The sequence below is a fragment of the Pseudomonas sp. D5(2026) genome (assembly GCF_057766845.1).
Window position 1 is genome coordinate 3,004,637 of record NZ_CM173421.1, and the last position, 224,832, is coordinate 3,229,468.

Genomic DNA, 224,832 nt, shown 5'->3' on the forward strand with positions numbered 1-224,832 from the left:
TTCGCTCAAGGGTAATGCAGTCGAGGGGAGCAATTTACTGCCAGACGGCCGCACCCTGCAGCGGAACTTCAACTACCGCAAGCTGGAATGGACCGACCGTGACTGGCAATTGAACCTGACCGGGCATTTCGATACCGGTACGCTCAGCCACACTTTGCTGACCGGTGTCGAATACGAGAACTACGACTACAACTCGATCATCCAGCGTTCCTCGGCAGCCTACCCGATCGACATCTACAACCCGGTACTGGGCCAGCCGCGCCCGGCACTGGACCGCACCACCACCTGGGACAAGGAAAACCTGCAGACGTGGGCGTTCTTCATTCAGGACCAGGTAGCGCTGACCGAGCGATTGAAGGCGCTGGCGGGTGTGCGCTTCGAGCGTTTCGAGCATGACTATGACAACAAGCTGAACAATGCCGGCGATTTCAGCAAGGGCGAAAACGGCGTTACACCCCGCCTTGGCTTGATCTACGACCTGACCGATACCCTGGCGGTCTACGCCAATACCGCACGTTCGTTCAAGCCCAATACGGGCACGCCGGCCAGTGGCGGCGGTTTCGACCCAGAGAAAGGCAAGTCCTACGAGCTGGGTGTGAAATGGGAGTCACTCGACCGCCAGTTGAGTGTCGACGCGGCGATCTACCACATCGTCAAGGAAAACGTACTGGCCAACGACCCGAGCGACCTTACTGGTACTTACAAGATCGCGGCCGGCGAGGTGCGCAGCCGTGGCCTGGACATCAACATCGCCGGCAACCTCACCCCCGAATGGCGCGTGATCGGTGGCTATGCCTACGTGGACGCCGAAGTCACCAAGGACACTACCCTGCCCAAGGGAACGCGCCTGGCCAATATCCCGCGCAACACCTTCAGCCTGCTGAACACCTACGAGTTCCAGGATGGCCTGGCCAAAGGCCTTGGCCTGGGCGTAGGCGTGAAGTATGTCGACGACCGTGCGGGGCAGACATCGGCAGCCACTTACACGATGGAACGCTACAGCGTGGTCGACCTGTTGAGCTTCTACAAGGTCAACGAGCATGTGCGGTTGAATCTGGACGTGAAAAACGTGTTCAACAAGGGGTATGACGAAGGGGCGTTCAACAGCTACGTATACCCCGGCGCACCGCGCACGGTGCAGGCCGGTGTTTCCTATACCTTCTGAATTGCCGGGGCCGCGCAGCGGCCCCGTAATTTCAGAAAGCTGTGCTGTAGAACAGCGAGTACGACTCGATGCCGTCGTTTGGCTGCTTTATCCCGGCGTTGGAGTAATGCATGGCACGGATGCCTACCTTCTGTTCTCCCGGCAACTTCAGGCCAAAGCCGATGCGGTCTTCGAAGTTGACCGACGACCCCAGGCGCTGGTCCCCTACGTCGGTCTTTGAAAACGCTGCCAGGCCAATACCTGCCTCGATGTAAGGCGTGTAGGTAAAGCCGCTGAACTCATACGTGAACACCGGGCTGAACGACAGCGAATGCGCACCACTGGCATCGCCACCTTCCCAATAGGTGTAGGCCGCATCCCAGTACCCGCTCACATGGCCGGTGCTGCTTTCCAGCCATTTCTTGTCCCAGTCGAACGACATGCCGATACGGTAGGTCATGTCACCTTGGCTAGTTGCGCCCACGGCGCCTGATATCTGCGCAGCCTGGACCAGATCGGCCCCGGCAAAGGCCAGCACTGCAACGGCCAGCGAAGCTGCTAGACGGGTTTTCATCTACGACTCTCCTGATGGTCTACACGGCAAGCGGGGGCTTGGGCCCCTCGACGTTATGCGCTGACCGGTGCATCCAGACCGGTCATGCGAAGTAATACTTTTCTGATTATTGTCCAGATAATCAGAAAGTTGGAAGTGTATTGCCACTATTGACTAAAACACTCGGTAAAGATGTGCCTGCCGGGCACAGGAATTCGCGAGACGTGATCTTAACCAAGGGAGGAGTACATCCGTACTCCTCCCCGTCTCTTCATCAACGCCAATTAAGGTTAACGGTCGTGGGGGCCTTGCCCGTCACGGCCGCCCACTGCTGCACCGACTGACCTTGGGCATTGCCAATGACCTTGTATTTGCCGGGAGGCAGTTGCACATACAGCAGTGGCCCGGCATCGCTGACGCTGAGTACGGGCTGGCCCTGGGCATTCTGGATATCGACCGAAGCCCCGCTCTGGAACTTGCCTTCCGGACCGGTCGAAAGCTCTACGTGCAGGTCATAACCCGCGGTCTTGCGCAGGGCATTGGCCTCGTCCTGGCCGATACCGCCCTGCAGGTAGCGCACGCCATTCTGTTCTTGCGGTTGCAACTGCACGGCCTGCATGTCGATGGGGGCATTGAGGTCGGCGGCAGCGGCCAGCGTCCATGGCAAGGCCAGGGTAATCAGCAAGGCAGCGCCGAGCGCATAGTGATGGTTACGCATGGTACGACCCTCCTTTTCGAGGATGGCTTACCTGTTATTTGATCCTCCCAGCGAAGGGGTGTTCGTGCTGATACCCGGTCATGTAGATGAATTCACTTCAGATAATCAGGTTATCGAGCGAAAACATCAGCTTGCACGACCTTCTTCAAGCAATTTCACGAACATGCTCAAACTGCGCGAGACTGTACCCCGTCGCCATACCAGCCAGGTTTTCAGGTAACGGAAGTCCTCCGACATTGGCCAGGCGCTGACGGTGCTGCACCCGGGCATATTGTCGAGCATGCTGCGCGGCAGCATGGCCAGGCCGGCGCCAGCGCTGACGCATGCCAACATGCCGTGGTACGACTCCATTTCGTGGATCTTGCCCGGTACCGCCTGGTCTTTTACGAACCAGTTTTCGAAGTGATGGCGGTATGAACAGTTGGCGCGGAAGGCGTAGATGCTTTCACCGTTCACGTCCTGGGCGCGGGTTACCGGTGTATGGTTGAGCGGCGCAATGACCATCATCTCTTCCTCGAACACCGGTATGCCCTCCAGCGTCGGGTGCAGCACCGGGCCGTCGACGAACGCGGCCACCAGGCGGCCAGACAGCACGCCTTCGAGCATGGTCCCGGAGGGCCCGGTGGACAGGTCAAGGTCAACCTTGGGGTAGCGTTGGTTATAGGCGGCCAGCAGCGCCGGGATGCGCACCGCCGCCGTGCTTTCCAGCGATCCGAGGGCAAAGGTGCCCTGCGGGTCTTCACCCGCCACGGTCAGCCGCGCCTCATGGACCAGGTCGAGGATGCGCCGGGTATATTCGAGGAAGTTCCAACCCGCAGGCGACAGGCGCAGGCGGCTCTTCTCGCGAATGAACAGCTCTACACCCAAGTCCTCCTCCAGTTGCTTGATGCGCGTGGTCAGGTTCGACGGCACCCGATGGATGTGCTGCGCGGCGGCGCTGATGCTGCCCTGCTCTGCCACGGCCTTGAAGATCTCCAGTTGCACCAGGTCCACAGGCATTCTCCAAACGTGAATGTTTCGCTCATTATTATTCAGTTTTCATTAAAGCCATAGCCCACTAGTCTGGCCTCATTGATTAACAACAACGAGAGTGTCCCGCCATGAGCGCGATCAGCAGCCTGACCCACGCCATCTCCCTCGACCCGTACAGCGGCGAGCAGATCGGCGCCTACCCGTTCGACACCGACGCCGCACTGGAAGCGGCGCTGCAACGTGCCAAGGTCGGCTACCGCCAGTGGCGCCAGGTGTCGCTGGGTCAGCGCAGCGAGTACCTGCTGGCCCTGGCCGGCACCCTCGAAGCCAAGGCTGAAGCTTTCGCGCACATGATCAGCCGCGAAATTGGCAAGCCGATCGCCCAGGCTCGCGGTGAAGTCAGCAAGTGTGTGGGCCTGTGCCGCTGGTACGCCGAGCACGGCCCGGCCATGCTCGCCGCCGAGCCGACCCAGGTCGAAAAAGCCCGTATCGAATACCGCCCGCTAGGCCCGATCCTGGCGGTGATGCCGTGGAACTTCCCGGTCTGGCAGGTGCTGCGCGGTGCCGTGCCGGCGATTCTGGCGGGTAACACCTACGTGCTCAAGCACGCACCGAACGTGATGGGCAGCGCCTACCTGATGGGTGAGCTGTTCAAGGATGCCGGCCTGCCGGAAGGCGTGTTCGAAGTGTTGAACGTGACCCCGGATGGCGTCACCCGCGCCATCAACGATCCGCGCATCGCCGCCGTGACCCTGACCGGCAGCGTGCGTGCAGGCATGGCGATTGGTGCACAGGCCGGTGCCGCGCTGAAGAAGTGCGTGTTGGAGCTGGGTGGCTCTGACCCGTTCATCGTCCTGGCCGACGCCGACCTGGATGCCGCCGTCCAGGCTGCGGTGATAGGCCGCTACCAGAATACCGGCCAGGTGTGCGCCGCCGCCAAGCGCCTGATCGTGGAAGCCAGCATCGTCGACGCGTTCACCCACAAGTTCGTTGAAGCCACTCGCCAGCTGAAAGTCGGCAACCCGCTGGAGGACGACACCTATATTGGCCCGATGGCCCGCTACGACCTGCGCGACGAGTTGGACGGCCAGGTTCAGGCGACGTTGGCCGAAGGCGCCACGTTGCTGCTGGGCGGCAACAAGGTCGAAGGCGTGGCCAACTTCTACGCGCCGACCGTGTTTGCCAATGTCACCCCGGACATGACCGCGTTCAAGCAGGAGCTGTTCGGCCCTGTCGCGGCGATCATCACTGCACGCGATGCCGACCATGCCGTGGAACTGGCCAACGACAGCGAGTTCGGCCTGGCCTCGACCATCTACACAGCCGACTATGCGCTGGCCGAACGCATGACCGCTGCACTGGATACCGGTGGCGTGTTCATCAACGGCTACTGCGCTTCCGACCCCCGCGTGGCGTTTGGTGGCGTGAAGAAGAGCGGTTTCGGCCGTGAGCTGTCGCACTTTGGGGTGCGCGAGTTCACCAATGCCCAGACGGTGTGGCTGGACCGTAACTGATTCATGACCCTGGGGCTGCTTTGCAGCCCCAGGCGCTTCAATCCCGAACCTGGTCCTTGACCCAGTCCAGCATCCCCCCCGGCACGATCAATTCATGCCTTGCCCGCGAACAGGCGGTATACAACCCCGCCAGCATACGCGCCCGTTCATTGCGGTTACCCGCCACCTGTGGCGCTACCATCAGTTCCGGCGACACCATCACCCGGGCAAACTCCATGTTCTTCACATCCCGTACACGCCCCAGGAACAACTTCGGCGCCTTGTCCCAGCGGTAACGGCTCTTGGCCTTGGCAAAGTGCTCCGGCGTGTAGCCCTTGCGCAGCATGTTGGCCACGGCGACGAACGCTTTGTCATCGCCCTTGTCCTGCTCCAGCGCCTGCCAGCTGGCATAGCGGAACAGCATCGGGTGGCGCGGCCGCGTGCCGTAGCGGTACAGCTCGATGCAGTCCTCGACGAACAGTTCAAAGTCCTTGCGAGCGCTTTTCAGCAACAAGAACGGCACCCCCTGATGCGTCAGGCGCTGGAACCAGCCAAACAGGCCCCATTCATCATCGACGATAAGCGCCGTGGGCTGTTCCGGCACCATCACCGTGTCGAAGAAGCTGACCCGGGTGTAGTGCTCGGCATTGCCACTGAAGGCTGCCTGGATCGTGGCCGGGTGCGCCTGGATCAGCGGGTTGAGCACATTGTCCATTGCCGGCCCGGCGCGCAGTGAGTGGTCAATGCAGCGTTGGCGGATGAAGCTGCCATGGTGCGGGCTGAGGCCGTTGAGGTTTTGCAGTTCGTCACCCAGGGTAATGATCGACTGCGGACTGCGATCGAGTACCGCCAGCATCGGTGCCGACAACTCGTGGGCCTCGTCGACGATGACATGGGTGTAACGGCTGTCGATCACATGTTCGGTCAGCGACAGCAGCTTGACCCGGTGGTAGTCACGCACCGGCAGCTGAATGTCCCGCGCCGACGGGCGAATCAGCTCTTGCCAGTACAGGCGCGCCTTTTCCAGCAGCACCTCCTGATCCAGCGGCGAGGTGCCAGGCCCGGCCCAGGGCAAGTGGTGCAGTTGAAGCTGGGTATCGGCACTGTGGCAGAACGTGCGCACGGCGCGGATGCACAAGGCAACCACGTCACGCGCTGCGAGCGGGCCGATATCAGGGATGGCCAACCAGCGCACCACTTGCGCTTCCTGGGGGCGCCAGGACAGCTTGGTGCGATACGGATCGCGCAGTCGCCAGCCGTTGCTGGTGAGGTCGCGGTTGAGCAGTTCGTCAGCCAGTTGGCCGAAGGTCAGCGCGGTATAGGCGGCAGCGTCCTTGACCCGCGCCTGCAGTGCGCGCAACTGCCCTTCGGTCAAGGCCAGCAGCAATGTGCGCTGCGGCTCCAGCAGCCGGGCGAACTGGTGAATCAGGAAGGTCTTGCCGGTGCCGGCGAAACCTTGCACAGCCACAGACTCGTCGACGCCACTGAGGAATTCACGCAGCAGGCGGTTTTGCTGGTCGCTGAGCATCAAGTCGCTGGCCAGCGATGGCAGGTACACCGGGTGCAGCGGCGTGGCCCGTTGGCGGTAGCGGTCGGCGAACTGGAAGTTCCACTGGCCTTCGTCATCCAGCAACTCGTCCGCCTGGTACTCCACTTCGGCCGACAGCAGTGCAATGCCATTTTCGCCCAGCATGCCCAGGCCCATGGCGAATGCTTCGCGATCGAAGTGCTGCGCTACCTGGCCCTGGAAGCGCCCGGGGGCGACACCTTCGACTTGGTTGGCGATGCGCACGATTTCGGCGAAACGACGCTCCTGCGCGTCGGCCGAGGCGATGGCAGGCTGACGTGGCAGGTTTTGCACGAACAGCACGGCGGCGGCATCGAGCACACTGGCAGTGGTGAAGAATTCGGTTACAGCCGCGCTGGCGAGGCGGTCAGCCTGGTCGCTGGACAAAGGCAGGTAGAACATCGGCACCTCGGGTGAAATCAGGGCGGCACGATAGCAACTTTTGGCGTGGAATGCTGGGTTCAGTGTTGCCTGGGCTGGCCGCTTCGCGGAACCGCCCGCGCCCTAGGCAACGTGCGATTCACGAAACCATGCTGGTGCTGTGGGAGCGGGCGAGCCCGCGAAGAGGCCGGCAGCCCCGCCTCCACCTCAAACCCTGCAGCGCTTCAATGTTTCACTGGGAAACTCCTTGAATAACTGCCGGTAACTCTCTGAAAACCTTCCTAAATGCCAGAAAGACCAGCGCATCGCCACCTCGGCCACGGTCACGCCGCCACCGCGCAACAGATCACGCCGCGCACCGTTGAGCCGGCGCAGGCGCAGCCAGTGCGCCGGCGGCATGCCGGTAAACGCCTTGAACGCTTGCTGCAACTGGCGCAGGGAAACCCCAGCCACGTCTGCCAGCTCAAGCAGGTTCAGCGTCTCTTCCGGGCAGTCGGCCGCCCATTCGCTGACCCGGTGCATGATCGCCCTTTCCTCGTCCCGCCGCCCCAAGGCCACGCCCTGTAAACGCTGACTGGCGTTGTCGAGAATGAACAGACAGTCCTCCAGCAACTGCTCAGCCAGGGCCTGCCCTTGCGACGGGCAACCCTCCTCGCCCAACCGGGTCAAGGTGGCGCTGAGCCAGCTGCCGAACAGCGCATTCTGGCCGCTACCCAATGGCACCATGAACAACCCTTCCAGACGCTGCGGGTCTAGCCCATGGCGGGCCAGGAACGCCTGGTCGAACACGACCGCCACTTCGTGGTAGTTCTCTGGCGTAATCCAGATATTGCGGCTTTGTTCGTTCAGCAGGTACAGGCTGTTCTCACTGCGGTCGAAGCAAAACGCCAACGCGCCGCTTGGCGCGCGGAAAAACTGTTCCACCCGGGTGTTCAGGCGCTCTTCGTACACCTCCACGCCATCCAGCCCAAGGCAGCGCAGCTCACCGCTGAAGTACCCGGGCGACATCTGCCGGTACTGCTGCTGCCAGCCAGGGGTGGCGCGCACTTGCTCGGTGACGTCAGTGGTGTGGAAAGCCTGGACCTTCAACGCATTGGCGGTTGTCACACATCGTCCTGTATGCACTCTTTTGGTGCATTCGATACTGAAGAAAGTGGATAGATTGCCCCGGGGGGCTGCGCCCAAGATAGTCTGCAGCGCGTCACCTGGGAAGCGTAACGCCTTCGCAACTGTTCAACGGTTTTCGCAAGCGCCCACGCTCCCCCACTAAAACCCAACCAAGAGGTCTGTATGAACGCCCCCTTCGATCAGCTGTCCACCTGGCTGAAAGAACACCGGATCACCGAAGTCGAATGCGTGATCAGCGACTTGACCGGCATCGCCCGCGGCAAGATTGCGCCCACCGCCAAGTTCCTCCATGAGCGAGGCATGCGCCTGCCAGAAAGCGTGCTGCTGCAGACAGTCACCGGCGACTACGTCGACGATGACATCTATTACAACCTGCTCGACGCCGCCGACATCGACATGGTCTGCCGCCCCGACCCCTCCGCCGTTTACCAGATCCCGTGGGCGATCGAGCCAACCGCGATCGTGATCCACGACACTTTCGACAAGCAAGGCAACCCCATCGAGCTTTCGCCACGCAACGTGCTGAAGAAGGTGCTCAAGCTGTACGCCGACAAGGGCTGGCAGCCAATCGTCGCGCCCGAGATGGAGTTCTACCTGACCAAGCGCTGCGAAGACCCGGACTTGCCACTGCAGGTGCCACTGGGGCGTTCCGGCCGTGCTGAAAGTGGCCGACAGTCGTTCTCGATCGATGCCGCCAACGAATTCGACCCGCTGTTCGAAGACGTCTACGACTGGTGCGAGATCCAGGGCCTGGACCTGGATACGCTGATCCACGAAGACGGCCCGGCGCAGATGGAGATCAACTTCCGCCACGGCGACGCGCTGGACCTGGCCGACCAGATCACCGTGTTCAAGCGCACCATGCGCGAGGCAGCGCTCAAACACAACGTGGCCGCCACGTTCATGGCCAAGCCGATCACCGACGAACCCGGCAGTGCCATGCACCTGCACCAGAGCGTGGTCGACATCGCTACGGGCAAACCGATCTTCGCCAACGAAGACGGCAGCATGAGCCCGCTGTTCCTGCATCACATCGGCGGCTTGCAGAAGTACATCCCCAAGCTGCTGCCGATGTTCGCGCCCAACGTCAACTCGTTCCGCCGCTTCCTGCCGGATACTTCGGCACCGGTCAACGTCGAGTGGGGTGTAGAAAACCGCACCGCCGGCTTGCGCGTGCCTACGTCCAGCCCAGAGGCGATGCGGGTGGAAAACCGCCTGCCGGGCGCCGATGCCAACCCGTACCTGGCCATCGCTGCCAGCCTGCTGTGCGGCTACCTGGGCATGGTCGAGCAGATCGACCCTAGCGCAGCAGTGCAGGGCCGTGCCTATGAACGACGCAACCTGCGCCTGCCGATCACCATCGAAGATGCGCTGCAGCACATGGAAGACTGCGAAACCGTGCAGCAGTACCTGGGCAAGCAATTCGTCCAGGGCTACGTGGCGGTCAAGCGCGCCGAACACGAGAACTACAAGCGCGTCATCAGCTCGTGGGAGCGTGAATTCCTGATGCTGAGTGTCTGATCCACCGCGGGGGTGCTTTGCACCCCATGCACAGGCAACCCTGCTCCGAACTCGAAGAACAAGACCAACGAGGTGTTCCCATGCGTCATCTGCAAGCCCTGATCCCCGCTGCATTCACCCTGCTGTTCGCCACCACCACCCAGGCCGCACCCACGGTCAGTGTGTACAACTGGACCGACTACATCGGTGACACCACTCTGGCCGATTTCCAGGCCAGCAGCGGAATCAAGGTGGTCTATGACGTGTTCGACTCCAACGAAACCCTTGAAGGCAAGCTGTTGGCCGGGCGCACGGGTTATGACGTGGTGGTACCGTCCAACCACTTCCTCGCCCGCCAGGCCCAGGCCGGGGCCTTCCTGCCGCTGGACCGCAGCAAGCTGCCGAACTGGCAGCACCTGGACCCCAAACTGCTCAAACAACTTGAACAGAACGACCCCGGCAACCAGTACGCCGTGCCTTACCTCTGGGGCACCAATGGCATCGGCTACAACGTCGACAAGGTCAAGGCGGCACTGGGTGTGGACCATATCGACTCGTGGGCAGTGCTGTTCGAGCCCGAGAACCTGAAAAAGCTCAAGCAGTGCGGCGTGGCATTCATGGACTCACCCGACGAGCTGTTCCCGGCCGTGCTCAACTACCTGGGCCTGGACCCGCGCAGCGAAAAACCGGGCGATTACGCCAAGGCTGAGGCCCGCCTGCTCGAACTGCGCCCCTATATCACCTACTTCCACTCCTCCAAGTACGTTTCAGACCTGGCGAACGGTAATGTCTGCGTAGCGTTCGGCTACTCTGGCGACGTGTTCCAGGCCGCCAACCGCGCCGTAGAGGCGAAAAACGGCGTGAAGGTCGCCTACAGCATTCCCAAGGAAGGCAGCAACCTGTGGTTCGACCTGCTGGCCATCCCCAAGGACGCCAACAACCCCGAGCAGGCCCTGGCGTTCATCAACTACCTGCTCGACCCCAAAGTGATTGCCAAGGTCAGCGCCACGGTCGGCTATGCCAATGCCAACCCTGACGCCAAGGCCTACATGGATGCATCGCTGGTGAACAACCCCGAGATCTACCCACCGCAGGAGGTGCTGGACAAGCTGTACATCTCCAGCACCCCGAGCCCGAAAATCATGCGCGTCATGACCCGCTCCTGGAGCAAGATCAAATCCAACCGCTGAGTCGAGAACGCTCATGTCTTTCAATACCCAACACACCGCCTCGTACTACGCCGCTACAGCGCGCGACGCGGCACCCTACCCCAGCCTGGACAGTGAACTGACGGCCGACGTTTGCGTGATCGGCGGCGGGCTGACCGGGGTCAATACCGCCCTGGAGCTGGCCGAGCGCGGCCTCTCGGTGGTGCTGCTGGAAGCCCGTCGCATCGGCTGGGGCGCCAGTGGGCGCAATGGCGGCCAACTGATTCGCGGCATCGGCCATGATGTCAGCGGCTTTGCCCGGCATGTCGGCCAGGAAGGTGTGCGCTACCTGAAACAGGCCGGCATCGATTCAGTGGAACTGGTGGCCGACCGTATCGCCCGCTACGGCATTGCCTGCGATCTGCGCTGGGGCTTCTGCGAACTGGCCAACACCGAGGCGCAGTTCGCCGCCTTCAAGGATGAACAGGACGACCTGGCCGCCCTGGGCTATCGCCACGAAACACGCCTGGTCGGCGCCGGGCAGTTGAACGAGATCGTCGCCAGCGACCAGTACGCTGGCGGCCTGGTAGACATGGGCTCGGGCCACCTGCACCCGCTGGATCTGGTCCAGGGCGAAGCCCGCGCGGCCCACAGCCTGGGCGTGCGCATTTTCGAACAAAGCCCGGTGCTGCGTATTGAGCACGGGCCCAGGCTGACGCTGTACACGGCGCGCGGCAAGGTGCGTGCAAGCAGCCTGGTGCTGGGCTGCAACGCTCACCTCGATGAACTGGAGCCGCGCCTGAGTGGCAAGGTGCTCCCGGCCGGCAGCTATGTGGTGGCCACCGAACCCTTGCCCGAAGCGCTGGCCAGCAGCCTGATCCCGCAGAACATGGCGCTGTGCGACCAGAAGGTCGGCCTGGACTACTACCGTCTCACTGCAGACCGCCGCCTGCTGTTCGGTGGCGCCTGCCACTATTCCGGGCGTGACCCTAAAGACATCGGCGCGTACATGCGGCCGAAGGTATTGAAGGTGTTCCCGCAACTGGCCAACGTGCGCATCGACTACCAGTGGGGTGGCATGATCGGCATCACCGCCAACCGTTTCCCCCAGGTCGGGCGCCTTGGCCAGCACCCCAACGTGTATTACGCCCAAGGCTATTCCGGGCACGGGCTGAACGTGACGCACTGGACGGCGAAACTGCTGGCCGAAAGCATCGCCCTCGGCCATAGCCAGGGCCTGGATGTGTTCAGTGCCGTGCCGCACCTGACCTTCCCCGGCGGCAAGGCCCTGCGCTCACCCCTGCTGGCACTGGGCATGTTGTGGTACCGCTTGCGTGAGGCCCTGGGTTGAGTGGGCAACAACGTTTGCAGCGCCACTCAGGGCGAGCACGTCCCGGTCACGCATTCTGTACTTTTCAAAGAGGATTGCCCCGTCCACTGGCCAAGCGCCTCGTACCTGCTAGCGTTGTTGAGGCCGACCTCTCATGGATGCCTTTTCATCATGAAATCATTGCCTCGCATTACCCTGTTGTGCGCCGCGCTGCTTGCCGTGGCCGCCTGCTCCAGCAACCGCGTGGACCCCAAGGATTACTCCGGCTTCCTCAAAGACTACAGCCGGCTGCAAGAAGCCAAGAGCCCTTCGGGTGACCCGGTGATGCGCTGGATCGATCCTAAGGTCAATATCAACCAGTACAGCCAGGTATTCGTCGAGCCAAGCCAGTTCTACCCCAAGCCGCAGCCCACAGCGGTTATCTCGCAGCAGACGCTGCAGGAAATCACCCGCTACTTCAACGAGGCCCTGCGCCGGGAAATGAGCAGCGTGATGCCTCTGGCCAAGGGGCCTGGCCCGGGCGTGATAGTGGTACGCCCGGCGATCACGGCAGTGTCCACAAGTAACGAGGGCCTCAAGCCTTACGAGGTGATCCCTATCGCGCTAATTGCGGCAGGTGTGAATACCGCCATGGGTGGACGTGACCAGGACGTGGATGTCGGTGTGGAGGCAGCGTTTCTGGACGGTGCCAGCCAGAAGGTGCTGGCCCAGGTGGTCCGCAAGGGCGCGGGCCAGGAACTGGAGAACGACACGCAGAAGCTGACCTTGAATGACGTCAAGCCGGTGCTCGATGGCTGGGCCAAGGACATGCGTGCGAGCTTCCTGGCAGCGAAGCAGAAAGGCCGATGAGTCAGCGCTGACCCATCAGGTCAACGCGATCTGGTGAAGGAGCGGCCCATCGAGTCACAAGGCCGCTCCAGTTGATCGCGTTTAACATCAGCACTCGACAAAAGCGACCGCCAAACCGCCGCGCGAGGTTTCCTTGTAATTGGTATGCATGTCCGCCCCGGTATCACGCATGGTGCGGATCACCCGATCGAGCGAAATGAAGTGCTCGCCATCCCCCCGCAGCGCCATCTGCACGGCATTGATCGCTTTCACCGCAGCAATTGCATTGCGCTCGATGCAGGGCACCTGCACCAGGCCACCCACGGGGTCGCAAGTGAGCCCGAGGTTGTGCTCCAGGGCAATCTCGGCCGCGTTTTCCAGCTGCGGTGGCGTCGCCCCCAGCACCTGGGCCAAGCCGGCGGCAGCCATCGAGCAGGCCGAACCCACCTCGCCCTGGCAGCCTACCTCAGCCCCCGAGATCGACGCATTTTTCTTGCACAAAATACCGACCGCCGCAGCCGCCAGCAGGAAATCGACGACATCGGCATCGCAAACGGTCGGGTTGAACTTCATGTAGTAATGCAGTACAGCCGGGATAATGCCAGCGGCACCGTTGGTGGGCGCGGTAACCATGCGCCCGCCCGCGGCGTTCTCCTCATTGACCGCCAAGGCGAACAGGTTCACCCACTCCATGGCGCTGAGGGTTGAGCCGATCACGTTGGGCTTGCCCAACTCCTGCAGGCTGCGGTGCAACCGCGCGGCGCGGCGCTTGACCTGCAAGCCACCCGGTAGAACGCCCTCGTTGCGCAGGCCGTTCGCTACGCACTCACGCATGGCTGCCCAGATGCGCAGCAAGCCTTCGCGCACCTCTGCCTCCGGGCGCCAGGCGCATTCGTTGGCCATCATCAGTTGCGCCACGCTCAGGTTGTGGGCTTTGCACAAGGCCAGCAGTTGGGCACCACTGTCGAATTCATAAGGCAGCATCACGGCATTCGTTTCGCTTGCCGGCGCATCGATTTCGGCTTGCTCGACGATGAATCCGCCACCCACCGAAAAATAGGTCTGGCTCAACAGGCTGTGCTGCCCGTCGATGGCTTCCAGGCTCATGGCATTGGGGTGATAAGGCAGGCTCTCGTCGAGCAGCAGCATGTCACGGCCATAGTCGAAGGCCAGCGGATGGCTACCGTCGAGCATCAGGCAGTGTTCCTGCAGCACCTGGCCAATGCGCGACTCGATAGTGGCCGGGTCGATACGGTCTGGCCACTGGCCCATCAAGCCTAGCAGGCACGCGCGGTCGGTGGCATGGCCAACCCCGGTAGCCGACAGCGAGCCATACAGCCGCACTTCCACACGTGTTACCCGCGCCAGCAGCCCCTGCTCACGCAGGGCCTGGGCAAAGGTAGCCGCCGCCCGCATCGGGCCGACGGTGTGGGAGCTGGAAGGCCCGATGCCAATTTTGAAAAGGTCGAAAACACTGATAGCCATGCTAATGCCTGACCCTACCCTGACATGCATCCAAGGTAGGGTTGTCTGAAGAAATTGAGCGTTATTGCGATTTTGCGCGATACTGACGCCCTGGCTCACGGATGACCAACGAAACTTTCTAAGCAAGGCTTTAGTGGTACTAAACGATGCGACGACAACTCAATGGTCAGATGTTCGTCTGGCTACACGTATTTGCCTGCGCAGCCCGGCACTTGTCCTTCACCCGCTGTGCCGAAGAGCTGCACATCACCCCGGGCGCGGTCAGCCAGCAGATGCGCCAGCTGGAAGAGCGCCTGGGCTACCGGCTGTTCCTGCGCCGGGCGCGCGGCGTGGAGCTGAGCGCCGAGGGGCAACGCCTGGCTCAGACGGTGGCCGAGGCCTATGGCAGTATCGAGGCCGAGCTGCTGCGGCTGGACGCAGGGGAAATCCGCGGCACGTTGCGTGTGCGTTCGATCCCCTCGTTCCTGGCTAAATGGCTCACGCCGCGCTTGCCGCGTTTTCAACAACGCTACCCGGACATCGAGTTGCGCCTGGTGGCTGAAGACAGTGCCCAGGCGCTGACGCCGGGCGACTTCGACCTGGCCATCGACCTGAACGATGGCAGCTACCCAGGCATGCTCTCGACGCCGCTACTGGACGAGCAGATCTTCCCGGTGTGCTCACCTGCCCTGCTGCGTGGGCGCCCACCCCTGCACGGGCCAAGCGATCTGGTGCACTACCCGTTGCTGCATGACATCACCGCCTGGCGTGGCAGTTCGGAATATGCCGAGTGGGAGTTTTACCTGGAAGGCATCGGCGCCGCCGGCCTGGATGTGCGGCGCGGGCACACTTTCAACCGCAACCACCTGACCATCGAGGCGGCGATTGCCGGGATCGGCGTGGCCATTGCCCGGCGCACGCTGCTCAATGACGAACTGGAGCGCGGCGCACTGATCGTGCCCTTTGGTGTACCGATCGCCAACCACAAGCGTTATGTGGTGCATTACCCGCCAGGCGGCTTGAACCAGCCGGGTGCGCGGGCGGTGCATGACTGGCTGGTGGAAGAAGCGCGGGGGTTCAGGGCATTGCATCCGTTGAACAAGGACTGACTGGCGGTACACGGTCGATGCGGGCGTGCGTTGCTCAATAAGCCTGCTTACCCGTAAAGGCATTAAGCGTGCGCACCAGAATCACAAAGTCCAGCCACAACGACCAGTTGTTGATGTACTCGATGTCCGAGTCGACCCGCTGGATCATTTGCTCGATATCCTTGGTTTCCCCCCTGAACCCGCGCACCTGCGCCAAACCTGTCATGCCTGGCTTGATATTGTGGCGGGCAAAGTAGTCAACGATATCCTGCGAATACAAGGTGTCATGTTGCAGGGCGTGTGGCCGCGGCCCTACCAGGGACATTTCACCGGTCAGCACGTTGAACAATTGTGGCAGTTCATCAAGGCTTGTACGCCGGATAAAGGCACCGACCCGGGTCAGCCGTGGGTCATTCTTCTGCGCCTGTTTGACCACGCCCTCTTCCGGTTGGTGAACATGCATACTGCGAAACTTCCAGATACGGAACGATTCGCCTGTCCAGCCGGTACGTTCCTGGCGGAAGAACACCGGCCCGCGGCTATCGATCTTGATGGCCAGCGCAACAGCCAGCAATACAGGTGATGCAAACAGCAAAATCAACGCGGCCAGCACCCGGTCCTCAAGGTTTTTCAAGAACAGGCTCATGCCCGTCAAGGGTGTCTCCGACAAGGTCAGCACCGGAATGCCGGCAATTTCCCGCACGCTGTGGTTGATCAGGCGCAACGAGAAGATATCCGGTACCCAGTTCACCGCAATGCACTTGTCGAGCAACTTGAAATACACGTCGTTGATGACCTCGGAGCCACCTAGTGGCGTCACCAGGTACACCGTACGAATGCCGTGTTGGGCCACCAGCTCGTCGAGGTCGCCAATATGCCCCAGCACTGGCAGGCGCTGCTTGCCCTCGGCACTCTCCCCCCCCAGCCCATCGCCTTTGTCGAGCAGCACGCAGCCCAGCACCCGCTCGCCAAACCACGGGTTGTTGCTGATTTTCTGATACAGGAAGTTGGCCAGGTCACCGTTGCCGATGATGAGGGCATTGTCCAGGCGCGAATGCGCGCTAAAGCGTTTTTGCAGTTCGCGCACGGCAAAATGCAAGAATAACTGGGCGACATAACCAATGACGAACAGTTGCACCACCAATAGCCGTGAATAGGTTTCGCTCTGTTCGGTCAGGAACGCCATGACCACCAGGAAGCAAAATGTTGCCGACCAGGCCTTGAACAGGCGGAACGCCTTGATCGACAACCCGACGTTGGTGCGGTAGATCGCGTAATGATCATAAATGACTGCCAGTGCACCAATCAGCAACAGCAGCATGATCACGTAATCGGATGTGATGTAGCCGAACTGGTCGTAGATCAGGTACCAGGCAATACCGGTGACGGCAACACCATCGAGGCCGGCCTGGATGGCGTTACTGACACTGCTTCTTCTCTGGAGTAAGGAACGACTGCTTCTGGGTTCGAAAACCATTTCAGACCTCATCAAGATGAGCGTAGCAAGTGCCTTCCATCAAACAGCAAGCCTTGAAAACAGACTTAAGCAAAAACCGTGCAGCAGGCGCGTGGCGCCCTCAAGCGATTGATATCACTGTAGCAGCCACCCGCTGCTGGCGTACCCGGAATCACCGCTTTTGCAATTTTTGGCCGTTCATAGGGCCCGCCTGGCCGAAACCGCTGACCGCCGGTACAGCAGGGTGCGCAACAGGAATAGCGGATTGCCCACCACATAACGCATGAACAGGCGCTTGGGCTCGCGCAGCAGGCGGTACAGCCATTCGCCCCCCAAACGCCGCAGCCATTCGGGGGCACGGCTGACCTTGCCGCCGAGAAAGTCCAGGATCGCCCCTCCGCACACGATCAGGCATGGCCCGCCAATGGCTGCCAATTTTGCCGCCACCGCTTCCTGCTTGGGCATGCCCATGCCCAGTACAATCAGCTCGGGTTGCTCCCTGCGGACCAATTGTAAGTAGGTTTCTACGCTGGCAAAGCCATCGTGAACGGACACTGGCACAATGCCGAACTCGGCTTTACAGCGCTGCGCGGCCTGGTCCAGGTAGGGTTGCCGGGTGCCCCAGAAGGCGACTTTACGCCCTCGGTAAGTAGCCATGAGCCTGGGAATGAAGTCAGTGCCATTCATGTTGAGCCCGGGTTCCAGGCCCAGACCGCGATACAGGATCGCCATGCCGGCACCATCGCGCAGCAGCACATCTGCGGCCGACAGTGCCTGGCAGTAGCCACCATCGCGCACCACCAGGTTCATGGCATGGGCATTGACGAAGCCCAGCACGGTGCCCGTATCCGGTGTAGCCAGGCGATCGAGCAGGTGCTGCACTGCGGCGGCGTCAGCGATCACTTCCATCTGGTCGATCACGCGCTTCCAGCGATTCTGCCACTGAGCCATCAGTCGTCATCCCGTTTTGAACGCACCCATTCAACCTGGCGCTTGATCAGGAAGCTCAGGTACAAGGGAATCTTCCTGGCCGCGTAAAACGGCGCGTACAGCAACACCGAGAACGGTATCACTTCACGACAGAAGCGCGCCCAGGCCAACACCACGGCAAAGGCCAGCAAGGCCAAACCGGTAAAGGCGAGCCGCGCGGGCACCGCCAGGCCGAACAGCAGGTACGCCAGCCAGGTCACCAGATTAAGCCCGAGCAAGGCCAGCACCAGCAACGCCAGGGGTGGCACCAGCAAGTCCAGGGTCAAGGCCGCCAGGCTAGCATTGCGCTGGGTGATTGCAGCCATCGCCCGTTTGGGTGCATCGGCGAGCATCAAGCCCAGATGGCCATGCTCCCAGCGGGTGCGCTGGCTGTTGAGGCCCTGCTCGCTGAGCGGGAACTGGCTAGTGACAAGTGCCTCGGGGCAGAAAGCAGGAGGCTTACCCTGCTGGCAAAGGTCCAAGCCCAGCTTCACATCCTCGACCAGATGACCATTGGCCAGGTTGATCAGGCTCAGATCGTTCCAGGCGAACGCCATGCCCGCGCCCATCAGCTGGCATGGCAGGCCCAAGCGCGCCCAACCGCGCGGCCGCACCAGGTTCTTTACCCGCCAGGCAAACTCGGCAACCTGCACCTTCAACCCGGCACCTGCAGGTGCACGCATCAGGTACAGCGACTGTACCGGGCGGGCAAGTTCGTGGCAGCGGCGCGCCAGGCAGTCAATCGCCCCTTCGCCTACCTGACAGTCGGCATCCACCACAATTACAACCTCGGGCGGTCGTTGAGCCAGGTGGCGCACGCCGAAGTCCAATGCATACCCTTTGCCGCGCAACCGCGTATCGTGGCGCTCTACCACTTCGGCACCAGCCTCGTGTGCCAACTGGGCCGTGTCGTCAGAGCAGTTGTCCGCCACTACCAGCAAGCGATCGCCGTCCAGCAGTTGCGGCGTAACGCTGGCCAGCATCGCACGAATGACCAACGCCTCATCGTGGGCGGGCACCAACACCGCCACTCGCGGGCGCTCACCAATGCCGTTGGGCCTCGCCCGCGCTGGCAGGCACGCCAACAACACTTGCAGCACCAGGACCAACACCGGTACCAGGACGATGATCGCCAACAGGCCCAGTAACCAACCCAATACACTTATCATGCGTATGCCTTGAAATAGCCGGCCAGCCTGGCCGCCTCGGTGTCGATGTCATGCCGTTGCACTACACGCTGGTAGGCCACCTCGCCCATGTGCTGCAGTGCCTCGGTCGGTTGCGCCAGGCAGTCGGCCATGGCTGTTGCCAGCTCGTCAACGGCACCGGCAGGGAACAGCCAGCCGTTCTCGCCAGGCCGCACCAGCTCGGGGATACCCGCTACATAGGTGGTCAGCACTGGCCTGCGCAAGGCCATGGCCTCCATGATGACCACTGGCAAGCCCTCGGCAAAACTGGGTAGCACCAGCGCGCGGGCGGCCAGAATTTCCTTGCGTACCTGCGCACTGCTGATCCAGCCGGTGATATGCACTTGCTGCTGCAAGCCGTGCCGGGCAATCAAGGCCTCGATTTGCTCGCGCATTTCACCGTCACCCGCCAGCACCAGCTCGAAGGCGATCGATTGGGCAGCGAGACAGCGCGCCGCTTCCAGCAACAGCAGCTGGCCCTTCTGCTCGCACAGGCGCCCGACACACACCAGCCGTGGCGCCGGCGGCACATTGACCGGCGCCACCTCATGAAACCCACGCTCCAGGCCACAATGCACCACCTTCACCTTGCCCCAGTGCTCGTGCGCCACCCAACGGTACAGCTGGCTGCGCCCGTACGAGCTCACCGCCGCGACAAAGGCGGCGCGCCGCACCTTCTCACCCAGATGCAGAAACTGTGGTTTGTCGAATTCTTCGGGGCCGTGCACGGTAAAGCTGTATGCCGGCCCGCCCAGGACGTTGGCCAGCATGACCACCTCAGTAGAGTTGGTGCCGAAATGCGCGTGCACATGGGTCGCATCCCCTGCCAGCAACCACTGCAGCACTTGGCAGGCCTCGGCCAGGTAGACCAGATGATAGGGCCAGGCACGGTCGGCCCGCAGACCAAGGCGCATGGCCAGCCACAGCGCCTGGAAAAACCGCCGCGGCTGCGTACGCAGTACCTGCCACGTCGGTGCGAATAGCCCCTTGAGCCCACCTTGCAATACGTAGCGGGTCTTGCCCCGTTCGGTTGCGTCCTCGGCATCCTGCACCTCGGCGTCCCACCCACGCAGGGCTATACGTTGTACCTCAACCCCCTGACGCTCCAGCGCCAGAATTTCGCGACGGATGAAACTGTGGCTGACTTTCGGGTACTGATTGATGAAGTAAGCAATGCGCATACGAATCCAGATCCAAACCCGCTTGATGACCAACCTTCCCTGGCAACCTTCACTTCAGGCTGTCGACTACGGGCGGTCCGTCTACTGCCGATGCACTCACAGCAAATGCATCCCCCTGTTTTCCTTGTAGTCCAAGGTTGTGATTGCTGCTTGGCAATGCTGCCTGCAAACGGGTGAAAACATCGTCAAGCAATGCCTGGCGGCGGCGGTACATCGCCCGTTTTTTGGCCGGGATGTCGGCTTCCGCCCGTTGTGCCGGCGCTAACGGGAGGGTAAAAAAATCCTCACGGTCAGACGCTATGGCGCCGTGTTCTTGCCAGATAACGTCGTAGTTGGCCGCCAGGTCCTGGCCCTTGTCGTTGCCAAAATAGGGATGGCGATGGTGCCGGCAGGCGTCGCTGACGGCATACAGTTGCGTCACACCCAGGGTTCTGCCCAGGCATTTCAACGCTTCGAGCAACAGGCTGCGTGGCCGCAGCCCTTCGAAGTCCTTGGTCAGGTCACGGTAGATGGCCAGCGAGGTTTCGCTGTCGATACCTTTGTGGATGCCCTGCACCGCACCGATGAACAGGCAGGTCTCACCCTGGCTGCGGCCCAGGGTGAAGGCCAGGGATGCCACACGCAGGTCGGCCTGGAACAGGTTCAACACCAGCTCGCCTTCGCGCTTGAACCAGATTGGCCGATCCAGAACCAGGCAGCAGCCCGGCGAATGGCTGGACAGGTCACACAGCCTCAGGTTTTCGTCGCGTCCCAGCAGCAGCAACGCCGGGAACTGCCCAGCCACCCGTTCAAAGTGTGAAGCCACCACATCCAGACGCTGTGGCGCCTCCCAGCATCGGCTGATGTAAGGCCATTGCACGACACCGATACAATCCACACCCAGCCGCTGCAAACCATGCGGGCCCAGCGCCGCCGTCATGCGCTGCAGGAACCCGTTCAGCTCAGGCCACTGCCTGGCGATCTGCCGTGCCAACTTGTACTTGTTGTGCATCGCCCGCAACGAGTAACCCGGTTGCAAGGTAAACACGCTTTTCACGAGGGTGCCGAGCATCATGGGTTTCTCTCACTTGTACTCGATCAAAGCCGATTTGCCAGCCGCAAGACGGTGGCGCAGGAACTTCAGCTGGCCGAGCATTTCCGGGAATTTGCCCAACACCAGAAACACAGCCTGCAGCCAGTTCTCGCGCGTCGACTTGCTGCCGCGGCGAGCCAGGCGCAAGGCCTGCAATGGGTAGATCAACAGCAAGAGCAAGCCCCAGCCGCCCAGCAGCAGGCAGGCCAGCGCGATCACCAAGGGTATGCCCAGGCCCCACAACCAGGCCCGACGTGACTCACGCAGCCAATGCCGCTCGGGTGGCTGGCCATGCAGGTAGGCGCCCTCGGCATAGGCATGCCCAGCGCGCAGGCTACGCCGCCACCATTGGCTGAAACGGGTCATGCCGGCATCGTGCAGGGTCATCTCGGCAGCCAGTCGCCAGACTTTCCAGCCGTTGGCCCGTAAACGCACGCACAGTTCGGGCTCTTCTCCGGCTATCAGGTCAGGGCGGAAGCCACCCACAGCAGCAAAGGCGTCAGCCCGCATCAGTGCATCGCCGCCACAGGCCTTGGCCTCACCGACCGGGGTATCCCACTCCAGGTCGCACAGCAAGTTGTACACCGAACGCTGCGGGAAGCGCTCACGCCGGCGACCACACACCACTGCCACGGCGGGGTGCTGCTCAAGAAAAGCCTGCGCAGTGGCCAGCCAGGTGGCATTCACCTCGCAGTCGCCATCGACGAACTGTACCAGTTGCATCGATGGCAACAGGCGCTGCAAGGCGGCAAAACCTTCATTGCGGGCGCGTGCGGCGGTGAACGGGATACCCATGTCCAGCGCCAGCACGTCCACGCCAAGGTTGGCGGCCAACTGCAGCGAACCATCGGTGGAACCCGAGTCGACGTACATGACTTTGTCCGCCCCGTGCGCCAGCGAACAAAGGCAGCGCTCGAGACGCTGGCCTTCATTGCGGCCGATCACCACCACGCCGATCACCGTTGCCATAGGCCTCACTCGACCGATGCCGTGGCGGCCGCTTGCCGGGCCTTGATGATGGCCGGCACCCCCACTGCCAGTGAGTTGTCAGGTACATCTACCAGCACGACGGCATTGGCGCCGATGATCACGTTGTTGCCGATGCGAATACTGCCCAGCACCTTGGCCCCGGTGCCGATGTCGACGTTATTGCCGAACACCGGGGCAATCGGCTCGTCGACATTCTTCAGGCCCACCACCACGCCGTTGCGGATACGGCAGTCATCGCCGAAGCGGGCATAACCGCTGACAACAATGCCGCCGAAATGATCGATGACGAAGTTGCGCCCGATCACCACCTCGCAAGGCAGTTCGATACCGGTGATGATCTGGACGAATTTGAACAGCACCTTGTAGATGAGCGAACACAGTTTGCGCAACAGTGCCGGGCGCAACGTATAACGCCAGCGGCCAAAGCGGTACACCAGCAATACCCAGAAGCCCTGGGCGCCCCAGTCCCCGCCATGGGCCCTCAGGTCGGCGCGAATATTCTCGAACATGGCTCCACCTACCTTGTTGGTTGGCTGGCGTACCGGGTCTTGAACAGCAATGACCAGGTTGCCCGGCAATGACGCCAGCAGGCCTGAATGGCGCCCCAGCCGCGTCGTTTCAACAGCGCCTTGAGTGCCAGCACCAGGTCGCCCAGCGTGACCAGCAGCATGTGCAGGGCCAGCCCCGTCACGCCATGATGCTTGCGGAAGTACAGCAACTCGCTTTCGATCTGGTAGGACGAGATCTGCCGGCTGGCAGCCTCCAGTTCCGCCACCGACTTGGAGCTTTCGCCACCGATATGCACCACCGTGGTATGCGGGTAAAACACCACTTTCCAGCCCGCTTCCTTCACCCGCTTGCAGTGGTCCACCTCTTCGTAATAAAGGAAGTAGCGCGGGTCGAACAACCCCACCTTGTCGAGCACTTCGCGGCGCACCAGGTAGAAGCAGCCAGGCAACCAGTCACACTCGCGCACCGAGGCGTGGTCCCAGTTCATTTCGTCGACCATCTTCAGCCCTGGGAAGAACCGCCCCAGCCCGGTACGCCCGACGAACACATTGAGCGGCGTGGGGAAGTAGCGGCAACTGGGCTGCAGGTCACCATCGCGCCCCTCCAGGCGCACCCCCAGTACGCCGCACTCTGGGTGGGCCTCCATGTAGTCGAGTGTTTTTTGCAGAGAGTCGGCGGCAACGAAGGCATCGGTATTGAGTAGCAAGGCGTACTTGCCCTTGAGGTGCGCCAACAACTGGTTGTTGGCCCGGCCGAAACCCACGTTCTGCTTGTTGCTCAGCAGCAGTGCCTCGGGGCACACCTGGGCCATGCGCTGCACCGAGTCATCGCGCGAGGCATTGTCCACCACCAGGTAACTGGCCAGCCGCTCGCTGTCGGCCCGGCGCAGTGCATCGAACATTGGCTGCAGCAGTCCAGCGGTATTGAAGTTCACCACCATGACATCCACAGGTTTGCTAGCCATTTTAGCTGTCCCCGAAGAAATACTGGCGTCTTTGCGCCATCAACAGCGGTTCAACTTCCGGGTCGTAGGCCCCGTTGCGCTGTTTCACCAGGTCGATCCAAGGGTAAGCTTCGCAACGTGCCTCGACCCGTTGGATCAACTGCTCGGTGGTACAGATGAACACGGCCGGGTTGCCACCATAGACGGTGCCTGGCGGCACGTCCTTGGTCACCACCGCCCCTGCGGCCACGATGGATTCAGGCCCGATGGTCACGCGAGGCATCACGATCGCACCATGGCCGATGAAGCAGTTGTCCTTGATGTCGATGAAACCGACCGAATCCAGGTGCTTGCCATAGCGATGCTCGATCAGCAATACCACCCCGTCATGACCGATCAACGTGCAGTCGGACAAGCCCACGCTGTTGCCGATACGTACCAGCGACGGGTCGAGAAACTTGCAGCCTGTATTGACGTAGAAATTGCTGCCGACCGAGTGAAAGTTGCCCCATCGGGCCAGATAGGCCCCCCATTCAAGACCAGAGGGGTTGCAGAACCTCCTGTAGAATTTGCCCCCTCGCCCGGTTGCATGGGCGTAGTGCGCCACTGCCTTGCGTATCCATCCCTTCATACTGCCTGGCCTCGCGATCTGAACAATCTGGAGTGTCCTGAGGCGTTCCGGTCTCGTTCTTCTAGGTGCTGACCGCATCGCTCTCACCCGTGTACAACCTGCATCACGCTGCGGCGCTGCTGGCCGCTTTCATCTTGTTATCGAGGTGGTCGGCCAGCCGCAAGGCAAACTGCAACAGCGGCATGGTCGGGTTGGAGGCGCCGCCCTTGGCAAAAATGCTGCTGCCGGCGACATACAGGTTTTCGGTACCGAACACCTTGCAATTGGCATCGACTACACCGAACTGCGGCGAGGCGGCCATACGCGTGGTACCCATGTGATGGGCATGGGGTGCCATTTTCAGCGGAATCGAGGTGTCGTAGACGAAATCGTTGAGCTTGACGAACCCCAGCCCCATGTCAGCGAACTGCTTGGCCAGTTCGCTGCCAATGCACTTGATGGTGTGCCGGTCATCGGCACTAAGCACCCAATTGACATTGACCTTGGCCACGCCCAATGCATCCTTCTCGTCCAGCAGCGAAATGCGGCTGTGCAGGTTGGGGAACTGCTCGATCATGGTGCTGAGCACGCCGTCACCGGGGCAGCTGAACTTGGCAACGAAGGCGACCTTGCTGGCAAACCCCATGTCGCAGGCCAGGCTCTCGAGAAAATACTTGACCTCGGCAGTGCGGCCGTAGGTTTGCACATCGGCCAGTAAAACAGCGGTGACATTGCCTTTACCGGCCTTGTACTCGTCGATGAAAGCATCGGTGGTGTAGTACTGGCGCGGCTCCGGGTCCTGCCCGGACTTGAGGATGAAAGTGCCCATTTCGATGTTCAGGTGCTCCATGAACCCCCCGCCCACCAGCCCTTCCTTGCTCACCACACCTGCGGCCACCAGGGACTCGCTGTTCAGCAACTGCCGGGCATTCTCGATGGCACCCGTGGCCAGAATGAAGTTGCTTGCTACCAGGCGCTGACGATTGCGTTGATAGTCGGACAACACCACCGCAGCCAGGTGGCCGGAAGCCTTGTCGAACTCCAGGTCAACGCAATTACAGTGGATGAATACGTCCAGGCCTGGGGTCTGCTCCAGTGCTGTTGCGTACTTTTGTGCAAAGCGTGTCGGCGTGCTGAGCAGAAAGCGGTCCGCCTCGAAGTCACCACCATCGAGACTGGTATTCATCGCGCGAAAATCCGCGCCAGGCGCCAGATCGACAATCTCCATCGCTGCCGGTAGAAAGCCTTCGATCTCCGAATAGGGAATGGGCCAACCCGGCAAGTCGCCTTGCGGGGCGACGGCAAAATCCGAAGGAGTGAATGGCCGGCACCGGCCAGCCCAGTGATTGGAGGTGCCCCCCAGGTAACGCAGGCGGGATTCCTCGGCATACAGCTCCAGGCCGGTGGATGAGCACGCGTACAAGTCTTGCGAGTACGACGCATATTCGCGCCCCCCACCTTCGGCGATCATTACGCTCCAGCCGGCAGCAGCCAGGCGCAAGCCCAAGGTTATACCCGCCGGGCCGGCGCCGATGATGCAGAAATCGTAGTGGTCGCGCAGCGCCTTCTGCTGCTGAAAGTCCTTGATCATGCTGACGCGTTCCGGAAGTAACGGGACGGCAATACCCAACCATTGATTATCACGAACCCGGGCTTTTCGGCCGTCTTGCCAGCAACGGCCGCCGAGGCGCCGAATACTGCGCCCCCCACGCCGAGCAAGACACAGCTCTGGAGAAAACCTCTACGACCCAACTGCGCAGTACAAAAAGTGAGCTTCTCCATGATCCCGTGACCTGTAGCCATGAAAGTTACACCTGGCAAACTGCGTTACAGCCAGTTGAAGAAGGCCGTCAGCAGTGCCCCGCACAGCGCCCCGACCAGCAACATCGGCAGTACCACCAGCTCACGTTTGAGGCTGAAGATATCCAGTTTGCAATTCACATACACAACCAGCACCAGCGTTGGCAAAGCATGCAGGGCGACCCCCCAGATAGCCCACTCCACCCCGCCAAGCGCCAGTAACAGCGGCAATAGTCCCCATAACGAGACCAGGCGAATGATGTTGTCCATGGCCTGGTACTTGGTCAGGCCCAAGGCAATCCACACCTGATGAGCCAAGGTATAGCGCAATACGATGAACGATAGCGAGAGAATCGCCAGCATCGGCCCTGCTTCGCGGTAGCGATCGTCATACATCCAGCCAATCAGCAATGGGCTGGCGGTCAGGAACCCGCCACAAATGAACAGAACCAGCAGGTCGACCAGCAGCCGAAAGCGGAAATACAACGCTTTCAGGCGCTGCTTGTCGTCGGCCCGGGCCGCTTCACTGAAGGCAGGCAATGCCACCGCGCCGACAATTTTCATGAGCGCGGTCTGCACCGCACCCAGGATCAGCACGGCGATCGAATACACACCCAGTTGCGCCGCCGACATGCTGGCGCCAAACCACATACGGTCGCCGTACATCGCCAGCACACCAACCATCGACGACAGCAGGATCCAGCGGCCAAACACAATCAGCTCGGTCAGCGCCGAACGGTCCCAGCGCAGGTGGTTGGTGGGCCCCTGCAGGGCGGTATGCCCCAGCACTGTCCAGACCACCGCCGAAACCAGGCCTGATAACACTAGCGCCCAGATCGAATGGGTCAGCAAGCCCAGCACCAGCATCACCACCAGGCCGGCCACCTGCGAGGCAAGGTCGACCAGCACCACGCGCTTTTGTTGGAAAGTTCGTACCGCCACATCTATCTTGGTGGACTGGAACCCCCAGATGGCCGCAGACAGGCCGGTCACCGCCAGCACCATCGGCAGTATGGGTGCGGCATAGGTTGAGTCTGCCGGCCACAGCTCGGCCAGTTGCGCCAACCAAGCCCCCAGGGCCAGCAGCAGAGTAAGCGCAAACAGCAGGAAACCGCGGATGATCTGCACGGTCCAGGCGGTATTGAGAAAGTCCGGATCGTCACCACGGTGGCTCTGGATGATGTTCTGGCGCAGGCCGACATCGGAAAGCAAATGCAGCAGTATCGAAACAGTGGTGGCAATGACCATCACCCCGAACATTTCCGGCAGCAGCAAGCGGGCCATGATCAGATTGCCGCCCAGGCGCATCACCTGTGAAGCCACCTGCGAGACCAGGTTCCACGACCCGGCTCTCAGGGCCCGCTTGCGCAGGCTCGCGGCGGCTGACACATCAATCGACGGCATGACTTCAATCTCTGACTGATTGGCTAAAAGTCACTATAGTTTCAATTAGCCACGATGCTAGCCGTTGCCCACCGAAGGAAAGGTGTACATAGCCGATGCCTGAACATTTTCGAGCGTTGATCGTCATCCTGTTTTTGGCGAGCGTGGTCTTCGTGATGGCGCGGCGGCCTGCCACCGACCTGATTCCGCTCAGCGACTACAAGCGCCGGCGTAATCTGTGGTTCCTGCTGACCCTGCTGGCTTTTCTCTCGCACAGCTTCTGGCTGTATCTGGGTGTGGGTGCGGTCGTCCTTTTGCTGGCCGGGCGCCGCGAGCACAACCCCATGGCGCTGTTCTACATGCTGCTGTTCCTGATCCCGCCAGCGTCGGTGCAGGTGCCCGGGTTTGGCGTGGTCAATTACCTGGTCGACCTGAACCATATTCGCCTGCTGAGCCTGTGCGTGCTGTTGCCGGCTGCGCTGCACCTGCGCCGGCAAGGTGACACCCTTCGCTTTGGCCGCACCTGGGCCGATAAGTTGCTGGCCGCCGGCCTGCTGCTGCTGAGCGTGCTCTATTTGCGCGAAACCACCCCTACCGACACGCTGCGCCAGGCGCTGTACCTGTATGTCGACGTACTCCTGCCGTACTACGTGGCCAGCCGTGGCCTGCGTCAGATCAGCGACTTCAAGGACACCCTGCTGGCCTTCGTACTTGTCTCTTTCGTCATGGCGCTGATCGCTGTGGCCGAGTATGTACGCCACTGGCTGCTATACAGCGCTCTGGTCGACGCCATGGGCGTGCCATGGAGCATGTCCGGCTACCTGAGCCGCGGTGGTGCGCTGCGGGCGAGCGTCACCACCGGCCAGGCGATTGTGCTGGGTTACGTGATGAGCGTGGCCATCGGCCTGTTCCTGTTCGTGCAAGGCTATGTGCAACGCCCGCTGCACAGGGCCATGGGCGCCCTGCTGCTGGCCGCCGGGCTGTTCGCGCCATTGTCACGCGGCCCGTGGATCGGCGCCGTGGTCATCGTGGTGGTGTTCATTGCCCTGGGCAAAGGCGCCGTCAAGCGCCTGGCACTGCTGGGGGCGGCTGGCATGCTGGCGTTGCCCTTGCTGACCGTCGTGCCTGGTGGCGACAAGGTGCTGGACCTGCTGCCGTTCATCGGCAATCTCGAGAAAGAGAACATCACCTACCGCGAGCGGCTGATGGACAATTCCTGGATCGTCATCCAGCGCAACCCATTGTTCGGTTCTTTCGACTTCCGCAACACACCCGAAATGCAGTCGATGATCCAGGGCGAAGGCATCATCGACATCGTCAACACCTACATCAACCTGGCGCTGCGGGCCGGCCTGGTCGGGCTAGGCTTGTTCGTGGCGTTCTTTGCCGTGGTGGTGGTGGGTATCCGCAGGGCCATGCTCAGTTTTGCCGACAAGGATGATGAGCGACGACAGCTCGGCCGGGTGTTGCTGGCAACGCTGATCGGCATTCTGGTCATCATCTTCACAGTCAGCAGCATCACCTTCATCCCGGTGGTGTACTGGTCTATCGCAGGTCTGGGCGTGGCCTACATCCAGATGGTTCGCCGGCTGCACAACAGCCAGGTGATGGAACTGGCAGAACCCGACCTACAACCCAGGTAATGTTCATGAATAGGCTGTCCCTGCGTCATTACGTGCGCTTTTCGGCCATTGCCGGCCTGGCCCTTCTGCCGCTGGCCAGCTGGGCTTCAGACTGGCAGGTCAGTGTCGATGAGCAAAATGGCTTGCCTACCGTGACACACGGCGGCGGCCCGGTCATGAAGGCCAAATTCGATTTCTGGGCTGCCAACTGGAGCTGGACCGGTTTCTATACCGACTTCAAGGTCAATGGCCCTTACCACTACACGCTGCGGGGCAAGAACAAGGAACTGGACTTCGACCTGCAAGCTGACATCCGCAAGGAACAGGCGCAAACCCTGAGCTGGGCCTTCGACCTCGACGCCCACAGCCGCCAGAGCGGTGTCATGGGTGGCGGCCTGGTGTTCCAGTTCGACCCGGCGCAAATCGCCGGCGACATGGGCGCCCCGCAGTTGCTGCCCGACAACCGCGGCTGGACCTGGGGCAAGGCCGACCAGGGGCGACGCATCGAAATGCGCTTCGACCCGCCACTGGCCAAGGTCTATTTCGAGCGCGGCAACCCGTCCGAGCTGCGTGCATTCCTCTACAAGGACCCGATCAGCGCCGGCCGCCAGCAGCTCAAGGCCGTGCTCAACGTGACCGGCGACATCGAACTCGGCCCTACCCCCAGCGAGCGCTTCGGCCTGGCAGACCCTGCCAGCTGGCCTGATGACCAACTGGACTGGCGCACCTCGCCGGTGGACCTGTCGTTCCTCAACGCAGCGGAGAAACCCGCCGGCAAGCGTGGCTTCGTGAAGGCGGTCGGCGACCAGTTGATGTTCGCCGACAACACTCCAGTGCGCTTCTGGGGCACCAACCTGTCGGCCTACTCGTTGTTCAAAACCCCTGACGAAGAAATTCGCCTGCAGGCCAGACGCCTTTCGGCGCTGGGCTTCAACCTGGTGCGTCTGCATCACCACGACTCGCCCTGGGTCAGCCCCAACGTCTTTGGCGACGGCACCTTGGTGCATGATACCCAGCAGCTCAGCGCCGAATCGCTGCGCAAGCTCGACCTGTGGATCAAGTCACTCAAGGACGAAGGCATCTACATCTGGCTGGACATGCATGTGCAGCGTGCGTTCACCGCCAACGACAACATCGAAGACTTCAAGGAGCTTCCCGAGAAGGACGGTCGCGTCGACCTGAAGGGTTACGCCTACGTGAACGACAGTATCCAGCAAGCGATGAAACGCTTCGCCGAGCAGTACCTGACCCATGTGAACGAATACACGGGCCTGGCCTACAAGGACGACCCGGCCATCGCCGCCGTGCTGATCACCAACGAGAATGACCTGACCCAGCATTACGGCAACGCCCTGATGCCAAACAAGGATGTACCGCGCCACAGTGCGCGCTACATGGCCGCAGCCAAGGCCTTTGCCAAACAGTTTGACCTACCCGTCGACCTTACCTGGCGTGCCTGGGAGCATGGGCCATCGAAGCTGTTGCTCAACGAGCTGGAACAGCGCTTCAATGCCGGCATGATCGCCCACCTGCGCAGCGTGGGCGTGAAAGTGCCCATTGCTACCACCAGTACCTGGGGCGGCAATGGGCTTAGCGCGCTTCCGGCACTGAGCGTTGGCGATGTCATCGACGCCCACAGCTACGGCGACGCAGGCCAACTGGAAAAGAACCCGCTGACCAGCGACGGCATGATCGACTGGATTGCTGCCGCCCAGGTCGTCGGCAAACCGCTGACTGTCACCGAGTGGAACGCCGAGCCCTTCCCGCTGCCGGACCGTCACTCGCTGCCGATTTACATCGCCGGCACCGCCAGTCACCAAGGCTGGGACGCCATGCTGCAATATGCCTACAGCCAACAGGCGTTCAACCCGGGTTGGCGCACAGCGGACAACTGGCACGCGTACAACGACCCGGCGATGATCGCCACCCTGCCCGCCGCTGCCCTGCTCTATCGCCGTGCCGACGTGAAGCCCGCCACCACTCGCTACGTGTTCGCACCGACACCTGCCACTCTGTACAACCAGGAAATCACCCCGCGTAACTCACCACTGCTGCGCACGGCCATGGAAAAGGGCCAGCTGCAGATCGCCCTGCCACACACGCCGGAATTGCCCTGGCTAAAACCCGCGACCATCCCGGCAGGCGCGCAGGTGCTGCACGACCCGGGGCAAGCGCTGCTGGCCGCCGATGCCACCGAGTCGGTGACCGATACAGGCGAGCTCAGGCGCAATTGGCAACAAGGCATCTACACCATCGACACGCCATTGACCCAGGCCGCCAGTGGCTGGCTGGGTGGCCGTCCGATCAACCTGGGTGCCATTCAGATACAAACGAAAACGCCTTACGCCAGCGTGGTGGTCCAGAGCCTGGACGGTAAGCCACTGGGCCAGTCGCGCGAACTTCTTCTGTCTCTGGGCACCCGTGCGATGCCCAAGGCCGATGACAAGACGCCGTTCAATGTCGAGCCCCTTGAAGGCAGCCTGAACATCAAGGCACCTGCCGGCCTGAAACTGTTCGCCCGCGATGCACAGGTGCAGCTGAAACCGCTGCCGGTGGCCTACAAGGATGGGCAATACACCATTACCTTCGACGGCACCTACATGTCCAACTGGCTATTCTTGAAATAGAGCATAGGGCCATCTACGCTCAGGTCACCTGTAGATGATCATCCCACCTGCACGTGTCAGGGAGTGTTCACTGCGTCTGTAAACAGCAGATTCCAGGAGGTGGGGATGAAATATCTGGTTGTGGGTGGTGCGGGCTACATTGGCTCACACATGGTCAAGCACCTGCTCGCCGCCGGCCATGACGTGCTGGTGGCGGACTTGGTCTCACCTGGCCCCGGCATCCAGTGGGCCAGGCTCGATATCGCCGACGAAGCCGCGCTGGACGTGCTGTTTGGCGTTTGTCGCTTCGATGCAGTGTTTCACTTCGCCTCGTTCATTCAAGTGGGCGAGTCGGTCACCGCGCCTGGCAAGTACTACCAGAACAATGTCGCAGCCACCCTTGCCCTGCTGCAGGCCATGGTCAATGCCGGCATCAGGCACCTGGTGTTTTCTTCGAGTGCCGCCGTATATGGCAACCCACAGTACGTGCCGATCGATGAAGCGCACACCAAGGTACCGATCAACCCGTACGGGTTGAGCAAATGGATGGTCGAGCAGATTCTTGAGGACTTTGACCGGGCCTATGGTTTGAAGTCGGTATGCCTGCGCTATTTCAATGCCGCGGGCGCTGACCCAGAAGGTCAGCTCGGGGAACGTCATGACCCGGAAACCCATCTGATCCCCTTGATCCTGCAGGCTGCATCGGGTCGGCGCGAGGCGGTGACAGTGTTCGGTCGTGACTACGACACACCGGATGGCACCTGCATACGCGACTACGTGCATGTGGCAGACCTGGCGGCGGCCCATGCGCTGGCGGTGGATTATTTACGGGCCGGTGGCGAACGTGCCGCGTTCAACCTGGGCAATGGCCTGGGCTTTTCGGTGCAGCAGGTGATCGATACGGCCCGGGCAGTGACCGGGCGGCAGATCAGTACCCTTGACGCACCGCGCCGCGCGGGCGACCCGCCACGGCTGGTGGCGGATGCGAGCAAAGCCATCCAGGTGCTGGGCTGGCGCCCGGCGTTCGCTTCGCTGGAGGAGATTGTGCGGCATGCGTGGCAGTGGGAGTTGCAGTATCCCTGGGAGCGCTGAGTTGGTTTCGCTCCCTGTAGGCGCAGCAAAAGGCTGCACCTACAGGCGGACGGCCAGAAGGCTCAGTATCAGTAATAGGTCCGCGGCTGTTCGTCAGCCTTGTTCAACACAGTCCCGATCAGGTTCACCGTGGCCAGGTGATGCAGGCAATCCTCGATTTCCTTTTTGTTGTTCATCCCGTTGGCCACCACCAGCAATACACAATCAAACTTGGGCATCACGGTGATTGCATCGTCCGAGCTGAGCAGCGGTGGCAAATCGAAAATGCAGATGCGCGACTCGTAGCGGTTGCGCAACTCGCCAATCAGGTTGTTCACCTTGGGCGAGGACAGCATCTCGGTCGACAGGGGGACGGGTACCCGCGTCGGCAGCACCACAAAGCGCGGCAAGGTCGGGTTGACCAGGCAGTCCTGCAGCTCGGCCTTGTCCGTCAGAAACTCGTTCAGTGCCTGCTCCATGGGCAGCCCCAGGTAACTGCCGACCTTGGGCCGGCGCAGGTCGAAGTCCACCAGCAACGCAGTCTTGGTGGTGTGGTGGGCAATACTCATGGCCAGGTTGATCGCCAGCATTGTCTTGCCCGCTTCAGGCGTTGGCGAGGTGATGGCCAAGGTACGCCAGCCGTTCTCGTCCATGGCCCTAAGCACCTGCGTACGCAACAGGTCGATCGGCCCGTTCATGTTGGAGTTCTTGTTGTACGCGACGATGCGGTTGCGCTCCAGGTGGTCTGCACGCAGCGGTACCACCTTGGTGTTCACGTAATCGAACTGACCCGGCACTTCTGCCAGCGCCGTACCGGGGGCGGGAGACAGTGCCTGGGGAGTACCTGGGGTAACCTGATGAATATTGTTGCCAACAGCCGGCTTGATCCTGTCCATCACTGCTTTCCCTATACAAACCGAGACATGACTTTGTACAACAGCACATCCAGTGGCATGTAGAACACGTGCACCAGCCCTATCATGATAGCTGCCAGCGCCAGTGCCGCCAGGATCAGGCGATTGCGCCAGCGCTTGCGTCGGGCCACGTCGGCTCGGGTATCGATATAGGGCAGTGCCACCAGCACCCGTTTGCCCAGCAGGCTTTCCAGGGCGCCAACGCCGCGCACGCGCTGATTGAGCATTTCCAGCAGCATCACCAGCGCACCGCCACCAGCTGGCGCCAGCACCAGGCCCAGCGCGGCGATTTTCTTGCGGTTAGGCTTGATCGGCTTCTCGGGCAACAGCGGAGGCTCCAGCAGCACAAAGCGTTCAGCCTTGTTTTCCTGCTCGAGGCTTTCGGTAATTTTTGCGCCCATTTCCTTGGCACGAATCTCTTCGTATTTCTTGCGCGCGTTGTCGTGGTCACGCATCAAGGTCACCAGGCCACGCTCGACCTGCGGCGCCTCGAGGATCTCGGCCTCGTACCCTTCCATTTTCCGGGTCAGCTCGCGCTTTTGCTCTGCCAGCGAGGCGATACGCACCTGGGCGGCGCTCATCTTGGCACGGACACGGGCCACGTCGAGGCTGACCGTGGACGCTGCCGCAGTGCGACCACCACTGGCTTCGAGCGCCTGGATCTTGCGTTTGATCGCCACCACATCCGGGTGGGCGTCCTTGTAGCGGGTCAGCAGCCGGGCGTATTCGGCTTTCAGGCTTGGCAGGTCCTCGGGCTGGTCGGCACGGGTTGATCGGGTGCCTTCGGCAGCCTTGGTGGCAAGGCCTGCATTGGCCGCAGACAGTTCCAGCTCCAGGTAGCGCAGCTCTTCCTGGGCAGCCTTGTAGTCACGGTCGACCTCACGGAATTCCAGCTCCGCACGCGACAGCATGTTCATGCGCAGGGTCTGGTGCTCGGGCAAGGCATTGGCGTGGGCCTGCTTGAAATCGGCCAACTGGTTTTCCAGGCTGGCCAGCTCGGCGCCCAGCTTGTTGGCTTCCTGGGTGAGGAATTCGGTGGTTTCGTTGGCCCGCTCGGTGCGCTGCTTGAGGTTTTCGTTGAGGAACAGCGTCACCAGTTCGTCGGCGACTTCCTTGGCCACTTGTGCCTGCTTGTGCTCGAACGACACAGTGAACGCCACGGTCGCTTCACCACGTCCACGCACGTAGGTGGTAAGGGTTTGGACCACGATCGCGTTGCGCATCTGGTCGATCTTGTCGCTTTCGCTGAAGCGCTTGTCGGCGAACAGGTCATACTTGCCGATGATGCGCAGCAGGTTTTCGCGGGTCATCACCCGTTGGCGGATCACCTCGATGCGCTCATCGGCAAAAGTGGTGGTGTTGGTCGACACCAGCTCGGGTGAAATCTGCTGCGACTCCACCAGAATGGTGCCGGTCGACTGGTAGATCGGCGGCACCATCAACGCGACGGCCACGGTCGCGGCGAGAATGACTGCGGCACTCACCCCTAACACCAGGGCCCTGTCCTTGATAATGGCGATGTAATCTCTGAGGGAGAGCTCGTAGTCAGACTTCATAGGGCCACCTTGAAGTTCAGATGTCGGGGTACCTGTACGTCAACGTCAAACCAACGATCGTAGCGGTCGCATCCGGTACATGGTCCTGCTGCCGTTCTTTGTACATCAGCGACAGGCGCAGGTCCCAGTAAGGCGAAAACTGGCGGCTGGCCCATACGCTGTAAGTCTGCAGCGTGTTGGGCGACTGCCCTTTGCTGTCTTGCCACGCGGCGTCCGCGCCCACCCGGGACAACTCGGTCAACGCATAGCTCCACACACCCCGCACCTGGTCCAGCTCGGCGAAGCCGCCTTCGGCACTGGCCACCGTGCTGCGCTCGGCTGTGAGGCTGGCATCGGCACGCGGGCCGGTGTACAGCAACGCAACCCCACCCTCCCCGCGTCGGCCGCCGCCGTCACCTGACACTTGGTTGACGCCAATATGGGCATCGGCGCTAAAGCCTTCGGCAAGCTGGTATTTGACGCCGACTGCCGGGGTGTAGCTGTTGGAAGCGGTCGCGGTAAGGTCCTGTTCGGGCTCATAGCGCCGGGCACCAAAACGGGTATACAGATCAGCCCGCTCGTTCCAGGCGTAAGTCCAGGTAAAGACGTTCGCCAGTTCGTCGTAGCCCGTCAGCGTGCTGATGTCGTAACGGGCACGGTTGTAGGTGGTTTCGTTGCTCAAGGTACTGCGCTCGGTCACCGCCTGGCTCCAGTTGCCAGTCAAGGTGTAAAGCTTCTGCGTACCGTCGGTGGTAATCACCCCGGTATCCAGTACTGTCCCCGACAACGTCGAGCTCTCGTTGTAGCGCGCCACCAGGCCGAAACGCCCCCGCTCGGTGGTGCGCTGCCAGCCCAGGCTGATATCAGGATCTTCACGGTCATCGACGATATCCGTATCGGACGAGCGCAGCACATGCATGCCAAGCCCCAACCTCAATTCGTCACGGTCAAAAGTGCCGATCAGGGTGTAATCCGGCGCGATGATCGTGCGCGTTATGCCCTTTTCCCCCGAGGTCAGCAGCAATGGGTTGCTGTCGTATTCGACGGATGTCGGTACCACCACCGTAGACTGCCAATTTGCCGCCAGTACCGCGTCCGTAAACGGCAAGACCAAGATTGCCGTTGCAATGCGAGTTGTTCTAAGAAGAGGCATTAAATGTTCTTATTAAAAGGCAAGATCAAGGAACGACCAGCGTATCGCCAGCCTGGAGTTGGATGTTGGTGGACATGTCCCGGCCAGACACCAGGTCCTTATATCGCACGGGCAGGATCTTTTGGGAAGCACCCGTGCCGCGGACCACCTTGATTTCGCTTTCGTCAGCAAACTTGTCCAGGCCACCTGACATGCTCAGCGCCTGCAATACCGCAGTGGGGCCTGCCATTTGCACAGGCCCGGGCTTGATCACTTTGCCTTGGACATAGACCATATTGCCGGCAATGCTTTTGACGACAACGCTGACGTTAGGGTCGGGGAGGAATTTTTCGAGTTTGGCAGCGACCTGCTTTTCGACTGCCGTCACGTCCAGCCCGGCAACATTGATGCGCCCGGCCAGGGGGAAGGTAATACTGCCATCGGGCAGTACGGTGGCTTCTTGACGCAGGCTGTCTTCCTGCCACACCGAAACCATCACCACATCGCCGGGGCTAAGCAGGTAGGGAGCACCGCTCTGGTCGGCGTTAGCGGCGCCGGACCCCACCGTCAGCATGCACAAAGCGGCAAATATTGAACGCACCATGAGGGTCCCTCCGGCCAAATGGCCCGACAAAGAGCACTGAATGAGAACAACACACCAACTCTCGCTCCGCTTCACGGCGCACAGCTGCCGCGATGGCCTCGACCTTCCTGGAGGCCCTTACCTTGACGCTGTAGACGTGGGCTGCAACGTTCTGTAAACGTTGGCCCTTACGGGCTACTGGGAATATAGCAACGGTTGGAGAATTCACAAGCCATGCCTGTGGCCTCTCGGCAATGGGCAGTCACTTCGGGTACAAGGTGTCCGGTTCAGATCTTTCTGCGGTTGGCAACAGCAACAAAACCGACGACAGCAAAGGCAAAGAACCAGCCTGCAGTTGAAACAGGAATGATACTGTTCTGATTGATATACGAATCTGCCGCACGGGCAGCACCACTTAGCATCACCAGCAAGAACATCGATTTGATTATCAGAGTCGAGCGCATACTCCCCTCCTAAAAACAGGAAAATCAATTAGTTATTGGCGCGGTGTTGCGGGGTTGTTTCGTTGTTGATTTGAGCTTATGGGCACAATGACACTACGTCAATGATCCGACACCATAATAAAATTCAATGGGCGATGGGTGCTTTCGTCAAAAAAACGACATGCAGATTATGCAAGGGAGGGCTGCTGCGATGAATCTGGCGTTTCACAGCTGAGAATACGCGGGGGCATACCTGCCCCCCCACGTATTCATTCGTCCGCGTGGTGAACCACGACCAGTAATTGCGCTGGAGTAACACCTACCGAGCGCAGCCGGTGCGGCGTCTGGGCATTGAAATGCAGGGCGTCGCCCTGCTCCAGCATTACCCGCTCGCTCATGAAATCCACTTCCACCTGGCCTGCGTGAACAAACAGGAACTCTTCGCCCTGGTGTTCCTTGAACGTGGGGTCGCTGAACTCGGACGGCGGCTGGATCAGAAACGGCAGCAGGCTGCGCTGGCCAACCTGACTGGTGAGGGCCGCGTACCCCGGCCCTTGTCCATCGCCAACCAAGGCCTGGCGCTCGGTATGGCGCACCAGGCTGTAGCGGCTCTGCCCGGCCTGTTCTTCGGCGAACAGCTCTTCGACATTGACGTTCAGCGCCCTCGCCAGTTTCAGCGCCGCAGCGATCGAGGGCGTGTTGAGGCCCCGCTCGACCTTGGACAGGTAGCTTTTGGTCATGCCAGTCTTTTCGGCCAGCATTTCCAGGGTCATCCCCAGTTTCTTACGCAGCAGTTTCAATCGGATAGACATGTGACGCGGGTTTCCCAGGCTGAGGCAGCCATGATACGCGTCTAATAGCTGACGCCAAGCCTGCAGAGGCCTTGAATCAAGGCATCACTGGCGGTACGTACTGCAGCGTTGTACCCAACGCCCACAGCAACACCAGCACCAACGGCACATGCACCAGCAATTGCACGAACGAGAACCCGATCAGGTCGCGCGCCTTGAGCCCCAGCACGCCCAGCAGCGGTAGCATGTAGAACGGGTTGATCAGGTTCGGCAAGGCTTCGGCCGCGTTGTAGATCTGCACCGCCCACCCCAGGTGGTACTGCAGGTCGTTGGCCACCAGCATCACGTAAGGGGCTTCGATGATCCACTTGCCACCGCCTGAAGGGATGAAGAAGCCCAGCACCGCGGAATACACGCCCATCAGCACGGCATACGTGTCGTGGGTGGCAATCTGGGTGAAGAACAGTGAAATATGGTGGGCCAGCGTCTGTTCATCGACTCCCTTCACCTGGGTGAGGATGGCGGCGATCGAACCATACAGCGGGAACTGGATCAGCACACCGGTGGTGGTCGGTACCGCACGCGCCACCGCGTCAAGGAAGCTGCGTGGGCGCCAGTGCAGCAAAGCACCGAGCATGATGAACAACAGGTTGTAGGTGTTGAGCCCCGAGATGGCGGTAATCGCGGGTTTTGTCGCAAACTCCTGATAGAGCCAGCCAGCAGCCAAGGCCACCAACAGCAGGATCAGGATCGGGCTGTGTTCCAGCCACTCCCCCGGGCGCGTGCGTTGCGTGGCGGGTGGCGCTGTGAAGCTGGGGTCGACACCGCAGTCTTCGGCGCTACGTGCGCTGTTCGGGCCCGGCGCGGTGGCGTAGGCGATCACCAGCGAGACCACCACCAGCGCCGCCAGCATCACGCCGGACTGCCAGAGAAAGATGGTTTCGGTAAACGGAATCACCCCGGTTATCGACAGGATTGAAGGTGGCAGGCTGGCCGGGTTGGCCTGCAACTGCGCCGCCGAGGATGACAGGCCCAGCGCCCACACCGCACCCAGGCCCAGATAAGCCGCCGCACCCGCTGCGCGGTAATCCATCTTCAGGTCGGTACGCCTCGCCAGGGCGCGTACCAACAAGCCTCCAAACACCAGCGACAGCCCCCAGTTGAGCAAGGAGGCCAGCATCGAGATCAGTGCTACCCAGCACACTGCCGAGCGCCCATTGCCGGGGATGCGCGCCAGGCGATCGATCAGCCTCGCGGCGGGCGGCGAGCTGGCCACCACATAACCGCCGATGACCACGAAGGCCATCTGCATGGTGAACGGTATCAGGCTCCAGAAACCGTCGCCAAAAGCCTTGGCGGTGTCGGTCGGTTTGGCGCCCATGGCCAGTGCGCCAATACACACCAGCAGTACCGCCAACGCGGCGAACACCCAGGAGTCGGGGAACCAGCGTTCAGCCCAGTTGGAGCAGCGCAAGGCAAAGCGCGCGGAGCGGCTGTCTTGAATTTCAGCGGCCACGGTGAATTCCTTTTATTGGTTTTATGAGATGAAGCGGTATTGCCAGGCAACGCAAAAAACCTGTGGGAACGGGCTTACCCGCGAATGCGGCGGTCTATGTACCGACGCATTCGCGGGTAAGCCCGTTCCCACAGGGTGAGATCACGTCATGCCTTAGAAGGTCATTTCCTTCACATCATCCGGCACGATCAGCTTGCCGGCGGTTTTCTCGATAATTTCCTCGACGCTGACCCCAGGTGCGGTCTCGCGCAGGATGAAGGCGCCGTCTTCGATTTCCAGGTAGGCCAGGTCGGTCAACACCTTGCGGATGCAGCCAGCACCGGTCAGCGGCAGGCTGCACTGCGGCAGCAACTTGGACTCGCCGTCCTTGGAGGCGTGGGTCATGGTGACGATGATGTTCTCGGCGCCGGCCACCAGGTCCATGGCCCCACCCATGCCCTTGACCAGCTTGCCCGGAATCATCCACGAGGCGATGTTGCCCTGCACGTCCACCTCGAAAGCGCCCAGTACAGTCAGGTCGACGTGGCCGCCACGGATCATGGCGAACGATTGTGCCGAATCGAAGATCGAGGCGCCGCGGCGGGCGGTGACAGTTTGCTTGCCGGCGTTGATCATGTCGGCATCGAGGGTGCTTTCGGTCGGGAACTCGCCCATGCCGAGCAGGCCGTTTTCCGATTGCAGCATCACATCCATGTCGGCGGGTACATAGTTGGCCACCAAAGTGGGGATGCCGATGCCCAGATTGACGTAGTAACCGTCCTTCAGTTCACGAGCAACGCGTTGCGCCATCTGTTCGCGGGTCAGTGCCATGGTCAGGATCTCTTTGTTGTTCTGTTGGATGGCGCTCAGGCCTTGACGGTGCGCTTTTCGATACGCTTTTCGAAGGTGCCGACGATGACACGGTCCACGTAGATGCCCGGGGTGTGGATTTCGCTTGGCAGCAGCACGCCGGGCTCGACGATTTCTTCCACTTCGACCACGGTGATCTTGCCGGCGGTGGCCGCCAGCGGGTTGAAGTTTTGCGCAGTGTTGCGGTAAACCACGTTGCCGTAGTGATCGGCCTTCCAGCCCTTGACGATGGCGAAGTCACCGGTGATGGATTCTTCCAGGATGTACTTGCGGCCCTTGAACTCGCGGACTTCCTTGCCGTCGGCAACCGGGGTGCCATAGCCAGTGGCGGTGTAGAACGCCGGGATGCCGGCACCACCTGCGCGCATTTTTTCGGCGAGGGTGCCCTGTGGGGTCAGCTCCACTTCCAGCTCGCCACTGAGCAACTGGCGTTCGAACTCGGCGTTTTCGCCCACATAGGAAGCGATCATCTTGCGAATCTGTCGGTCTTCCAGCAGCACGCCCAGACCAAAACCGTCGACACCGCAGTTGTTGGAAACCACGGTCAGGCCCTTGACGCCACGCCGCTTGATTTCGCTGATAAGGTTTTCCGGGATGCCGCACAGGCCGAAACCACCGGCCAGTACCGTCATGTTGTCGCTCAGGCCTTCGAGGGCCTGTTCATAGGTTGCAACGCGCTTGTCCAGTCCGGCCATGCTGATCCGCCTTTTGTAGTTGTTTAACCGACGAGGCTGTCGGTGAGCGTGTGCAGACATCTTCACCGCAAGCGACTGATTTGTTAATTTTGTTTTCATCATCGATTGATAATTTTTACAAAACAAACGACAGGCCCGACATGAACGTCAAACAACTGCGCGCCTTTGTCGCCGTGGCCAAGTACCAGAGCTTTGCCCAGGCCGGTGAACACCTGCACGTTTCGCAACCGGCACTGAGCCTGACCATCAAGGCGCTGGAAGAAAACCTCGGCGGCGCCCTGCTCAGCCGCACCACGCGCAGCGTCAGCCTGACTGCCGAAGGCGAAGTGCTGCTGCCGCTGGCACGCCGCCTGCTGGCCGACTGGGACGACACCGAAGAGATGCTGCGCCAGCGCTTTACCCTGCAATTGGGCCGTGTGTCGGTGGCGGCCATGCCGGCTTTTGCCGGCAACCTGTTGCCCCACTCGCTCAAGGTGTTTCGCCAGCGCTACCCCAAGGTCAACGTCACGGTGCACGACGTGATCAACGAACAGGTACAGGAACTGGTACGCCATCGTCGCGTCGAACTGGGCATCGGCTTCGAGCCGGATAACATCGATGGGCTGGACTTCCATCCGTTGTATATGGACCGCTTCGTTGCGGTAGTGGCCGCCGACTCACCCTTGGCACTGCTGCCCCAGGTCAGCTGGGCACAGCTGATGGCCGAAGATTTCGTGGCCCTGCAGCGCCCTTCAGCGGTGCGCCTGCTGATGGAGCAGAATGTGGCGGCCCGCCACGGCAAGCTGGCAGTCGCGTTCGAAAGCCACCAGCTGACGACCATCGGCCGCATGGTTGCCAGCGGCCTGGGGGTCAGTGCCGTTCCGGCGCTGTGCATCAACCAGATGCAGGAGCTGGGTGCCCGCTGCGTAACCTTGGTCGAGCCCACTGTCGAGCGGCGCATCGGCGTGATTGCCCTCAGCGAGCACAAGCTTTCCACCGCAGCGCAAGCACTGCTTGAGGTTCTTCTTTCCAATACCCGCATCCCGGAGGTGACATGCGTTACGTAACACTGGCAGGCACGAGCGTCCCAGCGATCGGCCAGGGCACCTGGTACATGGGCGAAGACCCAGGTCGCAAGGCTGCCGAAGTCGCGGCGCTGCAACAGGGCATCGAGCTGGGCCTGAACCTGATCGACACCGCCGAGATGTATGCCGAAGGTGGGGCAGAAGAGGTCGTTGGCCAAGCCATTGCCGGGCGCCGCGACCAGGTATTTCTGGTCAGCAAGGTCTACCCGCACAATGCCGGCCTGCGCGGCATGGCGGCTGCCTGCGAACGCAGCCTCACCCGGCTGGGCACCGACTGCATCGACCTGTACCTGCTGCACTGGCGTGGTCAGCACCCGCTGGAGGAAACCGTCGAAGGCTTCGAGCGCTTGCGCGAGCAAGGCAAGATCAAGCGTTGGGGCGTGTCCAACTTCGACGTCGACGACTTGCGCGAACTGCACAACCCTGATTGTGCAACCAACCAGGTGTTGTACAACCCGGCCCAGCGTGGCATCGAATTCGACTTGCTACCGTGGTGCGAAAAACGTGGCTTGCCAACCATGGCCTACTGCCCGCTGGCTCAGGCCGGGCGCTTGTTGCAGCACCCGGTACTGGCGGAAATCGCAGAGCGTCATGGCGCCACACCGGCCCAGGTCAGCCTGGCCTGGGTGACCCGCGATGACGGCGTGATCGCCATCCCCAAGGCGGTGGCGCCCGAGCACGTGCGGCTCAATGCAGCAGCGGGAGCGCTGACCTTGACCAGCGAAGACCTGCGGGCGATCGATAAGGCGTTCCCTGCACCGACGCACAAGCAACGGTTGGCGATGGTGTAACCGGCGAGCACAAGCTGGACCAGTAGATGGCCTCTGTGGGCGCGGGCATGCCCGCGAACACCGGCAATGCCGGTGCCCTGCAACGCGGTGGCTGCTGCTCGGGCTCGCCCGCTTCCACAGGTAGCCGTGCAAGTACCGAGCGTTGAACAAGCCTTGAGCAACTGCGCCACCCGCCGCTGCCGTTCGCCAAGCGCAATCTGGCCCAGGACGCGACCTTTGTGGGAGCGGGCATGCCCGCGAACACCGGCAAGGCCGGTGCCCTGCAACGCGGTGGCTGCTTCGCGGGCTCGCCCGCTCCCACAGGGACCGCGCAAGTACAGAGCGTTGGGGTTTCAGTGGAAATCCCGGCTGCGTACATCCAGCCCTTGCAGCAGCGAACTCACATCCTCCAACCGCCGAGCAATCAGGTGCCGCACCCCATTCTCCTGCTCCAGCCGCCCACTGACCTTGAGCAACTGCGAACCCACCAGCGCCCGCCGCTGCCGTTCGGCCAGCGCACGCCACACCACCACGTTGACCATGCCATGCTCGTCCTCCAGGGTAACGAAGGTCACACCGCTGGCGGTTTGAGGCCGTTGCCGGCCCACCACCAGCCCGGCCACAGCAATGTTGTCGCCATGCTCCACACCCTGTAATTCACTGGAGCTGCGACACCCCAGTGCCCTCAGACGAGCGCGCAACAGGGCCAGTGGATGTGGGCCAAGCGTAGTGCCGAGGGTTTGATAATCGGCCATCAGGTCCTCGCCCACGGTTGGCACGGGCAATTGCACCGTTTCTTCAGGCAAGGCCTGCACATCGGCGAACAACGGTAGCTGCGGCTGCACCGCCGCCACCTGCCAGCGCGCCTGATGCCGATCGCTGGCCAAGGCGCGCAGCGCCCCGGCATCAGCCAGGCGGGCACGGGCCCGAGCGTCCAGGCCGGCGCGCAGGCATAGGTCTTCGACGTTGCGCCACGGCCGCTGCGCCCTCGCCTGCTGCAAGCGCCTGGCATCGGCTTCGGCCAGGCCACGCACCAGCCGCAGCCCCATGCGAATGGCCAGGGTGCCTTCAGCATCAGGCTCCAGGGTGCAGTCCCAGTCGCTGTGGCAGACATCAACCGGCCGAACCTCGATACCTTGGCGGCGAGCCTCTTGCAGCAGCTGATCAGGGCTGTAGAAGCCCATCGGCCAACTGTTGACCAACGCACAGGTGAAAATCGCCGGCTCATGGCACTTCAGCCAACTGCTGGCATAGCACAGCAAGGCAAAGCTGGCCGCATGCGACTCAGGGAAGCCATAGCTGCCAAACCCCTTGATCTGCTCGAAGATGCGCTCGGCAAACGCCAGCGTGTAACCATTGCGCAACATGCCCTGCACCAGCCGTTCGCGGTGCGGTTCCAGTCCGCCGTGGCGCTTCCAGGCTGCCATGCTGCGGCGCAACTGGTCAGCCTCGCCCGGGGTATAGTCGGCCGCGACCATCGCCAGTTCCATCACCTGCTCCTGGAACAGCGGCACGCCCAAGGTACGTTCGAACACTTCCTTCAGTTGCGGCGACGGATACGTCACCGGTTCCTGCTTCAGGCGCCGGCGCAGGTACGGGTGCACCATGTCACCCTGAATCGGCCCGGGGCGGACGATGGCGACCTCGATGACCAGGTCGTAGAACTTTTGGGGCCGCAGCCGCGGCAACATGGCCATTTGCGCGCGTGACTCGATCTGGAACACGCCCATGGTCTCGGCACGGCTGATCATAGCGTAGGTGGCCGGGTCTTCGCTGGGGATGGTCGCCAGGGTCAGGTGCCGGCCACGGTGGTGTAGCAGCAGGTCGAAGCAGCGGCGCAAGGCGCTGAGCATGCCCAACGCCAGTACGTCGACCTTGAGCAGGCCGACCATGTCCAGGTCATCCTTGTCCCACTGGATCACCGTGCGCTCCGGCATCGCGGCATTCTCCACCGGCACCAGCTGGTCGAGTGGTTGCTGGGAGATGACAAAACCGCCCGGGTGCTGTGACAGGTGCCGAGGGAAGCCGATCAGTTCGCTGGCCAGCACCAGCACCCGCCGCAGCGAAGGGCTGCCCGCTTCGAAACCGGCTTCGGCCAGGCGCTGGTCATCGGGTATGCGATCGCTCCAGCGGCCACAACATTTGGCCAGGGCATCCACCTGGTCGGTGGGTAGCCCCAGCACCCGCGCCACATCCCGCACCGCACCGGCGGCATGGTAGGTGTTGACTACCGCAGTGAGCGCCGCCCGGTGTCGGCCATAGCGACGGAACACATACTGGATCACCTCCTCGCGCCGGTCGTGCTCGAAGTCCACGTCGATGTCCGGCGGCTCGTTGCGCTCGCGCGACAGGAAGCGCTCGAACAGCAGGTGGTGTTTCATGGGGTCAAGCTCGGTGATGCCCAGCACGAAGCACACCACCGAGTTGGCTGCCGACCCCCGGCCCTGGCATAGGATGCGCTGGCTGCGGGCGAAGGCGACAATGTCGTGCACTGTCAGGAAGTAACTTTCGTAGCCCAGCTCTTCGATCAGCCCCAGTTCCTTGGCAAGCACATCCCGCACTTTGCCACTTGGCCCGCCTGGCCAGCGCAGCGGCATGCCTTGCTCGCACAATTCGCGCAGCCAGCTTGCCGGGGTATGCCCCTCGGGCACCAGTTCGCGTGGGTACTGGTAGCTCAGTTCGCTCAGGTCAAACTGGCAGCGCCGGGCAATGACCAGGGTCTCGGCCAGCAGGTCGAGCGGATACAGCTCGGCCAGTTGCGCCTGGCTGCGCAGGTGCCGTTCACCATTGGCAAACAGAAAGCGCCCGGCCTCGCTCACCTGGCAATGCTGGCGGATGGCGGTCATGCAGTCCTGCAAGGCACGGCGGCCACGCACGTGCATGTGCACGTCGCCACAGGCCACGGTGCGAATGCCTACATCAGCCGCCAGCGCCTGCAACCGTTGCAGGCGCATGGCATCGTCACTGCCCCGGTGCAGGTGCACGGCCAGCCACAGACGCTCAGCGAACACACTGCGCAGCCACGCGCCGGTAGCGGTATCGCCACTGTCAGCGGCCACCCACAGGGCCAGCAGACCTTGGTGGTGCAGCAACAGGTCATCACGAAACAGCTGGTACGCACCCTTCTCTGCCCGCCGGCGGGCACGGGTGATCAGGGCGCACAGGTTCTGGTAGCCGGTCAGGTTCTCGACCAGCAGCACCAGCTTGGGCCCGTCGCACAGTTGCACCTCGCTGCCAACGATCAGCCGCAACTGGTGCACCTTGGCTGCCTGCCAGGCGCGCACGATACCGGCCAGCGTGCATTCGTCAGTGATCGCCAACGCCTGGTAGCCCTGCTCGCGCGCACGCCGGAACAGCTCGTCGGCGCTCGATGCACCGCGCTGGAAGCTGAAGTTGGAAAGGCAATGCAGCTCGGCATAACCCGGGGTGTTCATGCGAACCAACCCTGCAGCCAAAGCGGGCCAGCCTGGCTCAGGTCGCGGTAGGCCCAGCCGCGCAAGCCGTCACGGGTTTCGATGCGGTAGTAGTCGCGCCGCACATCGCCGCCATCCCACCAACCTGATTCGATACGTTCGGCGTAGCCCTGCACCTGGTAGGCGGCGTCATCCAGCGCGATCGGTGCCGACAACAGCCAGCCCGGGCGGCTGCCCGGTGCAACCGGCATGTTGCCTTGGGCACCCTGCTCTACCAAGTGCCAGGCGCATTCGGGGCGGTGATCGGCTGCTGCGCCAAGCCCCTTGACGGCCTCATCCCCCAGGCGGGCGCGCAGCCGCTCACGCAACTGCGCCCAGGGTTGCGCCTGTTGCGCCCGCGGGTCGAACAACGCCTGATGCTGTGGCACGAAGGGTGGCAAGTCTTCGGCAACCAGCCGCAGGTTGCGCACCGGTGCGGGTATGCGCAGCGGCTCAAGGCGCGCGCGGGCCAGCTCGAACAGCATCGCAGCATCGCGTTCCGCCGCCAGCAGGCCCACCTTGAGCAGGGTATCCGGCCCCTCGGCGTGCTCCAGATGCAGGCAGAAGCGCTGCACGCCACAGTCTCGCCCGGCCAGAAAGGCAGCAAGGTCGTTGAGCATGCGCCGCAGCGGGAACAACAGCGCCTGGTGCGACTCGACGTCGAAGTTGAGTTCCAGCCGGGTTTCGAAACGGTCCGGTGGCTGGTAGAAATCCAGCCCCAGGTTGCGCAGGCCGAGCAACTGATCGAGGTGCAGCTGCACCTGGGCCGCAAAGCGCCTGGCCAAGGTATCGCGCGGCAAGGCCAAAACCTGGCCCAGCTGGTGCAAGCCCATGCGGGCAAACGCTTCGGCCGCCTCTGCCGGCAGGCCGACGCGCGTGATGGGCATGCCAAGCAGCGCCGCTCGGGTGGCGTCGACATCGCCCACGGCCAGGCCATCGTGGCCATTGGCGAGCATGCGAGCAGCCACCGGGTTGCTGGCCAGGACAATGCGTTGACGCAGGCCCAGTTCTGCCAGCTCCTGACGCAGACGCGCCTCGAACAAGGGCCAGGGCCCGAATAGTTGCAGGCTGGAACCCACTTCCAGCAGCAGCGCCCGTGGGTAATGCAGGCTGACCTGGGCGCTGAAGCGGTAGGCCCAGGCCGCCAACAGCTGCTGCACCTGATCGATGCGTTTGGGGTCGGCTTCGACACAGGTGAAGCCATCAGCCAAGGCACGCGCTGCGGTCAGGGTTTGCCCGGCCCGCAGGCCCAGTGCAGCGGCCGCCGGATTGACTGCCTGCAACAGGCGACGCTGGGTCGGCCCGCCAATCAGCACCAAAGGCGTGTCAGGGTCGTCACGCTCACGCAGGACGGTGTCCAGCGCAAGCTGCGGGAGCAGGATGCAGGCCCAGAGCATGGTGCATCAGCCCCGCCCCGGGCAGGGAATAGGCAGCGCTGGAGGCATGCCACCCCGGCTTTTCAGCACGCGCCATTGCGCCGGGCGTGTGTCGACTGCAATGCGCAGCGCTGCGGGTGAAGGGTTGTGCGACGCCTGCTGCGGCCTGCAGGCGAACGCCAGTGCCTGCCCGGTTTCGGCCGCTACCTGCAAGCGCCGCAGGGCGCGGTCATCGGCACGCTCCGGCCAGCACAGCACCGCCGCGCAACTGCCCGAGCGCAGGCACTGCTCTGCAGCCCACAGGGCATCGGCAGGCTCGGCATCCACCTGTACCAGCCAGCGCAGGTCCACCCCCGCTGCCTGCCAGGCCGGTGCATAGGGGATGAAAGGTGGAGCCACCAGCACCACTCTGCTGGCTTCTGCGCTCAGCCGGGCGAGGGTTGGCCACAGCAACTGCAATTCGCCACAGCCGGGGTTGGCCAGCAACAGCTCGCTCAGTGCTGCCGCTGGCCAGCCACCTTCCGGCAAACGTTCGTCGAGTGCCGCATGGCCGGTGGGCTGCAGCCCGAGCGGTCGCGCCTGGGCCTGCCGGCCGCGCCATACCCGGCGCTGTTCCAGCAGCCTGTCGAGGTCGACCACGGCGCCCATCAGTCACGCCTCAGCAAGCCGCAGAACACGCCTTCGATGAAAAAGTCCTGTTCGGGCTGCACATCGATCGGCGCATAGGCTGGGTTGCGTGGCAACAGCCGGTAAGTGCCGCCTTGGCGTTGCAGGCGCTTGATGGTCACTTCGCCGTCCAGGCGCGCAACCACGATTTGCCCGTCGCGGGCGTCGGCCTGTTGCAGGATGCCGACCAGGTCACCGTCAAAGATGCCGTCGCCGATCATCGAGTCGCCCCGCACCTTCAGCAGGTAGTCGGGGGTACGGCGGAACAGGCTGGGGTCGAGCAGCAACTGCTCGTGGATGTCCAGGTCCGGGCCGATGGGGGCACCTGCCGCCACCTGGCCCAGCACGGGTACTTCGAGGATTTCTGGTCGACGCAGTGGTTCGGCCAGGCGTATGCCCCGGGCCTGGTTTGGCGTGACATCGATGTAACCGGCCTGGCACAGGGCGGTGATGTGCTTGCGTGCAACGCTGCGCGAGGCAAAACCGAAGCGCGTGGCGATATCCGCCAGGCTCGGCGGCTGACCATGCTCGGCAATGCGCTCACGGATGAATTCGAAAATGGCGCGGCGTTTGGGGGTAAGAGTGTCCATGGAGCACATTTGTACTCTTTTCGGAGCACGCTGAACAGCCCCCTTCGTCGTCAGCTTTGGTTATGATCCCTTGGCTTGTGTTTTTTCATCTGGATATCCCATGCTGACCGCCCTGCTGTTCGACCTTGACGGTACCCTCACCGACACTGACACCCTGCACCTTCAGGCCTTTCGCCAACTGCTGCGTGAACACGATGGCCGCGAGCTGAGCCAGGCGCAGTTCGATGCCCAGGTCAGCGGCCGCGCCAACGGCGAGCTGTTCGCCGAGCTGTTCAGCGGCGCCAGTGTCGAACAGTGCCAGGCGTTGGCCGACCGCAAGGAAGCGCTGTTCCGCGCAATGTCGCCGTCGCTTGAACCGATGCCGGGCCTGTTGCGCCTGCTGGAGCATGCCCAGGCCCATGACATCGGCATGTGTGTGGTGACCAACGCACCGCGGCTGAACGCCGAGCACATGCTGAACGCCATGGGCCTTGGCCAGCACTTTGAACATGTGCTGGTGGCCGAAGAGCTGGCACGGCCCAAACCTGACCCGCTGCCCTACCTCACCGGCCTGCAGCGGCTGGGTGCCGAGGCCGGGCAAGCGCTGGCCTTCGAGGACTCATTGCCGGGGACGGCCGCGGCCAGTAGCGCGGGGATCTTTACCGTGGGCGTGGCCACGACGCAGACGCCGGAGCGGTTGCTGGCAGCGGGAGCCAGGCTGGTTGTCGATGATTTCAATGATGCGGCGTTGTGGGCGCTGATCGAGCGTATGGCTTGAGATGTGGGATGTGTTTGAGACTGAGTGCCGCAGGGGCTGCGCCCGGTCTCGACACAAACACGAACTCCAGGTCGTACCTCTCGCCCCCCTGCCGAGCGCCAAGAGTGGCCATGCCTGGAGCAGCCTCGTGCTGTTAAAAGGCCCGTGCAGAAGCACTCATGGTGCCAAGGCCCGCTGCACTTCACTCACAGTGGTCGCCAAGCTGCTCAGGTGCAAGCTCGACACCCGCTCCACCGGCGCTTGATCCAGCGGCCGTTGCAAGGCGCTGCGCTTTCCACCAGGCGTCGCTTGAAACGCAACTGGCGGTCACCGAACAGGCGTCGCGCGCACAGCCGCGCGAGATGGCCACCGACGTTGAAACTGAAACGCCGGGTCAGGTTATCCACCGACACTTCTTCGCTCAGCTGGTCGAAGCGTCGTAGGCAAGGCTGTACGTGGCGTTGTTCTCGTTGACCAATGCGGCCAGGCGCAAGGCCTTGTCGTACTCGTAGCGAAGCCGCTGGCCCTTGGCGTTCTGGCGGCTGCTCACGCGAAGTACACTGCAACTGTGAGGTCTGGGCCTTGCATTTATATCAAGGAAATCGCTGTTCTTCATAACCATTAGGAAAGACATTTATTATACTCACCAACTCGCCGGACTCATATTTGAAATTTACGTCGAAGTCACTAAATACAGATTCAACATGCTCTTTTTGCCGAACATGTATTTTTTCTAGGCGAGAATCAACGTAGACATAATTTGACTCACTACATCCGTACTGGCCCCAATTCATGCTTTTCACCACCGCGCCCTCTTCAAGCAATGAAGTCGAAACATTCCTGAGCTTTCCGCTACTGGCAAAACAGATCCGTTCAATACATTCGCCACTATAGCGATAGAACTCCTTATTGATGATATTTTCAGACTGCCCATAAATCTCAACAAAGATCACCTTGTCATACTCATCCAAATGATACAGATGAGTATTTTTAATATGAACTGGAATTTTTTTTAAAACTTTCCCTTTCTTAAAGCCCGCCCGCTCGATCTCATATGGGCTGACGTTATATAACGCCCCATTGCTTATTACTATTTTTCTCGCTCTGGATAAAGCCTCAGACAAACAAGAAGACAGGACCTCCTCTGCTCGAGATTCAATATCTAAATATTTTCCTTCAAGATCTTTCAAGTTATTCATGCTTTGTCCAATCCAGAATATATTCCATGGGCAATTTCAGAATCGATCATATCCAACACGCTCAAGAAGTCACCACTCTTATCTATATCGTCCAGACGATCTACTTATAAGCATTGGTGTGAATGCTTGCATGATTGGGTAGGACGATGTTCACCCAGGTTCAACTGGTGCAGATGCCCGCAGCCGAATTACAAGTAGTTGAGGTTGCGATTATCCGTCGGGTCGTACTGGTGACGACGATGGATCGAATCGTAAGCATAGACTACCAGCAGCGACGTTAACGCCGAGGCAGTTGGAGAGTTTACCGCTGTTCAATTCAAGCGAACAACCGGGATGGTACTTGTTGCTTAGTATTATTCATTCGAAAATACCATTAGGGAAATTCTGGAGAATCTATTTTCGTACAACGCCTACAACGGCGCCCTCAACAGACTTAATTAAACGCTTTTGCTGGGCCCACTTAAAGGCAGCAGAGTCAGAAGAACACACACCATTAAAGATTAACTTAAATTTTCAGCCAAAATACCGAAACATTTCTTTCACGTCTTTGTCGCCCATCGGGGAATAGGACGGGTAGTCACGCTTACTTCCCGTCAAAGAGGTCTCATTATCAAAAATATCAACAAGCCTCACATTATCAGCCACGCCGTACACATATCTCACCGACTCTTGATTTGACGGCCTATAATCCGATTCGTAAGCAACAATTCTCCAGTCACCCTCAGCCTTACGATCAAAAAGCGAATAAGAATCTAATATGACAGGGTCACCCAAGCGCTCGAAAGAAACTGAATCAACCACAGGAACAGTAAGAACCTTGTCAAAAATCTCCACTACATGGCCAAGGCTATTTGGGGTCATAATGCGACCAACCCCATATTTTTTGGAGCCTAATGCGAAGCAAAATATATCCCCGCTTTTTATTTTTTTATAACTTGTTTTTATTCTTTCTTCCCACTCATAAACCTTAAGCGACGTCATCCGCAACCTCTTCATGGCACTTCTACACCTGAGACACAACAAACAATCACGCATAAATTCGACAGCTAGACTTTGTAAAGGTGCACTTTTGAATTTTTGTCGTAAAAATACAAGCCAACCACGCTTTCGCCATCTCGCTCAATGAATATTTCTGTACCAGGAGCACTATTGCTTGCATAAGCAAGCATTGATACTATCCGTGCTGCTTCACACCTATATTCATAGCACCAATATTCACCATCGTCCTCCAGGCGGCATGATATATCTGGGACTCGATTCTCAAATATGACCCCAGACGCCCTAATAGCCTTTCCTTCATCGTCAAAGCGGACTGAATAGGTCGACTGCCCCTCCACCTGATATATCTCAGTCTCTATTGCTGTAGAGTTCACACCATATATATCAGACTTATAAAAGCCATGCTGTTCAGAACAATAGAACTTAAAGCAATTTTTTTATTCTTTGGCTCAGCGCTTAGCATGGGAGACGGAGTCACCCCAGCCAGTTCCAACCCATAAGGCAATATAGAAAGGCTTGGCCCCTTAGACCATTTTACTTCTTCGCTTGTTATGCGCTGCATGCCTGTACTTTCAGAAAGCCCCATATCAAGCTTAGATTTTAAAATCCCAAGCAAATCCTTAAATTTATCAGGAATCACGACCACCTCCTAACAGCAAAATTTTACCGCTATTTAGTTGCTCAACACATAAGACAAACCATTCTAAACAACCAACTTAACTGCGCTACCATTAAAAAGTTCCTGCAACGCTTCTCGCAAGGAAGAAATCCGCCCTGCCAGCTCTAAAACTCCTTCATCAAATTTCACAAGGATGCTTGAACCACCCAAGCTATCAATGAACGGCGGCTTGACCTCAACCCTAAGACCACTTTCCTCCAAGACTAATTTTTTTATAGCGCCCGCCATTTCATAGGTTACGCCCGAAACTTGCAACCCAATACCATCATCAACACTCAAATTATCTTCATCATCTAAGCGAGTCATTATCAGATAATTTACAGGATCAACACCGCCCTCACCAATGGCAACCACTAAAACATCGTTTTCTTCATAGCACTCGATGCTTGACGCGACGAAATTATTCATAGAACCCTACATCCCTAACCGCCCCAGAACCAGATACTGCATGAGTAGCGAGGGTGTTCTTTGAAACCCCTACTGCTGCCTCATCTGGCGTCATATTTCCACGTTGCCAAACACCAGTCGCCTTTCACATTGCCGCTGCTGTCGTACAAAGTTGCAATCGCATTATGTGTTCCCTTGCCGGATCCAAATGAAAGCCCAGCGGGTCAACATAGACACTTGGATGTATCTATTGAAAACGTTCCCCACCCCAACACCAGCACCCTAAAGCCCCCATTACAAACGCCCGCTCCAAAAACCAATCTAGATAACAATCAATTTATCCTTTGAATATCCAACGGGCCATCTGCCAGAACAATATAACTCAACCACCCTCAACCAGACACTGTCTTCCCCATAGTAGCACTCAGAGACATACTGGCGAAACGCAAAACAAGCCGCGTTTCTAGCAGCCACACTAAAGTCATGCGCACCCGACAAGAACTTATCTTTGGGGACATTCCTTACCGACTTCAGTACAGCTTTACTTACTCCAAGCCTAAGATCAAGCAAATCCTTAGGCGGCTTCGGAAAAAACTTGAACGGATCATCTTGAGTGGGAGTGGTCGGTAACCACTCAAGGTCTTCATAAGCACCAAGAAATTCAGGCTCTACCGGTTCAACAAAGACCTTAAACACGCTCTCTATATATATAACATTTTCAAATTTATCAGCCACCTCCCCCATCTTAGAAAAAAAGTTCGCACGCCCAATTTCATCAATCAGGTTTTGAAAATCCAGCATTTAAAACCCTCAAATCTGTCATGGCGCGCGGCAGCAAGGCTTTCCTGCAGCTTACCAGCCCTAGCGGATCAACACACCCAGTGGGTTCCGGCCCATATTTATAAAAATTACTACCGCCTTCAAGCCCAATTGGTTCCTAAGTAATGAACATCTCAGTTTCAGGACCATAATAAAGAAGAGCATTATAGTTAAGATTGATTTCACTATCAAAATACTGCCCTTAACGATTGTGCCGTCTCTGTCCGTCAGTTCCAGCGGCGTACCAACCTGGTCCGTATGGAAGTAATAGACCTTCTGCCCTTCCCCCTTCAACCTGATCAACCCGCGCCAACGGCGCATAGCTACCCGGCTCGGACAGGTACACCTCCCGGTGCAGGTCGTCGCGCTCCATGTCACTGGTCACCTGCCCATCCAGGTTCAGCTGGTGCAAGTGACCGCTGCCATAGTACGGCTGATTGACCTTGCGCCCATCCGGCAGGTTCCACGCTCGCACAGCGTGTGGAGCTCCGGCCGCTCGGCATTTCCGCCTTGGGTTTCCCAGCGATAATGCCAGCCCAGGTCCAGGGCGTTGTGGGTCGCCATCAGGCCCTCGGCGTTGCTGAAGCTGCGCACGGGGTCGCCGTTGCGGTTGATCACCGCGCTCAGCCGGCCGTGAGCGCTCTCACCAAATACAAAGCCGAATGTTGATGCCCGATACTATGCTCGCGATTTTGTGTAGCCCGCCCGCCATTAAGCGCCCCAGCAACAGCGCTCACCCATCAAATCTCCTGATAAAATAGTTATATTCTTCCGAAGAGTTGAGCAGTTCAGCTGTTTTATTTTCAAGCTCTTCTGCACCATCATCATCCGTAACAGTGACAAATAGCATCGGCTCCTGAATCTTAAAGGATGAAAAGAAACCTTCCCTACGCAGAGAGCTTAAAACATTAACCATGAGCGAGAGCAGCCTTTCTTTAAAACGTAAGATATCGCTTCGGTCACTTGCCTCTCTCAGGTCCTTACAAATATCTTTTAAATACTCCCCCTTCCACCCCTCGTATTTCCATTCTGAAGAAGCCCACTTATAGTAGGGCATCAACTCTTCACGCTCTTCTTCACCTTCCCCCTTAAGTTTCTCCTCAAGTGCCTCAACGGAATTAACCGCAACCGCCATGGTCATAGCGCTACTATCCGTATAAAGCGCGCAAGCGTAGAACTGCTCATCCGGATGTTCCACACTCAAATCTTGCAGAGCTTTTGTCACCAAGATTAAAGCCGTGCTCTCTAATGCCTGCCAATTCATTGCACTCTCCTGTTCAGTTCGACATCATCGACAACCAATTGTTCTCGTTGACCAACGCGGTCAGGCGAATGGCCCTGTCGTACTCGTAGCGACTCTGTAGACGCTGCAGGTAAAGGTTTCCGTGGTGACGTCCGGGTGGCTGATGCGCTGCACTTCGCCGTCGGGCTTGCGCTCCAGCGTGGGTGGTCTGATTACGCGCATTAGTTACGCTAGTCAGATCACATACAAAATAAGAATTTGCAAGAAGATGATAGTTCTCCCCAGGCGATTACATAAACGAAACCACATAACAAACAAACCAATTAAAACTTCTTTCAAACCAAAAGCACGAATCCTTACAGCGGAGAACGACGCCATCTATCATCAAAGCTTAAAACTTCTTTTTTCTTTATTTTCCAGTAGCCACCTTTAGACACTAAATACATCTTGGAGCACGTTTCAGCACCTTTAGTTTGCTGCACTCGAACTGTCAGCATTTTTTCATCACCACCCAGAAGCTCTAACTCATCAGTCGCAGGATCATAAGTGGCAGGCTTAGTGCACCCAAGATCCATGAGGCGCCCGTAGTTAAATTTATCCTTGACTGAATATCTATCAAGTATTTCTTCAAGCTTTCTTGCGTATTTATCTTTTAGCTCAAGATCTTCTACTCCCTGAGCCAGATTTTTTTTACGCTGATCAAAAAACTCAATCTCCCAGCAGTTCATTTCCCTCATGAAAGCTATCAGTTCACCAGGAGGGGTCATCACTACATTTTCCCTGGTCATGTTAATTCCCTAAAACACCTTGAAGGATATTCTCACCTTGACGATGTGCGTCATAGGTTATGAAAGTCGATCGCTTGCCACCATTACCATACACGAAGTTTAGCTCTACATCCACAACGCCATTTTTTCTTAATGACATTAGCAATTTGCGCTTCAAATACTTTAGATTGGCTACGATTAGCCCCCTTTAACAGAGGGTGCACGCCGTCATTACCACTGCCCATCTAAAAGCCTGCCAATTAAATGCACTGTATCATCATCAGAGTTCCACATCATTCGAGCCCACGCTCTGGACGTGGCGTTAGTTGCTCCACCACCTTGATTCACATCGTTTAAAGTGATGATTGCGGTTGCTTTTAGGCGTTGACCTGCCGGCCCTGTCACACCATTAGTCCTCACACACGAACCTAATGGGTCAAGCCAGCCCGAGGAACTGGGCGCATCATTGTAAAGGTTTGAACTACCTAGTAAGCCTATTGGATCTTGCGTAATGAATAGCGCCACATCAGGGTCATAGTCCCGAAAGGTATTATAATGTAGCCAGGATTCATCCTCATTGTACTGCCTTGGATAACTCAGATTCTGGTCTGACCTGTTTGATCGACAAAGTTTCTATCGCGCCCCAAGACCGATACGTTGCCTGCCAAACGATCTTGCCGTCGCTGTCCGTCAACTCCAACGGCGTACCAATCTGATCCGTATGGAAGTAATAGACCTTCTGTTCTTACCCTTCAGCCTGATCAACCCGCGCCAACGGCGCATAGCTACCCGGCTCGTACAGGTACAGGTGTTCTGCCCAGGCATCTCTGCGTGCAGCATTCGCAATGCCTTGCCAGAGAAAGCGCTTCTGCTCAACCTCACCATTGATTTCAGCCCGCTTGGCCACCCGCCGTCCCAGGCTGTCATACCGGTACTGCCCGGTGCCCCTCCAGTCTGCCACTGACATACATTTCAGCTTTAACCAGCCGATTCTCACGGTCATATGCAGTAGAAGAAAAACATTGCCTCTACCTATACCGCGGCAGAGTCAACTAACCCATTAGTTATTAAAGATTACATCTTTAGCATCTTAATATCTGCAACAGAGGTTTTAAATCAATAACACACACCTGCACATCCAAAATCAGATCCGAACACTAAAAATGCTGACACAGAACGCCAACCCCAGGCACCTCGGCACCTCGGCACCTATGTCGAGCTTATCTTTCACCTTCATATAATCCCACATACTTCAAGCCATTATAATTCGACTTTAGGGGCTTGGAAATATTCGTACCGCCATCGGAGTACCAAAAAATTGCATTAGCCTTAGCAACACCAAGCCTCAAGCACTCTGCCTTTAAATCCTCAATACAACTGGAGTCAACCGCAGATTCAATCAAGATTTCATCTAAACTCACCTCCTCCGCTTTCCTTGGGATAATCCCTATGAAATCCTCGTCATACCATCTCACACCAATATCTCTGCAAAACCCACAAACCTTGTATGCCGGATCATCCAAATCCACAGAATAGTCCAACTCGAAATACTTTAGATAGTCATCCTCCGAAGAGAAATTTACACCTACCCAAACGTGAATTTTTTCATACCGCTCAATATCATAAGAACTCATCTAGCATGCTCCTGGCTTCATGGACTTGCTGTGATCTGAATCGATTACGCTAAGCGCTTGGGCCTTGCTTTGCACGCCATTCAATTCTTTAATTAAATTATTATGGAGCAGCCTTCCCGCTCTACTATCATGGTGCAGGTCGTCCGGTACAGGACTACCATGTTTGTCTGTCACACCAACAAAAGTAACATATCTAGTCGGCACCGTCGCCCCCTTAATTTCTTTAGCGGTAAAACCAAATTCTTTTGCCTTCGACGCTATAGAGACAGGAAACGTTCCATGTTTACCTCCTGGTTCCGAAGGGCAATTTCTACAGCTTTTATTATCAACAATATCTTGAACTGAGGCGCTATTAAACCCCGCTATCAAAACCATCCTTCACCGTTAAAGATTATGCCACCAAACGCTTACAACAAAATTTGTGCAGAAAGTAATTCTCGAAAAACTCGAAGACAAGATATCTAATCCTTAAACTGCACTCCGCGAACCGAGGCATTTTCAAAAATAGACTTGACGCGAGCAGTCACCACAATTACGGGGCTTTCCTCTTCAGCCCTAACGACATCACTAGAAAGTATTGTCTCATCATCCAAAACTATCTTGCTGAACCATCTAGGACCATCTGGAAGATAGCTAAGCAAGGGTTCGCTAACGGACTCTTTCAAGTTAAAAACTGGAGACTTATCAGTCACATTTAACACTTTGTAACCAGCATAGGAAACCTCACCTATCAGTAGATTCGCATCCACAAACTGAACACCAGAAATATTTTCTGCCTTCATTAATTCGTAGAGCCGCGGCGAAATCAAATTGGGCCCATCACTGTAAAAAAAATCATAGCTCAGTAGTTTGGAGACACTGACCCTTTTTGATCCCTCGAAGCAGACTTTTATATCCTTGCTAACAGCCACGCCATCTTTAAAAACCCCAGATTCTTCACCTGACAACATCTTTATCTTCAGCCAATAACTCTCAGGATAATCATCTGAAATGGAAAGTATAAAGTTTTTAGCCACAATCTGACCCTCTAACAGAACCTTTATTCAGCATCGTTTAACCTGCGCACAGACCCTTTCTCTCATCAACCATGACTCCGTGGATAGCCTTTTGGTAATCCGCTTTGGACCAGTCGTTTTTTGCCGTATTCGTGTATGAATATTCACTTCCCCTGCCCGCATTGCTGCATGATTGGACAACTTATGTATCTACCGACTTTCGGATCGTAGTAGCCAAACTTGTTATAGCGCAGTTCCGTTTCGTTATCCAAGTACTGGCCCTGGAATCGAAGGTTCTGTTCCACCTCGCCGACAGTCAGATACTCTATCGCACCCCACTAAACATAAGTTCTCTGCCACTTCTCCCCATTTTGCAGATCTCGCCTGCTGACCTTGCATGTCTCACCGTCCATGATAAAAGTTAACCTAAAGGAAGCACACAGCCCTGTTTTCTTCCTGATAATAACAGACACTGTACTTCCATTGCTCTCACACACCTCAACCTCATCATTAACTAAATCATATTCAGGATATCTGCCACATACTATATTTTCCACGCGATCATAGTTGCGACCTTCGTCTACGACATATTTTTTAAAAATTTTCAAAAGATCACTTTTCACGCTTCGATCAAGGGCTTCTCCTAATGAATCGTCCGAAAAAGCTTCCAAACTTTTTTTGTAGCCCAACGTCTCCCACTCGCACATGGCGGCCATAAAACCTAACAACGCATCTCGAAAGTCACCACGCAAGTTAGTTGCTAAATATTTCTCCATCAACTAGATCACCCTTTTTAAAAACATTATAGAGAGCCTTAGTTGGCCTTGTCCCGCCGGCCCAGTTTCCAACACATCTTTTGCAATTTGTTTTTCAAAATCTCTAAACAAACCGCGGTTGAGCTCGGCAATCAGTCGACCAACCGCATCGCGCTCGAACAGCGTCTCGCGTAGCGGCTGCTCGCCATTTGCGCCATAACCGATTTCATCAACGCAGGTCAGATGCCCGCCCTCGTTGTAGCTGAAACGCCGGGGCAGGTTATCCCCCCATCGGTCCCGCCACCAGATGCTGACGCTAGTTGTGTTAGACCGTGATTTACCCGAACAGTCGCGGGAAGCTCGACCTAAGCAGAGACGTACCGCAAAGTGCTCACACAGGCTAGAAAAAGAGGAAATCGCTCAAAAATTTAGCCGTAAATATTTTCTTCTTGAGCCTTCTCAATAAAAATATCCATAAAATCACCTTGGATCTCCTCCCCATCACAGGTAACAACAAACTCCCCCTCTAAATCATTTGGAAAGTGCACCCCGTCGAGAGCACCCAACACCACCGAAGCACTATCTGCGATAATAATTTTAAAAAAATCAAACACATCGGCCCTCTGAGCATCACTCAAAACAGCCAAAGAATTTCTCGCCCTCGCATAAGGGTCCACATCATCATTCACTGGTTTACTTAGAGACGTCTTATACCTCTCGAAGTTACTCCCATACAACTCATCAAACACAGCAAACACAAATTTTTTATCCGGCGTCATACCTTACTCCTTATCAGCGCACTTCTGGGCACATGGATTTATTAAGAGATATTAGGCGCGTACTGGTAAAGATTATTTCCTCCAAATAATCTAATCGGGTCCTGTGATAAAAACCGCCCCACCTCAGGATCGTATTACCGAACCGTGTTGTAGTGCAGCCCGGTCTCGTCGTCAAAGTATTGCAACTAAAACCTCAGATTCTGCTCGACTTCATTGACCGCCAGCTGCTCAATCGTTCCCCAAGACTGATAAGTCGCCTGCCAAACGATCTCGCCCTCGCTATTGGTCAGCTCGAGCGGCGTACCGATCTGATCGGTATGGAAGTAATAAAACTTTTGCTGCTGCCCTTCAGCCTGATCGACCTGCGCCAGTGGCGGCTCGATCAGGTTGCCCCAAGGATCGTAGCGATACGCCGTCGGTGTGGCTGAGTACCCGACCGTAGACGTTGTAGGTGAATGTTTCCGGGATACCGTCCGCGTGACTAATGCGCTGCACCTCGCCGTCGGGCTTGCGCTCCAGCGTGGCGGTCTGGTTCAGCGCGTCCGTCACCGCGACCAGGTGCTGGCGCTCGTCATAGCGCTAATACGTGCTCTTGCCCGAGCAGTCCGGTATCGCTCCACCTGGCCCAGGGCGTTCCACCACAGGTACTTGGACTTGTAGGTCGCGTCGATAATGGTGACCCGCAGGCCAGCTTAGCCGTTGAGTCGTTTACTGCCAGGCGAGCCCAAATCCAAGCCAACAATGTTGCCCTACTCGTAAAGCGCGCGGCCAAGCATGCCGATTTCCCGGCTGATGCCAGGCGTCGAAGCCAATATCCCGCATAGCAAGCTTACTAGTCTTACGCTGCTTAAAATCATTTAACCCGGGTCAAATTAACAGGCAACCGATCATAATCAAGCGTATTTATTTCTTGATCCGACAATAAATCATCGAATGCATCTCCGCCGAACTTTTCGACGAAGGCACGCTCTTCTTCATAAATGGCGACACACTGCAACCAATTCACTTTAAGCGAAGCAAATTCAAGCTGCGGAAAGTAAGCATCGTTCCACATAAAAGGGACCGTCAAATAAACATGAGGCATTTTTGGCGATTTAATATAATCCTTGAAAACATCAACGATCACATCCCCTGGCATTACCGAGCTTTGAAGTTTTATAATGGAAAAAGCAGCAGAAGCCAAAGCATTTTCCCAGAAAACCTCTTCAGTCAACGCCCCGGCACAGAGCTCTATACGAGTAGGAAATTCCTCGCCACTGCTTCTAAATAGTGGAACTTCTGACAGCCCTATCGTACCTATAGACTTAACACCCACATGCAAAGAGTCAAGCGTAGTAAGCAAATCTACCGAAATACTTTTAGAATCATCATAATAAGCTTGAACCTTAAGTTCGCCCTCAAAAATTTTCAGGGCGTGCCTAGCTACTGCCTTACACTGCTCGCTCGGAATAGTCATGTATGGACCAAAATAGAGTTCAGATTTAATCCCCCCCCCCAAAAAAAAGGGAACTCTTGCACATAGTGACTGCCTTGATTGAATTCGTCAAGAAACTCTTTCCTGGGAAGGCCTCGTTCTTCGGTACTTCTAACATGTTTTAATGCGCGTAACCTGGCTCATGGCCCATATCCCAAGGTTCGCTTTTATTCATTAGTGTACTCGAGCTTTTCTTCCATGATCCCGAGCTGCTTGCCAGTCCCGGTTGGTTGCCGCTCGATACTCAACAACCGGTCGCCATCGTCATAAGCAAATGTCTGCGTTGCATTGCTGTTGATCTTGGCGACCAAACGGCCAATGGTATCGCGCTCGAACACCGTGTGCCGCTGAGGGTTTCCCAGCGGTAGTGGCCACCTTCGGTGCAGACCTGTAGCAGTGCTGCCAAAGAGGTGGCGCCCTGCCTATGAAAGACGCAATTTCTGAATTAAGGATTTATAGAGACATCGGGGCTTTCGCCCCGAAATATTACCTAACATGTTATTAAAGAGCTACGGACGCCCGCAAAAATACAACATTAGCGAATTCAAACAAAACCAACCATAGCGACAGTCAGCGCCACCCAAGACCTGTCAACTTGATTATTTGATCAGTATATTTTTTGGCATGTGGGATTCTACACAACTTAATATATACCAGCAGGCATTCACGACCAGACATCGCCAATGCAAACTCAATAAGATTGGTCAACAAAAAACCTTGTGAATATTTCCCAACCGAAAGAGTTTTACTTCTTTCGTCGCCAGAAGGCGACGCGCCAACGGGATACCCTTCCTCATCCTCTTCATCTGAAAGTGCTTGAAACTTAGAAAGAGAATACTGCTTTATAAGATCCATTTTATTTGTCAAGATGGACATCAAGTCATCAATATCAACCTTTGCCTTGACAATCTTAGCAGAGTCGAGACGAGCGAATACTTCTTCATATTCCGGCTCAACCTCAATACCTGTAGCGTCGACTAGCTCCGCAAGTAACTCCCTATAAGCAGACGACCCAACCAGATTCGCCGCCAATGAACCGCTATTGATTACCATAATCAACTCCTTTAATTACTCTAATCAAGTCAGACCCTACATGCCTAAACTGGTCGACAGCCTCATGTTCCCATGCTGGGCTGGCGGTAATCGAAGGTGCGGCTGCTCGGGGATGTCCACCAGCGTGCTGGAGTCATCGCAGATGATCATGGTGTGGCCTTCGGCGGTGTGCTCGAAGTAGTAGAACATCCCCTCTTCCTTCAGCAGGCGCTGGACGAAGTTGAAGTCGGTCTCGCGGTACTGGGTAATGTAGGTATAGCGCTTCTGCGGGCGGGTCAGGCGGAACTCATGACGGAAGAACGCCGGGCACAGGGCGAATACTTCGGTGACCACCTCCTCGACCGAGTTGCCCTGGAAGATCCGCGTGTCGAAGCGGTTCTTGAGCATCGAGAACCACGGGTCGAGGGTAGCGGTGTAGCGCGCCATGCCGCCGTCGCTGGCGATGCGTGTGAGGTAACCGGTGATGTAGCGCAGGTCGCCTTCGGACAACTCGATTTCGATGCTGACGTGCTGCCCCATCATGGATTTGAGTGGTACGCCGGAGGCTTCGCAGACCAGCAGCAGTTCGTAGTTGAACGCCCGCGACAGACCCTCGACGCCCTTGAAGGTTTCTAGCAGCAGTTGCTGCTCGGGATTGGCCAGGTTGTGGAACTTGAACAGGCGGCGGTTCTGCGGCGACAGCAGCGCGGAGTCGAGGTCCATGATCATGCGAATCTCCTTGAAAACACGGCCAGCACGCTAACGCGGTGCTCAGCTACAACTCTGATGGTGCGGGCGTATCCTGCAGACGCGCGTGTCGCGCAAGCTGTACGGGATCATGCGACTGCCTGCTCCAGGAAAAGTGCCACCATGCATCGAACTTGATGCGACCTGGTTCACATTCCCGAATGCCGGGCAGGCAGAACTGCCCAAAGGAAACACCGGCAAAAACTACCCTGTCAACACGCTGCTGGGGATCAACCTGAATCGCCCCTGGTTTCATAGAGTGCGATCCATGAACCCCACCTTCTAAAAGATAGGGCCTCAGCTTACCGTGGTATCTCTGGCGAGCAGTTCCATGGCAGCAAGGCTTCGTAGTCTGAGACCGACGACGCATACGGCAGGCGCTCAAGTACGTGGCGCAGCCACGTATAGGGCTCCTGGCCGTTGACCTTGGCGGTCTCGACCAAGCTGTATATCTGCGCACTTGCCGTGGCGCCCTTGGGCGTGTCACTGAACAGCCAAGCCTTGCGCCCAATGACAAACGGTTTTATCGCGCGCTCTGCCAGGTTGTTGTCGATTGGCAAATGGCCCGCTTCGACATACCGTTCCAGGCGGCTCCAGTTGTTTGCCAGGTAATGCACCGCCTTGCCCAATACGCTTTGCGGCGTCACCTGGGCGTACGTCTTGTCCAGCCAGCTTTTCAGCTGACCGAGGATCGGTAAGCTTCTTTCCTGGCGACCGATGAACCGCTGTTCGTCGCTGACCTCCTTGAGGTCGCGCTCGATGTCATACAGCTTATTGATCATCGTCAGCGCCACATCGGCTCGTCCGGTCTTACCCTTGGGCTGCACCTTTTGTGCTTCGACGAACTTGCGGCGCGCGTGAACCATGCATGCCAGTCGCTCGATACCGGGCTGCAACGCCAAAGCGTTGTAACCCGCATAATCGTCGGTCATCACATAGCCGCGATAGCCTTGCAGCAGACGCAATGGTACTTCCTGCGCACGGCTGGTGGTGTAGTCGAACAGCACAACTTGTCGATCAGGCGGGCCACTGGCTTGCACCCACATCCAGGATTGGCTGGTCGGGTCTCGATCCGGTTCTTTCAACACCTGGACGCGAGTCTCATCGCAATGAATCACCGGACTTTCCAGCAGCCGATCACGCATCAGGTTCAACAGCGGCTGGAAGTATTTACTGCACTGGATCACCCAACGCGCCAGGGTTTGTCGTGGAACCTCGATGCCGTGGCGGGACAGCACACTTTCAAACCTGTGTAGCGGCAAGCCATCGACGTACTTGGTCGTCAGCAGCATGGCCAGCACGCTTGGGCTGGCCATGCTTTTTTCGATTAACTGGGCGGGCTTGTCAGCAGTGACAGGAGCAGTCTCGCAACCACGGCAGCCATAGATCTTGCGCACGTGTTTGAGTACGCGGATCTGCATCGGCACGATATCGAGCTGCTCGCTGGTTTCTTCGCCGATGACATGCTTGCGGCAACCGCAGGTGCAGGTCAGTTCGTGTTCGGGCAACTCATGGATAACTTCGATACGTGGCAGATTAGCCGCCAGTGGCTTGCGCTTGCCACGGCGCTTGACCGGGACAACGACTTCTTCATCGGCATCATCGACTACAGCCAGCAGAGGGTCATTTTCCGCTTCATCGAACATGGCCAGTTGCGGCGTTTTGGGATCGACGGTTTGCTCGGACTTGCGGCCAAAGAAACGGTCACGCCATAACTTGATTTGTTCTTTCAGATCGTCAATTTGGACGATGTGGGCCTGATTGACTTCCTGCTCGCGCAAACGGGCAGCATAGCTCTCAAGCAATAATTGCTTGAGCAGGGCAGGATCGTCTGGGAGATTGTCGGGCACGGAAATCATGCCGCGGATTATACCGGGTCAGGCGACGTAGCGCGGAGTCAAAACCTGATGAGGACGGTTGCGCCAAAGGTCGAAACCGTCGAGCAGCCAATTGAGTTCTTGGACGGTCAGGACAATCGCTTCGTCGCTGGGCTCAGGCGACATTTTGAAGCGCTCGGCTTCCAGGCGCTTGAGCCAGAGGCAGAAGCCGTTGCGCTCCCAGTACAACACTTTGATCCGATTACGCGCCTTGTTGAGGAAGACGAAGAGCACGGGGTCGAACACGGCGACTTTGATATCCAGTTCTACCAAGGCAGTAAGGCCGTCGATGGACTTTCGAAAGTCCACAGGCTTGGGGTAGAGGTAGACTTTTTCGACTTTGCTGTCGGGGCGCATCATGCAGGGCTGGCTCCAGAAGGAAATCGGGAGCACAGCATCGGGCATCAGGTAAGCGCTTTGAATGTGGGGTTCATGGAGCACTTACGTTTCATAGACACCTCCAAGCCTCATAATGAGGCCCAAATAGGAGGTGCCATGAGTCGTCAGCGTTACCCCGAAGAATTAAAGATCGAAGCGGTCAAGCAAGTGACCGAGAAAGGTAAACCTGTCGCCGATGTCGCCCAGCGCTTGGGCATGTCCGTGCACAGCCTCTACGCCTGGATCAAGGTCTACAGCAAGCCCCAAGAGCAGCGTCAGCAAGACGACGATCAGCAGGCCGAACTTCGCAAGCTCCTCCAGCTGGCGCTGGACGAAGTTGAAGTCGGTTTCACGGTACTGGGGTGACGTAGGTGTAGCGCTTCTGAGGGCGGGTCAGGCGGAACTCGTGACGAGAGAACGCCGGGCACAGGGCGAACACCTCGGTAACCACTTCCTCGACCGTGTTGCCCTAGAAGATCCGCGTGTCGACGCGGTTCTTCAGCATCGAGAACCACGGGTTGAGGTTAGCGGAATAGCGTGCCATGCCGCCGTCGCTGCCGATGCTGGCAAAGCGTGTGAGGTAGCCGGTTATGTACTGAGCGCCACCTTCGGCCAGCTCGATTCGGATACTGACGTGCTGGCCCGGCATCGACTTCAGCGGTACGCCGGAGTCTTCGGCAATCTCGCCAGGGCCAGTGTTAAAATAGAAAGTAAAACATCCGACCGCCTCAAAGCCAGCGGTCGTCACCTAAAATTTGCATTTTAAAGACCGCCAATCCCAGTAACTTCTGCCTAGCAAACCCCATCATCCAGCAAAAACAAAACCGTTCAAAGCCTCGACCAATTGAGAATACGTGAGTACTTCTTCATCTTTCCGGTTACAAACTAGAGTAAACACTTCTTTTTTTGGAGACAGGACTTCCACCACTTCGCCCTTATAGTTTGTAATCTCAATAAATCCATTAATCACACCACCGATATTCTCTATCTCCGATAATAGTGTAGGGTACTTCATCAACACGCCAGCCTCATCGGTGCCGGTTTCAGTCCCTGGATTATCAAAATACACTTTAATTTTAGGACAAACCTTCCTACTCCAACGAAAGACAGGAATCATACGCTGAATCATTTCTTTAAATTCACCCTCAGATTCGCCTCCCGAAAACTCACACCGATGTATAGGAATACAAAGATGCAAGTTCTCTCGTTTAGCCTCCAGCCGTCCTTTCAAGCTGCCGTGATAAGTATTGGGCACAACCAACACATGAGTAAACTCATACTTATTCGGAGCAATATCAAATATTATAGTCTTATCCTGGCTCAAGGAGTCAGGCGCCTGCTCAACAACCTCCAAAGAAAACTCCCTGTCACTTACGCCCTCAGATATAACCAGCAGGTCTCTCCTATCTGCACTTTTCAAACAATATTCATAAACTACTTTGGGAAGCTTGTGCTGAAAAAAATAGCAACCGGCGTATTCATCCACGCAAGCAAAGGACTGCAATAAGTCACCTTTAGAGAACATACCAACCTCAGTCATCGTCTCGCCCTCATGCCCTCTGGCGATCAGGTCGCAAAAACGAAATCGACTGAAAACTGCTAGCCGAGAAATAGTCTTCGAATCATCACCTAGCCTGAAAGTTTCGCGCAAAGCCACTTCCCCTGGGCTCGCTGGCTTACGGCATGCACTGCCTATATTCAATCTTATCGCAAACATTCATACCTAACATCACTCGTTAGAGTCAGAGTTCTCCAAAAAAATTGACATCCATGAGTCCATCACATTCCATAAATCGATTCCTTCTGTGGGACTTTCTGGCTTTTCATGCCACCAGATAAAAGCCTCGTCTTTGAATGGGTCATCACCTAAAGCCAAATAATCACCAGCGCCGCTAGAAAAAACTCCTAGCATATCAGGAAGCGTCGGATAATCTTCATCGCACAAATCCTTGATTGGAACAAAATCTTCCAACCTTGATGGCCCCATAGTACAACCAATATAGAACCCAAAGCCATTATGCAACCTTGAATAGAACTGCCTGAAGCTCGCAGGAAGGCAGGGATAACTATCGAGATCTGACCCTTCAACGCCTAGCGGAGCCCCCCCCATATAGAAATACAAATCACCACCCTCGCCATATACATACATGAGATACGGCCTATCACTCACTGCCAAAACAGTTCCTAACACACATTTGTCGAGCCACGCGCTTACCCAAGGCAAAAACTCAGAAAAATCAGCCCACTCCACAGGAATATGTTTTTTTTCACTATCGAGAAAACCAAACCCAAGCCACTGCTTGGGAAAGTCTACTTCAAGAGGAACATCGTCAGCTGAAAAATACACATCATAACCCTTTAGCTCGCCTGTAATACGCAGCCTTAAAGAATCAGACCAATTCATCTTCATATCACCTCAATACCCCAAAAGCAAACCATTGATATACTGCTGTAATTCCGGCTCCAATTTAGCGGCCTTATCTATCATGGCAGAACGAAACGCCGGACCAACAGAAATACCCCCCTTCTTGTACAGCTCCCACTCAGTGAAAGACTTTGCTCCTTTTGACGTATTTGCCACTTCACTCAACCCTTGGAGGTTCGGCTCGTACTTTAGCACCTTTACTTGACCCTCGAAAGTCAACCGGGAAAAGATCTCCATTTCTGTAATTTTCTTCATGGGAACAAGGAGAACCGGTTTTTTTACAAGCTTGACGTTATCAAGGTTAGAGCCAAATCTCTGAGACTTAAACTCATATCGCGCATCGAAAGCTTTCCCACCTTTGGCCCTAATACCGCCCCCAAGTAGAGCACCACCAAATGCCATCAGTTTCTGGCCATCAGAGCCTTCACCAAATAGCTCACCGCCAGCCCAATGCCCCGCAATACCACCTGCCAACCCCGCCATCACCAACACTGGACTTGCCAGTGCAAAAGCGCTAGCCAGCCCCAACGCCATCACCGAACGCTCAAGCCAAACAGGAACTTCCGGGGCAATTGCATCAGTCGTCGCTGTTCCCCCTTCTATACACACATTGGGGGAGCCAGTACTTATTTTTGCATCACAAACTGTCCGGTCACCGACTCGATCCGCAGGCTGACCATTGATATAAACCGAGTCACTACCCTGGGCCAATATCTTAGCCCCCCTAGATGATCCGAACACTCGGCATTATCCAGATGAGCCCTCGCAGCAGGCTTCCATTTATATAAACGTTACTTGAGCCTGATCGTATTTACCCTGTTTCACTACAAGCGAAAGATAGGCTACCAATCAGTTGACCGATCCAGCGCCGGTAGCTGCTCCCGCGCCAACCATCGCGGCTAGCGCTACAGCCGCAAGCCCGCCGGTCCCGATAACGGCAATACCTATGAGTGCCGCGCCTGCACCAATTGCTAAGCCAGCAAGCAATCTACCTAAAGCGCTGGAGTGCTCGATTGGATCATCTAATCTCGCAGCAGCCGCAGTCATGCTGATTCGGCCTGTTCAGCATCCCCTCGTTCGCGGGCAGATAGCGCAGTTGAAGACTTTCAACCAACGTATCGAAAGCACTACGCTCCTCCGCCGTCATGCCTTTGGGACTGTGGCCGGGGCGTTCGCCTTTGGCGCCGGCATTGGCCTGCAGGTCGGCAACCTGATCCTCATGGGCCTGGGCTGTCCGCCATCGCCGAGTATTTTTATCAGGTCCTGCCGGCCTGTCGACCCTTCAGCAAGGCCTGGTTCGCCGAGGATGGCCTCAAGCCCGCTGGCCTGGACCCGAGCGGCGGTTCCGCGGCGAAGGCCCAGGAGCGTGTCGAGCGTGCTGTACGCCGGCTTGCTCGCGGGTAGGAGCAGTTGGTGCTGCTGCTACTGACCGCCATCGTCACCTACCTTACTCGGGGGCAGCTGAAGGCGGCGTCATGAGCAGCATGGAAAGCGTTGCCGCCCGGAGCGCTCGGCTGCAAGCCGAGATCTCCAACAAACAGCTGGCGGCCTGGTTGGCGAAGAATGAGCAGAAGCTGTTGGCGCAGCCGGAGTTGCAGCCCAAAGAGGCCACACCGATCTCTCGTGCAAAAGCGCAACCGGAGCCATTGCGACCACTACCCGATCGACCACCCATTGCTCAGGCACCGGATAAGCCAGGCTTAATGGAAGTTTCCCGTAGGGAGTACGTGAACAAGAAGTTCGCTCGAACGGGTAACTTGGCACAGGACATCAACATACGAGGCAACCAGGAAACTGCTGTAAACTTCTTCAAGTCACAGGGCTCTAAGCCTGCCGACTACGAAGCTACATGAACGGCTTGGACTTCACTCAACCAGTCTTCACGGAAACAGTCAACCGGAGCAAGACACTTTGGCAATTCCAGGTGCCCGGCGGCCGGCAAGGCATGTGGTACTCTCCTACCCCTGACGTGGTGCCAGGGCAACTGGGGATCAACCCGCTTGGCCAGATCTACAAAACGGAAAACATCGTGCTCAAGATCGGGAACGTCTACCAGAGCACTGAGAAGGTCACGCTGCTGAGGAGCACCTCGGCACCGGTGCTGGATACCTGGTCCGTTCCTTCCCCACCCTATAACGCCATTGGCGGTGCTCGGCAGATCACCTCTGGCCAACGCGAGCTCTTCAAACTGATAACACCAGGTGCATTATGAAACCCACAACCCCCCTCGGCTATGTACAGAAGGCTATCGACATGACCGCGCAGCGGAACAAGGCCTGTCCCGCTTACCCCATTTATGGGATGCTATTAAACCAACTTGACTATGTGAAAGCCGTGTTCGAAGGGCGTGAGCAAGATAAATCGAAACTCCACCAACTCAGTATCGGTGCCATTGCCTCGAAAGAATTCGAAGAAAATGACCCCGAGTTGGCCAGAGCACTGAAAGACGCCTATTACGTAGCCATCCAGTCGGCTCGTGGCCTCAAAATTCAACTGCCCGATTGATTGCCGACGTTCGATCAGGCCCGCCACTGAACATCGAGCGCAGTCACTGACGAAAGCTATAAACCCTACACCCAGCAGGCTGAGCCACGATGGACATTTACGCACTCCGGCAAAAATCGATAGCGCTGCGTGTCATCATTGACCGGCTGAAGTCACACGACCCGGCCGCCATGAAGTTGAGTGTAGAACTGACGCTCTTGTTGAACGCGGCAAAGCAGCAGCGGATCCGCACCCCGATGGAATGGCGTGACATCCCCGGAAGCTATCTGTTCACCGAAGAAGGGCTGCAGCAGTATGCCGATCTCGAGCACGCCTTCGCCGAGTTTCGTATCGAGCTGTCCGGGGGCGAGTCCCCTACCCTGCACAAGCTCAAGGCGCGCATGGGGGAGAAACCCTCCCAGGGATGATGGGCGGGCAGCCTTGCCATCTTTTCATGAGTTCAATCCATTTGATCAATCAGACACAGAGCGCCAATTGTGCCTAATCTAAGCGTCTTGACCAGAAAGCACATAATCAACATGCAGAAACAAAGCGCATCTAAGGAAGCGCCGATCAACTTGCCGTGCGGGGCGGTAAGTTGATATTTCCCCATCACGCAGAGCTATCTATCGAAAAAGCGCTCAATGCGTCATGTTTTCAGAGGCTTTTCGCCCAGATTTCCCTTTTAAGCGCGCAGTTCACCCATACCCATCAGCTGTTTTCCAGCCATCCTCAGGTTCGACACGGCGAACAGTGTGGTCAACTGAGCCGTGTTTTTCATCAGCCCACAAAAACGCACTTTCACGTAACCGAAATGGCGCTTGATCCCCCGAAACGGATGCTCGACCTTGGCACGTGTCCGAGCTTTGCAGTTAGTTTGCTGCACTTGAATCGTCAGCGTTTTCTCATCCCCATCCAAAACTTCTAACTCAGCAGTTGCAGGATCATATGGCCTTCAACCAAACGAACGCCTCCCACTGCTCGACGGGTTCAGGCAGTCTGACCAAGGCAGCCGTGAAAGCTTCGACAGCATCAGGATATCGACGTTTTTCCATCAGCAGATTACCTGTTCACTAAGAACCAGTATCTCCTCATGAACCTGATCTGGTAAAAATCCCATTCTTTAACCTTTGAAACCAGCAAAGAAGGCGAGATACTTTTTATCAAATCCCTTGAATGCTCTCTCGCCGCCCATTTCGAAAGCTTTTTTCATTTCGTCAAATGCATGTCTCTCCTCACCCAACCCGAGAAAACATGCACCAAGAATAATAAAACTGGACGTTTCTCGAGGTGGTTTCGACTCAACCGCCTTGAGCGCCCATATCTTCGCACTTTCATAATCTTGCTGCTTTAAATAGACCTCGGAATTGCATTTTTCGATCCAATGGGAAAGATCCCACTGCTCTTTTGGGTCAGGAAGCATACTCCACGATTCTTTGTACTTTTCTAAAGCAGCCTGATAATCTCCTTTCTCTTGTAATTCATTTCCAGACTCCACAACCACTACTATTCTTTGAGACAGCTGCAAGTTCACTTCCGACAGATCTTTCATAAGCGCCTCAATTCTGAAAACTTTCGTGCGGACCAACAATATTATCTGGCGACCGGTAAAACTGATTCAATTTTGCACCTGCCGACCTGTTGTACGAATAATGCTCTAGATCATAGCTCTTCGGATCCAGCATCCACTTCATGACCTCCTTAGACTTAGCTCCAAAGAATCCACCTCTATCATTCCAATATGTCACCGCATCATACTTATTTGCCATATCGGCCTCTCGAACCGGATACCACTGCTTATCGGTCGAGCTTTTAAATTCCATCGAGTCACTTTTACCTCTAATTCGACCCTCGCCTCTCATATTTTCAATTGAGTGCGATCCATGAACCCCACCTTCTAAAAGATAGGGCCTCAGCTTACCGTGGTATCTCTGGCGAGCAGTTCCATGGCAGCAAGGCTTCGTAGTCTGAGACCGACGACGCATACGGCAGGCGCTCAAGTACGTGGCGCAGCCACGTATAGGGCTCCTGGCCGTTGACCTTGGCGGTCTCGACCAAGCTGTATATCTGCGCACTTGCCGTGGCGCCCTTGGGCGTGTCACTGAACAGCCAAGCCTTGCGCCCAATGACAAACGGTTTTATCGCACGCTCTGCCAGGTTGTTGTCGATTGGCAAATGGCCCGCTTCGACATACCGTTCCAGGCGGCTCCAGTTGTTTGCCAGGTAATGCACCGCCTTGCCCAATACGCTTTGCGGCGTCACCTGGGCGTACGTCTTGTCCAGCCAGCTTTTCAGCTGACCGAGGATCGGTAAGCTTCTTTCCTGGCGACCGATGAACCGCTGTTCGTCGCTGACCTCCTTGAGGTCGCGCTCGATGTCATACAGCTTATTGATCATCGTCAGCGCCACATCGGCTCGTCCGGTCTTACCCTTGGGCTGCACCTTTTGTGCTTCGACGAACTTGCGGCGCGCGTGAACCATGCATGCCAGTCGCTCGATACCGGGCTGCAACGCCAAAGCGTTGTAACCCGCATAATCGTCGGTCATCACATAGCCGCGATAGCCTTGCAGCAGACGCAATGGTACTTCCTGCGCACGGCTGGTGGTGTAGTCGAACAGCACAACTTGTCGATCAGGCGGGCCACTGGCTTGCACCCACATCCAGGATTGGCTGGTCGGGTCTCGATCCGGTTCTTTCAACACCTGGACGCGAGTCTCATCGCAATGAATCACCGGACTTTCCAGCAGCCGATCACGCATCAGGTTCAACAGCGGCTGGAAGTATTTACTGCACTGGATCACCCAACGCGCCAGGGTTTGTCGTGGAACCTCGATGCCGTGGCGGGACAGCACACTTTCAAACCTGTGTAGCGGCAAGCCATCGACGTACTTGGTCGTCAGCAGCATGGCCAGCACGCTTGGGCTGGCCATGCTTTTTTCGATTAACTGGGCGGGCTTGTCAGCAGTGACAGGAGCAGTCTCGCAACCACGGCAGCCATAGATCTTGCGCACGTGTTTGAGTACGCGGATCTGCATCGGCACGATATCGAGCTGCTCGCTGGTTTCTTCGCCGATGACATGCTTGCGGCAACCGCAGGTGCAGGTCAGTTCGTGTTCGGGCAACTCATGGATAACTTCGATACGTGGCAGATTAGCCGCCAATGACTTGCGCTTGCCACGGCGCTTGACCGGGACAACGACTTCTTCATTGGCATCATCGACTACAGCCAGCAGAGGGTCATTTTCCGCTTCATCGAACATGGCCAGTTGCGGCGTTTTGGGATCGACGGTTTGCTCGGACTTGCGGCCAAAGAAACGGTCACGCCATAACTTGATTTGTTCTTTCAGATCGTCAATTTGGACGATGTGGGCCTGATTGACTTCCTGCTCGCGCAAACGGGCAGCATAGCTCTCAAGCAATAATTGCTTGAGCAGGGCAGGATCGTCTGGGAGATTGTCGGGCACGGAAATCATGCCGCGGATTATACCGGGTCAGGCGACGTAGCGCGGAGTCAAAACCTGATGGGGACGGTTGCGCCAAAGGTCGAAACCGTCGAGCAGCCAATTGAGTTCTTGGACGGTCAGGACAATCGCTTCGTCGCTGGGCTCAGGCGACATTTTGAAGCGCTCGGCTTCCAGGCGCTTGAGCCAGAGGCAGAAGCCGTTGCGCTCCCAGTACAACACTTTGATCCGATTACGCGCCTTGTTGAGGAAGACGAAGAGCACGGGGTCGAACACGGCGACTTTGATATCCAGTTCTACCAAGGCAGTAAGGCCGTCGATGGACTTTCGAAAGTCCACAGGCTTGGGGTAGAGGTAGACTTTTTCGACTTTGCTGTCGGGGCGCATCATGCAGGGCTGGCTCCAGAAGGAAATCGGGAGCACAGCATCGGGCATCAGGTAAGCGCTTTGAATGTGGGGTTCATGGAGCACTTACTAACCAGCCGGTTCTCACAGTCATAGCTGAAGTGCTGCAGCTTGCTGTGCCCCGAGCGCTTCTCGATCAGGTTGCCCCACGGGTTGTAGCGGTACTCCTGATCGCGCCACTGTTTGATCCGGTTGTCCTTGACCTTGTCGAACTGCCGCGCATTGAAGTCCAGGCGGTTGGCTGCCGGGTCGTAGCGGAATTCCTCGCTGCCGATCAACGAGCCGGTATCGCGACTGCGCAACTGGCCGTTGGCTTCGTATTCGTCCTTGATCTCGCCGCGTAGCTTGTCGAGGGTACGCACCAGTTCACCGGCCGGGTCGTACTGGTAACGGCGGTGGATCGGGTTGTGGCAGGCTGAAGTCGATTTCATCGGGGATCAGCTTGCGGCCCGTCGCGATGTCGACGGGGTTGCCGACCAGGCCGCCGATAGCTCTGCGGGCCACGGGTTCGACCACGTAACGGCTGGCCACCTCACCGGCGACGAAGCCGGACGTGAACTTCAGGGCGCAAGGCATGACGGCTTTCATGCCGGCTTGGGTACCGGCCTTGGTCAACTGGGTTAATATTTAGTAGATAGTTTATAAATCACCTTGTATCAATAGCAATTAGAGCTCATCAAACTCCGCCCATGGATCATACTTATAGGAACTATCCACCTTACTAAACGAAACCCCCTTTAAATCACTTGCCGCCAACAAGAACCGCTCACTGCAAAATAACTCCAGCGTCTCTTGGCAACGAAAAATATCACTTTTTACAGATTTAGAAACCACAAACAAGTCTATTTTATCAATACTCACCGAGCCAGGGTAAAGCGGACTGTTAATTATGACGCCGCTGTCAATATCTTTTGACACTTCGTATATGGAACGCTCTTTATCCATCGCCACCAAGCTTTCGCCCGGAAGAAAAATAAAAAATTCACCCTGTCTTATTTTGTTTCCAGATTTCAAGTCAAAGGGAACAGCCCTGTACTTGGCGCCCACACTATCGCAAACGTCTAAGAATTTTTTTGAAACATATATAGCGCCGACCTGATAAAAATCGAAATCTAAACTTCCAAAATCCAAATCCAAACTCGTCAATTCAAGGCTATAGTGATGCTTTATATCCAACCTTTCAGGATTCGATTCGTAGGGATCCCATTCGAATTTCTGGCAATTGAAAAAACCTGCCATGCTCACAGGACATCCTGCCTCCGTCGAGTTATAGCTCATAACATAGTAATTCTCTTCATTCTCACTCATAGCAAGCGCCCCGTAATCGCATCCACTACAAACCTGTTATAAAATTATGCGTTCAATTCCACACCTTACAAACAGCATCTCACGACACATCAAAACATAGCCCAGGCTCTACAGCCTCAATATCGACCATTAGCAATGGATTAATAATAGGCTCATTTTCTTCCCTGCTGGCAGTGATTACCGACAGCGGAGGTCCAACGCCGACATTTGGAATGTAAAAACCCATGACACTGATTTCGACCTTCAACAACTCCCCTTCCCCACCTATGTGTATCTTTGGAAAGCTCTTGCCAAGGCATTCAGGCCAATTCAGCAAAAACTCACCTGGAACAACGCTTGGATTTTGAATATCATGACGCAATCTATAGGTACCTTGAAACTGGGGATTCATGAGTTTTGGGATATAAGCAGCATCTTCAGGCCCGCTCAAGCCATACAGATAATAGTGCCACGGCGTCATCCCCCAAATTAAAACTAATAAGCCTTCCGAAAACAGCTCATTGGCAATTTCAGTCTGGCAGAATGCGTCCTTAAGATTAATAACGCCACTACCCAACCTGGAAATAACATACTCATTCATTTTATCCAAGTCAGCAAGGAAAAAACCCAACTCTCCGTACCCATCATACACCGGACGCTTGGAACTTGATTCTATGTGCGTGCCTACATCGCCGCTAGAGAGGGAAACCGTGACATGCAATATTTCGGAGTATTGCAGTAGCGGCTTAATATGATCCGGCACCTCACCAAACGCTTCCAGCGGAACTTCTAATGAAATTTCAACAAACAACTTGTAGAAGTTTCGAGCCTGCCTCTGTTCGTCCAGCAATAGTTTTTCGCAGCCGAGATCTAGTACAACTGGCCCGTCGGACTCGACAATTATGGATATTTCCTTGGAGGAAATCTCTCGCGCACGCACAGCACTAGCATATCTAGCTCGCTCTTCACCAAACCAGCCTACAACAACTTTTCTCTGGATAGACCCAAACTCGCCAAAATCGAATTCATTCAACCCCACTACCGCACTACCAATCTCTAGCTTACCGCCAGCCACTAGCCTCGAATCATTAACTGTTACGTAACTAACTTTAGCGTTATTCATCAACTACACCCTGGCAAACTTGCACCTTTGGATCGCGCCCATGCCTTGGTTGCTGCCCAACCCTCGGCAGGGGAAACATTTGCAGCAATAATACGCCCAGGATTTCCGTTCTCAACAAGCCTTAAATCCCCTCTAAGGTGGGAAATTTCCGGGCTATTGTAATGTGCCTCCAACGACTGCAACCATTTCTCATTCGTTAGGCCTTCGGATTTGAAAGCATCTAGCGTCACGGCCGGCTTGGTACTCGCGCCCAAACCATTGTAACCGTGCATACCGCTGTGCTCCATTCTATTCCATTGCCCAGGCTCCAGCCAGAGCATGGAAGGGACGTTATTAAATGAGTTGAACGGGGTATCCCTAAAGAGGTAGCTAAAAAATGAGGAACCATGTGATGCCCCACTTTAACTGGGTTGGCCAATGGCATCCAGCCGAGAGGATCAATCCATAGTATTGGATTCGGGCCGTAACGATAAAGATTATCCCCCATCAAACCTAATGGATCCTGCACTATAAATCTACCCATTTCAGGATCATAATAGCGGAACATATTATAATGCAGACTTGCCTCATGATCGAAGTACTGCCCTTGGAACCGAAGGTTCTGCTCGACCTTATCGACAACCAATTGCTTTATCGAACCCCAAGACCGATACGTCGCCTGCCAAACAATCTTGCCATCGCTGTCCGTTAGCTCCAGCGGCGTACCAATCTGGTCAGTATGGAAGTAGTAAACCTTCTGCCCTTCCCCTTCAACCTGATCAACCCGCGCCAACGGCGCATAGCTACCCGGCTCGTACAGGTACAAGATGCTCTTCGCAGGCGATTCCTCCCGCAGCATCCTCAGCCCCTGCCAGAGGAAGCGCTTCGTAAGGGATCCATCATCCCCACATTCCAACCGTCCACCTGATTCCCGATGCTGTGCTCCCGATTTCTTTCTGGAGCCAGCCCGCCATGATGCGCCCCGACAGCAAAGTCGAAAAAGTCTACCTCTACCCCAAGCCCGTGGACTTTCGAAAGTCCATCGACGGCCTCACTGCCCTGGTCGAACTGGACATCAAGGTCGCCGTGTTCGACCCGGTACTTTTCGTCTTCCTCAATAAAGCCCGTAACCGCATCAAGGTGTTGTATTGGGAGCGCAACGGCTTCTGCCTTTGGCTCAAGCGCCTCGAAGCCGAGCGTTTCAAAACTTCACCCGACGCGACCGACGAAGCTATCGTGCTGACCGTCCAGGAACTGAATTGGCTACTCGACGGTTTCGAACTCTGGCGCAACCGTCCGCATCAGGTTTTGACTCCTCGTTTCGTCGCCTGACCGGGTAATCCGGGCCATGATTTCAGTGCCCGATAACCTTCCTGACGACCCTGCCGCGCTCAAACTACTGCTTGCGCAGTTGTTGGTCGAGCGCACGGTCGACAAAGGTCAGATCGTCGATCTTAAAGGACAGGTCAAGCTGCTGCGTGACCGATTATTCAATCGCAAGTCCGAGCAAACCGTCGAGTCCAACACGCCCCAACTGGCGTTGTTCAATGAACCCGAAAGTCAGTGGGTACCTACCGCTGATGATGCCGACGAAGAAGTTGTTGCGCCAAGCAAGCAGCGCGGCAAACGCAAGCCACTGTCGGCTGACCTGCCACGCATTGAAGTCATTCATGACTTGCCCGAGCACGAACTGACTTGCGCCTGTGGTTGCCGCAAACACGTGATTGGCGAGCAAACCAGCGAACAGCTCGACATCGTGCCGATGCAGATCCGTGTGCTTAAACACGTACGCAAAATCTATGGCTGCCGTGGCTGCGAAACCGCGCCGGTCACCGCTGACAAGCCGGCCCAATTGATTGAAAAGAGCATGGCCAGCCCCAGCGTGCTGGCGATGTTGCTGACCACCAAGTACGTCGATGGCCTGCCGCTGCACCGCTTCGAGACGGTGCTGAACCGACATGGTATCGAGATCCCCCGGCAAACCCTGGCCCGCTGGGTCATCCAGTGCAGCGAACACTTTCAGCCACTGCTGAACCTGATGCGTGACCGCCTGCTGGAAAGCCGTAAGTGCTCCATGAACCCCACATTCAAAGCGCTTACCTGATGCCCGATGCTGTGCTCCCGATTTCCTTCTGGAGCCAGCCCTGCATGATGCGCCCCGACAGCAAAGTCGAAAAAGTCTACCTCTACCCCAAGCCTGTGGACTTTCGAAAGTCCATCGACGGCCTTACTGCCTTGGTAGAACTGGATATCAAAGTCGCCGTGTTCGACCCCGTGCTCTTCGTCTTCCTCAACAAGGCGCGTAATCGGATCAAAGTGTTGTACTGGGAGCGCAACGGCTTCTGCCTCTGGCTCAAGCGCCTGGAAGCCGAGCGCTTCAAAATGTCGCCTGAGCCCAGCGACGAAGCGATTGTCCTGACCGTCCAAGAACTCAATTGGCTGCTCGACGGTTTCGACCTTTGGCGCAACCGTCCTCATCAGGTTTTGACTCCGCGCTACGTCGCCTGACCCGGTATAATCCGCGGCATGATTTCCGTGCCCGACAATCTCCCAGACGATCCTGCCCTGCTCAAGCAATTATTGCTTGAGAGCTATGCTGCCCGTTTGCGCGAGCAGGAAGTCAATCAGGCCCACATCGTCCAAATTGACGATCTGAAAGAACAAATCAAGTTATGGCGTGACCGTTTCTTTGGCCGCAAGTCCGAGCAAACCGTCGATCCCAAAACGCCGCAACTGGCCATGTTCGATGAAGCGGAAAATGACCCTCTGCTGGCTGTAGTCGATGATGCCAATGAAGAAGTCGTTGTCCCGGTCAAGCGCCGTGGCAAGCGCAAGTCATTGGCGGCTAATCTGCCACGTATCGAAGTTATCCATGAGTTGCCCGAACACGAACTGACCTGCGCCTGCGGTTGCCGCAAGCATGTCATCGGCGAAGAAACCAGCGAGCAGCTCGATATCGTGCCGATGCAGATCCGCGTACTCAAACACGTGCGCAAGATCTATGGCTGCCGTGGTTGCGAGACTGCTCCTGTCACTGCTGACAAGCCCGCCCAGTTAATCGAAAAAAGCATGGCCAGCCCAAGCGTGCTGGCCATGCTGCTGACGACCAAGTACGTCGATGGCTTGCCGCTACACAGGTTTGAAAGTGTGCTGTCCCGCCACGGCATCGAGATTCCACGACAAACCCTGGCGCGTTGGGTGATCCAGTGCAGTAAATACTTCCAGCCGCTGTTGAACCTGATGCGTGATCGGCTGCTGGAAAGTCCGGTGATTCATTGCGATGAGACCCGCGTCCAGGTGTTGAAAGAACCGGATCGAGACCCGACCAGCCAATCCTGGATGTGGGTGCAAGCCAGTGGCCCGCCTGATCGACAAGTTGTGCTGTTCGACTACACCACCAGCCGTGCGCAGGAAGTACCATTGCGTCTGCTGCAAGGCTATCGCGGCTATGTGATGACCGACGATTATGCGGGTTACAACGCTTTGGCGTTGCAGCCCGGTATCGAGCGACTGGCATGCATGGTTCACGCGCGCCGCAAGTTCGTCGAAGCACAAAAGGTGCAGCCCAAGGGTAAGACCGGACGAGCCGATGTGGCGCTGACGATGATCAATAAGCTGTATGACATCGAGCGCGACCTCAAGGAGGTCAGCGACGAACAGCGGTTCATCGGTCGCCAGGAAAGAAGCTTACCGATCCTCGGTCAGCTGAAAAGCTGGCTGGACAAGACGTACGCCCAGGTGACGCCGCAAAGCGTATTGGGCAAGGCGGTGCATTACCTGACAAACAACTGGAGCCGCCTGGAACGGTATGTCGAAGCGGGCCATTTGCCAATCGACAACAACCTGGCAGAGCGTGCGATAAAACCGTTTGTCATTGGGCGCAAGGCTTGGCTGTTCAGTGACACGCCCAAGGGCGCCACGGCAAGTGCGCAGATATACAGCTTGGTCGAGACCGCCAAGGTAAACGGCCAGGAGCCCTATACGTGGCTGCGCCACGTACTTGAGCGCCTGCCGTATGCGTCGTCGGTCTCAGACTACGAAGCCTTGCTGCCATGGAACTGCTCGCCAGAGATACCACGGTAAGCTGAGGCCCTATCTTTTAGAAGGTGGGGTTCATGGATCGCACTCGGAAAGCCCGGTGATCCATTGCGATGAAACTCGCGTGCAGGTGCTCAAAGAGCCGGATCGTGATCCGACCAGTCAATCCTGGATGTGGGTGCAGGCCAGTGGCCCGCCTGATCGACAAGTCGTGCTGTTCGATTACACCACCAGCCGCGCGCAGGAGGTGCCGCTGCGCCTGCTGGAGGGCTATCGCGGTTACGTGATGACCGATGATTACGCCGGCTACAACGCGTTGGCGCTACAGTCGGGCGTTGAACGACTGGCGTGCATGGCGCATGTCCGGCGTAAATTCGTCGAAGCGCAGAAGGTGCAGCCTAAGGGCAAGACCGGTCGCGCCGATGTTGCGCTGACGATGATCAACAAACTGTATGGCATCGAACGCGACCTCAAGGATGCCAGCGATGAACAGCGATTCCTCGGTCGTCAGGAACGAAGCCTGCCGATCCTTGAGCAGTTGAAAAGTTGGCTCGACAAGACGCACTCACAGGTGACACCGCAAAGCGTACTGGGCAAGGCGGTGCTTTACCTGGCAAACAACTGGAACCGCTTGGAGCGGTATGTCGAGGCGGGCCACCTGCCGATCGACAACAACCTGGCAGAGCGGGCCATAAAGCCGTTTGTGATCGGGCGCAAAGCTTGGCTGTTCAGTGACACGCCCAAGGGAGCCACGGCTAGCGCGCAGATCTACAGCTTGGTCGAAACCGCCAAGGTCAACGGCCAAGAGCCCTATACGTGGCTGCGCCACGTCCTGGAGCGACTGCCGCACGCCTCATCGATAGCAGACTACGAAGCGCTGCTGCCATGGAACTGTTCGCCAGAGATGCCACGGTAACCTTGGCTTCCACCTTCTGGTAGGTGGGGTTCATGGATCGGTTACCGTTTTCTCACCCCCCTCCAAAACCTCTAACTCATCAGTCGCAGGATCATAAGTGGCAGGCTTAGTGCACCCAAGATCGACAAGTCGCCCATAATTAGACTTATCCTTAACGGCATATTTATCAAGTATCTCCTCAAGTTGCTTTGCATACTTTTCTTTTAGCTGAGAATCTTCTACCCCCTGAGCCAGGCTTTTTTTACGCTGGCCAAAGAACTCAACCTCCCAGCAGTTCATTTCCCTCATGAAAGCTACTAGTTCACTAGGAGTGATTCAGCACTATATTTCCTTAGTCATTTTAATTCCAAAAAATACCTTCAAGAATTTTCTCGCCTTTACAATACACATCACAGATTGGCGATGATAAGATCCAGCCCCAAAAAAAACAGACGTTACATTCATGCCATTCCCAATACAGACTCAACGGCGCTAAAGTATTTTATATCTTCGTCTTTGAAAATATCTACCCCTTCCAAAAAATATGCTTTGCATAAATAATCCAACGCATCTGGATTTTCTTGTTCGTATAGACACTCGCCTAAACGAAGAATTACGAACGCATTCTGTGCGCCGTCCGGGCCGTTGGCGGCTTCAAAAAACTCGCTCAAGGCCCGACTATAGTCCTGCATAAAAAATAGAGCGTCCCCAATACTGGCCTTCAACCAAACGAACGCCTCCCACTGCTCGATGGGTTCAGGCAGTTTGACCAAGGCAGCCGTGAACGCTTCGACAGCATCAGGATATCGACCTTTTTCCATCAGCAGATTACCCTGTTCACTAAGAACCAGTATCTCCTCATGAACCTGATCTGGTAAAAATCCCATTCTTTAACCTTTGAAACCAGCAAAGAAGGCGAGATATTTTTTATCAAATCCCTTGAATGCTCTCTCGCCGCCCATATCGAAAGCTTTTTTCATTTCGTCAAATGCATATCCCTCCTCACCCAACCCGAGAAAACATGCACCAAGAATGATAAAACTGGACGTTTCTCGAGGTGGTTTCGACTCAACCGCCTTGAGCGCCCATATCTTCGCACTTTCATAATCTTGCTGCTTCAAATAGACCTCGGAATTGCATTTTTCGATCCAGTGGCAAAGATCCCACTGCTCTTTTGGGTCGGGAAGCATACTCCACGATTCTTTGTACTTTTCTAAAGCAGCCTGATAAGCCCCTTTCTCTTGCAGTGCATTTCCAGACTCCATAGCCGCTACTATTCTTTGATACAGCTGCAAGTTCACTTCCGACAAATCTTTCATAAACACCTCAATATTGAAAACTTTCGTGCGGACCAACAATATTATCTGGCGACCGGTAGAACTGATTCAATTCGGCCGGTCCTGCTAGATTTGCCAGGAGTTCTGCCCAGATACTCTGTTCGACAGCTTAGCCCCCAAGGATCAATCCATCCAGTGGTACTAGGTGCAAAAATGTATAAATTATCACCACCGAGCAAGCTTATAGGGTCATGAGAAATAAATCGTCCAATTTCAGGATCATAATATCGGAACGTATTGTAATGAAGCTCCGTTTCAACATCAAAGTACTGGCCCTGGAGCCGTAGATTCTGCTCGACTTCATTGATCGCCAGTTGCTCAATCGCCCCCCAAGACCGATACGTCGCCTGCCAAACAATCTTGCCCTCGCTGTCCGTCAACTCCAACGGCGTACCAATCTGATCCGTATGGAAGTAATAGACCTTCTGCTCTTCCCCTTCAACTTGATCGACCCGCGCTAACGGCGCATAGCTACCCGGCTCGTACAGGTACAAGATGCTCTTCGCAGGCGTTTCCTCCCGCAGCATCCTCAGCCCCTGCCAGAGGAAGCGCTTCTGTTCGACCTCGCCCTTGATTTCAGCCTGCTTGGCCACCCGCCCCCCAAGGCTGTCGTACCGGTACTCGCCTTGGCTTTCCAGCTTGCCATTGACCAACGTCTCCGCCCGCACCAGCCGGTTCTCGCAGTCATAGCTGAAGTGCTGCAGCTTACTGTGCCCCGAGCGCTTCTCGATCAGGTTGCCCCACGGGTCGTAGCGGTACTCCTGATCCCGCCACTGTTTGATCCGGTTGTCCTTGACCTTGTCGAATTGCCGCGCATTGAAGTCCAGGCGGTTGGCTGCCGGGTCGTAGCGGAACTCCTCACTGCCGATCAGCGAACCGGTATCGCGACTGTGCACCTGCGAAAGCTTGTCGGCCGGCAAGCTCGAGGCAAACTGCCAGGCCTTGCGCCCCATGGCGTCATAACCGAAGCAACTGGTGAGCTTGCCCTGGGTCCGGTACACCTCGCGGTGCAGGTCATCGCGCTCCATGTCGCTGATCACCTGACCATCTAGATTCAGCTGGTGCAGATGACCGCTGCCGTAGTACAGGTGATTGACCTTGCGCCCATCCTGCAGGGTCAGCGTGGTCAGGTTGCTGAGTGGGTCGTACTCGTAGCCGAGCGTGCCGTAAGGGCTGATTTCTTGGGTCAGCCGACCGAGCAGATCGTAGGCGTACTCAAGCTTTTCTTCCGCGATCCCAAGCTGCTTGCCGATCCCGGTCGGTTGCCGCTCGATGCTCAGCAACCGGTCACCGTCGTCGTATGCGAATGTCTGGCTCGCATCACGGTTGAGCTTGGCAATCAAACGGCCAATGGCATCACGCTCAAAGAGCGTATGGCGCTCTGGCCGCTCGGCATTCTCGCCATAGCCAATCTCATCCAGTCGTGTGAGATGGCCACCGACGTTGTAGCTGAAACGCCGGGTCAGGTTATCCACCCGCACTTCTTCGCTCAGCCGGTCCGAAGCGTCGTAGGCAAAGCTGTACGTGGCGTTGTTCTCGTTGACCAGCGCGGTCAGGCGAATGGCCTTGTCGTACTCGTAGCGAACCCGCTGGCCCTTGGCATCCTGGCGGCTGCTCGGCAGGCCACGGGCCGTGCGCATCAGGCGGGTGGTCTGGCCCTTGCCGTCGGTGTGGCTGAGCACCTGACCGTAGACGTTGTAGGTGAAGCTTTCCGTGGTGCCGTCCGGGTGGCTGATGCGCAGCACTTCGCCGTCGGGCTTGCGCTCCAGCGTGGTGGTCTGGTTCAGCGCGCCTGTTACCGCGACCAGGTGCTGGCGCTCGTCATAGCGGTAGTACGTGCTCTTGCCCGAGCAGTCCTGATAGCGTTCGACCTGGGCCAGGGTGTTCCACCACAGGTACTTGGACTTGTAGGTCGCATCGATGATGGTGTGCGGCAGGCCGTCATCGCTGTTCAGGTACTCGGTCATCTGGCCGAGGGCATCGAATTCGGCGAGCAGGTTGCCCTTGTCGTCGTAACGCGCTCGCCAAGTGGTGCCGTCCGGGTAGCTGACCTGGGTCACCAGCATGGTCAGGTGGTGATATTCGTACTGGGTCTTGCGGCCGAGCGGGTCGGTCTCTTCGAGCAGGCGGGAGAATTCGTCGTACTTGAATTGCAGGCGGTTACCGTCCGGCAAGGTCAGGCCAACCATATTGCCGTGTTCGTCCAGCTCGATGGCGTAACACTCGCCGCCATAGTCGCGGCTGGCGACCACGCGGTGGTCGGCGTTGTACTGCACTTCCAGCTCGCGGCCGAGCACGTCGGTGGCCCAGCTGGTGCGGCTATCGAGATCGTAGCGGAAGTGGTAGTGCTCGCCGTCGCTGGTCCAGTGTTCGACCACGCGTGGCTTGTCGCCCTGGGTTTGCCAACGGTAGTGGCAGCCCAGCCCCAGCGCGTTGCTCTGGGTCACCATCAGGCCGTCGGCGTAGCTGAAGCTGCGCACGGTGTCGCCGTTGCGGTTGATCACCGCGCTCAGCTGGCCGTGTTCGTCGTAGCGGTACTGTGTGAGCGTTTCAACGGCCTAGTTGTCGAATTATCGGCTAAAAGAGCAATCTCGCCTGACTGCTGCAGGACGTTCTATTCAGTGTGACTCGTTTACTGGAATGACTGAGGCTAACGCCTCAGCCCTCCGACGTTAAGTTATTAAAGATCCCAGCCACACTAAATCCACTTAGAAAGTATAGCGCCGAAGGTTGAATTAAAGCCAGCATTCACTGACATTCACGCTAAAGCGCTAAAGCCAGTAAAAGCTTTCAGCCTTCAGTGCAACACCTCACACACTCACTGATCAACTTGATCCTCATGAATCAAGGACCCAATGAACTCATGAAATGAAAACGAAAGAACCCGTTGAGAACTGATGTGATTTAGATGCATATCAATATCGGGCTGAAAAATGTCCACCGCAAAATAAATCACCTTGCCCTCATTTTTATCAAGGCAAATAAAGTTACCCGCCTCATCTACGGAAAATGGCACCAAGTGTGCTGGCAAGACATTCCTGCTCACCATCAACCTGAAACAACCACCTATGTACTTAGTCTCATTCTTGTCTACAGCGCCATCACTAGCAATACTCTTAAAATCTTCAACTCTAATCGGCTCATAATTTTCCTCTTCCGCCCAAAATGCCCGATTAGGCTCACCCCCATTGAAGGTCAGGTATAGCGCCCTAAATTCCGCAGGAAATCTCATACCGATTTCAGACTCAAGTGCATCAATATCAAGCCCTGAAATAGCGACATCAGAATTGAAGAGTTTAAAATCATCCACCATATAGTCCTCAACAAGTTGTAGACGTTATTTTTTGTGGGCGCCCTTTCAGCCACCCCTTGTCCTGCGAGATAGCTACAGTTTCAGGTGTCCCGTAAGATCCAGAAGGCAAACCGAAATGCTTCTCGAATTGTGCCACCGACCCTGTATGGGGCAACGAAGCCTCGTGCGCGGCCTGAGTTACTAACTGCATTGTTCCCTTACCAGTTACAGGATCGAAATCATCCAAATGATGCCAAGTATATTTACCAATCGATTTGACCTGAGCCTTTGACAAACCAGCTTGCTTGTAAGCTTCAGTAAAGTCTCGACCTCGAGACCCTTGCATTTGAATAGATACGATATTTTTTGGTTGCCGGTTACGGGGAACAACTCAGGCGAACCCTCAAAATTCACACTCTTGAAAGATAGCCCCCAAGGATCAATCCATGCAGTGGCATTAGGCGCATATTGGTAAATATTTACACCGCCACCTAAACCCAATGGATCTTGAGTTACAAAGCGCCCAATATCCGACGCATAATAACGGAAGGTATTATAATGCAGCTCACTCTCAACGTCGAAGTATTGCCCTTGAAATCGAAGGTTCTGCTCGACTTCACTAATATCTAGCTGCTCTAGCATGCCCCACGAGCGGTACGTAGCTTGCCAAACGACTGCGCCATCGCTGTTCGTAAGCTCCAGCGGCGTGCCAATCTGATCCGTATGGAAGTAATAGACCTTCTGCTCTTCCCCTTCAACTTGATCGACCCGCGCTAACGGCGCATAGCTACCCGGCTCGTACAGGTACAAGATGCTGTGCCCAGGAGTTTCCTCCCGCAGCATCCGCAAGCCTTGCCAGAGGAAGCGCTTCTGCTCTACCTCGCCATTCATTTCCGCCTGTTTGGCTATTCGCCTCCCCAAGCTGTCGTACCGGTACTCGCCTTGGCTATCCAGCTTGCCATTGACCAACGTCTCCGCCCGCACCAGCCGGTTCTCGCAGTCATAGATAAAGTGCTGCAGCTTGCAGTGCCCCGAGCGCTTCTCGATCAGGTTGCCCCACGGGTCGTAGCGGTACTCTTGATCCCGCCACTGTTTGATGCGGTTGTCCTTGACCTTGTCAAACTGACGCGCATTGAAGTCCAACCGGTTGGCCGCCGGGTCATAACGAAACTCTTCGCTGCCCACCAGCGAGCCCGTATCACGGCTGCGCAACTGGCCATTGGCTTCATACTCGTACTTGATCTCGCCACGTAGCTTGTCCAGCGTACGCACCAGTTCACCGGCCGGGCCGTACTGGTAACGGCGGTGGATCGGGTTGTAGGCGTGCTCGACCAGCAACGAGGTATTGATGCCGGTGTTGTGCACCTGCGAAAGCTTGTCGGCCGGCAAGGTCGAGGCAAACTGCCAGGCCTTGCGCCCCATGGCGTCATAACCGAAGCAACTGGTAAGCTTGCCCTGGGTCCGGTACACCTCGCGGTGCAGGTCATCGCGCTCCATGTCGCTGATCACCTGACCATCCAGGTTCAGCTGGTGCAGGTGACCGCTGCCGTAGTACAGGTGATTGACCTTGCGCCCATCCGGGAGGGTCAGCGTGGTCAGGTTGCTGAGTGGGTCGTACTCGTAGCCAAGCGTGCCGTCAGGGCTGATTTCTTTGGTCAGACGGCCGAGCAGATCGTAGGTGTATTCCAGCTTTTCTTCCGTGATCCCAAGCTGCTTGCCGATCCCGGTCGGTTGCCGCTCGATGCTCAGCAAACGGTCACCGTCGTCGTATGCGAATGTCTGGCTCGCATCACGGTTGATCTTGGCGACCAAACGGCCAATGGCATCACGCTCGAACAGCGTATGGCGCTCGGGCCGCTCGGCATTTTCGCCATAGCCAATCTCATCCAGTCGTGTGAGATGACCACCGACGTTGTAGCTGAAACGCCGGGTCAGGTTATCCACCCGCACTTCCTCGCTTAGCCGGTCCGACGCATCATAGGCAAAGCAGTAGGCCGCGCTGTTCTCGTTGACCAGTGCGGTCAGGCGCAAGGCCTTGTCGTACTCATAGCGGATCCACTCGCTCGTGGCGTCCTGGCGGCTCTTAGCAGCCCCCGCGAGATACGCTACAGTCGAGTAGCCTGGCCTTTGCCATCGCGGGGACCCAGTACTTGGCTGAGGTTATTATTGGGATAGGAAACCAATATTCAGATCCATGCCTACTTCACTTATAAATGACACCTAAGACAAGACATTAATCATCTTCACCTAAGCCCTAAAGATAGCAAACCCTGCCCCAACTCATAAAAATTGCGCAACGATACAACTACAAACCACTTATTCGACAACTTTCAACCAACATACACCTACATAGAAGCCAGCCACAATAGATTCACTACAACTCAAAGCTCCCTAATCGCTTGCCTAATCGAGTCAACAAAAAACTCCTCAAAACTTTGATAAATTACATTTTTTTCTTTGGTTCGCTTGAACGAAAGCTGAGTTTCAACTATGACCGGCTCTCCAGTAGCTCCGAGAGTCGAGACATCTATGGAATAAATCGGACCATAGCCAGAAGCTTTCACTACAATCATCGACTCATTTGCATCGCCATCAGCTCTAGCACTTTTTGTGGCAAAAACCACGTTAGGAACAGACGTTGCACCAATACCGCTCTTGGTTATACCATAGTAAGTATCACCCGCAAACGACAGCGCACCATATTTCTTCAAAAACAGTTTATATGATAATGGGAAATTAACACCAAGAGCTTTCTCAAAGTCTGCTATCGCTTCATCCGATGCCCCCCCTGCGTATGCGGGGTCTTCCCCGCTGGCGTTGATTTCAGATTCTATAATATCTATATAGCTCATTTTATATCCTCAAAAATCCAAGGCTCTGGCTTTCCAATAAGATTTCTTCCAAGTATTGAATGGACCGCGATTCATGCTTGGCGGCGCGCTGTTATAAAGACGTCTTAACCCATCACTTCCCACCCAACTTTTATCCCACTGGTTAGAATATATATGCACCACCCTGTCGTGCTTAGAATGGAAACTGCTTAGAACCTCAGCCATCGGGCCAGGTTCATCTTGGGTAAGATGATGAAGATTTACTTCTTTCCCATCCTTACCGATAGGCGCGTCCCCCTTCTTCATTCTCTGTATGTTAGTACGTCCCAGCTCATCCACACGATGCGGATCAAATATATCATTACGCTGATAAACTTTCCGGCCCGCTACACTTTTCGGTGTCCAGCATGCCCACCCAAGCGGGTCAACCCAAGAATTAGGATTAGGGGCAAATCCATAAAAATTAATCCCCCCACTTAAACCAATTGGGTCTTGGGTCGTAAATCTTCCTACTTCGGAGTCATAATATCGGAAAGTATTGTAGTGCAAATAGCTTTCACAATCAAAGTACTGCCCTTGAGATCTAAGGTTCTGCTCAACCTCACTAACAGCTAGCTGGTCTACAGCCCCCCAAGAACGGTAAGTAGCCTGCCAAACAATCTCACCCTCGCTATCCGTCAGCTCCAACGGCGTCCCAATCTGATCCGTATGGAAGTAATAGACCTTCTGCCCTTCCCCTTCAACCTGATCAACCCGCGCCAATGGCGCATAGCTACCCGGCTCGTACAGGTACAAGATGCTCTGCCCTGGCGTTTCCTCCCGCAGCATCCTTAGCCCTTGCCAGAGGAAGCGCTTCTGCTCGACCTCGCCATTGATTTCAGCCTGCTTGGCTATTCGCCTCCCCAAGCTGTCGTAACGATACTCGCCTCGGCTTTCCAGTTTGCCATTGACCAACGTCTCCGCCCGCACCAGCCGGTTCTCGCAGTCATAGCTAAAGCTCTGCAGCTTGCTATGCCCCGAGCGCTTCTCGATCAGGTTGCCCCACGGGTCGTAGCGGTACTCCTGATCCCGCCACTGTTTGATGCGGTTGTCCTTGACCTTGTCGAACTGCCGCGCATTGAAGTCCAGGCGATTGGCTGCCGGGTCGTAGCGGAACTCCTCGCTGCCGATCAACGAGCCGGTATCACGACTGCGCAACTGGCCGTTGGCTTCGTACTCGTACTTGATCTCGCCGCGTAGCTTGTCGAGGGTACGCACCAGTTCACCAGCTGGGTCGTACTGATAACGGCGGTGGATCGGGTTGTAGGCGTGCTCCACCAGCAACGAGGTATTCACACCGGTGTTGTGCACTTGCGAGAGCTTGTCGGCCGGCAAGGTCGAGGCAAACTGCCAGGCCTTGCGCCCCATGGCGTCATAACCGAAGCAACTGGTGAGCTTGCCCTGGGTCCGGTACACCTCGCGGTGCAGGTCATCGCGCTCCATGTCGCTGATCACCTGACCATCCAGGTTCAGCTGGTGCAGGTGACCGCTGCCGTAGTACAGGTGATTGACCTTGCGCCCATCCGGCAGGGTCAGCGTGGTCAGGTTGCTAAGCGGGTCGTACTCGTAGCCAAGCGTGCCGTCAGGGGTGATTTCTTTCGTCAGCCGGCCGAGCAGATCGTAGGTGTATTCCAGCTTTTCTTCCGTGATCCCAAGCTGCTTGCCGATCCCGCTCGGTTGCCGCTCGATGCTCAGCAACCGGTCACCGTCGTCGTATGCGAATGTCTGGCTCGCATCACGGTTGATCTTGGCGACCAAACGGCCAATGGCATCACGCTCGAACAGCGTATGGCGCTCCGGCCGCTCGGCATTTTCGCCATAGCCAATCTCATCCAGTCGTGTGAGATGGCCACCGACGTTGTAGCTGAAACGCCGGGTCAGGTTATCCACCCGCACTTCTTCGCTCAGCCGGTCCGAAGCGTCGTAGGCAAAGCTGTACGTGGCGTTGTTTTCGTTGACCAGCGCGGTCAGGCGCATGGCCTTGTCGTACTCGTAGCGAACCCTCTGGCCCTTGGCATCCTGGCGGCTGCTCGGCAGGCCGCGGGCCGTGCGCATCAGGCGGGTGGTCTGGCCCTTGCCGTCGGTGTGGCTGAGCACCTGACCGTAGACGTTGTAGGTGAAGCTTTCCGTGGTGCCGTCCGGGTGGCTGATGCGCAGCACTTCGCCGTCGGGCTTGCGCTCCAGCGTGGTGGTCTGGTTCAGCGCGTCTGTTACCGCGACCAGGTGCTGGCGTTCGTCATAGCGGTAGTACGTACTCTTGCCCGAGCAGTCCTGGTAGCGCTCGACCTGGGCCAGGGTGTTCCACCACAGGTACTTGGACTTGTAGGTCGCATCGATGATGGTGTGCGGCAGGCCGTCATCGCTGTTCAGGTACTCGGTCATCTGGCCGAGGGCATCGAATTCGGCGAGCAGGTTGCCCTTGTCGTCGTAACGCGCTCGCCAGGTGCTGCCATCCGGGTAGCTGACCTGGGTCACCAGCGTGGTCAGGTGGTGATATTCGTACTGGGTCTTGCGGCCGAGCGGATCGGTTTCTTCGAGCAGGCGGGAGAATTCGTCGTACTTGAATTGCAGGCGGTTACCGTCCGGCAAGGTCAGGCCAACCATATTGCCGTGTTCGTCCAGCTCGATGGCGTAGCGCTCGCCGCCATAATCACGGCTGGCGACCACGCGGTGGTCAGCGTTGTACTGCACTTCCAGCTCGCGGCCGAGCACGTCGGTGGCCCAGCTGGTGCGGCTATCGAGGTCGTAGCGGAAGTGGTAGTGCTCGCCGTCGCTGGTCCAGTGTTCGATCACGCGCGGCCTGTCGCCCAGGGTTTGCCAACGGTAGTGGCAGCCCAGCCCCAGCGCGTTGCTGTGGGTCACCATCAGTCCGTCGGCGTAGCTGAAGCTGCGCACGGTGTCGCCGTTGCGGTTGATCACCGCGCTCAGCTGGCCGTGTTCGTCGTAGCGGTACTGGGTGAGCGTTTCGACCGCCTCATTGTTGACCACGCGCTTGATGTCGGTCAGGCGACCCAGCGGGTTGTCGTAGTGCAGGTGCACGCGGGTGCCGCCGGTGGCGCTGATGTCGGTCAGTGTGCCGTCGGGCGTGCGGGTGAAGTGCAGGAAGTGGCCGAGGACGTTCTCGATACGCTGCAGCGGCACTTCGGTGTTGGTGTCTGGCACTTCGCCGAAGTAGAAGAACAGGTTATCGAGGGTCTGCAGGATGTAGTGGCCGCCCTCGGTGCACACCAGGTACACCTGCTCGTACGGGTTGTAGATGCGCTGCCCCGGTTGCAGGGTCACGAACGGGACTTCGCGGCCCTGGTTGTCGGTGAGGTAGATGAATGCCCCCTGGCGGCGCAGGCTCTGCTCCCAGGGCAGCACCCAGCCGCGGCCGAGTACGCTGTCGACCGTCAGGTCGCTGGCGTAGAAGCGCGACCACTCGATCGGCATCAGGCCCGGCAGGCTGAAGTCGATTTCATCGGGGATCAGCTTGCGGCCCGTGGTGAGGTCGACGGGGTTGCCGACCAGGCCGCCGATAGCCTTGCGGGCCACGGGTTCGACCACGTAACGGCTGGCCACCTCACCGGCGACGAAGCCGGCCGTGAACTTCAGGGCGCAAGGCATGACGGCTTTCATGCCGGCCTGGGTACCCGCCTTGATCAGCTGGGCGATACCGCCTGCGGCACCGGCGATGGCCATCAGTACATCCACGGTGGTGCGCAGCCACTCCGGGACTTCATCGTCCACGGGCAGGTAACGGTAGGTGCCGCCGCCGATGATGACGTTGTCCGAACCACCGGAAATGGTGGCGCCGCAGGTCAGCTTGTCGCCCTTGCGCGCGGCGGCGACGCTGTTGATGAAGACGTTGGTCGAGCCTTCGGCAATCTGCACCGGCCCTGGGTGCTTGTCGCAGGCACCGATGCTTTTTTCGACGCGGGCGGCCTTGCGGCTGTTGATGAACACGTTGGGTGAGGCAGTGGTTATCGTCCCTGAGGGGGACGAGAACATACTGCCTATCGCCTCTCCGGCGGCAGTCAGCAAGCTGCCCCCGATGCCGGCTGCGAGGCCGGCCAGCAAGGCCACGCCGAACCCGCAGGTGAACGTGGCGATGGCCACCGTGGCCACCAGCGCAATCCCCAGGGCGGCCCCGATCAGGAAGCCCCCCAGCGCGCTGGTGTGCGATATCTCGTCGCCGAACCTGGCCGCTTCGAACATGAGGGATTACTCCTGTTCGCCGGACTCGGCGCTGGTTTCGGACGGGGCACGCGGGGTGAAGCTGGCCAACAGATTGTCCCAGTCCTGGTTCTGCTGGGCACTGAAGTCGGCCTGTGCAGTGGTGGAGAAGATCAGGGCACGCCCGGGGCTGATGATGAAGGCGGCCTGGCGCTGGTACAGCGGGCGGCCCTGGTTCATGTAATAGGCGTCGATCTGGATACCGGCAATGGGTGCGGTAACCGAGAGCGTGACGGCCTTGTTGCCCATGCGGGTGTAGCCGCGCAGCTTGGAGGTTAGCAGCTTGACCTGGCGATCGACATAGGCCTGCAGCGCTTCGTCCGGCAGCAAGGTGTCACGCGAGATGGTGATGCTCAAGGGTGCTGGAACACTGGCACCCAGGACGAACATGTTGACCGTGCGGTCCTCGAAACCTGCCGGCAGCGCAATGCCGCCTTCCTGTAATTCGTAATCCATGCGATGAAAATTCCTGATAGCGAAAAAATCGGGGTCAGCCCTGCGCGAAGCCATCGAGCATGCGGTCGAACTCGGCCAGCCACTGGCTCAGGCCGGGCTTGCTGGGGTCGATCACGCTGGAGATATCCAGCCATTGCAGCGAATCGCTGCCGGCGATGGGCACCAGTGCGCCGACCAGGCGACCGTGCCGAGGCTCGTGGCCGGCATTGAAGTGAAAGTCCACGACCTTGGCCGGGTTCCCAGCCAGGAGGCAATCACGTTGGCGAATCACACGCAGTTGCGGGTTCAATTCGCGCAAAGCCTCGACTGCGCTCTGGAACAGTTGCTCCAGCGGCTGCCTGGCGCGCACATCACGACGGCGGATGCTGAGGCTGACCGGCTCGCCTTCATGCTCGAGGGTGGTCTGGATGTCGCGAAAACGAAAGCCGAGCGGAAACTGCAAGGAGAACCCTGCGAAGGTGAAAGCGCTGGCTACATCCTGCAACACGGCTGGCACCGGTTCCGGTTCCAGCTCGGACACAGGCTCGGGCACATGAGCCGCTTCCGCCAGACTGGCCAGCCGCGCAGACTCCTCTTGCGCTTCGCGCCTGGCAGAGATGCGGTCGTAGATCGAGGGCTTGTACATGAACCTTGCCTCAGTCGTTGATTCGCACTGCGGCGCCGGTGATCTGGGTGGTGTCGGTACTGGTGGTCACGATGACCTTGCCTTTGATCTCGATGCCTTCCGGGGTCAGCGTGATGCTGCTGTCGCCCACCTGCAGGATGATGTGCTGCTTGGCGGCCACCTGGATGAACTGGTTGTCGACTTGCAGGGTGTAGGAACCTTCGGTCACCTGCACCACGGTGTCTTTCTTGACCGTTTCGGTGTGCGTACCGCCAACAGTAATCGAGCGGTTGTTCCCCACATCGTGGGTCTCATCCAGCTCGATCTCGGTATCCATGTTGCGCTCGGCATGCATGATGATCTGCTCGGCGCCGGCCTTGTCCTCGAAGCGGAAGAAGTTGGCAGTGCCGCCGTCGCCCTTCATCGACCGCGTCAGGAACCCACTCTGAGTCTTGTTCGCCGGCAGCGACCATGGCGGGGTGTTGGTGCTGTTGTACAGGCTGCCCATGATCAGCGGCCGGTCCGGGTTGCCGTCAAGGAACACCACCACCACCTCGTCGCCTACGCGTGGGATCTGGATGCTGCCGAAGCCACCGCTGGCGCCGGACTGGGCGACACGTACCCAGCACGAGCTGTGGTCGTTGTACTTGCCATTGCGGTCCCAGTGGAACTGGATTTTCACCCGGCCCAGTTCGTCGGTGAAGATCTCCTCACCCGGTGGGCCGACGATGATCGCGGTCTGCGGGCCGGCAATGGTCGGTTTGGGCGTACTCAGCTGCGGGCGGAACGGGATCTTCTTGCGCACGCAACTGAAGGTGTTGAAATAGCTGGCCTGCTGGCCGGTAAGGTAGTTGTTGTGGCCTTCGCTTTCCACGCTCATCAGCAGGAACTGGCGGTCTTCTACCGGGCCTTGGTCGTGGATGTAGTGCTGCAGCAGCTCGAAGGTATAGCCTGGCTTCATGGCCCGGCAGTTACTGGCACCTTCAAACTTTTTGCCGCGCAGCTCCAGCGCCTCAATGCGCAGGCGCAGCAGGGTTTCGCCTTCGTCATAGGTACCGTGGGTGTACTGGCCGGGGAAGTCGTAGATCTCGAAGTTCTCGACATCGCCCTGCTTGTTCACGCTGTTCAGCGCCACCGGCAGGCGGTTGTTCGGTTGGCGGTAGTCAAAGGTTTGCGTGGCCATCTTGCCGGATTGCAGTTGACGGTTGCCGCTCCACTGGGTGATGGAGTCGGCGGTCTCGGTGACCGAGGCGCTGTGGAAGCGGATTTGCGGTTGCTCGGGGATGGCCACCAGCGTGCTGGAGTCATCGCAGATGATCATGGTGTGGCCTTCGGCGGTGTGCTCGAAGTAGTAGAACATCCCCTCTTCCTCCAGCAGGCGCTGGACGAAGTTGAAGTCGGTTTCGCGGTACTGGGTAATGTAGGTGTAGCGCTTCTGTGGCCGGGTCAGGCGAAACTCGTGGCGGGAAAACGCCGGGCACAGCGCGAACACTTCGGTGACCACTTCCTCGACCGTGTTGCCCTGGAAGATCCGCGTGTCGAAGCGGTTCTTCAGCATCGAGAACCACGGGTTGAGGGTAGCGGTATAGCGCGCCATGCCGCCGTCGCTGCCGATGCTGGCAAAGCGTGTGAGGTAGCCGGTTATGTACCGCGGGCCGCCTTCGGCCAGTTCGATCTCGATGCTGACGTGCTGGCCCATCATGGATTTGAGCGGCACGCCGGAGTCTTCGCAGACCAGCAGCAGTTCGTAGTTGAACGCCCGCGACAGGGCTTCAGTGCCCTTGAAGGTTTCCAGCAGCAGCTCCTGCTCGGGGTTGGCCAGGTTGTGAAACTTGAACAGGCGGCGGTTCTGTGGCGACAGCAGCGCGGAGGCCAAGTCCATGATCATGCGAAATCTCCTTGAAAACACGGCCAGCACGCGCTTGCGATGCTCAGCTGCAACCCTGATCTTGCGGGCGTATTCTGCATGCGCGCATAACGCGCGTGCTTGCGGAATCATGCGACTGCCTGCACAGAGGAAAGTGCCATCATGCATTGAAATAAATGCGACAGGGTTCACATTCCCGAATGCCAGGCAGGCAGAAAGGCCCAAAGGAAACACCGGCAAAAGCTGCCCTGTCAACTCATTACAGGCCTAGGAAAACCGGGCAATACCGCCCTGCAAGGCAATGTCATATCGCCATCCTTCATCCTCCTCACTGGCGCCCGGAAGCGCCCCCGGCAATCGCCGAACGGCCCGTCGCAGAAGGTTTGAGGTGCCGATCAGCGCCCATGCCTGACAGCTCCCACTTGAACTGTCTCGCTACCTGACGCATCAACTCCACTGGCGGAGAAAAATGTTCATAACGTGGATTGGTTCAAATTTTTTGCCACTAGCCAATTCCGCCAAATGGCCATCGCGAACGCGGCCGTAATGGCACTTGCGGGATGCGGTCAGCCACAAAGCCGTGCAGCGATGCTCAATTGCCATCATTGCCGCGCACGCTTGTCATGAGAACAATGGGCTCTCCGCCGGACTTCGCCCCATCCTGAGGTCTGAAGCGACATGCTGCGCTCGCCGCCGAGCGCCGCCACTTCCATGGACAGTGAAGCGAAAATGGATCTTTTAGCCAACATCCCCAGTTGGGGAGACATCGAACGCAATCTCGAGCAGAAATTCAGCGAGCTCAACCAGAGCGTCGACAGCGGCCTGAACAGCGCCCATGAGGCCTGGGACGGTTTCAGCCGACGAGTGAGCAATGGCGCCAACCAGGCCTATGGCTACCTCGGTGGCCAGCGTATCGACAACGTGCGCCAGGCCATGGCCCTGTCCTACCCGATCATTCAGGACAGCCTCAAGCGCAAGTGGTCCTCGATAGGTATCGAGCAAATCCTCCCGGTGCTGCTGCAACTGGTCAAAGAGGTGTCGATGATCCTCGGTGGCAGTGTGGCGGTTGGCTCGCTCGCCGGTGGCGTGGCCGGGGCGTTCGCCTTTGGCGTCGGCGCGGCGCCGGCATTGGCCTGCAGGTCGGCAACCTGATCCTCATGGGCCTGAGGCTGTCCGCCATCGCCGAGTATTTTTATCAGGGGCTGCCGGCCTGCCTGTCGACCCTTCACCAAGGCATGGCCACGGCCTGGTTCGCCGAGGATGGCCTCAAGCCCGCTGGCCTGGACCCGAGCGGCGGTTCCACGGCGCAGGCCCAGGAGCGTGTCGAGCGCGCTGCACGCCAGCTTGCTCGCGGGCAGGAGCAGTTGGTGCTGCTGTTACTGACAGCCATCGTCACCTACCTTACTCGGGGGCAGATGAAAGCCGGCGTCATGAGCAGCATGGAAAGCATTGCCGCCCGGAGCGCTCGGCTGCAGGCCGAGATCTCCAACAAGCAGCTGGCGGCCTGGTTGGCGAAGAATGAGCAGAAGCTGTTGGCGCAGCCGGAGTTGCAAGTTAAAGAACCATCTCCCATCAGCCAGGTCGAGCCAAAGAGCTTGCGAGAATTTTATGCGAAACAGGACCCTGACTTTGTAGCGCACGATCAACAACTAAAATATGCAGAGACTTTTGCACCCCGAGGCCTTAGCAACAAACAGATTAATGAGTATCTCGACAGCCCTGATGGTGAGCTATATCTGCAAAAGCTACGTGCCGCAGACCCCAAAGCATCAGACATGGACATTTTCAGCCGAGCCATCTCCCAGATAGGCTCGGGCAGTAACACTCCAAAACTGTCCATCATAGATTCGCCCCTCGTGAAAATCGTGCCAGTGGGACAAGAGGCAAGCCGTTACTCTCCATTTTTCACCACTATGGAGGAGCTGCAGTCTGCTGCGCAGGGAAGCCGAACCCTGGCTGATAGCCTAGGATTACCGCTGGGCAGTGAGGCTACAAAATATTCAATTTTTGAAATGACGCCACTTAAACCAACAGAGGTTTTTGTCAGCAAGATTGCGCCTACCACCGAATTTGGAGGTAACATTGACAGGGCGGGTGGCGCACTTCAATATCTTACCCCTAACCGTAATGAGTGGTCGGCCACCAAAGTCATAGGCACTATTGATAACTAGGATAGACAATGAACACGCACACACTGAAGGCTACCGCTGCAGCGCTTCGTGAAAAACTTGAGGCTCTCGAAGATCAAAATTCCGATGCGAAGCTGATGCTCAACACCCTACGCGGCCTCTTATTAAAAGCTGAAAATGGAAAAATTCATGCCCCCATGGAGGCTAGAGACATACCTGGTTACCGCTACTTACCGGAAACCAACTTACAGGACGATCGTAATTTCAGTCAGTTATTTGCAGAATTTTACATGGCATTGATTGATGGAGAGGAGTGGAGTTCCTTTAAGAAATTCCAAGCCAAAAATAAAAATCACGATTAGAAAAAGATGGAGCACATACAAGAAGCTTGCTCGAACGGGCAACTTGGCAGTACACCAATATACGAGGCAACCAGGATACTGCTGCCAATTTCTTCAAGTCACAGGGCTATAAGTCTGCCGATTACATCCCCCTGCTCATTGAGCCTCTGCATGATCACCGGAAAGAAATTGCGCGACTGACTATAGTCAAAGGTACGAACGGCGATCTTTCCGGATTGCAGTAGCTATAAGATTTCAACGATTTGTTCAGGCGGAAATCGCACTTTGCCAAGCTGCCAAAACCTGCAAGTACCTCGCCAACTAGGTCTTGTACCGTCTTACCCTGGAAGATTCGCGAGTCGAGAGAGCAAGTCAACATCACACTTCCTGGATAACTGGCGTCTAATATCGCTTATTTTCGGCTCTTGAGTGCAAAAACCCGAGCCAACCATGAAGCGTCACGTAACGCACGCACATATTCGATCTCAAGAAATGTGTATTGACGCGCCTCACGACGCTCGCGTTCTTTTAACGCCCTTAACGAAGCGATATTGGTGCGATTATAGAAGACCAAATACAGCGAAATGAAAACCATCACACACAGCACCACGGCCATAGAACTATTATAGTTCTTTATCGTCGGATACAGCAGACTACTCAACCCTGCACCAAGCCCGCCCACAACCCACGAATTGGCCTGCTCGGGTTCGAATACTTCTACCCGATCACCGCGTAACAGGAATGAACTCGCCTTGCTTCGATGCCCATAGGCCAATGCGAAAGCCAACGCAGTAAGAATGAGCGGCACGGCGCTGATCGCAAGCGCCGCTACGCCTCCCATTTTTGCTTGTTTGTACGTTATCGCCATTGACAGAACAAAGGCAAAAAGCGGCACGGCAGTCAAGCTGAAACAGAGACGTAAGGACGCAAAATCAGCAAATCGTTCCGAACGATAGGCGCATTTCACGCACCAGCAAAATGTAACAAAAGACGCTACAGCCATTGGCACAAAAACAATTTTCGGCGCCACCCCAAGTGTCAACACTGAAATCATAAGCGTCAAAAACCAGAAGGCCCAAATTCGCGCAAAAAACCGTTCGGTCGTAAACATTTAATTCAATCTTTCCCGGTCAGGTAAATGCATCCTGCATCAAGCTGGAAATCTCACAATGAAAACGCGCTTGGCCGGGAGCTGTCAAATGATGGCAATAAGCCAGATTGCCTCACCACGAGGACAAAAGCCGCGTGCAACAGGTGGATCATGGGCCTGTGTATCAGTAGACAATTTCTTGATTAATTACATCGGAATATGTCCTCCGGTTTGAGCTGCTGGAGGTCTGGAGTGTAGGCTCCCTACGCCTAGCCATGAGGCAGTAGATCGCGAATATCAGGGAGAATCGCCATGAGCGTGAGCGAAAGCCAACTCAGCCAGCTCGACCGGGAGATGGACCAGAATCACCGGGAAATGGTGATCATGTCCATTGAGGATTTTCACGCACAGGCCCAGTTTGCTCAGCAGGCACATGGCGCCACGCAATCGCCGCAAGTCTGTACGCGCACACAGGGCGATATGCTGACCGGCACCTGGCACGGCGTGAAATCCACCTACAACGGCCTGCCTCATACCTTCGTCAATACCACCTGGGGTGTGCCCGCGGCCATGGCCGCCTGGGACGCGAAAAACACCGCCAGTTTCATTCGCGACATGAACGGGTTGGGCACAAAAGTACGCTACAGAGTGCGCAATGGTAAGCAGTACGTCGTTCTCACCGGCTACCCTGGCCTGCGCAAGACACTCAACGCGCCACGCTATGGCATCCAGAATGCCAAGCTCGTCAGCATGGGCATCGGCAAGTATGGAGTGCGCGGTTCGTCCATCAAAGGATTCAAGCTTTCGTGCTACGTGGCGGTGGCCATTGAAGTCGCAGAATGGATATTTGCCGACGAGCACGTCATGAGCGACCTGTTTGGCGGCGTTGGCGTGGAACTGATCAAGGCCGGTATCGCCTCGGCACTCGGATACGCCGCGGCCCTGGCTGCTGGCGCCCTGTTCACTGCAGCCGCCGCACCAGTCATTGCCGGGGCGCTCGTGGTATTTGCCGTAGGCCTTGGATTGAACGCACTCGACAATCACTTCGGCATCAAGAATGCCGTTAAGGCGGGCTTACGATATGCCGTGGATCATATCGAGGCCATTCACAAGACAATCACCGAGATCAAGCCGGACGACCTGCGTCGCTACGCTGAGGAAACCGCCGCCAACATCGCAGGCAGGATTGCCGACGAGCTTTACGATGAGGCCAAGTCGTGGGTCATCCGTAAGCTGCGCCCCGACGGGATAGACTTGCCTGCATGGCCAGACGCCCCCAGGCTGCCATTGATGCCCTCATTGCCATCGCTCCCAACGTTCAACCTGCCTAAGTTCTGAGAATGAATACTCGCTCCTCACAAATTTCACCCGGGCTTTCCCCCCTCAAGATGAGGCTGCTGGCCGTCGGCATGTTTATCGTATTGCTGCTGGTAGGGGCCGTCTCGCTTTATGCCTATACCAACTACCTGTTCCCGCTGTACGGCAGGTTGCTACGTGGCGCCCCGGTTGTGGAGACACCGTACCTCGCGTTCGGCCTGCTCATGGCCCCACCGGCACTCGCCATCCTGCTCGTTGGCAGTGCGATCTGCGCCTGGACCGGCAAGAAATTCGACCCGCCCCCTGCATCCTGGCTGCACCGCTTCCAGACGTTGATGTTCGGGATATCGATTAAAACACTGATCTATGTAGTACCTGCGGTGATGGTTCTGACTACGGGGGCTTTGCTGGCCAGGGGTTACACGCCCTGCTCGAAGCTGCTGATATCGGGTTCTGCCTGGCAGTTGTTCTGGGTCAATGATGACCGGGTGTGCTTCAAGCCGGATCACTACATCAACGACAACTGGCCATGCAAGGTTATCGACGGCAAGGACGTTTGCGTCCAGGTCGACGGGCGGTAAGTTGCCTACCTTGGCCAGGCTCAAAGTGAGTACGGCGGAAAACCGAAAAGGTAACAGTTGATAAGCCGCAGCGACCTGGAGACGGGGCGTACAGCGGCGCCCCTCCGGTCTACACATACTCAGGCATTAAATGGACAAAGACACACTGAAAATTACAGCCAGAGCGCTTCGCGAAAAGCTTGAGATTCTCAAGGATCAGAATCCTGACGCCATGACCATGCTCAACCTACTTCGCGACCTTCTGCTGAAATCTGAGAACGGTGACATCCACACACCTTTAGAGGCGCGAGACATCCCTTGTTATCGCTATCTACCTGAAACAAACCTACGAGACGATCATGAGCTTAGCGAGGCTTTTGCCAAATTCTATATGGCGTTAATCAAGGGACAAGAATGGAGTTCATTTAAAAAATTTAAAGCCAGAAGTAACACGCACGAATAGAACCTGACATTGCACCCTTATGGTTTTCATCACGAGGGCGGCGTGCAAGGGATGTGGTGCAGATGGCAATCGATCTTACCTTGCAGCGAAACACGGCCTGCCCACGCAATCCGCTCTACGGGATATCGAGCTCATCGCGCGGCGGCGCCAGCTCGAACAGCCGGCTCGCCAACCTACGAATATGCTGCGACCAGGCCACCTTGTCCACCCACTCCGACGGCATGCCCGATACCCCGTAGAGCGCCCCCGCAATCTGCCCTGCCGTTGCAGCGACACTGTCGGCATCATCGGCAAGGTTGGCAGCCAGCAGGATCGCATCCCTGAAATTGTTGGTATTCCAGACAGCCCAAAGCGCGGCTTCCAAGGTATCGACCACATACCCCGACGAGCGAATGTGTTCGCGGGATTTGTGCTTGTACTCCCCCGCATTGATGATCGTGGGTCTCGGCTGCAGCGGCCGCACCTTGGGTGCCAACGCCTCGACCTTGTCTGCGCCATTGAGCGCCAGGTGCAACTGGGCAGCGAACAGCTTGCAGCAATCCTGAACCTCGACGGCGCCATGGGTCACGCCGCTTTGGGTGACGCTCTCCCACCAGCTTGCCGAGAGCGAATGACGCCTGAAAATAGCCGTAGGCGCGAGGCGTATCAACGAACCATTGCCTGCGGTCGAGGCCTCGATATTACCCATCCAGCCAAGCCCTTTGGCCTCCCACCCTTCCAGGGCTCGGCGGGTGACATTGCCGATGTCGAAGCAGCGGCCATTGACGCTGTTTTCGCCGTGCCGGTACCAGCGCACCAATGCATCGGCGAAGGTTGCGAAATCGAACTTGCCTTGGCTGGCGTAGGTGTCCGCCAGGCACAGGGCCATGCTGGTATCGTCGGTCCACTCACCAGGCGCCAGGCGGAAAGGACCACCGCCGACCATATCGCTGACATGCCCTTGATCGCGCCGCTGGAACTCCAGGGTCGTGCCTACCGCATCACCAATCGCCAACCCCAGCAGTGCACCTTGCGCGCGGTCCAGCGCCTGGTCCGGTGACAACGTGCAGGGCCTGTCGCTCAGCCAGCCGGGCTTGATACGGGGCAGCCTGGGGGCGCCGGGTTCCAGCGTGTAGCTCATGCGCTGCTGCAACTGCGGCGACCATTCGGGTTGCAGTTCGGCGTAACGCTGGGCGTACTCGCTCAGGACTGCATCTGGGCTTCTCAGGTCGATCATGCTGATTCCTTGCTGTGGTTCGCGCTCATCCATGCGAGCATTCTGCGGAACATGCACGCTACTGGCAACGACATGCCCAGGCAGGTAGCCATGCCCAAGTGATGGCCGCTAACAACCCACCTCGAAGGTGCTTCTCAGCATGAAATTCAATGACACCTACACAAGCCGCGAGCACCGCTTTGCCCTCGGGATAGAACTGGCTTCGCAGCAGTGCTACCTGTCCATCCCAGTCAGCAATACCTTGGTCGATTACGAAGAGTATTACCGCATCGACAAGGCCCGATACGAGGCCTGGCTACAGGAACCTTCGGCAGCGCTGCCCATGGTTGTTCGATGCCGCCGCCGCGAACTGGACCACGCCCTGATGATGCAACCCGGCGCCCAGCGTGGCACGGCTGCCCCGTGCATTTGCAACCTGACGGAGATCTCGGCGGTGTTGGCACGAGCAGCAACCTTGCTGCTGCGCGATGGCGGCTACGCAAGCTGGGCCAATACCCTCCTGGGCTACCGTTCACGGCTGCACAGCGATACCGAGCAGGTGCGCCTGAGCTTGTTCGCGATGCCTCGCGGCATGGGCACGCTCAGCGATGCCGTACTGTATGAAAACGGCGTGCTGTTGGTCGAGGCCACCGATGAATTACATGCATTGCTAGGGTGCTTGTGGGAGTGGGGAATCCAAGGTCGCATCGCCGGCGCAAAGTCGCTGTAGCAACCCATACGGACCCGCTTCGACGCGGCATATTCCGTCGCATTGCCATCACGAAAACACGCTGCGATGAAAGACTGGCATGAACGGCGTAGCACTGAAAAATGCGACCCAGATCACTTTTTGAAAAATTCTTTTCACGCCAATTTTTGCCGCGATCTTGACACCTACTCCCCCTGATTTTGCGGGTCAAAGCCCCATTCCATGTGCTCGAAACCTGCGCGCAATGTCATGACGCCATCATTGCACCGCATCACAAAACAGGGAAAAAATCGCGCCCCTCACCGGAACTTCTTCCCCGGCGAGGTGCCCTATTCGGCATTGCTGGCAACACGATATTCATGTGCCAGCATTCAAATTGCCGCAGCCGAGTGGCGCGATTTTCAGGTCCACGCCATTGGCGTTTCAGGACGATCAAGCAGGCTCATGGACGATGCACCGATGACACAGACATTCGATGTCGAAGCACTGATCAAGCTGCGTAGCCAGACGCGGGCGATCTCCGATGCGCTGAAGGCGCAGGCGGCGGATTACCTTGCCACCGTGGCACCGCTGATCCGTCCGCAAACCCTGTTTGGCGAATACCTGCAAGGCGCCCAACGCAGCAGCGGGCGCGAAACCCAGGGCCACTTCCAGGCCCTGGTCGAACTCTACGAACGTATCGGCTCGGCCGCGCCGTTCCAGCTGGTCACCGAGCTGGAAGTACCGCTGAACCTGATCAGCACCACCCCCGAACTGTTCCCGCTGGAATACGACAAGACCCTGGAACACAGCGGCCAGGTCATCCGCATCACCAGCCCGACCCGCTGGGTGGTGGGCTTCCACGCCTTCGACCTGGCGCGGTTTCGCAATGTCATCAAAGACCCCAACCGCAGCAGCGCCGAGCTGTACCGCTTCGTGGTGCACTACCTGGTGCTGTTCTACTGCCTGAGCAAGTCGCCTGGCCTTGGGCGGCTGTTCGAGGGCTTGCGCTACGGCCTGAGCTTCGAGCGCCTGAAGGGCTTTGGCGACCTGCCGTTCTGCGTCATCAGCTCGCCGGTGCGCTCGGAACTTCCCGACGACTCGGTCATCCGCAGCAGCACGCAGATTGCCGGCAACACCAGCTTCGAAGAACTGGTAGGCCGCGACAACATTCTGGAAATGAACGACGAAATCCGTCAGCGCCTGCTGCTGACGATCGAAGGACTGTAACGCGCAGCGCCCGGCACCGGGCCGCGCAATGATTCGCAGCGAATTGCTCGCACTGGAGAACACGATGGCGAAGAAGGAAAGCACTCAGCACAAACTTGACCGCGTTCGCGCGCCTCGGGTCCATATCACCTACGACGTGGACATCGGCGATGCCATCGAGAAAAAAGAGCTGCCCTTCGTCGTCGGCGTACTGGGCGACTTTTCCGGCAACCCGCTGGAGCCGCTGCCCAAGCTCAAGGACCGCAAGTTCGTATTCATCGACCGCGACAACTTCAATGGCGTGCTCAAGGGCATCAAGCCACGCCTGACCTACCGCGTCGACAACACCCTGGCCAAGAACGGTACCCAGCTGGGCGTGGAGCTGAACTTCAACAGCCTCGAAGACTTCGAGCCACAGAACGTGGTCAAGCAGGTCGAGCCGCTGCGCAAGCTGCTGGAAGTGCGCAACAAACTGGCCGACCTGCGCAACAAGATGGGCGGCAACGACAAGCTCGAAGAGCTGCTGATGGACGTGCTGCAGAACACCGAAAAGCTCAAGACCTTGGGCAAGGAATTCGGCCGTGAAGCCGAAGTGAAAGACCCGTCCAGCGACGATCGCGCCTGAGCAGGAGCCCGAACATGACCGACAAGCAAACCGTACCGCAACAGGCCGGCGACCTGGTCGAAGTGGAAAACTTCGCGCCACAGCCCTCGCTGCTCGACAGCATCATTTCGCAAAGCCGCGTGGCCCGCTCCGACACCGAGCGCAACCGCACCCGCGATCTGATTGGCGAACTGGTGAACCAGGTGCTCGAGGGTGAGATGACCCCGAGCAAGGACCTGATCGCCGTGCTCGATTCGCGCATCGCCGAGATCGACGCGATGCTCTCCGAGCAGATGAACGAGATCATGCACGCCCGCGAGTTCCAGCAGTTGGAAGCCTCCTGGCGCGGCCTGAAATACCAGGTAGACCAGACCGAGACCAGCACCACGCTGAAGATCCATCTGCTCAATGCCTCGAAGAAAGACCTGGTACGCGACCTGAAGGCCGCCAGCGAATTCGACCAGAGCGCGCTGTTCAAGAAGGTCTACGAAGAAGAGTACGGTACCTTCGGTGGTGCACCTTTCGGCATGTTGATCGGTGACTACGAGTTCAACCGCAACCCCGAAGACATGTACCTGCTCGAAGAGATCTCGCACGTCGCCGCGGCGGCGCACGCCCCGTTCATTTCGGCCGCCTCGTCCGAGCTGTTCGGCTGGGACTCGTTCACCGAGATGTCCGGCCCGCGTGACCTGGCGAAGATCTTCGACACTGTGGAATATGCCAAGTGGAAGTCGTTCCGCGCCTCGGAAGACTCGCGCTACGTCGGCCTCACCCTGCCCCACGTGCTGGGTCGCCTGCCGTATGGCCCGGATACCACCCCGGTGGAAGAATTCAACTTCGTCGAAAGCGTCGATGGCCGCGACCACAACAAGTACCTGTGGATGAACGCCGCCTACGCCCTCGGCACCCGCGTCACCGATGCCTTCGCCCGCTACGGCTGGTGCGTGGCCATCCGCGGCGTGGAAGGTGGCGGCCTGGTCGAAGGCCTGCCGACCCATACCTTCAAGACCGACGACGGCGAAATCGCCCTCAAGTGCCCGACCGAAATCGCCATCACCGACCGCCGCGAAAAAGAGCTGTCGGACCTGGGCTTCATCCCCCTGGTGCACTGCAAGGGCACCGACTATGCCGCGTTCTTCGGCACCCAGTCGGCGCAGAAACAGAAGCAGTACAACACCGACATCGCCAACGCCAACGCACGCCTGTCGGCCCAGCTGCAATACATCTTCGCCACTTCGCGCATCGCCCACTACATGAAGGCGATCATGCGCGACAAGATCGGCAGCTTTGCCTCGCGCATGGATGTCGAGCGCTTCCTCAACCAGTGGCTGGCCAGCTACGTGCTGCTCGACGACACCGCCAGCCAGGAGGCCAAGGCCAAGTTCCCGCTGCGCGAAGCCCGCGCCGAGGTGTTCGAAGTGCCCGGCAAGCCAGGCGTGTACAAGGCCGTGACCTACCTGCGCCCGCACTACCAGCTGGATGAACTGACCGCCTCGCTGCGGCTGGTTGCCGAGCTGCCACAGGGCGCGCGCGGCTGACAGGCCGTTGTGTACAGGGATGACACATGAGTAACCAGGCCCGCCTGCTGCCCTCGCTGCTCGACCGACTGCTGGACGACCGTCCCTACCAGTCGGCCGAGCCCGCAGCGCAGCGCACCTGCTCGCTGGCCGAGTACAAGGCCAGCATCGTCCGCGACCTCGAAGTGCTGGTGAACACCCGCCAGTCCCTGGTCGCCGAAGAGCTCGACGGCTTCAGCCAGCTCGGTGGTTCCATCCTTGAATACGGCATGCCGGACTTCATCAGCCGCAGCGTGCTCGACCCGCACGATCGTCGCCTGATCCAGCAACAGCTGGAGCGGGCGATCAGCACCGGAGACCGGCGCTTTCGCCGGGTCCGTGTTCAGCTGTTGGCCCAGCAGAACGGCCACCGCATGTTGACCTTCCGCGTGGACGCCGTGTTGCGTCTGCAGGACATCAGCCGCCAGGTGTCATTCGACGCCGTGCTGCAGGTCAACACCCAGGAATACAAAGTGCAGAACCTCAACTGATGCTCGACGAACTGCTGCCCTACTACGAACAGGAACTGTCGCACCTGCGCTTTCTCGGCCAGGAGTTTGCCGCGCAGTACCCGAAGATCGCTTCGCGGTTGCTGATCGAGGGCGACAACTGCGAAGACCCGCACACCGAGCGCCTGATCGAGGCGTTCTCGTTCCTGTCTGCGCGGGTGCACAAGAAGCTCGATGACGAGTTTCCGGAAATCGTCGAATCCTTCCTCGAGGTGCTGTACCCCCACTACCTGCGCCCTACTCCGTCGATGTCGATTGTCGAACTGAGCCTGGGCAGGCACGAGAAGGTCACCGAAGCCTACCGCGTGGCGCGCCATACCGAGATGCATGCCAATCCCGTGGAAGGCGTGGTGTGCAAGTTCCGCACCTGCTTCCCGGTAGAGCTGTGGCCGATTGCCGTGCAGCAGGCCTCGTTCACAGAAATGGAACGCTCGGCATTCAACGGGCACAGCGCCGACCTGGTCGCTCGTCTGCGCATCCGCCTGGCAGCCACTGGCGATGCCCTGTTCGGGCAGATGGACATGAACCGCCTGCGGTTCTTCCTCGACGGCGAAGCGACCCTGATGCTGCAGCTGTACGAACTGCTGTTCAACAACCTGGCCAAGGCCACGCTAAGCTTCGATGACCAGGGCCGCAGCCGCGAAGTGGCGCTGCCGGCCGACGCCCTGAAAGCCGTGGGCTACGCCCGTGACGAAGGCCTGGTGGATTACTCCGAACGCTCATTCCTGGGCTACCGCCTGCTGCACGAGTATTTCACCTTCCCCGACAAGTTCATGTTCTTCGACCTCAGTGGATTTGCCCGCATCCTGCAGGGCAAGGCCATCGAGCAGGTAGAGCTCAACTTCTATTTCTCCGACTACGACCTCAGCGAGCGCCTGGCGCGGCTGACCCAGAACATCGGGCGCAACAACTTCAAGCTCAACTGCACGCCGATCATCAACCTGTTCCGCCAGCAGGCCGAGCCGATCAAGCTGACCCACACCCAGCACGAATACCAGGTCACCCCTGACACACGGCTGCACAACGCGGCAGAAGTGGTATCGATCGACCGGGTACGGCGGGTGCGCAAACTCGGCGGCATCGACCAGGTCGCCACCTGCCAGCCGTTTTTCGAACCACGGGGCGAGCAAGACCCACACAGCAGTTTCTGGGTCGCGCGCCGGCGAAACCAGGGTGACGCCACTGCCATGAGCATCCGCGTGGTCGACCGCGATCTGGAGCTGATTGATGCCAGCAGCGACACCCTGAGCATCGGCCTTACCTGCAGCAACCGCGACGTGCCGCTGATGCTGCCGTTCGGTGGCGAACGGGGCGATTTCACCATTCCCGCCAACTCGGTGATCAAGGATATCCGCTGCCTGCGCAAGCCCACCGCCACGGTGCGTGTGCCCTTGGGCAAGGGCCTGATCTGGCGGTTGATCGCCCACTTGTCCCTGAACCATCTGTCCCTGGTGAGCCAAGGCCGCGAAGTGCTGCTGGAGCTGTTGTCGCTGTACAACTACCGCAATGTCTCCGCCATTCGCAAACAGATCAACGGCATCAAGGCGATCAGCAGCGAACCGGTGGTCGCGCGCATCGGCCACCCGCGGCCTAATTTCGTGCGCGGCGTCGGCATCACCCTGACCCTGGATGAAAGCCAGTTCATCGGCAGTGGCGTGTTTCTGTTCGGCAAGGTGCTGGACCACTTCTTCGGCCAGTACTGCTCGATGAACAGCTTCACCCAACTGACCCTGCGCACCCAACAACGAGAAAAGAGAGTCGTACAATGGCCAGCACGCACCGGCGATCAGCCCCTGGTCTGATCGATCAGGCCCGAGCCGAGCCGCACCGATTCGAATTCTTCCAATTGGTGCGCCTGCTCCGCCTGCATTACAGCCGCACCGGGCGCATGGACCTGGCGACCCGGCCGCACGAAGACCCGCTGCGTTTTCGTACCCAGCTGTCGCTGGCGTTCCCGGCCAGCGAGGTCAGCGACCTGCACTTCGAGCGCGAAGGCAAGGTGTCGCCAACCGGCTTGCCGCTGTCGGAAGTGCAGGTCACCTTCATGGGCCTGGTCGGGCCGTCGGGCGTGCTGCCGCGCCCATACACCGAACTGCTGCTCGAGCGCCACGTGCAGTATCGCGACGATGCCGCCCATGCGTTTCTCGACATCTTCTCGCACCGCATGACCACGCTGTTCTACGAGGCCTGGCAAAAATACAAATTCCACATCGAGCACGAGCGCAATGGCACCTCGGGCTTCGATGGCTACCTGCTCAACCTGGTCGGCCTCGGACCGCGCGCCCAACAGCTGAAGTTTGAAGAACAGCCGTCAGCATTGCGCCGTGAGCTGTTCAGCTACTTTGCCGGCCTGCTCAGCCAGAAGCCGCGCAACGCGTTGAACCTTGAGCGAATGCTCGGCTTCTATTTCTCGCTGCCGATCCACGTCAGGCAATTCGCCGGGCGCTGGTTGCAGCTGCCGCCTGAACAGCGCACCCAGCTTGGGCGGCACAACGCCCAGCTTGGCCACAGCGCTGTTGCTGGCAAGCGGATCTGGGACTACCAATCGTGCATCCGCATCGAGCTGGGCCCACTGAACCTGGCCGATTACCAGCGCTTTCAGCCTGGTACCGAGTGCTATCGCAAGCTGGTCGAGCTGGTGCGCTTCTATATAGGTGCCGGCCTGGACTTCGAAATCGCCCCGCGCCTCAAGCGCGAGGCGATGCCACGCGCCCAACTGGGCCGCAGCGGCAATGTCGCCCTGGGCTGGCTGGGTTGGCTCAAACGCCCTGGTCGCGACGCGGAGCCTTCGCGTTGCGCCGTCTTCCACATTCCTTACGATGGGGTCGCCTTGTGAACCTGAAGTCTCTGTTCGCCAAGCTCAACGAAACCAGCCGCACGGCCACCGAAAGCGCGGCGGCCCTGTGCCTGTCGGAGCACCACTACGACGTGGAAGTGGAGCACCTGCTGCTGCAATTGCTCGACAACAACGACAGCGACCTGGCGCCGATCCTGCGCCACTACGAAGTCGTCGCCGAACGCCTGCAGGCGCAGTTGGTCACCGCCCTGGGCACCTTCAAGAAAGGTAATACCCGCACCCCGGCGCTGTCGCCACACATTACCCGCATGATCGAGCAAGCCTGGTTGCTGGCCTCGATCGAATACGGCGTAGGCCAGGTGCGCAGCGCCCACCTGCTGCAGGCGCTGCTTGACGATGCTGAACTGCGCCGCGTGGTGATCGCCTCGGCGCCAGAGCTGGAAAAAATCAACGCCGATGACCTGCGCCTGAACCTTTCCGCGCTGGTGGAGGGTAGCGCCGAATCCAGGCAGGCCAGCCCACTGGCCAGCCCAGCGGCGCCAGTGAGCACGTCGGGCAAGGCCAGCGGCAAGACCCCGGCACTGGACCAGTACACGGTCAACCTTACCCAAAGCGCCCGCGAAGGCCGCATCGACCCGGTGCTGGGCCGTGAGTTCGAAGTACGGCAGATGGTCGACATCCTCACCCGCCGCCGGCAGAACAACCCGATCCTCACGGGCGAAGCCGGGGTCGGAAAAACCGCCGTGGTCGAAGGCCTGGCGCTGCGCATTGCCCAGGGTGACGTGCCGGCGGTGCTCAAGGACGTTGCCCTGCACACCCTCGACCTGGGCCTGTTACAGGCCGGCGCCGGGGTCAAGGGCGAGTTCGAGAACCGCCTCAAGGCAGTGATCGAAGAGGTCAAGCGCAGCCTGCACCCGATCATCCTGTTCATCGACGAAGCCCACACCCTGATCGGCTCCGGCGGCCAGGCCGGGCAGAACGACGCCGCCAACCTGCTGAAACCGGCCCTGGCCCGTGGCGAGTTGCGTACCATCGCTGCCACGACCTGGGCCGAATACAAGAAGTACTTCGAGAAGGACGCCGCCCTCGCCCGCCGCTTCCAGGTGGTCAAAGTGGAAGAGCCCGATGAAGACAAGGCCATTCACATGCTGCGCGGCCTGCTCGGCAAGATGCGCGAGCACCACAAGGTGGCGGTGATGGACGAAGCGCTGGTGCAGGCGGTACGCCTGTCCAACCGCTACATCACCGGCCGCCAGCTGCCCGACAAGGCGGTCAGCGTGCTCGACACGGCCTGCGCGCGCATTGCCCTGGCGCAATCTTCGCTGCCCGGCGCACTGGAAGACTGCCGCAGACAGATCGACAACCTGCAGGCGGAAATCGGCGTGCTCGGCCACGAAGCCGGCAAGGGGCACGACCATGCCCGCCGCCTGGAAGCGCTGCAGGCTGCCCTGCAGGCCGAGCAGCAGCAGGAACAGCAGCTCAATGCCCAGTGGCAGCAAGAGCTGGAGCTGGTCGAACAGCTCAAGGCACTGGACGCCGCCAACGATGCCGACGCCCAACAGCTCAATACCCTGCGTGCCGAGCTGGCGCGCGTGCAAGGCGAGCAGCCACTGGTCCACGCGCTGGTCGACAGCGGCGCCATCGCCCAGGTCATCAGTGGCTGGACCGGCATCCCGCTGGGCAAGATGCTGCGTGACGAAATCGATACCGTGCAGCGCCTGCCGGCCCTGCTAGGTGAACGCGTGCTGGGCCAGGACCACGCCCTGCATGAGATCGGCAAGCGCATCAAGATTTCCCGAGCGCGCATGGAAGACCCGAACAAACCGATTGGCGTGTTCCTGCTGCTCGGCCCCAGCGGCGTCGGCAAGACCGAAACCGCCCTGGCCCTGGCCGACACCTTGTACGGCGGCGAGCGCAACCTGATCACCATCAACATGTCCGAGTACCAGGAAGCCCACACCGTGTCGAGCCTCAAGGGCTCGCCACCCGGCTATGTCGGCTACGGCGAAGGCGGCGTACTGACCGAGGCGGTGCGCCGCAAGCCGTACAGCGTGGTGTTGCTCGACGAGGTGGAAAAAGCCCACCCCGACGTGCTCGAACTGTTCTTCCAGGTGTTCGACAAGGGCGTGCTGGACGATGGCGAGGGCCGCGAGATCAATTTCCGCAACACGGTGATCATCCTCACCTCCAACACCGGCACCGAGCGCATCATGCAGACCTGCCTGAACGCCACCGAGCTGCCGACGCCCGAGGCGATCGTCGAGGACCTGCGCGACCAGCTCAACCACGTGTTCAAGCCGGCCTTCCTCGGTCGCCTGAGCATCGTGCCGTTCTACCCGGTGCAGGACCAGATTCTCGAGCGCATCGTCGCCCTCAAGCTCGAACGCATCGCCAAGCGCTTCGCCCGCAACCACCAGGCCGAGCTCAGCTATGACCAGGCACTGGTCAAGGCCATCGCCGCGCGCTGCACCGAGGTCGACAGCGGCGCACGCAACATCGACAACATCCTGTCCCAGACCCTGATGCCCGAACTCGCCCAGCGCGTGCTCGAGCGTATGGCCCAGGACGCGCCGATCCAGCACCTTGCGATCGAGCTGGGCAGCGATGGCGATTTCGCCTATCGCCTGGCCTGACCAGTACCCGGAGGTTTTGCCGTCATGCAACACAAGCACATCGCCCTCAAACGCCTGACCGCAGTCGCCTTGCTGGTGGCGCTGGCCGGCTGCGGGGTCACCGACCGTATCGGCAAGCGCATGGAAGACAGCTGGGCGGCCGACATGCTGGCCGACAGCGAAAAGGTCATCCTGACCTCCGACGGCGGCAACCAGCTCAACCCTGACGCCGAGGGCAGGCCGCTGTCGGTGGTGATGCGCGTGTACCAGCTGACCGACCTCGAGCGCTTCGCGGCTACCGATGCCGAGACCCTGTGGGACGCCCCGCAAAAAGCCCTGGGCAACACCCTGGTGGAAACCCGCGAGATTACCCTGCTGCCTGGCATCGGCCAGATCGACCAGTGGCCGCTGGCCAAGAGCGCGCGCTACGTCGGCGTGGCGGCGTTCTTCCGCGATGAGCATGACGCGCGTTGGAAAGTCGCCTTCGACGCCAACTCGCTGCGCAAGGACGGTATCTGGTTCTCCTCCGACGGCCTGCGGGTGCTGGTGGACAACACCGAAATCAGCGCCATGCGGGGCGTGGATGTACTCAACAAACCTCCGACCGCCGACCAGCTTGCAGCTGCGCAGAAGGCCAAGGATGCCGACACGCCCCTCACCGACAAGATGCAGGACGCGGTCGTCGACAAAGCCACCGACGCCGCCAGCCAGTCGGCCAGCAACGCCATGGATTCAACCTTCAATTCTTTAGTGGATAGCGTCAAATGAGCAAGCAGAGCCGGGTGATGTGGTCGGAAGGCATGTTCCTGCTGCCCCAACACTTCCAGTATCAGGACGAATTCCATCAGCACCAGTTGGCTGAGGCGACCCTGCGCAGCACCCCTTTCCATTGGGGAGTTCAGGCGCTGCAGGTGGACGAGGACGCCCTGGCCACTGGTTCACTGCAGCTCAAGCGCCTGAAGCTGGTGTTCCCCGATGGCAGCCTCTACGACGCGCCGCAGCACGATCCGCTGCCGGCCGCGCGCGACCTCAAGGACCTGCTCAAGGCCAACGACCTGAAGGTGTATGCTGCGCTCAAGCTGCCCGAGCCATTCGGCCGCAACTACGTCGAGGATGGCCACGAACACAAGGCTGCTCGGCGCTTTCGCAAGCAGTTCGACACCCTGCCCGACCTTAATGAAGGCGAGCTGGAGAACGAAATCACCAGCTTGCGCTTGAACGTCGTACTGCTGGTCGACGGTGACAGCCTCGACGGTTACAGCCACTGCCCCCTGGCGAAGCTGACACGCAACAGCATGGGCGGTTTCAACCTTGACCCGCATTTCGTCCACCCCACCCTGCACCTGGGCAGCCACGAGACCATTGCCGGCATTGGCAAGCGCCTGCTCGGCGCCCTGCAGGCCAAGAGCAAGGCGCTTTCCGGCCGGCGCCGCGAGCGCGCCGACCAGATCGCCGAGTTCGGCTCCAGCGATGTCACCCTGTTCTGGCTGCTGAACACGGTCAACCGTGCCCACCCGCAACTGGCTCATCTACTGGCCCACCCGCGCCTGCATCCGGAACGCCTGTACCTGTTCCTGGCCGACCTGGCCGGTGGCCTGCTGACCTTCACCCTGGACACCCAACTCAGCGACCTCCCCGAATACGACCACCACGACCCGGCCGCGTCGCTGGTCAAGCTCGACGAGATGATCCGGGTGATGCTCGACAACGTCGTGCCCAACCAGTGCATCGTCATCAACCTTACCCAGACCAAGCCATCGCACTGGCAAGGCCAACTGCATGACCCGCGCCTGGCCGAGGCCGACTTCTATATCGCCGTGCACGCCGACATGCCTGGCGCCAGCCTGCTGGAGCTGGTGCCCCGTGCGTTCAAGGTCGGTTCGCCGGAAGACATTGAAGTGGTGGTCAACAGCGCCATGCCGGGTGTCACCCTCAATCACGCCGCGCGGCTGCCGAACGCGATTCCGGTGCGCCTGGACAACCAGTACTTCGCCATCGAGCCGCACGGCACTGTGTATGAACGAATGATCAGCGCCCAGGCCATCTGCTTCTATGCGCCCAGCGCCTTTACCAACCTCAAGCTTGAACTGATGGCGGTGCTCAAATGACCGAAGCCGTACTGCAACAGGGCGCCGTCCCGGCCGCCAGCGACAAACCGACGCTCAAGGACCTGGTCCAGGACTTCATCAGCATGGCGTTGATCGTACGTCGCGGTCGCCAGGTCACTTCGGTGCAGGCCTTCGAAGGTAGCGTCGAACGTTTCTTCGCCAACCTGGAACGTGATGCCCGTGCCGCCAACTATAGCGTCGAGCAGGTCAAGGACACCCAATACGCGTTGTGCGCCTTCCTCGACGAAAGCGTACTGCGCTCGGACGACAACGCGCTGCGTCGGCACTTTGAACTGCAGCCGCTGCAGTTCCGCTATTTCGGCGTGCACCTAGCCGGCGAAGGCTTCTTCGAAAAGGTCGACGCGTTGCGCGCCGACGTCAAGCAGAACATTGACGTACTCGAGGTCTACCACCTGTGCCTGGCACTGGGCTTCGAGGGCAAGTTCAGCCTCGGCCAGAAAGACCAGTTGCGGTACCTGGCCAATACCCTGGGCCAGGATATTGCCCGCTACCGCAAGGCGCCCAAGGCCCTGTCACCGGACTGGGCACTGCCCGACCAGGTGTCGCAGATGCTGCGCCATGAAGTACCGCTGTGGGTGTATCTGGCGCTGATCGCGTTGGTCTGCGTCGCCGTGTACCTGACGCTGGACTGGTTGCTGGACAAGGACGTCGCCGCCCTGTCCGAACAAATCCGCCAGCTGTTCAGTGCCTGAGCACATACCAGGTAGCCGAGTCAGGAAGACATGAAAACATTACTGCGTCTGTTGAAAAGTTTCTGGGTGCTGCTGCCATTGCTGTGGCTGGCTAGCCTGTTGATTTGCTGGCTGGCCGCGCCGCTGGTGCCGTGGCTGCGTCATCACGTGCCTGAAGCGCTGGCGATCATCAGTGCCTGCTTCCTGCTGGTAATCGTGCTGCGTCAATACCAGCGCATTCGCGCCGAACACAACCTGGAGAACCTGCTGCAGATCGAGGTCGACCGCTCGTGGAATGCCACTGGCGAGTTCCGTGACCAGCAGGTGCTGCGTGAGCGCCTGAAGCACGCCATCGCCATGCTGCGCACCGACCGCTCCGCGGGTGGCGGCGGCAAGGCGGCCCTGTCCGACCTGCCCTGGTACCTGGTGGTCGGCATGTCGGCGGCCGGCAAGACCTCGCTGCTGACCCATTCCGGCCTGTCGGCCAGCATCGCTACCGCCAACGACAGTGAAAGCGGCACCCAGCACTGCGACTGGTACTTCAGCCCCGACGCCGTGATGATCGACACCGCCGGGCGCTACCTGCGCGACGACCAGTCGGCCAGCGAATTCTCGGCCTTTCTGCGCATGCTGCGTAAGCAGCGTGGCAAAGCGGCGATCAATGGCCTGGTCCTGGTGGTCAGCCTGCCCGAACTGCTGGCGGCCAACAGCGACGAGCGCAATGCCCTGGCGGCCCAGCTGGTGGCACGGGTGGAAGAATACGCCGAATGCCTCGATGCCAACCCCCCGGTTTACCTGATGCTGAGCAAGACCGACCAGTTGCCGGGCTTTAGCCAGGCGTTCGACGGCCTCGACCTGCACGATCGCCAACAGCCGCTGGGCATGACCTTTGGGCTTTCGGAAATCCGCACCAACGGCCTGCACGCCGTGCTGCAGACGCGCCTGAAGAAGCTGCAGGCTCATATTCGCCAGCACGTCGACGCGCAGATGATCGCCCTCGGTGCCGAAGCCGACAGCACCCTGCTGAATTTCCCGCAGTACTTCGCCGCCCTCAGCGGTGTGCTCGAGCAATTCCTCGACCACTTCACCCGCGGCCATCGCGGCGGTGCCCCGCTGCTGCTACGTGGCCTGTACTTCACCAGTGCACTGCAGACCGGGCAGCAGCTGGGGCAGGTCTATGAAGATGTCATCGCCGACGAATTCGCCCTGCAGGCCGCCTACGATGAGCAGCCCGGGCACGTCGGCAAGGCCCTGGGCAACCGCAGCTACTTCATCACCGACACCTTCCGCCAGGTGATCTTCCCCGACCGCGACCTGATCCTTTACCAGTCGCGCCTGGGCCGCCAGGCTGCGTTCAGCCCGCTGCTACTGGGCCTGGCCGCCGCCACCGGGTTGCTGTTCATCGGTTGGCAAGCGCTGTCGTTCGCCAATAACCGCCAATGGCTGGACAACCTGCGCGGGCAGCTGGCGCACATCGAGCAGGCAGCAGACCGCGAGCAGCAGCTGGCCGCAGGCAAGGGCTTGGAAGTGCTGCGTGAACAGATGGCCAACGTCGAGGCCCATCGCCTGCAGGGTGTACCCCTGCAGCTGGGTGGCGGCCTGTACCAGGGCGAGGCGATTCACCAGGTGACCCGCAGCGCCTATCTGGCGCAGCTGCGCAGCCAGGCGCTGGAACCGATCGCACGCAACCTGCAAGTGCAGATGCGGGCGTTCAACACCTTCGCCAACGGTATCAATCAGGAGCTGGAATTCACCCCGGCCCCGCAGCCGAAAAAGCGCAATGGCAAGCCGCTTGCCCCTGCCATTGCGGCCAGGGCCCAGGCCGCGCTGGGCAACACCCGCGCTGGCGCCTATGCCGCCAAGGTCAACCTGGCCACTGCCAGCGATGGCGCCGAGCTGTCCGCCGCCACCGGTGGGCTGTCACTGTCCGAAGAAATGCTCGGGCGCCTGGACGAGCAACAGGTGGCCTCGATCATCGAGGCCTACAACACCCTCAAGCTGTACCTGTTGCTGACCGAGCCCAAGGCCCATCCAGACCCGGCCTTCGTCGCTGCCAGCCTGCCCCAGGCCTGGGCCAGCGCCGCCGCCGAAGGCACCCCGGCCGACGCTGGCGTGATCGCGGAAAATGCCCCGCTGTACGTGCAGTTGCTGGAGCAGGGCCAAGCGCCGTCGTTGCCGCGCAACGAACAGCTGATCAACGAAACCCGGCAGAACCTCAAGTCGTTCATGATCTCCAGCTCGCTGGTCGACCGCGAGTACCTGCGCCTGCAGCTCGAGTCGAGCCGACAGTTCCCGGCGCTGAACCTCAACGACCTGGTCCCGCAACCGGGCCGCGCGCTGCTGTATGGAACCGCTGGCGTGCCGGCGATCTACACCCGCCAGGGCTGGGACACCTTCGTCAAGCCCGAGCTGATCAAGCTGGTGTCGGGCAACCTGCGCAACGAGTCGGACTGGGTGCTGGACGGCGAAGGCGGCGATGCCATCGTGCAGAAGGCCAACTTCGTACGCGAGTTCATGACCCGCTACAAGCGCGACTACACCCAGGCCTGGTACAAGATGGTCAGCAGCGTTGGCGTGCGCCACTTCGCCGACCTGGCTTCGGCGACCCGGCAATTGGGGCTGCTGAGCGACGTGCAGAACTCGCCAGTGAAGAACCTGCTGCAGGCGGTCAACGACAATACCCAGTGGGACCTGCCGCTCAAGCAAGCCATCCCGGCCCCCGGCACCACCCGCGACGATGGTTTCTGGAGCAAGGTCACCGGTCTGTTCGACGCTAACGACACCCTACCCGCCAACGTTGCCCCGGCCCTGCCGGCGGTGGACGACGGTAGCCTGGCCAAGCGCTTCGAGCCGGTGGCGCGAGTGTTCGCCGAGAACAACGCCGAAGGCGCCGACAGCACCATCATGGACCGCTACCTGGCCGCCTTGCGCAAACTCAAGGTGCGCCTGAACAACATCCAGCGCTCGCAGGATGTGGGCAAGAGCAGCAAACAGTTGATCAGCGAGACCCTGGAAGGCCAGCCGAGCGAGATCACCACCGTGCGCAACTACGTGGAGAGCAGCGTCGACACCAGCCAGGATGGCCTGTCACGCTCGCTGCAGGGGCTGTTCAGCCTGCCCATCCAGTATGCCTGGGCGACCCTGCGCGACCCGGCCGGCCAGCAGATCGCCAAGGCCTGGGCGCAGCAGATCGCCAAGCCTTGGGAGCAGGTCATGGCACACCGTTACCCGATTGCCGGCAGCAGCCGCAACGAGGCTTCGGTGAAAGACCTGCAGCGCTTCGTGGATCCCGACAGCGGCCTGCTGCCGGCCTTCAAGCGCAACGAAATCGGCAATCTGGCCGGCGGTGAAGGATTGGGCGTGGGCGATAGCAAGGGGCCGGCACTGGTCAATCCTGGCATGCTCAACAGCATCGACAAGGCCAGCTCCGTGGGCCAGGTGATCGCCAGCCTGTCGGACCGTGACAACGGCTTCGAAATCATGCTGGAGCCTTCAGCCAACTTCACCGACATCGTCTTCACCCTCGATGGCCAGGAGCAGCACTACCGCAACGGCCGCAGCAGCTGGAACCGCTTCGCCTGGCCGGGCACCAGCAACGCGCCGGGCGCGCGCCTTGACGTCGTCACCCTGAGCGGCACACGGGTCACCGTGTTCGACTTCCCGGGGCGCTGGGGCCTGCTGCGCATGAACGAGAGCGCTCGCGTCGACGACCTGGACGGCATTCAGCAACGTTTCAGCTGGAACACCGCCAATGGCCGCGTAAGCCTTATCGTGCGCAATTTCGGCGGGGTCAAGCTGACCGATCTGGCTGACGTCAAGGCCCTGAGCGCCCTCAACAGCAGGGGGGCGCAATGATCGGTTGCTTCGGCAAGCTACCGTCGAGCGCAGATTTCGTCAGCCTTCATGGGGCGGCGGAAGAAGTCTGCGAGTTCGACGCCTGGTTGCAGTCATCGCTGGCAGCCATGCGCTACCGCGATGACTGGCAAGCGTTGTTCGACGCGCTGCCGATGTGTTTTTTCACCTACCGCGCACGCAACGGCAACTGGCTACTGGGTGGCCTGCTCAGCTCGCGCGATGCCAGCCAGCGGCGCTACCCGTTCTTCATCTTCCAGCTGCTCAAGCTCGAAGACAGCAGTGTACTGGTCAACCCGTTCACGCTTGGCGAGCTGTTCAGCGCACAGATCAAACCAATGCTGCACCAGGCTGTGCAAGGCGCCGACTGCACCAGCCTGTTCGAACGGATCAAGGCCTTGCGCCCGCTGCAGGGCCAGGATCTGGACCTGTTCCGCCGGGTGCACGCCAAGTTCCTGCATGATTTCAGCTTCGCGGATGTGGCCCGCGCACTGCACGGGTCCTGGCCAGGTTTCGACAGCGCCACTGCCCTCGCCCACCTGCAGCTCGGCCGTGCTTCGCTGCAGGGCGACTTTGCAGGCGGCATCGAATTGCCGTTGCCGGCCGAACGTGGCCTTAAAAACCCCACGGCCGATCTCTGGCTGACCTGGCTGAGCCGCATGAGCGGGCACCGAGAGTTGCCGGCGGTGAGCCTGTTGGCCGACGACTTCATGCACCCGCAGCTGTACTGCTTCCCGGCGCGCCACGCCAACTGTGCCTACCGCCTGCTCAGTGGCTGTGCCGACCCGCGCCAGCACCTGGAGTTGCTCAGCCCACTGACGATGGTGCCTCGGCTGCACGATTACGACCGCCCCCTTGAACATGTCATCGACCAGTTCGTCGATGCACTGGATGCGACGCCTGTATGAACAAGCTCAAGTACTACTGCCTGCGCTACCAACCCTACCTGCTGGGCGTGGCGTTCTTCCTGGCGATCTTCCTGGTCTGGGCCATCGGCCGAGCCTTCGGCTTCGCCTCGCTGCACAGCCTGCTGGCCGGCATCGGCGTGTTTCTGCTGCTGTCGGCGGGCTATGTACTGCTGCTGTACCGCGGAGTGGGTCAGCACCACAACCTTGAAGGCCTGCTGCGCGACGACGCCGACCAGGCCGTACTCAGTGCAGCCCCAGCCGACCGGGAAGAGATCAGCCTGTTGCGCGAGCGCCTGCTACAGGGCATCGAGCGGCTGCACAGCAACAAGCCGCGCGGTACCTCGACCAAGGATGCACTGTATGCCCTGCCCTGGTACCTGGTCATTGGCCAGCCGGCCGCCGGCAAGAGCACAATGATCCTGCAGTCAGGCCTGAACTTCCCCTATGCCGAGCGCGAAGGCGCACGGGTCGCGGGCCTGGGCGGCACGCGCAACTGCGACTGGTTCTTCAGCTCTGAGGCGGTACTGCTGGACACTGCCGGGCGCTACATGAACAGCCCCGAAGAAGCCGGCAAGTGGCGCGGCTTTTTGCAACTGCTGCGCCAGCACCGCCAGCGCCGCCCGCTCAACGGCTTGATCGTCAGCGTCAGCATCGACGATATCCTGCATGGCCCGGTCGAAGAGCAGGAACGCGTGGCCAAGCGCCTGCGCGAACGCATTCAGGAAAGCTGCGCGCTGCTAGAAGTGCGCCTGCCAATCTACCTGGTTTTCACCAAGTGCGACCTGATCCCTGGTTTCACCGCGTTCTATCGCCAGCTGGACGATGCCGCGCGTGGTGAAGTGATGGGTAAAACCTTCTCTCACAAGGGTTTCGAGCAAGCCGACTGGGGCCAGCGCTTCAGCAATGCGATGGACGAGCTGACCCGTTACTGGGGGCAGATGGCGAGCCAGCAGCTGGTGCAGCAGGACATACAAGTCACTCGGCAGAACAACGCAGCCTACCGCTTCCCGCTCGAGCTGGCCGCGCTCAAGCCGCGCCTGCATCAGTTCGTCGACAGCCTGCTGCGCGCCAACCCTTACCAGAATGCCGAAATGCTGCGCGGCTTCTATTTCACCGCAGCGTTGCAGGCCGACGAAACTCAGTGGGGCTGCCACGGCCAGCATGTGGCCGAACGCTTCGCGCTTGAACACGCAGAAGGCACGGGCACTGCCGGCAGCCAGGCGGCGCCGCTGTTCATCAACAGCCTGTTCCGCAAAGTGATCATTCCCGACCAGCATTTGGTGGCGCTGTACACCAGCAACCACCGTGAACGCCGACGCAAGGCCGGTTGGGTGGGCGCCGCCGGCCTGGCGGCACTGGTGCTGTGCAGCCTGTGGGGCTGGTCGTACCTGAACAACCGCGCCACCCTGGCCAGCATTGCCAGCGAACTGGCCCAGGCCAAGGCCGACGACCAGGCGGCCAGCGGCCAGTACACCGCCTGGCGAAGCCTCGACCGCTTGCGCTTCTGGGCTGCTCACTACCATGAGCAACACCACGCAAAGGGCGTGCCCCTCAGCATGCGCCTGGGCCTGTACCAGGGCCGTGAGGTCGAGCCGCTGCTGCGCGACCGTTACTTCGCCACCTTGCAGAATGTGATGCTAAAGCCCACGGCCGATAATCTGACCCGCACCCTGTACCTGCTGACCACGCTCAAGGTCTACCAGCGCAACACCCGTGAGCTGCAGCCAGTGAGCGGCATTGACAGCGTAGAGGCCGAGGCGCTGCCCCATGACAACCGCGCCCAGTCGATCGCCAATTTCGGAAAGGCGGCCCTGGACACTTACGTGATGCTTTCTCCGGGCCAGCGCGAGCATGCCGACCCGGCGTTTCTCAAGGCGCACCTGCCGGACTACTGGTACCCGGCCATCGCCCGTCATACCGGCAAGAGCATGGCCGCCGCCGGCAGCGAGGCCGGCGGCAACCAGGACTACCTGTATGCCAGCCGCCAGATCACGTTCTATAGCGACCAGATCCGTGAGCCAGATGTACCGCGCATCCTCGACAACGCCTTCCTGATGTCCAGTTCGCGCAACTACATCGACAGCCTGCGGGCCCAGTCACTGCGTGCGATCGAGACCATCACGCTGGAATCCGACACCTTGTTCGCCTTCGGCCGCGCCGACTTCCAGAGCCTGAAAAACGAAGGCCAGAGTCAGCTGAGCGCAATTGCCAGCAAGCTGCTGAACACCCCGAATATCGGCAAGATCATCATCTCGGGGCACGCCGACCAACTGGGCGACAGGCAGGGCAACCTGCAGGTTTCGAAACAACGGGCACAAACCATCCGCACCTATCTGGTTGGCAAGGGCGTACCTGCCGAACTGATGGTCGCGCAGGGCGAAGGCAGCCGCAAACCGTTGGTCAACTGCGACATGCAACAACCGCGAACGCAGTTGATCAAGTGCCTGGAGCCCAACCGCCGGGTGGAAATCGAAGTGCGTGGGCTTAACTGAGCCACGCCGCAATAACCGGTCGCCGGGGCCTCACAGGATGAGGCCCGGGCGGCGGCAAGCTACCTCTGCCGGCGCGCCCGGCGAGGTCAAAACCAAGGGGCGCATGAGCAACCCTTTACATGTTGTTAATGGAGAGTTTCACAATGGCATTTGACGCGTATATCCAAATCGACGGCATCCCAGGCGAAGTACTGGATGAAAAACACAAGGACTGGATCGAAGTGCTGGGCTACGAGTACGGCGCCACCCAGGCTACGTCGGCAACCGCCAGCTCTTCGGGCGGTGCGTCCTCCGAGCGCGTTGCCCTGAGCGACTTCAAGATCCGCAAGGCAGTCGACAAGGCATCGGCCAAACTGTTCGAACACTGCTGCACCGGCAAGCACATTGCCAAGCTGAAGCTGAACGTGAACCGCGCCGGTGGCGACAAGGTCACCTACCTGACCATCGACATGGAAGAAGTGGTGGTCTCTTCGGTCAAGTTTGTTGCCGGTGGCAACCAGAATGGTGAAGACAAGGCGGTCAGCGACCTGCCGGTTGAAGAAATCAGCTTCAACTTTGCCCGCATCAAGACCACCTACACCCAGCAGAACCGCACCGACGGCCAGGCCGGCGGCAACATCGTCGGTGGCTGGGACCGCACCGCGAACAAAGTGTTTGCCTAAGCACGTGCCAGACCATGGGCCGCTTCGGCGGCCTGTGTTCCGCAGCGCGCCGGGTTTTCTGGCGCGCTGTTCATTAGCCATGTCCAGAGTGTTCTATGCCTGAAATTCTCAATGACCTCTCGCTGGCCACACTGGTCGCCCCTATCGAGGGTGGCAGTGGTGAAGACTTGAGCTTCTCTGCCTTGTTCGACCAGATCAAGGAGGCACGCCGGGCGGACCCTGACTACCTGACCCAGGGCGACTGGCAAACCGACCTGAAGACTGCCGACTGGGAGCAGGTGATCAACCTGTCGGCTCAAGGGCTTGCGCAGCAAAGCAAAGACCTGATGCTGGTGGCCTGGCTCTGCGAGGGGCTGGCCCAGCGCGAACACTTCGAAGGCATCACCTTTGGCCTCGAGCTGACCGAACAGCTCCTGGTTGCGTTCTGGGAAACGCTGTACCCCACCCTCGAAGACGGCCTGGACGAGCGCGCGGCGCGACTGTCCTGGTTGAAGACCACGCTCACCGACATTGCCGGTGGCTTGCCCATTATCCAGGGGCAGAATTTTGGCGTGTTGCGCTATGACGAATCACGCCATGTAGAAAACCTCGCCTTGCAAAACCCCAAGGCGATGCAGACAGCGCTGAACGAAGGCAAGATCAACGCCGAGATCTTCCAGCGTTCGGTAGCGCTTACCGACACCGATTACCTGCGCGCCAAGGCCCAGCAGATCGCTACCAGCCTGAATGCATGCAAACGCCTGCAGGCCAGCGCCGACCGCCTGTTCGGCCACGAGGCGCCCAGCTTTGCCAGCCTTGCCGACATGCTTTCGCGTGCCAGCCAGCTGGCGGAAAAACTGCTCAAGGACCGCGGCGTAGAGCTACACCCCGCCATCCCGGAGGAAGCACAGCCACAGGCCACGGGCGCCAACCTCCACGAAGCAGGTGAACCGATGAATGCCACGCCCCCGACGACCGCGCCTGCAGCCCTGCGCACCACCCCGCTGACCCGCGACGAGGCATTCACCATGCTTGCGGGCATCGCCCAGTACTTCAAACAGAGCGAACCGCAAAGCCCGGTACCCTACCTGATCGAACGTGCGATCAAGTGGGGCAACATGCCGTTGGAAGGCTGGTTGAGTGACGTGATCAAGGACAACAACGTGGTGGACAACATCCGCGATGTGCTGGGCACCCGCTAGGGTCTGCAATAAAAGCCTTGAGACGAACGTCAGGTAAGGCGAAGACAGCCGGCTCCCTGCCCCCCCACCGGCTCCATCGGGCAGGTCCCTTGACTGTTGCCCACGCAAGGGCGCTGCAATTGCTGTTAACTTGAGCGCCCTGCTCAGCTTCAGACAAGGACTGCTTCATGCCACCAAGCCCAACCACCCCAAGCGGTTTCATCCGCGTCCGTGGCGCCCGCGAGCACAACCTGAAGAACATTGATGTCGATATCCCCCGCGATGCCTTGGTGGTGTTCACCGGCGTGTCCGGCTCGGGCAAGTCCTCGTTGGCGTTCTCCACGCTGTATGCCGAAGCCCAGCGTCGCTATTTCGAATCGGTGGCGCCCTATGCCCGGCGCCTGATCGACCAGGTTGGCGTGCCGGATGTCGATGCCATCGATGGCTTGCCGCCGGCGGTGGCCCTGCAGCAGCAACGCGGCACGCCGAGTGCACGCTCCTCGGTGGGTAGCGTGACCACCTTGTCCAGTTCGATCCGCATGCTTTACTCCCGCGCAGGCCATTACCCGGCCGGGCAAGCGATGCTGTACGCCGAAGACTTTTCTCCGAACACGCCCCAGGGCGCTTGCCCGCAATGCCATGGCCTGGGGCGTGTCTACGAGGTGACCGAAGCGACCATGGTCCCCGACCCTTCGCTGACCATCCGTGAGCGTGCGGTAGCAGCGTGGCCAATGGCCTGGCAAGGGCAAAACCTGCGCGACATCCTGGTCACGCTGGGCTATGACGTCGATATCCCTTGGCGCGACCTGCCCCAGGCACAGCGCGACTGGATCCTGTTCACTGAAGAGACGCCCACCGCCCCCGTGTATGCCGGCCTGACCCCGGCGCAGACCCGCGAAGCCCTCAAGCGCAAACTGGAGCCCAGCTATCAAGGCACGTTCATGGGTGCCCGACGTTACGTGCTGCATACCTTCATGCACTCGCAGAGCGCGCAGATGCGCAAGCGTGTGGCCCAGTACATGCGCCCCAGCCCTTGCCCGCTGTGCCAAGGCAAACGCCTGAAGCGCGAAGCGCTGGCCGTGACCTTCGCCGGGCTGGACATCGCCGAACTGTCGCACCTGTCGTTGCAGGCGCTGGCCGAGGTGTTCCGCAAGGTGGCGGCAGCTGACTACCTGACCCAGCAGCAGGACGAACTGACACTGGAAAAACGCCTGGCGGCCCAACGCATCGCCAACGAGCTGCTCGAACGCATTGACACGCTGCTTGACCTCGGCCTTGGTTACCTGGCCCTGGAGCGCAGCACCCCAACCTTGTCTTCCGGTGAACTGCAACGCCTGCGCCTGGCCACGCAGCTGAATTCGCAGCTGTTCGGGGTGGTCTACGTGCTCGACGAGCCGTCGGCCGGCTTGCACCCGGCTGACAGTGAAGCGCTGTTCGAAGCCTTGCAGCGCCTGAAACAGGCTGGCAACTCGGTGTATGTGGTGGAGCATGACCTGGACACCATGCACCGCGCCGACTGGCTGGTGGATGTAGGGCCAGCTGCCGGCGAGCACGGCGGCACCATCCTCTACAGCGGGCCGCCTGCCGGCCTGGCCGAGGTCCAGCAGTCATGCACCCGCACCTACCTGTTCAGTGCCCCGGCCCAGGCCACACGCGCCCCCCGCCAGGCCCGCGACTGGCTGAAGCTCGAAGGCATCACCCGCAATAACCTCGATAACCTGAGCGCTGCATTCCCGCTGGGCTGCTTTACCGCCGTTACCGGTATTTCCGGCTCGGGTAAATCCAGCCTGGTCAGCCAGGCCCTGCTGGAACTGGTAGGGGCACACCTGGGCCATGCCGAGCAACGTAGCGAGCCCGAAGCGCAAAGCCTGGAAGATGAACCTGAACAGACCAGCAGCGGCCACGTAAGCGCCGGGCTTGGCAGCATCAAGCGGCTGGTGCAAGTTGACCAGAAGCCGATCGGCCGCACGCCGCGCTCCAACCTGGCCACCTACACTGGCCTGTTCGACCACGTGCGCAAACTGTTCGCGGCTACCGAGCAGGCCAAGGCACAGGGCTTCGACGCCGGGCGCTTTTCGTTCAACGTTGCCAAGGGCCGGTGCGCCAACTGCGAGGGTGAGGGTTTCGTCAGCGTCGAGCTGCTGTTCATGCCCAGCGTGTATGCGCCCTGCCCGACCTGCCAGGGTGCCCGCTACAACCCCGAAACCCTGGCGGTGAGCTGGCAAGGCATGAACATCGCGCAAGTGCTGCAGTTGACCGTCGACCAGGCCCTGCAGGTTTTTGCCGAACAACCGCCTGCACGCCGTTGCCTGCAAGTGCTACAGGATATCGGCCTGGGCTACTTGCGTCTGGGCCAGCCAGCCACCGAGCTGTCCGGTGGCGAAGCGCAGCGCATCAAGCTGGCGACCGAACTGCAGCGCATGGCCCGCGGGGCAACCCTGTATGTGCTGGATGAACCCACCAACGGCTTGCACCCGCAGGACATCGACCGGCTGCTGGTACAGCTGAACCGCCTGGTAGAAAGCGGGCATAGCGTGGTGGTGGTCGAGCATGACATGCGAGTGGTGGCGCAGAGCGACTGGGTGATCGATATCGGGCCGGGGGCTGGCGATGCCGGGGGCAAGGTGGTGGTCAGTGGCACGCCGCAGGTGGTGGCGGCATGTACCGACAGCCGCACGGCGGCGTTTCTGGCCAAGGCCTTGTGACCCCTGCGCATTGCCAGGTTGCTGGGCCGCCGACTAGCGCGCATTGACTCAACGGAAATTGCTGTCGTTGCCAATGGCCTACATCCACCAGGCCAGCACCACCGGCAACCAGGCAAACGACAGCACCGTAGAACACATCACCAGGTTCGCCACCTGCTCTGGCTCACGGTTGGCCCGCACCGCCATCAGGTAGTTGAACACGGCCACCGGCATCGCCGACTGCACCACCAGCACCGCACGCTCCAGGCTGTCCATATCCAATACCGCGCCCACTGCCCAGCCCACCGCAGCGCCCAGGCCAATGCGCAAACCGCCCAGCAACATGCCGCTGCCCACGTGACGCAGGCGAATGCTGGCCAGTGATACCCCCAAGGTCAGCAGCATGAGCGGGATGGTCATGCCGCCCAGCAGGTCTACGGTGTTGGCCAGCCAACGCGGCAGTTCGAAATCGAGAAAGATGATGGGCATGGCGCCGGCCAGGCTGATGACGATAGGGTTGCGCAGCAGCGCCTTGAGCGAAGCCGCCGTGCCGGAAATGGCCATGCCGATGGTGAACTGCACGATGGACAGGGTCAGGAAAAACGCCACAGCCAGGGCCAGGCCATGCTCACCGAAGGCATACAGACTGATCGGCAGGCCCATGTTGCCTGTATTAGGGAACATGAACGCCGGTAGCAGTACCCGCCAGTGCATGCCCGACGCGCGACACACCAGCAAAGCGGCCAAGGCCATCCCCAAGGTGCACAGCAAGCAGGCCACGGCCATGCTGGTAAAGGCATTCGGGTTCAGCTCGGTACGACTGAGGGTGGACAGCACCAGCGAAGGTGTGCCGACGGTCATCACCACCCGGGCGATGAAATCGGTGGGGTAATCCAGGCCCTTGCGGGCCCAGGCAAAGCCAATTCCGGCGACGATGAAAACCGGAGCCAGGACTGCGAACAGCGACGCGAACATGGAGGCCTTCCTTGGTGGGGGGGGTCAGCATTATGCAGCACTCTGCAAGATTGCCGTGCCGATCTCACCGCACGCAGGAGCAGCCATCTGAAATGTCTGTGGAAGACATGTTCATGTCGCGCTGAGACTGCGGCGTCTCGTCGCACACCCATACCCCTTGGCAAAAGCGTCCAAGCCCGTAGAATCCCGCTTCCTTTTCGCCCGTCGCCTTGAACGGTGGCAACCAGCAGCAATGACAGAGTCAGCGCCTGAACACATGAACGCACATGTGAAGTAGGCTCAACCCTCCCCGCCCGGCCCATCTCCCATAACGCCCAGCGGTTGAGTCTTGCCCAGGTCGCATCCGTGTCGCCACTCGCCCCTTGCCGGGTCGAGCCGGTGTGCGCGCCGAGAAGGTGCTCATTCCGCTCATCCAACTAGAGGTACGTATGTCTCCGCGTTTGCTGGCCATGGCGCTGGCGCCCCTGCTCGGGCTGTTCATCATCGCCCTGGGCAACGGCTTCATGTCTTCCCTGACCACCCTGCGCCTGGGCGCCGCCGGTGAGTCTGCCACCACCATCGGTATCGTCTCGTCGACCTACTTCATCGGCCTGACCCTCGGTGCCATCTTCAACGACCGGCTGATCCTGCGCATTGGCCACATCCGCGCCTATACCAGCTTCGCCTCGCTGATTGCCGTCACCATCCTGCTGCAAGGGTTGTTCTACGAGGTCACCTGGTGGTCGGTGCTGCGCCTGATCAATGGCTGGGCGGCAGTCGGCGTGTTTCTGGTGATCGAGAGCTGGCTGCTGCTGGCCGGTGACGCAAAGATTCGTGGCCGCCTGCTGGCGCTGTACATGATCGCCTTCTACGGCGCCGGGGTAATCGCCCAGGCCGGCCTTGGCGAAATCACCCAGCTAGGCGATACCGCCCCGTTCATGCTGGCCGGCGTGCTGGCCGCCCTGTCGGTGCTACCGATCGTGATCCTGCCGCGGGTGTCGCCGCTGCTGGACCAGGTCGAACCCCTCAAGCCCCGCCAGTTGCTGGGCGTGGCACCGTCGGGCCTGGTCGGCTGCTTCGGCTCGGGTGTAGCGATTGCCGGCATCTATGCGCTGCTGCCACTGTACTTGCAGCGCATCGGCCTGGAGGTGGGTGAAGTTGGCAACATGATGGCCTGGGTCATCCTCGGCGCGATGCTGCTGCAATACCCGGTCGGGCGCTGGTCCGACCGCAAGGACCGCCTCGATGTGCTGCTCGCGCTTGCCGCGTTGTGCGTTGTCCTGTCGCTTGTAACGGTGTTCCTGCCATCGGACTCGTTCCTGCTGCCGGCCATGCTGTTCCTGTTGGGTGGCGGCGTGTTCACGCTGTACCCGGTGGCGGTCAGCCATGCGGCCGACCGCGCGCCTTCCGATGCGCTGGTACCGATGATTCAGGGCCTGCTACTGATCAACTCGCTGGGTTCGGCCATGGCCCCGGTGGCCATTTCACCGATGATGACCGAGTTTGGTGAGGCCGGGTTGTTCTGGGCGTTTGCCGTGGTCAACCTGACCATGGTGTGCTTCTTCATGTGGCGCCGTGGCAAACGCCCGGCAGCAGAGCACCCTGCCCCGTTCACCGCGTCGACCACCTTCTCGCCAACTGGCGCCGAGCTGCGGGTGACCGAAGACCTGATGCATGCAGCGCAGGAGCATCCGCCGCTGGAGCCAGTCGAAACCCCGGCGCCCGCACAGCACTCAGCATCCTGATGATTGCAGGGGCCGCACTGCGGCCCAATCGCGGTACCAGGCCGTTCCCACAGAAGATTACATTTCCTTCTGCGGGCGGCCTTGGGTGTGACAGGGATATACAGCCCCCAGAAATTGCCACTCGTCGCCCAGAAGGCACCCCGCCAGCTGCCGCCAGCCAAACGAATGACTGATCATCCGCAAAGGAGAAGTCCCATGATCCGCATTCGCCCGCTATCCCTGTGCCTGGCGCTCGCCCTGAGCAGCCTCACCGGCACTGCCTTCGCCGCCACCGACACCCATACCGACAGCCATCCGCAAACCGACCACTCTGGCGGCAAGACCGTCGGTGAAGGCAGCAGCGTCAACAGCCCCGGCAGCGGCAAAGGTAACGACAGCAGTGACACAGGCAGCAACACCGATGCCGCCGACGGTGCCGCTGGCGGCTCCAACAATACCGGCGAAGGCACTGGCTCTGGTGCCGGTGCCAGCGGCGGCACTGCCGAGGACCAGGACAGCCGCTGAAGCCGACCTGGACTAAACTGAGCCCTGACGCCCTGACCAGGATTGACCATGCACCTCAAACACTGGCTGTTCGCTGCTTTGCTGCCGTGCACTGCTTTAGCTGGCGCAGGCAACCAAGGCGCGATGTCGATCAGTTCCTCGTCATTCACCGATGGCGGCGTCATCGCCCTGCAACAGGTCGGCCAGGACCCGGCATGCGGCGCCGGCGAAGAGCGGACCCCGCAACTGAGCTGGGACAACTTGCCCGCAGGTACGCGGTCGCTGGCCCTGATCATGTTCGACCCGGACGGTGGCAAGGGCGTTGGTGTGGTGCACTGGATCGCCTACAACATCGACCCCGAACAGGATGGGCTCAAGGCAGGCACGGCAGGGCTGAGCGGGCCATCCGTGACAGTGGGCCGCAACTCCCGCGGTACCCTCAGCTACCGAGGCCCCTGCCCACCCGCCGGCGACAACCCTCATCATTACGCACTGACCCTGATTGCCACCGACCTGCCTTTGGGTACCTTGCCTGAGGGGCTGGATCGCAGCGGCCTGCTACAACTGCTTCAAGGCCACGCGCTGGGGGCTCAAAGCCTGGTCGGGCGATACGGCCATTGAACCAGTCAGTACAAAAACAAATGATCAGCCCCATAGCATTTATCCATTGAATGGCCTGCACGAACTGAAGTAAGCTCGGGCTCATTCACTGGAGAGCAACATGCCGAAACACACCCGCAACCACGCCAACCACACCGGTCGCAGCCTGCGCCCTGTGCTGGCCGTTGCCGGCTGCGTGGCACCTGCCAACTATTACTTTGGGTATTGGTTTAGCCATTAGGCGCCGATACCCACCCGGCGTCCACCTTCGAGGGGCCGCCGAACATGAGAATACTCAAACCCCCGGTCGGCTTCCCGACCGGGGGTTTTGCTTTTCAGGCCTTTGACCAACACCGATTCACTTTGAGGACAGATTCATGAACTACGCCACTTATTACTACGCAAACACCTCTGCCTGGCGATTTAGCCAATCCCGCTCGGGCCAGCCTGCCGCCTCCGATCGGTCCTCTACAGGTGGCAATGCAGCAGCCAATACCAATTCAACGATCTGTCGAACACCTCGATAGGGCCGACAATGCGGGCCTGAACCCGCTGTCCGCCCAGGGAAAAACGCCATGCACGCTTCCAGCCTCGCCCTGCCCCTGACCCAGCCGCAAGCGGCCAACACCACTGTCAGCAAACGCTTGCCCAGCCCGCACCTGCTCAAGCAACAGATGCCACTGTCCAGCGAACTGGCCCAGCAAGTCCAGGCCCATCGCCTGGCCATCCGCGACATCCTCGAAGGCCGCGACCCACGCCTGCTGGTCATCGTCGGCCCCTGCTCCATCCATGACCCACGCGCGGCCCTGGAATACGCCGACCGCCTGGCCGCCCTTGGCCGCGAAGTCAACGACAAGCTGCTGCTGGTGATGCGCGCCTACGTCGAAAAACCGCGTACTACAGTGGGCTGGAAAGGCCTGGCCTACGACCCGCACCTCGATGGCAGTGACGACATGCACTCAGGCATCGCCTTGTCCCGCGGGCTGATGCTGAGCATGATCGAACGCGGCCTGCCGATCGCTACCGAGTTGCTGCAACCGATGGCCGCCGGCTACTTCGATGACCTGCTGGCCTGGGCCGCGATTGGCGCACGCACCACCGAATCGCAAATCCACCGCGAAATGGTCAGTGGGCTGGAACTGCCGGTCGGCTTCAAGAACGGTACGGACGGCGGCATCGCCATCGCCAGCGACGCCATGCGCAGCGCTGCCCACCCCCACCGGCACTTCGGCATGGATGCACAGGGCCACCCGGCGATCATCGAGACCTTGGGCAACCCGGACACACACCTGGTACTGCGCGGCGGCCACAAAGGCCCGAACTACGATGCCAACAGCATCGCCATGGCCCGCCAGGCGTTGGCCAAGGCCGGCCTGCAGGCACGGATCATGGTCGATTGCAGCCACGCCAACAGCGGCAAGGACCCGGCGCGCCAGCCAGCGGTCTTCAATGAGGTGCTGGAGCAGCGCCTGGGCGGCGACCGTTCGCTGGTCGGGGTGATGATCGAAGGGCATTTGTTCGATGGCTGCCAGGCACTGGGCAAGGGCGCACTCAAATACGGCGTGTCGATTACCGACGGCTGCCTGGGCTGGGCCTCGACCGAAACCCTGTTGCGTGAGGCGGCACAAAAACTGTAGGCCAATGGTTGCAAGCCTGGCGAGACATACCCCGGACAAGTGCGCTAGGCTTGCCTTTTTTACCCCCAAGGAGCAGTACCCATGGCCCGTGCAACCGCCCGCCACATTCTGGTCAGCAGCGAAGACAAGTGCAACGAACTGAAAGCCCAGATCGAAGCAGGCGCCGACTTCGCTGAAATCGCCAAAGCCAACTCCACCTGCCCGTCCAGCCGTCAGGGCGGTGACCTGGGTTCGTTCGGCCCAGGCCAGATGGTCAAGGAATTCGACACCGTGGTCTTCAGCGCCCCGGTCAACACCGTGCAAGGCCCGGTGAAGACCCAGTTCGGCTACCACCTGCTGGAAGTGACCAGCCGCCAGGACTGATTCCCCCCTCCCGGTGATCAGCCCCCCTGTGGGAGCGGGTTTACCCGCGAAGAGGCCAGACCAGACAACCTCGTTGCCTGCTCCGACGCATTCGCGGGTGAACCCGCTCCCACAAGTATTGTGGGGGCTTGTATTTTCGTGCGTGGGCTTTACGGTCCAGGCGGCTACCACCCACGCCCTCACCGTCTACGGTGAAGCCCCCCGCTACGCCGCCAGCTTCCGGCATTTCGACTATGTAAACCCCGACGCCCCCAAGGGCGGCATCTTGCGCCGCTCGGCCATCGAGATCGGCCAGTTCGACCACATCCTGCCCTACATCGACAAAGGCATCGGTGTCAGCGAAGTCGATGGTCTGCTGTACGCGCCACTGGCGGTACGCTCGTACGATGAACCCTATACCGTTTACGGCCTGATCGCCCGGCGCATGGAGCGCGACCCCAATGATGAGTGGCTGCGTTTCGACATCGACCCACGCGCCACCTTCGCCGATGGCAAGCCGGTGCGCGCCGAAGACGTGCGTTTCACCTTCGAACTGCTGATGAGCAAGGGCAGCCTCAAATACCGTACCCAGTTTGCCGACGTGACCGGCGTGACCGTGGAAAGCCTGCACAGCGTACGATTCGACTTGAAGCCCGAGCACGGCCGCACCCTGGCGCTGGACCTCGCCAGCCTGCCGGTAATGCCCGAGCACGACTGGCAGCAGCGCGATTTTGCCAACGGTGCCGGCTTCGACAAGCCGGTTGGCAGCGGGCCATACCGCATCGGGCGCATCGACAACGGCCGCAGCATCACCTTCGAACGCGACCCGACATGGTGGGCACGTGACTTGCCGGCCAGCCGTGGCCGCTACAATTTCGACAAGCTGCGCATCGAGTACTTCGGCGACACCGAAGTGGCGCGCCAGGTACTCAAAGGCGGTGGCTACGACTATAACCGCGAGTTCTCCGCCACGGCCTACACCTTGGGCTACAACGGTGCGCAACTGGACGACGGCCGCCTGCAACGCGCCCACCTGGCCCCGGCCAAACCGCAGGTGGCCCAAGGTTTCGTGTTCAACCTCGACCAGCCGCAGTTCAAGGACCGCCGTGTGCGCCAGGCGCTGGGTATGTTGTGGGACTATGAGTGGAGCAACCGGCAGATGATGCGCAACCTGTACATCCGCCAGCAAAGCGTGTTCTCCAATACCCCTTTGGCCGCTCGCCAGTTGCCGGATGCGGAGGAGTTGAAGCTGCTCGCCCCCTTGCGCGGCCAAGTGCCAGATGAAGTGTTCACCACGGTGTTCACTGCCCCGGTCACCGACGGCTCGGGGATCATCCGTAAACAGCAGTTGCAGGCCTTGGCCCTGCTCGAACAAGCCGGCTGGCACCCCGAAGGCGACCGCTTGGTCAATAGCCAGGGCACGCCACTGGCGTTCACGTTCCTCAATGGCCAGGCGGGCCTTGAACGCCTGCTGCTGCCGTGGAAGCGCAACCTGGCCCAGATCGGCGTGACCCTGAACATCCGCAACGTCGACTCGGCCCAGTACGTCAACCGGCTGATGGCGCGCGATTACGACATGATCGTCACCGGCTACCCGGTCACCCTGTCGCCGGGCGCCGAGTTGTACAACTACTTCGGCTCGGCGGCCGCTCACGACCCCGGCTCGAACAACCTGATGGTCCTGCAGGACCCGGCCGTAGACCACCTGATCGACGGCCTGGTTCGCGCCGACACCCAGGCCGACATGCTGCGTCACGCCCATGCCCTGGACCGCGTGCTGCAATGGAATTACTACTGGATCCCCAACTACTACCCGCCAGGCAGCTCCACCGCCTGGTGGAACCGCTTCGGCCTGCCCAAGGTCCAGGCCACCTATGACGAGGGCCTGGACACCTGGTGGGAGGTCAGCCCTACCCCGCTGACCAACGCGCAAATGGCCGAACGCCGGAAGGCCTCGCCATGACCGCTTATATCCTGCGCCGCCTGTTGCTGATCATTCCGACGCTGCTGGCAATCCTGCTGGTCAATTTCGCCATCGTCCAGGCCGCGCCGGGTGGCCCGGTGGAGCAAGCCGTGGCCCGCCTCCAGGGCATCGGTGGCGGCGCACCTGGCGCGCGCGCTGAAGTGGTTCATGGCGAATCCCGCGCCACACGCGGCCTGGACCCGAAACTGATCGAAGAGATCAAGCGCCAGTACGGCTTTGACAAGTCCGCCCCCGAACGCCTGTGGTTGATGCTGGGCCAATATGCCCGGCTGGACTTTGGCAACAGCTTCTTCCGCGGCGCCAAAGTCACCGACCTGATTCTCGACAAGTTGCCGGTCACCTTGTCGCTGGGCTTCTGGGCCACGCTGATCACCTACCTGGTGTCGATCCCGCTGGGCATCCGCAAGGCAATGCGCCATGGCAGCCGCTTCGATGCCTGGAGCAGCGCATTGATCGTGATCGGTTACGCCCTGCCTTCGTTCCTGTTCGCGCTCTTGCTGATCGTACTGTTTGCCGGCGGCACTTCGCTCAGCTGGTTCCCGGTACGCGGCCTGGTCTCGGACAATTTCGACGAGCTCAGCCTGCTGGGTAAGGTCGCCGACTACTTCTGGCACCTGGTGCTGCCGGTCGCCGCCCTGGTGATCGGAGGGTTCGCCACCCTCACGTTGCTGACCAAGAATGCCTTCCTCGACGAGGTTTCCCGCCAATACGTGGTCACTGCCCGGGCCAAAGGCCTTAGCGAACGCCGCGTGCTGTATGGCCACGTACTGCGCAACGCCATGCTGCTGGTGGTGGCCGGGCTGCCACAGGCGCTGATTACGGTATTTTTCGCCGGTTCGTTGCTGATCGAGGTGATCTTTTCGCTCGATGGCCTGGGCCGCATGAGTTATGAGGCCGCCGTGTCGCGGGATTACCCGGTGGTGTTCGGCACGCTGTTCATCTTCACCCTGGCGGGCCTGCTGATTCGTCTGATCGGTGACCTGTCTTACACGTTGCTCGACCCGCGCATCGACTTCGATACGAGGGCGCATTGATGCTATCGCCCCTATCACGCCGCCGCCTGCAACGCTTTCGGCGCCACCGCCTGGGCTGGGTGTCGCTGTGGTTGTTTGCCGGCCTTCTGCTGCTGAGCCTTTGCGCCGAACTGGTGGCCAACGACAAGCCACTGCTGCTGGGCTACAAGGGCGAGCTGTACGTTCCGGCGCTCAAACGCTACACCGAGCAGCAGTTTGGCGGGCAACTGCCGTTTCAACCCGACTACCGCAGCGCCTATGTGCGCCAACTGATCGCGGAACAGGGTGGCTGGATGCTGTTCGCACCTATCCCGTTCAGTGCCGACACACCAAATTACGACCTGCAGGTGCCCACCCCCAGCCCGCCCAGTGCCAGCAACTGGCTAGGCACCGACGACCAAGGCCGTGACGTGCTGGCGCGGGTGCTTTATGGCACGCGGGTATCGCTGCTGTTCGCCTTTGCCCTTACCGCGGTCAGTGTGCTTATTGGCGTGGCGGCAGGCGCCCTGCAAGGCTACCACGGGGGCTGGGTCGACCTGCTCGGGCAGCGCCTGCTGGAGGTATGGTCGGGGTTGCCCGTGCTGTATCTGCTGATCATCCTCAGCGGTTTTGTCGAACCGGATTTCTGGTGGCTGCTGGGGATCATGGCGCTGTTTTCCTGGCTGGCCCTGGTCGACGTGGTGCGCGCCGAGTTCCTGCGCGGGCGCAATCTGGAGTATGTAAAGGCTGCGCGGGCGCTGGGGTTACCGGACAGCCAGGTCATGCTGCGGCATATCTTGCCCAATGCCATGAATGCCACGCTGACCTATGTGCCGTTCATGCTGACCGGGGCCATTACCACACTGACCGCGCTGGACTTTCTGGGCTTTGGCATGCCAGCGGGCAGCGCCTCGCTGGGCGAGCTGGTGACCCAGGGCAAGCAGCACCTGGAGGCACCGTGGTTGGGCTTTACCGCGTTCTTTGCGCTGGCGGTGATCCTGTCACTGCTGGTGTTTATCGGGGATGCCCTGCGTGAGGCGTTTGACCCCCGACGATAAGTTTTCAGGCCCGGTCTTTTCAGGGGCTTGTGCCAATACATGATTCAGGATGTTCACCCATGCACGACAGCGACAGCCTCAAGGACTACCCCCAGGTACGGCAACTGGCGATCCGCTCGCTGTTCGAGATCATCGAGCAGTCCAGCGAAGGCACGGTGATCGTCGATCGCCAGGCACGCATCGTCTGGATGAACGAACGCTACGCCCGACGCTTTGGCCTGGCCGACGCTGCCAGTGCCATCGGCCAACCCTGCGAAACGGTGATCCCTGGGAGCCTGATGCGCGACGTGGTAAGCAATGGCCGGCCCATCCTGCTGGACATGCTCGACACGCAGAACGAGCCGTTGGTGGTCATGCGCCTGCCCATCCACGACGACCAGGGCGCGCTGATCGGCGCCATCGGCTTTGCCCTGTTCGACGAACTGCGCAGCCTTTCGCCGCTGCTCAAACGCTATTCCAGCATGCAGCAGGAACTGGCCTCGACCCGCTCGCAACTACGCGCCCGCCAGGCCAAGTACAGCTTCGCCCAGTTCGTAGGCAGCAGCGCGGCCAGCCTGGAAGCCAAGCGACGCGCCCGGCGTGGCGCCGGCAGCGATTCACCCGTGTTGCTGCTGGGCGAAACCGGCACCGGCAAGGAACTGCTGGCCCACGCCATTCACGCAGCGTCAGCACGGGCGCACAAAGCCTTTGTCAGCATCAACAGCGCAGCCATCCCGGAGACGCTGCTGGAAGCCGAATTCTTCGGCACTGCGCCGGGTGCTTTTACCGGTGCCGATCGCAAAGGCCGCAGCGGCAAGCTGCAACTGGCCGAAGGCGGCACGTTGTTCCTCGACGAGATCGGCGACATGCCGCTGGCCTTGCAGAGCAAGCTGCTGCGGGTGCTGCAGGAAAAGGAATACGAGCCGGTCGGTTCGAACCAGATGCTGCGCAGCGATGTGCGCATCATTGCCGCCACCTCCATCGACCTGCAGGCTGCCATGGCCCGCGGGGCCTTCCGCGCCGACCTGTATTACCGGCTGAATGTGCTGCCGATCGATGTCCCGCCGTTGCGGCAACGGCTGGAGGACCTGCCGGCGCTGTGCGAAGCCATATTGGCTGAGCTGGGCAGCCAGTACGAGCTGGAAGCTGAAGCGCAGCAACTGCTGGCCAGGCATGCCTGGCCGGGGAACATTCGCGAGCTGCGCAATGTGCTGGAGCGCGCGACCTTGCTGGCGGATCAGCCTCGGCTGGGGGTTGCGGACTTGCGTGCGGCACTGGGGCCATTGAGCCCGCTGGCTGAGGCGCCCAAACGCCAGACCTACCGCGAGGCGTGCGAGGCATTTGAACGCGGCCTGATTACCGGGGCGCTGGCCGAACAGGGAGGAAAAGTGCCGGAGGCAGCGGCAGCCTTAGGGCTGGGGCGGTCGACGCTGTACAAGAAGATGGCGGCACTTGGTCTCTGATTGGAGACTCTTGTTTCTTATTTGAGATTACCGCCAGAGCTCCGCCTTCTATCAGAGGCAAGCCAGCGATAGGCTGTAAAGCAGCCCCTGGCGTCTCTGAATGTAGACATAAACTTCTAACAAAACTCTTTATCCCTTACAAATCAGCAAGTTACATAGTTGGCACGATTCCCGCTATCTCCTGTTCAACGATAAAAACAAGACTCACCCAGGAGACCCACCCCGATGACCGTGCTCATCGCACTCGCCGCTCTGGCCTTGCTGATGCTGGCCGCCTACCGCGGTTACAGCGTAATCCTCTTCGCCCCCATCGCCGCCCTCGGCGCTGTCCTGCTCACCGACCCTTCTGCCGTCGCCCCTGCGTTCACGGGGGTGTTCATGGAGAAAATGGTCGGTTTCATCAAACTGTACTTCCCCGTATTCCTGCTGGGCGCGGTGTTCGGCAAGCTGATCGAGCTGTCCGGCTTCTCCCGCTCGATCGTCGCTGCGGCCATCCGCCTGCTCGGCACCCGCCAGGCGATGCTGGTCATCGTCCTGGTCTGTGCCCTGCTCACTTACGGCGGTGTTTCGCTGTTCGTGGTGGTGTTCGCGGTGTACCCGTTCGCCGCCGAAATGTTCCGTCAGAGCAACATCCCCAAACGCCTGATCCCGGCCACCATCGCCCTGGGCGCATTCTCGTTCACCATGGACGCCTTGCCCGGCACCCCACAGATCCAGAACATCATCCCCAGCACCTTCTTCAACACCACCGCCTGGGCCGCACCGTGGCTGGGCCTGATCGGCACGCTGTTCGTGTTCTTTACCGGCATGGCCTATCTGCAGCGCCAGCGCAACAAGGCCCTGCGCGCCGGTGAAGGTTATGGCGCCAACTTGCGCAACGAGCCGGAAACCGCTGCCGACCTGAGCCTGCCCAACCCTTGGCTGGCGCTGTCGCCGCTGATACTGGTGGGGGTCATGAACCTGGTGTTCACCCACTGGATACCGCATTGGTACGGCTCCAGCCACAGCCTGCAATTGCCAGGCATGAGTGCACCGGTACAAAGCGACGTGACCAAGCTGACGGCCATCTGGGCTGTGCAGGCTGCGTTGCTGGTGGGCATCCTGATGGTCCTGGTGTGCGCCTTTGGGGCCATTCGTACGCGTTTGGCCGAAGGCACCAAAAGCGCGGTGGGCGGTGCCTTGCTGGCAGCCATGAACACCGCCTCGGAATATGGCTTTGGCGCGGTAATCGCCTCGTTGCCGGGTTTTCTGGTGCTGGCCGATGCCCTGCGCGGCATCCCCAACCCATTGGTGAACGAAGCCATCACCGTGACCTTGCTGGCCGGCATCACTGGCTCTGCTTCGGGCGGCATGAGCATCGCCCTGGCAGCCATGGGCGACACGTTCATCGCCGCCGCCCACGCGGCCGACATCCCGCTGGAAGTACTACACCGGGTAGCCGCCATGGCCAGCGGCGGCATGGACACCCTGCCGCACAACGGCGCGGTGATCACCTTGCTGGCGGTGACTGGCCTCACCCACCGCGAGGCTTACAAGGACATTTTTGGTATTACCCTGATCAAGACCCTGGCGGTGTTCGTGGTCATCACCACGTTCTACGCCACTGGCATCGTCTAAGGAGCATGGCATGACCCTTGAAGGCAAAACTGCACTCGTCACCGGTTCAACCAGCGGCATTGGCCTGGGCATCGCCCAGGTATTGGCCCGGGCTGGCGCCAACATCGTGCTCAACGGCTTTGGCGACCCGGGCCCCGCCATGGCGGAAATTGCCCGGCACGGGGTGAAGGTCGTCCATCACCCGGCCGACCTGTCGGATGTGATCCAGATCGAAGCCTTGTTCAACCTGGCCGAACGTGAGTTCGGCGGCGTCGACATCCTGGTCAACAACGCCGGTATCCAGCATGTGGCACCGGTTGAGCAGTTCCCGCCGGAAAGCTGGGACAAGATCATCGCCCTGAACCTGTCGGCCGTATTCCATGGCACCCGCCTGGCACTGCCGGGCATGCGCACGCGCGACTGGGGGCGCATCATCAATATCGCTTCGGTCCATGGCCTGGTCGGTTCGATTGGCAAGGCAGCCTACGTGGCAGCCAAGCATGGTGTGGTCGGCCTGACCAAGGTGGTCGGCCTGGAAACCGCCACCAGTCATGTCACCTGCAATGCCATCTGCCCGGGCTGGGTGCTGACACCGCTGGTACAAAAGCAGATCGACGATCGTGCGGCCAAGGGTGGCGATCGGTTGCAAGCGCAGCACGATCTGCTGGCAGAAAAGCAACCGTCGCTGGCCTTCGTTACCCCCGAACACCTCGGTGAGCTGGTACTCTTCCTGTGCAGCGAGGCCGGTAGCCAGGTTCGCGGCGCCGCCTGGAACGTCGATGGTGGCTGGTTGGCCCAGTGACGGGCGGCCTGGGCCTGGCAACGGCCGCGCATTCGTTTATCAGCAAGGAGGCCTTATGCGCCCTACCCCAATGACCGCGCTTCTAGCCCTGAGCCTGGCCGCCGCCGCACCTGCGATGGCCGCCAGCCTGAAGGACATCGCGCCCTACCCCGAGGCGGAAAAAGGCTTCACCCGGCAGGTTATCCACCTGCCGGCCCAGGCCGATGAGTCGGCCTATAAACTGGAAATCCTCGCTGGCAAGACCCTGCAGGTCGACTGCAATCGCCAGCGCCTGGGCGGCAGCCTCGAAGAGCGCACCCTGGAAGGCTGGGGCTACAGTTACTACCGCCTGGACAACGTCAGCGGCCCGGCCAGCACACTGATGGCCTGCCCGGACGGCAAGAAGACCGAGGCCTTCGTGCCGGTGGTCGGCGACGGCTTCCTGCTGCGCTACAACAGCAAGCTGCCGGTAGTGGTGTATGTGCCCAAGGATGTCGAAGTGCGCTACCGCGTGTGGTCGGCATCGCAGGATGTGCAAAAGGCTAAAGTAGAGTAAGCAGAACCGCTTTCTCTGCAGGATCAGCTTCTTCGCAACACAAGGCTGATCCTGCACTGAGCCTGCTTTGTTCCGGTAAAGGAGATTCGGCATGAACGATGTGCTCTGGCGCCCGTCCACAACGCAGATCGAGGCCAGCCGGATGGATGCCTTCCGCCGCCGGGTCAACCTGCGCTACAACCTGCAACTCGACGACTACCAGGCCCTGCACGGCTGGAGCATCGAACAGCGCGCCGACTTCTGGCAAACCCTTGCCGAGTTTTTCCACGTACATTGGCATACCCCGCCCAGCCAGGTGCTTAGCGAAGGGCCGCAGATGCCCGATGCACAGTGGTTCGCCAATGCCACCCTGAACTTTGCCGAACACCTGCTGCGCCGCCGCGACGACCGCCCGGCCGTGGTCGCCGTGCGCGAAGACGGCCAACGCGAAGTGTTCAGCCATGCTGAACTGGCCGCGCAGGTGGCCGGGCTGCAAACGGCATTCAAGGCTGCAGGTATCGTCCCGGGCGACCGGGTAGCGGCCATCATGCCCAATACCTGGCAAACACTGGTGGCCATGCTCGCCTGCACCAGCCTTGGCGCAGTCTGGTCTTCCTCCTCGCCCGAATTCGGCGTGCATGGCATCATCGACCGCTTCGGCCAGATCGAACCCAAGCTGCTGATCGTCTGCGCCGGTTACCAGTATGCGGGCAAGGCCATCGACCAGGTGACCAAGGTCAACCAGGTGTGCGCGCAGTTGCCTGGCCTGGAGCAACTGATCGTGGTGCCCCATACCCGCAAAGGCACGCGTGCCGACGAATTCCAGGCAGCCAACGTCAGCCTGTGGGATGACTTCTTCCAGCCCGGCGGCGAGCCCCGTTTCACCCCGCTGCCGTTCGACCACCCGCTGTACATCCTCTATTCCAGTGGCACCACCGGCGTGCCCAAGTGCATTGTCCATCGCGCCGGAGGCGTGCTGTTGCAACACCTCAAGGAACACGGCCTGCACAACGACCTGAAGGCCGATGACGTGCTGTTCTACTACACCACCTGCGGCTGGATGATGTGGAACTGGCTGGCCAGCGGCCTGGCGGTGGGTGCCACGCTGGTGCTGTACGACGGCTCGCCGTTCCACCCGGGCCCCGGGCGCCTTCTGGACCTGATAGAGGCCGAGGGCATCCACGCCTTCGGCACCAGCGCCAAGTACCTGGCGGCACTCGAGCAGGCAGGCCTGGAACCCGCCACCAGCCACTGCCTGACCAGCCTGCGGCTGCTGCTGTCCACCGGTTCGCCGCTGTCACCGCACAGCTATGACTATGTATACGACAAGATCAAGGCCGACCTGTGGCTTGTGTCCATGTCGGGCGGTACGGATATCGTCTCCTGCTTCGTGCTGGGCAACCCGACCCTGCCTGTGCGTCGTGGCGAAATCCAGTGCAAGGGCCTGGGTATGGCGGTGGAGGTGTGGAACGAGCAGGGTCAGCCCGTGGTGGACGAAAAAGGCGAGCTGGTGTGCACGCGCAACTTCCCCTCGATGCCACTCGGCTTCTGGAACGACCCGGACGGCCGCCGTTACCAGGATGCCTATTTCAGCCAGTTTCCGGGGGTGTGGGCCCAGGGCGACTACGCCGAGCAGCGAGCCAGCGGGGGCATGGTGATTCACGGGCGCTCCGACGCCGTGCTCAACCCGGGCGGCGTGCGCATTGGCACCGCGGAGATCTACCGCCAGGTGGAAAAGGTCGAACAGGTCGTTGAAAGCGTGGCCATCGGCCAGGACTGGAACGGGGATGTGCGGGTGGTGCTGTTCGTGCGCCTGCACGACGGCCTGCAGCTGGATGAAGCCCTGCGCCAGCAAATCCGCCAGGTAATACGCCAGTACACAACACCCCGCCATGTGCCGGCGGTGATCGCCCAGGTCAGCGACATACCGCGCACCATCAGTGGCAAGCTGGTGGAACTGGCGATTCGCGATGTGGTGCATGGGCGGCCGGTGAAGAACACCGATGCCCTGGCCAACCCGGAGGCACTGGAGCAGTTTCGCGATCGCGCAGAGCTGAAGAGCTGACATTCATCGCGGCCATTCAGGCACGATCGCTTCTGCTGGATTCAATCAGGCATAATGCCGCCTTTTTTCCCGATACACAGGTAGCCCATGAAAGCCCAAGCCCGCCACATACTGGTCAAGACCGCTGACGAAGCCGAAAAGCTCAAGCAGCGCATCGCCAACGGCGAGGCTTTCGACGTGCTCGCCAAAAAGTTCTCTCTTTGCCCATCCGGCAAGCGGGGTGGTGACCTGGGCGAAATCCGCCCAGGGCAGATGGTCGGTGCCATCGACCAGGTGATTTTCAAGAAGCCTTTGCGGGTGGTACACGGGCCGATCAAGAGCAAATTCGGCTACCACCTGGTGCAAACGTTCTACCGCGACTAAGGCGCTAGCCTTTTGCCACCTGACATTTTTGCCAGTTGTGGTCGTGACGCACTCCTCTATACAACCCCGGTAACCCTGCACACGACGTGTGGTGCGCAGGACTCCCCGGAGAATGGAGGTTTTCCTGATGCGTCTAACCCTGATGCTGACCCTGGGTTCGCTCCCGCTGCTGGCCATGGCCCCGCCCGCCGCAAACGCGGCTTGCACCTTCTCACCCGGCCCGGGTAACGACACCTACACCTGTGACAGCGGCACTGCGCCCTCGCTGGTGGACACCAGCGGTGATAACCGCCTGGTATTCCCGGCATCCGGTAGCGGCGCCATCACCGGCGACGTAACCTTTGGCGCCGGCAGAGACAGCATCGACATGGCCTCTGGCAGTGTTGGCGGCAACATCCACCAGGGTGCCGGCATCGATGACTTCGCCATGAGCGGCGGCGTCATCGAAGGCAACGTCAACCAGGGCGATGGCCTGGACACCTTTCACATGACCGGCGGCTGGATCAAGGGCACGTTCGACAGCGGCGACTATGCCGAAATGGACAACGGCCGTATCGGCAACGTCAACATGCGGCTGGACGAGAACACCTTCATCATGCGTGGCGGCAGCGTCGACCGGAACGTCATCGCGGCCTTCGACAAGGACTATATCGAAGTCTTCGATGGCAACATCGGCGGCAATATCAGCGTCAGCGGTGGCGATGACCAGGTGCTGGTGCATGGCGGCCAGGTTGGCGGCGATGTGTTGCTGAGCACTGGCAACGACCGCTTCACCTGGGACGGTGGCAGTATTGGCGGGCGCGTGGATGCGGGGCCAGGTGATGACACGGCACTGCTCAAAGGCCTCACGCCCGAGGTGCTGAGTATCACTGTGGACGGTGGCGACGGTACCGATAGCCTGACGTTCGATGCCAGCCAGCCGGCAGGCGGTGCCCGCTATGTGAATTGGGAGCGTGTGGCGCTGAACAATGGCAGCCGGCTGGCACTGGATGACACGCTGGTACTGGGCGACAGCAACAGCAGCACGGGCAGCCTCGCCCTCGACGCCAGCAGCAGCATCACTTCACGCCAAGGGGTAATCACTGCATTTGCCCCGGACCAGCGCGCCGCAATCAGCAACGCAGGTACACTTGACCTCACAGCCGGCAATGATGCCATGGGCCGCTTGAGCATCGAGGGTGATTACACCGGCAACAACGGCGCCCTGCGCCTGAACAGCGTGCTGGCCGGCGATGGCGCTGCTTCCGATCGCCTGGTGATCAGCCGCGGTGCCATCGCCGGCTCTACCCAGGTGCTCATCAACAACCTCAACGGCGCAGGTGCGGCGACTGCCCAAAACGGCATCCAGGTGGTCGAAGCCCGCGACGGCGCCACCAGCACGGCCAACGCCTTTGTACAGGCCCAGAGGCTATCGGCCGGTGCCTACGACTACCGGCTGTTCAAAGGCGGCGTCACTGCTGGCAGTGAAAACAGCTGGTACTTGCGCTCGACGCTGGTTGCGCCACCCGCTCCAACCCCTGTGCCGGCACCGGGCGAGCCGCCGGTGATCACCCCGGCCGTCATCCCGCCCGTTGCTGCACCCGCGCCCGGCCAAGCCGAGCTGCCTGCTCCGGCGCAGGGCCAAAGCCTGCCGCTGTACCGCCCCGAGGTCCCGGTTTATGCCGCAGCGCCACGGGGTGCCGCGATCATCGCCCGCCAGGCATTGGGCACCTTCCACCAACGCCAGGGCGACCAGCTGTTACTGCAAGGTGAAAGCGCCCTGCCCGCCAGCTGGGGGCAAGCCTACGGCGGCGCGCTGCGCCAGCAATGGAGCGGCACGGTCAACCCGAGCCTGGACGGCGACCTGTACGGTTTCAAGGTAGGCCAGGACCTGTATGCCAAGGTTGGCGAGAACGGTTACCGCCAGCATGTCGGTATCTACGTAAGCCACAGCCACCTGGACGCCGACGTCAAAGGTTTTGCCCTGGCCGTTCAAGACCGCAGCGTGGGCGACCTGAAGCTCGATGGCGATAGCGTGGGCACCTACTGGACGCTGGTCGGGCCACAGGGCGCGTACCTGGACGCGGTGTTGCAGTACACCCGCCTGGATGGCCGCGCCCGCTCCGATCGTGGCGACACGCTGAACGTCGACGGCCACGCCTGGACAGCTTCACTGGAATCGGGCTACCCCATCACCCTGTCCGAGCGCTGGCGCGTGGAACCGCAAGCTCAGCTGATTGCGCAAAAGGTCGCGCTGGACAGCGCCAGCGACAGCGTCTCGCGCATCAGCCATGACGCCCAGGTCGAGCTGACAGGTCGCTTGGGCCTGCGCCTGGAAGGTGCGTTCACAGGAAGCAGCGGGCGCCTGTTGCAACCCTATGCGCAGGTCAACCTGTGGCACGGTGACGGTGGGCGCGACACCTTGACCTTCGATGACGCAGACAAGATCAGGACCGATTACCGCTATACCTCGGTGCAACTGGAAAGCGGTGTGGTAGCGCAGGTCAACAAAGCGCTGAGCCTGCATGGCGGCGTGCAGTACACCGCCAACCTGGACAGCCGCCAGCAGGAAGCCAGCGGCGTGAACCTGGGCGTGCGCTGGCAGTTCTAGCGGCGCGCAGCCAGCAGACCGAGGCCCGCGCAACCCAGCAAGGAAGCGCTGACCCGGTTGAACATCCGGCGTGGGCCAGGCTGGCTGAACCAACGCTGCATGTAGGCGCCCAGGCCTGAGTAGATGGCAATGGCCGCCCATTCCAACAGCAGGAACAACACACCCAGCCAAAGGAACTGCTCACTCACCGGGGTGCTGCTACCGACCGAGACGAACTGCGGCAGGAACGCGGTGAAGATCAGGATGGCCTTGGGGTTACCGGCCGCCACCCAGAACTCCTGGCGCGCCAGGCGCCAAGTGCCGCCTGGGTGATCGCTTGCCACCACGGTCTCGCTCACCGGTGCGCGCCACAGTTGCCAGGCGATGTAGAACAGGTAGGCCGCGCCCACCACCTTGATGGCCAGGAACAGGTATTCGCTGGTATGCAACACCACTGCCAGGCCCATCGCTGCCAGGGCGATCATGCCGCAGAAGGCAAGGATACGGCCGCCGCCGGCCACGCAGGCGGTGCGCAGGCCGTAACGGCTGGCGTTGTGCAACGACAACAGGTTGTTTGGCCCTGGCGCCATGTTCAAGGCGAAGCAGGCGGGGATGAAAAGCAGCAGGCTTGAAAGGTCCATTCTCGTTTTCCTCTGACAACAGCCCTCTATTTCGGCGCGTTCCGGGCCCTGGGGTCAAGTAACAGCCAGTGATAAAAACTGTACGGGTGCGCGGTACCTGTTACCCTTCCGGCAATACCGAGGAGCCTGTAATGCCCCGTTCCCACGCCGCCCTGTGGCGCGACCCGGCCCTGGCACATGTCGAAAGCCGGCGCGCCTGCGATAGCCGGGCCTGCTACAAGGCCCACAGCCACCCGACGTTTTCCATTGGTGCGGTGGATGCTGGCCACAGCCATTTCACCGGGGCTGCCGACGGGCAGCAGCACCTGGTACCCGGCACACTGGTAATGGTCCCCGCCCACCGCGTGCATGCCTGCAACCCGGCACCCGGCCTGGCCTGGAGCTATCAGATGCTGCATGTGGATGCCGACTGGCTGACGCAGTTGCGCCTGGAGTCAGGTCTTGGCGGTATCGGAGCCAGCGAACCGGTGCGTATCTGCAGGGAGGCTGAGGTATATCGGCAGTTCTGCGCGCTGAACAGGTTACTGTTTTCCAGTGCCTGCACCGGCGAGAAAGATGCGGCGCTGATTGCCTTTCTGGGCGACCTGGACTTTTCCGCGCACCCACCGCTGGCAGCGCCCCCCACCCTGGAAACCGCCACCTTGAGCGGGTTGCTTACACGCATCGAGCAGCAGGACCCTGCGCAATTGAGCCTGGAGGTATTGGCGCGGGAGGCCGGGCTTGGGCGCTATCAACTGATCCGCGCGTTTCGTGCGGCTACCGGGTTCACGCCTCATGCCTACCTGCTCAATGCCCGGGTCAATCGCGGGCGGCAACTTTTGAGTGAAGGGCTGGCCCTGGCGGAAGTGGCCTATCAGCTTGGCTTTGCTGACCAGAGCCATTTCCAGCGGGTGTTCAAGGCCCATGTGGGGGTTACGCCGGGGCAGTACCGAGGGAACTGAAGGCTGCTGCAGGTGCAATATTGTTCAATACGCCAGAACGGGCCCGGCAGCAGACTGCGGTTTTTTCCGTAGAGCAGCCCCCAATGCAACAATTCATGATCATCGCCCTGGCCCACTTCCTTGCCCTGCTCTCACCTGGCCCGGACTTTTTCCTGGTCGCACGCAACGCGATCAACAGCGGCTGGCGCATCGCCAGCGGCGCCTGCCTGGGCATAGCACTGGCCAATGGCGCGTTCATCGTCATGGCCTTCACCGGGCTTTCGGTACTGCAGCAGGGCGGCCCGCTGTTCACCACCCTGCAACTGGCAGGCGCCAGCTACCTGCTGTACATCGGCGTGCTGTTCCTGCGCCATGCCGGGCAAACCAGCCTGGGCGCAGTCGCCGGCAGCCAGCGGGTTCATGGCTGGTGGCGCAGTTTGGGCATGGGCTTCTTGTCCGGCATCCTCAACCCCAAGAACGCGTTGTTCTATGCCAGCCTGGCGAGCATGGTCGCCAGCGTCAGCCCCGGCTGGAAGGCTGCCTACGCCGTATGGATGTTCAGCATCGTCCTGTTCTGGGACCTGCTGGTCGCCGTGGCCATCGGCAACCAGCGGGTACTGCGGCGATTCGCCCGCAACCTGGCGTGGCTGGAGCGGGCCTCGGGGGTCATGCTGGTGATCTTGGCGGGGGCTTTGTTGCTGCATCTGGCTCGGGGCTGACCCGTTGCAAGGTGCGCATGTCGACCAAGGTGAAATGGCCGCTGGCCCAGCCCCCCGTGTCCAGGTGCCACACATTGCCCAGCAGCTTGGCCTCCAGCACCGGGGTGTGGCCGACCAGCAGGGCTCGCAGGCCCTGCACCGGTTGGGTGTCCCCCTCTTTCAGGCGCCGACGCGACCACTGGCACACTTGGCGCACTTCAGGGTCGTCATCCAGTTCCAGCCAGGTGCGTAAGACTGCCCAGTCGGCAAACGGGCTGTCTGCATGCAGCAGGCCTACCAGCCCGTCCGCACTCTCCACTTCCATGGCAATCGGCAACTGCTCGAAACGCTCCACGAAACGCAGTTGCTCGCGCCGCGGCAAGTCGAGGAACCAACCACCCCCGGCGGCTCGGTACATGCCCAGGTCGAGCCGCCCACCACGCACGCGGGTGATTGCCAAGGCTTCATGATTGCCCTGGACGGCATGGAACCAAGGCTGGGCCAGCCATTCCAGCGCTGCCTCGCTGTGCGGCCCACGGTCGACCAGGTCACCCACGCTGAACAAGCGGTCCACCGCCGGATCGAACCCTACCGCATCCAGGCACTGTTGCAGGCGCTGGAAGTGGCCATGGATATCGCCCACGGCCAGATCCCGTCCCCGGATATTGGCGATCAGCCGCCGAAACCGTGCCATTACCGTCTTCCTCTGCTGGTCCCACCATGCCCGCTTTCGCGCGTGCCGTGCTCATGGCGCTGTCACTTGACAGCATGGCACAAGGCACCGCGGCTGCGCAGGTCGAGGTGCGTTTCGTTGCGCACTTGAGCGCTTCCTGAAAACCCTTCACTGGTACAGGCGTTGGTGCCGATAGTATGCTCGCCACTGAACCACTACCAGGGAAGGGTCTTGATGAAACTGTGCGCCGTACAACTGGCGTCGCTCAAGGGCGATTTGCCAGCCAACCTCCAGCGCCATCTGGTTTGCATCGAGCAGGCTGCGGCCCTGGGTGCCGAACTGGTCGTGTTCCCCGAGCTGTCACTGACCGGCTATGAGCCGAGTGTGGCACGCCAGGCCGCCCTGCCCGTCACCTCCGTGCGCCTGGACCCGCTGCAGGCAGCGTGTGACCGCTTGGGCATTACGGTTGCCGTGGGCCTGCCATTACCGACGCCCGACGGCATACGCATCGGCATGCCCATCTTCTGTCCTGGGGCGCCGCGCCAGGCCTATGCCAAGCAGCGCTTGCATGATGATGAGCTGCCTTACTTCACCCCAGGTGATCAGGCATTGCTGCTGGAGGTGGGTGAACATCGGGTGGCGCCGGCAATCTGCTACGAATCGATGTTCCTGGCACATGCCGCCGTGGCCCGCGAGCGCGGTGCCGACCTGTACCTGGTCAGCGTTGCGAAAACCGCCAAGGGTATGCGCGAGGGATTTGCGCACTACCCAGAGGTGGCACGCGAGCTGGGCATGCCAGTGCTGATGGCCAACTGCGTGGGGCCGGCCGACACCTTCATCGGTGCCGGCGGTTCTGCCGCGTGGGACAGCCAAGGGCAGTTGCTGGCCAGCCTGGATGACCACAGTGAAGGCCTGATCGTACTCGACACCCGCAGTGCCAGCGCGATCACCCTGCCCTTGAGCCCGTACCTTGCATGATCTATCTGTTTCTGGTGTTGCTGAGTTACGCCTGCACCTACTGCCTGGTCGGCTTGCTGATTCAGGGTCAACTCGCCAATGTGGCCGAGGGTTTGCGCCATCGGCCCGATGCGCCTACGCCCGGCGAGTACCTGCGTGAGGTCGAGCCCCGCGCACGTCAGGCGCGGCGGCAGTACACCTTGATCGCTGGTACGGTGCTGGCCGTGCTGGCCTGCCTGATTGCCAGCGGGTTCGATTGACGCCTTACAGGTCCAGTGCCAGGCTTTGTCGCCCTTCCAGCGCCAGCAGGTACTGCTTGGCCGCCAGGCCACCGGCAAAACCGGTCAGGTTGCCCGACGCGCCGATTACCCGGTGACACGGGGCGATGATCGAAATCGGGTTGCGGCCATTGGCAGCACCGACCGCGCGTACCGCCCTGGGGTTGCCGAGCTGCCGGGCAATGTCACTGTAGCTGCGGGTTTCGCCGAACGGTATCGCCAGCAGCGCAGCCCACACCTGACGCTGGAACTCAGTACCGGCAAAATCCAGCGCCAGCTCGAAACGCTGGCGCTTGCCGTCAAAGTACTCGCCCAGCTGGCGAGCGGCTTCCAGCAGTACCGGGCACTGGTCGTCCCGGTGCAGTGCGCCCAGGCGTACGCGGTTTTCCCGCTCTTCTTCCCACAATACGGCTGCCAGGCAGTTGCCACGGGCCACAAGGGTGAGCATACCGACGGGCGATGGCATGATCGTGAATGCGCTGGACATAGCCGGCTCCTGCAAGTTGCGACCGCCCAACTGTACGCATCCACAGTCTTTCATGCACCCGCTTTCTTGCTCAGTTCATTGCGCAGCCGGCAATGTGCCGCGCCTGGCTGAGCGTGACCTTGGGTATCAGTTCAGCGGGAATGCGTGATGTTGCCGACAGGTTGTAGACGCGGAAATGCTCGTTCACCACCTCCCTGGCCATTAGCGTCAACGACGGCAGGATGCGGCTGTCCCAATGCTGGTCGAGCCCGCACGGCGAACACTGCCCTTGGCCGTTTTCGTAAAAGCGCCCGGCACTCTGATCGAGGTCTACCCCTACCAGCAACACTTCTTCAAAGCCCAGGTGATAAGCCAGTTGCAAGGACACATAAGCTACTGTGCGAGCATCGAAGAAACCGTGGGCCAGGTTTTTGCTGAAGGCGATGGAGCGGCTGCGTTTGCTCCACAGTGCCCGGTTGCACACGCAACTGTCACCCTGGCCGCGCAAACCGTCCAGCAGGCTCGGCGTGTCGGCTTTGTGCAAGGCATAACACTGGGTGTGGGCTGGCACATCGGCACGCGCATACTGCTCTGGCCACAGGGCCAGGCGTTCGCTGTCGCGCACGGCAGTGGCGAACAAGGCCGGCTGTTGCTGGCAAAAGCTTTTGTCGGTGCACACGTAGAAGAAAGGTTTTATGCCGTGTTCGGCGGTCATGGCGACCGAGCCATTCATGGCGATGATGGGCAAATGCGCAAACTCGCCCAGTGGAAACTGTTTGGCAGAAGCGCCGGAGGCAAGGATCACCACGGGGCCCTTCTGGGTGTTGCGACACGCCTCGAAATGGGCGAACGCCCCGCGTTCAGCACTTGGCTGCAACGGATGTGTGTTCATCAATGGCATCTTTAACCGGACAGTACAAACCACAAGACTGATCAGTTTATATGCCGCCGCCGCTTTTACCTAACTTTACCTGGCTGAACTTCAGTCAACCGCCAATCCCTTGCTTGGCGGGGTTTCAGCCTAGCGAATAGCGGCTTATCCAAGTGCCATGACAGCCCCCCGGTGAAAAAGTGTTCCCCTACTGTGGATCAGGAATAGCGATAACCATCACCGATGGTGACGGACGGGTACTAAGCGCCTTTCGTCATGAGCCTGCTTGATGCTTACCACTGGTGAGACTAATACTTAAACATCTGCCTGGGGAGGCACGAAAAATGCAACCAAGATTCGTTATCGTTCCCGCTGTGCCGATCGAAAAGGAGTCGTTCCGCGTAGGCAGCCGCTACTACGCCGCTACCGTTTGTGGAGGGTTCGACATTTATGACAATCAGGCAAAGGAGCGGCTCAAGCCGAGCTATCCAAACCGGAAGGAGGCGCAGGTGAAGTGCGAGCATTTGAACAAGCGGGATGACGCGGGGTAACCGTAGAGATCTGCGCGGCTCAGCAAGCTCGGGTTACTGACTCAATCCAGACATTCCTTGGCAGCCTGGCGTAACTTGTCGCCAGACAGAAAGCTGCCCTTGTAGAAGGTCGCGCGGCTGCCCTCGCGAACGTCGACTACGTCAAGCACATCGTCGCTTGCCACGGCACTTGATGCCGTGAGCCGGTAGCCGTGGGCTATCGACTTCTGCGTGGCCTGGGGTGCCAGCGCCTGCCATTTTGGCAGGACACAGGCGGCGTACTGCTGCGGCGACTTTTTGGTCAGTTTGCTGGCTGTGGGTTTGCCAGGGGTTGCGCAACCGGCAAGGCTGGCAACCAACACAGTTGCGAGAAAAATACGAAATGTAGGCATTTGCAATCAGCCGTTATGGATACGCTGCATTCTAACGGCGATGACACCGCGTTACCAATCAACCAAAGTCTTGCAGCAGGACGAAGCCCAAGCGAGATCTGTGTAGCGCACCTGATATTTCTGCCAGTAGCCGGGGCACGCCGCAACAGTGAAACTCCCGAGGGACATCACACCACGACTCGGCAGGGCTTCATACCATGCAAACGAACGCCAACCACACTCAGTTCTTCTATCAGAACGGCAAACTCGTCACCCTTAAAACCGGTGAACAGGGCCATAGTATCTTTCGCTCGCAGGACGTCCCCCTTGCCGAGCGACAATCAGACGACACCAACGCCGGCGGACTGCTGGCAACTGACGACAAGGGTTCGGTGCTGCAGGTACAGGAGAAAAGCTGAAGCCCTGAGGATACTCCGGCGCCATTGCGGGCCAAACCCGGGGTCAGGGCTTGGCTCCCCTGTACAACACAATGGCTGCTATATCCAGGGCCAACACACTGCCGACAAACAGGAACATGACGTACAGATCTTCAGAGAGCATTGCCGTATCCCCCAGATGCGCCGGTTTCAAAAGGGGTATGCAATTACTGATCCCGTCAGCGCGACAGGTATGCGAGCTGCGAATCAGCTGAACTTTAACTTGACTACTTTGCTCAGCGCCCAGCCACTGAAGACATAGAACGCATCCAGGTAGAAGCGCCCTGCATAGTTGGGCAACGGCGTTTGATTCAACAGCACATCCGGCTCGGGCGCGGGAGGAAACAGTGCATAAAAGCCGTTGGGCAGAACTGCCAGTGCCAGCAGTAACAGGTAAGTCGAGGCTTGTAGCAGGGTGGCACGATGACTGGATCTGGCGGACCACTTCAGCCCGTAGTAGGCAACCAGGCCGGCAACAGGCAAAACCCAGAAATGCGTCGGAATCCCAATGAACATTTCGGCGACTACGCTTCTTGCTTCCACCTGCGACTCTCCATCCAAATACAACGATTATTACGGGCGGGGCCGGCAAATGCAAAGCAACGCTGCTCAGGCCATACCGGCTCCACCCGCCCTTTTTGAACGTTGCCGGGCAGGCGATCGGCAGACAAAAAGCCCGCTCTCGACGGCGGGCTATTGGTGTGGGGTAGGATGATTACGCTTTTGAACACATCAGTGCAGCATCCAGCAACCTGCCATGGTCGTACCAGGCATCACGTTGATAGGCCGTGAAGTGGCGTTCGGCTCCCGCGCCCCGCAACTCTACAAGACCATCGGCCTTGTCGGGGTCAGTGCTTTCGACGAAAAGCCTGACCGCGTTATCACCCTCGACTTCATAGGTTTTCACATTGCTTTGTAGCTCGCCTTTGACGCACCCCAGATACGCAGGTGGGCTTTTCATGGTAGTGCCAGCCGTATAATCGTGGCTGTCACGTACATCAGGGTTTTGTGCGCAGCCTGCCATGAACAACATGGCTACCCCGGATACAAGTAGTGCCCCTGCTAGCGATCTTGAGTTATTCATGCGACACGCTCCTGCAGCCCCATCGAAAACCGGGAAATGTTGCCAAGCAGCCTGCCCTTTTTTAGGTTTTGGTATGCCCATGTTACTGCGCCATCGCGACCGGGCATTAGGTTTGTTTGCTATATAGGTTTCAGGGCGTTTCCCTCACGCCCTGCCGTGCCCCGATTGCGAGTAAGTCCTACCCCATAACCGGGGTCAGGGGATGGCGTTGAGAAACACATAAGTCGCCGCCAGGTCCAGTACCAGCACAGCAACCACGCTGAAAATCATGTAATAGCGGTCATCCTGAGTCATATCTGCGTACCCCGCATGATCAATGTCTCAAGGTCACAGCAATTCCCGTTCCAGCAACCTGATACCGCCCGCTGGCACCGCGCCAGCCAAACAGCGCAATCACGCAGTCAGTCCTTGATCTGGCATACGCCATTGGCTTTGTTCTTACCGGTATACGAAACGTCCGGCGAGCCGTCCGGGTTGATCGACAACGATACCGTTACCCCTCCACCTTTGGCCTCGAAATAGTTGTCATTGAATTTCTTTAGCTTGGCTTCCTTGCCATTGATGTAGATAGGTCCACCTTTATCGGCATGGACCTCGATATTTCCGGGGCATGTCGCGTTCAACAGCGGAATACCGGCGTGGGCAGCGCCCGATGCGGCAAGCAACAGGCCCAGTAACAAACGCTTCATTTGTAGTGTCCTCGTGGGTTGTCGGGGTGTGCGCGTTAAATCAGTCCTGCGATGGCGAAGAGGCTCATCGCTCGTTCGAGATTGTAGGCAAACACATGCAGGCTCATCTCGCTACGCATTTTTTTTATTCAGTGCATCCAGTCCGCCCGTTGGCGGGTATTGCTGGTGGGCGGCCTTTGACTGCCCAGCCCAATGACTTTCAGGAGCACTGCAAATGAACTTCAAATACTCCGCCTGCCTGCTTGCCTGCAGCCTCGCCCTTGCGCTGCCGCCCGCCCACGCCCAGAGCGCGCTGCCAGAACCGATCAAAGTCCCTGATGGCCATCGCGTCCTGCTCGAAACCGTCGGCGTCGGCGAGATCACCTACGAGTGCCGCGACAAGGCCAACACCCCCGGTCAAACCGAATGGACTTTCGTCGGTCCCAAGGCAGTGCTCAATGACCGTACCGGTAACCAGGTGGGCGACTACTTTGGCCCGCCCGCCACCTGGCAGGCCAAGGATGGCTCGAAAGTCACCGGCACCCAACTGGCAGTGGCACCGGCGGACAAAGGCGCCATACCGTATCAACTGGTCAAGGCCAACCCGGCCGAAGGCAAAGGCGCCATGCAGGGGGTCAGCTATATCCAGCGCCTGGCTACCCGCGGTGGTGTGGCGCCGTCAGTCGACTGCACGACGCAGAACAAAGGTGCCAGGCAGGTCGTCCAGTACCAGGCTGACTATGTGTTCTGGACAGCCAAGTAACACGCACCTGAGCCTACGCCCTGCGAGTGATGATCTACGCTCGATGGCAAGCCCCCGGCTGGATGGCCGGGGTACCTTGCCTTACACAAGGAAGCCACACACGTTGAACTCGCCGGCCGCCCCCTTCGACTTCCATCGCTGCCTGGTCGCCTGTGCACAGGGTGACCGGCGAGCCCTGCAGGCGCTCTACGATCATGAAGGCGCGCGCCTGCTGGGCGTTGCCCGGCGTATCGCACGTGACGACGCCACTGCAGAAGACATCGTCCACGATGCGATCATCCGCATCTGGACCCGCGCCGCCAGCTACGACCCGGCGCGCGGCTCGGCTCGGGGCTGGATCTACAGCATTACCCGCCACCTGGCACTGAATTCGATACGCGATACCCGCCGTGAAACGGTACTGACCGATGCCGACACCGAAACTGCGTCAACATTGCACGGGAGGGTTGATGACCTTGACCTCTGGTCCGGCTCAGCAAAGATTTACCGTTGCCTTGAACAACTGCAGCCCGCACCGCAACGCTGCATCCTGCACGCCTACGTGGACGGCTGCAGCCACGCCGAGATAGCCGGTTTATTGGGCGCGCCACTGGGCACTGTCAAGGCCTGGATCAAACGCAGCCTCAAAGCGCTACGGGAGTGTCTGGAATGAAGCCCGATTCTGCCGAAGAACTGGACAGCCTCGCCGGGGAATATGTGCTGGGGACCTTGTCGCCGGAGCAATATGCCGCGGTGGCCGAACGCCTGCATACCGACCCCGCGCTCCGCGCCGCTGTGGATGCCTGGGAGGCCCGGCTGTTGGAGCTGACCGCGCTGTCTACCCCACAGCCGCCGAGCCCCCGCCTGTGGCGCCGTATCCAGCGCAGCCTCGACGAGCTACCCGCACCGCGCACACAGACGCGTTTGTGGCAACGCCTCGGCCTGTGGCAAGGGCTCAGCGCCGCAGGGCTGGCTGCAAGCCTGCTGCTGGCGTTTATCCTGCTGACCACGCCCCCCTCTACCACGGAATACCTGGTGGTGCTGGTGGCGCCAAACAGCCAGGCCCCCGGCTGGGTGGTGCAGGCCAGCGACAGCCACATGATCGAACTGCTGCCGCTGGGCCAGGACACGGTCCCCGACGGCATGGCCTTGCAGTTCTGGACCAAAGGCGAGCAATGGCGTGCCCCGGTTTCGCTTGGCCTGGTCAAACCAGGCGAACCCTATCGGGTTCCGCTGCAAAGCCTGCCCCCTTTGGAGGCCAATCAATTGTTCGAGCTGACGCTGGAGAAAGCCGGTGGCTCGCCTACCGGTCTGCCGACAGGGCCGGTGAAGTTCATTGGACGCGCGGTGAAAGTGATATGACACGAAAGGGCCGCAGCACGTGTCTGCGGCCTTCGTAAAGCTGGAAGCCAGGGTCAGGCGCGGATCACCTCAAGGCGATCCCGCCCAGCCTCTGTGATGGCGTTCTCTCCTTCATCGCTGATGCGATAACGTCCTGACACCATTTTGGTAATTGAGAAACGGACCAGCCCGCTTTGGGACAAGGCTTGGCCTGCTTCGAAGCTCATTGCCTGCTCCAGGTCGAAGATCTTGATCTCTCCGATTTTGTAGCGTGCAAACGCGACCAAGGCGTTATCCAGTTCTTGTTGACTGATCGTTGTAGCGACTTCCATTCGACCTCCCAGGTCATGAGAGCCCCGGTCCGTGGGGGTGGAGGCAACGAACCGGGTGGCTTGTTGAAGGCGGACCGTACTATGCAGTCACGGAAGTCGCTACTGGCTTTCCATCCATGCTGGATGGGTAGGCAGCACGACAGCCGCCACACCTACGGTCACTTCAGGAGCCGACGCCGCATGCCCCGCGTCACCTGCCTCGCGGGTAAACCCGCTAAGCCATGCGGCCCTGCTCAGACCATGCTCATCGCCGCACGCAGCGCCAGCAGGTAGGTTTCGACACCAAACCCGCAGATCTGCCCGCGCACCACCTCGGCAAATACCGAGTGATGGCGGAACGGCTCCCTGGCATGGATGTTGGACATGTGCACTTCTACCACCGGCACTTCGATGATGGCCAATGCATCACGAATGCCGTAGCTGTAATGGGTCCAGGCACCGGCATTGATCAGCACCGCATCTACCCGGTCCTCATAGGCCTGATGGATGCGTTCGCACATGGCGCCTTCGAAGTTGCTCTGGAAGCTCTCGACCTGCGCCCCCAGCTCTTCGCCCAGGGCCTGCAACGCCTGGTCGATGTCGGCCAGGGTCGCTGTGCCGTACTGGCGCGGGTCGCGCTTGCCGAACATGTTGTGGTTGATGCCATGCAGCATCAGTACATTGGCGGCCATCGACCTACTCCAGGGGAATCGTCAGCTGATCGATCACCGCGCGTGTGTCGGGCCGCACCCCGCGCCACCAGGCAAACGCCTCGGCGGCCTGCTCCACCAGCATGCCGACGCCATCGGCCAGGCGCGCCTGGCCGTGCGCGCGGGCCAGGCGCAGGAAAGGCGTGAGGCCTTTGCCATAGGCCAGCTCGTAGGCCAAGGCCGCCTCGCCCAGCACATCAGCCGGCAGTGGCGGCAAGTCAGCGGTCAGGCTCGCCGAGGTGGCGTTGACCACGATGTCGAACGATTGCCCTTCCAGCGCTTCGTAGCGGCTGATGCGCAGACGCGGGTGATCGAGCTCGTTACGCAGCGCCAGCGCCTTGGCCATGTCCCGGTTGGCGATCACCAGCTCACATGGCCCCGCCTGCAGGAACGGCAGCAACGCCCCGCGCACCGCGCCGCCAGCGCCCAGCAGCAGCACACGGCGGTTGCGCAGCGGCTCGCCAAGGTTCTGCTCGATGTCCCGCAGCAAACCGATGCCATCGAAGTTCTCGGCGACGATGCGGCCATCCTCCAACTTCAGCGCATTTGCCGCCCGTGCCAGTTGCGCCCGCTCGCTGCGCTGGTCGGCCAGCTCGAAGGCACGCAGCTTGAACGGGGCGGTGATGTTCATGCCCTTCCCGCCTTCGCTACGAAACTGCAGTACCTGGGCTTCGAAATCTTCCAGCGAGCCTTCGATAGCCCCGTATTCCAGCTGCTGGTTGCTGGCCTGGGCGAACAGGCCATGAATCAGCGGGGACTTGGTGTGGTTGATCGGCCGGCCGATCACTGCATAGCGGTCGCTCATCGTGCATCTCCGTGGGTGAACAGTACACCGTCTGCCTGCAGGGCAGTGATTTCTTCGGGGCTGAAGCCAAGCCCGGCGGCCACTTCGGCGTTGTGCTGGCCAAGGTCCGGGGCCACTTGGTGGATGGTGGTGTCGCAGTCGGAAAAGCGGAACGGCAGGTTGGGCAGGCGCAGCGTGCCGTAGCGTGGATGCTGCTGCTCGATGACCATGTTGCGTGCCTGGATCTGCGGATCGGCCAGCACTTCGTCGATGCGTTGGACCTTGGCACTGGGGATGTCGATGGCATCGAGCAACGCGAGGATCTCGGCCACCCGACGCGCGCCGACCCAGTCGCGGACCACCGCCAAAATCGCCTCGCGGTGGGCGTTGCGGCCATTGAGGCTGTGGTAGCGGCGGTCGCTGCCGAACCCGGGCGGGCCGCCGTTGGCTTCGAGCATGGCCGCGAAGCGCTGCCAGGCATCGTCGACCTGGGCAGCGATCACCAGGTCGCCGTCGGCGGCGCGGAACACGCCGTACAGGGTCGAGGTGGGCATGTCGTGGCCGGTCTGTTGGGGCAACACAGTGCCACCGGACAGCGTGTAACACTGCACCGCGTATTCGTGCATCGACACCAGGGTGTCGTACAGCGCCATGTCGATGTGCTGGCCACGGCCACTGCTCACCCGGCCAAGCAGCGCGGCATTGATCGCCGCCACCGCGTGGATGCCGGTGTACATGTCACCCAGGGAAATACGCAGCAGCGGCGGTGCCTCACCCGGCACGCCAACCATCTGCATGATCCCGCTCTTGGCCTCGGCGATCAGGCCGAATCCGGCGCGGTGGGCGTCCGGGCCGGTGTGGCCGTAGGCGGAAATCGAGCAGTACACCAGGCGTGGGTTGCGCGCCGACAGCTCGGCGTAGCCCAGGCCCAGCTTGTCCAAGGCGCCGGGGCGGTAGTTCTCGATGAACACGTCGGCCGAATCGGTCAGGCGCTGCATGAACGCCTTGCCGCGGGGGTCCTTCATGTTGACGCTGACACCCTGCTTGCCCATGTTCAGTTGCAGGAAATAGCCGCTCTGCTGGTCGTCCAGGGTGAACGCATGCTGGCGGCCGGCGTCGCCGCTACCCGGCCGTTCGACCTTGATCACCTCGGCACCCAGCGCGGCCAGGCAGCGCCCCACATAAGGACCGGCGAGGAAGTGGCTGTAGTCGATGACGCGGATACCCGCCAATGGCAATGCCTGGCTCATGCTGCAGCCCTGCGCGGCACCATCAACCGGTGCTCGCCACGTTGCACGACTTCGCCGTGCTGGTTGATCAGCTCCGAAGGCAACACCACGATGCCCCAGCCAGGTCGGCTGTTGCTCGGGCGCATCGCCCCCACCCGCATGCGCACGTGGAGCACGTCGTTGACCTTGATCGGCAGCACGAAGTCCCAGGTCCAGCCTAGCGACATGCCCGGCAGGAAGCGGTACTCGCACTGGGTCTTCAGGCCGTCGGCGATCGACAGCCCGAACAGGCCGTGGGCGACCAGGCAGCCAAAGTGGCTGGCGTTGGCGTAAGCCTCGTCGACATGCACCGGCGTGTGGTCGCCGGTGAGGTCGGCGTAGGCCAGGATGCGTTCGCGGGTCACGGTGTAGGTCGGGCTGATGCACTCGTCACCCTCGCGGGCATCGTCCCAGTACTTTTCAATTACGCTCATGCCTGCACCTCCGCGCGCGGGTCGATGGCCAGTGCCTGGGCTACGCATTTGGCCGGCAGCGCCTGGATGAACTCCACCGCCAGGCCATCAGGCAGGCGTAACCAGTTGCGGCCCTGGGGCATTTCGCTGACCCCAAAGCGTTGGGCAGCGGCCAGCGCCGCTTCCAGGTCCTCACACATGATGCCCAGGTGCGCCATGCGCCCTTCCGGGCCGGTGAAGTCCGGCTGGTGAATGAACTGCAGGCCGCCGAGGGTCCAGTACTGCGCCGGTTGCTCAACGTCACCCTGCACTTCACGCATGCTCATGCCGCACACCTCGCTGAAAAAGCGGATATGCCACTGAATGTCCTGCACCCAGAACGCCACGTGTTCGAGGTAGGCTTTTGGCTGGCTCATGGGGTTTCTCCCTTCTGGTGATCGGCCATGGCGCGCTCGATACCCTTGATGCAGGCCACCAGGGTCGCGTTGACCGGCGTGGCCACGCCATGGCGCTGGCCCCAGCGCACGACGGAGCCGTTGATGAAGTCGATTTCGGTGATCGAGTTTTTTTCCAGGCTCTGCAGCATCGAGGTGCGGAAGCTCGCCGGCAGGCCTTCGGCGGCCAGTGTCCAGGCAGCTTCGGGGCTGGTCAGGCTCAAGCGGATGCCGGCGCGCTCGGCCACGGCGATGGCCTCGGCCACAGCGGCCTTGGCGGTACTTTCCAGTAGCGGCTCGCTGTATAGCTGGCCGTAGCTGAGCATGGTGATGCCGCTCAATGCACCGGTGGCGACGTTGACCAGCAGCTTGTCCCACATGGTGCCGAGGATGTTGTCGCTGACCGTGGTGGCCAGCCCGGCTTGGTTGAACGCTTCGGCGATGGCCTGCACGCGCGGCGTCAGCTGGCCGTCGAGCTCGCCGATGAAAGTCTGTTTGCCGGCCACACCGGCGCGGACCGAGCCCGGCGCGAGCAGCACGCCGCCGACATAGGTCTTGCCAGCCAGCACCCGCTCACGCCCCACCGCCTCGGCCAGGATGTCCTCGTGGCCGAGGCCGTTCTGCAGCGACAGCACCAGCGTCTGCGGCCCGATCAGCGCGACAGCGCCGGCGATGGCCTCGGCGGTGTGAAACGACTTCACCAGCACCACCACCAAATCGGTCACGCCAACGTCTTCGGCTTCAATGGCCGCGTTGACCGGTACATAGCGCTCGCCCCGTTCGTCCTGCACCCGCAGCCCGTGCTGGTTCATCGCCTCGACGTGCGCGCGGCCGCGGTTCAGCAGCCAGGTTTCATGCCCTGCCTCGCTCAGGGCCGCGCCAATGGCGCAACCCAGTGCTCCGGCGCCCAGAATGCAGATTTTCACGTCGCAGACCTCCTGTGATTTGCGATCACCTTATGCAGCAGGGGTTATTTGCGCTATACAATGGCCTCAATACGACTATTGAGAATTGCAATGACGGCTACCCTGGAGGCCCTGCCCGAACCCAAGCTGCTGCAGTTGTTCGACGTGCTTTACCAATGCCGCAGCGTGACCCGCGCCGCCGAACAGCTAGGGCAGAGCCAGCCGACCATCAGCATCTGGCTGGCGCGCCTGCGCGAGCAATTGAACGACCCGCTGTTCGTGCGCACGCCGGGCGGCATGGCCCCTACCCCCCGCGCCGATCAGCTGATAGGGCCGTGCCGCGAGGTGCTGGAATCGCTGCGCCGGCTGACCGCCTGGGAGCCGCAGTTCATCGCCGCCACGGCGCAGCGGCGTTTTCGCCTGTGTGTCAGCGATGCCAGCCATATCACATTGCTGCCAAGCATCCTCAACCATCTGCGCAGCCATGCGCCGGGCATCCGCCTGGAGGCAGCGCGGATCGACGGCAATACCGAGAGCGCGCTGGAATCGGGTGAAGCGGACTTGGCCATCGGCTTCGTGCCCTGGCTGGGAGGGGGGATGTACCAGCAGGTGCTGTTCGAGCAGGACTGGGTGTGCCTGAGCAATCCGCAGCATCCGCGCCTGGGCAATGGCATGAGCCTGGAGCGATATCGGGCCGAGGGGCATGTGCAGATCAGTTTCGGCACCGGGCAGAAGCTGCTGGAAGCGGGATTGGCGCGGGCCGGGATCGAACGGCGGATCATGCTGGAGCTGCCAGCGTTTCTCGGGTTAGGGATGATAATCGGGACTACCGATCTGCTAGGCACCTTGCCGCGGCATATCGGGCAGACACTGGCCGATATGCATGGGCTACAGGTCCATGACTGCCCGTTCGAAGTGGAGGGGTTCACGGTCAAACAGCATTGGCATGCCCGCTATCATCAGGACAATGGAAATCGATGGTTGAGGGACGTCGTGCGCGGATTGTTTCAGCAAGCAAGCCAGGCATGATCCATTCTCGACTTAGATAGCATTACCCTGACAAGGCCCGAATTCTCCAACAAGCCAAGTCACAAGCGACGTTTGGTTAACACATCGGATAAAGCCGCACACGCGCAGGGCTGCTACAGCCTTCAGGCTCGTCTTTGGCGCCAGCAGTGAACCTTCGTGGCTGGTAGGGCTCAGTTGTCCAGAGCGCGTTTGCGACGTCGACAAAGGATTGCCATGGGATATGCCTCCTCCACCGCCCTCCCCCAGGTTCGCATCGAACGTGAATTGAGCCTGCGGGCGGTGCTCACCGGCACGGTGCTGGGCATCTTGCTCACGCCCTCGAATGTGTACGCAGGGCTGAAGATCGGCTGGTCATTCAACATGTCGATCATCGCCTTGCTGATCGGTTTCGCCCTGTGGCAGGGCCTGGTAGGGCGCCGCAACAACCGCTCCGCGTGGACGTTGCACGAAAGCAACATCAACCAGACCGTGGCGTCAGCCGCCGCCTCCATCATCTCCGGCGGGCTGGTCGCGCCGATCCCCGCCTATACCCTGCTCACCGGACACCAACTGGACCCGCTGCCGATGATGGCCTGGGTGTTCTCGGTGAGCTTCCTGGGCATCTGGATCGCCTGGTACCTGCGCCCCGCCCTGCTCAACGACCATGGCCTGAAGTTTCCCGAAGGCATGGCGACCTTGGAAACGCTGCAGCAGATCTACAACCACGGGCGCGAAGCCATGGCGCGGATCAAGGTGCTATGCAGCGCCGCGTTGCTTTCAGCACTGGTCAAATGGGTAGACGGGTTCGTCTGGGCGATACCGCGCTGGGCGCCCACGCCGGCGCTCGAGCGCCTGACCTTCACGGTCGACCCTTCGCTGATGCTGATCGGCTTCGGCAGCATCATCGGCATTCGCGTGGGCGTGACGTTACTGATTGGCGCCGCGCTGGCCTGGGGCGGACTGGCGCCGTGGTTGATCGAACAGGCCTTGGTGGCGCTTGCTCCGAACGCCAGCGGCCCGCAGTTTGCCGCGCTGGTGGAATGGCTGTTGTGGCCTGGCGTGAGCCTGATGGTCTGCGCGACGCTGACTTCATTGTTGGTTCGCCTGTTCCAAGTGCCCCGGCGATCGCCCGCTGAACAGCGAACGCCGCGCGCCAGGATGCGTTTTAGCCCCTGGCCTGCGTCGGGGCTGCTGCTGTCCACGGCGCTGATCATTACCCTGCAGGTGTTGTTGTTTGGCATCGACTGGTGGATGGCGCTGTTGAGCATTCCGTTGGCCGTGTGCCTTGCCGTGGTCGCGGCGCGCGTGGTCGGCGCCACTGGCATCGCACCGATTGGCGCCATCGGCAAGCTGTCGCAGCTCAGCTTCGGCCTGATCGCCCCCGGCCAGGTGGCGATCAACCTGATGAGTGCCAACACGGCGGGTGGCGCGGCCGGGCAATCCACCGACCTGATGAACGACTTCAAGGTTGGCCAGGCGATCGGCGCTACGCCGCACAAACAGCTGATTGCTCAGTGCGTCGGTATTTTCATCGGTAGCGTGGTCGGCGTGCTGGTGTATCGAGTGCTGATTCCCGATCCGCAGGCCTTGTTGCTCACTGAGCAGTGGCCGGCACCGGCAGCGGCGACCTGGAAAGCGGTTGCGCAGACGCTGACCCAGGGGCTGGGGGCGCTGTCCTTGGAGTCGCGCTGGGCGATTGCGACTGGGAGTGCTGTTGGCGTACTGCTGGGGGCACTGGACAGCCTGTTGCCGCAACGGGCAGCCCGCTGGCTGCCGAGTACGGCGGCGCTGGGGTTGGCGTTCATCCTGCCTGCATCGATCAGCCTGATGATGGGGTTTGGTGCCGTAGTGACCTGGCTGGTCAGTTGCCGGTGGCCGAGGGTGACGGAGCGTTTTGCGATTACCGCGGCGGCGGGGTTGATTGCCGGTGAGAGCATCATGGGGGTGGCGGCATCGTTTTGGGAGATGCTTCGTGGGTTCTAGATACTGCCTATCGCCTATAACCCCTCGCCCAGCCCGGGTTGTGCTGGTGGGAAATCGAACCTAGCCCGCGCGGCCCTTCTATCACGTCGTACAAACCAAGCTGTCGCGCGCACCTGTCACAGGCATGACTGGCCCGAAACAAACGTAGGAGCGAGCGTAGCTCGCGATGCGCCGCGCGGGCGGCGCTCGATCTCACAGGCGACGAATCCCTATCGCCAAGACCTCGAAACCCAAACACAGACCCAAGCCTTCAAACACCGGCTGCACCGCCTTGGCCGAGTCCACCCCATGGTCATTGCTCAACAACAGATCACGCCAGGTGCCCTTGGCCAGTTCCAGCGCCTTGAGGTTGGTCGCAAACGCCCCTCTCAGCCGCGTGGGCAGGTGCACCAGCGCATCTTCAAACCATGCCCGAACGAACGGCGAACAACGGTGGCGCGTACAGGAGAATCAGGTAAGCCTTTTGTCATCGCGTCGCGCCTTGATTCACTGGGGCCGCCATAAAACGAAGCAGCGGGACACAAAAAAGCGGCCCTGGGGTATCAGCATTGTTCAAATGATCGTGCCACCTGCACTGGCCTCTTCGCGGGTAAACCCGCTCCTACAAGGGACCGCGCCAAGCCTGAGGCCAGCGCTGCACTTGAGCGGGTTTACCGGCGAAGAGGCCCTCAAGCCTGATCACGGCTGCTGATTCTGGCTCAAAAACTTGTCCACCATCGCCGTGCCTTCCCCCGCATCCCCCGCCACCTGCCACAGCCGCCGCTCGATCCCCTGCGCCAGCAAGTGCCCCACCGCCGCTTCGATCGCCGACAGCACGCACAACTGCGCCGGTTCATTGGTGGTATACCCCACCTCGGCCTCCAGCAGTTTCTTGAACTCGATGAACTTGAACACCCCGGCACTGCGCCCTACCGAGTAGATGGTCTTGCTGGTCATCACGTTGGCCAGCACCTGCCCGGTGCGCACGTCCACGGCGCGCAGGTTAACGGTGACCTGGTCCACCCGGTACTCACGGGAAATGTCGATCCCCAGGTAGCGGGCGCCCTCGCCGCCGCTACGCACGTTGGTGTCGTAGGCAATGATGCCGCCTTCGAGCATCAGGTTGGCGGCTTGCAGCGGTGGCAGCTCGCCCATGATGTTTTCCGCCACATCAGGCTTTTTCTGCGATGCACGGATGATCTTGCGCTCGGTCAGCAGGTTCTGCAGCCCTTCACGCTCCAGCACCACGAACCAGCCGCTGGCACTCAGTGCGTCCATCAACATGCTGGCCGCGCCCTGGGTGACGCTGGTGGAGAACGAACTGGCCGGGGTCGGCTTGTACTGCCCGGTCTGGTCGCGGAAGCCGTACACCACGGCCATCAGCCGGCCTTTGGGCCGTGGCATGTTGATCAGGTCGTAGTAAGTCGAGGCCCGAGGGGTCAGGGTCGGGGTTTCCGAGTCCAGTTCAGCCGACATGGGTTCGCGCAGGCTGCAACCACTTTGCAGGCCCAGGGCGGTGAGGATCAGCAGCGTGCTCAGCAGACGTTTCATGGTGTTCTCTCCCCAACATAAAAGCCCTTCCCTCTCAGGGGTTCAGGCCGCTGACCTCAATGATCGAAATTTCTCCTGTGGCACGATCGGTGACCTTGATGCTCAAGGCCCCGGAATCGTCGATGACGTCGATGAGAAACGCATCGGTCGCCATGCTGCCGGTGTTGCCGTTGCTGATGTTGTCCAGCAACTGCGACAACATCCGCGACTCCAGCTGGTTGCTGAACCGCTCAAGGGCTGTGGTGCCGGTAAAGGCCGAGGCACGGTCCTTGAGGTCCGGGTCGTCGTAGTCGTTCTGCGCCTGGGCGTTGTTCAACAGCCAAGTGCCGTTCAACGGGTTACCGCCAAACGCCGGGTTGACCGGGGTGTACACCAGCTCGGTGGCCTGGGAAGCACAGGCGCTGGCCAGCAGGCAGGCGGCAATGCAACGTGGAATACGGTGGTTCATAGCTCGTCCCTCTCCAAGTCGGTGGTGTCCTGTAGCAGGCGTTGCAGCTTGCGTTGAATGATCTGCTGCTTGACCAGGTCGGCGGCAGCGACGGCCTCGTCTTTGAGCTCGGTGGTGTTCGGTGGCAGGAACCGGCGGTACACCACTTCACGCTCGAACTCCACCGTCACCAGGCTGCCCCAGCGGGCATCCGGGCGTTCGCGTACCACCAGGTTGAAGTCCAGGCGGCTGGTGGCACGCAGGCGGTCGGCGAAGTAGTAGTAAAAGTCGTGGCCAATGTGCGAGATGGTGTTATCGACGATAAAGCCCTGCATCTCGTCTTCGGCACCCGCCTTGGCGCAGGTGGCCACCCCTGCCATCAGCAGCAGGCCTAGGCACAGCGCAGCCAGGCGCTTCATGGCGTATCTCCCGGGCCCGCATTCATCTGCACACCGCGTGCACTTTCGGTAAAGGCCTGCTCGGCGACGAACTGCCAGTCGCTGTAGTGTTCCAGCCCCTCGAACCCGCTCCATTCGGCGCTGAAGCCACTGCGCTTGAAAGGGGTGGCGTCCGAGCGGCTGTAGACGCCAGTGATACGGCCGTCGATCGAGCGCAGCAGGCCCCACTCGTCGCTGTTGCTGATCGGGTCAGGGTAAAGCCTGCGGATGTGCCGTTTGGCCTGCGGGAAGCGGTTGTCCTGTAGCAGGTCGGTCAGATCCTGGGGGTACTGGGCCAGCCCTGGCGAGGCGCGGTAGTAGCTGCGCAAGGCCTGGGCATACTGGCCGCCAACCCACAGCAACTGGCGTTCGCGGTCGCGCTGGGCGGCGCTCGCCCAGATCGTGCCGGTGGCGGCCAGGGCCACGCTGCTGACCGCAATCAGCAGCAGCACACCCAGGTAGGTGAAGCCGCCACTGGCCTTACCATTCAGCGAAGAGGCTGCCATCACGCGCCCTCCCTGTGGCACCGCTCTTGATATCGGCCACGCCGCCGGCCACGCCCTCGGGCGGTGGCACCAGCTGCCAGGCATCGCTGCGCTCGGTGATCGGGTCGACCGGCGTGTTGCGCAGGTAGCGCTGTTCCACCAGCTGTTCCAGTGAATCGGGGTAATGGCCGGTGTCACCGTAGTAGTGGTCCAGCGCCTCGCGCAGCACTGCCAGGCTTTGACGCAGGGTGGCCTCGCGCGAGCTTTCCAGGCTGTTGAAGTAGCGCGGCATGGCAATGGTCATCAGCGTGGCGATGATCGCCATCACCACCAGCAGTTCGATCAGGGTGAAGCCTTTGCTGCGTTTCATGGCTGTCACCATTGCCCGTAAGGGATGTTGTTCAGGCCTTTGCCGCGGGCCCTGGAATACACGTCGAACACGTCTTCGCCTTCGCGCGGGTTGTCTGGGCTGCTGTCATAGGCGCGCAGGCCCCAGCCGCCTTCGTCTTCATCCTTTGCCGCCACCAGCGGGTCGTGCGGGATGCGCCGCAGGAAGTAGAACTTGGCGCCTTTGGCACTGCGCACATCGCGCACGCCCTCTACCAGCACCTGCAGGTTCGGCGGATAGCCACTGCTATCCACGCGCTTCTCGATGTAGCCGGCGTCGAAGGCCCGCTTGTAGGCATCGATGGCGTCGCGAATCTGGTACAGCGCCTCGCGCAGTTGCTGCTCCTTGCCGCGGCGTACCACGGTTTCGGTCAGCGGCGCGGCCATGCTGGCGAGCAGCCCGAGCAGTGCCAGGGTCAGCACCACCTCGATCAGGCTGAAGCCGTGCATGGGGCGCCGGGCTTTCATGGCCGTGGGCTCCCGTTGGTCGGGACGACCGCCATCTGGCTGTCCACGACCGGTGCATCAGTGGCCGGCGCGTTACCGGGCATGTCCATCGGCGGCAGTGGCGCCATCTGGCGCACCTGCATGGCCGACTCGGTGCCAGTGGGAAACTCCATGTCCGACGGGCTCTGGTACGGCAGGTTGCGCACGATGCGCGGGGTGATCGCCAGCACCAGCTCACTCTTGCTCATGTCGTCCTTGTTGCTGCCAAACAGCCGGCCCAGGCCAGGGATGTCGCCAAGGCCAGGGATCTTGTTGCCGCTGGCGTTGTGGTCGTTGCGCACCAGGCCAGCCAGCACCTGGGTTTCGCCATCATGCAGGCGCAGGCTGGTCTGCGCGTTGCGGGTGTCGACCTGAACCGGAATGGTGCCCTGGCGCGTGGCTTCCAGCGGCGTGGCATTACTCACCTCAAGCGCAACCTTGATTGCCACTTCATTGTTCAGGTGCACGGTGGGCTGCACTTCAAGCTTCAGGCCGACGTCCAGGTAGGTGACGCTCTCGGTAATGACCGGGCCTTGGGTCGACGGCACCGAGGTGGCGCTGATGATCGGTACCCGCTGGCCGATGTGGATGCGCGCCTGTTCGCGGTTGCTGACGCGGATCACCGGGCTGGCCAGGGTGTTGATGTCTTTGTCCTGGGCGTTGATCTTGGCCTGCGGGGACGGAGAAATGCTGATGCGGCTGGAGTCGATGCCCCTCAGTTGGTCGAGCACACTGACCGGTTTGCCGTCGTTGCTCAGCACACCAAAGGTGTTGGGCCATTGCAGGCCGAGGTCAAGGATCCGCGAGGTGGCCACTTCCATCACTTCCACCTCCAGCACCACCTCGGGGTTGGACTGGTCCTGCGATTGCAGCAGCTTCTCGGCCATGCGCACGGCGTCCGGGGTGTCGCGCATGGTCAGGGTATTGAGGCGCTCGTCAACGAACACGTCACGGGTCTTGAGCATGGTCTTGACCATGTTCAGCGCGGTGTTGGCATCGATGCTGGTCAGGTAGAAGGTGCGCATGACCAGTTCCTGGTAGTCCTTGGTCTTCTGCGGCGAGTCGGGGTAGACCATCACGGTGTTGTCGTTGACGATCTTCTGGCGCAGCTGGTTTTGCTCCAGCAGCAGCGCTATCGCGTCCTCGATGCGCACCTCGCGCACGAAGATGGTGGCCTTCATGTCCGGGCGCAGGTCCTTGTCGAAGATGAAGTTGATGCCGGCCACCTGCGACAGCACTTCGAAGATGGTCTTCAGGTTGGCATCGCGAAACTCCAGGGTTACCGGCCGCTCGAGCTTGCTGCGCAATTGCGGGTACGGCTGCGCGGTGCGTGCCTGCACGTTTTCGATGTCGCTGCGCAGGGTCATGCCCTTCTGATTCTGCGGGTCCAGACGCAATACTTCGCGCATGTAGCGTTCGGCACCGAACAGGTCGCCCTGGCGCAGCGCTGCCTGGCCAAGCGCGACGCGTTCGTCCAGGGTGCGGATCAGCTCCAGCTGGCGAATGCCTTCCTGGGCACGGCGGTTGTTCGGCTCAAGGGTCAGCACCCGGCCATAGCCCATGCGGGCGTTGGCGAAGTCGTGGCGGACGCGGTCGCTGTCGGCCTGGGTAATCAGGGCCTCGACAGCCGCCTGGCGGCTGTGGGCCAGGGCGATGTTCAGCTCTGTGTCACGCGGGTCGTCGCGCAACGCCTCTTCCAGGCGGGCGATGCCGGCTTCGTACTGGCCCTCCTTCATCAATTGATCGCTGTCCTTGCGTACCGCGCTGGAGCCGCAACCGGCAATGGCCACGCACAGCGCAACGAGCAGAAACGGAGCAGGCTTGCACAGCTTTGACGACATCATGGTGCGCTCCCGACAGACAAGGTCTGCGACTGGTGCAAAGGCAGGTAGACCAGGTTCAGCTCGCTGGCCGATACCCGATCGAGGCGATAGGTGTCTTCGATCACGTCGCCTTGGCGCACGACGTAGAGTTTTTCGCCGCTCTGCAGGAAGACCTGCAGGTCGTCGCGGTCACCCATGCGGCCGATGAATTCAAATGGCAAGGCTGGGGCGGTCGGAGCGGGTGCCAGTACTGGCGCGACGACCACGGGCTGTTCGATGACCGTGGCCAGGGCTTTGGGTTGGGTCCATTGCTGGGTTGGGAACAGGTCGCGGGAAGCCTGCTCCGGCCCTTTCGCGGGCAAGCCCGCTCCCACAATGGGCGCAGCGCTTTCTGTTGCAGGAGCGGGCTTACCCGCGAAGGCCGCGACGCCATCGTCCTGGCCAAACCAATGGTCCGGTGCCCAGGCCAGCGCCGCACTCACGCCGAGGAAGCCGACCCAGATGACTGCACGTTGTGTGTTCATCACGACCTCGACAGGTAAAGGGTCATGCGCAGGCGGGCATTGAGCTCGCTGTCGCCGATGCGTTTGCGTTGCAGCTCAAGGTCTTCCAGTACCAGGGTCGGCAGTTGCTTGAGCAGGCCTTTGATAAAGCCGCGAATCTGCGGGTAGCTGCCGCGCACAGGCAGCACGATCTGATAGCGGGCCAACTGGGTCTTGGGGTCGATGCCCAACGCGTATTCACCACGGGCCAAGCTGATGCGCTCGGCGCTGGCCAGGCGGTACAGACGCTCGATCAGTTCGCTGGCCTGGGGCTGCCCGGGCAGTTGCTGGCGCAGGCTGTCGAGGGCCTGCTGCTCGGGCTGGGCCGCAATCTTCAGCTCACCCCGCTTGACACGCCCTACCTGTACGCTGGCCTGCGCTTCGGTGGCGCGCAGTTCGCGTACGCTTTGCCATTGCGGCAGCACACCGGCACACCCCACACCAATGGCGAGCAGACCTACGGCGACCGCAGCCAGGCCTACCGGGCCGACAACGCGCAGGCGCTCATGGAGGATCAGGCTGCTGAACGATTCAAGGGCGCGCATGGCCGGTCTCCCAGGTGGCAGTGAGGGTGAAGCGCACCGGGTGCTCGGGCCGCGCAGCGAGCACCTCGTGGTTGAGCAACGACACGTCGCTGAGCTCGTCGCTGGCTTCCAGCCGCTGGTGGTACTGCAGCATCGCTTCGAGGTTGCGCGCCTCGGCGGCAATGCGCACCTGGCCCTTGCGCGCATCCGGCGTCAGAGCAAGCAGCGCGACGTCGTCCTGCGGCATGGCTTCAAGCATGGCGAACAGTTGCTGCCAAGGGCGCTGCAGTTGCTGCGACACACTGCGCATCTGTGCCAGGCGCTCAGCCTGCTCCCGGCTGGCAGCGCTGTTTCTGGGTTCGGCGCTGGCCGGGCGGCGGCCCAGTTGCAGTTCCAGGCTATGGACGCTGGCTTCCAGTGCCACTTGCTCGGTCTGCAAGCTTTGCTGCAGCAGCACCAGGCCGGCGACCATGGCGCTGGCAAGGACGAGCAGCGACCAAACCAGCGGTCCGCTGCGCCGTGGCTGAAATTCCAGGTCGAGGCGGCGCATGTCAGGCCACCGCCCGCCACATGGCGCACAGCGGGTCGGCTTCACTGGCCGGCTGGCACAGTTGCACGGCCGCCAGTTGCGGCATGTCGCAGCGACCCGGGGCATGCAGGTACACCCGTGGCAGGTGCTCGCCGTACAGCTCACAGGTACGCTCGATCAGTGCTTGCAGGGCCTGGTCGCTGTCAGCGCAGCCTTGTGCCAGCACTTGCTGCCAGGCACCACCGGCGGCCAGCAGCAATACACTGCGGCGCGGCTCGGCCAGCACGAACAGGAAGTCACCCTGCTCCAGCTGTGACCAGCAGCGGTTGTAGGCAGCCATCAGGTACGGCTGCACCGAGCGCAGGCTCAGGCGGCTTTCCTGGCCCAGTGCCTGCAGCCGTTGCAGCAAGGCTTCGGGCAGTGCCGTGGCGATGCGGGCCGCACCGGCAGGCTCGGGTGACAGCACGATGCGCCAGTCGTCCAACGGCTGCCCGTAGAGGTTTTCGAAGCAAGCACGGGCATAGGCGTCCAGCTCGCGAGGGTGGCCAATGGCGTCACTCCAGGGCACCAGGCAGAAGCGGCTGTAGCGGGCGGACAGCAGCACCCGCAACTGGGCACCCCGCACCGCATGCTCGGCCAACAGCGCAGCAAGTGCATCGACGGCAGCTTCCCAGGCCGATTGGGCGACGTCGCTACTGAACGCACGGCTGCCCAGCCATTGGTGGTGGTTCTTGTGCCAGCGACCCAGGCCGACACCCTCGGCGCCCACTACGGCGCAGTAACGGTCAGATGAATGTGACACGGTTGATCTCCTCAAGGGTGGTGCGGCCATCGCGGACCAGGTCCAGGGCCGAGGCCCGCAGCAGGCGCAGGCCGCGCTGGCAGGCAAGCGTCTTGATCTGCGCCAGCGGGCGGCGCTCGACGATCATTTGCCGCAGGTCGTCATCCAGGTGCAGCAGTTCGGCAATGGCACTGCGGCCGCGGTAGCCACTGCCACGGCACTGCCCGCAACCCTTGACGCGGACGAACGTCCAGCCGGCCACACCCTCGCGGGTCAGGCCTGAGCCATACAGGGTGTCGTCATCGTGTTCGCAGGGCGTGGCGCAGTGCGGGCAGGCTAGGCGAATCAGGCGCTGGGCCAGCACCGCGTTGAGCGCGGAAACGAAGCTGTAGGGGTCGACCTGCATCTGGCTGAAGCGGCCAATCACGTCAAACACGTTGTTGGCGTGGATGGTGGTGAACACCAGGTGGCCGGTGAGCGCCGATTGCACGGCAATCTGGGCCGTGTCGGGGTCACGGATTTCACCGACCAGGATCTTGTCCGGGTCGTGACGCAGGATCGAGCGCAGGCCGCGGGCGAAGGTCAGGCCCTTCTTCTCGTTGACCGGGATCTGCAGCACGCCGGGCAGTTGATACTCGACCGGGTCCTCGATGGTGATGATCTTGTCCACGCCATGGTTGATCTCGCTGATCATGGCGTACAGGGTGGTGGTCTTGCCGCTGCCTGTAGGGCCGGTGACCAGGATCATGCCGTAGGGTTCTGCCGCCAACCGGCGCAGGGCGCGCAAGGTTTCGTCGGCAAAGCCCAAGGCTTGCAGTTGCACGCCGCTGACCCGGTCAGACAAGTCCTGCTTGTCGAGCACCCGCAGCACGGCATCTTCACCGAAGATGCTAGGCATGATCGACACCCGGAAGTCGATTTGCCGGTCGCCCACGGCCACCTTGAAGCGGCCGTCCTGGGGTACGCGTTTTTCGCCGATGTCCAGCTCGGCCATGACCTTGATGCGCGAGATCACCTGGTCGGCGAAGGCGCTGCCACTGGCCTTGCCAGCACCGTTGAGCACGCCGTCGATACGGTACTTGATGGTCAGGCCCTGACCGGTCATGCCCAGGTGGATGTCGCTGGCGTGCAGCTTGAGGGCGTCGTACAGGGTGGAGTTGACCAGCTTGACCACGCGGCTCTGGTCTTCGCTGATACTGGCCAGCGACAGGCGTTGCAGCGGGTCACTTTCGCTGCTGGCTTCGGCGTCGTGGTCAAGGGCATCGACAGCGTGGAAGCTTTCTTCATGACGGGCCAGAAAGGTGGCCAGGTCGGCGGCGTGGGCCAGGTAAAGCGGCGCGCCTTGCAGTACGTCGTCGATCCAGGCCAGGCGGGCGTGGTCGAAGGGGTCGGCGAACACGCCCAGCAGTTGGCCGCCTTGCTCGATCAGCACACATTCGCGCTTGATGCACTGGGCCAAGGCCACCTTGTCGAAGCGTGGGGTGCTGGCCAGCAGGCTGTGGCTGTCGAGTACCGGGTAATGCAGGGTCAGGCCCAGGCGCTGGGTGAAGGTGTCGGGGGTGTCGCAGGCCAGGCGTTCCAGGCAGTCGAGCAGGCGCTCGTCAGTGGCTTGCAGACGGGCCTGGGCCAGCAGTTCGCGGGGGTAGGCGGAAATTTTTGCCGGGTTCTTCGCGGGCATACCCGCTCCCACAGGTACATCACAGGTCTGTGGGCTGCATACATCCTGTGGGAGCGGGCATGCCCGCGAAGACGTCGGTGCAGGCTTTGCAGATTCCGGGGTTGCATCGAATGCTTGTGGCATGGCCTGCGACTCCGCTCAGGGGCGCGTCGCAGGCTGGCTCTACCAGGGGTGCGGGCGCCGCTATTCCCCTGTGAGCAGTTGATCGTCGTCGGGCTCTGGTGGCTTGGCGCCATTACGGCGGCGGTCGGCCAACACCCAGCTTCCATCGTACAACTGCAGGGGGAACGATTCGTTCCTGTTCTGGCGTCGTTCGACGAACCCTTCGGCCGGGTTGTCTGTGGCCCTGCGCCGGCGCTCGATGCCCAGCAGGTCGAAGATCGCACGCGCCAGTTCCATCAGTGGGAACGGCTTGAACAGGACGTGACTCACACCGAGTTCGGCGGCCCGCTCACGCACCTCGACGGTGGGGTGGGCGGTGATCAGCACGAAGTGGCATTGCCTGTTCTTGCGTACAGCCTCCAGAACCTGAAAACCTTCCATGTCGGGCAGGCGGTAATCCAGCACAACTACTTGCGGTGCCAGGCTTTCAGCCTGTTCGATACCACTGGCACCGTCGTGGGCAACATGAACTTCCAGGCCTTGCGCCTGCAGGTACGCTTGCAGGTTCTGCGCAAGAGTCTGTTCGTCATCGACTACCAATACTCTGTTCACCAAGGTCGACTCCCAAATACTGCCCGGTTCCCCGGTCTGCGAAGTACGCCCTTGTAGAGACTTGAGCAGGCTTCGTGCCAGGCGTGAATAGTCATGTTGCACCACTGTAAGTCGCTGATTTTACTAGAGCGCTGGCCAGCAACCGACATACGCTGAGCGGGCGCACCCCACCTGTTCCCCACAAGCGGGGGAAATGATGGCATATTGCCAAGTCTTAATTCCCCAGGATTGGGGCAAGCGCCCTCAACGGTCTCAGTTGGCGATCTCCACTTTAGCGGACTCGCGCAAACGTTGGCGCACGGATTGGCGCGCCTGCGCCTCCCGCTGACCGATGAGCGTTGCCCTGGCCAAGGCCAGGCCTTGTTCGCGTATGACCGATGGATTATCACTTTGGTTCTGCGCTCCTTGCAGTCTCTCCTGGTTGGCATCATAGAATGCCTCCACTTCGCCCTGGCTCGGCGCGTCGACTGCGCTGAGCTGGGCGTACACCTGCTGGGCCGCCATCTCATGCCGGGTGTATTCAGTGTACTGTGCCCTATCGAAGCCTGCCTCTGCCAGCCGCCTTTCGAATAACGCCGGGCTGCCAAATGCCGCCTCCATTTCACCAATCTGCGCCGACACTTGTTCATCGCTGATGGCTATGCCTTGGCGTTGCGCTTCCTGCCACAACAGCTCCTTGTCGATCAGCTCGTCCAGCGCTTGGTCACGCAGGCGTTTGTACAGGCCTGGGTTGCGGATGCTGGTCACCGCCCGACCCTGGGCGTCCAGGTACTCGCTGAAGTAGCGCTCCAGGCGCATCAACCCGATCTCGACACCATTGACTCGCGCCGCCGGCACATCGGCCCAGCTCGCTCTGGTCAGCACCAGCAACAGGCACAACCATACGATACGCATGACAACCTCCGCTCAAGGGCTGACCGGCACTGGCCGGTAGGGGGTGACCGCAGTAAAGCGCGGCCCGGGCAGGGTCACGGCCACCACGTGGGCACCTGCCATGCCCTGGCGGCGACCGGGGCCAAAGCCCAGTGCCGGGGTCAGGCCGGTGGGCACATCGTGCAGGCCTTCGAGCGCAGCAATCAGTTGCTCGCGGCTGGCATCACGACCAATCTGCTTCAGCGCTTCGCTCAACAGGCGCAACGCGCACAGCGTATTGACCTGCAATGACGCCTGGCGCGGGTCCAGGCCCTGACGCTGCTGCAGCCCGGTAAGCGCAGCCATGCCTTGCTCGGTCCAGTCCTCTGGCACGTAGGGATAGGCCAGAAACAGCCGTTGCGACCACTGCGCCGGCAAACGCGCCACAGCGCCGGCCACCTGACTGGAGGCGGCAAACAGGTAAGGCTCGCGGCCGGCCACCTGCAACGCCGTGGCCAACTCGGCAAAGGCCTGGGCGCGGCCAAGAAAGACGATGCCCTGCCCGTCCACGGCCTGGCCGTCGAAAGCCTGGATAGCGGGTGGCGCCCAGCCCTGCTGTCGTAAAAGCTCGCGTACCTGCTCGGCCAAGGCTGCGTGCTCGTTACCGGCAAACACTACACGTAACTCATCCGGGGCCAGGCCCAGCGCTCCACGGGCATGCTCTGCCAGGCTCAGCAACTGCTCGGGCAAGCCGGGTAGCGGGTCGAAGATCTGTTCGCTGCCGCCGCTGCGCGGGGTGCTGCCGACCATCGGCACGTTCTGTGGCGCCAGCAAGGTCGTCAGGCGCTGGTCGAGCATGGGTGCCAATGGCGCGATCAGGGCGAACACCCGCTTTTGCTCAAGCAACTGATGCAAGGCGCGTTCGGCACTGACCGGGTCGGCACCTGGGTCAAGCACGACCAGTTCCACGCGCCGCCCGTGAATGCCGCCTTGCTGATTGAGTTGATCCACGCCGTCTTCCAGCACCGCACGCACTACCTGCCCGGCCTCGGCCAGCGGACCGCTCGCGGGCAGCAGGGTGCCAAGGCGCAGCACACCCTCCTCCACACCAGGGTCGCGTTCTTGGGCCAAGCGCTTGAGATAGGCGGTGAGGTTGCGCTGGTCGGCCAAGGTCAGTTCGAAGCGTGGCATGGCCGGGTCCAGGCGATTGCCTGCCGGGTCGATGCCCTGCTGGATGGCCCGCGCCAGGCTGCTGTCGGTATAGGCCGGGTAACGACGGCCGTTGGCCTCACGCATGCCCTGGCCGAGTGCCAGGCGTTGCCAGTCGAGGCCTGGGGGGCGCACACCGCCTTCGACTCGGCCACGGCCGTCGTTGCCGTGGCAACTGGCGCAAGGCAGCACGCTGGTGGGGACTGTGATGTCGCTGGCGCCTACCCGGGCTTGCAACTGAGCATCGCTACTGGAAACGCCCTCACGGTAAAGGCGTTTGCCAGCTTGTTCGTGATCGGTCAGGTCCAGGGCCAAGGCTGAGGTCGAAGATGCCATGCCAAGCGCGCATGTGAGCCATATCGCAAGCCCTTTCGCGACGCAAAGCCGCGCCCACAAAAGCTGATACCACATAGGCCAATTCCCCAGGCGGCCCATGATACTCACCGACCTGCCAGCGGCTGGGTCAGCAGCTGCATGCGCTGGGCAATGGCCGCTGGCGGTGCATCCGGGCGAATCTTGCTCCAGCGTTTACCTGCAACATCACCGGCAATCAGCTGCGTCGAATGCTGCTCGGGACTCGGCAGGAACTGCCCTATACGGCCAAGCACCAGGTCGACATTGGCCTTGTCGCCAGTCAGGAACAACCAGTTCGGCCCATCCACCCCCTGCTTGGCGGCGAACGCCTTCAGCACCTCGGGGGTGTCGTTCAGCGGGTCACTGCTGATCGACACGAAGGTCACCTGGCCGGCCAGCACTGGCCCCATGGCCTCGCGCACCTCGCGCAGCTTACGGGTGATCAGCGGGCAGGCATCGGTGCAGTGGGTGAAGATCACGTTGAGCATCACCACCTTGTCCTTGAGCACGTCACTGTAAAAGCGCAGCTCGCGGCCATTCTGGTCCTTCAGCAGGGTGTCGGTGAACCAGGTCCTGGCGTCGCGGGTGCCGCCACCACTGGCCATCGCCTGCGGTGCCGGCTGCGGCTCGGGGGGTTGCGGGCCATGGCCTTCGTGGGCGAACGCCACCGACGTGAGGATCCACAGGCAGCCACCCAGCACCAGCCAGTCGAAAGCACGCATGCCAGCGCGGTGGGTGCTTGCAGTGCTCATGGTTGCACCTCGTGGTGGTCGGCAATGGCGGTGCTCTTGGCATGTACCCGGCGGGCACTGAGGCGGTTGATTTCCTCGATCAATACAGCCGGGTCGGTGAAGCCGTAGTAACGCGTCCAGTGCCCGCTACGCCCGTCACCCACCAATATCAGCGGCGGGTGCTGGCTGAGGTCGGCGTTGAAGCTGCCCAGCCCTTTCAGGGTTTCAGTGATGGCGTAGGAGGTACCGGTCAGCCAGCTCCAGCCCGGCCCTTTCTGGAATGCCTTGGCATAATTTTGCAGGCGCTTAGCGTCGTCACGCTGGGGGTCGACACTGATCGACACCATGCGAATCTCTTCGCCTACCCGGCCGCCCAGCTGTTGCTGGACCTTGCCCATGATCGACGACACCACCGGGCACACCGTGGTGCAGCTGGTGTAAATGAAGCCCATGACCACCAGATGGTCATTCACCAGGTCTTTCTCCAGGCGTACCGGCATGCCGTCCTGGTTCAGCAGCGAAACATCGGCAAAGCGCACGCTGGTCTTTTCCTGATGCGCCGCCGGCGGTTGCCCGGTGTGACCGTCATGGTCGTGACCGGCGTGAGCCATCGCCAGGTTGCTGGCAAATGCCAGACTCAGGGCCAACAGTGTGCAAGCATGCTTGGCGTTCATCGCACATTCCTCACGTCAGTCTGGGAAGCGTTGGTTGCAGCAGCCGGCAGGACGCGCAGGCTGGTGTAGTTTTCTTCGGCAAACTTGCGCCCCAACGAGGGCGACTGCACATGCAGGTACCAGGCACCGGCCTCAGGCAGGTTCAGCGCCGCCTGGTAGACCCCCTCGCCCACCTCTTGCAACTGCAGGTTGCGCGGCATCGACGATGGCGCCAGGAAGTAGCGCAGGCTCAAGTCGTTCAGGCCCAGGCGCGGCTGCCCGTCGTCACCGACAATCCGCACTCGCGCGGTGAAGTCGCTGTGCTGCGGCAGCGGCTGGTCGAGGCCGATGAACTCGGCACGCGCGCCTTTGGGTTTGCTGGCATTGGCCCCTGCGGCCACCTCGGTGCTGAAGCAGTGAATGATCTGCGGCTGGTTGAGCAGGAAGGCCACATCGAACTTGCCGGCGATGGGCAGCTTCACCGTCGAGCCATACACGCCGGGGGCCACTTCCCGCAGGCTGCGGTCAACGACGAGGGCGGCGCGGGCCTGGTGGCCGCGGTTGTTGTAGCCGGACATCGGCGCATTCATGCCTTCGGTGTAGAAGTAGGTGTTGTTGTCCACCGGGTTGACCACGAACACCGAATTATCATCACGCGATACCGACAGCCCTTGGGCCAGTGGCAGGTCACCGGCCTGGCGCGGCGCTGCCGGGCCGGCCTCGAAGCTTTGCACGATTGGCGAGCGCCCCTCTCCCAGGCTGGCCAGATTGATCATGCTCACTCTCGGTGAGGCCAGGCCCCGCACGTAGGCATAGCCTTTGGTGAACGTCAGCTGGTACGGTTCGGCCGCCACCGGAACGTGGTGGATCAGCTTGTCGGTACTGGCGTCTATGACCAGGGCCTGGTTCTCCAGAGTATTGAGCACGATGCCGTAGCGGCCATCCTGGCTGAAGCGCATCGGCCCCAGGCCCTGCTCGGCCTGGACCGTGTGGCGCAACTGGTGGCTGCGGGCATCGAACACCCTTACGCTGCCTTCCTCGCCATCGACCACGTACACGGCCTGGGACAGCGCCGAATAGCTGACCGACAGCGGGTGTGGGCCCACCTTGATGGTCTTGGCCAGGCGCATTTCCGGGATGTCGATGACGCTCAGGGTGCCGCTGTCGCGATTGCTGACGTAGGCATAGCGCGAGTCGGCGCTGAAGGCGATTTCGTGGTGCCCGGTACCGGTGTTGAAGTGTTTCAGGACGCTGCGCCCCGGCACGTCGATCACTGTTACCCCGCCTTTGGCCGGGTCGCTGCTGTTGTTGCCGACCCACAGCCGAAGCTGGTCCGGCTGCAGGGCCACGCGCAGCGGCTGGTCACCGGCATCCAGGTCGGCCACGCGGGTGAAGGTCTCGGTATCGATCACCGAAACCTTGCCCCGCTCTGGTATCGACACGAAAACCTGCTTGTCATCGCTGATGGCCGCCCAGTCCATGGGCCGGCCTGGCAGCTCGATGCGGGCCATGGTGCTGGTTACGCCCCCCACCGACACCGTCGGGTCGATCACGGTGAGGCTGGCGTCATTGTTCAACATCAGCAAGAAGTAGCTGTTCAGGTCGAGCAGCGGCCGGGCCCCGATGCTGCTCTTGAGAAACAGCGCAACCCGCGCCTTGCAGCTCTGCTCGCGGTCCCCCGCCGGGGCCGACTGCACCGGGTCGATCCACGCCCCCGGGGCCATGCCCGACAGCGGTTGACCACTGGTCTGGTCGCTGAGCTTGAAGCGGATATTGGCGAAATCGCCCTCCTTCAGTTCCCCTCCGGCCAATGGCCGGGCCTCGAACTCCACGGTCACGCCGTCCCGGCTGAGCCGGTGCAAGGCCTGCGGATTGGCCCGTTCCTGCAACAGCTCGCGCGGGTCGCACCATAGCTTTTCGTACGCCACGCCCAGGCCGATCAGCGCTACCCCCAACACTACCCCCAGGTAAGCAGGGCGAGTCTTTTTGTTCATGCTCGCGTTCCCCTTCCGTCACTGCGCCGGGGCCGTTGCCGGCGGCGCTTCGTTGGTCACCCGCAAGATCCCCCACAGCCCCGAAAGGTTGCCGTAGGCGGCGTAGTCGCGGAACAGGTAGTCACCCGCCACCGCGTTGGCACCGCCGGCACTCGGCAGCATGAAGCTGAAGTGTGCCGCTGGCAGTACGCTTTCCTGCGCGCCGATGTACATGGCCATCGGGTTGTAGCCAAAGCGCACCGAACCGATACCAGGCATGCTCATCGGGTAACCGTCCGCATCGCTCTTCTCGGCCTGGTAGTTGTGCAGTGGCCATACGTGCCCGTCCAGTTGGTAGACCATGCCGCGGCTGCCACCACTGGGCATCACGATATGGTTGCGCACCGGTTGCCCTGGCTTGGCGTACAGCACCGGGGTTTGCGGGTCGCCACCGACCAGGGCGTTGGCGTAGGCCATGTGGGCGTTGGGTACATCACCAAAGCCCAGGCCATTGGCGCGGCCGAATGGCGAGTCGGGCGCCATGCCGAAGCGCAGCCACAACGGTTCGGTCTTGTAGTTGACCGCCATGTTGCCGTTGTCTTGCGGGTCACCGGCAGCGCCGTTGCCTTCGACATTGATACCTTCTACCGGACGACCGTCGGCCCAGCGCATGTTCAGTGCGCGCTGCCACACCGTGACGAAGTCGCGGTAGTCCGGCTGGCCACTGACCTTCACCGTGGCCTGGGTACGGGTAGCAGTATCCTCGGTCCAGGTGGCGGTTTGCGGCAGGATGCTCATGGCACCCACCAGACCTTTCTGCGGCTGTTTGATGAAGTCTGACGGGGTCAGGTTGAGGCCACCGAACTCGATAGGCGTGGTCTTGATGTTGTCCACTGTGCGGCCCAGTTGCGACACCGGTTTGCCTTCACGCTCCAAGTGGCCGGCGTAGTACTGGTACTCCTTGGTCGGGTAAGCGCCGCTGGTGCCGGCACGCGGTGGCACGGTCTGCACCGGGTTCAGGCCAACGTTGGCACCGTCGGACTTGGTGATGTCGTAGGCCAGCAGCTGCGCATGCAGGCCCACGTGGCTGGACGGCCGCATCAGGTTGTTGGCAAACGCGGTGGAGCCCTCGCTGTCGAAGCGGTCACGCTTGACCACGTTGTGCATCACTGCAGTGCTCGACAGGTCTGGCATCACCAGTGGCAAGCGGTTCTCCAGGGTGATGCTGATGCAGTCGCCGGCATTGGCGCGCAGTACCAGGGGCTCTACCGGAACACCCGGCTTGAGCTTGCCGGTGGTGGCGTCGAGGTCAGCCTTGCGCACGTACAGGATCGCGGTCGGGTCATGCAGCGGCGCACTGTGGCCACCGATGGTGAAGGTCGCCCCATCTTCAGGGTCTACCCCACTGACCAGCGGGATGGCGGTTTTGCGGCTGTTGAACACCAGGGTGCCACCGTCGGCCTTGAGCGCGCCTCCGACATGCTGGCCGATGCCCGCCGGGTCATTGATGCTGACGCCGTTACGGTTTTCGAGGATGTCGTTGGCCAGCGCCGCGACGATCTCGTAGTTGCGCTTGACCGTGGTGCGGGTGCCGATGCCGTTGGGGTTGGCCGTGGTTTTCGGGCAGATGCCGTTGAAGTTCACGGTATTGCGCATGGCCACCGGCTGCGGGTTGTTGGGCAGCGGGAACAGGTCGGCACGCTGCGCGGTGTAGTTGCGCATGATGCCCCAGATACCGTTCCAGTAGCCTTCCAGGGCGGCGTCCAGCGAGTACAGGTAGTCGCCGTTGGTGGCTGCCGAACTGGAGATCATCGACACAGGCGCCATGAAGCCCAACTGCTCGGAGATGCCGATCATTTGCGACGACTTCCAGCCCGAGTTGGAGCTGTTGCCAAAGCCAGAGCCATTCTGCAGCCATTTCACGCCGTGCAGGGTGACGTTGTGCTCCTCTTCGTGGCCACCGGCGTGCATGCGCAGGCGCACGTTGTCACCGGAATAGGTTCGCAGCAATGGGGTGAACGGGTCGCCCGGCTCGGCGCCGGCCGTGTTGATATGTGGCGGGAACAGCGTGGTGCCGCCGGTGGGGCCGACTGCCGAGGTGATCGCCGATGGCGACAGGTTCATCGCCGGGATAGCGCGGTCGGTACGGGTTTGCAGGGCATAGCTGAGGTCGCCGGCCAGGCCGTCGGCCTGCATGCCACGCTTGCCGTCCGGGCCGACCTTGTTCGGGTCGTACACGCGCAGGGCCAGCGGCTCGTTACGGTAGTTGACGACGAACATCCCCGGGTCATCCACCGAGATCGCCTGCGGGCATGGCCGGCTTGGGCAGCCAGGGTTGATACCACCACGTTCCTCGACGATGGCCTCAAGCAGGCTCGACGCCTTGCCACGCACGGGCGGGTTGATGGCGTAGCGGAAGCTGTCGGCCGTGGCCGGGTACGACTGGGCATTGGGAATGCCGTCCGGCCCTGCGCCTACATACACGCCGGCTTCATAGGCATGCTGGAAGTCGCTGTACTCCAGGAAGAACTCGCGGTAGCTGTCGTTCTTGCCGTCGCCATCGTGATCGCCGGTCTGGATCACCGCCTGCCACGAGGTCGGGCCGCCGTCCTGGCGCGTGGCCGGGTTATACAGCTGCTCGCCGGTTTCGGCGTGGTACCAGGTAGAGCCGGCCGGTTCGGCCAGCACGGTGGCATACAGGCCCACTTGCTGGTGGGTCGATGGGCCAAGGTGGTCATGGGTGAAGATGGTGCCCAGGCCACGGTCGACGTTATGCACGTTCACCAGCGGGTCGGCGAACCAGCGCTGCATGGCTGTACGTGCGCCCAGCCAGTCGGCGCGGCCAAAGCGGCCGAAGTACGGGTGCTGCCTGGCTATCGGGCAGGCAGCAGTGCCATCGCGACTATCCCCTTCGGTGCAACCGTTATAAGTACGAATGGCATGCACGCGCTCGACCACGCTACCGGGCGAAAGAATGCCGTCTTCGTAGTTCCAGCCGTTGGCCGAACCGTCGGCGGCGGTCAGGTCCCATTTGGGCAGGTGGATGTGCTGGCCGATCACGTCGGTCGGGGTGCGCACCTGGTAATCGTCCATCTCATAGATGTTCGGGATCAGGTTGGTGTGCTGGTACATCGCGCAGTCAAAGGTGTTCATGCGCATCACCAGCGGCTCTGGCGGGCGCTGCTTGGTAATGACCGGCCAGGCGTCCTCCCACAGGGCGATGATGCGTGCCTGCGGGAAGTGGTAGCCCACTTTGTTGTACACCGCGTCGAACTGGATGTTGGCCCCTTTGTAGATGCGTGGGCGGTCGGCAGTGAAGGCCGAGGCGCCACGGAAGTTCACACCCGTCAGGCTCTCTCCACTGTTGAACTCACCGACCCCGGAGGACTGCGTCAGGCGTTTTCCACGGTCATCCATGCAGGGCTCGTAGTACGGCGCACCCGCAGTCGGCAAGGCGCCGTTGGTGCGGAACGCCTTGGCCACTGGCTGGTTACCGGGAATCAGTGCATAGCTGGGGTGTTCACCCATGGCGTGGAACTGCATGGCTGCCTGCTCCACATCGGTGCCCTCTTCCGGCAGGTAGATGGGCTTGGCCTTGTGCACGACCTTGGTGAAGTCCAGTTTGGTGGTGGTGGTATCCGCTACGCCACCGGCCGACACACCGTCCAGTGCATGGCGGCCAAGGCCGCCGTCCCAGCCATCGACCTGGTTCGCATCCAGGTTGGCCCACAGGGCTTTACCGCTGTCTTTCAGCTGCCGGGCCAGGGCCGGGTCGAGCATGTCCAGGGGCGGGGTTGGCGGGCGGTTGCCGACGCTACTTTCCATGCCGCCGATCCAGAACGGGTAGCCTGGGTTTTTCAACGTGCCGTCGGCGTTGCGGTTGGCCTCGGTGCGGTCGACCAGCGCCAGCGAGCCCACGGCCTTGCGCACTGGCGCCTCGCCGGCAGGCTCGTCATCGTCTTCGTGGTCATCATCGTTGACGGCAACCAACGTTTCGGAGAGCTTGGGCACGACCACGACTTTGCCGGGCATGGGCGGCATGGCCTTGCCGGGCAGCGGCACGATGGCCGGAATAGGCGTACCGGCAATGATCTCGCCATCGGGCAGGGCTCGGGCGCCAAAGGCCGGCTTACCGCTCCGCAGTGCGAACGGGGTACTGTGGAAGCCATTCTCGCCCTCCCCGCTTACCTCCAGCCGCGTGCCTTCTTCGAACACGTCATGTACCCGCCACATGGCCCACATGCCTTGGGCGAAGTGCGGGTAGAAGTGACAGTGGTAAATGGCATCGCCGGCAACACGGTTGCGGTTGCCCGAACCGCCGTTGGCGATTTCGTAGGTGTAGCCGACGCCGGCGCCGATGCCTTGGGCATCGATGTAGTCGGAGTTGTCGTCATTGGGGTTGAACAGCCACTGATGGCCGTGCAAGTGGAAGATGTGCTGCTCGTGCCCGTTGTGGGTGTTGCGGAACTTGGTGAAGTCACCGATATAGCTGTGGTGCACGTTGGCAGGCTCTGAGGGGTAAAGGGCCATGCTGGCCTTGACCCCGACGGCACTGGCCGGCGGCACTTCGCCCGGGCGGATGTGTTCCAGGCCGACGTTGGCCGGTACATCCACCAGGGTGCCTATATCACCGACCGTGTGGGCGCTGAGGAAGAACTCTTCATAGGCACACGACAGGCAGTCGTGCATCGGCCCCACCCCCAAGCGGTTGGCCACCACTTCGGCACCCATGCCACCAGAGCCGTAATTGATCATGAACGCATCGCGCGCCGGCTCCAGCACGTGGCCCATCACCGGGTCGGCCCAGTAGCCAGGGAAGGCCTGGGTACCGGCAACCTCGTCGGCGAACTGCGAGGCGAAATCACGGAACGCCTCCAGTCGGTTGGGCAGCGCCGGGTTGCGTTTGCCCGTGCTTTCCAGCGGGTAAGTAGAGCTGGGGAAGCTGCCGTCGGGGTTGGGCCCCATGACGATGGCATCGGTTTCGCTGCTGATGATCTCGTTGCCGTTGACCATGGCAATGATCGGTTTGCCAGCCTTGCCTTCGGCGATCCACGGCTCGACCTGCGGATAACGGGCTTCGTAGTCGATCACGGGCTGGCCGGTGGCAGTTCGACCGGTGGTGGCCAGGCGCATTTCTTCTTCGGTGAGGGTATTGCGGTAGGTACGGCCCAGTTTGGGCACCACTACCACCTGGCCGAACAGGCCATTGGAGACGTTGCCCGCCGTGCCCTCGCCGCCGAACGTAGCGGCTTTGCTGGTGGCGGCGAAGGCGCCTTCGCGCTCGGCATACAAGGTGTAGCTGCGGGTGCTGCCGGGGTTGACGAAGAAGTTGCCGTTGCGCCCGGTATAGGCGGAAATATCGGCAATGCTGTTCACCGCCTGCATACCGTTGACCTGGAAGCCGACCATGCGCTCGGCCACCTGCTCGTCGGCGACAAAGCCTTCGCCGCCTTCGTTTTCAACCTCCGGCGCCTCTGCCTCACCCTCGGGCACTTCGGCCTCGATACCGTGCTTGTTGGGGTTCGCCTTGTAATCCAGCAGGTTGGTGAGGTTGACCGTCAGGCAGTCACCGGCCGCCACGCGCAGCACGATAGGCCGCGGGCGCTTGTCCGGGCGCAGGGTAACCTTGCCCGGTACTGCGGCCCCGCCCTTGCTGAGGGGGACCTGCTTGTCGTCCACCACATCCTCACGAAGGGCAAACATCATGCCGTTGGCGTTTTGCGCGCCAAGGCGGTTGAACATCAGTGGCTGATCCAGTGCCACCACGTTGGCGACCAGGGTGCGCTGGCACTGCACAGCCGCCTCGCTGGTTGCTTCCCAGCCAAGCAAGGCCAGTAAAAGTGACGACAGGATGGGGCCTTTGAGCGGCGTCGACATGCTGCACCTCCGGGACACAGGATCTCTGCGAGGAGCTGGAGCAAGGTGTGTGCCAGAAGAAAACTTCCATATTTGTCAGTAAGTTGTGCGGTCAACCGCAACAAACTGGGGAGGATCCCCCAACAGGTTCCCCCGAATCGGGGGACGACGTCCCGTGGGGTAATGGCTACTCCACAAGGCGCGCGCTGGGCTCGCACAAGGTAAAAACGCACGATACCCTTGCACAATTGTCGATTGTGCAAGGCAAATTCGCATGCAAGGATCCTGCGATCCTCCAGCGAACTCCAGACTTCACTTGGAAAATCAATAACAAAGCAGGGAGAACGCAATGACTGCGCACGCTCATACCGCGGCAGCAACCGACCACGTACTGGCCGAGGTCCGCAACCAGATCGGCCACCTGACCCTGAACCGCCCTGCCGGTCTCAATGCCCTGACCCTGGACATGGTGCGCAGCCTGCGTCAGCACCTGGATCAGTGGGCCGACAACCCGCACGTGCGCGCCGTGGTCCTGCGCGGCGAAGGCCCCAAGGGGTTCTGTGCCGGTGGCGACATCCGCTCGTTGTACGACAGCTTCAAGGCCGGCGACACGCTGCATGAAACCTTTTTCGTCGAAGAGTACGCCCTCGACCTGGTCATTCACCGCTACCGCAAGCCAATACTGGTGGTGATGGACGGTTTCACCCTCGGTGGCGGCATGGGCCTGGCCCAGGGCTGCGACCTGCGCGTGGTCACCGAGCGCAGCCGGCTGGGCATGCCCGAAGTTGGCATCGGCTACTTCCCGGACGTGGGCGGCAGCTACTTCCTCTCACGCATCCCCGGCGAGCTGGGCATCTACCTGGGTGTCAGCGGTGCCCAGATCCAGGCGGCCGACGCCTTGTACTGCGGCCTGGCCGACTGGTACCTGGCCAGCGACCAGCTCGCCGCCCTATACCAAGGCCTCGACCAGCTCGACTTCAGCGACCACCCGCTGAAGGACCTGCAAAACCTGCTGGCCAGGCTCGGTAGCCAGGTGCTGGATGATGCGCCACTGGAAAAGCTGCGCCCGGCCATCGACCACTTCTTCGCCCTGCCCGACCTGCCAGCCATCGTCGAGCAACTGCGTGCGGTGAGCCTTGGCGACAGCCACGCCTGGGCGATGGCCACCGCCGATCAGCTGGAAACCCGCTCGCCTCTGGCCATGGCGGTTACGCTGGAGATGCTGCGCCGAGGGCGCGAGCTGGGCATTGACGACTGCTTTGCCATGGAACTGCACCTGGACCGCCAGTGGTTCCAGCACGGCGACATCATCGAAGGCGTGCGTGCCCTGATCATCGACAAGGACAAGCAGCCCCGCTGGAACCCGCCGACCCTGGCCGCGCTGCAACGCCAGCGGGTCGAACAATTCTTCGAAGGCCTGTGAGCCCGGGAGTACACAGATGCAAGACCTCGAACTGAGCGAAGAACAGATCATGATCCGCGACATGGCCCGGGACTTTGCCCGTGGCGAAATCGCACCCCATGCCCAGGCCTGGGAAAAGGCCGGCTGGATCGATGATGGCGTGGTGCGCAAGATGGGCGAACTGGGCCTGTTGGGCATGGTGGTGCCCGAAGACTTCGGCGGCAGCTACACCGACTATGTCGCCTACGCCCTGGCAGTGGAAGAGATCGCCGCCGGCTGCGGCGCCACCGGGGCGATGATGAGCATCCACAACTCGGTAGGTTGCGGCCCGCTGCTGGCCTACGGCACCGCCGAACAGCAACAGCAGTGGCTGCCACGCCTGGCCAGCGGCGAGGTGATTGGCTGCTTCTGCCTGACCGAGCCACAGGCCGGCTCCGAGGCGCACAACCTGCGCACCCGCGCCGAGTTGGTGGATGGCCAGTGGGTCATCAACGGAGCCAAGCAGTTCGTCAGCAATGCCCGCCGTGCCGGCCTGGCGATCGTCTTCGCAGTGACCGACCCGGAGCTGGGCAAGAAAGGCCTGTCGGCGTTCCTGGTGCCCACCGACAACCCTGGGTTCAAGGTTGACCGCAGCGAGCACAAGATGGGCATCCGCGCCTCCGACACCTGCGCGGTCACCTTCGACAACTGCCGCATTCCTGCCGCCAATATCCTCGGTGAGCGTGGCAAGGGCCTGGCCATTGCCCTGTCCAACCTCGAAGGCGGCCGTATCGGCATTGCCGCCCAGGCCTTGGGCATCGCCCGCGCCGCATTTGAAGCGGCGCTGGTCTACTCGCGTGACCGCATACAGTTTGGCAAGCCGATCAACGAACACCAGAGCATCGCCAATCTGCTGGCCGACATGCAGGTGCAGGTGAACGCCGCACGTTTGCTGATCCTGCATGCCGCCCGCCTGCGCAGCGCCGGCAAGCCGTGCCTGTCGGAAGCGTCACAGGCCAAGCTGTTCGCTTCGGAAATGGCCGAGCGGGTGTGCTCGATGGCTATCCAGGTGCATGGTGGGTACGGTTATCTGGAAGACTACCCGGTGGAGCGCTATTACCGGGATGCGCGGATTACCCAGATCTATGAAGGGTCGAGCGAGATCCAGCGCATGCTGATTGCACGGGAATTGAAAAACTATCCGCTGTAACGCAAAGGCAACGCGGTTTTTGGGGGAGCGGGCGACGCGGTGGATGGCACCGGCTTTGCCGGTGTTCGCGGGCGCGCCCGCTCCCACAGTAATGTCACCGCGGCAAACTTCTCGCCTCAGCGCCAATACCGCGCATCATCCACCACCCTGGCATGCCCCTCGAACAACGCCGGCAACTGTTCCTTGAGGTAGTCGATCCAGGTGCGCACCTTGGCGTCCAGGTAGTGGCGTGACGGATACATCGCATACAGCGCACTCTCCCGCAGCCGATACGGTGCCAACAACCGGCACAAGCGCCCCTGCCCGATCGCCTCGCTGGCGGTGTAGAACGGCAGCAGGCCAATGCCCATGCCCAGCTCGCTGGCCACCAGCATGGCGTCGGCGACGTTGGTAGAGAAACTGTCGTTCGGGGCGATCACGCACTGGTCAACCCCTTGCGGGAACACCCAGTCACCTTCGTACATCGGGTAAGCCATGCGCAGGCAGCGATGGCCGTGCAAGTCTTCGGGGCGCTCCGGTACACCGTGAGTATCCAGGTAACCGGGGGCCGCGCAGGGGATGCTGAAAATGTTGCCCAGCGGCACAGCGATCAGCTGCGAATCCGGCAGCGCACCGTCCACAGTGATCACCACGTCATGCCCTTCGGCCAGCGGGTCGGGGTTGCGCTGCGACAGCGTCAGCTCGATCACCACTTCCGGATATAGCGTGTTGTAGCCGGCCACCAGCGGCATCAGCAACAGCCCCATGCCGTGTGGGCAGTGCAAACGCAGATGGCCGCGAGGCGTGAGGTGCGCCCCTCGCGCTTCGCCCACAGCTTCTTCGGTCAGCAGCATGATCTGCCGCGCACGCTCCAGAAACCGCTCACCCGCCTCGCTCATGCGCAAGCGCCGGGTGGTGCGGTGCAGCAGGCGGGTCTGCAGCTGGTTCTCCAGCTCGGCAACGATGCGCGAAACCTGCGCTGCAGAAATATCCAGAGCATTGGCAGCTGCAGCAAAGCTGCCACATTCCACCACACGGGTGAAGGTACGCATGGCATGCAGCATGTCCATGAAGGTGCGCTCCTTATTGTTGCGTTAAAAGCAGGAATCTATCACGTTTTAGCCCATTTATTGTGGATGGCCAATGAATAGATCATAAGCCATCCATTAAAAAAGGAGCCTGTCATGAAACGCTCGATCGCTGTCCTTGCCATTGCCGCTGCCTTCGCCTCGTTCGGTGCTTTTGCCGATGCCGGCGACAACCAGCCCGTCAGCAGCCACTATGAATACGGCATGCCGCTGGACGTGGCCAAGGTCATTTCCATCACCCCGGCCAGTAACGCCGCCGACTGCCAGGTGGGCACCGCACACATGGTGTACGTCGACCATCAGGGCCAGAAGCGCGAAATCGACTACCGGGAAATGGGCAACTGCTCGCAGCAGTGAGTCAGGCCAGCACCTGGGTGATCCAGCCCACCTGCTGATTGAAATCGTCGATCTTCGCCTGAGGCACCGCATCGCGGGCCCGCTGGAAATTGGCCAGGGTCTGCTGCTTCTGCCGCAGCATGCGCCGCCACTTGACCACAAACGCCTCGCTTTTTTCCTGCATCAACACGGGGCCGAAGTACAGCTGTTCAGCGCTATACATCACCCTGCCCGGCTCGGCGACGATGATCTCGTAATCGAAGCGGTTTTCCCGTAGCAGCTCTTCGCTGACGATCTGGTAACCATTGCCCGCCAGCCACTGGCGCAGCTCGCGCTCACCACCATTGGGCTGCAGTACCAGGCGCGTGACGCCGCCAAGGCGCTGCTTGCCGGCCTCGAGTATCTCGCACATGGTGTCGCCGCCCATGCCGCATATGCTCACCACCGAGATACGGTCTTGCGGCTCGACCGCTGCCAGCCCATCGGCCAGGCGCACGGTGACCCGCTCTTGCAGGCCGTTCTTGTGCACATTGCGCTGGGCCGAGGCGAACGGCGTCTGTGCCACCTCACCCGCCACAGCGGCCTCGAGCACGCCACGCAGCATCAAGGCCACCGGCAGGTAGCCGTGGTCCGAGCCAATGTCGGCCAAGCGCGCGCCCTGCGGTACATGGGCGGCCACGCGCTCCAGGCGCCTGGACAAAGTCTGTTCGTTCAACGTAAACCCCTGGTTTTGCAATCGGCCGCGATTCTGACGGCGAACGCCGCGCATTTCAAACACCGAGGCACCCTCGACCGGGCGGATGCGCTCGCGTAGGCTTGCCGTTTTCCTTCCGTTGCAAGGCGAACACACCATGGCAAATGCAGACATCATCTACACCCCGGACCCGGATGCCGAGTCGATTTCCTCCGACGTTGCCGAGTACAACGGCGTGCTGGTCACCACACAAATCCCGACCCACGCCGACGGCAGCCTGGAACTGGGCGGCATCGTCGAGCAGAGCGAATGCACCCTGCAGGCGCTGAAAGTGGCCCTGGAAAAGGCCGGCAGCGGTATGGACCGCGTGCTGCACCTGACCATCTACCTCACCGACATGGCCGACCGCGCGGCGTTCAACGAAGTGTACCAGCGCTTCTTCAGCAAGCCCTGGCCGGTGCGTGCGGCGGTGGGTGTGGCTTCACTGGCCTTTGAAGGCATGCGTGTGGAAGTGACGGCGATGGCTGCCAAGCGCTGAGCTGCGCTTGTTGGGGTGCGCAGCGCCCCCAACATCGTTGACTGACTGCAAGATCGCCGGGGCCGCTCTGCGGCCCTTTCGCGACGCAAGGCCGCTCCCACAGTTGCGCGTACCCGCAGCCAATCCCGCACCTCTCGGCACCCCAATGATGCCGCCAGCCCGTTTCACCGCTACAATGCCCGCCTAAACCGTGACAGCCCGAAAATATAACGACATGTCCCTTCCAAAGAATCACCTGGAACTGCTCAGCCCTGCCCGTGACGTGGCCATCGCCCGTGAAGCGATCCTGCACGGCGCTGACGCCATCTATATCGGCGGCCCGAGCTTTGGCGCGCGCCATAACGCCTGCAACGAAGTCAGCGATATCGCCGAGCTGGTCGAGTTCGCCCATCGCTACCATGCACGCGTGTTCACCACCATCAACACCATCCTGCACGACAACGAGCTGGAACCGGCGCGCAAGCTGATTCACCAGCTGTACGATGCCGGCGTTGACGCGCTGATCGTGCAGGACCTCGGGGTGATGGAGCTGGACATCCCGCCGATCGAGCTGCATGCCAGCACCCAGACCGACATCCGCACCCTGGAACGGGCCAAGTTCCTCGACCAGGCCGGGTTCTCGCAACTGGTACTGGCGCGTGAGCTGAACCTGCAGCAAATCCGTGCCATCGCCGCCGAAACCGATGCTGCCATCGAGTTCTTCATCCACGGCGCGCTGTGCGTGGCGTTCTCCGGCCAATGCAACATTTCTCATGCGCAGACCGGCCGCAGCGCCAACCGTGGTGATTGCTCGCAAGCCTGCCGCCTGCCCTATACGCTGAAAGATGACCAGGGCCGCGTGGTTGCGTTCGAGAAACACTTGCTGTCGATGAAGGACAACAACCAGACCGCCAACCTGGCTGACCTGGTCGATGCCGGCGTGCGCTCGTTCAAGATCGAGGGCCGCTACAAGGACATGGGCTATGTGAAGAACATCACCGCCCATTACCGCAAAGAGCTCGATGCCATCCTTGAAGACCGCCCTCAGTACGCCCGCGCGTCCAGCGGCCGTACCGAACACTTCTTCCTGCCCGACCCGGACAAAACCTTCCACCGCGGCAGCACCGACTACTTCGTGACCGACCGCAAGGTCGATATCGGCGCCTTCGACTCACCAACCTTTACCGGCCTGCCGGTGGGCGTAGTGGAAAAGGTCGGCAAGCGTGACATGCAAGTGGTCACCGACGTACCGCTGACCAACGGCGACGGCCTCAATGTGCTGGTCAAGCGCGAAGTGGTGGGCTTCCGCGCCAACATCGCCGAACCGCGTGGCGAATTCGAAGAAGACGGCCACAAGCGCTACCGCTATCGCGTCGAGCCCAACGAAATGCCCGAAGGCCTGCACAAGCTGCGGCCCAACCACCCGCTGTCGCGCAACCTCGACCACAACTGGCAGCAGGCCCTGCAACGCACCTCCTCCGAACGCCGGGTCGGCGTGGAGTGGCACGCAGTCCTGCGCGAGCAGCGCTTGATGCTTACCCTGAGCAGTGAAGAAGGCGTGAGCGTGCAAGTGGCCCTGGATGGCCCGTTCGGCGTAGCCAACAAGCCGCAGCAGGCACTGGAGCAGCTGCACGACCTGCTCGGCCAATTGGGCACCACCCTGTACCACGCCGACCGCATCGAACTGGATGCCCCGCAGGCGTACTTCATTCCCAACTCGCAGCTCAAGGCCCTGCGCCGCGAAGCCATCGAGGCACTGACTGCAGCACGCGTGCAGGCGCATCCACGTGGCGGGCGCAAGGCCGAGACCACGCCACCGCCGGTATACCCCGAGTCGCACCTGTCGTTCCTGGCCAACGTGTACAACCAGAAGGCCCGCGACTTCTACCACCGCCACGGCGTGCAACTGATCGATGCGGCCTATGAAGCCCATGAAGAGCATGGCGAAGTGCCGGTGATGATCACCAAGCACTGCCTGCGCTTCTCCTTCAACCTGTGCCCCAAGCAGGCCAAGGGCGTGACCGGCGTGCGCACCAAGGTGGCACCGATGCAGCTGATTCAGGGTGACGAAGTGCTGACCCTGAAGTTCGACTGCAAGCCGTGCGAGATGCATGTGATCGGCAAGATGAAGAGCCACATCATCGACCTGCCGACCCCGGGCAGCGCGGTGGCCCAGGTGGTGGGGCATATCAGCCCGGAAGACTTGCTCAAGACCATCCCGCGCGGGCCGCACTGAGTTCGCCTGGCAGGGCCTCTTCGCTACACGGGCTTGTGGTTTCCCTGTAGGAGCGGCTTTAGCCGCGACTACGGTAGCCGAGACAACGGTGAACGGCAGGTGGAAATTGGCCAGCAGGCACGGCCCTTTCGCGGGTAAACCCGCTCCTACAGGGGCTTGTGGTTTCCCTGTAGGAGCGGCTTTAGCCGCGACTACGGTAGCCGAGACAACGGTGAACGGCAGGTGGAAATTGGCCAGCAGGCCCGGCCCTTTCGCGGGTAAACCCGCTCCTACAGGGGCTTGTGGTTCCCTGTAGGAGCGGCTTTAGCCGCGACAACGGTAGCCGAGACAACGGTGAACGGCAGGTGGAAATTGGCCAGCAGGCACGGCCCTTTCGCGGGTAAACCCGCTCCTATACGGGCTTGTGGTTCCCTGTAGGAGCGGCTTTAGCCGCGAATACGGTAGCCGCGACAACGGTGAGCGGCAGGTGGAAATTGGCCAACCCGCTCCTACAGGGGGTTGTGGTTTCCCTGTAGGAGCGGCTTCAAAGAACGGCGCAAGCGTACCTCAGCAGCAATCACCGTATCTGATGTTTGTGCAGCAACCGATAGAACGTCGGCCGCGAGACGCCCAGCACCTTGGCCGCCACGCTCAGGTTGTCGCTGTGCCGGTTGAGCACATCGCACAGCGCCTGTCGCTCGGCGCGGTGCTTGTATTCTTCCAGCGTGCCCAGCGGCTGTTGTTCCGGGTCGAGCAACTGCAACCCAAGGTCCTGCGCCTCGATCTGCCGTCCTTCAGCCAGCACCAACCCGCGGCGCACACGGTTGGCCAGCTCGCGCACATTACCCGGCCAGTCATGCCGGCCCATCGCCGCCAGGGCATGGTCGCTGAACGACCGTGGCCGACGCCCGGTTTCCACGCTGTAGAAATGGGCGAAATGGCTAGCCAGCATCGACAGGTCACCATGGCGGTCGCGCAACGGCGCGGTAACCACTTGCAAGACGTTCAGGCGGTAATACAGGTCTTCGCGGAAACGCCCTTGCTCGATGGCCCGCTCGAGGTCCACATGAGTGGCCGCCAGCACCCGGACATCCACCGGTATTGGCTGGCTGCCACCCACCCGCTCAATGTGCTTCTCCTGCAGGAACCGCAGCAGGTTCGCCTGCAACTCCAACGGCAAATCGCCGACTTCATCAAGGAACAGCGTGCCGCCATCGGCCGCTTCGATACGCCCGGCCTTGCGCTGGTGGGCACCGGTAAAGGCGCCCTTCTCATGGCCGAACAGTTCGGACTGGATCAAGTGCTCGGGGATCGCTCCGCAGTTGATAGCGATGAACGGCTGCTCGCTGCGTAGCGACTGGCGGTGCAGGGTGCGCGCCACCAGCTCTTTGCCGGTGCCGCTCTCACCGCGGATCAGCACAGGCGATTCGGTGGGTGCCAGTTTGCCCAGCAACTTGCGCAACTCGCGGATAGGCCGGCTTTCGCCGAGCAACTCATGGGTTGTCTCATCGACCTTGACGGCCCCCTTGCCGCGCAGGCGTGCCATGCCGAAGGCCCGGCCCAGGGTTACCTGCACACGGGAAACGTCGAACGGCAGGGTATGGAAGTCGAAAAACCATTCACATACAAAATCGCCGAACGCCGGCATGCGCAGCTGGTCGGCACTGAGAACGGCAATCCATTCGGTGTTGCTGCGCTTGATCATGTCCTTGACCGCGTCCGGCTGCCTCAGGTGTGAGGCCTGCAAGCGCAATAGCCCGACATCGCAAGTGTGGTCCAGCGCAGTCCCGAGCATGCAGCTGTCCACATCCCAGCCTGCGTTGCGCAGGCCAGGTAACAAACGGTGGCAATCGTCGCAGGGGTCGACGACAAGCAAACGGCGTTGAGCGGCAGGCTGCTGCATGACCGGTCCTTGGCGCCAGTTTTTGGTTTTTTGAAATAAAACAGCAAGTTGTGGCGCTCGTTTAACAGTAGCAACGAAGTTGACGGTTCCCAGTACCGTTTGTCTGCCGAATCATTTTCTTACAAACCACCACGGGAATTTTCGCACTTTATCGACATCACATGGCGGCGCAGGCAAGAACAGCGTCACCCCTGAAAAAATTTTACAACCAATGTGTGACTTACCCACTAACAACGAGCATCAGTACACACAACCCCGCGCTGCACTTCGCGATACATGAGGCGACTTTAAAGCAACGCGGACTTCACTTCGATGTTTGGGACCATAGAGAGACCGAACCATGAATGCCCCGCTCCGTGTCAACGAAGCACTGCTGATTGCCGACCACGCCTTCGAACCTTTCCAGTGCGTAGCCTGGGATGCGCCCAACGGTACTGGTGAACTGAGCTTGGCAGTGATCGACCGGACCAGCACCCGCATCGGCGCCAAGCAGGTGTCGTCGCGCATCTACTCCGACCCGGCCCAATGGGCCAGCCTGATCGAAGAAGTGCGCGCCGAACTGTGTGAAAAGGGTTACGACCTGCAACCGTGGTCGATGCCAAAGTAATATCGGCCGGCACAGCAAGTGCGTGCACTGTCACGCACTTGTACAATTTCTCTGTTGCTGTTGCGACAACTTTTCTGATTGCGACATAGTGTCGCAAACCGCCCTTTCAATCCACCACCTTGAATTGTTGCAAATACTGGTAATCGGCGTGCAATTGTTCTGCCAGACGCTGCGCGCGCCCCAGGCGCACTGGCGCCAGCTCCATATCGACCAACAACGTGGCGCACGGCATCGGTTGCACGGCATTGCAGTGCTGCAGGCGACCGTCGGTGAACACCAGGCAACGCAAGGCCTCTTGCGGATGCGCTCGCTGCCGCGCCTGTAGCCAGTGCCGCGCCTGCTCCAGTGCGGCCAACAGCGGCGTGCCCCCACCTGCCCCCAAGGCCTGCAGCCAGGGTTGCAAGGCGGCGGATGCCTTCAGCCCGTGGCGCTGCCACTGTGGCGTGCGCCCGCTGGCAGTCAGCAGGGCCAGGCGGGCGCGCTGGCGATAGGCCTGGTCGAACAATGCCGCCAGCAGCCCTTTGGTCTGCGCCAGCGCCTGATGACGCCGGGTTGAAGCCGAGGCGTCGACGATCACCAGCCACAACTCTGCAGGCCTGCCCTTGCGCTGCTGCCAGCACAGGTCCTCTCGCAGACGTGGCCGCCCTTTGAGCAAGGTCGGCAGCCAGGCCACCCGGCCAGCCGCCGCATGACGCACGGGGCCACGGCGGGTACCGTTCTGCTTGCCTTTGCCCGCTCTGGCATCCGCCCCCCTGGCTGGTGGCTGGGGGATGCTCAGGGCTTTTTTGCCCAGTTCGGCACCTCGCGGCGGGCGCCGCTGGCCACCGGCTGTGCCGGCAATGCCCCCCAGTAGCCCTGCCCACCCTGTTCGCCAGGGTTGTCGGCACTCTGATGACGGAGCTGCTGCTCAGGCGGCGGTGGCGCCGACGGCGGGTTGGCCTGAGGCGTCATACGGCGGCGATGGCGCAAGGCGAACTCGGCCACCGCCTCGACATCCACTTCTTCGATAGCTGCAGCCCCACGCCACGCACAGTGGGCGCGCGCAGCGCGCAGCCACACCAGGTCGGCGCGCAGGCCGTCCACGCCGGCGGCGTAGCAGCGCTCGGTAATCCAGGCCAGCGCCTGGTCATCCAGGGCAATGTCGGCCAAGGTCTGGCGCGCCGCCTGGCAGCGCTCGCGCAGTTGCGCCTGGGCCTGGGCCCAGTGTGCGCAGAACGCCTGAGGGTCACTGTCGAAGGCCAGACGGCGGCGAATGATCTGCTGCCGGGCCTCGGGCTCCGGCAAGCCCTCCAGCGCCACGTTCAATCCGAAACGGTCGAGCAACTGCGGGCGCAGTTCGCCTTCTTCCGGGTTCATGGTGCCGATCAGTACAAAGCGGGCGCTGTGCCGATGCGAGATACCGTCACGTTCGATGCGGTTTGTGCCGCTGGCAGCCACGTCAAGCAACAGATCGACCAAGGTGTCGGGCAGCAGGTTGACCTCATCGACATACAGCACACCGCCGTCGGCCTGGGCCAGCACGCCCGGAGAAAACTGCGCCTTGCCCTGCCCCAGCGCGGCATCCAGGTCGAGGGTGCCGACCAACCGCTCTTCACTGGCGCCCAATGGCAAGGTGACGAACGGGCCTTCGCCAAGCAGGTCGGCCAGGCCACGGGCCAGGGTGCTCTTGGCCATGCCACGCGGCCCTTCGATCAGCACACCACCGATCCTGGGGTCGATGGCGGTCAGGCACAGCGCCAGCTTGAGGTCGTCTGCACCGACCACGGCCGCCAGCGGAAATTGTACGGGTTCACTCATTTCAAGCCTGTTCCTCGCCGTCGAGCAATTGTTCCTCAAGGGCTTCGCGGTAGTCGCCCGGCGCCTGCCACAAGCCGCGCTGCTGGGCCTCCAGCAGGCGCTCGGTGAGGTCGCGCAAGGCCTCGGGGTTGTGCTCGCGCATGAAATCGCGGGTCGCCGGGTCGAGCACGTAGGCATCGGCCAGCCCCTGGTAATGATGATCGTCGATCAGGTGCGTGGTGGCGTCGAAGGCGAACAGGTTGTCGACTGTCGCTGCCATCTCGAAGGCACCCTTGTAGCCGTGACGCTTGACCCCGTCGATCCACTTGGGGTTGAGCGCACGGGCACGGATCACCCGGTTCAGCTCTTCCTTGAGGGTACGGATGCGCGGTCGGTCGGCCTGGCTGTGGTCGCCATGGTAGCTGGCCACCACCGCCCCGGACAGGGTTTCCGAGGCCGCCAGCATGCCGCCCTGGAACTGGTAGTAATCGTTGGAATCGAGCAGGTCGTGCTCGTGGTTATCCTGGTTCTGCAGCACCGCCTGCACCTTGGCCAGGCGCTGGGCGAACTGGGCGCGGGCCGGGGTTCCGTCGTCGCTGCCACCGTAGGCATAGCCGCCGTGGTTGAGGTAGACCTCAGCCAGGTCGTCGCGACTGTGCCACAAGCGCCCATCGATGGCGTTCTGCACCCCGGCACCGTAAGCGCCAGGTTTGGCACCGAACACCCGCCAGCCTGCCTGACGCGCGGCCTGCTCGGCATCCACGCCTCGAGCCTGCAGCGCTGCCCGTTCGCTGCGCACGCGGGCAGCCAAGGGGTTGAGGTCGTCAGGTTCGTCCAGCGCGGCCACTGCCTGCACGGCGGCGTCGAACAGGCGGATCAGGTTGCCGAAGGCATCACGGAAGAAGCCAGAAACGCGCAAGGTCACGTCCACCCGCGGGCGGTCGAGCAGGCTCAACGGCAAGATTTCGAAGTCGTCCACGCGCTGGCTGCCGGTGGCCCAGACAGGCCGCACGCCCATCAGCGCCATGGCTTGCGCGATGTCGTCGCCACCGGTGCGCATGGTCGCCGTGCCCCATACCGACAGACCGAGCTGACGCAAGTGGTCGCCGTGGTCCTGCAGATGGCGTTCGAGGATCAGGCTGGCCGAGGCGAAGCCCAGGCGCCAGGCCGTGGTGGTGGGCAGGTTGCGCACGTCCACGGTATAGAAGTTGCGGCCGGTGGGCAGCACATCAAGGCGCCCTCGGCTTGGCGCACCACTGGGGCCGGCGGGCACGAAGCGCCCGGCCAGTGCCGCCAGCAGGCCATGCATTTCAGCCGTGCCGCAGGCGTCCAGGCTGGGTGCGACCGCCTCACACAGGGCCTGCACGACAGCGTGCACCGGTTGCCACTCACTCAGGTCGGGTAACTGTGCCGTGCCTTCCAGCGCCTGCCCGATCACCTGCAGTGCCAGCAGCTCAAGGCGCTCGCGGGTGTCGCCACAGGTGCGCCAAGGTTCATTGCTCATGGCCTGCAGCTGTTCGGGGCGTATGCCCTGCCACGGCTGCCCAAGGTCGCAATCGAGCGGGTCCCAGCCCGGCACCAGTGCTTTGGCCAAAGCCCGCAGCAGGCTGGCATTACCGCCACGGCCGTCGCCACGCTCGACCCGCAACAACGCCAGCAGCGTATCCAGGCGCAGCCGCCCTTCTGGTGACTGACCAAACACGTGCAGGCCATCGCGAATTTGCGACTCCTTCAGGTCGCACAGGTAGGTATCCAGGCGCGGCAGCCAAAGCGCCGCATCGTCCAGTTGCCCTTCCAGTTGCAACTCACGGTCAATGTGGTTGGCCTTGACCAGCTCGAGGATGTCACGCTGCAACTCGCGGGCACGCCGAGGGTCGAGCAACTGCGCTTCGTAGAATTCGTCGGCCAGTTGTTCCAGGTGGCGCAGCGGGCCATAGGTTTCAGCACGGGTCAGCGGCGGCATCAGGTGGTCGATGATCACCGCCTGGGTACGGCGCTTGGCCTGGGCGCCCTCGCCCGGGTCGTTGACGATGAACGGGTAGATGTTCGGCAGCGGGCCAAGCAGCGCGTCCGGCCAGCACTGCGCCGATAGCCCGACGCCTTTGCCGGGCAACCATTCGAGGTTGCCGTGCTTGCCGACGTGGATCACCGCATCGGCGGCAAATGCGTGACGCAGCCAGAAGTGAAACGCCAGGTAGCCGTGCGGTGGCACCAGGTCAGGGTCGTGATACACCGCGCTAGGGTCCACCTGGTAGCCCCGCGCCGGCTGGATACCAACGAAGGTCAAGCCAAAGCGCAGGCCGGCAACCATCAACCGGCCGCTGCGGTACATCGGGTCCTGTTCGGGCGGCCCCCAGCGTTCCAGCACTGCCTGGCGGTTGGCCTGCGGCAGGCGCTCGAAGGCCACCTGGTAATCGGCCAGGCTCAGGCTCTGGGCACAGGGGCGCTGGTCGAGGTGGTCGAGGTCGTTGGTCACGCCACCGAGCAACTGGTGGATCAGTTGCGTACCGCTGCCCGGCAGTTCGGCCAGCGGATAGCCTTCGGCCTGCAGCGCCTTGAGGATGTTGAGTGCGGCGGCGGGCGTGTCCAGACCGACACCATTACCAATGCGACCATCCCGGGTCGGGTAGTTGGCCAGCACCAGGGCTACACGCTTCTGGGCATTGGGCAGGCGGGCCAGCTCGACCCAGCGGCGGGCCAATTCGGCGACAAAGTCCATGCGCTCGGGGTGGGCGCGGTAGCAGACAACGTCGGACTGGCTGCGCTCGCTGCGCCAGGCCATGTCCTTGAAACTGACCGGGCGCGTGATGATGCGCCCGTCCAGCTCCGGCAACGCAATGTGCATGGCCAGGTCGCGCGCGCCCAGGCCCTGCTCGCTGGCTTCCCAGCCAGGCTGGTTGTCCTGCGCGCAGATGGCCTGCAGCACCGGGATGTCGCGACGGAACGGGCGCAGGTTGGGGCGCTCGGGGCTGGACAGGGCAAAACCGGTGGTATTGATCAGCACTTCGGCGCCGACCTCGTCCAGCCAGGCTTCGACCTGTTCCAGGCAGGCGCTTTCCTTGAGGCTGGCCACGGCGATCGGCAACGGGTTCAGGCCGGCAGCCTGCAGGCGCTGGCAGAACACGTCGATGAAGGCGGTATTGGCCGCTTGCAGGTGCGAGCGGTAGAACAGTAACGGCGCCACCGGCTGTTCGGGGTGCCAGTGCGGGTACCAGTCCTCGAGTGTCGCGCTGCCGTTGGCCGGGTGATAGACCGCCGTGCGCGGCAAAGGCTGCGGTTCGTCCCAGGCATAGTCGCGGCCCAGCCACTGGCTGGCCAGGCAGTTGAACAGGTTGATGGCGTTGGCCTTGCCGCCCTGGCGCAGGTAATGCCAAAGCCGCTCGGCCTGCTCACCGCGGACGTTGCCCAGGCTGGTCAGCTCCGGGTCTGGGCGGTCGTCGCCCGGCACCAGAATCAGCTGCACGCCACGGGCGGCCAGCTCGACCAGTTGTTCGACACCATAGCGCCAGTAACCAACGCCACCGTGCAGCGACACCAGGATGACCTTGGCATGGCGCAGCACCTGGTCGACATACAGGTCGACCGATGCATGGTTCTGCACCTGCATCGGGTTGGCCAGGCGCAGGCCGGGAAAGTCTTCGGGCAATTGCTCGGCGGTGTCGGCGAGCAATGCCAGGTGCGAATCGCCGCTGCAGAGAATCACCAGCTCGGCGGGTGTCTGGCCGAGGTCGGCAATGCTGTCATCCGGTACGAAACCACCGGGCTGGGTCCGCAGCAGGTGCATGGGTCAGGCGCCCAGTGCCTGGCGCAGGCGCGCTTCCAGCTGGGCAGCATCGAGGTCCTGGCCGATCAGCACCAGGCGGGTAATGCGCGGCTCGTCGGCACGCCAGGCGCGGTCGAAGTGCTTGTCGAAACGGGTACCCACACCTTGTACCAGCAGGCGCATCGGCTTGCCCGGGATGGCGGCGAAGCCTTTGGCGCGCAGGATACCGAACTCCACCACCAGCTGGGTCAGCGCATCGAGCAGCAGGCTTTCGTCGGCTTCAGGCAGGTCGATGGAGATGGAATCGAAAGCGTCGTGGTCATGATCGTCATGATCGTCGCCGTCGTGGTGGGAATCGTGGTGAGTTCGACGGCCATCGATATGTGACTCGGACTCGGCACCCACGCCCAGCAGCACGTCCAGTGGCAGCTTGCCGCTGCTGGCCTCGATCACTTTCACCGCCGGCGGCAGTTCTTCGGCCACCTCGGCACGCACCTTGGCCAGGCCTTCGGCGTCGATCAGGTCGGCCTTGTTCAACACCACCAGGTCGGCGCTGGCCAGCTGGTCAGCGAACAGCTCGTGCAGGGGCGATTCATGGTCCAGGTTAGGGTCGAGCTTGCGCTGGGCATCGACCTGGTCCGGGTAGGCGGCGAAGGTGCCAGCGGCCACGGCCGGGCTGTCGACCACGGTGATGACCGCATCGACGGTGCAGGCATTGCGGATTTCCGGCCACTGGAACGCTTGTACCAATGGTTTGGGCAGGGCCAGGCCGCTGGTTTCGATGAGAATGTGGTCGAGGTCGCCACGGCGTGCGACCAGCTCACGCATCACCGGGAAGAATTCTTCCTGCACGGTGCAGCACAGGCAACCGTTGGCCAGTTCGTAGACGCGGCCGCTGGCTTCTTCCTCGGTGCAACCGATGCTGCACTGCTTGAGGATTTCGCCATCGATGCCCAGTTCGCCGAACTCGTTGACGATGACCGCAATGCGGCGGCCCTGGGCGTTGTCGAGCATGTGGCGCAGCAAGGTGGTCTTGCCCGAGCCGAGGAAGCCGGTGACGATGGTGACGGGGAGCTTGGCCAGTGTTTTCATGTCGCATTGCCCTTGGCAGTGTGGCGCGGGCATGCAGGACGACAGCCGCGGGCCGGACCGGCCGGGCTTGTTCGCCACCGGATCACCCCGCCCGGTTGAAAGTCGAAAACGTGACGAGGCAGGTCTCCTGGCTTGCACCGTTCCATGCCCCCGTTCAGTTGAACAGCGGGCTGGCGGGATGACGCCTTCCCGCGCGCTGACGCAGTGGCTGTGTCGATCCGTTGTCGGTGCTTACAGTTGCGGGGGCAGCCGCGGCTTGTACCGCGTTCCCGTCTTAGCTCCGGCCATGCCGAAGAACCTCGAAGTGGGCAAGGCTACGCAGTGGCTGGCGGGTGGTCAACCATTGCTGCCGGCTGGTCGACCATAAGGGCAGCAACTGCGCTACAGTGGCACTTTTTCAACGGACAAGGACGCCCCATGCCCCTCGCCCCCGCCCTACCGGTATTGCGCATGTTCTCCGCCGACAAGGCCAAGGCTTTTTACCTGGATTTTCTGCAGATGCAGGGGCAAGACCCGTTCGGCAACCGCCTGCGCTTTTGCCAGCAGATCGATGACGAGGCCAACCCATGAAGGCATTGGGCAAACGCGAGATAAGTCGCCTGGAGCGGGAGTTGGTCGCGTGCCTGACCGATGCCTGCGAAGCCGCCAAGGCGGAGATTGTCGGCTTCAGTTGGCTTACCCATCGCCTCGACCCCGAGGACTTTCCGAGCAGCCTGCGTATCACCTGGGTATTCGAGCAAGAGGCCGACAAGGCAGCGGCCGTGGTCGGTGATGCGAAGGCGCGCATGCTGGCGCTTACCGGCCTGGCGCTGGAGCAAGCCGGCATTCAGCTGGACAATCCGGCCTGGCATGTGCGATTCGACAGTGAAGAGGCCTGCGTGCACGGCCACGGCGGAGACTGGGCCAAGCGCTTGCAGACGCAGCGCTGAGCCCCAACCGGCAGCCGGTGCTTTACCCGGCCCCAAACGGTCCGTTAGGCTACGCATTCCCTAAATTACGAGGTGTTCGTCCAATGCGCCATTGATGCCGCCGTCCGTTCGACGGCCAGTCTTCAGCCTCCGGTTCGTTCCGGAGATGTCGCGGCATTTGTGGAGATGTACATGACGAACACGTCGATTCTGACGCTGGACAGCGTTTCCTTGGTCTTGCCTGATGGCAGGCCGCTGTTTAGCAACCTCAACGAAACCTTCGACCAACGCCGCACCGGCCTGGTCGGGCGCAATGGCGTGGGCAAAAGCCTGCTAGGGCAAATTCTTGCCGGCCAGCGTGAACCGAGCAGCGGCCATTGTCGGCGCCTCGGGCCTGTCCACTTGCTGGATCAGCAAGTCATCGAGCGCAGCGCCACGCTGGCCGACCTGGCTCAAGTGGGGCCGGTGATTGCGGCGCTGGAACGCATCGAGCAAGGCAGCATCAAGCCCCAGGATTTCGACACCGTTGGCGAGCGCTGGGATATGCGCGAGCAATTGCAACTGCAGCTTCAGTGCCACGGCCTGGGTCAACTTGACTGGCGCCAGCCCGCTCGGACCCTGAGCGGTGGCCAAGCCATGCGCGTGGCACTGATTGGCGCGTGGCTCAGCGATGCTGATTACCTGATCCTCGACGAGCCAAGCAATCACCTGGACAGCAACGCCCGCGCCCAGTTGCTGAGCATGATCGAAGCCTGGGACCGTGGCTTGCTGGTGATCAGCCACGACCGCAGCCTGCTGGCGCACATGGCACGCATTGTCGAATTATCCAGCCTGGGCTTGCAGGCCTATGGTGGCAACTACAGCCTCTATAGTGCGCAAAAAGCCAACCAGACGGCGCAGGCCCAGCAGCAACTTGCCCGGCTGAAGCAGGAGCAGCAACGCCAGGCCGGTGAACTGCAGCGCCAACGCGAAGACCTGGAGCGCCATCAGGCCCGGGCCGGGCGCCAAGCCAGGCACGCCAACCAAGCCAAGATCCTGGTCGACCGCAAGCAGGAGCGCAGCCAGGCCACTGCCGGCAAGCAGCGCCGCGACCATCGCGATGCTCGGCAAACGCTTATGGGCAAAGTGCGTGACGCCGCCCGCGAGGTGGAGCGAGACAGCGCTATTACCTTGCACACGCCCACCCCTCAGCGTCATCCGGGCCGTGAAGTGTTGGCCTTGCAGGCACTTTGCTTGCCCCATGGCACCCGTAAAGCGCTTGACCTGCGCTTGTGCCTGGGCCAGCGCGTAGGGCTGATCGGCGCCAATGGCAGTGGCAAGTCCACCCTGCTCAGGCTGCTGAATGGGGAATTGCCGGCATCGCCCGACAACGTGCGCCTCAGTGGTGAGACCGCCCTACTCGACCAGCACTGCAGCACACTGGCAGGCAACCGCAGCGTGCTCGAACACCTGCGCCAAGCCAACCCGACGCTGGCCCAGGGAAAATTGCGCAGCCGCCTGGCGCAACTGGGCCTGGATGCGGCCCGTATCGAACTGCCCAGTGGCCTACTTAGCGGCGGCGAGCGTATGAAGGCGGCGCTGGCCGCCGTGCTGTATCGTGAACGGCCGCTCGACCTGTTGCTGCTTGACGAACCCGGCAACCACCTGGACCTGCCATCGCTGACAGCCCTGGAACGCATGCTTGGGCAGTTTCGCGGGGCGCTGATAGTGGCGTCCCATGATGCGGTATTGCTGGAAAACCTGGCGCTGGATGAGTACTTGCGGTTGTAGAAACCGAAAAAAAAGCATCGCAGCCTATCAATTCGTGACTGGCCGTTCCCGATCCGCCAAGGATGGTTTAAGGTGGCATGGTGCGCATATAACAGCAGCCCGAGCGATCGGGCACTTGCAAGACAATGAGGGTGTCATGAGCAACGAAAGCATTAATTGGGACAAGCTGGGTTTCGACTACATCAAGACCGACAAACGCTACCTGTCCGTATGGCGCAATGGCGAGTGGGACAAGGGCACCCTGACCGAAGACAACGTACTGCACATCAGTGAAGGCTCCACGGCCCTGCACTACGGCCAGCAGTGCTTCGAAGGCCTGAAGGCCTACCGTTGCAAGGACGGCTCGATCAACCTGTTCCGCCCGGACCAGAACGCCGCCCGCATGCAGCGCAGTTGCGCACGCCTGCTGATGCCGCACGTACCGACCGATGTGTTCATCGAAGCGTGCAAGCAAGTGGTCAAGGCCAACGAAAAGTTCGTGCCACCGCACGGCAAAGGCGCCCTGTACCTGCGCCCGTTCGTGATCGGCACCGGCGACAACATTGGCGTGCGCACCGCCCCCGAGTTCATCTTCTCGGTGTTCGCCATCCCGGTTGGTTCGTATTTCAAGGGCGGCATGAAGCCGCACAACTTCCAGATTTCCAGCTTCGACCGTGCTGCCCCGCAGGGCACCGGCGCGGCCAAGGTCGGTGGCAACTACGCTGCCAGCCTGCAGCCGGGCGCTGAAGCGAAGAAGGCCAACTTCGCCGATGCCATCTACCTCGACCCGCTGACCCACACCAAGATCGAGGAAGTCGGTTCGGCCAACTTCTTCGGCATCACCGCCAACAACGAGTTCGTCACCCCGAAATCGGCCTCGGTGCTGCCAGGCATCACCCGCCTCTCGCTGATGGAGCTGGCGCAATCGCGTCTGGGCCTGACCGTGATCGAAGGCGATGTCGAGATCAGCAAGCTGGACCGCTTCGTCGAAGCCGGTGCCTGCGGTACCGCAGCCGTGATCACCCCAATCGGCGGCATCGAGTACAACGGCAAGCTGCACGTGTTCCACGACCTGGAAAAGGTCGGCCCGGTTACCCAGAAGCTCTACAACGAGCTGACCGGTATCCAGAGCGGCGATGTAGAGGCACCGGCAGGCTGGATCGTCAAGGTCGCCTGAGGCGCATCAGCTGTATGAAAACGGGGCATGCCAGCGATGGCATGCCCCGTTTTTCATGGGTTTATACGGTCACCTCGAACGGTTTCACCCACAAATCAGGCGACGCGGGGCATGGCACCGGCTGCGCCCAACCACCGACCTGTGCCCCCCGATCAGTGAACCGCGCAGGGTTGCAGAATCATGCCAGGTGCCGCTGAACCAGCAGGTGCCGGGCTTTGTCGAACGTCCAGTTGTACACCACGGTGTAGGGCAGGATGATTACGAAGAAGCCCAGCTCCACCATGAACGCCTGCAGCAGCGAAATATCCAGCATCCAAGCCGCCACCGGCAGGCACCACACCACCAGGCCGGCTTCGAAGCCAAGACCGTGCACGAAACGCATACTGGCCTTCCAGTTGATGCGTTCGGTTTGCACCCAGCGATCGACCAGTGCGTTGTAGGCCATGTTCCACAACATGGCGATTACCGACAGGGTCACCGCCAGCGCGCCCGCCGTTGCCAATGACCTGCCCATGATCCAGGACAGCAGCGGCGCACACAGCAGTACCGCGAAAACTTCATAGCCAACCGCATGGACCAGGCGTTCGGTGAAAGACACGTTTTTCATTGCAAATTCCATCCATTGCGTGAGTCGTGCTTCCCATTCTCTTTGATAGAACTGATACTCGCGATATAGCTGCCATCGGTTTTATCAATACCATGCGATACTCTCCCGAAGCTCTGGTCGCCTTTACCGAAGCCGCATCACTCGGTTCGTTTTCTGCGGCGGCGCGCAAGCTGCGCAAAAGCCAGTCCACCGTCAGCATCGCCATTGCCAATTTCGAGGCCGATATCGGCTGCCCGCTGTTTGATCGCAGTGGCCGCCACCCCACGCTGAATGAAGCGGGTAGGCAGGTGCGGAGCCATGTAGAGGCGATTCTCGATGCCAGCGCCCAGCTCGATGCGCTGGCAGTGCGACTGGCGCAAAATGTCGAGGCGCTGGTATCTGTGGTGATGTCGGACAGCTACAGCGTAACGTTCCAAGGGGCGGTGATGACTCGTTTCGCCCAGCACTACCCCCATACCGAGCTACGCTGCGGCCCGGCGGAAGACGCTGATGTGATCGAGATGATCCAGCAGGGCCTGGCCCATGTCGGCATCCTTGCCACACAGCCCGGCTACCCCGCCGACGTGGCCGTGGCGCGCTTGCCGGAGCAGGCAGAGTTCGGCGTATATGTCGCCAGCGAGCATCCGCTGGCAAGCCTGCCGCAAGTAAAGGCACAGCATCTGGAGAACGCACGACAGCTGTATATCAAGACCTATGCCCCCAGCCTGCACCATGGCCGTGGCCAAGCGTGGTCGGCACCGGATTACCTTACCCTGCTGGAGTTCGCCGTGCGCGGGTTTGGCTGGGCCGAACTGCCCAGGGCGCTGGTAAGACGGTTTGGCCACGAGCTGGTGGAGTTGCAGATAGCGGGTTACCCCCGGCGGGTGGATATGGATGTGGCCTGGTCGAGCCGACGTGCCTTGGGGCCGGCCGGGCAATGGCTGGTGCGACAGATGTTGGGGCAATAGTTGTGTTGCCCGCCCGAACTTGAAGTGCGCCCAGACACAACAACCGGTACACCCAGCGACAAGCCTTCCCCCCACCCTGCCCCTTAGCCTGTCACCACGCGCCGCCCCGCTGCGGCACGCACCCAAAGCACAAGAACAAACGTTGGTGACCTATGCAGACAGTAGATCCGATCACCCTTGCGGTTGTCCGGGGTGCGCTGGAGACAGCGCAACGCGAAATGACCCTGACCCTGGAGAAAACCGGGCGCTCCAGTGTGTTCAACCTGGCCCACGACTATTCCAACTCGCTGTTCGACCACTTGCCGGAAATGATCCTGCAGGGCCAGGACATTCCCATCCACCTAGGCTCGCTGATCCCGGCCATGAAGTGCGTGGCCGAGTTCTTCGGCGACGACATCGCCGAAGGCGACGTGATCTACCACAACGACCCCGCCTACAAGGGCAGCCATATTCTCGACTGCTGCATGTACAAGCCGGTGTATTACCAAGGCGAGCTGGTGTTCTGGACCGTTTGCAAGGGCCACCTGACCGACATCGGCGGCCCGGTGCCGGCGGGCTACAACCCCGATGCCAAGGAGATCTACGCCGAGGGCCTGCGCATTCCACCGGTCAAGCTGTGGGAAAAGGGCAAGCGTCGTGAGGACGTGATCAACTTCATGCTCATCAACATGCGCGCCCGCCCTTATCAGGAAGGTGACCTCAATGCCCAGTATGGCGCCTGCAAGGTCGGCGAGCGGCACTTGCTGGAGCTGCTCGACAAATACGGCGTGGCACAGGTGCGTGCCTGCATCGCCGAACTGAAGAACATGGCCGACCGACACATGCGGGCGCTGTTGCGCGATGTGCCGGATGGTGACTACAGTGGCACCGCCGTGCTCGAAGATGCCGGCCACGGTCTGGGTGAACTGGCCATCACCGCCCATGTGCAGATCCGTGGCGACCAGGCCCATGTACGCATCGAAAGCCCGCCCCAGGTGCCGTACTTCATCAATTCCTATGAGGGCAACTCGGTATCCGGGGTGTACCTGGGGCTGATGATGTTCGCCCAGGTGGCGCCGCCTTACAACGAAGGCCTGTATCGCTGCGTGACGGTCGATGTCGGCCCCAGGGGCACGCTGTGCAATGCCGAGGAACCCGCGCCCCACGTCAATTGCACCACCACGCCGATGGAAACCCTCGCCGATGCCGTGCGCACTGCGCTGGAACAGGCCTCGCCACAGCGGGTAACGGCCTCCTGGGGGCATACCAGCGGCATCAACATTGCCGGCCGCGACCCGCGCAACGGCAATAGCGAGTACGTGACGATGGTGCTGGCCTCGATCATATCCGGTGCCGGTGCCAACAAGGTGATGGATGGCTGGCACGCCTGCGGCCCGCTGTGCTGCTTCGGGGCGCTGATGAGCGGTGACATCGAGCTGCTCGAACACGCTTATCCGGTGCTGATCCACCGCTACAGCCTGATGGCCGACAGTGGTGGCGCCGGTGAGTTGCGCGGTGGTTCGGGCACCCGCCTGGAGATAGAACCGCTGGACCACGCCATGACCGTGGTCGGCTTCGGCGAGGGCCGCCAGTTGCCCACCGCCGGTGCCGCCGGGGCTCGCAATGCCCTGCTCGAGCCCAAACTGGGCCGGCTGATCCATCGCCACGCCGATGGCCGCGAAGACCACTACACGCAGAACCCCATGCTCACCCTGCAGCCCGGCGAACGCATCATCAACATCAACCCAGGGGGGGGTGGCTATGGCGACCCGCTGCGCCGTCGGGTCGCAGCAGTACTGGAGGACGTGCGCAACGGCCTGGTCTCGCCACAAGGCGCAGCCCTGGAATATGGCGTGGTCCTCGATGCCGATGGCCAACTGGACGAAACAGCCACCTGCCTTGCCCGCGCCCCGCGCTAACCGGAGAACACGCATGCGTAACCAATATCGCCTGGGCGTAGACGCCGGCGGCACTTTCACCGATTTCATCCTGGCCGATCGCGACGGCGGCGTGCAGCTGTTCAAGGCCCCGTCCACGCCGCAGGACGGCACCCTGGCCATTCGCGCCGGCCTGGCACAGATCGCCGACGCCACCGGGCGCAGCCCGGCCGAACTGATCGCCAACTGTGACCTGTGCATCAACGGCACCACCGTAGCCCTCAATGCGCTGATAGAGCGCACCGGGGTCAAGGTGGGCCTGCTGTGCACCGAGGGGCACGAGGACAGCCTGGAAATCCGCCTGGGCCACAAGGAAGAAGGCCACCGCTACGACGCCCACTACCCGCCGGCACACATGCTTGCCCCACGCCACCTGCGCCGCCCGATCGGTGGCCGAATCCTTGGCGATGGTCGCGAGCACAGCCCGCTGGACGAAGCCGCCATCCATGCCGCCATCGACTACTTCCGTGCCGAAGGCGTGCAGGCCGTGGCCATTTCCTTCCTGTGGTCGGTGCGCAACCCCAGCCACGAACAGCGGGCCGCCGAACTAGTAAGGGCCGCCCTGCCCGAGGTGTTCGTCTGCACCGGCTGCGAGGTGTTCCCGCAGATTCGCGAATACACCCGCACCTCCACCACCGTGGTCAACGCCTACCTCAGCCCGGTAATGGCACGTTACGTGGCGCGCATCGACAGCCTGTTCCAGGAGCTTGGCGCACAGCAGCCGGTACGCTACTTCCAGTCCAACGGCGGGCTGGCGCCCGGGCACCTGATGCGTGAGCGCGCCGTCAACGCGATCAACTCTGGTCCGGCCTCAGCGCCAAAAGCCGGGCTGGCGGTCGCGAGGCCGTTCGGTATCGACAACGTCATTACCGTGGACATGGGCGGCACCTCGTTCGATATCACCCTGACCAATGCCGGACGCACCAACTTCAGCAAGGACGTGGACTTCCTGCGCCAGCGCATCGGCGTGCCGATGATCCAGGTGGAGACCCTGGGTGCCGGCGGTGGCTCCATCGCCCACCTGGACGAGCTTGGCATGCTCCAGGTCGGACCGCGCAGCGCCGGCGCCATGCCTGGGCCGGTGTGCTACGGCAAGGGTGGCCGCGAACCCACGGTCACCGACGCCAACCTGGCACTTGGTTATCTGCCCGACGGCGCATTGCTGGGCGGCAGTATCCGCCTGAACCGTCAGGCCGCGCTGGACGCCATCCGGAGCAAGGTCGCCGAACCGTTGGGCATCAGTGTGGAACGCGCGGCATTCGGCATCACCACCCTGGTTAACCTGAACATGGTCAACGGCATCCGCCGCGTATCGATCGAGCGCGGTCACGACCCGCGTGACTTCGCCTTGATCGGCGCAGGCGGTGCGGCGGGCATGCACGTGGTGCGCCTGGCCGAAGAAATCGGCATGCATACCGTGCTGATCCCCAAGGTGGCCTCGGGCTTGTGTGCGTTCGGCCAGATCCTGTCCGACGTGCGCTACGACCAGCTCACCAGCCTGTCGATGCGCCTGGACGCCGAGCACGTCGACCTGGCGCAACTCAACCAGACCCTCGCCGGACTGCGTCAGCAAGGCCTGGCCAACCTGCGCGAAGACGGCTTTGGCGACCAGGCCAGCAGCTGTCACTACACCCTGGAGATGCGCTACCTGGGGCAAATTCATGAGTGCAGTGTGGACCTGCAGCAGCACAGCCTGGACGAGGCAGGGCTGGCCGCGCTGATCAGTTGCTTCCACAGCCGCCACCAGACCCTGTACTCGTACAGCGAACCCGCCAGCCCGGTGGAGCTGGTAAACCTGGAGTGCTCGGTGATCGGCCACCTGCCACGCCCGCCGCAACCCGAGCTGCAGGGGCCGGCCGAGCCCCCCGCCCCCACCGCGCAATCCGTCCGCCCGATGCTGTTCAGTGCCGATGGTGAATCGCAGCCCACACCGGTGTTCAACGGCAACCACCTGTTGCCTGGGCAGACCGTGCATGGCCCCTGCGTGATCGAGGAAGACACCACCAACATTGTCCTGCCACCCGGCTGGCAGGCGCGCCTGGAGCCGTCGGCCACCTACCGGGTGACACGCGGGGGTTGATCTTGCGGTCGGCGCGCGCCGATCATGGGCCTGACAACCGCCCGGCAGTTTTGCGCTGCCGGGCGGTTTGTACAATAACAAGAGCTGCTTGAGTAGCTTGCCTGCAGTTCCTTTTTTCAATGCTGCCCTCTTTGAAAAAGGACCCACCATGCCCACAGAACTCTCGACTCACGGCTGGCCACAACCAGAACGCCAGGCACGCTGGGCCGAAGCCATCAGTGACACCTATTTTCCGCTGAGCCTTGAATTTGCTGCCGGACAACCGTTCGATGGCCACCTGCAGCGCTGGAGTACGCCGAGCACGCCGCTCAGCCTGTCGCGCCTGCGCTCCAGCCAGCTGGGTTACTCGCGCAACAAAGCGCACATTGGCCAGGACCATGAAGCGTTCTATCTGGTGACCGTGCCGCATGGCAGCGAGGTGCACTTCGAACAGGACGGCCACCAAATCAGTTGCAGCCCTGGCGGTTTCATCGTCGAGCGCGGCGATGCACCCTACCGCTTCCACTACGGCACGCAGAACGACTTGTGGGTGCTCAAGCTGCCCGAGCGTGCACTCAAAGCCAACCTGCTGGGGCACAAGCGCTATACCCGGCATTGTTTCGATGCCCGTCAGGGCCTGGGGCGCATCTTCGTTGAGCAACTCGACCTGTGTGCCCGCCATTTCGACACCAGCCCCGCAGCCGCCCGGCATTTACTGCTGGAACAGGCTTCTGCCACCCTGCTGCTGGCCTTGCAACAGGATGAGCGCGTGCTGGGCAGCGAAGGCAGCAACCTCAGCACCCTGCACCTGACGCGGGTCGAGCAGTATGTGCAGCAAAACCTGGGGGACCCCGAGCTGTCGCCACAAACCATCGCCAGCGCCTGTGGGCTGTCGCTGCGTTACCTTCACAAGCTGTTCGCGATCACGCCCTACACCCTTGGCGAGTGGGTACGCCGTCAACGCCTGGAGGCCGTGCACCGGCAACTGCGCGACCCGCATTGCCACTCGGCCATCGGCGAACTGGCATTTCGCTGGGGTTTTGCCGACCAGGCGCAGTTCACCCGGGCGTTTCGCCAGCAGTATGGGTGCACGGCAAGCGAGGTGCGGGCTACGCGTATGCACTGATAAAGCAACGGAAAGTGGATGGGCCCTGTGCGTCCAGGATGCGATTTAGGTGGGCTTCCTCGGAACCGTCGATAGTCACTATCGAGCAGGGCAATTTCTACCGAATGCTGTGGCCGCATAACCTAGCTCCATCCCCTCGCTGCCTACTAGACTGCCCTGGAGCTAACCGATGAATGCCCTGGCCCGCCAGCTTGCCGCCGTCCTTGTCGTTTTCGCCATCACCGTGATCAGCGGCTGTGCCAGCCACCCTGAGCTGCGCCCGTACACCGCTGAAGAAACTCGCCAGTTGCAACTGGAAGCCTTGCAGCGCCGCGGCCTGTCGCTGGACAATTACGAGCAGCAACGGCGGGTAATCCTGCGTGCTGGCAAGCTGCCTGTGGTGACCGAAACCACCGACAATGAACCTTCGACCAAAGGCTGAACGGGCTAGCCGGCGGTTCCCTCCCTCCACTTGCGCAGGTATCCTCTACCGCTCAACCGCAAGCCTTCCAGGACGGAGACCATGATCAGGCCCCTTCTGTTGCTGAGTGCTGCGCTGCTTTTCAGCTCCGTATCGCTAGCCCAGCAGATGAAACGCCAACTGGGCGATTTCGACTTTACACTCGGTACCACTCCCTCGCGCAGCATGGCGCAAGGGCTTATCTCACCCAGCGCCGTCGGCGCATTCCATGGTGGGCTCGACCTTAGCCACCCCAATGGCTGGTATCTGGGCCAGTACGCCCCCAGCATGGGCGTCGCCCACAACTCGACCCTGCGCCTGGACAGTTACCTGGGCTACAAGCACCATTTCGACAGCAGCCTGGGCTACGAGGTAGGGTTGATCCATTACAGTCAGCCAAATATCGCAGGCCCCGACAGCTACGCCCTGTATGGGGGTGTTTCGGTACTGGGCAGCCGCTTCGGCGGGGCGCTGCGCGACAACCCCGACAACCGCACCGGCACGCTGTTCGCCGACTTCGGCCATCTGCCGATGTTCGACGTCGACTTCACCGTCAAGCTCGCCCACCACCGCCTGGGCACACCGTTCACCATTGGTGATGGTAGCCAGGTGAATGCCTTTTCCGATTGGTCACTGGAATTGTCGCGGCCTTGGCTGGGCATCGACCTGAACCTGATCTACAGCAACTCCAGCCTGAGTGGCGACGGCTGCGATGCGTACTCAGGTATCAACACCTATTGCGACAGCGTGGTCACCCTCAAGGCCCAGCGCAACTTTTTTTAACGGCGCGACGCCAGCGCCAGGGCAATGCCGCCCAACACCACCACACAGGCGATCAACAAGCGCAACGACACCGGCTCGCCGATCAGGACAACCCCGCCCAGTGCGGCAATCACCGGCACGCTGAGCTGCAGGGTCGCCGCCTGTTGCGCACTGACCTGCCTGACCACGCCATACCACACGGCGTAGCCGGCGCCTGAGGCCAGCACACCCGAAGCCAATGCATACGCCAAGCCAAGCGGCGTGAGGTGCGGGCCGGCGCCCAGCAACAGCATCGGTAGCAGCAGCACCAGGCAAGGCAGGCTGCGGGCAAAATTGCCGGCAGTGTCGGCCAGCGGCCTGGGCGAGCCTTTGCCCAGTAGCGTATACACCCCCCAGGCCACCCCGGACAGAGCCATCAGCAAGGCACTGGCCAACGAAGGTGCCGAAGCACCGGGCAACAGCAGCACCAGCAGGCCGGCAAAGGCGATCAGCATGCCCAGAAGCATGCGTACCGTGATGTGTTCGCCCCGGTACCAGGCAAAGCCGAACATGGTGATTTGTACAGCACCGAACAGCAACAACGCCCCCACCCCAGCCCCCAGTTGCAGGTACGCCGCAGAAAACAGGAACGCGTACAGAAACAGCGCCAGGCCGCCCCACCAATTGCCGCCCATGGTGTGCACCGGCTTACGCAGGCGAATCAGCAACAGCAGAAAGAGCGCACCACTGGCCAGGCGTACCATGGTGAAGGATACCGGGTCGATGGCCCCGTCTTTCAGCGCCAGCCGGCAGAACACCGAGTTGGCAGCAAATGCCACCAGGCTGAACAGCGCAGGCCAAAGCCAGGCTCTGGTCTTGCGGTCAGTAAGCGTGCTCGTGCCAGTGCTCATGGTGTGGTCACCTCTGAGTGGGATTGTTGTTATAGCAGCAGTGCCGATGGTGCCTGCATCGATATACAACAGAGTAATTCCCTGGCGCCACCACTGATTTGACTGCACTACACCGCAGCGACTGCCTCGATTTCCACCAGCATGCCGTCCAGCGCCAGCCGTGGCACCGGTATCAACGTGCAGGTCGGTTTCATGCGCGTTCCCCAGGCCCTGTCGGCCTCGGCCACCCATTGGCCCAGGCGCGCTTCGGAGTGCTCGACAATCAGCAGGGTCAGCTTGAACACCTGGGCCAGGCTGGCACCTTTCGACGCCAGGGCCAGTTCCAGGTTAGCCAGTGCCTGGCGAGCCTGTTCGGCGAACACAGGTGACAACCGGCCATTGCTCTCCTCCCCACCCTGGCCGGCGATGAACAGTAGACGGCTGTCAGCGCGCACTTCGGCGACATGGGAGTAGGCGTTGCCACTGGGGTCGTAGAGGCCTTCGGGGTTGCTTAGCTGGAATGCGTTTGATGGGGTCACGACAAGCCCTCGCTCGGTTGGAAGAGCGCCGGAGTATCGGACCTTAAGCTAACTCGAGGTCAAGCACCAAGTAGGACATTTCGTACAAAACACCGTCATGTCAGAACCACGCGTGTGTTTGCGCGGTGGCTGTAAGGCCGTAGGCTCTGTACGAAAAGTCTTGAGACGCAGGTCAGGCAAGGCGAAAACAGCCGAGGAACGGCCGGGGTCGCGCCCGACTGTACTGGAGTACATGAGCATTCCGAGGCTGTTTTCAACGCAGCATCAACAAGTATCAAGGCTTTCCGTACAGAGCCTAGAGTGCAAAGCCCGGCATGGAGGCCTTTAACCAACAAGGAAAAACCGATGAGCAAATTTGATTTTCAGCTGGCCTATACCATCAAGCCGCACAACGCTCCACGCGATGAAACCGATGCGGCACAGGCACGTCTGCACCTGCGGGAAAAGCTCGGCCTGGACACCGTCGAGCACATTGAAACCACGTTGCTTGGCATGATCACGCTCAATGGCACCAGCCTCGCTGACCGCAAGCGTGAAGCTGAAAAGCTGGTCCGCGACTACATCCATGACGCGCTCAAGGAATTGCGCGTACTGTCTACCGTGAAATTCTACGGGTGCCTGATGGTGGACGGGCTGGGCCCTGCCATACGTTTCGACATCCTGCCCAAATGAACCTCGAAGGCCTCAGGCGCCCCCGCGCCTGAGGCCGCAAACCTCATTTCTCCTGCAGCACCGCCCTGCCCTTCACCGCCCGCGGCCCGCGCCAGGCCCAGAACAGCAAACCGGGGAATGGTGCGTAGACCACGAAGACGATCCACAGCATCTTGCGCTCGGCGCGCCGTTCACTGCCGATGATGTGCCAGATGGCCCAGATCTCCAGCAGAATGACCAGGGCCGCGATGATGATCCAGATTGTACCGATTTCCATGAGCGCTCTCCCAATGGCATGTAATGGGTTGGGTTGCTGCAAGCGCTGAGGGTTCAGATTGATTTAACTCGCCACACCTCTGTTCAGGCGCGGCGATAGGGCCTCATTGCCGTGGTGCGTTCTCCAGTGCAGCCTTCAACGCCGCTGCATCGGTAAACGCCCGCTGGCTGACCAGCACGCCCTGCTGCAGTTGCAACCACTGCACCTGGCCATCCTGCCCGGGGTAACGGCTGGCCACTCGCCCTTCTCGGTCGAGCAGCACCCGGTAGCTGTAATCGCGCATGGCCGGTACAGCAAACAGTTTGCTGATCAGTGCAGGCATGCGCTGGATGTCGGCCACAAATACGGCGCTACGTGCTTCCAGGTAGCCCTTGGGCTCCTCGGCCAATGCCGCCTTGACCAGCTTGGCACCGTCCATATCGCGTGCCACCAGCAGAATCTGCGTGTCGGCATCAAGGCTGTAGGCCTGGTCGTACTGGTCGAGCAGCGTGAACGGGGCGAGCTTGTCGCCCTGCTCCAGGGCGTTGGCCAGCAACGGCAACAGGCTGAGCAACACTACAGCGGCATATTTCATCAGGGGCATCCTCAATGACGGGAATGTCAGCATAGCGGCAAAGCACCAGGACAGGCAGGTTGCCTGAACACGACCTGTAATACGACACCGCCACCAGGGAGATTGTCTTTCCTCCGGGCACCGTCCACACTCTGCGGGCCAGCCAGGAAGCGGAGTCCAGAGTGCCCACGCCACGCCAGTTCAGCAAAAAAACCAGCACCAGCAACATGCTACGGCTGAAAACAAGCAGCGCCAATGTCCAGGCGCCCTATCGGGTCGACTTTATCCTGCTCGAACACTTCTCGATGGCCAGTTTCACCGTGGCCATGGACGTGCTGGTCACGGCAAACCTGCTGCGTGCCGACAGCTTCCAGTTCACTCCGCTGTCGCTGGACGGCGACCGGGTGCTCAGCGACCTGGGGCTGGAACTGGTAGCCACCGAGCTGTCCGCCGCGGCGCTGAAGGAGCTGGACCTGTTGGTGGTCTGTGGCGGCTTGCGCACACCACTGAAGTACCCGGAACTCGATCGCCTGCTGGACGATTGCGCGGCCCACGGCATGGCCTTGGGCGGCTTGTGGAACGGCGCCTGGTTCCTTGGCCGCGCCGGGGTACTGGACGACTACGGTTGCAGCATCCACCCCGAGCAACGCGCCAGCCTGTCCGAGCGCAGCCCGCAAACCCGCATCACCCCGGCCAGCTTTACCCTCGACCGTGACCGCCTCAGCGCCGCCAGCCCCAATGGCGCCATGGAGCTGATGCTGGGCCTGGTGCGCCGGCTGTATGGTGATGGCCTGGCCGAAGGGGTCGAGGAAATCCTGTCATTTTCCGGTGCGCGCTACCGCCAGGTGGGTCCTGGGGCGAAGAAGTCCATGAGCCTGCACCTGCGCACCATTGTCGAGCTGATGGAAAACAACCTGGAGGAAACCCTCAGCCTCGACCAGTTGGCCGCCTACAGCGGGCGCTCGCGCCGGCAGATCGACCGCCTGTTCCAGGCCCAGCTGGGCACGTCGCCACGGCGCTATTACATGGAGCTGCGCATCACCAAGAGCCGCCGGCTGCTGCAGTATTCCGACCTGTCGGTGATGGAAGTGGCAGTGGCCTGCGGGTTTGTCTCGGTGTCGCACTTCAGCAAATGCTATGCGGCGTATTTCGGCTACCCGCCGTCGCGCGAGCAACGGCTGGGCGAGTGACCGAGGCTCTTTGAGTCAGCCCAGGCGCTCGAGCAATCTCAGGTACGAGGTTCGAGCTGGATATACCGCAACACCGCATCACAGATCATGGCTTTGTGGCGCAGCTTTACCTGCTCATCAGACAGGTCGATCTGGAAGATCTCGCCAAAGGTATGGCGGTTCGACACCCGGTAGAAGCAGAACGAGCTCATCAGCATGTGCAGGTCGATGACCTCGATGCCGGCGCGGAACACGCCTTCCTGAACGCCGCGGCGCAGGGTGTTGCCCAAGGCCTCCAACACCAGGCTGCTCATTTCGCGAATGGCCGGTGATTGCTTGACGTACTCGCCATAGTGGATGTTTTCGGTGCAGATGATGCGCACGAAATCGACGTTGCGGTCGTGGTGATCGAAGGTGAACTCCACCAGCCGACGAATCGCCTGCTCAGCCGGCAACGACTCCAGGTCCAGGCTCTGCTCGGTCTTGCGGATATCCCCGTACAACTTCACCAGGCACTCGCAATACAGCTGCTCTTTGCTGCCGAAGTAGTAGTAGATCATGCGCTTGGAAGTGGCGGTGCGTTCGGCAATGGCGTCGACGCGGGCGCCGGCCAGCCCTTGCTGAACGAACTCGTTGATGGCGGCCTGGAGGATGTCCTCGCGTGTTTTCTCAGGGTTGTTCTTGCGCGTTTTGCGCACCCCTTCGGTTTCAGGCTGGCCGAGGCCGACTACGGAATCACTCATACCCACTCACAGGCTGTTTATTGGAATGCCGGGATTATCCGTTAGCGCGACCATGCAGGGAAGCACGCTGTTGGTCGGGTAGCCATGATGCCTTGGGCTCGAGCAGCGCGGTCAGCCTGCGGGCACTGATCATCAGCCAGGCGCACAGTCAGTTACGCTGGGCAGTCGCGGGCGCCGGCGCGGGCGTCAGGCGCAGCACGCGGTTACGCCCACCTTCAGCGAGCAGATAACCCCCGATACCATCGGCAATGATCGCCTGGGGAGCCTTGAGGAAAGTCAGCACCGTTTGCTGGCTACCATCGGCATCGATGCGCAGCAGGCGCGCACGGTGTGTGTTGTCCTCGCTGATCCATAGGCCACGTTGATCACAATACAAGAACGTAGGGTTACGCAGACCGTCGATCACCACCGGGTCGCTGCCATCGTCGGACAGGGAGCGGACCCTGCCATTGGCCTTTTCGGTGTACAGCAGGCGGCCGTCGCTGCAGCGGGTCAGGCCTTCGGTTTCGGTCAGGCCGGACCGCAGTACATCCAGCTGACCGCTGCTCCAGTCATAGCGCATCAGGCGACCATTGCCCTTGCGGTCTTCGATGGCATAAAGATAGTTGCCTTCGTTCCAGAGGCCTTGCACGCTCTCGCCGTCGAACAGCCGGGTGACCTGGCCATCGAGGGACAGGCTGACAGGTGCCAGGCCACCTTCCTGGCTGAACACCCAGCCGCCCTGTGCCGCGACCATACCATCGGGCTTGGACAGGTTATCGATCAGCACGACGCGCTCGCCCGTAGCCGTGATCTTGAGGATGCTGCCCCGGCCGTCATCCAGTTCACGGCTGACCAGCAGGCTGCCATCCGCTTGCGGTAACAGCGAGGCGGCTTTGGTTACGCCGCGATGCAACACCTCAACATCCCAGCCGGTAGCGGCCTGGACCGGGTAGAAACTCTGCCACGCGAAGAAGCCCAAGGTGGCCGCGAGCAGCCCGGAGGTGGCAGTCATGGCGATGCGGGCGCTGCGCTTGCGCAGGATGTGCGGCATGAAGGGGCTCCTCGGAATCGTTGCGGATCCTAGCAAGCGAATGTGAAAAAAATGTCGAAAGCTGCACAAACGGGTGCTGCAGGACCCGCCGATCTCAGCCGATGGCGCCTCCAACAACGATAGGCACCCCGCTACTAAAAACAAAAGGATATAAAAATAACTAAACAATCTAACAAACTGGAATATATAAATTGAAAGCCAAACGCCACCTCCTTAGCCTGGGCAGATCGCCTCTCACCCGATTCAAGGAGCAATGCCCATGCCCAAACATGCCTTCTCCCCACTACGCCGTCTGCTGATCGGCGGTTTACTGGCCAGCGTCGCCAGCGCCCTGCTGCCCTGGTCCGAAGCCATTGCCGACGACGCCAGGACACTGCGCATCGGCTACCAGAAATTCAACAGCATCAACATCCTCAAAGGCAGCGGCGCCCTGGAGAAGGCCCTGGCACCGCAAGGTGTGAAGGTCAGCTGGCATGAGTTCGCCGCCGGCCCCCAGCTACTGGAGGCACTGAGCACCGGCGCCATCGACCTCGGCCACGCAGCCGATGCCCCCTCGGTGTTCGCCCAGGCCGCCGGCAAGCCTGTGGTCTACCTGGCCGCCGAACAACCCTACCCACGCGGCATTGGCCTGGTCGTGCGCGAGCAAGACCACCTGGCCAGTGTGCAGGACCTGAAAGGCAAGCGCGTGGCCACCGGCCGCGGCTGGAATGCCCAATACCTGCTGGCCGTAGCCCTGCAGCAGGCTGGCCTCAGTTACAAGGACATTACCCCCGCCTACGTCAACAATGCCGCCGATGCCGTGGCCGCCCTGCAATCGGGCAGTGTGCAGGCCGTGACCCTTTGGGACCCGTTCCTCGCCGCAGCAGAAAGCCAGCCAGGGTTGAGAAACCTGCGCGACGGCAGCGGCCTGTCCAACAACCGCACCTTCTACCTGTCCACAGCCCGCTATGCCGACGAGCACCGTGCACTGCTGAAAACCTTCTTTGCCGAGCTAGGCAAGGTCAGCCAGTGGGCCAACGCCAAGCCTGCCGAAGTTGCCGCGCTGCTGGCACCGCAGCTGGGGATCAGCACCCAGGTGCTGGAAGTGGCCAGCGAACGGCGCAACTACAACGCCGTCGCTATCACCCCGCAGATCGTTGCCGAACAACAGAAGCTGGCGGACACCTTCCAGGGCCTGGGCCTGATTCCACGCAAGCTACAGGTGGCCGAAGCGGTGTACCCGGCTTCCGTGTTGCCTTGAACGGAGCGCGCTGACCATGCCCCGCCCGATCCGCTTCAACGCCTTCAGCATGAACGCTGCCAGCCACCAGTCCCCTGGACTGTGGCGCCATCCGCGCAACACCAGTATGGCGTTCAACCGCCTGAGCTACTGGACCGACCTGGCCCGCCTGCTCGAACGCGGCCTGTTCGACGCCCTGTTCATCGCCGATGTGCTGGGTATCTACGACGTCTATCAAGGCAGCCCGCAAGCCGCTCTGCGCGGTGGCGTGCAGGTGCCGGTCAATGACCCGCTGCTGCTGGTGCCGGCAATGGCCGGGGTGACCGAGCACTTGGGTTTTGGTGTCACCTTTTCGCTGACCTACGAACACCCCTACCCCTTCGCCCGGCGCATGTCCACGCTCGACCACCTGAGCAATGGCCGGGTCGGCTGGAACATCGTCACCGGGTATCTGGACAGCGCTGCGCGCAACCTCGGCCTGGCGCATCAACTGGGCCACGACCAACGCTACGACCTGGCCGAGGAATACCTGCAGGTGCTGTACAAACTGTGGGAGAAAAGCTGGGACGACGACGCCGTGCTGCTGGAGCGTGAAAGCGGGCGCTATATCGAACCCTCGCGGGTACACCCGATCAACCATGTGGGCGAGCACTTCCAGGTGCCCGGCATGCACCTGTGCCAGCCGTCGCCGCAACGCACCCCGGTGTTGTTCCAGGCCGGTGCGTCGGCACGCGGTCAGCAGTTTGCCGCACGGCATGCCGAATGCGTGTTCATCAGCGGGCCAACGCCGCCGGTGCTGCGCCGCTACGCCGACGGCATCCGCCAGGCCTGCGAAGCGGCCGGGCGTGGCCGTGACGAAGTGCTGATCTACGCCCAGGCGCTGTTGATCGTCGCCCCCACGCGGGAAGAGGCCGAGGCCCGCTTTAACGACTATCGCCGCTATGTTGACCTGGACGCTGCCCTGGCGCTGCTGTCAGGCTGGACCGGTATCGACTTCGCCGGCCTCGACCCCGATGCACCGATCGAGTACGTCGAGAACGATGCTGGCCGTGCCGCCCTCGCAGCCTTTACCGCCGCCGACCCAACTCGCCGCTGGACCGTACGCGAAGCCGCCGAATTCGTTGGCCTGGGCGGCCGCGGCCCCGTGCTGATCGGCACTGTCAGCGAAGTGGCCGACCAGCTGGAAACCTGGCTGGACCATACCGGCATCGACGGTTTCAACCTGACCTACGCCGTGCAACCGGACGACCTGGCCAATGTAGTCGACCTGCTGGTGCCCGAGCTGCAACGGCGTGGCCGCTACCCGCTGAGCTACATCGAGGGTCCCCTGCGCCACAAGCTGTTCGGCCGCGGTAGCCAGCTGCCCGAACGGCACGTTGGGCGTCAGGTCAGTATTCAGCGATCAAATACCGGGTATTCCAACATTTAATTTGTGGATGGCACGCACTCGACCCTATTCTGTGGCCACATCCCCTGCGCCGCACCGGCCGGTGCGGTTCAAGGCATGGGGAGAGAACAACAAGTCGAGATCGTCCATGTCGAACCATTCGTACTTCGCCCCACACGGTGGGCACCCGGCTCAAACCGAGCTGCTGACTGACCGTGCCATGTTCACCGAAGCCTATGCCGTCATCCCTAAAGGCGTGATGCGTGACATCGTCACCAGCCACCTGCCCTTTTGGGACAAGATGCGCATGTGGGTCATCGCCCGCCCGCTGACCGGTTTTGCCGAAACCTTCTCCCAGTACATCGTCGAACTGGCCCCGGAAGGCGGCAGCGAGCGCCCTGAGCTGGACGCTGATGCGGAAGCCGTGGTGTTCATCGTCGAAGGCGAACTGGACATCACCGTCGAAGGCAAGCACCACACCCTGGTACCTGGCGGCTACGCCTTCCTGGCCCCGGGCGCCGAGTGGAGCCTGCGTAACAACAGCAAGTCCAACGTCACCTTCCACTGGCTGCGC

Annotated in this window: 206 protein-coding genes, 23 pseudogenes and 1 riboswitch (2 of these 230 only partly in view); of the genes and pseudogenes, 93 read left to right on the plus strand and 136 right to left on the minus strand. The window is 60.6% G+C overall.

All coding sequences use genetic code 11. From position 1 onward, the window contains the following. Positions 1-1,165, plus strand: the 3' portion of a protein-coding gene (locus AC3B5Q_RS13890) for a TonB-dependent siderophore receptor (protein ID WP_021785093.1). The gene continues 962 nt to the left of window position 1, outside the view; only the last 1,165 of its 2,127 coding nucleotides appear in the window; its start codon lies off the left edge, out of view; it ends in the stop codon at positions 1,163-1,165. A gap of 31 nt (positions 1,166-1,196) precedes the next feature. Here AC3B5Q_RS13890 and AC3B5Q_RS13895 read toward each other — a convergent pair whose 3' ends face one another. The 3 genes from AC3B5Q_RS13895 to ptrR all read right to left on the minus strand — a co-directional run bounded on the left by AC3B5Q_RS13895 (position 1,197) and on the right by ptrR (position 3,408). Further along, positions 1,197-1,718: an acyloxyacyl hydrolase gene (locus tag AC3B5Q_RS13895; protein WP_021785092.1), complete on the minus strand. Its 522-nt coding sequence runs from the start codon at positions 1,716-1,718 to the stop codon at positions 1,197-1,199. Between the two features lie 253 nt (positions 1,719-1,971). Beyond that, positions 1,972-2,415, minus strand: a complete 444-nt coding sequence (locus AC3B5Q_RS13900; RefSeq protein ID WP_021785091.1) for a hypothetical protein — start codon at positions 2,413-2,415, stop codon at positions 1,972-1,974. A 126-nt stretch (positions 2,416-2,541) separates the two neighbouring features. Beyond that, positions 2,542-3,408, minus strand: a complete 867-nt coding sequence (gene ptrR / locus AC3B5Q_RS13905; RefSeq protein WP_028697444.1) for a putrescine utilization regulator PtrR — start codon at positions 3,406-3,408, stop codon at positions 2,542-2,544. A 107-nt stretch (positions 3,409-3,515) separates the two neighbouring features. Here ptrR and AC3B5Q_RS13910 point away from each other — a divergent pair, with 107 nt between their 5' ends. Beyond that, positions 3,516-4,901, plus strand: a complete 1,386-nt coding sequence (locus AC3B5Q_RS13910) for an aldehyde dehydrogenase family protein (protein ID WP_104961739.1) — start codon at positions 3,516-3,518, stop codon at positions 4,899-4,901. A gap of 37 nt (positions 4,902-4,938) precedes the next feature. Here AC3B5Q_RS13910 and AC3B5Q_RS13915 read toward each other — a convergent pair whose 3' ends face one another. Together AC3B5Q_RS13915 and AC3B5Q_RS13920 are read right to left on the minus strand one after the other, a co-directional pair. Further along, on the minus strand, positions 4,939-6,849 hold the full coding sequence (locus tag AC3B5Q_RS13915) for an AAA family ATPase (protein ID WP_021785088.1): 1,911 nt from the start codon (positions 6,847-6,849) through the stop codon (positions 4,939-4,941). A 186-nt stretch (positions 6,850-7,035) separates the two neighbouring features. Next, complete coding sequence (locus tag AC3B5Q_RS13920) at positions 7,036-7,935, minus strand: helix-turn-helix domain-containing protein (RefSeq protein WP_021785087.1); 900 nt, start codon at positions 7,933-7,935, stop codon at positions 7,036-7,038. Positions 7,936-8,118: 183 nt separating this feature from the next. Between AC3B5Q_RS13920 and AC3B5Q_RS13925 the strand changes: the two genes are divergently transcribed. The 4 genes from AC3B5Q_RS13925 (at position 8,119) to AC3B5Q_RS13940 (ending at position 12,783) form a co-directional block, all read left to right on the plus strand. Next, positions 8,119-9,477, plus strand: coding sequence for a glutamine synthetase family protein (locus AC3B5Q_RS13925; protein ID WP_103444373.1), 1,359 nt, complete (start codon positions 8,119-8,121; stop codon positions 9,475-9,477). An 80-nt stretch (positions 9,478-9,557) separates the two neighbouring features. After that, positions 9,558-10,646 (plus strand): polyamine ABC transporter substrate-binding protein, encoded by a 1,089-nt coding sequence (locus AC3B5Q_RS13930; protein ID WP_028697446.1) that lies wholly within the window; start codon positions 9,558-9,560, stop codon positions 10,644-10,646. Positions 10,647-10,659: 13 nt separating this feature from the next. After that, a complete protein-coding gene (locus AC3B5Q_RS13935; RefSeq protein WP_021785084.1) occupies positions 10,660-11,955 on the plus strand; it encodes an NAD(P)/FAD-dependent oxidoreductase in 1,296 nt (431 codons plus the stop codon). A gap of 150 nt (positions 11,956-12,105) precedes the next feature. Continuing rightward, on the plus strand, positions 12,106-12,783 hold the full coding sequence (locus AC3B5Q_RS13940; protein WP_021785083.1) for a DUF3313 domain-containing protein: 678 nt from the start codon (positions 12,106-12,108) through the stop codon (positions 12,781-12,783). An 87-nt stretch (positions 12,784-12,870) separates the two neighbouring features. On the opposite strand, the gene AC3B5Q_RS13945 is transcribed toward AC3B5Q_RS13940, so the two are convergent. Beyond that, positions 12,871-14,247: an L-serine ammonia-lyase gene (locus AC3B5Q_RS13945; RefSeq protein ID WP_103444372.1), complete on the minus strand. Its 1,377-nt coding sequence runs from the start codon at positions 14,245-14,247 to the stop codon at positions 12,871-12,873. A 146-nt stretch (positions 14,248-14,393) separates the two neighbouring features. On the opposite strand from AC3B5Q_RS13945, the gene AC3B5Q_RS13950 reads away from it, so the two are divergent. After that, positions 14,394-15,335, plus strand: coding sequence for a LysR substrate-binding domain-containing protein (locus tag AC3B5Q_RS13950; RefSeq protein ID WP_021785081.1), 942 nt, complete (start codon positions 14,394-14,396; stop codon positions 15,333-15,335). A 34-nt stretch (positions 15,336-15,369) separates the two neighbouring features. Here AC3B5Q_RS13950 and AC3B5Q_RS13955 read toward each other — a convergent pair whose 3' ends face one another. The 11 genes from AC3B5Q_RS13955 to AC3B5Q_RS14005 form a co-directional block, all read right to left on the minus strand. Then, positions 15,370-16,791, minus strand: a complete 1,422-nt coding sequence (locus AC3B5Q_RS13955; RefSeq protein WP_021785080.1) for an undecaprenyl-phosphate glucose phosphotransferase — start codon at positions 16,789-16,791, stop codon at positions 15,370-15,372. 177 nt (positions 16,792-16,968) lie between these two features. Then, positions 16,969-17,721 (minus strand): WecB/TagA/CpsF family glycosyltransferase, encoded by a 753-nt coding sequence (locus AC3B5Q_RS13960; protein WP_021785079.1) that lies wholly within the window; start codon positions 17,719-17,721, stop codon positions 16,969-16,971. After that, entirely contained in the window at positions 17,721-18,908 is a 1,188-nt protein-coding gene (locus AC3B5Q_RS13965) for a glycosyltransferase family 2 protein (RefSeq protein ID WP_021785078.1), read from the minus strand. The genes AC3B5Q_RS13960 and AC3B5Q_RS13965 overlap by 1 nt, the downstream gene beginning before the upstream one ends. Beyond that, entirely contained in the window at positions 18,905-20,107 is a 1,203-nt protein-coding gene (locus AC3B5Q_RS13970) for a glycosyltransferase (RefSeq protein ID WP_021785077.1), read from the minus strand. The genes AC3B5Q_RS13965 and AC3B5Q_RS13970 overlap by 4 nt, the downstream gene beginning before the upstream one ends. Positions 20,108-20,156: 49 nt before the next feature. Next, positions 20,157-21,161 carry a VirK/YbjX family protein gene (locus AC3B5Q_RS13975; RefSeq protein WP_319298030.1) on the minus strand — a complete coding sequence of 335 codons (1,005 nt, stop codon included), beginning with the start codon at positions 21,159-21,161 and terminating at the stop codon, positions 20,157-20,159. Positions 21,162-21,170: 9 nt separating this feature from the next. Then, complete coding sequence (locus tag AC3B5Q_RS13980; protein WP_021785075.1) at positions 21,171-22,148, minus strand: glycosyltransferase family 2 protein; 978 nt, start codon at positions 22,146-22,148, stop codon at positions 21,171-21,173. 5 nt (positions 22,149-22,153) lie between these two features. Further along, positions 22,154-22,678, minus strand: coding sequence for a serine O-acetyltransferase (locus AC3B5Q_RS13985; RefSeq protein ID WP_021785074.1), 525 nt, complete (start codon positions 22,676-22,678; stop codon positions 22,154-22,156). Between the two features lie 8 nt (positions 22,679-22,686). Continuing rightward, complete coding sequence (locus AC3B5Q_RS13990) at positions 22,687-23,643, minus strand: glycosyltransferase family 2 protein (RefSeq protein ID WP_021785073.1); 957 nt, start codon at positions 23,641-23,643, stop codon at positions 22,687-22,689. A gap of 1 nt (position 23,644) precedes the next feature. Then, complete coding sequence (locus tag AC3B5Q_RS13995) at positions 23,645-24,253, minus strand: acyltransferase (RefSeq protein ID WP_103462524.1); 609 nt, start codon at positions 24,251-24,253, stop codon at positions 23,645-23,647. 103 nt (positions 24,254-24,356) lie between these two features. Beyond that, positions 24,357-25,823 (minus strand): GMC oxidoreductase, encoded by a 1,467-nt coding sequence (locus AC3B5Q_RS14000; protein WP_101196778.1) that lies wholly within the window; start codon positions 25,821-25,823, stop codon positions 24,357-24,359. Positions 25,824-26,059: 236 nt separating this feature from the next. Beyond that, positions 26,060-27,436, minus strand: coding sequence for an oligosaccharide flippase family protein (locus AC3B5Q_RS14005; RefSeq protein WP_021785070.1), 1,377 nt, complete (start codon positions 27,434-27,436; stop codon positions 26,060-26,062). A gap of 95 nt (positions 27,437-27,531) precedes the next feature. On the opposite strand from AC3B5Q_RS14005, the gene AC3B5Q_RS14010 reads away from it, so the two are divergent. The 3 genes from AC3B5Q_RS14010 (at position 27,532) to galE (ending at position 32,735) form a co-directional block, all read left to right on the plus strand. Then, positions 27,532-29,058, plus strand: coding sequence for an O-antigen ligase family protein (locus AC3B5Q_RS14010; protein ID WP_021785069.1), 1,527 nt, complete (start codon positions 27,532-27,534; stop codon positions 29,056-29,058). 5 nt (positions 29,059-29,063) lie between these two features. Then, positions 29,064-31,664, plus strand: coding sequence for a glycoside hydrolase 5 family protein (locus tag AC3B5Q_RS14015; RefSeq protein ID WP_103463141.1), 2,601 nt, complete (start codon positions 29,064-29,066; stop codon positions 31,662-31,664). A 105-nt stretch (positions 31,665-31,769) separates the two neighbouring features. Continuing rightward, positions 31,770-32,735, plus strand: a complete 966-nt coding sequence (gene galE, locus AC3B5Q_RS14020; protein ID WP_021785067.1) for a UDP-glucose 4-epimerase GalE — start codon at positions 31,770-31,772, stop codon at positions 32,733-32,735. A 68-nt stretch (positions 32,736-32,803) separates the two neighbouring features. Here the strand turns inward: galE and AC3B5Q_RS14025 are convergent, their stop codons facing one another. From AC3B5Q_RS14025 to AC3B5Q_RS14065, 9 genes are all read right to left on the minus strand, one after another. Continuing rightward, positions 32,804-33,610: a CpsD/CapB family tyrosine-protein kinase gene (locus tag AC3B5Q_RS14025; RefSeq protein ID WP_021785066.1), complete on the minus strand. Its 807-nt coding sequence runs from the start codon at positions 33,608-33,610 to the stop codon at positions 32,804-32,806. A gap of 11 nt (positions 33,611-33,621) precedes the next feature. After that, positions 33,622-35,184, minus strand: a complete 1,563-nt coding sequence (locus tag AC3B5Q_RS14030; protein ID WP_021785065.1) for a GumC family protein — start codon at positions 35,182-35,184, stop codon at positions 33,622-33,624. Between the two features lie 16 nt (positions 35,185-35,200). Further along, positions 35,201-36,316 carry a hypothetical protein gene (locus tag AC3B5Q_RS14035; RefSeq protein ID WP_021785064.1) on the minus strand — a complete coding sequence of 372 codons (1,116 nt, stop codon included), beginning with the start codon at positions 36,314-36,316 and terminating at the stop codon, positions 35,201-35,203. 25 nt (positions 36,317-36,341) lie between these two features. Beyond that, positions 36,342-36,899, minus strand: a complete 558-nt coding sequence (locus tag AC3B5Q_RS14040) for a polysaccharide biosynthesis/export family protein (protein ID WP_021785063.1) — start codon at positions 36,897-36,899, stop codon at positions 36,342-36,344. A 266-nt stretch (positions 36,900-37,165) separates the two neighbouring features. Beyond that, entirely contained in the window at positions 37,166-37,342 is a 177-nt protein-coding gene (gene eppA, locus AC3B5Q_RS14045) for an EPS-associated small membrane protein EppA (RefSeq protein WP_021785062.1), read from the minus strand. A 248-nt stretch (positions 37,343-37,590) separates the two neighbouring features. Next, positions 37,591-38,133 carry a helix-turn-helix domain-containing protein gene (locus AC3B5Q_RS14050; protein ID WP_021785061.1) on the minus strand — a complete coding sequence of 181 codons (543 nt, stop codon included), beginning with the start codon at positions 38,131-38,133 and terminating at the stop codon, positions 37,591-37,593. A gap of 76 nt (positions 38,134-38,209) precedes the next feature. After that, complete coding sequence (locus AC3B5Q_RS14055) at positions 38,210-39,628, minus strand: short-chain fatty acid transporter (protein ID WP_021785060.1); 1,419 nt, start codon at positions 39,626-39,628, stop codon at positions 38,210-38,212. Between the two features lie 153 nt (positions 39,629-39,781). Beyond that, a complete protein-coding gene (locus AC3B5Q_RS14060; RefSeq protein WP_021785059.1) occupies positions 39,782-40,438 on the minus strand; it encodes a CoA transferase subunit B in 657 nt (218 codons plus the stop codon). Positions 40,439-40,473: 35 nt separating this feature from the next. Further along, on the minus strand, positions 40,474-41,172 hold the full coding sequence (locus AC3B5Q_RS14065) for a CoA transferase subunit A (protein ID WP_020192902.1): 699 nt from the start codon (positions 41,170-41,172) through the stop codon (positions 40,474-40,476). Positions 41,173-41,312: 140 nt separating this feature from the next. On the opposite strand from AC3B5Q_RS14065, the gene AC3B5Q_RS14070 reads away from it, so the two are divergent. Together AC3B5Q_RS14070 and AC3B5Q_RS14075 are read left to right on the plus strand one after the other, a co-directional pair. Continuing rightward, positions 41,313-42,218: a LysR family transcriptional regulator gene (locus tag AC3B5Q_RS14070; protein ID WP_010954013.1), complete on the plus strand. Its 906-nt coding sequence runs from the start codon at positions 41,313-41,315 to the stop codon at positions 42,216-42,218. Further along, complete coding sequence (locus tag AC3B5Q_RS14075; RefSeq protein WP_103444365.1) at positions 42,206-43,027, plus strand: aldo/keto reductase; 822 nt, start codon at positions 42,206-42,208, stop codon at positions 43,025-43,027. Before AC3B5Q_RS14070 ends, AC3B5Q_RS14075 begins: the two co-directional genes overlap by 13 nt. Positions 43,028-43,359: 332 nt before the next feature. Here AC3B5Q_RS14075 and AC3B5Q_RS14080 read toward each other — a convergent pair whose 3' ends face one another. From AC3B5Q_RS14080 to lexA, 4 genes are read right to left on the minus strand one after another with little or no spacing between them, the layout of a single operon-like run. After that, positions 43,360-46,440: an error-prone DNA polymerase gene (locus AC3B5Q_RS14080; RefSeq protein ID WP_274119490.1), complete on the minus strand. Its 3,081-nt coding sequence runs from the start codon at positions 46,438-46,440 to the stop codon at positions 43,360-43,362. Then, positions 46,437-47,855, minus strand: coding sequence for a Y-family DNA polymerase (locus tag AC3B5Q_RS14085; protein ID WP_021785055.1), 1,419 nt, complete (start codon positions 47,853-47,855; stop codon positions 46,437-46,439). The genes AC3B5Q_RS14080 and AC3B5Q_RS14085 overlap by 4 nt, the downstream gene beginning before the upstream one ends. A gap of 6 nt (positions 47,856-47,861) precedes the next feature. Further along, positions 47,862-48,482: a translesion DNA synthesis-associated protein ImuA gene (imuA, locus tag AC3B5Q_RS14090; protein ID WP_021785054.1), complete on the minus strand. Its 621-nt coding sequence runs from the start codon at positions 48,480-48,482 to the stop codon at positions 47,862-47,864. Beyond that, a complete protein-coding gene (gene lexA / locus AC3B5Q_RS14095) occupies positions 48,482-49,099 on the minus strand; it encodes a transcriptional repressor LexA (RefSeq protein WP_021785053.1) in 618 nt (205 codons plus the stop codon). The genes imuA and lexA overlap by 1 nt, the downstream gene beginning before the upstream one ends. Before the next feature lie 91 nt (positions 49,100-49,190). Here lexA and AC3B5Q_RS14100 point away from each other — a divergent pair, with 91 nt between their 5' ends. Further along, the gene (locus AC3B5Q_RS14100) at positions 49,191-49,847 is read left to right on the plus strand and encodes an HAD family hydrolase (protein ID WP_021785052.1); all 657 of its coding nucleotides are present in this window, start codon (positions 49,191-49,193) and stop codon (positions 49,845-49,847) included. A gap of 156 nt (positions 49,848-50,003) precedes the next feature. Here AC3B5Q_RS14100 and AC3B5Q_RS14105 read toward each other — a convergent pair. From AC3B5Q_RS14105 to AC3B5Q_RS14225, 25 genes and pseudogenes are all read right to left on the minus strand, one after another. Further along, a pseudogene (locus AC3B5Q_RS14105) lies at positions 50,004-50,111 on the minus strand (IclR family transcriptional regulator); the annotation flags it as partial. A 65-nt stretch (positions 50,112-50,176) separates the two neighbouring features. Then, positions 50,177-50,373: pseudogene (locus AC3B5Q_RS14110) on the minus strand (hypothetical protein); the annotation flags it as partial. 46 nt (positions 50,374-50,419) lie between these two features. Next, positions 50,420-51,025, minus strand: coding sequence for a hypothetical protein (locus AC3B5Q_RS14115; RefSeq protein ID WP_135192684.1), 606 nt, complete (start codon positions 51,023-51,025; stop codon positions 50,420-50,422). Positions 51,026-51,538: 513 nt separating this feature from the next. Beyond that, complete coding sequence (locus AC3B5Q_RS14120; RefSeq protein WP_028697001.1) at positions 51,539-52,006, minus strand: Imm26 family immunity protein; 468 nt, start codon at positions 52,004-52,006, stop codon at positions 51,539-51,541. 388 nt (positions 52,007-52,394) lie between these two features. Then, positions 52,395-52,664 carry a hypothetical protein gene (locus tag AC3B5Q_RS14125; RefSeq protein ID WP_488392635.1) on the minus strand — a complete coding sequence of 90 codons (270 nt, stop codon included), beginning with the start codon at positions 52,662-52,664 and terminating at the stop codon, positions 52,395-52,397. A gap of 63 nt (positions 52,665-52,727) precedes the next feature. Then, the gene (locus AC3B5Q_RS14130; RefSeq protein ID WP_021785046.1) at positions 52,728-53,111 is read right to left on the minus strand and encodes a hypothetical protein; all 384 of its coding nucleotides are present in this window, start codon (positions 53,109-53,111) and stop codon (positions 52,728-52,730) included. Continuing rightward, positions 53,104-53,208: pseudogene (locus AC3B5Q_RS14135) on the minus strand (hypothetical protein); the annotation flags it as partial. The pseudogene AC3B5Q_RS14135 and the gene AC3B5Q_RS14130, both read right to left, overlap by 8 nt. Continuing rightward, positions 53,192-53,290, minus strand: a pseudogene (locus tag AC3B5Q_RS14140) (hypothetical protein); the annotation flags it as partial. The pseudogenes AC3B5Q_RS14135 and AC3B5Q_RS14140, both read right to left, overlap by 17 nt. A 121-nt stretch (positions 53,291-53,411) precedes the next feature. Then, complete coding sequence (locus AC3B5Q_RS14145; RefSeq protein WP_488392636.1) at positions 53,412-53,891, minus strand: hypothetical protein; 480 nt, start codon at positions 53,889-53,891, stop codon at positions 53,412-53,414. Next, positions 53,866-54,369 (minus strand): annotated as a pseudogene (locus AC3B5Q_RS14150) (RHS repeat-associated core domain-containing protein); the annotation flags it as partial. The pseudogene AC3B5Q_RS14150 and the gene AC3B5Q_RS14145, both read right to left, overlap by 26 nt. Then, positions 54,309-54,527: a hypothetical protein gene (locus AC3B5Q_RS14155; protein ID WP_021785043.1), complete on the minus strand. Its 219-nt coding sequence runs from the start codon at positions 54,525-54,527 to the stop codon at positions 54,309-54,311. The pseudogene AC3B5Q_RS14150 and the gene AC3B5Q_RS14155, both read right to left, overlap by 61 nt. Before the next feature lie 115 nt (positions 54,528-54,642). Beyond that, a complete protein-coding gene (locus AC3B5Q_RS14160) occupies positions 54,643-55,173 on the minus strand; it encodes a DUF4303 domain-containing protein (RefSeq protein ID WP_488392637.1) in 531 nt (176 codons plus the stop codon). Positions 55,174-55,210: 37 nt separating this feature from the next. Continuing rightward, positions 55,211-55,390, minus strand: a pseudogene (locus AC3B5Q_RS14165) (hypothetical protein); the annotation flags it as partial. A gap of 118 nt (positions 55,391-55,508) precedes the next feature. Further along, positions 55,509-55,940 carry an NTF2 fold immunity protein gene (locus AC3B5Q_RS14170; protein ID WP_488392638.1) on the minus strand — a complete coding sequence of 144 codons (432 nt, stop codon included), beginning with the start codon at positions 55,938-55,940 and terminating at the stop codon, positions 55,509-55,511. Positions 55,941-56,339: 399 nt separating this feature from the next. Further along, positions 56,340-56,926 (minus strand): annotated as a pseudogene (locus AC3B5Q_RS14175) (RHS domain-containing protein); the annotation flags it as partial. 213 nt (positions 56,927-57,139) lie between these two features. Continuing rightward, a complete protein-coding gene (locus AC3B5Q_RS14180) occupies positions 57,140-57,553 on the minus strand; it encodes an immunity 22 family protein (protein ID WP_392524345.1) in 414 nt (137 codons plus the stop codon). A gap of 461 nt (positions 57,554-58,014) precedes the next feature. Further along, the gene (locus AC3B5Q_RS14185; RefSeq protein WP_103444359.1) at positions 58,015-58,569 is read right to left on the minus strand and encodes a hypothetical protein; all 555 of its coding nucleotides are present in this window, start codon (positions 58,567-58,569) and stop codon (positions 58,015-58,017) included. 179 nt (positions 58,570-58,748) lie between these two features. Beyond that, positions 58,749-59,324: pseudogene (locus AC3B5Q_RS14190) on the minus strand (NTF2 fold immunity protein); the annotation flags it as partial. Positions 59,325-59,731: 407 nt separating this feature from the next. Continuing rightward, on the minus strand, positions 59,732-60,082 hold the full coding sequence (locus AC3B5Q_RS14195) for a hypothetical protein (protein ID WP_103444357.1): 351 nt from the start codon (positions 60,080-60,082) through the stop codon (positions 59,732-59,734). A 50-nt stretch (positions 60,083-60,132) separates the two neighbouring features. Continuing rightward, positions 60,133-60,459, minus strand: a pseudogene (locus tag AC3B5Q_RS14200) (RHS repeat domain-containing protein); the annotation flags it as partial. A 34-nt stretch (positions 60,460-60,493) separates the two neighbouring features. Then, positions 60,494-60,771: pseudogene (locus AC3B5Q_RS14205) on the minus strand (hypothetical protein); the annotation flags it as partial. Between the two features lie 164 nt (positions 60,772-60,935). Then, positions 60,936-61,538 carry a suppressor of fused domain protein gene (locus AC3B5Q_RS14210; protein ID WP_488392639.1) on the minus strand — a complete coding sequence of 201 codons (603 nt, stop codon included), beginning with the start codon at positions 61,536-61,538 and terminating at the stop codon, positions 60,936-60,938. 185 nt (positions 61,539-61,723) lie between these two features. After that, positions 61,724-61,894, minus strand: coding sequence for a hypothetical protein (locus AC3B5Q_RS14215; RefSeq protein WP_275967262.1), 171 nt, complete (start codon positions 61,892-61,894; stop codon positions 61,724-61,726). A 232-nt stretch (positions 61,895-62,126) separates the two neighbouring features. Continuing rightward, positions 62,127-62,609, minus strand: a complete 483-nt coding sequence (locus tag AC3B5Q_RS14220) for a hypothetical protein (protein WP_338443426.1) — start codon at positions 62,607-62,609, stop codon at positions 62,127-62,129. Between the two features lie 78 nt (positions 62,610-62,687). Continuing rightward, positions 62,688-63,317, minus strand: a pseudogene (locus tag AC3B5Q_RS14225) (type VI secretion system Vgr family protein); the annotation flags it as partial. 85 nt (positions 63,318-63,402) lie between these two features. Between AC3B5Q_RS14225 and AC3B5Q_RS14230 the strand changes: the two are divergent. After that, positions 63,403-63,621 (plus strand): hypothetical protein, encoded by a 219-nt coding sequence (locus AC3B5Q_RS14230; protein ID WP_488392640.1) that lies wholly within the window; start codon positions 63,403-63,405, stop codon positions 63,619-63,621. 16 nt (positions 63,622-63,637) lie between these two features. Here AC3B5Q_RS14230 and tnpC (AC3B5Q_RS14235) read toward each other — a convergent pair whose 3' ends face one another. Both tnpC (AC3B5Q_RS14235) and tnpB (AC3B5Q_RS14240) read right to left on the minus strand, forming a co-directional pair. Next, the gene (gene tnpC / locus AC3B5Q_RS14235) at positions 63,638-65,194 is read right to left on the minus strand and encodes an IS66 family transposase (RefSeq protein ID WP_488392641.1); all 1,557 of its coding nucleotides are present in this window, start codon (positions 65,192-65,194) and stop codon (positions 63,638-63,640) included. 18 nt (positions 65,195-65,212) lie between these two features. After that, complete coding sequence (gene tnpB, locus AC3B5Q_RS14240; protein WP_019437365.1) at positions 65,213-65,572, minus strand: IS66 family insertion sequence element accessory protein TnpB; 360 nt, start codon at positions 65,570-65,572, stop codon at positions 65,213-65,215. A 135-nt stretch (positions 65,573-65,707) separates the two neighbouring features. On the opposite strand from tnpB (AC3B5Q_RS14240), the pseudogene AC3B5Q_RS14245 reads away from it, so the two are divergent. Further along, a pseudogene (locus tag AC3B5Q_RS14245) lies at positions 65,708-65,905 on the plus strand (transposase); the annotation flags it as partial. Here AC3B5Q_RS14245 and AC3B5Q_RS14250 read toward each other — a convergent pair. The 5 genes and pseudogenes from AC3B5Q_RS14250 to AC3B5Q_RS14270 form a co-directional block, all read right to left on the minus strand. After that, positions 65,891-66,272 (minus strand): annotated as a pseudogene (locus AC3B5Q_RS14250) (phage late control D family tail protein); the annotation flags it as partial. The pseudogenes AC3B5Q_RS14245 and AC3B5Q_RS14250 sit on opposite strands and share 15 nt — an antisense overlap. Positions 66,273-66,395: 123 nt before the next feature. Further along, on the minus strand, positions 66,396-67,130 hold the full coding sequence (locus AC3B5Q_RS14255) for a hypothetical protein (protein WP_488392642.1): 735 nt from the start codon (positions 67,128-67,130) through the stop codon (positions 66,396-66,398). Between the two features lie 189 nt (positions 67,131-67,319). Then, positions 67,320-67,994 (minus strand): SMI1/KNR4 family protein, encoded by a 675-nt coding sequence (locus AC3B5Q_RS14260; protein WP_028696994.1) that lies wholly within the window; start codon positions 67,992-67,994, stop codon positions 67,320-67,322. A 12-nt stretch (positions 67,995-68,006) separates the two neighbouring features. Continuing rightward, positions 68,007-68,756: a PAAR domain-containing protein gene (locus AC3B5Q_RS14265; RefSeq protein WP_321141940.1), complete on the minus strand. Its 750-nt coding sequence runs from the start codon at positions 68,754-68,756 to the stop codon at positions 68,007-68,009. A 108-nt stretch (positions 68,757-68,864) separates the two neighbouring features. Continuing rightward, a complete protein-coding gene (locus AC3B5Q_RS14270) occupies positions 68,865-69,062 on the minus strand; it encodes a hypothetical protein (RefSeq protein WP_441295759.1) in 198 nt (65 codons plus the stop codon). Between the two features lie 106 nt (positions 69,063-69,168). On the opposite strand from AC3B5Q_RS14270, the pseudogene AC3B5Q_RS14275 reads away from it, so the two are divergent. The 3 genes and pseudogenes from AC3B5Q_RS14275 to AC3B5Q_RS14285 form a co-directional block, all read left to right on the plus strand. After that, positions 69,169-70,227, plus strand: a pseudogene (locus AC3B5Q_RS14275) (polymorphic toxin type 46 domain-containing protein); the annotation flags it as partial. Continuing rightward, entirely contained in the window at positions 70,224-70,520 is a 297-nt protein-coding gene (locus AC3B5Q_RS14280) for an immunity protein Tsi6 family protein (RefSeq protein ID WP_021785022.1), read from the plus strand. The pseudogene AC3B5Q_RS14275 and the gene AC3B5Q_RS14280, both read left to right, overlap by 4 nt. An 89-nt stretch (positions 70,521-70,609) precedes the next feature. Next, positions 70,610-70,927, plus strand: coding sequence for a hypothetical protein (locus tag AC3B5Q_RS14285; RefSeq protein WP_021785021.1), 318 nt, complete (start codon positions 70,610-70,612; stop codon positions 70,925-70,927). A 257-nt stretch (positions 70,928-71,184) separates the two neighbouring features. Here the strand turns inward: AC3B5Q_RS14285 and AC3B5Q_RS14290 are convergent. From AC3B5Q_RS14290 to AC3B5Q_RS14335, 10 genes and pseudogenes are all read right to left on the minus strand, one after another. Then, a pseudogene (locus AC3B5Q_RS14290) lies at positions 71,185-71,367 on the minus strand (transposase); the annotation flags it as partial. Between the two features lie 255 nt (positions 71,368-71,622). Next, positions 71,623-72,051 (minus strand): tetratricopeptide repeat protein, encoded by a 429-nt coding sequence (locus AC3B5Q_RS14295; protein WP_103469031.1) that lies wholly within the window; start codon positions 72,049-72,051, stop codon positions 71,623-71,625. Between the two features lie 7 nt (positions 72,052-72,058). Continuing rightward, positions 72,059-72,322, minus strand: coding sequence for a GH-E family nuclease (locus AC3B5Q_RS14300; protein ID WP_275967266.1), 264 nt, complete (start codon positions 72,320-72,322; stop codon positions 72,059-72,061). Between the two features lie 94 nt (positions 72,323-72,416). Continuing rightward, positions 72,417-73,973: an IS66 family transposase gene (tnpC, locus tag AC3B5Q_RS14305; RefSeq protein ID WP_488392643.1), complete on the minus strand. Its 1,557-nt coding sequence runs from the start codon at positions 73,971-73,973 to the stop codon at positions 72,417-72,419. A gap of 18 nt (positions 73,974-73,991) precedes the next feature. Next, positions 73,992-74,351, minus strand: a complete 360-nt coding sequence (gene tnpB, locus AC3B5Q_RS14310; protein WP_019437365.1) for an IS66 family insertion sequence element accessory protein TnpB — start codon at positions 74,349-74,351, stop codon at positions 73,992-73,994. Positions 74,352-74,437: 86 nt separating this feature from the next. Next, positions 74,438-74,776: pseudogene (locus AC3B5Q_RS14315) on the minus strand (HNH/ENDO VII family nuclease); the annotation flags it as partial. Continuing rightward, on the minus strand, positions 74,733-74,942 hold the full coding sequence (locus AC3B5Q_RS14320; RefSeq protein WP_274150149.1) for a hypothetical protein: 210 nt from the start codon (positions 74,940-74,942) through the stop codon (positions 74,733-74,735). The pseudogene AC3B5Q_RS14315 and the gene AC3B5Q_RS14320, both read right to left, overlap by 44 nt. A gap of 90 nt (positions 74,943-75,032) precedes the next feature. Further along, positions 75,033-75,674, minus strand: coding sequence for an imm11 family protein (locus AC3B5Q_RS14325; protein ID WP_275967269.1), 642 nt, complete (start codon positions 75,672-75,674; stop codon positions 75,033-75,035). 79 nt (positions 75,675-75,753) lie between these two features. Then, positions 75,754-76,776 carry a hypothetical protein gene (locus AC3B5Q_RS14330; protein ID WP_275967270.1) on the minus strand — a complete coding sequence of 341 codons (1,023 nt, stop codon included), beginning with the start codon at positions 76,774-76,776 and terminating at the stop codon, positions 75,754-75,756. A gap of 424 nt (positions 76,777-77,200) precedes the next feature. Continuing rightward, positions 77,201-77,641, minus strand: a pseudogene (locus AC3B5Q_RS14335) (RHS repeat domain-containing protein); the annotation flags it as partial. 86 nt (positions 77,642-77,727) lie between these two features. Between AC3B5Q_RS14335 and tnpB (AC3B5Q_RS14340) the strand changes: the two are divergent. The 5 genes and pseudogenes from tnpB (AC3B5Q_RS14340) to AC3B5Q_RS14360 all read left to right on the plus strand — a co-directional run. After that, positions 77,728-78,087 (plus strand): IS66 family insertion sequence element accessory protein TnpB, encoded by a 360-nt coding sequence (tnpB, locus tag AC3B5Q_RS14340; protein WP_223271162.1) that lies wholly within the window; start codon positions 77,728-77,730, stop codon positions 78,085-78,087. Between the two features lie 16 nt (positions 78,088-78,103). Beyond that, positions 78,104-78,820, plus strand: a pseudogene (locus AC3B5Q_RS14345) (IS66-like element ISPpu15 family transposase); the annotation flags it as partial. 83 nt (positions 78,821-78,903) lie between these two features. Beyond that, entirely contained in the window at positions 78,904-79,263 is a 360-nt protein-coding gene (gene tnpB, locus AC3B5Q_RS14350; RefSeq protein ID WP_019437365.1) for an IS66 family insertion sequence element accessory protein TnpB, read from the plus strand. 18 nt (positions 79,264-79,281) lie between these two features. After that, complete coding sequence (tnpC, locus tag AC3B5Q_RS14355) at positions 79,282-80,838, plus strand: IS66 family transposase (RefSeq protein WP_488392644.1); 1,557 nt, start codon at positions 79,282-79,284, stop codon at positions 80,836-80,838. A gap of 46 nt (positions 80,839-80,884) precedes the next feature. Beyond that, a pseudogene (locus tag AC3B5Q_RS14360) lies at positions 80,885-81,709 on the plus strand (IS66-like element ISPpu15 family transposase); the annotation flags it as partial. A gap of 30 nt (positions 81,710-81,739) precedes the next feature. Here the strand turns inward: AC3B5Q_RS14360 and AC3B5Q_RS14365 are convergent. The 12 genes and pseudogenes from AC3B5Q_RS14365 to AC3B5Q_RS14420 form a co-directional block, all read right to left on the minus strand. Continuing rightward, positions 81,740-81,997, minus strand: a complete 258-nt coding sequence (locus AC3B5Q_RS14365; protein WP_275967272.1) for an NTF2 fold immunity protein — start codon at positions 81,995-81,997, stop codon at positions 81,740-81,742. Positions 81,998-82,149: 152 nt separating this feature from the next. Further along, positions 82,150-82,575, minus strand: coding sequence for a tetratricopeptide repeat protein (locus AC3B5Q_RS14370; RefSeq protein WP_275967273.1), 426 nt, complete (start codon positions 82,573-82,575; stop codon positions 82,150-82,152). A 3-nt stretch (positions 82,576-82,578) separates the two neighbouring features. Continuing rightward, positions 82,579-83,007: a hypothetical protein gene (locus tag AC3B5Q_RS14375; RefSeq protein WP_103444340.1), complete on the minus strand. Its 429-nt coding sequence runs from the start codon at positions 83,005-83,007 to the stop codon at positions 82,579-82,581. A 113-nt stretch (positions 83,008-83,120) separates the two neighbouring features. Further along, positions 83,121-85,583 (minus strand): annotated as a pseudogene (locus AC3B5Q_RS14380) (RHS repeat-associated core domain-containing protein); the annotation flags it as partial. A 260-nt stretch (positions 85,584-85,843) separates the two neighbouring features. After that, complete coding sequence (locus tag AC3B5Q_RS14385) at positions 85,844-86,335, minus strand: SMI1/KNR4 family protein (protein ID WP_488392645.1); 492 nt, start codon at positions 86,333-86,335, stop codon at positions 85,844-85,846. 10 nt (positions 86,336-86,345) lie between these two features. Next, a complete protein-coding gene (locus tag AC3B5Q_RS14390; protein WP_080671182.1) occupies positions 86,346-86,663 on the minus strand; it encodes an HNH endonuclease in 318 nt (105 codons plus the stop codon). Positions 86,664-86,731: 68 nt separating this feature from the next. Next, positions 86,732-88,476: pseudogene (locus tag AC3B5Q_RS14395) on the minus strand (RHS repeat-associated core domain-containing protein); the annotation flags it as partial. Positions 88,477-88,698: 222 nt separating this feature from the next. Continuing rightward, the gene (locus AC3B5Q_RS14400; RefSeq protein ID WP_121783545.1) at positions 88,699-89,169 is read right to left on the minus strand and encodes an SMI1/KNR4 family protein; all 471 of its coding nucleotides are present in this window, start codon (positions 89,167-89,169) and stop codon (positions 88,699-88,701) included. A gap of 9 nt (positions 89,170-89,178) precedes the next feature. Further along, a complete protein-coding gene (locus tag AC3B5Q_RS14405; RefSeq protein ID WP_274118918.1) occupies positions 89,179-93,384 on the minus strand; it encodes a DUF6531 domain-containing protein in 4,206 nt (1,401 codons plus the stop codon). 6 nt (positions 93,385-93,390) lie between these two features. Beyond that, the gene (locus AC3B5Q_RS14410; protein WP_003248404.1) at positions 93,391-93,858 is read right to left on the minus strand and encodes a DcrB-related protein; all 468 of its coding nucleotides are present in this window, start codon (positions 93,856-93,858) and stop codon (positions 93,391-93,393) included. A gap of 34 nt (positions 93,859-93,892) precedes the next feature. Then, entirely contained in the window at positions 93,893-94,483 is a 591-nt protein-coding gene (locus AC3B5Q_RS14415) for a hypothetical protein (RefSeq protein ID WP_103444333.1), read from the minus strand. Positions 94,484-94,493: 10 nt separating this feature from the next. Next, entirely contained in the window at positions 94,494-96,350 is a 1,857-nt protein-coding gene (locus AC3B5Q_RS14420) for a type VI secretion system tip protein TssI/VgrG (protein WP_103444332.1), read from the minus strand. A gap of 708 nt (positions 96,351-97,058) precedes the next feature. On the opposite strand from AC3B5Q_RS14420, the pseudogene AC3B5Q_RS14425 reads away from it, so the two are divergent. The 3 genes and pseudogenes from AC3B5Q_RS14425 (at position 97,059) to AC3B5Q_RS14435 (ending at position 99,044) form a co-directional block, all read left to right on the plus strand. Continuing rightward, positions 97,059-98,500 (plus strand): annotated as a pseudogene (locus tag AC3B5Q_RS14425) (DUF6861 domain-containing protein). Positions 98,501-98,508: 8 nt separating this feature from the next. Beyond that, on the plus strand, positions 98,509-98,820 hold the full coding sequence (locus tag AC3B5Q_RS14430) for a hypothetical protein (protein ID WP_414816791.1): 312 nt from the start codon (positions 98,509-98,511) through the stop codon (positions 98,818-98,820). A 26-nt stretch (positions 98,821-98,846) separates the two neighbouring features. Continuing rightward, complete coding sequence (locus AC3B5Q_RS14435; protein WP_338443455.1) at positions 98,847-99,044, plus strand: polymorphic toxin type 46 domain-containing protein; 198 nt, start codon at positions 98,847-98,849, stop codon at positions 99,042-99,044. Between the two features lie 167 nt (positions 99,045-99,211). Here the strand turns inward: AC3B5Q_RS14435 and AC3B5Q_RS14440 are convergent, their stop codons facing one another. Beyond that, positions 99,212-99,910, minus strand: coding sequence for a hypothetical protein (locus tag AC3B5Q_RS14440; RefSeq protein ID WP_103444328.1), 699 nt, complete (start codon positions 99,908-99,910; stop codon positions 99,212-99,214). A gap of 291 nt (positions 99,911-100,201) precedes the next feature. On the opposite strand from AC3B5Q_RS14440, the gene AC3B5Q_RS14445 reads away from it, so the two are divergent. The 3 genes from AC3B5Q_RS14445 (at position 100,202) to AC3B5Q_RS14455 (ending at position 102,229) form a co-directional block, all read left to right on the plus strand. Further along, positions 100,202-101,227 carry a hypothetical protein gene (locus AC3B5Q_RS14445; RefSeq protein ID WP_319298147.1) on the plus strand — a complete coding sequence of 342 codons (1,026 nt, stop codon included), beginning with the start codon at positions 100,202-100,204 and terminating at the stop codon, positions 101,225-101,227. 50 nt (positions 101,228-101,277) lie between these two features. Then, positions 101,278-101,787, plus strand: coding sequence for a hypothetical protein (locus tag AC3B5Q_RS14450; protein WP_021785691.1), 510 nt, complete (start codon positions 101,278-101,280; stop codon positions 101,785-101,787). Between the two features lie 130 nt (positions 101,788-101,917). Continuing rightward, positions 101,918-102,229, plus strand: coding sequence for a hypothetical protein (locus AC3B5Q_RS14455; protein ID WP_009686747.1), 312 nt, complete (start codon positions 101,918-101,920; stop codon positions 102,227-102,229). A gap of 115 nt (positions 102,230-102,344) precedes the next feature. Here AC3B5Q_RS14455 and tri1 read toward each other — a convergent pair whose 3' ends face one another. Further along, positions 102,345-103,445, minus strand: a complete 1,101-nt coding sequence (tri1, locus tag AC3B5Q_RS14460; RefSeq protein WP_414816455.1) for an ADP-ribosylarginine hydrolase Tri1 — start codon at positions 103,443-103,445, stop codon at positions 102,345-102,347. Positions 103,446-103,584: 139 nt separating this feature from the next. Between tri1 and AC3B5Q_RS14465 the strand changes: the two genes are divergently transcribed. The 17 genes from AC3B5Q_RS14465 to AC3B5Q_RS14545 all read left to right on the plus strand — a co-directional run bounded on the left by AC3B5Q_RS14465 (position 103,585) and on the right by AC3B5Q_RS14545 (position 127,978). Then, the gene (locus tag AC3B5Q_RS14465; protein WP_021785689.1) at positions 103,585-104,154 is read left to right on the plus strand and encodes a hypothetical protein; all 570 of its coding nucleotides are present in this window, start codon (positions 103,585-103,587) and stop codon (positions 104,152-104,154) included. 438 nt (positions 104,155-104,592) lie between these two features. Continuing rightward, complete coding sequence (locus tag AC3B5Q_RS14470; protein ID WP_028697263.1) at positions 104,593-105,342, plus strand: hypothetical protein; 750 nt, start codon at positions 104,593-104,595, stop codon at positions 105,340-105,342. A 64-nt stretch (positions 105,343-105,406) separates the two neighbouring features. Then, entirely contained in the window at positions 105,407-105,946 is a 540-nt protein-coding gene (tssB, locus tag AC3B5Q_RS14475) for a type VI secretion system contractile sheath small subunit (protein WP_028697264.1), read from the plus strand. A 14-nt stretch (positions 105,947-105,960) separates the two neighbouring features. Beyond that, a complete protein-coding gene (gene tssC, locus AC3B5Q_RS14480) occupies positions 105,961-107,463 on the plus strand; it encodes a type VI secretion system contractile sheath large subunit (protein ID WP_103462541.1) in 1,503 nt (500 codons plus the stop codon). A 26-nt stretch (positions 107,464-107,489) separates the two neighbouring features. Next, positions 107,490-107,972, plus strand: coding sequence for a type VI secretion system baseplate subunit TssE (gene tssE / locus AC3B5Q_RS14485; protein WP_003248355.1), 483 nt, complete (start codon positions 107,490-107,492; stop codon positions 107,970-107,972). Beyond that, positions 107,972-109,792 carry a type VI secretion system baseplate subunit TssF gene (tssF, locus tag AC3B5Q_RS14490; protein WP_103444323.1) on the plus strand — a complete coding sequence of 607 codons (1,821 nt, stop codon included), beginning with the start codon at positions 107,972-107,974 and terminating at the stop codon, positions 109,790-109,792. The genes tssE and tssF overlap by 1 nt, the downstream gene beginning before the upstream one ends. After that, positions 109,756-110,826: a type VI secretion system baseplate subunit TssG gene (tssG, locus tag AC3B5Q_RS14495; RefSeq protein WP_392523889.1), complete on the plus strand. Its 1,071-nt coding sequence runs from the start codon at positions 109,756-109,758 to the stop codon at positions 110,824-110,826. The genes tssF and tssG overlap by 37 nt, the downstream gene beginning before the upstream one ends. Then, positions 110,823-113,420 (plus strand): type VI secretion system ATPase TssH, encoded by a 2,598-nt coding sequence (tssH, locus tag AC3B5Q_RS14500; protein WP_392523888.1) that lies wholly within the window; start codon positions 110,823-110,825, stop codon positions 113,418-113,420. Before tssG ends, tssH begins: the two co-directional genes overlap by 4 nt. Positions 113,421-113,444: 24 nt before the next feature. Next, positions 113,445-114,167: a type VI secretion system lipoprotein TssJ gene (gene tssJ, locus AC3B5Q_RS14505; protein WP_275967355.1), complete on the plus strand. Its 723-nt coding sequence runs from the start codon at positions 113,445-113,447 to the stop codon at positions 114,165-114,167. After that, complete coding sequence (gene tssK / locus AC3B5Q_RS14510) at positions 114,164-115,507, plus strand: type VI secretion system baseplate subunit TssK (RefSeq protein WP_021785681.1); 1,344 nt, start codon at positions 114,164-114,166, stop codon at positions 115,505-115,507. The genes tssJ and tssK overlap by 4 nt, the downstream gene beginning before the upstream one ends. Continuing rightward, the gene (gene icmH, locus AC3B5Q_RS14515; protein WP_004576640.1) at positions 115,504-116,220 is read left to right on the plus strand and encodes a type IVB secretion system protein IcmH/DotU; all 717 of its coding nucleotides are present in this window, start codon (positions 115,504-115,506) and stop codon (positions 116,218-116,220) included. The genes tssK and icmH overlap by 4 nt, the downstream gene beginning before the upstream one ends. Positions 116,221-116,250: 30 nt before the next feature. Continuing rightward, the gene (locus AC3B5Q_RS14520) at positions 116,251-120,054 is read left to right on the plus strand and encodes a type VI secretion protein IcmF/TssM N-terminal domain-containing protein (RefSeq protein ID WP_330507994.1); all 3,804 of its coding nucleotides are present in this window, start codon (positions 116,251-116,253) and stop codon (positions 120,052-120,054) included. Continuing rightward, the gene (gene tagF / locus AC3B5Q_RS14525; protein WP_103469040.1) at positions 120,051-120,959 is read left to right on the plus strand and encodes a type VI secretion system-associated protein TagF; all 909 of its coding nucleotides are present in this window, start codon (positions 120,051-120,053) and stop codon (positions 120,957-120,959) included. The genes AC3B5Q_RS14520 and tagF overlap by 4 nt, the downstream gene beginning before the upstream one ends. Beyond that, positions 120,956-123,451 (plus strand): type VI secretion system membrane subunit TssM, encoded by a 2,496-nt coding sequence (gene tssM / locus AC3B5Q_RS14530; protein WP_488392646.1) that lies wholly within the window; start codon positions 120,956-120,958, stop codon positions 123,449-123,451. Before tagF ends, tssM begins: the two co-directional genes overlap by 4 nt. Positions 123,452-123,594: 143 nt before the next feature. Next, entirely contained in the window at positions 123,595-124,113 is a 519-nt protein-coding gene (locus AC3B5Q_RS14535; RefSeq protein WP_012052417.1) for an Hcp family type VI secretion system effector, read from the plus strand. A gap of 95 nt (positions 124,114-124,208) precedes the next feature. Then, positions 124,209-125,294 carry a type VI secretion system protein TssA gene (tssA, locus tag AC3B5Q_RS14540; RefSeq protein WP_021785677.1) on the plus strand — a complete coding sequence of 362 codons (1,086 nt, stop codon included), beginning with the start codon at positions 124,209-124,211 and terminating at the stop codon, positions 125,292-125,294. Positions 125,295-125,461: 167 nt separating this feature from the next. After that, positions 125,462-127,978: an excinuclease ABC subunit UvrA gene (locus AC3B5Q_RS14545; protein WP_101196071.1), complete on the plus strand. Its 2,517-nt coding sequence runs from the start codon at positions 125,462-125,464 to the stop codon at positions 127,976-127,978. A gap of 78 nt (positions 127,979-128,056) precedes the next feature. On the opposite strand, the gene AC3B5Q_RS14550 is transcribed toward AC3B5Q_RS14545, so the two are convergent. Further along, a complete protein-coding gene (locus AC3B5Q_RS14550) occupies positions 128,057-128,932 on the minus strand; it encodes an AEC family transporter (protein WP_021785675.1) in 876 nt (291 codons plus the stop codon). Positions 128,933-129,360: 428 nt separating this feature from the next. Here AC3B5Q_RS14550 and AC3B5Q_RS14555 point away from each other — a divergent pair, with 428 nt between their 5' ends. The 15 genes from AC3B5Q_RS14555 to AC3B5Q_RS14625 all read left to right on the plus strand — a co-directional run bounded on the left by AC3B5Q_RS14555 (position 129,361) and on the right by AC3B5Q_RS14625 (position 147,124). Then, positions 129,361-130,656: an MFS transporter gene (locus AC3B5Q_RS14555; RefSeq protein WP_021785674.1), complete on the plus strand. Its 1,296-nt coding sequence runs from the start codon at positions 129,361-129,363 to the stop codon at positions 130,654-130,656. A 195-nt stretch (positions 130,657-130,851) separates the two neighbouring features. Next, positions 130,852-131,160, plus strand: a complete 309-nt coding sequence (locus AC3B5Q_RS14560; protein ID WP_021785673.1) for a hypothetical protein — start codon at positions 130,852-130,854, stop codon at positions 131,158-131,160. Between the two features lie 48 nt (positions 131,161-131,208). Further along, positions 131,209-131,760 carry a YbhB/YbcL family Raf kinase inhibitor-like protein gene (locus AC3B5Q_RS14565; RefSeq protein WP_021785672.1) on the plus strand — a complete coding sequence of 184 codons (552 nt, stop codon included), beginning with the start codon at positions 131,209-131,211 and terminating at the stop codon, positions 131,758-131,760. Between the two features lie 554 nt (positions 131,761-132,314). Beyond that, positions 132,315-133,376 carry a 3-deoxy-7-phosphoheptulonate synthase gene (locus tag AC3B5Q_RS14570; RefSeq protein WP_021785670.1) on the plus strand — a complete coding sequence of 354 codons (1,062 nt, stop codon included), beginning with the start codon at positions 132,315-132,317 and terminating at the stop codon, positions 133,374-133,376. Positions 133,377-133,457: 81 nt separating this feature from the next. Then, on the plus strand, positions 133,458-133,739 hold the full coding sequence (locus AC3B5Q_RS14575) for a peptidylprolyl isomerase (protein WP_003248318.1): 282 nt from the start codon (positions 133,458-133,460) through the stop codon (positions 133,737-133,739). A 142-nt stretch (positions 133,740-133,881) separates the two neighbouring features. Next, positions 133,882-135,681 (plus strand): extracellular solute-binding protein, encoded by a 1,800-nt coding sequence (locus AC3B5Q_RS14580; protein WP_274118914.1) that lies wholly within the window; start codon positions 133,882-133,884, stop codon positions 135,679-135,681. Continuing rightward, a complete protein-coding gene (locus tag AC3B5Q_RS14585) occupies positions 135,678-136,736 on the plus strand; it encodes a microcin C ABC transporter permease YejB (protein ID WP_021785668.1) in 1,059 nt (352 codons plus the stop codon). Before AC3B5Q_RS14580 ends, AC3B5Q_RS14585 begins: the two co-directional genes overlap by 4 nt. Continuing rightward, positions 136,736-137,752 carry an ABC transporter permease gene (locus AC3B5Q_RS14590; RefSeq protein WP_021785667.1) on the plus strand — a complete coding sequence of 339 codons (1,017 nt, stop codon included), beginning with the start codon at positions 136,736-136,738 and terminating at the stop codon, positions 137,750-137,752. The genes AC3B5Q_RS14585 and AC3B5Q_RS14590 overlap by 1 nt, the downstream gene beginning before the upstream one ends. Positions 137,753-137,811: 59 nt before the next feature. Beyond that, the gene (locus AC3B5Q_RS14595; RefSeq protein ID WP_103444318.1) at positions 137,812-139,194 is read left to right on the plus strand and encodes a sigma-54 interaction domain-containing protein; all 1,383 of its coding nucleotides are present in this window, start codon (positions 137,812-137,814) and stop codon (positions 139,192-139,194) included. A 225-nt stretch (positions 139,195-139,419) separates the two neighbouring features. Further along, positions 139,420-140,811 carry a GntP family permease gene (locus AC3B5Q_RS14600; RefSeq protein WP_021785665.1) on the plus strand — a complete coding sequence of 464 codons (1,392 nt, stop codon included), beginning with the start codon at positions 139,420-139,422 and terminating at the stop codon, positions 140,809-140,811. Positions 140,812-140,821: 10 nt separating this feature from the next. After that, positions 140,822-141,592, plus strand: coding sequence for a 3-hydroxybutyrate dehydrogenase (gene hbdH / locus AC3B5Q_RS14605; protein WP_021785664.1), 771 nt, complete (start codon positions 140,822-140,824; stop codon positions 141,590-141,592). 55 nt (positions 141,593-141,647) lie between these two features. Continuing rightward, positions 141,648-142,127: a serine protease inhibitor ecotin gene (gene eco / locus AC3B5Q_RS14610; RefSeq protein ID WP_021785663.1), complete on the plus strand. Its 480-nt coding sequence runs from the start codon at positions 141,648-141,650 to the stop codon at positions 142,125-142,127. 91 nt (positions 142,128-142,218) lie between these two features. After that, complete coding sequence (locus AC3B5Q_RS14615; RefSeq protein WP_135192895.1) at positions 142,219-144,171, plus strand: acetoacetate--CoA ligase; 1,953 nt, start codon at positions 142,219-142,221, stop codon at positions 144,169-144,171. 87 nt (positions 144,172-144,258) lie between these two features. Next, complete coding sequence (locus AC3B5Q_RS14620) at positions 144,259-144,534, plus strand: peptidylprolyl isomerase (protein ID WP_010953969.1); 276 nt, start codon at positions 144,259-144,261, stop codon at positions 144,532-144,534. A 112-nt stretch (positions 144,535-144,646) separates the two neighbouring features. Then, positions 144,647-147,124, plus strand: coding sequence for an autotransporter family protein (locus tag AC3B5Q_RS14625; RefSeq protein WP_135192894.1), 2,478 nt, complete (start codon positions 144,647-144,649; stop codon positions 147,122-147,124). On the opposite strand, the gene AC3B5Q_RS14630 is transcribed toward AC3B5Q_RS14625, so the two are convergent. Next, positions 147,121-147,744 (minus strand): LysE family translocator, encoded by a 624-nt coding sequence (locus AC3B5Q_RS14630; protein ID WP_101196066.1) that lies wholly within the window; start codon positions 147,742-147,744, stop codon positions 147,121-147,123. The two genes, AC3B5Q_RS14625 and AC3B5Q_RS14630, sit on opposite strands and share 4 nt — an antisense overlap. 131 nt (positions 147,745-147,875) lie before the next feature. Between AC3B5Q_RS14630 and AC3B5Q_RS14635 the strand changes: the two genes are divergently transcribed. After that, positions 147,876-148,685 (plus strand): helix-turn-helix transcriptional regulator, encoded by an 810-nt coding sequence (locus AC3B5Q_RS14635; protein ID WP_101196065.1) that lies wholly within the window; start codon positions 147,876-147,878, stop codon positions 148,683-148,685. Between the two features lie 83 nt (positions 148,686-148,768). Further along, positions 148,769-149,383, plus strand: coding sequence for a LysE family translocator (locus AC3B5Q_RS14640; protein WP_103462553.1), 615 nt, complete (start codon positions 148,769-148,771; stop codon positions 149,381-149,383). On the opposite strand, the gene AC3B5Q_RS14645 is transcribed toward AC3B5Q_RS14640, so the two are convergent. After that, positions 149,331-150,056, minus strand: a complete 726-nt coding sequence (locus AC3B5Q_RS14645; RefSeq protein WP_101196063.1) for a serine/threonine protein phosphatase — start codon at positions 150,054-150,056, stop codon at positions 149,331-149,333. The two genes, AC3B5Q_RS14640 and AC3B5Q_RS14645, sit on opposite strands and share 53 nt — an antisense overlap. Before the next feature lie 213 nt (positions 150,057-150,269). Between AC3B5Q_RS14645 and AC3B5Q_RS14650 the strand changes: the two genes are divergently transcribed. Both AC3B5Q_RS14650 and AC3B5Q_RS14655 read left to right on the plus strand, forming a co-directional pair. Continuing rightward, positions 150,270-151,013, plus strand: coding sequence for a carbon-nitrogen hydrolase family protein (locus tag AC3B5Q_RS14650; RefSeq protein ID WP_103462554.1), 744 nt, complete (start codon positions 150,270-150,272; stop codon positions 151,011-151,013). Beyond that, positions 151,010-151,252, plus strand: a complete 243-nt coding sequence (locus tag AC3B5Q_RS14655; protein WP_103462555.1) for a hypothetical protein — start codon at positions 151,010-151,012, stop codon at positions 151,250-151,252. Before AC3B5Q_RS14650 ends, AC3B5Q_RS14655 begins: the two co-directional genes overlap by 4 nt. 4 nt (positions 151,253-151,256) lie before the next feature. On the opposite strand, the gene AC3B5Q_RS14660 is transcribed toward AC3B5Q_RS14655, so the two are convergent. Together AC3B5Q_RS14660 and AC3B5Q_RS14665 are read right to left on the minus strand one after the other, a co-directional pair. Further along, positions 151,257-151,757 (minus strand): methylated-DNA--[protein]-cysteine S-methyltransferase, encoded by a 501-nt coding sequence (locus AC3B5Q_RS14660; RefSeq protein ID WP_101196060.1) that lies wholly within the window; start codon positions 151,755-151,757, stop codon positions 151,257-151,259. Between the two features lie 70 nt (positions 151,758-151,827). Further along, a complete protein-coding gene (locus AC3B5Q_RS14665) occupies positions 151,828-152,628 on the minus strand; it encodes a WaaZ-like lipopolysaccharide core biosynthesis protein (RefSeq protein ID WP_274118908.1) in 801 nt (266 codons plus the stop codon). Positions 152,629-152,951: 323 nt separating this feature from the next. Between AC3B5Q_RS14665 and AC3B5Q_RS14670 the strand changes: the two genes are divergently transcribed. Next, positions 152,952-153,158: a hypothetical protein gene (locus AC3B5Q_RS14670; RefSeq protein ID WP_021785579.1), complete on the plus strand. Its 207-nt coding sequence runs from the start codon at positions 152,952-152,954 to the stop codon at positions 153,156-153,158. 41 nt (positions 153,159-153,199) lie between these two features. On the opposite strand, the gene AC3B5Q_RS14675 is transcribed toward AC3B5Q_RS14670, so the two are convergent. Next, a complete protein-coding gene (locus AC3B5Q_RS14675) occupies positions 153,200-153,529 on the minus strand; it encodes a hypothetical protein (RefSeq protein ID WP_274118907.1) in 330 nt (109 codons plus the stop codon). 197 nt (positions 153,530-153,726) lie between these two features. On the opposite strand from AC3B5Q_RS14675, the gene AC3B5Q_RS14680 reads away from it, so the two are divergent. Next, positions 153,727-153,927 carry a hypothetical protein gene (locus AC3B5Q_RS14680; RefSeq protein WP_021785581.1) on the plus strand — a complete coding sequence of 67 codons (201 nt, stop codon included), beginning with the start codon at positions 153,727-153,729 and terminating at the stop codon, positions 153,925-153,927. A 225-nt stretch (positions 153,928-154,152) separates the two neighbouring features. On the opposite strand, the gene AC3B5Q_RS14685 is transcribed toward AC3B5Q_RS14680, so the two are convergent. From AC3B5Q_RS14685 to AC3B5Q_RS14695, 3 genes are all read right to left on the minus strand, one after another. Then, a complete protein-coding gene (locus AC3B5Q_RS14685) occupies positions 154,153-154,461 on the minus strand; it encodes a hypothetical protein (protein ID WP_021785583.1) in 309 nt (102 codons plus the stop codon). Positions 154,462-154,660: 199 nt separating this feature from the next. Continuing rightward, positions 154,661-155,029 (minus strand): hypothetical protein, encoded by a 369-nt coding sequence (locus AC3B5Q_RS14690; protein WP_021785584.1) that lies wholly within the window; start codon positions 155,027-155,029, stop codon positions 154,661-154,663. 401 nt (positions 155,030-155,430) lie between these two features. Then, a complete protein-coding gene (locus AC3B5Q_RS14695) occupies positions 155,431-155,718 on the minus strand; it encodes a hypothetical protein (RefSeq protein ID WP_021785585.1) in 288 nt (95 codons plus the stop codon). A 214-nt stretch (positions 155,719-155,932) separates the two neighbouring features. On the opposite strand from AC3B5Q_RS14695, the gene AC3B5Q_RS14700 reads away from it, so the two are divergent. The 3 genes from AC3B5Q_RS14700 (at position 155,933) to AC3B5Q_RS14710 (ending at position 157,801) form a co-directional block, all read left to right on the plus strand. Further along, complete coding sequence (locus AC3B5Q_RS14700; RefSeq protein WP_021785586.1) at positions 155,933-156,460, plus strand: DUF3455 domain-containing protein; 528 nt, start codon at positions 155,933-155,935, stop codon at positions 156,458-156,460. 103 nt (positions 156,461-156,563) lie between these two features. Next, positions 156,564-157,112 (plus strand): sigma-70 family RNA polymerase sigma factor, encoded by a 549-nt coding sequence (locus tag AC3B5Q_RS14705; protein WP_021785587.1) that lies wholly within the window; start codon positions 156,564-156,566, stop codon positions 157,110-157,112. Beyond that, positions 157,109-157,801, plus strand: coding sequence for an anti-sigma factor (locus AC3B5Q_RS14710; protein ID WP_021785588.1), 693 nt, complete (start codon positions 157,109-157,111; stop codon positions 157,799-157,801). Before AC3B5Q_RS14705 ends, AC3B5Q_RS14710 begins: the two co-directional genes overlap by 4 nt. 53 nt (positions 157,802-157,854) lie before the next feature. Here AC3B5Q_RS14710 and AC3B5Q_RS14715 read toward each other — a convergent pair whose 3' ends face one another. The 7 genes from AC3B5Q_RS14715 to AC3B5Q_RS14745 form a co-directional block, all read right to left on the minus strand. After that, entirely contained in the window at positions 157,855-158,112 is a 258-nt protein-coding gene (locus tag AC3B5Q_RS14715) for a hypothetical protein (RefSeq protein WP_021785589.1), read from the minus strand. A 233-nt stretch (positions 158,113-158,345) separates the two neighbouring features. Beyond that, positions 158,346-158,783 carry a type II 3-dehydroquinate dehydratase gene (aroQ, locus tag AC3B5Q_RS14720; RefSeq protein ID WP_252460895.1) on the minus strand — a complete coding sequence of 146 codons (438 nt, stop codon included), beginning with the start codon at positions 158,781-158,783 and terminating at the stop codon, positions 158,346-158,348. Positions 158,784-158,787: 4 nt separating this feature from the next. Further along, on the minus strand, positions 158,788-159,606 hold the full coding sequence (gene aroE / locus AC3B5Q_RS14725; RefSeq protein ID WP_488392647.1) for a shikimate dehydrogenase: 819 nt from the start codon (positions 159,604-159,606) through the stop codon (positions 158,788-158,790). Next, complete coding sequence (locus AC3B5Q_RS14730; RefSeq protein WP_101196055.1) at positions 159,603-160,835, minus strand: CaiB/BaiF CoA transferase family protein; 1,233 nt, start codon at positions 160,833-160,835, stop codon at positions 159,603-159,605. Before AC3B5Q_RS14730 ends, aroE begins: the two co-directional genes overlap by 4 nt. Then, positions 160,832-161,287, minus strand: coding sequence for a MaoC family dehydratase (locus AC3B5Q_RS14735; protein WP_004576665.1), 456 nt, complete (start codon positions 161,285-161,287; stop codon positions 160,832-160,834). The genes AC3B5Q_RS14730 and AC3B5Q_RS14735 overlap by 4 nt, the downstream gene beginning before the upstream one ends. Further along, entirely contained in the window at positions 161,284-161,682 is a 399-nt protein-coding gene (locus AC3B5Q_RS14740) for a VOC family protein (protein ID WP_021785592.1), read from the minus strand. Before AC3B5Q_RS14740 ends, AC3B5Q_RS14735 begins: the two co-directional genes overlap by 4 nt. Then, positions 161,679-162,626 carry a ketopantoate reductase family protein gene (locus tag AC3B5Q_RS14745; protein ID WP_488392648.1) on the minus strand — a complete coding sequence of 316 codons (948 nt, stop codon included), beginning with the start codon at positions 162,624-162,626 and terminating at the stop codon, positions 161,679-161,681. The genes AC3B5Q_RS14740 and AC3B5Q_RS14745 overlap by 4 nt, the downstream gene beginning before the upstream one ends. 90 nt (positions 162,627-162,716) lie before the next feature. On the opposite strand from AC3B5Q_RS14745, the gene AC3B5Q_RS14750 reads away from it, so the two are divergent. Together AC3B5Q_RS14750 and AC3B5Q_RS14755 are read left to right on the plus strand one after the other, a co-directional pair. Next, complete coding sequence (locus AC3B5Q_RS14750) at positions 162,717-163,634, plus strand: LysR family transcriptional regulator (RefSeq protein ID WP_219811601.1); 918 nt, start codon at positions 162,717-162,719, stop codon at positions 163,632-163,634. Between the two features lie 213 nt (positions 163,635-163,847). Next, positions 163,848-165,596 carry an OPT family oligopeptide transporter gene (locus AC3B5Q_RS14755; RefSeq protein ID WP_101196052.1) on the plus strand — a complete coding sequence of 583 codons (1,749 nt, stop codon included), beginning with the start codon at positions 163,848-163,850 and terminating at the stop codon, positions 165,594-165,596. Positions 165,597-165,788: 192 nt separating this feature from the next. Here the strand turns inward: AC3B5Q_RS14755 and AC3B5Q_RS14760 are convergent. From AC3B5Q_RS14760 to mnxG, 20 genes and pseudogenes are all read right to left on the minus strand, one after another. Further along, positions 165,789-166,026, minus strand: a pseudogene (locus AC3B5Q_RS14760) (hypothetical protein). A 248-nt stretch (positions 166,027-166,274) separates the two neighbouring features. Next, entirely contained in the window at positions 166,275-167,126 is an 852-nt protein-coding gene (locus AC3B5Q_RS14765) for a CsgG/HfaB family protein (protein WP_021785597.1), read from the minus strand. Positions 167,127-167,160: 34 nt separating this feature from the next. Beyond that, complete coding sequence (locus tag AC3B5Q_RS14770) at positions 167,161-167,574, minus strand: curli assembly protein CsgF (protein ID WP_021785598.1); 414 nt, start codon at positions 167,572-167,574, stop codon at positions 167,161-167,163. Beyond that, complete coding sequence (gene csgE / locus AC3B5Q_RS14775; protein ID WP_101196051.1) at positions 167,571-167,972, minus strand: curli production assembly/transport protein CsgE; 402 nt, start codon at positions 167,970-167,972, stop codon at positions 167,571-167,573. The genes AC3B5Q_RS14770 and csgE overlap by 4 nt, the downstream gene beginning before the upstream one ends. Beyond that, a complete protein-coding gene (locus AC3B5Q_RS14780; protein WP_021785600.1) occupies positions 167,969-168,496 on the minus strand; it encodes a type II secretion system protein in 528 nt (175 codons plus the stop codon). The genes csgE and AC3B5Q_RS14780 overlap by 4 nt, the downstream gene beginning before the upstream one ends. Beyond that, the gene (locus AC3B5Q_RS14785) at positions 168,471-168,845 is read right to left on the minus strand and encodes a type II secretion system protein (protein WP_003247965.1); all 375 of its coding nucleotides are present in this window, start codon (positions 168,843-168,845) and stop codon (positions 168,471-168,473) included. Before AC3B5Q_RS14785 ends, AC3B5Q_RS14780 begins: the two co-directional genes overlap by 26 nt. 5 nt (positions 168,846-168,850) lie before the next feature. Beyond that, positions 168,851-169,330 carry a type II secretion system protein gene (locus AC3B5Q_RS14790; protein ID WP_021785601.1) on the minus strand — a complete coding sequence of 160 codons (480 nt, stop codon included), beginning with the start codon at positions 169,328-169,330 and terminating at the stop codon, positions 168,851-168,853. After that, positions 169,327-171,192 carry a secretin GspD/PilQ domain-containing protein gene (locus AC3B5Q_RS14795; protein WP_021785602.1) on the minus strand — a complete coding sequence of 622 codons (1,866 nt, stop codon included), beginning with the start codon at positions 171,190-171,192 and terminating at the stop codon, positions 169,327-169,329. The genes AC3B5Q_RS14790 and AC3B5Q_RS14795 overlap by 4 nt, the downstream gene beginning before the upstream one ends. Continuing rightward, positions 171,189-171,695, minus strand: a complete 507-nt coding sequence (locus AC3B5Q_RS14800; RefSeq protein ID WP_021785603.1) for a hypothetical protein — start codon at positions 171,693-171,695, stop codon at positions 171,189-171,191. Before AC3B5Q_RS14800 ends, AC3B5Q_RS14795 begins: the two co-directional genes overlap by 4 nt. Next, positions 171,695-172,258 carry a GspMb/PilO family protein gene (locus AC3B5Q_RS14805; RefSeq protein ID WP_021785604.1) on the minus strand — a complete coding sequence of 188 codons (564 nt, stop codon included), beginning with the start codon at positions 172,256-172,258 and terminating at the stop codon, positions 171,695-171,697. Before AC3B5Q_RS14805 ends, AC3B5Q_RS14800 begins: the two co-directional genes overlap by 1 nt. Next, positions 172,245-172,787, minus strand: a complete 543-nt coding sequence (locus AC3B5Q_RS14810) for a hypothetical protein (RefSeq protein ID WP_021785605.1) — start codon at positions 172,785-172,787, stop codon at positions 172,245-172,247. The genes AC3B5Q_RS14805 and AC3B5Q_RS14810 overlap by 14 nt, the downstream gene beginning before the upstream one ends. 1 nt (position 172,788) lies before the next feature. Next, positions 172,789-173,568: a hypothetical protein gene (locus AC3B5Q_RS14815; RefSeq protein ID WP_021785606.1), complete on the minus strand. Its 780-nt coding sequence runs from the start codon at positions 173,566-173,568 to the stop codon at positions 172,789-172,791. Then, a complete protein-coding gene (locus AC3B5Q_RS14820; RefSeq protein WP_021785607.1) occupies positions 173,552-175,225 on the minus strand; it encodes a GspE/PulE family protein in 1,674 nt (557 codons plus the stop codon). Before AC3B5Q_RS14820 ends, AC3B5Q_RS14815 begins: the two co-directional genes overlap by 17 nt. Positions 175,226-175,408: 183 nt before the next feature. Further along, entirely contained in the window at positions 175,409-175,942 is a 534-nt protein-coding gene (locus tag AC3B5Q_RS14825) for a response regulator (RefSeq protein WP_021785608.1), read from the minus strand. A gap of 249 nt (positions 175,943-176,191) precedes the next feature. Further along, the gene (locus AC3B5Q_RS14830) at positions 176,192-176,833 is read right to left on the minus strand and encodes a SurA N-terminal domain-containing protein (protein WP_101196046.1); all 642 of its coding nucleotides are present in this window, start codon (positions 176,831-176,833) and stop codon (positions 176,192-176,194) included. Between the two features lie 12 nt (positions 176,834-176,845). Continuing rightward, positions 176,846-178,336 carry an ABC transporter substrate-binding protein gene (locus AC3B5Q_RS14835; RefSeq protein WP_325950815.1) on the minus strand — a complete coding sequence of 497 codons (1,491 nt, stop codon included), beginning with the start codon at positions 178,334-178,336 and terminating at the stop codon, positions 176,846-176,848. A 104-nt stretch (positions 178,337-178,440) separates the two neighbouring features. Continuing rightward, entirely contained in the window at positions 178,441-179,106 is a 666-nt protein-coding gene (locus AC3B5Q_RS14840; protein ID WP_101196044.1) for an SCO family protein, read from the minus strand. Beyond that, positions 179,103-179,759 carry an SCO family protein gene (locus AC3B5Q_RS14845; protein WP_103444305.1) on the minus strand — a complete coding sequence of 219 codons (657 nt, stop codon included), beginning with the start codon at positions 179,757-179,759 and terminating at the stop codon, positions 179,103-179,105. The genes AC3B5Q_RS14840 and AC3B5Q_RS14845 overlap by 4 nt, the downstream gene beginning before the upstream one ends. After that, positions 179,756-181,732 (minus strand): cytochrome D1 domain-containing protein, encoded by a 1,977-nt coding sequence (locus tag AC3B5Q_RS14850; protein ID WP_021785613.1) that lies wholly within the window; start codon positions 181,730-181,732, stop codon positions 179,756-179,758. Before AC3B5Q_RS14850 ends, AC3B5Q_RS14845 begins: the two co-directional genes overlap by 4 nt. Before the next feature lie 18 nt (positions 181,733-181,750). Beyond that, a complete protein-coding gene (gene mnxG / locus AC3B5Q_RS14855) occupies positions 181,751-187,588 on the minus strand; it encodes a manganese-oxidizing multicopper oxidase MnxG (protein ID WP_101196041.1) in 5,838 nt (1,945 codons plus the stop codon). Positions 187,589-187,916: 328 nt separating this feature from the next. Here mnxG and AC3B5Q_RS14860 point away from each other — a divergent pair, with 328 nt between their 5' ends. Together AC3B5Q_RS14860 and AC3B5Q_RS14865 are read left to right on the plus strand one after the other, a co-directional pair. Continuing rightward, on the plus strand, positions 187,917-188,990 hold the full coding sequence (locus AC3B5Q_RS14860; RefSeq protein ID WP_101196040.1) for an enoyl-CoA hydratase/isomerase family protein: 1,074 nt from the start codon (positions 187,917-187,919) through the stop codon (positions 188,988-188,990). Between the two features lie 16 nt (positions 188,991-189,006). Continuing rightward, on the plus strand, positions 189,007-190,158 hold the full coding sequence (locus AC3B5Q_RS14865; protein ID WP_014590771.1) for an acyl-CoA dehydrogenase family protein: 1,152 nt from the start codon (positions 189,007-189,009) through the stop codon (positions 190,156-190,158). Between the two features lie 116 nt (positions 190,159-190,274). Here AC3B5Q_RS14865 and AC3B5Q_RS14870 read toward each other — a convergent pair whose 3' ends face one another. Further along, the gene (locus tag AC3B5Q_RS14870) at positions 190,275-191,207 is read right to left on the minus strand and encodes a LysR family transcriptional regulator (protein WP_014590770.1); all 933 of its coding nucleotides are present in this window, start codon (positions 191,205-191,207) and stop codon (positions 190,275-190,277) included. Positions 191,208-191,321: 114 nt separating this feature from the next. On the opposite strand from AC3B5Q_RS14870, the gene AC3B5Q_RS14875 reads away from it, so the two are divergent. Beyond that, positions 191,322-191,582 (plus strand): DUF2790 domain-containing protein, encoded by a 261-nt coding sequence (locus AC3B5Q_RS14875; protein ID WP_021785616.1) that lies wholly within the window; start codon positions 191,322-191,324, stop codon positions 191,580-191,582. Between the two features lies 1 nt (position 191,583). On the opposite strand, the gene AC3B5Q_RS14880 is transcribed toward AC3B5Q_RS14875, so the two are convergent. Further along, on the minus strand, positions 191,584-192,276 hold the full coding sequence (locus AC3B5Q_RS14880; RefSeq protein ID WP_021785617.1) for a tRNA (adenine(22)-N(1))-methyltransferase: 693 nt from the start codon (positions 192,274-192,276) through the stop codon (positions 191,584-191,586). Positions 192,277-192,412: 136 nt separating this feature from the next. Between AC3B5Q_RS14880 and AC3B5Q_RS14885 the strand changes: the two genes are divergently transcribed. Beyond that, positions 192,413-192,793: a RidA family protein gene (locus tag AC3B5Q_RS14885; RefSeq protein WP_003247927.1), complete on the plus strand. Its 381-nt coding sequence runs from the start codon at positions 192,413-192,415 to the stop codon at positions 192,791-192,793. 214 nt (positions 192,794-193,007) lie between these two features. Next, positions 193,008-195,008: a peptidase U32 family protein gene (locus AC3B5Q_RS14890; protein ID WP_021785618.1), complete on the plus strand. Its 2,001-nt coding sequence runs from the start codon at positions 193,008-193,010 to the stop codon at positions 195,006-195,008. 556 nt (positions 195,009-195,564) lie between these two features. Here the strand turns inward: AC3B5Q_RS14890 and AC3B5Q_RS14895 are convergent. After that, positions 195,565-196,890, minus strand: a complete 1,326-nt coding sequence (locus AC3B5Q_RS14895; RefSeq protein ID WP_021785619.1) for a sigma-54 dependent transcriptional regulator — start codon at positions 196,888-196,890, stop codon at positions 195,565-195,567. 340 nt (positions 196,891-197,230) lie between these two features. On the opposite strand from AC3B5Q_RS14895, the gene AC3B5Q_RS14900 reads away from it, so the two are divergent. Further along, a complete protein-coding gene (locus AC3B5Q_RS14900) occupies positions 197,231-197,497 on the plus strand; it encodes a hypothetical protein (RefSeq protein ID WP_003247923.1) in 267 nt (88 codons plus the stop codon). Between the two features lie 106 nt (positions 197,498-197,603). Here the strand turns inward: AC3B5Q_RS14900 and AC3B5Q_RS14905 are convergent, their stop codons facing one another. The 4 genes from AC3B5Q_RS14905 to cobW form a co-directional block, all read right to left on the minus strand. Continuing rightward, on the minus strand, positions 197,604-198,194 hold the full coding sequence (locus AC3B5Q_RS14905; protein ID WP_101196036.1) for a vWA domain-containing protein: 591 nt from the start codon (positions 198,192-198,194) through the stop codon (positions 197,604-197,606). 77 nt (positions 198,195-198,271) lie between these two features. Next, entirely contained in the window at positions 198,272-199,294 is a 1,023-nt protein-coding gene (locus AC3B5Q_RS14910; protein ID WP_274118895.1) for a magnesium chelatase ATPase subunit I, read from the minus strand. A 1-nt stretch (position 199,295) separates the two neighbouring features. Then, positions 199,296-203,057 carry a cobaltochelatase subunit CobN gene (gene cobN, locus AC3B5Q_RS14915; protein WP_274118894.1) on the minus strand — a complete coding sequence of 1,254 codons (3,762 nt, stop codon included), beginning with the start codon at positions 203,055-203,057 and terminating at the stop codon, positions 199,296-199,298. Between the two features lie 3 nt (positions 203,058-203,060). Next, on the minus strand, positions 203,061-204,128 hold the full coding sequence (gene cobW / locus AC3B5Q_RS14920) for a cobalamin biosynthesis protein CobW (RefSeq protein WP_021785623.1): 1,068 nt from the start codon (positions 204,126-204,128) through the stop codon (positions 203,061-203,063). Between the two features lie 100 nt (positions 204,129-204,228). Then, positions 204,229-204,445, minus strand: a riboswitch (cobalamin riboswitch). A gap of 100 nt (positions 204,446-204,545) precedes the next feature. On the opposite strand from cobW, the gene AC3B5Q_RS14925 reads away from it, so the two are divergent. The 4 genes from AC3B5Q_RS14925 to AC3B5Q_RS14940 all read left to right on the plus strand — a co-directional run bounded on the left by AC3B5Q_RS14925 (position 204,546) and on the right by AC3B5Q_RS14940 (position 207,962). Then, positions 204,546-204,698 carry a hypothetical protein gene (locus tag AC3B5Q_RS14925; RefSeq protein ID WP_021785624.1) on the plus strand — a complete coding sequence of 51 codons (153 nt, stop codon included), beginning with the start codon at positions 204,546-204,548 and terminating at the stop codon, positions 204,696-204,698. After that, on the plus strand, positions 204,695-205,057 hold the full coding sequence (locus AC3B5Q_RS14930; protein WP_488392649.1) for a hypothetical protein: 363 nt from the start codon (positions 204,695-204,697) through the stop codon (positions 205,055-205,057). The genes AC3B5Q_RS14925 and AC3B5Q_RS14930 overlap by 4 nt, the downstream gene beginning before the upstream one ends. Positions 205,058-205,228: 171 nt before the next feature. Then, on the plus strand, positions 205,229-206,806 hold the full coding sequence (locus tag AC3B5Q_RS14935; protein ID WP_488392650.1) for an ATP-binding cassette domain-containing protein: 1,578 nt from the start codon (positions 205,229-205,231) through the stop codon (positions 206,804-206,806). 136 nt (positions 206,807-206,942) lie between these two features. Beyond that, on the plus strand, positions 206,943-207,962 hold the full coding sequence (locus AC3B5Q_RS14940; RefSeq protein ID WP_003247906.1) for a branched-chain amino acid aminotransferase: 1,020 nt from the start codon (positions 206,943-206,945) through the stop codon (positions 207,960-207,962). Positions 207,963-208,140: 178 nt separating this feature from the next. On the opposite strand, the gene AC3B5Q_RS14945 is transcribed toward AC3B5Q_RS14940, so the two are convergent. Beyond that, entirely contained in the window at positions 208,141-208,569 is a 429-nt protein-coding gene (locus tag AC3B5Q_RS14945; RefSeq protein WP_488392651.1) for a multidrug/biocide efflux PACE transporter, read from the minus strand. A gap of 92 nt (positions 208,570-208,661) precedes the next feature. Between AC3B5Q_RS14945 and AC3B5Q_RS14950 the strand changes: the two genes are divergently transcribed. The 6 genes from AC3B5Q_RS14950 to AC3B5Q_RS14975 all read left to right on the plus strand — a co-directional run bounded on the left by AC3B5Q_RS14950 (position 208,662) and on the right by AC3B5Q_RS14975 (position 215,839). Continuing rightward, entirely contained in the window at positions 208,662-209,516 is an 855-nt protein-coding gene (locus tag AC3B5Q_RS14950) for a LysR family transcriptional regulator (RefSeq protein ID WP_021785628.1), read from the plus strand. 152 nt (positions 209,517-209,668) lie between these two features. Further along, positions 209,669-211,414, plus strand: a complete 1,746-nt coding sequence (capB, locus tag AC3B5Q_RS14955) for a caprolactamase subunit beta (RefSeq protein ID WP_330508018.1) — start codon at positions 209,669-209,671, stop codon at positions 211,412-211,414. 13 nt (positions 211,415-211,427) lie between these two features. Continuing rightward, positions 211,428-213,512 carry a caprolactamase subunit alpha gene (capA, locus tag AC3B5Q_RS14960; RefSeq protein WP_330508019.1) on the plus strand — a complete coding sequence of 695 codons (2,085 nt, stop codon included), beginning with the start codon at positions 211,428-211,430 and terminating at the stop codon, positions 213,510-213,512. 148 nt (positions 213,513-213,660) lie between these two features. Then, positions 213,661-214,617: an AraC-like ligand-binding domain-containing protein gene (locus AC3B5Q_RS14965; protein ID WP_274148867.1), complete on the plus strand. Its 957-nt coding sequence runs from the start codon at positions 213,661-213,663 to the stop codon at positions 214,615-214,617. Positions 214,618-214,786: 169 nt separating this feature from the next. After that, on the plus strand, positions 214,787-215,038 hold the full coding sequence (locus AC3B5Q_RS14970) for a hypothetical protein (protein ID WP_330508020.1): 252 nt from the start codon (positions 214,787-214,789) through the stop codon (positions 215,036-215,038). 81 nt (positions 215,039-215,119) lie between these two features. Then, a complete protein-coding gene (locus tag AC3B5Q_RS14975; RefSeq protein ID WP_101196027.1) occupies positions 215,120-215,839 on the plus strand; it encodes a TorF family putative porin in 720 nt (239 codons plus the stop codon). Here the strand turns inward: AC3B5Q_RS14975 and AC3B5Q_RS14980 are convergent. Continuing rightward, complete coding sequence (locus AC3B5Q_RS14980; RefSeq protein ID WP_101196026.1) at positions 215,836-216,708, minus strand: DMT family transporter; 873 nt, start codon at positions 216,706-216,708, stop codon at positions 215,836-215,838. The two genes, AC3B5Q_RS14975 and AC3B5Q_RS14980, sit on opposite strands and share 4 nt — an antisense overlap. A 107-nt stretch (positions 216,709-216,815) precedes the next feature. Then, on the minus strand, positions 216,816-217,226 hold the full coding sequence (locus tag AC3B5Q_RS14985) for a RidA family protein (protein WP_021785632.1): 411 nt from the start codon (positions 217,224-217,226) through the stop codon (positions 216,816-216,818). Between the two features lie 345 nt (positions 217,227-217,571). On the opposite strand from AC3B5Q_RS14985, the gene AC3B5Q_RS14990 reads away from it, so the two are divergent. After that, positions 217,572-217,898 (plus strand): hypothetical protein, encoded by a 327-nt coding sequence (locus tag AC3B5Q_RS14990; protein WP_021785633.1) that lies wholly within the window; start codon positions 217,572-217,574, stop codon positions 217,896-217,898. A gap of 43 nt (positions 217,899-217,941) precedes the next feature. Here AC3B5Q_RS14990 and AC3B5Q_RS14995 read toward each other — a convergent pair whose 3' ends face one another. Together AC3B5Q_RS14995 and AC3B5Q_RS15000 are read right to left on the minus strand one after the other, a co-directional pair. Further along, the gene (locus AC3B5Q_RS14995) at positions 217,942-218,154 is read right to left on the minus strand and encodes a PLDc N-terminal domain-containing protein (RefSeq protein WP_003247877.1); all 213 of its coding nucleotides are present in this window, start codon (positions 218,152-218,154) and stop codon (positions 217,942-217,944) included. A gap of 103 nt (positions 218,155-218,257) precedes the next feature. Then, a complete protein-coding gene (locus AC3B5Q_RS15000) occupies positions 218,258-218,728 on the minus strand; it encodes an FAD/FMN-containing dehydrogenase (protein WP_103462573.1) in 471 nt (156 codons plus the stop codon). Between the two features lie 161 nt (positions 218,729-218,889). Here AC3B5Q_RS15000 and AC3B5Q_RS15005 point away from each other — a divergent pair, with 161 nt between their 5' ends. Next, positions 218,890-219,897 carry a GlxA family transcriptional regulator gene (locus AC3B5Q_RS15005; RefSeq protein ID WP_103444295.1) on the plus strand — a complete coding sequence of 336 codons (1,008 nt, stop codon included), beginning with the start codon at positions 218,890-218,892 and terminating at the stop codon, positions 219,895-219,897. A gap of 38 nt (positions 219,898-219,935) precedes the next feature. Here the strand turns inward: AC3B5Q_RS15005 and AC3B5Q_RS15010 are convergent, their stop codons facing one another. Beyond that, entirely contained in the window at positions 219,936-220,619 is a 684-nt protein-coding gene (locus AC3B5Q_RS15010; RefSeq protein WP_003247872.1) for a TetR/AcrR family transcriptional regulator, read from the minus strand. A gap of 148 nt (positions 220,620-220,767) precedes the next feature. Continuing rightward, on the minus strand, positions 220,768-221,652 hold the full coding sequence (locus AC3B5Q_RS15015; protein WP_021785636.1) for an NHL repeat-containing protein: 885 nt from the start codon (positions 221,650-221,652) through the stop codon (positions 220,768-220,770). A 259-nt stretch (positions 221,653-221,911) separates the two neighbouring features. Here AC3B5Q_RS15015 and AC3B5Q_RS15020 point away from each other — a divergent pair, with 259 nt between their 5' ends. The 3 genes from AC3B5Q_RS15020 to AC3B5Q_RS15030 form a co-directional block, all read left to right on the plus strand. Next, positions 221,912-222,892 carry an aliphatic sulfonate ABC transporter substrate-binding protein gene (locus tag AC3B5Q_RS15020; protein WP_021785637.1) on the plus strand — a complete coding sequence of 327 codons (981 nt, stop codon included), beginning with the start codon at positions 221,912-221,914 and terminating at the stop codon, positions 222,890-222,892. A gap of 16 nt (positions 222,893-222,908) precedes the next feature. After that, positions 222,909-224,300 (plus strand): LLM class flavin-dependent oxidoreductase, encoded by a 1,392-nt coding sequence (locus AC3B5Q_RS15025; RefSeq protein ID WP_021785638.1) that lies wholly within the window; start codon positions 222,909-222,911, stop codon positions 224,298-224,300. 106 nt (positions 224,301-224,406) lie between these two features. Then, positions 224,407-224,832: the 5' portion of a bifunctional allantoicase/(S)-ureidoglycine aminohydrolase gene (locus tag AC3B5Q_RS15030; protein ID WP_003247865.1), read on the plus strand. Its footprint extends 411 nt past the window's final position; the window shows 426 of its 837 coding nt (coding positions 1-426); its start codon is at positions 224,407-224,409; its stop codon lies beyond the right edge, outside the window.

Excerpts from the sequence above, each read along its gene's own strand:
- AC3B5Q_RS13895 (WP_021785092.1), bottom strand. The coding sequence starts at position 1,718 with ATGAAAACCCGTCTAGCAGCTTCGCTGGCCGTTGCAGTGCTGGCCTTT.
- AC3B5Q_RS13900 (WP_021785091.1), bottom strand. The coding sequence starts at position 2,415 with ATGCGTAACCATCACTATGCGCTCGGCGCTGCCTTGCTGATTACCCTG.
- AC3B5Q_RS13910 (WP_104961739.1), top strand. The coding sequence starts at position 3,516 with ATGAGCGCGATCAGCAGCCTGACCCACGCCATCTCCCTCGACCCGTAC.
- AC3B5Q_RS13915 (WP_021785088.1), bottom strand. The coding sequence starts at position 6,849 with ATGTTCTACCTGCCTTTGTCCAGCGACCAGGCTGACCGCCTCGCCAGC.
- AC3B5Q_RS13925 (WP_103444373.1), top strand. The coding sequence starts at position 8,119 with ATGAACGCCCCCTTCGATCAGCTGTCCACCTGGCTGAAAGAACACCGG.
- AC3B5Q_RS13930 (WP_028697446.1), top strand. The coding sequence starts at position 9,558 with ATGCGTCATCTGCAAGCCCTGATCCCCGCTGCATTCACCCTGCTGTTC.
- AC3B5Q_RS13935 (WP_021785084.1), top strand. The coding sequence starts at position 10,660 with ATGTCTTTCAATACCCAACACACCGCCTCGTACTACGCCGCTACAGCG.
- AC3B5Q_RS13940 (WP_021785083.1), top strand. The coding sequence starts at position 12,106 with ATGAAATCATTGCCTCGCATTACCCTGTTGTGCGCCGCGCTGCTTGCC.
- AC3B5Q_RS13945 (WP_103444372.1), bottom strand. The coding sequence starts at position 14,247 with ATGGCTATCAGTGTTTTCGACCTTTTCAAAATTGGCATCGGGCCTTCC.
- AC3B5Q_RS13950 (WP_021785081.1), top strand. The coding sequence starts at position 14,394 with ATGCGACGACAACTCAATGGTCAGATGTTCGTCTGGCTACACGTATTT.
- AC3B5Q_RS13955 (WP_021785080.1), bottom strand. The coding sequence starts at position 16,791 with ATGGTTTTCGAACCCAGAAGCAGTCGTTCCTTACTCCAGAGAAGAAGC.
- AC3B5Q_RS13960 (WP_021785079.1), bottom strand. The coding sequence starts at position 17,721 with ATGGCTCAGTGGCAGAATCGCTGGAAGCGCGTGATCGACCAGATGGAA.
- AC3B5Q_RS13965 (WP_021785078.1), bottom strand. The coding sequence starts at position 18,908 with ATGATAAGTGTATTGGGTTGGTTACTGGGCCTGTTGGCGATCATCGTC.
- AC3B5Q_RS13970 (WP_021785077.1), bottom strand. The coding sequence starts at position 20,107 with ATGCGCATTGCTTACTTCATCAATCAGTACCCGAAAGTCAGCCACAGT.
- AC3B5Q_RS13975 (WP_319298030.1), bottom strand. The coding sequence starts at position 21,161 with ATGATGCTCGGCACCCTCGTGAAAAGCGTGTTTACCTTGCAACCGGGT.
- AC3B5Q_RS13980 (WP_021785075.1), bottom strand. The coding sequence starts at position 22,148 with ATGGCAACGGTGATCGGCGTGGTGGTGATCGGCCGCAATGAAGGCCAG.
- AC3B5Q_RS13985 (WP_021785074.1), bottom strand. The coding sequence starts at position 22,678 with ATGTTCGAGAATATTCGCGCCGACCTGAGGGCCCATGGCGGGGACTGG.
- AC3B5Q_RS13990 (WP_021785073.1), bottom strand. The coding sequence starts at position 23,643 with ATGGCTAGCAAACCTGTGGATGTCATGGTGGTGAACTTCAATACCGCT.
- AC3B5Q_RS13995 (WP_103462524.1), bottom strand. The coding sequence starts at position 24,253 with ATGAAGGGATGGATACGCAAGGCAGTGGCGCACTACGCCCATGCAACC.
- AC3B5Q_RS14000 (WP_101196778.1), bottom strand. The coding sequence starts at position 25,823 with ATGATCAAGGACTTTCAGCAGCAGAAGGCGCTGCGCGACCACTACGAT.
- AC3B5Q_RS14005 (WP_021785070.1), bottom strand. The coding sequence starts at position 27,436 with ATGCCGTCGATTGATGTGTCAGCCGCCGCGAGCCTGCGCAAGCGGGCC.
- AC3B5Q_RS14010 (WP_021785069.1), top strand. The coding sequence starts at position 27,532 with ATGCCTGAACATTTTCGAGCGTTGATCGTCATCCTGTTTTTGGCGAGC.
- AC3B5Q_RS14015 (WP_103463141.1), top strand. The coding sequence starts at position 29,064 with ATGAATAGGCTGTCCCTGCGTCATTACGTGCGCTTTTCGGCCATTGCC.
- galE (WP_021785067.1), top strand. The coding sequence starts at position 31,770 with ATGAAATATCTGGTTGTGGGTGGTGCGGGCTACATTGGCTCACACATG.
- AC3B5Q_RS14025 (WP_021785066.1), bottom strand. The coding sequence starts at position 33,610 with ATGGACAGGATCAAGCCGGCTGTTGGCAACAATATTCATCAGGTTACC.
- AC3B5Q_RS14030 (WP_021785065.1), bottom strand. The coding sequence starts at position 35,184 with ATGAAGTCTGACTACGAGCTCTCCCTCAGAGATTACATCGCCATTATC.
- AC3B5Q_RS14035 (WP_021785064.1), bottom strand. The coding sequence starts at position 36,316 with ATGCCTCTTCTTAGAACAACTCGCATTGCAACGGCAATCTTGGTCTTG.
- AC3B5Q_RS14040 (WP_021785063.1), bottom strand. The coding sequence starts at position 36,899 with ATGGTGCGTTCAATATTTGCCGCTTTGTGCATGCTGACGGTGGGGTCC.
- eppA (WP_021785062.1), bottom strand. The coding sequence starts at position 37,342 with ATGCGCTCGACTCTGATAATCAAATCGATGTTCTTGCTGGTGATGCTA.
- AC3B5Q_RS14050 (WP_021785061.1), bottom strand. The coding sequence starts at position 38,133 with ATGTCTATCCGATTGAAACTGCTGCGTAAGAAACTGGGGATGACCCTG.
- AC3B5Q_RS14060 (WP_021785059.1), bottom strand. The coding sequence starts at position 40,438 with ATGGCACTGACCCGCGAACAGATGGCGCAACGCGTTGCTCGTGAACTG.
- AC3B5Q_RS14065 (WP_020192902.1), bottom strand. The coding sequence starts at position 41,172 with ATGGCCGGACTGGACAAGCGCGTTGCAACCTATGAACAGGCCCTCGAA.
- AC3B5Q_RS14070 (WP_010954013.1), top strand. The coding sequence starts at position 41,313 with ATGAACGTCAAACAACTGCGCGCCTTTGTCGCCGTGGCCAAGTACCAG.
- AC3B5Q_RS14075 (WP_103444365.1), top strand. The coding sequence starts at position 42,206 with ATGCGTTACGTAACACTGGCAGGCACGAGCGTCCCAGCGATCGGCCAG.
- AC3B5Q_RS14080 (WP_274119490.1), bottom strand. The coding sequence starts at position 46,440 with ATGAACACCCCGGGTTATGCCGAGCTGCATTGCCTTTCCAACTTCAGC.
- AC3B5Q_RS14085 (WP_021785055.1), bottom strand. The coding sequence starts at position 47,855 with ATGCTCTGGGCCTGCATCCTGCTCCCGCAGCTTGCGCTGGACACCGTC.
- imuA (WP_021785054.1), bottom strand. The coding sequence starts at position 48,482 with ATGGGCGCCGTGGTCGACCTCGACAGGCTGCTGGAACAGCGCCGGGTA.
- lexA (WP_021785053.1), bottom strand. The coding sequence starts at position 49,099 with ATGTGCTCCATGGACACTCTTACCCCCAAACGCCGCGCCATTTTCGAA.
- AC3B5Q_RS14100 (WP_021785052.1), top strand. The coding sequence starts at position 49,191 with ATGCTGACCGCCCTGCTGTTCGACCTTGACGGTACCCTCACCGACACT.
- AC3B5Q_RS14115 (WP_135192684.1), bottom strand. The coding sequence starts at position 51,025 with ATGAATAACTTGAAAGATCTTGAAGGAAAATATTTAGATATTGAATCT.
- AC3B5Q_RS14120 (WP_028697001.1), bottom strand. The coding sequence starts at position 52,006 with ATGACGTCGCTTAAGGTTTATGAGTGGGAAGAAAGAATAAAAACAAGT.
- AC3B5Q_RS14130 (WP_021785046.1), bottom strand. The coding sequence starts at position 53,111 with ATGAATAATTTCGTCGCGTCAAGCATCGAGTGCTATGAAGAAAACGAT.
- AC3B5Q_RS14145 (WP_488392636.1), bottom strand. The coding sequence starts at position 53,891 with ATGCTGGATTTTCAAAACCTGATTGATGAAATTGGGCGTGCGAACTTT.
- AC3B5Q_RS14160 (WP_488392637.1), bottom strand. The coding sequence starts at position 55,173 with ATGAATTGGCAGGCATTAGAGAGCACGGCTTTAATCTTGGTGACAAAA.
- AC3B5Q_RS14170 (WP_488392638.1), bottom strand. The coding sequence starts at position 55,940 with ATGACCAGGGAAAATGTAGTGATGACCCCTCCTGGTGAACTGATAGCT.
- AC3B5Q_RS14180 (WP_392524345.1), bottom strand. The coding sequence starts at position 57,553 with ATGAGTTCTTATGATATTGAGCGGTATGAAAAAATTCACGTTTGGGTA.
- AC3B5Q_RS14195 (WP_103444357.1), bottom strand. The coding sequence starts at position 60,082 with ATGACGCCGGATAAAAAATTTGTGTTTGCTGTGTTTGATGAGTTGTAT.
- AC3B5Q_RS14210 (WP_488392639.1), bottom strand. The coding sequence starts at position 61,538 with ATGACTATTCCGAGCGAGCAGTGTAAGGCAGTAGCTAGGCACGCCCTG.
- AC3B5Q_RS14220 (WP_338443426.1), bottom strand. The coding sequence starts at position 62,609 with ATGGTAATCAATAGCGGTTCATTGGCGGCGAATCTGGTTGGGTCGTCT.
- tnpC (WP_488392641.1), bottom strand. The coding sequence starts at position 65,194 with ATGATTTCCGTGCCCGACAATCTCCCAGACGATCCTGCCCTGCTCAAG.
- tnpB (WP_019437365.1), bottom strand. The coding sequence starts at position 65,572 with ATGATGCGCCCCGACAGCAAAGTCGAAAAAGTCTACCTCTACCCCAAG.
- AC3B5Q_RS14255 (WP_488392642.1), bottom strand. The coding sequence starts at position 67,130 with ATGACTGAGGTTGGTATGTTCTCTAAAGGTGACTTATTGCAGTCCTTT.
- AC3B5Q_RS14260 (WP_028696994.1), bottom strand. The coding sequence starts at position 67,994 with ATGAATTGGTCTGATTCTTTAAGGCTGCGTATTACAGGCGAGCTAAAG.
- AC3B5Q_RS14270 (WP_441295759.1), bottom strand. The coding sequence starts at position 69,062 with ATGACTGCGGCTGCTGCGAGATTAGATGATCCAATCGAGCACTCCAGC.
- AC3B5Q_RS14280 (WP_021785022.1), top strand. The coding sequence starts at position 70,224 with ATGAAACCCACAACCCCCCTCGGCTATGTACAGAAGGCTATCGACATG.
- AC3B5Q_RS14285 (WP_021785021.1), top strand. The coding sequence starts at position 70,610 with ATGGACATTTACGCACTCCGGCAAAAATCGATAGCGCTGCGTGTCATC.
- AC3B5Q_RS14295 (WP_103469031.1), bottom strand. The coding sequence starts at position 72,051 with ATGAAAGATCTGTCGGAAGTGAACTTGCAGCTGTCTCAAAGAATAGTA.
- AC3B5Q_RS14300 (WP_275967266.1), bottom strand. The coding sequence starts at position 72,322 with ATGGAATTTAAAAGCTCGACCGATAAGCAGTGGTATCCGGTTCGAGAG.
- tnpC (WP_488392643.1), bottom strand. The coding sequence starts at position 73,973 with ATGATTTCCGTGCCCGACAATCTCCCAGACGATCCTGCCCTGCTCAAG.
- tnpB (WP_019437365.1), bottom strand. The coding sequence starts at position 74,351 with ATGATGCGCCCCGACAGCAAAGTCGAAAAAGTCTACCTCTACCCCAAG.
- AC3B5Q_RS14320 (WP_274150149.1), bottom strand. The coding sequence starts at position 74,942 with ATGCCTTGCGCCCTGAAGTTCACGTCCGGCTTCGTCGCCGGTGAGGTG.
- AC3B5Q_RS14325 (WP_275967269.1), bottom strand. The coding sequence starts at position 75,674 with ATGAGTGAGAATGAAGAGAATTACTATGTTATGAGCTATAACTCGACG.
- AC3B5Q_RS14330 (WP_275967270.1), bottom strand. The coding sequence starts at position 76,776 with ATGAATAACGCTAAAGTTAGTTACGTAACAGTTAATGATTCGAGGCTA.
- tnpB (WP_223271162.1), top strand. The coding sequence starts at position 77,728 with ATGATGCGCCCCGACAGCAAAGTCGAAAAAGTCTACCTCTACCCCAAG.
- tnpB (WP_019437365.1), top strand. The coding sequence starts at position 78,904 with ATGATGCGCCCCGACAGCAAAGTCGAAAAAGTCTACCTCTACCCCAAG.
- tnpC (WP_488392644.1), top strand. The coding sequence starts at position 79,282 with ATGATTTCCGTGCCCGACAATCTCCCAGACGATCCTGCCCTGCTCAAG.
- AC3B5Q_RS14365 (WP_275967272.1), bottom strand. The coding sequence starts at position 81,997 with ATGAGGGAAATGAACTGCTGGGAGGTTGAGTTCTTTGGCCAGCGTAAA.
- AC3B5Q_RS14370 (WP_275967273.1), bottom strand. The coding sequence starts at position 82,575 with ATGGGATTTTTACCAGATCAGGTTCATGAGGAGATACTGGTTCTTAGT.
- AC3B5Q_RS14375 (WP_103444340.1), bottom strand. The coding sequence starts at position 83,007 with ATGAAAGATTTGTCGGAAGTGAACTTGCAGCTGTATCAAAGAATAGTA.
- AC3B5Q_RS14390 (WP_080671182.1), bottom strand. The coding sequence starts at position 86,663 with ATGCAAGGGTCTCGAGGTCGAGACTTTACTGAAGCTTACAAGCAAGCT.
- AC3B5Q_RS14400 (WP_121783545.1), bottom strand. The coding sequence starts at position 89,169 with ATGAGCTATATAGATATTATAGAATCTGAAATCAACGCCAGCGGGGAA.
- AC3B5Q_RS14405 (WP_274118918.1), bottom strand. The coding sequence starts at position 93,384 with ATGTTCGAAGCGGCCAGGTTCGGCGACGAGATATCGCACACCAGCGCG.
- AC3B5Q_RS14410 (WP_003248404.1), bottom strand. The coding sequence starts at position 93,858 with ATGGATTACGAATTACAGGAAGGCGGCATTGCGCTGCCGGCAGGTTTC.
- AC3B5Q_RS14415 (WP_103444333.1), bottom strand. The coding sequence starts at position 94,483 with ATGTACAAGCCCTCGATCTACGACCGCATCTCTGCCAGGCGCGAAGCG.
- AC3B5Q_RS14420 (WP_103444332.1), bottom strand. The coding sequence starts at position 96,350 with ATGATCATGGACTTGGCCTCCGCGCTGCTGTCGCCACAGAACCGCCGC.
- AC3B5Q_RS14430 (WP_414816791.1), top strand. The coding sequence starts at position 98,509 with ATGAACACGCACACACTGAAGGCTACCGCTGCAGCGCTTCGTGAAAAA.
- AC3B5Q_RS14440 (WP_103444328.1), bottom strand. The coding sequence starts at position 99,910 with ATGTTTACGACCGAACGGTTTTTTGCGCGAATTTGGGCCTTCTGGTTT.
- AC3B5Q_RS14445 (WP_319298147.1), top strand. The coding sequence starts at position 100,202 with ATGAGCGTGAGCGAAAGCCAACTCAGCCAGCTCGACCGGGAGATGGAC.
- AC3B5Q_RS14450 (WP_021785691.1), top strand. The coding sequence starts at position 101,278 with ATGAGGCTGCTGGCCGTCGGCATGTTTATCGTATTGCTGCTGGTAGGG.
- AC3B5Q_RS14455 (WP_009686747.1), top strand. The coding sequence starts at position 101,918 with ATGGACAAAGACACACTGAAAATTACAGCCAGAGCGCTTCGCGAAAAG.
- tri1 (WP_414816455.1), bottom strand. The coding sequence starts at position 103,445 with ATGATCGACCTGAGAAGCCCAGATGCAGTCCTGAGCGAGTACGCCCAG.
- AC3B5Q_RS14465 (WP_021785689.1), top strand. The coding sequence starts at position 103,585 with ATGAAATTCAATGACACCTACACAAGCCGCGAGCACCGCTTTGCCCTC.
- AC3B5Q_RS14470 (WP_028697263.1), top strand. The coding sequence starts at position 104,593 with ATGACACAGACATTCGATGTCGAAGCACTGATCAAGCTGCGTAGCCAG.
- tssB (WP_028697264.1), top strand. The coding sequence starts at position 105,407 with ATGGCGAAGAAGGAAAGCACTCAGCACAAACTTGACCGCGTTCGCGCG.
- tssC (WP_103462541.1), top strand. The coding sequence starts at position 105,961 with ATGACCGACAAGCAAACCGTACCGCAACAGGCCGGCGACCTGGTCGAA.
- tssE (WP_003248355.1), top strand. The coding sequence starts at position 107,490 with ATGAGTAACCAGGCCCGCCTGCTGCCCTCGCTGCTCGACCGACTGCTG.
- tssF (WP_103444323.1), top strand. The coding sequence starts at position 107,972 with ATGCTCGACGAACTGCTGCCCTACTACGAACAGGAACTGTCGCACCTG.
- tssG (WP_392523889.1), top strand. The coding sequence starts at position 109,756 with ATGGCCAGCACGCACCGGCGATCAGCCCCTGGTCTGATCGATCAGGCC.
- tssJ (WP_275967355.1), top strand. The coding sequence starts at position 113,445 with ATGCAACACAAGCACATCGCCCTCAAACGCCTGACCGCAGTCGCCTTG.
- tssK (WP_021785681.1), top strand. The coding sequence starts at position 114,164 with ATGAGCAAGCAGAGCCGGGTGATGTGGTCGGAAGGCATGTTCCTGCTG.
- icmH (WP_004576640.1), top strand. The coding sequence starts at position 115,504 with ATGACCGAAGCCGTACTGCAACAGGGCGCCGTCCCGGCCGCCAGCGAC.
- AC3B5Q_RS14520 (WP_330507994.1), top strand. The coding sequence starts at position 116,251 with ATGAAAACATTACTGCGTCTGTTGAAAAGTTTCTGGGTGCTGCTGCCA.
- tagF (WP_103469040.1), top strand. The coding sequence starts at position 120,051 with ATGATCGGTTGCTTCGGCAAGCTACCGTCGAGCGCAGATTTCGTCAGC.
- tssM (WP_488392646.1), top strand. The coding sequence starts at position 120,956 with ATGAACAAGCTCAAGTACTACTGCCTGCGCTACCAACCCTACCTGCTG.
- AC3B5Q_RS14535 (WP_012052417.1), top strand. The coding sequence starts at position 123,595 with ATGGCATTTGACGCGTATATCCAAATCGACGGCATCCCAGGCGAAGTA.
- tssA (WP_021785677.1), top strand. The coding sequence starts at position 124,209 with ATGCCTGAAATTCTCAATGACCTCTCGCTGGCCACACTGGTCGCCCCT.
- AC3B5Q_RS14545 (WP_101196071.1), top strand. The coding sequence starts at position 125,462 with ATGCCACCAAGCCCAACCACCCCAAGCGGTTTCATCCGCGTCCGTGGC.
- AC3B5Q_RS14550 (WP_021785675.1), bottom strand. The coding sequence starts at position 128,932 with ATGTTCGCGTCGCTGTTCGCAGTCCTGGCTCCGGTTTTCATCGTCGCC.
- AC3B5Q_RS14555 (WP_021785674.1), top strand. The coding sequence starts at position 129,361 with ATGTCTCCGCGTTTGCTGGCCATGGCGCTGGCGCCCCTGCTCGGGCTG.
- AC3B5Q_RS14560 (WP_021785673.1), top strand. The coding sequence starts at position 130,852 with ATGATCCGCATTCGCCCGCTATCCCTGTGCCTGGCGCTCGCCCTGAGC.
- AC3B5Q_RS14565 (WP_021785672.1), top strand. The coding sequence starts at position 131,209 with ATGCACCTCAAACACTGGCTGTTCGCTGCTTTGCTGCCGTGCACTGCT.
- AC3B5Q_RS14570 (WP_021785670.1), top strand. The coding sequence starts at position 132,315 with ATGCACGCTTCCAGCCTCGCCCTGCCCCTGACCCAGCCGCAAGCGGCC.
- AC3B5Q_RS14575 (WP_003248318.1), top strand. The coding sequence starts at position 133,458 with ATGGCCCGTGCAACCGCCCGCCACATTCTGGTCAGCAGCGAAGACAAG.
- AC3B5Q_RS14585 (WP_021785668.1), top strand. The coding sequence starts at position 135,678 with ATGACCGCTTATATCCTGCGCCGCCTGTTGCTGATCATTCCGACGCTG.
- AC3B5Q_RS14590 (WP_021785667.1), top strand. The coding sequence starts at position 136,736 with ATGCTATCGCCCCTATCACGCCGCCGCCTGCAACGCTTTCGGCGCCAC.
- AC3B5Q_RS14595 (WP_103444318.1), top strand. The coding sequence starts at position 137,812 with ATGCACGACAGCGACAGCCTCAAGGACTACCCCCAGGTACGGCAACTG.
- AC3B5Q_RS14600 (WP_021785665.1), top strand. The coding sequence starts at position 139,420 with ATGACCGTGCTCATCGCACTCGCCGCTCTGGCCTTGCTGATGCTGGCC.
- hbdH (WP_021785664.1), top strand. The coding sequence starts at position 140,822 with ATGACCCTTGAAGGCAAAACTGCACTCGTCACCGGTTCAACCAGCGGC.
- eco (WP_021785663.1), top strand. The coding sequence starts at position 141,648 with ATGCGCCCTACCCCAATGACCGCGCTTCTAGCCCTGAGCCTGGCCGCC.
- AC3B5Q_RS14615 (WP_135192895.1), top strand. The coding sequence starts at position 142,219 with ATGAACGATGTGCTCTGGCGCCCGTCCACAACGCAGATCGAGGCCAGC.
- AC3B5Q_RS14620 (WP_010953969.1), top strand. The coding sequence starts at position 144,259 with ATGAAAGCCCAAGCCCGCCACATACTGGTCAAGACCGCTGACGAAGCC.
- AC3B5Q_RS14625 (WP_135192894.1), top strand. The coding sequence starts at position 144,647 with ATGGAGGTTTTCCTGATGCGTCTAACCCTGATGCTGACCCTGGGTTCG.
- AC3B5Q_RS14630 (WP_101196066.1), bottom strand. The coding sequence starts at position 147,744 with ATGGACCTTTCAAGCCTGCTGCTTTTCATCCCCGCCTGCTTCGCCTTG.
- AC3B5Q_RS14635 (WP_101196065.1), top strand. The coding sequence starts at position 147,876 with ATGCCCCGTTCCCACGCCGCCCTGTGGCGCGACCCGGCCCTGGCACAT.
- AC3B5Q_RS14640 (WP_103462553.1), top strand. The coding sequence starts at position 148,769 with ATGCAACAATTCATGATCATCGCCCTGGCCCACTTCCTTGCCCTGCTC.
- AC3B5Q_RS14645 (WP_101196063.1), bottom strand. The coding sequence starts at position 150,056 with ATGGCACGGTTTCGGCGGCTGATCGCCAATATCCGGGGACGGGATCTG.
- AC3B5Q_RS14650 (WP_103462554.1), top strand. The coding sequence starts at position 150,270 with ATGAAACTGTGCGCCGTACAACTGGCGTCGCTCAAGGGCGATTTGCCA.
- AC3B5Q_RS14655 (WP_103462555.1), top strand. The coding sequence starts at position 151,010 with ATGATCTATCTGTTTCTGGTGTTGCTGAGTTACGCCTGCACCTACTGC.
- AC3B5Q_RS14660 (WP_101196060.1), bottom strand. The coding sequence starts at position 151,757 with ATGTCCAGCGCATTCACGATCATGCCATCGCCCGTCGGTATGCTCACC.
- AC3B5Q_RS14665 (WP_274118908.1), bottom strand. The coding sequence starts at position 152,628 with ATGAACACACATCCGTTGCAGCCAAGTGCTGAACGCGGGGCGTTCGCC.
- AC3B5Q_RS14670 (WP_021785579.1), top strand. The coding sequence starts at position 152,952 with ATGCAACCAAGATTCGTTATCGTTCCCGCTGTGCCGATCGAAAAGGAG.
- AC3B5Q_RS14675 (WP_274118907.1), bottom strand. The coding sequence starts at position 153,529 with ATGCCTACATTTCGTATTTTTCTCGCAACTGTGTTGGTTGCCAGCCTT.
- AC3B5Q_RS14680 (WP_021785581.1), top strand. The coding sequence starts at position 153,727 with ATGCAAACGAACGCCAACCACACTCAGTTCTTCTATCAGAACGGCAAA.
- AC3B5Q_RS14685 (WP_021785583.1), bottom strand. The coding sequence starts at position 154,461 with ATGTTCATTGGGATTCCGACGCATTTCTGGGTTTTGCCTGTTGCCGGC.
- AC3B5Q_RS14690 (WP_021785584.1), bottom strand. The coding sequence starts at position 155,029 with ATGAATAACTCAAGATCGCTAGCAGGGGCACTACTTGTATCCGGGGTA.
- AC3B5Q_RS14695 (WP_021785585.1), bottom strand. The coding sequence starts at position 155,718 with ATGAAGCGTTTGTTACTGGGCCTGTTGCTTGCCGCATCGGGCGCTGCC.
- AC3B5Q_RS14700 (WP_021785586.1), top strand. The coding sequence starts at position 155,933 with ATGAACTTCAAATACTCCGCCTGCCTGCTTGCCTGCAGCCTCGCCCTT.
- AC3B5Q_RS14710 (WP_021785588.1), top strand. The coding sequence starts at position 157,109 with ATGAAGCCCGATTCTGCCGAAGAACTGGACAGCCTCGCCGGGGAATAT.
- AC3B5Q_RS14715 (WP_021785589.1), bottom strand. The coding sequence starts at position 158,112 with ATGGAAGTCGCTACAACGATCAGTCAACAAGAACTGGATAACGCCTTG.
- aroQ (WP_252460895.1), bottom strand. The coding sequence starts at position 158,783 with ATGGCCGCCAATGTACTGATGCTGCATGGCATCAACCACAACATGTTC.
- aroE (WP_488392647.1), bottom strand. The coding sequence starts at position 159,606 with ATGAGCGACCGCTATGCAGTGATCGGCCGGCCGATCAACCACACCAAG.
- AC3B5Q_RS14730 (WP_101196055.1), bottom strand. The coding sequence starts at position 160,835 with ATGAGCCAGGCATTGCCATTGGCGGGTATCCGCGTCATCGACTACAGC.
- AC3B5Q_RS14735 (WP_004576665.1), bottom strand. The coding sequence starts at position 161,287 with ATGAGCGTAATTGAAAAGTACTGGGACGATGCCCGCGAGGGTGACGAG.
- AC3B5Q_RS14740 (WP_021785592.1), bottom strand. The coding sequence starts at position 161,682 with ATGAGCCAGCCAAAAGCCTACCTCGAACACGTGGCGTTCTGGGTGCAG.
- AC3B5Q_RS14750 (WP_219811601.1), top strand. The coding sequence starts at position 162,717 with ATGACGGCTACCCTGGAGGCCCTGCCCGAACCCAAGCTGCTGCAGTTG.
- AC3B5Q_RS14755 (WP_101196052.1), top strand. The coding sequence starts at position 163,848 with ATGGGATATGCCTCCTCCACCGCCCTCCCCCAGGTTCGCATCGAACGT.
- AC3B5Q_RS14765 (WP_021785597.1), bottom strand. The coding sequence starts at position 167,126 with ATGAAACGTCTGCTGAGCACGCTGCTGATCCTCACCGCCCTGGGCCTG.
- AC3B5Q_RS14770 (WP_021785598.1), bottom strand. The coding sequence starts at position 167,574 with ATGAACCACCGTATTCCACGTTGCATTGCCGCCTGCCTGCTGGCCAGC.
- csgE (WP_101196051.1), bottom strand. The coding sequence starts at position 167,972 with ATGAAGCGCCTGGCTGCGCTGTGCCTAGGCCTGCTGCTGATGGCAGGG.
- AC3B5Q_RS14780 (WP_021785600.1), bottom strand. The coding sequence starts at position 168,496 with ATGGCAGCCTCTTCGCTGAATGGTAAGGCCAGTGGCGGCTTCACCTAC.
- AC3B5Q_RS14785 (WP_003247965.1), bottom strand. The coding sequence starts at position 168,845 with ATGAAACGCAGCAAAGGCTTCACCCTGATCGAACTGCTGGTGGTGATG.
- AC3B5Q_RS14790 (WP_021785601.1), bottom strand. The coding sequence starts at position 169,330 with ATGAAAGCCCGGCGCCCCATGCACGGCTTCAGCCTGATCGAGGTGGTG.
- AC3B5Q_RS14795 (WP_021785602.1), bottom strand. The coding sequence starts at position 171,192 with ATGATGTCGTCAAAGCTGTGCAAGCCTGCTCCGTTTCTGCTCGTTGCG.
- AC3B5Q_RS14800 (WP_021785603.1), bottom strand. The coding sequence starts at position 171,695 with ATGAACACACAACGTGCAGTCATCTGGGTCGGCTTCCTCGGCGTGAGT.
- AC3B5Q_RS14805 (WP_021785604.1), bottom strand. The coding sequence starts at position 172,258 with ATGCGCGCCCTTGAATCGTTCAGCAGCCTGATCCTCCATGAGCGCCTG.
- AC3B5Q_RS14810 (WP_021785605.1), bottom strand. The coding sequence starts at position 172,787 with ATGCGCCGCCTCGACCTGGAATTTCAGCCACGGCGCAGCGGACCGCTG.
- AC3B5Q_RS14820 (WP_021785607.1), bottom strand. The coding sequence starts at position 175,225 with ATGCCCGCGAAGAACCCGGCAAAAATTTCCGCCTACCCCCGCGAACTG.
- AC3B5Q_RS14830 (WP_101196046.1), bottom strand. The coding sequence starts at position 176,833 with ATGCGTATCGTATGGTTGTGCCTGTTGCTGGTGCTGACCAGAGCGAGC.
- AC3B5Q_RS14835 (WP_325950815.1), bottom strand. The coding sequence starts at position 178,336 with ATGGCATCTTCGACCTCAGCCTTGGCCCTGGACCTGACCGATCACGAA.
- AC3B5Q_RS14840 (WP_101196044.1), bottom strand. The coding sequence starts at position 179,106 with ATGAGCACTGCAAGCACCCACCGCGCTGGCATGCGTGCTTTCGACTGG.
- AC3B5Q_RS14845 (WP_103444305.1), bottom strand. The coding sequence starts at position 179,759 with ATGAACGCCAAGCATGCTTGCACACTGTTGGCCCTGAGTCTGGCATTT.
- AC3B5Q_RS14850 (WP_021785613.1), bottom strand. The coding sequence starts at position 181,732 with ATGAACAAAAAGACTCGCCCTGCTTACCTGGGGGTAGTGTTGGGGGTA.
- mnxG (WP_101196041.1), bottom strand. The coding sequence starts at position 187,588 with ATGTCGACGCCGCTCAAAGGCCCCATCCTGTCGTCACTTTTACTGGCC.
- AC3B5Q_RS14860 (WP_101196040.1), top strand. The coding sequence starts at position 187,917 with ATGACTGCGCACGCTCATACCGCGGCAGCAACCGACCACGTACTGGCC.
- AC3B5Q_RS14865 (WP_014590771.1), top strand. The coding sequence starts at position 189,007 with ATGCAAGACCTCGAACTGAGCGAAGAACAGATCATGATCCGCGACATG.
- AC3B5Q_RS14870 (WP_014590770.1), bottom strand. The coding sequence starts at position 191,207 with ATGGACATGCTGCATGCCATGCGTACCTTCACCCGTGTGGTGGAATGT.
- AC3B5Q_RS14875 (WP_021785616.1), top strand. The coding sequence starts at position 191,322 with ATGAAACGCTCGATCGCTGTCCTTGCCATTGCCGCTGCCTTCGCCTCG.
- AC3B5Q_RS14885 (WP_003247927.1), top strand. The coding sequence starts at position 192,413 with ATGGCAAATGCAGACATCATCTACACCCCGGACCCGGATGCCGAGTCG.
- AC3B5Q_RS14890 (WP_021785618.1), top strand. The coding sequence starts at position 193,008 with ATGTCCCTTCCAAAGAATCACCTGGAACTGCTCAGCCCTGCCCGTGAC.
- AC3B5Q_RS14895 (WP_021785619.1), bottom strand. The coding sequence starts at position 196,890 with ATGCAGCAGCCTGCCGCTCAACGCCGTTTGCTTGTCGTCGACCCCTGC.
- AC3B5Q_RS14900 (WP_003247923.1), top strand. The coding sequence starts at position 197,231 with ATGAATGCCCCGCTCCGTGTCAACGAAGCACTGCTGATTGCCGACCAC.
- AC3B5Q_RS14910 (WP_274118895.1), bottom strand. The coding sequence starts at position 199,294 with ATGAGTGAACCCGTACAATTTCCGCTGGCGGCCGTGGTCGGTGCAGAC.
- cobN (WP_274118894.1), bottom strand. The coding sequence starts at position 203,057 with ATGCACCTGCTGCGGACCCAGCCCGGTGGTTTCGTACCGGATGACAGC.
- cobW (WP_021785623.1), bottom strand. The coding sequence starts at position 204,128 with ATGAAAACACTGGCCAAGCTCCCCGTCACCATCGTCACCGGCTTCCTC.
- AC3B5Q_RS14925 (WP_021785624.1), top strand. The coding sequence starts at position 204,546 with ATGCCCCTCGCCCCCGCCCTACCGGTATTGCGCATGTTCTCCGCCGAC.
- AC3B5Q_RS14930 (WP_488392649.1), top strand. The coding sequence starts at position 204,695 with ATGAAGGCATTGGGCAAACGCGAGATAAGTCGCCTGGAGCGGGAGTTG.
- AC3B5Q_RS14935 (WP_488392650.1), top strand. The coding sequence starts at position 205,229 with ATGACGAACACGTCGATTCTGACGCTGGACAGCGTTTCCTTGGTCTTG.
- AC3B5Q_RS14940 (WP_003247906.1), top strand. The coding sequence starts at position 206,943 with ATGAGCAACGAAAGCATTAATTGGGACAAGCTGGGTTTCGACTACATC.
- AC3B5Q_RS14945 (WP_488392651.1), bottom strand. The coding sequence starts at position 208,569 with ATGAAAAACGTGTCTTTCACCGAACGCCTGGTCCATGCGGTTGGCTAT.
- AC3B5Q_RS14950 (WP_021785628.1), top strand. The coding sequence starts at position 208,662 with ATGCGATACTCTCCCGAAGCTCTGGTCGCCTTTACCGAAGCCGCATCA.
- capB (WP_330508018.1), top strand. The coding sequence starts at position 209,669 with ATGCAGACAGTAGATCCGATCACCCTTGCGGTTGTCCGGGGTGCGCTG.
- capA (WP_330508019.1), top strand. The coding sequence starts at position 211,428 with ATGCGTAACCAATATCGCCTGGGCGTAGACGCCGGCGGCACTTTCACC.
- AC3B5Q_RS14965 (WP_274148867.1), top strand. The coding sequence starts at position 213,661 with ATGCCCACAGAACTCTCGACTCACGGCTGGCCACAACCAGAACGCCAG.
- AC3B5Q_RS14970 (WP_330508020.1), top strand. The coding sequence starts at position 214,787 with ATGAATGCCCTGGCCCGCCAGCTTGCCGCCGTCCTTGTCGTTTTCGCC.
- AC3B5Q_RS14975 (WP_101196027.1), top strand. The coding sequence starts at position 215,120 with ATGATCAGGCCCCTTCTGTTGCTGAGTGCTGCGCTGCTTTTCAGCTCC.
- AC3B5Q_RS14980 (WP_101196026.1), bottom strand. The coding sequence starts at position 216,708 with ATGAGCACTGGCACGAGCACGCTTACTGACCGCAAGACCAGAGCCTGG.
- AC3B5Q_RS14990 (WP_021785633.1), top strand. The coding sequence starts at position 217,572 with ATGAGCAAATTTGATTTTCAGCTGGCCTATACCATCAAGCCGCACAAC.
- AC3B5Q_RS14995 (WP_003247877.1), bottom strand. The coding sequence starts at position 218,154 with ATGGAAATCGGTACAATCTGGATCATCATCGCGGCCCTGGTCATTCTG.
- AC3B5Q_RS15000 (WP_103462573.1), bottom strand. The coding sequence starts at position 218,728 with ATGAAATATGCCGCTGTAGTGTTGCTCAGCCTGTTGCCGTTGCTGGCC.
- AC3B5Q_RS15010 (WP_003247872.1), bottom strand. The coding sequence starts at position 220,619 with ATGAGTGATTCCGTAGTCGGCCTCGGCCAGCCTGAAACCGAAGGGGTG.
- AC3B5Q_RS15015 (WP_021785636.1), bottom strand. The coding sequence starts at position 221,652 with ATGCCGCACATCCTGCGCAAGCGCAGCGCCCGCATCGCCATGACTGCC.
- AC3B5Q_RS15020 (WP_021785637.1), top strand. The coding sequence starts at position 221,912 with ATGCCCAAACATGCCTTCTCCCCACTACGCCGTCTGCTGATCGGCGGT.
- AC3B5Q_RS15025 (WP_021785638.1), top strand. The coding sequence starts at position 222,909 with ATGCCCCGCCCGATCCGCTTCAACGCCTTCAGCATGAACGCTGCCAGC.